This window comes from Rhizobium sp. OAE497 (genome assembly GCF_040546565.1).
Classification (GTDB): domain Bacteria; phylum Pseudomonadota; class Alphaproteobacteria; order Rhizobiales; family Rhizobiaceae; genus Rhizobium.
In genome coordinates this window covers 2,730,629-2,955,416 of record NZ_JBEPOA010000001.1, presented here as the reverse complement: position 1 = coordinate 2,955,416, position 224,788 = coordinate 2,730,629, and the positions used below count along the sequence as shown (strand labels likewise).

Sequence of the window (224,788 nt, the reverse complement as noted above, 5' to 3'; positions counted from 1 at the left end):
TGACACACGGTTTCCAACAGCGCTGCAAATCGTCGTGACGGTCGCGGTCAATGAGGCCGCGGGCGTTCGCACGACCAGTCCGCAATTGGCAACCAGCCTCGATACAAATCCCAGTTTTGTCCGGAAAATCGTTTCGACCCTGTCGAAATCGGGAATACTGATTTCCTCAGACGGCGTCAGTGGCGGTATCCGCCTGGCGCGTCCGGCGCCCGATATCAAGCTTCTGGAAATCCATGGCAGCGTTCTGCCGGAACAGAAGGCGTGGTCGGCACGCGAAAACATCCCCACCATCTGCTCGGTCACGCGCAATATCAGCGCAGTATCCGACCAGCTCAGCGCCCGGGCTGACAAGGCTGTCGCCGGTGTGCTCGAAGGCGTTACGGTCCAGGATTGCATCGACAGGATCAATCAGCTCGACCGCGCCGCGCTCACAGCCGCCTCGCATTCCTGAAAAGCACTTATAAAAAAGAAGCCCGGAGGGAAATCCGGGCTTCTTCACTGTGATCGGAGGTCAACCAGATCACATGACGTGCGTCTCTAACCGCACGTCAATTCATTAGAAGTCGCGCTGCAGGCGGAAGAAGCCTTCAACGTAATCCTGGGAGTCCTTACCGTTAACGGTGTAGTTGCCGTAATCTTCCTTGACGTAGGTAGCGGCGAACTTAGCGTTCAGGTTTTCGACGACCTTGTAGTCAAGGGTCACGCCAGCGCGCCACATGTTGCCGTCGTCCCATTCGCCGTTAGCGTCTGCAACGATGTTGTCAACGTACTGAGCGCCAGGGGTGATCGTGAACTTGTCGGTCGCCTTGAGAGCGTACTGAGCAACGATCGACCATTCACCCTTGTTGTAGTAGGCGTTCGAGTAGCTGCCGATGTCGGCAGAAACGTCGTCCTTGCCTGCGCCGCTCGACCACAGAGCTGCAACATCGAGCGTGCCCGGGCCGATGTCAGCGTCGATACGTGCAGTGATCGCGCCTTCCTGAGCCTTGGTGTCGTAACCGCCGTAAACTGCCCAAGCAACCGTACCGAACTTGCCGCCAACGCTAGCGTCGACGCCGAGGTCATTGCCGTTGTCGCCGGTGCTCGGACGGCCAACGCCGAGTTCTTCCAGAGCTACGCCAGCGTAGAAGTCGCCTGCGTCGTACTGGTAACGGATAGCGTTGGTGTTGGTGATGTTCGCCATTGCATCGGTTTCACCCGAGAAGTCGTTATCCCACCAGCTCGTGAACTTACCAACGCGGAGGCCGGCGATGTCGATGTAAGCCTGGTCGATAACGGTCTCGTTGGCGTCGCCGCCGAGCATCGTCGAAGCGCCGCCGAATGCAGACGGTGCGAAGTCGGTGTTGCCACCGCGGAAGTTGGATTCCAGAACGATGCGGCTCGTCAGCGTGCCGTACTCGGTCTCGCTCTTGGCGTCGAAAGCGACGTGAGCGCGGGTACGGGACTGCCAGTCTTCACCGTTGTTGTTGTCGTATGCATCGCCGAAGCCGAAGCCGACGTCGAAGCGGAGGTAGCCACCGATCTTGAGGCAGGTTTCGGTGCCCGGGATGTAGAAGTAACCAGTGCCGTAGGCGTCGCAAACGCGAACGTATTCAACAGCTTCCGGCTCAGCTGCAACAATGGCGTCGGCCGCGTATGCGCCGGACACCGAGCTCAGCGCAGCCGCCGAACCAATGAGAATAGAACGAATGTTCATAGCAGTTCCTTTTTCAATCGGGCGCAGGAAATCGCGCCGAGAAATCAGCGTCAAAAACCCATCCCAGTTTTGTCGAATCCCCTCGGGGGAAAGCGGCAACCCGCGAGTATTTGGATCGCATATCGCTCAAACCGTATCAAGCTAAGATACGGTTGAGTCACGCTGTTGCTGACCCCTGTTGCCAAAACGACACAAAATTGCCTTGTGAAAGCGCAGATATGGGAGGAACTGAGGGCGGAAACAAGGCGTTGATGATTGAAAAACAACGAAAATCCGCGATCGCGGCGGATTTTTGTGCTGCCAAAAAGACGCTTTCAGCAAAGATTTGGACATAACCTATATAAAAGCTGGCTATTTCGTTGCGTGCCCACGCTTTCGGCGTTATTTGGCAGTAAGCGAAAGCATATGGCGCGGATTGTGCAGGGCTATCGAAGATGTTGACGAAAAAGGGAAAGTACGGGCTCAAGGCGCTTGTCGATCTGGCGAAGCTGGCACCCGGCGAGACGGCCTTCATCAATGATGTTGCGGCGCGCAACAATATCCCGAAGAAGTTCCTCGATACGATCCTGCTCGAATTGCGCAATGTCGGCATCCTGCGCTCGAAGAAGGGGCCGGGCGGCGGCTACTCGCTGTCGAAGCCGGCTTCCGAGATCAGGATCGGTCATGTAATCCGCACGCTCGACGGCCCGCTGGCGCCGATTCGCTGCGCCAGCCGCACGGCTTATGAAGCCTGCGACGACTGTTCGGATCCCGAAACCTGTCATGTGCGCAGGTCGATGACCGAAGTGCGCGATGCGATTGCCGATATTCTCGACAACATGACGCTGGAACAGTTCGTCGCCAAGGGCGGCAATCTTGCTGACGGCGGCGAGGACGAGGTGCTGCCGGTTTCGGCTGCCAGCTGATCAGATTTCCCAGCTATGGCTGTAATGGGCTGCCGCCTTGGCATGCAGGCGTTCGAGCTTGCCGCCGAGCGCCCGGATGCGGGCATTGCGCCAGTGGCGGTCGAGATTGAGGCCGATGCCTCCGGTATCCCCCTTGGCGATTTCGAAGATGGCGGTTGCGGTGCGTAGCGCGAGCTCACTCGCGTGCGCTTGGGCGGCTGTGGCGGAGAATTCGGCGTCGGCGATTGCCGGGCCTGAATTGATCTGGGCGATATCGAGCCGGTGACCGGCGCGCTCCAGAAGGGCGGCTGCCGCCTCGATGCCGACGATCAGGGTCCCTGCCGCGGCCGGGACGGCGCTGGTCTCCTGCAATTCCGACAAAACAGCGCGGGCGATGCCGAGATCGACTCCGGCATTGAGCAGGGCGGTCATCGCTGCTGCCGGTGCACCCTGCCGGACCGCGGCATCGGCTCGGGCCTGGACATTTTCGGCAACGAGCAGCGCGGTTCCGTTGGTGCGCTGTCCGAAACCATCCCAGCTGTCGACGGATTGCAGTCCCTCGCTTCGGCGGTTGACGTAGAGGAGCTGGTTGTCCGCCGCGCCTGATATGACCAGCCAGTCGGCGAAGAGCACGCCCGGCGCCTGCGCGCTGCGGCCGTCGATTCGATGGCCGAGCGGTAAGTTGGTGATGGAATCAGCGGGAAATGATGCCGTAGCGAAGCGGTCGCCTGATAGCGCGCGGGAGAATAACAGCCGCTGCAGATCCTCGCCGCCGTGCAGCCGCAATCCTTCGAGCGCCGCGAAGTGGATCGCCAGGCATTCGCCGATCGAGGCGTCGCCCTCGGCGATGATCGCGACGATCTCGGCAAGCAGCGCGTTGCTGACATCCAGCCCCTCATATTCCGGGGGCACGGTGATTCCGGTCAGACCCGAGAGCGAGAGGGCATCGAGTTCCGGGAAGGGGAGAATGCGGTTGATATCGCGCTCGCTCGATTGGCGGCGGAAGCCGGCGGCGAGCCTGCGGGCGGCGGCCACGGCTGCCTCCTCGCTCTCGATCCGGTCGGCCGGCGGTCTCAGCCGGTCGTGCAGTTGCGATATCGTTCCCATCGGTCATTCTCTTCCTGATGCCCGTATGAGTGATCGATCCTACCTCGATTGATAAGGCCGGTTTTTCTACAAAATCGGTATGGTTTGAATTTTTCTACCGGCTTGTCAGCTGCGGCACTTTGCCTAACTATCTCGTAAAGCTCACAATTCGAACGTCACCGCTTCCAGCATCGCCCGGGATCGATTATGGCTCACTCTTTCGCAGACGACGACCGTGAGGTTCAGACCATGTCACCGCCAGCCCGGCAGCGCCTCCAATTCGATCCAGGCGACATGCCGATCTATGCAATCGGGGATATCCACGGCCGCCATGACCTTCTGGAGATGGCGGAGCATACGATCGTCAGGGATGCGGCGCGCCTTCCGGGCCGCAAGCTGATCATCACGCTCGGCGACTATATCGACCGCGGCCCGTCTTCGGCGCAGGTGATCTCGCATCTGATGATGCCGCCGCCGGAGAATTTCGATCGCATTTGCCTGACCGGCAATCATGAAATCATGATGCTCGATTATATCGACGGCAAGATTTCCTACACCGAATGGATGCGTATGGGCGCCGATGCGCTGCTGCGGTCCTATGGGCTCGATCCCGATCATCTGCCGCTGATCTTCCCGACGACCTCGAAGCTCGACACCTTCATCCGCCAGTCGCTGCCGAAGTCGCATATCGATTTCATGCGCGACATGCCGATTTACGCGGATACGCCGGATATCCTCTTCGTCCATGCCGGGATCGATCCCGGCGTGCCGCTCAGCATGCAGAGCGACGAGGACCTGGTCTTCATCCGCGACCGCTTCTTCTATGCCGACCGGTCGCTGCCGAAGCTCGTCGTACATGGTCATACGCCGGTGCCCGAGCCCGATATCCAGCCGATGCGGCTCAATCTCGACACCCGGGCCTTCAAGAGCGGCAGCCTGACCGTCGCCAGGTTCTGGCGCGGTCAGGTCCACATCTTCTCCACCTGATCAGGCGTTGGTTTCCGCCGGCTCCGGTTTGCGCGGCATTTCCTCGGTATAGTAGCTCACATATTTCTGGCGGTAGCGTTCGGTGCCGCCGAAATTGCTGAACTTGCTGAGCTCAGACATATCCGTCTTGTTGAGGATGACGCCGAGCACCTTCTGCTTGATCTGCGGTTCGGCGTTCAGGATGTCGCGCACCACCGTCGTCGGCGTCTGGCCCCATTCGGTGACGAACAGGAAGCCGTCCACCTGCGGGGCGAAGGCCTTGGCGTCGATGACCGGGCCGAGCGGCGCCAGGTCGACGACGACGTAGTCGAACATCTTGCGGGCGTTTTCCATCAGGTTGAACATGCCCTGCGATGCCAGCAGTTCGCTCGTATGCATCAGGTTGTCGTTGGAAACGACCGGCAGGATGGCAAGCTTGGTGCGGTTGTCGACCTTGACGGCGCTGGCCCACGGGATTTCGCCGAGAACGGCTTCGACGAGGCCCTTTTCCGGCGGCTGCTTCAGCATGCGGGTCAGGCCGGGGTTGCGAAGGTCGGCGTCAATCAGCAGCGTGCGCTTGCCGCTGGAGGCGAGCAGAGCGGCGAAGTTCGCCGCCGTCGTCGACTTGCCTTCGCCCGGGAGCGCGGAGACCACGCCGATGACGCGGTCCGACTTGCCCTGGAACATGACGTCGCTGGCGAGCTTGGCGTTGCGCAGCGTTTCGGCAAAGACCGAGCGCGGCGCTTCGAGAACGATGCGCATGATGCGCTCGAAGCTGGCGCCATCATCGGCCGGCATTTCCACCGGCTTGGGCAGCGGCTCCTTGCGCGGCTTGAAGACCTTTCGCTCCTTCGGCGGCTTGCCGACCAGCGGCAGGTAGCCGAGGAATTTCAGGCCGAGGATGGTGCGCACGTCGCCTTCGACACGGAAGAAGCGTTCGCGGAATTCCTGGAATGCCGTCAGCGCGCCGCCAGCCATCAGGCCGAGCACGATGGCGAGGCCGAGCGTCATGGTCTTCTTCGGGCTGGAGGGCGATGCCGGAACGCCGGCCTCGGAGATGACACGGGCCTTGGCGATCGGGAAGGACTGCTGCTGCGAGGCCTGCTCGTAGCGGGCAAGGTAGGATTCGTAGAGCGTCTTCAGCGCCGTTGCGCGCTGTTCCAGATCGTTGAGCTTGACGATCGACTCGTTGGATTCGGAGTTCTTGCCGGTCAGGTGCTCGATATTCTGGCGCAGCGATGCTTCACGCGAGCGGGCCACTTCGAATTCGTTGCGGTAGCTCGAGGTCAGCTGCTGCAGTTCTTGGAAGATCTGGCGGGTCAGGTCTTCCTTTTCGCCGCGCAGCTGCACGGCCTGCGGATGGTCGGCGCCGAAATTGGTGGTGATCTCGGCTTCGCGGCGGCTGACCGAGATATAGCGCGTGCGCAGATCCTGGATGACCGAATTGTCGGTCTGGCCCGACGAGATGGCCGCATTGTTGACGGCGCCTTCAGGCCCCTGATCGACGATCGACTTGAACTGGTTGTAGCGGGCCGAGGCGCTGGCGGTATCTGCCTGGGCGACGATCAGCTGCTTGTTGAGGTCGGCGAGCTGCTGCTCGGACATCAGTTCGCCGTTGGCCGAGGTCAGGCCGTTCTGGCTCTTGAACTTAGCGACGTCGAGTGCGGCTTCCTGCGAGCGGTTGCGCAGGTCGGCGAGGCGCTCCTGCAGCCAGACGGAGGCGCGCTCGGTGGCGTCGAAATTGGCGTTCAGCGTGTCGTTCAGATAGGCGTCGGCATAGGCCTTGGTGATGCGCGCGGCGAGCAGCTTGTCGGTCGAGCGGAAGGAGACCGCGATAACCGAGCTGCGGGTAACGCGCGAAACGTTGAGTGCCTGCTGCAGCAAGGCGGCAGCCTTCTGGCGGCGGCCTTCCTTGGCGTCGTCGTCGGAGACCGGCGGGCCGCCTGGCGTCAATGCACTGACGACGACCTTGAGGCCGGATTTGACGAGATCGACGGGACCCTGGCCGGGATCGAGGATCGTCTGGTTTTCCGAGAGGTTCTGGGCGTCGACGACGCGCAGCGCCAGTTCGGTCGATTTCAGGATTTCGACGGCGCTGGCGATCTGCATGTCCACCTGCTGGGAGCTGGCGGCGGGCGCCTGATCCTCGGCATATTTGGTCATGCTGTCATCCAGCAGGATCTGCGTCATCGAGGTATATTGCGGGGTCGCAAACAGCAGGTAGACGGCGGCGACTGCCACAAGCGCGGCAACGCAGAGCGCAATCGAACCGGCCCGGCGGATCACAATGGCGATCAGGCGATCGATGTCGATAAAGCTATCGGAATCGTCAGGGGCCTTCGGAACTGTGCTGTGCAGGGTCAGGTTTCGTTGATTCATGGGCTCTTATCCTTTGCGCGAGCGCGAAGCGCCGCCTGTGACTGTGATTTCCGTATTCTGAGCGGCAGCGCCGCGAAGGGCCGCCGTCATGCGGTTGAAACGGACTGCGATGGGCATTCTGAGATGGGCAACGGCCAGCGGATCGCGCCAGGCCGCCCGGATCGCCCCGGAGAGGGAGCGGCGCTTGATGCTTTCGACCAGTTCGAGAAAGGCATGCGCCTGGCGGAGGCTGCGGGCGCGGAATTTCTGAGCGGCTGTTGCCGCGGCATCGAGGCTGTGACGGGCAAGAAACCGGCGGTCGCCTTCCATCATCGCTTCGATATGGTCGAGACGAAGCACGCGGGAGATCGATCCCTCGCGGATGTGATAGTTGTAGCCCGGCTCGGGTTCGAAGACGCAGGTGGCGCCGAGCGCCATCGCCGAGGCGAGGAAGAGATAATCTTCGCCGATGCGCAGGTTTTCGTCGAAGCGCAGGCCGTGCCGTTCGATGAAGGCACGCTCGAAGACCGGCTTCAGGTAGCCGAAATTGTGCTCGTTGCGGAACAGCGCGTTGGAGCGGATGAAATTCGCAAGCGTCAGCTCCGGCGTCGTGGCGAGAGCGGCGGGCGAGAACATGGTTTCGGGCGCCGTGCCGTCGGCGCGGATCACCCGCATGTTGTCGACGGCGATCTGGGCACCCGCTGCTTCGGCGCGCGCGATCATGCGCTTAAGGCGATCCGGCTCGATCGTGTCGTCGGCGTCGAGGGTCGCCAGCCAGCGGCCGCGCGCGGCATCGATCGCCGCATTGCGGGCTGCCGAGGGGCCGCCGTTCTTTTCGAGCGCAATGAGGCGGACATTGCCGCCATAGGCAGCTGCGACCGCATGCGTCGCATCGCTTGAGCAGTCATCGGCGACGATGATTTCCACCGTCACGCCCGTCTGCGCCAAAGCGCTGCCGATCGCCTTGTCCAGCGTTTCGGCAGCATTGTAGGCTGCAATGATAAAGCTGATGTCGGGCAGCTTTTCGCTCATGCAGCCCCCTCGACAGCGCCGTATTGGCGGATTTCGCGAACGCCGAGCAACCCGCTGACGACGCCGATATGCATGGTGCCGCGCAGCGCATAGCGATAGCGCGGAACCGGAACGAGAACGCAGACAGCCGCGACACCGAGGCAGTAACCGGCCTTGGCGGTGGCGAGGCCGATATGCTTCAGGCGGGCAAAACCACTATTCTTTTCCTGCAGCAGGCGGCCATGCGTCTGGCCGAAGCGGAAGCGGCGCTTGGCAAGCCAGGAGAGGCCGGCGCGGTTTTCCGAAACCGGTTCATAGACATGGGCTTCCGGCGCGAAGGCGATCTTGCCGCCGTCGTGATGCATGTAGCTGAAGAATTCCGTGTCCTCGCCGCCGGTCTTGCCGAGCGCAAGGTTGAAGCGGCGGCCGGCGACGCGCGGCGAATTCAGCTTAAGCAGGACGTTGCAGGTATAGCCGGTGCGGATTTCGCCATCGACCCAGACGGGCAGGGTCGAGTGGAAATCGCCCTCGCGCATCCAGGCGGGCGCCGTCTGCGAATAGACGCTGCGGACAGGGCCGAGCACGGCATCGGCGCCGCTCATTTCAGCGGTATGCAGCAGCTCGACCAGCCAGTTCTCGGATGCGTCCTCATCGTCGTCGATGAAGGCGAGGTAGTCGCCAGTCGCATTTTCGAGGCAGGCGTTGCGGGCGATCGAAATGTTCGATGCCGGGCAATGCACATAGGCGATCTCATGGGGAATGGTCGAGCGCAGGGCCTCGACGCGGCCTTCGGCGCTGCGGGTCTGGTCGTTATCGGCAACGATGATGCGCAGCCTGGCATTCTCGGGGACAGCGAGGACGGCAAGCGAAAGCAGGGCTTCGTCTAGCGACGCGCGCCGATATGTGCAAACACCAATGTCGATCTGCATGATCTGGTCCTTCATCAGGAGACCTTCCGGTTGCGGAAGCTCAGGAGCTCCATCCAGAAACCGGCCGACCAGGCGAAATGCATCACCATGGCCGAGAAGGCCGCGAGCGGCCCGTAAGGATTGCGCTGGCCAACGGCCATCCAGAAGCCGTAGCCGACGCAGGCGATTGCCCACAGGCTGAAGGGGATCACGGCGATCCAGTTCAGCACGGCAAGAAACGCACCGATGAAGACCGGCACGACAGCAAGCGGCAGCATCTGACGAAGCTTCGGCAAATTGCCATGCTTCAGGATGTTCTTGGCGCGTCCCCGGCCGTAGCCGAGATATTGCCGGAAGAGCGTTTTCACGCTCGAACGCGGATAGTAGATCATCCGCGTCTTGTCGGTCATCCAGATGCCGAACCCCGCCTTTTTCAGACGGTAGTCCAATTCCGCGTCCTCATTATGGCTGAATGTCTCGTCGTAGCCGCCGACCGTGTCGAAGGCGTTGACGCGCATCAGCGCGTGGTGGCCGTGATCGGTCCAATGGCCCTCGGCGCCCTCGCGATGCTTGGAGCCGCCATTGCCGAGCTTGGAGTTCTGGGCGAAGGCCGTCGCCTTCTGGAAAATGCCGAAGCCGACCGTTTCCATGGCGACGACGACGGAATCGGCTTCCGTCAGCTCGGCCTCCTCGACGAGGCGCTGGCAGTAATCGTCCGGATAGTCGCCATGCGCGTCGATGCGGATGAAATATTCGTAGTCGCGACCGAAGGTGTTGACGGCGAGATTGATCGCCGCGCTCTGCAGCCGGCGTGGATTGTCGAGAAGGATGACGCGCGAATCGTTCTCGCTGATACGGGCGACGATCTCGCGGGTGCCGTCGGTGCTGCCGCCGTCGGCAACGACGATGCGGGCATTGAGCTCTTCGAGCGCCGGATCGAGCTTTTCGATCAGCGGCTCGATATGCTTTGCTTCGTTCAGGCAGGGAATGATGATGAGGCTGGAGACGCTGGAACAAACATCAGTCTTCATTGCAGTCAACCCTTCTTGAGCTGCGGGAGCAGTGACAACGGAACCGGCGGCGCGCCCCTCGGCAGCGGCCGGTCCAAGATTGGAGAGCGTTTCGACCAGCGCGCGGCAATCGGCGCGTTCGGTCATCCAGGTGCGGCGGTCGGTGGACGAAACCGCCGAGGAGAGCGAGCCGTAATGTTCGGCCGTCAGCCCCTCGAACATCGCCTGCAGCGCGACTGCGGATGGTTCGCCGAGCGTCAGGCCAAGACCGCGCGATGCGACGAAGCGATTGGTCTCTGTGCCCTCGACGGTGATCGGCACGCTGCCATAGAGGCAGCCTTCATAGAGCCGGTTCGGCAGCAGCCAGGAGGAGTTCTGGCCCTCCTCGAAGAAGTCGATCGCCCAGGAGAAATGCACCTCGCCATAGATATCGGCGAGATCCTCCGGGTTTTTGTAGGGGCCGCGAAAGCTGAGATAGGGCTCGTTCGCGACGAAGGCGTCGAAATCCTCGAATTCGGAATAGGCCGGGCGTCCGCGCAGGATGACCTCGACGCGGCCTTCCATGCGGCGGGTGAAATCGGCAAGCAGTTTCAGCGACTTGCGGCAGCGGAGCGCGCCGAACCAGCCGATCTTCCAGGGCTCGCCCTGTTGCGGCGGCAGGCGCAGCGAGGTGGCCTGGGGCATTCCCGCCAGCGAGAGCACCTTGTTTTCCAGAAGCGCGATCGGCGCCTTCAGGGCCGATTTCGGGGCAAAGTAGTTTTCGATGAAGGCCGGCGAGCTCGTCAGGATCAGGCGGGCGTTGCGGCCGAAATGGGCCTCGGCCCGGCGCAGCGCCTTGCCCGGTGCCTTGTCGCTCAGGAGCAGGCGGTGGATGTCGAGGCATTCATAGACGACGGGCACGCCGCCGAAGATGCTGCTCGCGCGGTCGGCGACGGCCAGCGCTTCCAGATTGCGGCCGATGATGACATCGGGTCGCTCGACGCCCTTCAACAGTCCGCGCAGACGGATTGCCGTTTTGGCAACCGCGCCTATACGCTGGGCGAACCTTCCGTCCGCCGTGCGGCCGAGCTCGACCGGCTTTACTCCGCTCACCTCCGCAAGTGCATTGTCGCCGCGGCGGAAGCCGGCGAGGGTCACGGCAGCGCCGCCCTCGGTCAGCATCAGCACGCGGCGGCGCACGGCCGGATCGGCCAGATCATGCACCAGATAAAGGACTTTCAGCATCAATGCTCCTGTGCGTAGACCGGCTCTGCCGGAGTCCGTTTCGGGGGTGTGCTAGGCAAGTCTCAGAGACCGGATGCACGCTCAGTTGAGCGTGCAGGCAATCGATTCCGGGAACTGGCATTTGTCGCCGGGCGCCGTATAGGCGATCCGGTCGATCTGCATCGTCGTCGGCTGGGTGTAGGCGAACTTGCCCATCCATCCGGCCAGCGTGTCCGTGCCCCAGAGGCTGAAGAAGATCTTCTGCGGGCTCTGCGGGATCTTGCTGGGATCCGTGACGTCCTGAACCAGCTTGCCATTCAGGTAGTAGCGCAGGCGGTTCTGTTCCCAGACGAAGGCATAGTCGTTGAAGCCCTGATCGGCGGGCTTGCCGACTGGCACCAGCTTCTCGTTGCCGCCCTTGGCCTTGATATACTGGTTCACCTGCACGGTGCCGCTATCCTTGCCGAGCACCTCGAAATCGATCTCGTCATGCTGCTGCTTGTCGGCCGGGCCGATATAGGTGAAGAAGGCCGAGTTCAGGCCGGGGCCGGTCGCGGTCTTGATACGGGCCTCGTAGGTGCCGTAGCTGAAGCGCTTCTTGGTCTGGATCTCGCCGCAGAGATAGTTGCGGTCCTTCGACTTGCCTTCGGCAAAGCCCAGTTCCAGCTTTCCGTCTTCGGTCTTCACCTGGTTTTTCGACCAGGTGCAGTTCTGGTGTGCGCCGTTGTTCCAGCCGTCGGAAATGTACCAGACGCTGCGGTCGATCTTGTCGAAGTCATCGACGAAGGATGTGCCTGTTGCCTGCTGGGCAGATGCGGGGAGGGCGCCGGCGAGGGCGGCACCCGCAGTCAAAGTCAGCCAAAGCAGTCGCGCATGGGCGATTGTGGTCGTCATGTCTCACCTTTGCTGTGGAACGAAATCGGCCGGGATATCCCGGCAGGATGGGGAGTGCGGACCCTTCTTCGTCCGGCCGCCGGTCAGGACGGCGTAGAGCTTCGGCGCATTGCTGCGCACCAGACCGTTCGAGAGCGCCAGCAGCGGGAAAAGCACCAGGAGGCAGCCGCAGAAGAAGAGCGGGTAGAAATCGACGCCCGTCTTGCCCCAGACCATGAAGAGCAGGATGAGCAGGGGGTAGTGGGCGCAGAAGATCCAGAAGCTCAGGCTCCCGGTCTTCGACAGGCGCTGGCCGACCGAGGTCTTGATCAGCAGTGCCGACAGCATCCAGAAGCCGGCGGCGCCGCCGATCGCCAGCGCATTGCGCGACAGTTCCACCCAGTCGGGCATCGACGGGCCGGTTGCATAGATCGCGGTCGCCAGCAGCGCCGAGAATGCGAAGAGCAGGAAGACGCCGAGCGGGGCGAAGCGGTCCAGCGCCTTGATGTCCAGCTTGTAGAGGCTGGCATAGATGCCGAAGGTGAAGCTGAACAGGATCGAGCGCTTGATAACGATGTAGAGCGACAACTGCGGCACGAGCGCCAGCAGCAGCAGCGTCGAGAGCGTCAGAAGCGGGGCGCGGCGCACCAGCCACGCGAGGATCGGCGAAATCAGGATGCAGACGAAGAGATCGCGCAGGAAGTAGAGCGGGATATTCGCCGGGAAGGCTTCGGCGGCAAACAGCTGGGACAGCAGTTCGCGGAAGCTCGATTGATAGGGGCTGATGACATAGCCGTCGCCGATGCCGACCGCGAGGATCGCCAGGACCGCGATGAAAAACAGCGTGTTCCAGATCAGGAACGGCAGAAAGACGGTCTGCGCCTTGGTGCGCACCGTTTTCGTATAGTTGAAGCCTTCCATCCCGCCGCGAAACAGCAGGTAGCCGGAAATGGCGCTGAGGCACGGAACCCCGACACGGAAGAGCGCTTCGCTCAGGAACACCCGCAGCCAGTCGAAGAAACCGTAGTTTCCATTGAACGGCGTATTCGCAGGGTCGAATGGTATGTGGACGAACACAATGCCCGAAATGAGCACGATGCGCATCAGGTTGATCCGCGAGGATACGTTAGCGTCAACGTTCACGTTATCTGTCACCCCTGTTGGAGCTGCACCTCCCCTGCAGCCGTTTCAAAGAGCAGACTCTGGCCCGCAGACGAAAAGCTAGAGCGTTTTGCCGGAAGAAAATATGGCACTGCAGCAAAAAGTGATCGCGAGTCTCGTTTTGTAACGGAGCGGAATCGCAGCTACCATGGCGTGTCGGGTGCCGTAACGGCAGTTGCAAATATGCTGCAGGGCCTTTGCGCCAGTGTATTTCCGAAAGTGATCATAAAACGTTTCCGCCTGTTGAGAAGCGTGACCCGCCGTGGAAAAGTTTTTCCGCTTTAGTGAAGGATGTCCTGTGTTTTGTTACAACGCGCAGGCCCGGATTGCGGCTGAAATGTGTTCGGATCACCCCCATTTGGGTCTAATCGGCACAGCCGCCGCTGGTATCGCTGATCTCAGCCTTTGACAAATTTCGGCCGGAATGCCCTTCATCATGCTGCGGCGCAGCAACTTGCCCCCGGATGATCCGGCGCTAGATGCGCACTCACCGCTCTGGCCTGTCAGGAGAAAGAATGGCGACCTTTACGATCATCATCCCGTTTTACCAGCGCGAGGACGGTATCCTGCGGCGGGCGCTGGCTTCGGTCTTTGCGCAGACCTACAGGGATTTCGATGTTCTCGTGGTCGACGACCAGTCGCCCTATCCGGCCGAGGACGAATTGAAGCCGCTTGGCGCCGAGGAGCGGTCGAGAATCACCGTCATCCGCCAGGCGAATGCCGGGCCGGGCGGCGCCCGCAATACCGGCCTCGACAATGTCCCGGCTGCCAGCCGCTATGCCGCCTTCCTCGATTCGGACGATATCTGGACGCCTGACCATCTGCAGAACGCCTATTCGGCGATGCAGAGCTTTGATGGCGATTGCTATTGGGCGTCGATCCATGGCGGCGAGGAATTCGACTATCATTTCGGCATCGCCGATCTCGAAAAGAGCGAGGGCGCGCACCGGCTCTCGGATGCGCCGCTGATCATCGAGCTGCCGGATATCGCCGGCGTCATGCTGAAGAACTGGGCGTTCCTGCACATGTCCTGCATGGTGATCGGCCGGCCGCTGATCGAGACGGTGCGCTTCGACGCGGCGCTGCGGCTGGCGGCCGAGGACGTGCTGTTCTTCTGCGATTGCATGCTGGCGGCGCGCCAGGTGCTGCTCTGCGGCGAGGCGGGCGCGTTGCGCGGCGAGGGGATCAACATCTTCCACGGCGTCGATAACGAATCGCCGCAGTTCCTGAAGCAGCAGTTCATCACCTGGATGGCGCTCGACCGGCTGGAAACGCGCTTCGCGGCGCGGCCGAACGAAATCTCGACGATCAAGGATTACAAGACGCGGGCGCGCAAGATGGCGCTCTGGAGCCAGGCGAAGCGGATGCGCAAGGCGCGCCTGCCGGATTTCCGCCTGCTGTTCCACTGGGCATGCCGCGATCCGGCGCTGTTTGCGAGCGCCTTCAAGCTCGCGGGTGGCAAGTTCTCGAAATAGCCGTCAGTCGGCCGGCGAGGGGAGCAGGTAGCGCAAGCCGCCGGCACCCCGCGTCGCGATTTCGACGCCGCCGGGACTGCGGAAGCGCTCGGTCTTGTCCATGAAGATGCCGCCGGCGATCGCCGGGACGGCACCCGGATTGGCGAGTGCATAGCTTAGCGCCGCTGCCGGGCCGGACTGCTTCTTCACGTCGAGGAAATGGCGCAGCTCGTATTTGCCGCGCACATGGCTTTCGTGGCGGCGCACGGCCGCCGCATCTTCCGCCGTCAGCTCGCAGGAGGCGAGGATCGCGCGATCGGCCTCATAGAGCTTGCGGATGTCGTCGGTGCGGTGGCTGCCGCTCAGCGAGTTGCCGCGCACGACCGCGCCATAGCCGCAGGAATGGATCACCTTGTAGCGGGCGCCGTTTGCGAGCGCGCGGACATAGAGCTCGTAATCCTCGCCGAGACGCATCTCCTCGCGGTAGCGCAGCTTGTGCGCATCGAGGAAGCTGCGGCGCATGACCGGCTTCAGGAAGCCGATCTCGCCGCGGCGCACGCCGCGCTTGGAGATGTTGCCGTCGACGAAGGCGACGAGATCGAGGAAGAGGGGACGGTCGGGAAAACGATCGAGCTGCTCCGGCGCGCGCATCACCGTTTCCGAATCGACGAAGGCGATGTTGTCGGCGACGAAATCCCAGTCGTCTTCGGCCAGCATGCGCCCGAAGCGGCCGGCGAAGAAGAAATCGTCCGCATCGAGGATGGCGATCAGCGGCGCTGTGGAGATCTCGATCGCGTGATTGCGGGCTGCCGATGGGCCGCGGTTCTTCTCGAAGGAGACGACGTTCAGCCGTCCGCTCGCATCATCCGCGGCGCGCGCCGCATCGGCCGTGCCGTCGCTGGAGCCGTCGTCGATGACGACGACTTCGGCCACTTCCTTCTCGCGCAAAGCCGAATTGACGGCCAGTCCGATCGTATCAGCCGCGTTCTTGGCGGCGATGATCACGCATACGCTTGCAACCACGTCGTGCCCTCCGTTGTTGCCGCAACAGTTAGGACGCCAGCGCCGCGGGGGCAATGCGAGAGGTCTTCAAAAGATGTTACGCCGCCCGGGAAGGCTCGGGCGAGGGCCGCTTACTGATTGAACGGCTCGGAATTGTTGAAGGGGCTGACCGGGATCTTGTCCTTGTCGTCACGCGCCGGCGCCAGGGCGGATGACATGCCCTTCGCGGCATTGCGCGCACGCGCTTCCTTCCACACGAGGAAAAGTACGCCACCGAAGTAGCCTATCTGCAGGAGAACCGCGCAGATCGCCGTTTGTATGAGAGTCGTCGTCAGGGAACCGTTCAACACATAGGTTGCCACGGCAAAAACGGCGAGCGCGCCGATCATGCTAACGAAAACGCGAGGTGCATACATGACGTTTGCCTCCCTTTAGGAGGTTGGTTCAATGAACAGTCACTGAACTCGGGCTTCCTCCTAAGGACCCTTTACTCGATATATTTTAGCAGGCCCTGAGTTTCAACAGAACGAAAGCATTAGTACCTTCAATCTTTCGTAGGCCGTTGCAGGTTTTCTACAGTGCTCCGCTTAAGATTTCCTCCCAGCTTTGCCTAAAATCGCCGAACGGCCGGTAACCATGCGATTTGCGGCCGTACGTCAGAAAAGGGCAAAACCTTACCCAAGGTTGTCTGCAATGGGGCATTGCACGCCTCGGCTCGCGCCACATTTGCATTGTCAGGACAACGCCTGAGAGCTCTATGCGTTCAACTTTTATTACAAAGATTTCATCTAAAACGATTTGAGTGTGCAGTGCAAAATGGATGGTGCGACGCAATATATGCGGCTACGCGCAAATAACATTTCGGTACTCGCGATAGTGGCCGCGGGCTTTTTGCAAATGCTTTTCGAATTTCCCGAAAGGATTTGTTCTTCAGTCTTTTTGCAGCGCAAAGCAAACTCCGACGGCATTAGTGCAGTGCAGCCGACTTAGACGGAAACATTGCATGCTTTGCATATTAATTTGAGCTAATCCTAAAGAAAGAAAAAGGTGAACACGGTTTCCAAAAGCCCCCTGTTACACACCCGTCTTCAAATTGTGGCTTAAAAAAACAAAATCCGCCCATACACTCCGAACCTGTCAGCGCTACCTCAGCGACCTGGGCATACCGACCAAACGGCAAACATAAGTGGAGTTAACTCTATGAAGTCTGCGACGAGATCGGACAGTACGCCATTCTTTGGCGTGGTTCATGCAAACGTGTTTCCGCCGACAGGCGGGATCATGAAGCGCGCATTCGATATTGCTGCTGCATCACTCGGCCTCGTTTTCCTGAGCCCGATTTTCCTGATGGTGATGCTGCTCGTCAAACTCTCCGATAAGGGGCCGGCCTTCTATGGTCATCGCCGTATCGGACATAACGGACAGGAATTCCGTTGCCTGAAGTTCCGCACCATGGTCACCGACGGTGACAGGGTGCTGCAGGAGCACCTGCGTAACAATCCGAAGGCAATGGACGAGTGGCGTGCGACCCGCAAGCTGCAGGACGATCCGCGGGTGACCGTGATCGGCAGCGTGCTTCGCAAGCTCAGCCTTGATGAGCTTCCGCAGCTCATCAATATCATTCGTGGCGAAATGAGCGTCGTCGGGCCGCGTCCCGTCGTACGTGACGAACTGGAGCTCTATGAGTCTTCGGCCGTCTTCTATCTTCAGGCACGTCCCGGCCTCACCGGCCTGTGGCAGATCAGCGGACGCAACGACGTCTCCTATGCCACGCGTGTCGCCTTCGACACCCACTATGTCGAAAACTGGTCTCTGACGCGTGACGTCATGATCATCGCCCGGACGATCCCTGCCGTCTGCATGCAGCGCGGTAGCTACTAACGCCGCTTCCACAGCTCGATACGTTCGCACGGTGCCGCCGATTGGCTTGCCGTGCAAATTCACGAGGAAGACTGAATGAAAGATTTCCTTTTTCGCCGCTTCACGGCACGCCGGTCCATTACCTCCAGTCTCGCCATCGTGGCGGGCTTTGGTGTTCTGATCGGCTCAGCCGGACTTGCCGGCGCTGCCGACTATCAGCTCGGCACGATGGACAAGCTGCGCATCCGCGTTGCCGAATGGCAGACGGCGGAGGGCGCGATCCGCGACTGGTCCGTGGTCAGCGGCGATTACTCGATCGGCCCGTCGGGCAGCCTCTCGCTGCCGTTCATTGGCGACCTCCCAGCCTCTGGAAAGACGACGGACGCGATCGCGCAGGAAATCGGTACCGCGCTGCAAAAGCAGTTCGGTCTCAAGGACCGGCCCTCGGCATCTGTTGAACTTGCCGAGTTCCGTCCCGTGTTTTTGACAGGCGATGTCGAAAAGCCCGGCGAATATCCGTTCGCGCCCAATCTCACGGTGGTCAAAGCCGTGAGCCTTGCGGGCGGACTTCGCCGCGCCGACGCCGGCCAGCGCTTTGCGCGCGACTTCATCAATGCCAAGGGTGACGCTGTCGTCTACACCTCGGAGAAGAACCGGCTGATTGCGCGCCGCGCCCGTCTGCAGGCCGAAACGCAAAACAGCGATGCCATCGACATGCCGGCGGAACTCAAGGATCTGCCGGATGGCAAAGCCTTGATGGCCAGCGAAGCGGCGTTGAAGGATACGCGCAAGAAGCGGCTGACGCTGCAGCTTCAGGCGCTCGACGACCTGAAATCGCTGCTGCAGGCCGAAATCGAATCTCTGGCGAAGAAGACCGAAACGCAGACGCGTCAGCTCGAACTCGCCAAGGAAGACCGCGACAAGATCGAGAATCTTGCCGAAAAGGGTCTGGCGCTCAGCGCCCGCAAACTGACGGCGGAACAACGCGCTGCCGATATCGAGGCAACGCTTCTCGATATCGATACCAATTCACTGAAGGCCAAGCAGGATATCAGCAAGGCCAACCAGGACGAGATCACCCTGCGCAACGACTGGGACGCCAAGCTTGCCCAGGAGTTGCAGGACACCGAATCCGATCTCGACACGCTCAACCTGAAACTCTCGACCAGCGATGCGCTGATGTCGGAAGCGCTGGCGCAATCGAGCGATGCAGCGCGCTTCGACCCCGAGAATGCCGCGAATATCAACTATTCGATCGTCCGCGAAGTCGACGGGCAGTCGAAGGAAATTCCGGTGCAGGAGAACATGGCCCTCGAGCCGGGCGACCTGATCAAGGTCACGGCCGGGGTCGCGATGCGATAGAAGCGGAGACCGCATGCGGATCGCCAAATCGGCAATTATTACTCCAGGCGTGAACGCGGCCTATGCCATTCCGGCGGTCGCGCTCTCGATGTTCTGCTTTGCCTATTCGATCCGTTTCGGGCAGGCGGCGATCCTGCTGTACTATGCACTCTGGCTGCCGCTGATCGCCGTCGACTACAAGAAGGTGCTCGGCAGTCACAGCAAGTTCGTCTGGCTCTATGCCTTCGCCGCCTTCGCCTTTCTCTCCGTGTTCTGGTCGCAGGTGCCCAGCGTTTCGATGCGCGCCAGCATCCAGTATTTTACGCAGGTGCTCTGCGCGCTGATCGCGGTGCGCACCGTCGATGTCCGCACGCTGACGCTCGGCGCGGTGGCGGGTGCGGCCGTCGTGCTGCTCTATTCGATCCTGTTCGGCTATTACGAATATGATCCGCTCGACGGGACTTACAGTTTCGTCGGGGCCTTTGCCTCGAAGAACCAGCTCGGCTTCTATGCCTCGATCGGCATCATCTTCGCCTTCGCCGCCGTCTTCATCTATGGCGAGCGGCGGCTCTGGATGATGGTGTCGGGCGCTGTCGGGCTGATGGCCGCCTACTGCCTTCTCGCCTCGCAATCGGCAACATCGGTGCTGACGACGGCCGTGATCGTGGCGCTGCTGATCGGATTGCGCGGCGTGCTGTTCCTGTCTCCAAACCAGCGCAAACTGCTCGTCATCGGCGGCGGTGTCGCGGCGATCATCCTGATCGTGGCGAGCGTCTATCTCGGCGTCGTCGATCTGGTGCTGGGGCTGTTCGGCAAGGATTCGACGCTGACGGGCCGCACCTATCTCTGGCAGCAGGGCATCGAGGCCTGGAAACAGAACCCGGCCGTCGGCATCGGCTATCAGGCCTACTGGGTGCAGGGCTTCTCGGAGCCGGAGCGTCTTTGGGAAGAGTTCTTCATCGGCTCGCGCAGCGGCTTCCACTTCCACAATACCTATATCGAAACGGCCGTGGAGCTCGGGCTAACAGGTGTCCTCATCCTCGCCGGCACGATCCTGGCGATGATCTGGGGCCATCTGCGCCGCGTCATCGAGGACGTGCGCAACGACGAGTCCTATTTGCTGCTCGGCATTGCCGTGCTGCTGACGATCCGCTCCTTCGTCGAGATCGACGTGCTGACGCCATATAATGTCGGTACCTTCCTGCTTTACTACACGGCGGGCAAGCTCGCCGGGGCGCGGAAGCGCTCGGCGATGGCCGAGCTGCGGCGCTACGAATCCATACCTGCTGCACATTCCTGATCATTTCATTGCCCCGCCGCAGTCTCGCGGCATCATGAGGAAACTGCATGAAGACCCTCTACGGGATCCAGTATTTGCGTGCCTTTGCGGCGCTTGCGGTCGTGGTGTTCCACGCGGCCGAGCGCACCGGTGGCCATTTCGCCATCGGCGCGGCAGGCGTCGACGTGTTCTTCGTCATTTCGGGTTTCATCATGTGGGTGATCAGCGACCGGCGCCCGGTAACGCCGCAGCGCTTCCTGCTCGACCGCCTGAAGCGCATTGCGCCGTCCTACTGGCTGGTGACGGGGATCATGGTCGCGGGCGCGATCGCCGGGCTCTTCCCGAACCTGCAGCTCAGCGCCGGCCATCTGCTCGGCTCGCTGTTCTTCATTCCCGTGCGTTCACCGAGCACCGGCGAAATCTGGCCGGTGCTGGTGCAGGGCTGGACGCTGAATTTCGAGATGTTCTTCTATGTGCTCTTTGCCGGCGCGCTGTTCCTGCCGCGCGCCTGGCGCCTGCTGTTCCTGACGGTGGTGTTCGGGCTGTTCTTCGCCGCCGGTCTCATCTGGGATCCGCAGTCGGCGGCACTCGCCACCTATACGCGGCCGATCATCCTCGAATTCCTCGGTGGCGTCTTCATCGCCGAGCTCTGGCTGCGGCGCAAGGTGGCGGGGACGAGCCTCGGTCTTGCCTGCGTCGGCGCCGCTCTTTGCGGCTTTGCGGCGATCTACCTGATGGGCGCGGAGTTCGACGAGTTCATCTGCGGGCCGCTCGCCATGGCGCTGGTCTTCGGCATGGTGTCGCTGGAAACCGGCGGCAGCATCGGCCGGGTGCCGGTTCTCACCTATCTCGGCGATGCCTCCTACTCGATCTATCTCTGGCACACGCTGACGATCTCGGTTGCCGTCAAGGCGGCGGAAATCCTCGGCCTTGACGGTGGACTGACGCTGCTCGGCGCCATCGTCGGCGGCACGGTCACCGGGGTTGCGGCTTACGAGCTGATCGAAAAGCCACTGCGGAAGATCTTTTCGGGCGAAGGCCTGAAGCGCCGCGATCTGCAGCGGCGCCCCTCCTGATCCTCTGACTTACTGGGCAGCCTCCTCGGCTTGCTGCGGCGGCGTTGCGCGCGCCGCCGCCTTGTTGCGGTAGCGGGCGCGCAGCAGCACGTAGAAGACCGGCGTCAGGAACAGGCCGAAGATCGTAACACCCAGCATGCCCGAGAAGACGGCCGTGCCGAGCGACTGGCGCATTTCGGCGCCGGGGCCGGTCGCGATCATCAGCGGCACGACGCCGAAGATGAAGGCGAAGGCGGTCATCAGGATCGGCCGCAGGCGCAGATGGCTGGCCTCGATCGCCGCTTCGATCGCCGTCTTGCCTTCCTCTTCCGCCTGTCTGGCGAATTCGACGATCAGGATGGCGTTCTTGGCCGCCAGGCCGATCAGCACGATCAGGCCGATCTGCGTCAGGATGTTGTTGTCCATCCCGCGCAGATGCACGCCCGTCAGCGCGGCGAGGATGGCGAGCGGGACGATCAGGATGATCGCCAGCGGCAGGACCCAGCTTTCATATTGCGCCGAAAGCGCCAGGAAGACGAAGATCACCGAGAGCGCGAAGATATAGATCGCCGTGTTGCCGGTGTTCCTTTCCTGGTAGGCGAGCTCGGTCCATTCGAAGGTGGTACCGGCCGGCAGGATGCTCTTTGCCACACCCTCCATGGTGTTGAGCGCGCTGCCGGTGGAGACGCCGGGGGCGGCGTTGCCCTGAAGCGGCACGGAGACATACATATTATAATGCTGGACGAGCGAGGGACCGGATGTGTCCTTGATCTCGACCAGCGTGCCGAGCGGCACGAGAGCCCCGGTCGCCGAGCGAACCTTCAGCGCCAGAATATTGTCACGCTCGACGCGGTATTGCTGGTCGGCCTGGGCGCGGACCTGATAGACGCGGCCGAAGGCGTTGAAGTCGTTGACGTAGGACGTGCCGAGATTGATCGACAGCGTATCGAAGATATTGGGGATCGGTACGTTCAAGGCGCGCGCCTTGTCGCGGTCGATCTCCAGGAAATATTGCGGACTGGAGGCCGAGAAGGTGGTGAAGACGCCCGCGAGCCCCGGCGTCTGGTTGGCCTTGCCCATGATCTGGTAGGCCGCACCGAGAACCCGGCGCATGTCCGAGCCCTCGCGGTCCACCAGCTGCATCTTGAAGCCGCCGGCATTGCCGATGCCTGAAATCGGCGGCGGCGGTATGGCGATGATGAAGGCCTCCTGGATGCTCTGCAGGCTGCCATAGAGCTGGCCGATGATCTGGCCGGCATTCTGGTGGTGCTCCAGGCGGTTTTCGAACGTATCGAAGGCGGCGAAGACGACGCCGGCATTCGAGGCATTGGTGAAGGTGGCGCCGCTGAACCCGGAGAAGGCGACGGCATTCTTGACACCAGGCGTGTTGCGGATGATCTCGGAGGCCCGCTGCACGACCGCATCGGTACGGGCCAGCGAGGCGCCGTCAGGGAGCTGCACGACGACGATCGCATAGCCCTGGTCCATGACCGGCACGAAGCCGCGCGGCACGATGTTGCCCATATAATAAGTGAGGCCGAGCAATCCGGCGAAGACGAGGAGGGCGACGCCGATCGCCGCCCAGGTGCGCACCAGATGGCTGACCACCCAGGAATAGCCGGCGCTCATCTTGTCGAAGCCGCGGTTGAAGCCGTTGGCGAGCGCATTGCCGGCGCGCGAGATCGGGTTCCTCGGCTTGTGATGGGCGTCGTGCGGCTTCAGCACGATGGCCGCAAGCGCCGGCGACAGGGTCAGCGAGTTCAGGGCGGAGATCGCCGTTGCCACCGAGATGGTGACGGCAAACTGCCGGTAGAACTGGCCTGAAATGCCGGGAATGAATGCCGTCGGCACGAAGACGGCGATCAGCACCAGCGAGATGGCGAGAACGGCGGTGCCGACCTCGTCCATCGTCACATGCGCCGCCTCGCGCGGGCTCATGCCTTTCGCGAGGTTTCGCTCGACATTCTCGACGACGACGATCGCGTCGTCGACGACGATGCCGATCGCCAGCACCAGGCCGAACAGCGTCAGCATGTTGAGCGAGAAGCCGAAAGCAAGTAGGAAGGCGAAGGTGCCGATCAGCGAGACCGGAATGGCGACGATCGGGATGATCGCGGTTCGCCAGGACTGCAGGAAGACCAGCACGACGAGGGCGACGAGGATCGCCGCTTCGGCAATCGTCTTATAGACCTCGTTGATCGATTCCGAGATGAACTCGGTCGGATTGTAGACGATGTCGTAGGAGAGGCCGTCCGGGAAGTCCTGCTCGGCGGTCTGCATTGCCTGCTTGATCGAGGCTGCCGCCGCCAGCGCATTGGTGCCGGGGCGGGAGAAGATGCCGAGCGCGACGGCCGGCTTGCCGTTCAGGTAGCTGTTGGTGACATAGTCCTTGGCGCCGAGCTCGATGCGGGCGATGTCCTGCAGCTGCACGAGGCGGCCGCTTTCCGTCGCCTTGACGATGACGTAGCGGAACTGGCGGGCATCGGAGAAACGCCCCTCGGTCGTGACTGTATATTGGAAGGCATTGGTGCCCGAGGTCGGCGGCCCGCCGATCGAGCCGCCGGAGACCTGGACGTTCTGATCGCGCAGCGCCTGGACGACGTCACTCGAGGTCATGCCGTAGGCCGAGAGCTTTTCCGGATCCAGCCAGATGCGCAGCGAATACTCGCGTTCGCCGAAGATGATGACGTCGCCGACGCCATCGAGGCGCACCAGCGTGTCGCGGATGCGGCTGCGGGCGTAGTTGGAGACGTAGAGCTGATCGTAGCGCGAGTTCGGCGACAGGAGATGCACGACCATCATCAGGTCGGGTGAGCTCTTCGCCGTGGTGATGCCGATGCGGCGGACTTCCTCGGGAAGGCGCGGTTCGGCGATCGCCACGCGGTTCTGGACGAGGACCTGCGCCTTGTCGAGATCGGTGCCAAGCTTGAAGGTGATGGTCAGCGCCATCGAGCCGTCGGCCGTCGAATAGGAAGACATGTATAGCATGTCCTCGACGCCGTTGATTTCTTGCTCGATCGGCGTCGCCACGGTATTGGCGATGGTCTCGGAATCGGCGCCCGGATAGGCGGTGCGCACGACGATCGTCGGCGGGGCGATTTCGGGATATTGCGCGACGGGGAGCTGGAAATAGGCGAGCCCCCCGACGATCAGCAGCACAATGGAGAGCACCGACGCGAAGATCGGCCGGTCGACGAAGAAATGGGCGAACCTCATTGCGCCATCTCCATGCCTGCTGCTTCCGGCGGGATGTCGTCGCGGCTCTGCGGCAGCTCGGTCATCTGCGGCGTGATCTTCGAGCCGGGGCGGGCGCGCATCAGGCCGTTGACGACGATCGTCTCGGTGCCGTCCATGCCCTCGCGGATCGCTCGATAGCCATAGAGCCGCGGCCCGGGTCTCACCGGCTTGGTCGAAACGGTGCCATCGGCGCCAACAACATAGACGACGCGCTGGTTCTGGTCGGAGCCGATCGCCTCGTCGGGAACGAGGATCGCTTTATAGGTATTGGAGGCCTCGATCTGCACGCGGCCGAACAGGCCCGGCTGCAGGATCAGGTTCGGATTTTCGAAGCGGGCGCGGATGCGCATGGTGCCGGAAGCGTTGTCGACGCGGTTTTCGGCGAAGTTCAGCTTGCCGGCGAAAGGCTTCTGGCTGGAATCGCTGATGCGGACCTGAACCGGAACACCGCCACCGCCTTCCTGCAGGTCGCTGCCGCGGGAGCGGGCGGTCTCTGCGAAGTTCAGCAGGCGCCGTTCGTCGACGTCGAAATAGAAATCGATCGGATCGAGCGAGACGATGGTCGTCAGTATCGACTGGTCGGCCTGCACGAGGTTGCCGGCCGAGATCAGGCGGCGGTCGATACGGCCGCCGATCGGCGCGGTGATCTTGGTATATTCGAGGTCGAGTGCGGCGCGGTCGGCAGTCGCCTGGGCGCCGCGGACGTTTGCCTGGGCGGAAACCCAGTCGCGGCGGCGGTCATCAAGTGTCGAGACCGACTGGCTGCCGCTATTGGCGAGGGATTCCGCGCGCTTGAACTGCGTTTCGGCATAGGAAAGCGTCGATTTCGCCACTTCGAGAGCGGCATTCGCTTCGTTGACGGCGGTCAGGAACGGGCGTTGATCGATGACGAAGAGCAGGTCGCCCTGCTTGACGATCGCGCCGTCGCTGAAATGCACTTCCTGCAGATAGCCGCCGACGCGCGAGCGGATCGCAACCTCATCCACGGCCTCGAAACGGCCGATGAACTCGTCATTGTCGACGACGTCGCGCACAACGGGCTTGGCGACCGTGACTGGTGGGGGAGGCGGGGCTGCGGCTTCCTGGGCCCCAGCGGTCAGCGGCAAGAGCGCCGTGACGAAGCCGAATGCAATGGCGGCACGAAGAGAGTAAGGCATAGCGATCCCCCGTATGGGCGGCCGTTATGCCGCCAATCTCATGCTGAAATGATGCGTCTCATATCCACTGCTTCAAACGCGGCGGGCGCGTCTGCACTTCCATTCAATGCGCCAAGTGCGCCAGGCCAATAATCGAGCCGCCCGGTTCGTCCCGGGCTAACCATCTGAAACGGCACTATAAGCGGCACTTGCCGGAAATTGCAAACGACAATGGGTTGCATCTCGACCGTTCTTTCGTGCCCGGTTGCAGAGCTCTCAGCGGGGGCGGATGCGGCACGAAAATCAATCTTCGCTTAACGCTCCGCTGCGGCATTTTAGCCGCACCTGCAGAATCTGAGCCGGCTGATCTTGTGCGCTGCACATGCTCAATATATCTACAGACATTATAAGCACACTTATTAATAGCTGGCACAGTTTATGAACTCCAACCCGACCCTCGGCTTCCTTCTTCACGACGTTGCCCGGCTGCTGCGCAAGCGGTTCGAGCAGCGGGCGAAATGCCTTGGCCTGACGCGCTCGCAGTGGCAAACGCTGGCCTATCTGTCGAATAACGAGGGCATTCATCAGGGTGGACTCGCCGAGATTCTCGAAATCGAGCCCATCACGCTGGTGCGCATTCTCGACAAGCTCGCAGACCGCGGCCTTATCGAGCGCCGTCAACATCCGACGGACCGGCGCATCTGGCTTCTTTACATGCGTGAAGCTGCCCATCCCATCCTCGCCGAAATGCGCGAGCTGGGCGATCTGACCCGGGCCGAGGCACTGCAAGGCGTGACGCCGGAACAGCGCGAAGCCCTTTTCAACATCCTGTCCGAAATGAAGACGAACCTAGTACAGGCGTGCCGGACACCGGTCGCCGATAAAGAGCAAAGCCATGGCTGATAAATCCTCCCTCCGCGTTGTCGCTGATGCCAACGCAAAGCCTGCCGAAGATATCGAAACTGCAAAGACGCAAGAAACGGTAGCAGAAGCGCCTTCATCCAATTCAGCGCCCGCTACCGCTGTCGCTGCGCCTGGCGGCACCACGGTCCGCCGCCGGCGCAGCCTCACGCGCCCCGTTCTGTTCGCACTGCTGCCGCTCGCCCTCGTTGTCGGCGGCTATTACTACGTGAACGGTGGCCAGGTCATGTCGACCGACAACGCCTATATCCAGGCCGACATGGTGGGCATCACCACCGACGTCTCGGGTATCGTCGACAAGATCAATGTTCATGAGAACGAGACGGTGAAGGCCGGGCAGGTTCTGTTCAACCTGCAGTCCGATACCTTCAGGATCGCTCTCGACGGCGCCAAGGCGCAGCTCGGCGTGCAGCGCAACCAGATCGCCAATCTGAAGGCGAGCTACCAGCAGTCGCTGGCCGAGATCACCCAGGCCGAGGCCGATCTGCCCTATTACCAGGACCAGTTCGACCGCCAGCAGAACCTCGTCAACAACGGCAGCGCCACGCAGTCGGCCTATGACGAAGCCAAGCACAATCTCGAGGTCGCGCAGCAGAAGGTTTCGGTGGCGAAGGCCGAAGCGGCCACGACGCTCGCCCAGCTCGGCGGCAATGCCGACCAGCCGGTCGAGGAAAACCCGCTCTACCTGCAGGCCAAGTCGAATGTCGACAACGCCCAGCGCGAGCTTGACCACAGCGTCGTCAAGGCGCCGTTCGACGGCGTCGTCACCAATGTCAACGCACTGCAGGTCGGCTCCTACCTGCAGGCTTCGCAGCAGGCCTTCTCGCTGGTTTCGACCAACAATCTCTGGATTGCCGCGAGCCCGAAGGAAACCGAGCTGACCTATGTGAAGCCCGGCCAGGAAGCCACCGTCTATGTCGACACCTATCCGGGCGTTGCCTGGAAGGGCAAGGTCGAGAGCATCAGCCCGGCTTCGGGTTCCAGCTTCTCGCTGCTGCCGGCGCAGAACACCACGGGCAACTGGGTGAAGGTCGTCCAGCGCATTCCGATGCGCGTCAGCATCGAGGATCAGCAGGGCAAGCCGCCGCTTCGCGTCGGCATGAGCACGGTCGTCGATGTCGATACCGGCCACGCCCGCGGCCTGCCTGATTTCGTCAACAACCTGCTTGGCCGGAAGACCAGCCACCAGTAACGGACAACTTCCATGAGCAACGCTCCCGCAAGCCCGGCGACACCTGTCGCCAACCGCGGCGCGATCACGGCCTGCGTCATCCTGGCCGTCATCATGCAGGCTCTGGATACGACGATCGCCAACGTTGCGCTGCCCTATATCCAGGGCAGCGTCTCGGCCTCCGCCGACCAGATCAACTGGGTTCTCACCTCCTATATCGTCGCCGCCGCGATCATGACGCCGCCGTCGGGGTTTCTTGCCGCCAAGTTCGGCCGCAAGAACGTGCTGCTGACGGCGATCGTCGGCTTCGTCGCTGCATCGGTCCTCTGCGGCCTGGCGCAATCGCTGAACCAGATCGTCGCCTTCCGCCTGCTGCAGGGCCTGTTCGGCGCCTCGCTGGTGCCGCTGTCGCAGGGCATCCTGCTCGACATCTACACGGCTGAGGAACGCGGCTCGGCGATGGCGCTGTTCGGCGTCTCGGTCATGGTCGGCCCGGTTCTTGGCCCCGTCATCGGCGGCTGGCTGACCGACAATATCAGCTGGCGCTGGGTCTTCTATATCAACGTGCCGATCGGGGCGCTGGCCTTTGCCGGGATCGTCATCTTCGTGACCGAGACCAAGAGGGATGCGCTGGCGAAGCTCGACTGGTTCGGCTTCGGGATGATGAGCCTGTTCATCGCCGCGCTGCAGCTCTTCCTCGACCGCGGCGAGCAGCTCGACTGGTTCTCGTCGGGCGAGATCGTGATCGAGGCGATCGTCTGTGCCGCGGCCTTCTATCTGCTGGTCGTGCATACGCTGACCTCGGAGAAATCCTTCGTCAATCCGAGGCTTTTCCTCGACCAGAACTTCACCGTCAGCATGATCTTCATCTTCGTGATCGGCATCACCTATCTTGCCTCGCTGGCGCTGATGACGCCGTACCTGCAGACGTTGATGGGCTATCCCGTCATCACCGCCGGTATCGTCATGGGTCCGCGCGGTCTCGGCACGATGCTCTGCATGTTCATCGTCGGGCGGCTGATCGGCAAGGTGGATTCACGTTGGCTGCTGGCGCTCGGTCTCGGCCTGACGGCCTGGGCGATGTACGACATGACCGGCTGGACGCCCGATGTCTCGCAATGGACGATCGTCTCCGTCGGCTTCATCCAGGGCGCCGGTCTCGGCTTCCTGTTCGTGCCGCTGACGACGATGGCCTTCTCGACGCTCCCGGCGCAGATGCGCGGCGATGGCACGGGTCTCTATAACCTGTCGCGTAACATCGGCTCGTCGGTCGGTATCTCCGTGGTCTCGGCGCTGATCGTCGAGAATACGCAGAGCAATCACGAGTCGATCGCCGCCTATGTCACGCCTTTCAACCATGCCTTCAATGCGACGGCGGCGCAGGGGCTGAGCCCGCTGACGGCGGCCGGACGTGCGGCGCTCAACGATGTCATCACGCTGCAGTCGACGATCATCGCCTATATGGACGACTTCAAGCTCTTGATGCTGATGTCGCTCGCCGTCATGCCGCTGGTCTTCCTGCTGCGCAAGCCGAAGGCCGCCCAGCCGCCGATGGATCATGCGGCGGTGATGGAATAATTATCTGAACGGCTTGCTGAGATAACGCGATCCCTGAATGCCGAAGCGCCATGGTGCTTCGGCATTTTTCGTAATTCCGATCCGCTTGCCGGAGACGATGGGGACAGGGGCGGAGGGAAAGAGTGCGTAGGGCTCGCGGTCGAGCGGCCGGTCGTTGATGGCGATGCCGATATCGAGCGCCTGGCAGAGTTTGCCCGGGCCGCTGCAGAGCGCCGTCAGCTGGTCGGTGCCGCGGCGCTCAGCCATCTCAGCGATGCCGGTTTCCGGTTCGAGCGCCCGGATCAGCACCGCCGAACCCGGCGTGCAGACGAAGTTCAGGCACCAGTACATGCCGTAGATGCGGTAGATATAGACATTTGCGGGCGGGCCATACATGGCGCCATTGCGCTTGGTCGGGCCGCGGAAACTGTGCGAGGCCTCGTCGTCGGGAAAATAGGCTTCCGTCTCGGTGATCCTGCCGCCCGCGCCATTGACCAGAAGCAGGCAGCCGAGCAGCTCTCGCGCCACCGCTATCGCATCGCGCTCGAAGAAGCCGCGCAGCGCATCGCCTGTGAGCGCAGCCGTGCCGATCGATCCCTCTTTATTCAACTGACGCCCTCGTTGCCCGTATCGCGCCGGTGCTCTGCAAAGATCTTCACCAGCCAGTCGATGAAGACGCGCACGCGCGGCGAAAGCTGACGGTTGCGAGGGTAGAGAAGTGAGACCGGCGTTTCCGTCAAGGGATAATCCTTGAGGATCTGCACGAGTTCGCCGGTCGCGAGGTAGCGCTCGATATGATAGCGCGGGACCTGGATCATGCCGAGGCCGCAGCGGGCGGCGGCATGCAGGCTTTCGGCGGCGTTGACCGAGATGGTCGCCGGAATGGTGATCTCACGCACCCTGCCGTCGACAGTGAATTCCAGCGGCATCAGCGTTCCCGTCGCCGAGGAGCGGAAGCCGACCATGCGGTGGCCGTCCAGCCTGTCTGGATGTTCGGGCATGCCGTGGCGCTCCAGATATGCGGGCGAGGCCAGCGTGATCTCCTCGAGCATGGCGACGCGCCTCGCCACCATGTCGCTATCCTGCGGAATGCCGACGCGCAGCACGCAGTCGATGCCTTCGCGCACCAGATCCACCAGCCGGTCGCCCTCGCTCATGTAGAATTCGATATCGGGATAGGTCTCCAGGAACGACGGCAGGCTCGGCAGCACGAAATGCCGGGCAAGCGTGCCGTGAACATCGACGCGCAGCATGCCCTTCGGCTTGGCGCCGGCAAAGGCGCCTTCGGCATCCTCGATATCGGCCAGAATCGACAGGCAGCGCTGGTAATAGGCCTCGCCATCCAGCGTCGGGCTGACATGGCGCGTCGTGCGCTGCAGGAGCTGCACGCCGAGCCGCGCCTCCAGCTGTTTCACCGCATCCGTCACCGTCGAGCGCGGCAGGCCGGTATCCTCGGCGGCGGCGGTGAAGCTTCGCCGCTCCACGACGCGGGAATAGACCCGCATGGCATCGAACCTGTCCATTTGTTCGTTTTATCCGGATAGTGATGCCGAACAATGCCTGATTATCCGAAAGAAAGATAGGCGCATCTTCTCCTCATCGAAACGGCGCTGCGGCGCGGATCCATGAAGGAGACTGAAGATGGCTAATCAGGACAACAAGGTCGCTCTCGTTACGGGCGCATCGCGGGGCATCGGCGCGGCAATTGCCGAACGCCTCGCCAGGGACGGCTTCACCGTCGTCATCAACTATTCCGGCAATGCGGCGCTTGCCGAAGAACTGGCCGGCAAGATCGAGGCTGCGGGCGGCAAGGCGCTGACGGCGAAGGCCGATGTCAGCGATGCCGAGGCCGTGCGCCGGATGTTCGATGCGGCGGAGGCTGCCTTCGGCGGTGTCGACGTCCTCGTCAACAATGCCGGCATCATGATGCTTTCGACGCTTGCCGAGGCCAGCGACGAAAATTTCGACCGGCAGATCGCCGTCAACCTGAAGGGCACGTTCAACACGCTGCGGGAAGCCGCCAAGCGCCTGCGCGACGGCGGCCGGATCGTCAATTTCTCGACCAGCGTCGTTGGCCTGAAGCTCGAAAGCTATGCCGTCTATGCCGGCACCAAGGCTGCGGTCGAAACCATGACCGGCATCATGGCCAAGGAAATGCGCGGCCGCGGCATCACCGTCAATGCCGTCGCCCCCGGACCGACCGCCACCGACCTCTTCCTGAACGGCAAGTCCGAAGAGCTCGTCGCCCGCATGGCGAAGGCGAACCCGCTGGAGCGTCTCGGCACGCCCGAGGATATCGCCGCTGCCGTGTCGTTCCTCGCCGGCCCCGATGGCGGCTGGATCAACGGCCAGGTGCTGCGCGCCAATGGCGGCCTGATCTGATCGATCCCGGAGGCGGCCGTGCCCGCCTCCCACTCTCGCGATTATCCCCCAACCGATTGAACAAGGAGCAGGACAATGAGCAAGCAAGTTATCGTCGTCACCGGTGCATCCAGCGGCTTCGGTGCCATGAGCGCACGGGCTCTCGCCAAGGCGGGGCACACCGTCTATGCCGGTATCCGCGCCACCACCAGCCGCAACGCCAAGGCGGTTGCGGATGTGGCTGCCTTTGCGAAGGAAAACAATGCCGATCTGCGCAGTGTCGAACTCGATGTGACCGATGACGCCTCGATCGCACAGGCCGTCGAGACCATCGTTGCCGAGAACGGGCGGCTCGACGTCATCGTCCACAATGCCGGCCACATGTCCTTCGGCCCGGCCGAGGCGTTCACGCCCGAGCAATATGCCGAGCTTTTCGACATCAACGTTCTCTCGACCCAGCGGCTGAACCGCGCCGCCCTGCCGCAGCTGCGCAAACAGGGCAGGGGTCTGATTGTCTGGGTGTCGTCATCGAGCACCCGTGGCGGCACGCCGCCGTTCCTGGCACCTTATTTCGCTGCCAAGGCCGCGATGGATTCGCTTGCCGTCTCCTATGCCAGCGAGCTGACCCGCTGGGGCATCGAGACTTCGATCATCGTGCCCGGCGCATTCACCAAGGGCACCAATCACTTCGCCCATTCCGGCTCACCGGCCGATGCGGCCCGCGCCGCCGAATATCTGGAAGGTCCCTACAAAGGCATATCCGACAAGGCGCTGCAGGGGCTGGCGGCACTTGAACCCGCCGATGCCGATCCGCAAGAGGTTGCCCGCGCCATTGTCGATGTCGTCGGAAAGCCGTTCGGCAAGCGCCCGTTCCGCGTCCATATCGATCCGTCGCAGGATGGGGCGGAGATCGTCAACGGCGTTGCCGATCGCGTCAGGGCCGAACTCTTCTACCGCGTCGGGCTGGAGGATCTGCTGAAACCCGCCGTCATCGGCTGATCCGGGCTTGATTGTTGCATTTTTGCGAACACTGCTATGCGAATCAAACGCCTTACAAAGTTCGCATTAGGGCTTATATCTATTGGGCAAGGGGCGACGGAAAGTCTCCGTTCCGAAGCCCACCTCCAAGGCCTGCCGGGTCATTTCCCCTGGTGACGCGGCTGGCCCCGTAATTCAAAGTCGATGAAAAACGGCCCGTCGAAGGTTTCCCTCCCTTCCGGGCCGTTTTCATTTTCAGGGATCGTTCAGCCGCGCATCGGCCAGCAGCTTCACCATCCAGTCGACGAAGACACGCACCTTGTTGCTCAAGTGACGGTTCGGCGGATAAACGATGTAAAGCGGGATCGGCTCGCGCGACCATTGCGGCAAAACCTCGATCAGCTCACCTTTCTTGATCGCGTCACGGGCCATGAAACGCAGCGTCTGCCCGATTCCCAATCCCGTCGTCAGCGCGCTTATGAAGGTTCTGCCGTCGTTGACGGCCAGCATATAGCGCGGCGTGATCTCCAGATGTTCGTCGTCGCGGTCGAATTCGAAGGGCAGGGCGCGGCCCGTCTGGGCGCGAAAATAGTTGATCGTGTAATGGTCGTTTTCGAGGTCCTGCGGGCGCTCCGGCTCGCCGAATTTCTGGATGTAGAGCGGGGCTGCGCAGGTGACGATTTCGAGCTCGGATACACGCCTGGCGATCAATGACTGATCGGCCGGGGTGCCGGCGCGCAGTGCGCAGTCGACATTCTCGGCGAGGTAGTCGACGGTGCGGTCGCCGACGCCGAGATCGATGCGGATATCGGGATATTTCTGGTAGAAGTCGCAGAGCGCCGGGACAACGATGGAATCGGCAAAAGCGCCTGCCATTTCAACACGTAAGCGGCCGGTCGGCAGGCTTTGCGAATTCGAAAGGCTGCCGTCCAGTTCCTCCAGTTCCGAGACGATCTGCGAGGCGCGTTCGTAATAGAGCGCGCCATCGGTCGTGACCATGACGCGTCTCGTCGTACGGTTGAGCAGCTTGGTGCGCAGATGGGCCTCGAGGCCCTGGATCAAATTGGTCACGGTCGCCTTAGGCATCGACAGGGTGTCGGCAGCCCGTGTAAAGTTACCCGTCTCCACTACGCGGATGAAGGCGCGCATTGCCGAGAGCTGGTCCATGATGGGATCTCCACAGTTTGCACTGCGATATTATTCGAAATACGGAACAGTGTAATCAGAATGGCGGTTCTTATTCCGTGGCCTGAATAACAATATGTTTTTTACAAGTTTGGCAAGCCGTGGCGTTTCGTCATGTGTTATGCAGCTAACAGGAATACAAGTCCGATGACGGTGCAGGTGAAAGACATGGTGTTCGAGAAGGTGGCCATCGGCCCCATCTCTACGCGCGTCTATCAGGGCGCCGAATACGGCAAGGGTTCGCCCATCGTGCTGTATTTCCATGGCGGCGCTTTCCAGAGCTCGGGCGTTCTCGACAATCCGGTTGCCGAAAGCATTGCCAATGCCGGTGCGATCGTCGTCGTTGCCGATTACAACGCGCCGCTCGGCGGTGTTTTCCCGAAACCGCTCGAAGTCGGCTATTCGCTGTTCTCCTACATGGCAAACAAGCGGGCGTCCGGTCTTGGTGACCGCAATTCGCTGCTGCTGGTGGCCGGCGAGGAAGCGGGCGGCAATATCGCCGCCGGTGTCGCGCTCAAGGCCCGTGACCATTATGCCAATGCGCTGAACGGCCAGATCCTGATTTCTCCGCTGCTCGATCCCTTCATGGGAACGTCGTCGATCCGCAAGGCCGATGGCATCGGCATGCGCCAGCGCTGGACCGAGGGCTGGAGCCATTATCTCAGCGGCGGCGGCTGTCACCCCTATGCGGCGCCGTGCCTCTGCTCGCGGATTTCGGGTGTCGCGCCTGCGCTGATCATGACAGCAGAAGACGACCCGCTTCGCGACGAGACCCTCGGCTACGCCGCGCGTCTCAAGAAGGCGGAAGTTTCGGTTCGCCAGCACGTTTTCCCCGCCGGGAAGGGCTGGCCGTCACTCTACGGCGGGAAAACGGATGGAGTGTCCGACTGGCAGGCGACCATCAGCCGCGAGTTCGGAAGCTTCATCCGCGAGTTAAGCCTCCAACCCCAATTGCATTGAAGTCTTGTTGTGAATGAGCGGCCGTTGAGGCCGCAAGGAGAGATACCGATGACGTCCAGAAAGAAGCGCTGGGCCCTCGTGGGCGCCGGCCTAGGCCTTGCTGCGTCTGTTTCAGCCGCTGCCATCTTTTTCGAACTGCCGATGAGCACGGTCGCGACCGCCGCTTCGGAACCCGCACAGGCTCCCGCTGTGCCGGTCACCGTCGCCCTGGTCCAGAACCGTGACGTGACCGCCTGGGAAAATTTCTCGGGCCGTCTCGAAGCCGTCGACCGCGTTCAGGTCCGTCCCCGCGTTGCGGGTGCGATCCAGTCCGTGCATTTCCGTGAAGGCGCGCTGGTCAAGACCGGCGACCTGCTGTTCACCATCGATCCGGCACCGTACCAGGCAGCCGTGGCGCAGGCACAGGGCCAGGTGGCCTCTGCCGACGCCAAGGTCAGCCTGGCGCAGACCGAGCTCGATCGCGGCCGCAAGCTTTCCGACAACCGTACGATCTCGCAGAGCGATCTCGATCAGCGTCAGAGCACGCTGGCCGAAGCGCAGGCGGGTCTGCGTTCGGCACAGGCAGCCCTGCAGTCCGCCCAGCTCGATCTCGACTATACGCAGGTGCGGGCTCCGGTTTCCGGCCGCATCGGCAAGATCGAAGTCACCGCCGGCAACCTCGTCGCCGCCGGTTCGGCATCGCCCGAGCTGACTACGCTGGTCTCCGTCGATCCGATCTACGCAAGCTTCAACGCCAGCGAAGAGATGGTCACCAAGGCTCTCTCGGAGCTTCCGGCAACCGATGGCGCCCTGCCTGCCGTCGAGCAGATCCCGGTCGAAGTCGGCACGCTTGCCGATGAGGGCACGCCGATCAAGGGCAAGCTGCAGCTGGTCGACAACGTCGTCGATGCTGCGAGCGGCACGATCGCCGTTCGCGCCGTCTTCGACAATCCGGGCGGCAAGCTGATCCCCGGCCAGTTCGTGCGGGTGCGCATGGGCCAGCCGAAGGCCGAGAACAAGATCGTCATCAGTGACCGCGCCGTCGGCACAGACCAGGACAAGAAGTTCGTCTTCGTCGTCGATGGCGAGAACAAGGTCGGCTACCGCCAGGTCAAGCTCGGCTCGATCTATGACGGCCAGCGCGTCGTCGAAGACGGCCTGAAAGCCGGCGAAAAGATCGTCGTCAACGGCCTGCAGCGCATCCGTCCGGGCGCCGTTGTCGCGCCGCAGATGGAAGAGAAGGTCGCGACCAACTGATCGCGGCGTAAGACCCCTCCCCAACCCCTCCCCACAAGGGGGAGGGGCCAGCCTGCCGAACCGCCGAAGCCACGATTGGGCAAGACGGTGCAGCGAATCTTCTCCCCCCTCGTGGGGGAGATGGCCGGCAGGCCAGAGAGGGTCTTTCTACACATTCATACCACCCACCGGCGGCCTCCCAGGCTGCCGGAGCGGGACGTTGCATCCATGTTCACCCCGGAGAGGGCTTTGATATGAACATCTCCAGATTCTTTATCGACCGGCCGGTCTTTGCCGGCGTGCTGTCGGTTCTGATCGTCGTCGCAGGTTTGATCGGCCTGCGTTCGCTGCCGATTTCGGAATATCCCGAGGTCGTGCCGCCGTCGATCGTCGTGCGCGCCACCTATCCCGGCGCCAACCCGTCGGTCATCGCCGAAACGGTGGCGACACCGCTTGAAGAACAGATCAACGGTGTCGAAGGCATGCTTTACATGGCAAGCCAGGCGACATCGGACGGCGTTCTCAACGTCACCGTGACGTTCAAGCTCGGCACCGATCCCGACAAGGCCCAGCAGCTGGTTCAGAACCGCGTTTCGCAGGCCGAGCCGCGCCTGCCGGCCGAAGTTCGCGCGCTTGGTCTGACGACCGTCAAGAGCTCGCCGAACTTCATCATGGTCGTCAATATCGTCTCGACCGGCGGTGATCACGACATCACCTACCTGCGCAACTACGCGACCCTGAACATCAAGGATCGCCTTGCCCGTATCGAGGGCGTCGGCCAGGTGCAGGTATTCGGCGCCGGCGACTATTCGATGCGCGTCTGGATCGATCCGCAGAAAGCTGCCGAGCATAATCTCGCCGCCAGCGACATCAGCAATGCGATCAGCTCGCAGAACGTCCAGGCCGCTGCCGGTATCATCGGTGCGTCGCCCAGCCCGCAGGGCGTCGATCTGCAGCTGAACGTCAATGCCCAGGGCCGTCTGCGCACGCCTGAGGAATTCGGCAACATCATCGTCAAGACGGGCGCCAACGGCGAGATCACCCGTCTTCGCGACGTTGCCCGCATCGAGCTCGGCGCGGCCGACTATACGCTGCGTTCGCTGCTCGACGGCGAGCCTGCCGTTGCCGTCGCGGTGCTTCAGGCTCCTGGTTCCAACGCCATCCAGATCGCCGACAACGTCAATGCGACGATGCAGGAACTGCAGAAGGCGATGCCGACAGGCGTCAAGTACGAGATCGTCTACGATACGACGAAGTTCGTTCGCGCCTCGATCGACAAGGTCATCGACACGCTGCTCGAGGCCATCGCGCTCGTCGTGCTCGTCGTCATCATCTTCCTGCAGACGTGGCGTGCCTCGATCATTCCGCTGATCGCCGTCCCCGTGTCGATCATCGGTACGTTCGCCGTGATGTATGCCTTCGGCTTCTCGATCAACGCGCTCAGTCTCTTCGGGCTGGTGCTGGCGATCGGTATCGTCGTCGACGACGCGATCGTCGTCGTCGAAAACGTCGAGCGAAACATCGAGGCGGGTCTCAGCCCGCGGGCCGCCACCTACAAGGCGATGAAGGAAGTGTCCGGTCCGATCATCGCGATCGCCCTGGTACTGGTCGCGGTCTTCGTGCCGCTCGCCTTCATCTCGGGTCTGTCCGGTCAGTTCTACCGCCAGTTCGCGCTGACGATCGCCATCTCGACCGTCATCTCGGCCTTCAACTCGCTGACGCTGTCTCCGGCACTCGCCGCACTTCTCCTGAAGGGCCACGGTGCGAAGAAGGATTGGCTGACGCGGTTCATGGATACCATCTTCGGCTGGTTCTTCCGCGGCTTCAACCGTGCCTTCGGCTCGGGCTCGAATGCCTATGGCAAGGGCGTCGGCGGTCTCCTGTCGCGCAAGAGCATCGTGATGGTCATCTATCTGGCGCTCGTCGGGGCAACCTACAGCCTGTTCACCGCAGTGCCCGGCGGTTTCGTGCCGTCGCAGGACAAGCAGTATCTGATCGGCTTTGCACAGCTGCCGGATGCCGCCAGCCTCGACCGCACCGAAGACGTCATCAAGCGGATGACCGATATTGCGCTGAAGCAGCCGGGTGTCGCCAATGCGATCGCCTTCCCGGGCCTGTCGATCAACGGCTTCACCAACTCGTCGAACGCCGGCATCGTCTTCGTGACGCTGAAGGATTTCGAGGAGCGCAAGACGCCTGATCTGTCCGGCGGAGCGATTGCCATGGCGCTGAACCAGAAGTTCGGTTCCATCCAGGATGCCTTCATCGCCATGTTCCCGCCGCCGCCGGTCAACGGTCTCGGCACCACGGGCGGCTTCAAGCTGCAAATCGAGGACCGCGCCGGTCTCGGCAACCAGGCACTCGACGAGGCGACCAAGGCCGTGCTCGCCAAGGCCTACCAGACGCCGGAACTCGCAGGCATCTTCTCGAGCTTCCAGATCAACGTGCCGCAGCTCTATGCCGATCTCGACCGGGCCAAAGCCGAGCAGCTCGGGGTTTCCGTCACCGACGTCTTCCAGACGCTGCAGATCTATCTCGGCTCGCTTTATGTCAACGACTTCAACGCCTTCGGCCGTACCTACAGCGTCCGTGTGCAGGCCGATGCCAAGTTCCGTGCCCAGCCGGAAGATATCGGTCAGTTGAAGGTCCGCTCGGCATCGGGCCAGATGATCCCGCTTTCGGCCCTGCTGAAAGTCGATGCCACGACCGGTCCGGAACGCACGAACCGCTATAACGGCTTCCTTGCTGCCGATATCAACGGCGGTCCGGCACCGGGCTTCTCGTCCGGCCAGGCCCAGGCTGCGATCGAGAAGATCCTGAAGGAGACGCTGCCATCGGGCATCGACTTCGAATGGACGGATCTGACCTACCAGCAGATCCTCGCCGGCAACTCGAGCATCATCGTGTTCCCGCTTGCCCTGCTGCTGGTGTTCCTGGTGCTGGCTGCGCAGTATGAAAGCCTGACGCTGCCGCTGGCGATCATCATGATCGTGCCGATGGGTGTGCTTGCTGCCTTGACGGGTGTCTGGCTCACCGGTGGAGACAACAACATCTTCACGCAGATCGGCCTTGTCGTCCTTGTCGGTCTCTCGGCGAAGAACGCGATCCTGATCGTGGAATTCGCCCGCGAGCTGGAGTTCGAGGGACGCACGCCGGTTCAGGCTGCGATCGAGGCAAGCCGCCTGCGTCTTCGCCCGATCCTGATGACCTCCATGGCCTTCATCATGGGTGTCGTACCGCTCGTGACATCGACGGGTGCGGGTGCCGAAATGCGCGCCGCCATGGGTGTCGCGGTGTTCTCCGGCATGATCGGCGTCACCTTCTTCGGCATCTTCATGACGCCGGTCTTCTACGTGCTGCTGCGCAGGCTGGCGGGCAACCGTCCGCTCATCCAGCACAACGACAATCATCCGGCGGATGAAGAAGACCATATGAAGGTAGCAGCCGAGTAAGCGGCAGCCAATGAAAGAGACAGAGCAAGGCGGGACATTTGGTCCCGCCTTTTTCATTTGCATCACCCCGTCAGGGGGGTATGTCTTTGATGAACGTACGTCGGTGGAGAGAGGCCGATGCTGCGAGAAGCGGAGGATTGCAATGCATATTGCCATTATCGGTGCGGCCGGCATGGTCGGCCGCAAGCTGACGGCGCGTCTCGTCAGGGACAAGGGGCTGGATGGCCACGAAATCGCGGCTCTGTCGCTGGTCGATGTCATCGAGCCGGAGCGGCCGTCAGGGTTTGCCGGTGAGGTCAAAGCCTGGGCCGCCGACATTTCGGTTTCGGGCGAGGCGGCGAGGATCGTCGCGGGGCGTCCCGATGTGATCTTCCACCTGGCGGCGATCGTCTCAGGCGAGGCGGAGCTCGATTTCGAGAAGGGCTACCGCATCAATCTCGACGGCACCCGCGAACTCTTCGAAGCGATCCGGCTTGCCAATGCCGAGGATGGCTACAAGCCGCGCGTCGTCTTCACCTCGTCGCTGGCGGTCTTCGGCTCGCCCTTCCCGAAGGTCATCCCCGACGACTTCCACCAGACGCCGCTGACGAGCTATGGCGCGCAGAAGGCGATGAGCGAGTTGCTCCTGTCGGATTACAGCCGCCGCGGCTTCCTTGACGGCATCGGCATCCGCCTGCCAACGATCTGCATTCGTCCGGGCAAGCCCAACAAGGCGGCCTCCGGCTTCTTTTCCGGTATCCTGCGTGAGCCGCTCAGCGGGCAGGAGGCGGTACTGCCGGTGCCCGATACGGTGCGCCATTGGCATGCTTCGCCACGCTCGGCCGTTGGCTTCCTGCTGCAGGCGGCGCGGATCGATCTTGCACAGCTCGGGGCCGCGCGCAGCCTCACCATGCCCGGCGTCAGCGCCACGGTCGGAGAGCAGATCGAGGCTCTCAGGCGCGTTGCCGGCGACAAGGCGGTGAAGCTCATCCGCCGCGAGCCGGACGAGCTGATCATGCGTATCGTCTCCGGCTGGCCGGAGGCATTCGAGGCGAAGCGTTCGCGCGCTCTCGGCTTCAGTGCCGACAGCTCCTTCGACGAGATCATCCGCATTCATATCGACGACGAGCTCGGAGGACGCATTCCATGACCACGACGCGCAAGATCGCCTTTATCGGCACCGGCCTGATGGGCGCCCCTATGGCGCGGCGGCTGCTCGGCGCGGGCTTTGAGCTTGCGGCCTGGAACCGCGATGGCAGCAAGGCCGCACCGCTTGCCGCGGACGGCGCGCGTGTGGTCGGCAGCGCCCGAGAGGCGGCTGAAGGCGCGGATGTCGTCTTCACCATGCTCACAGACGGTAATGCCGTCGAGGACGTGCTCTTCCGGCAGGGCGTTGCCGATGTACTGGCGCGGGGCGCGACGGTCATCGACTGCAGCTCGATTGCGCCGAAGGCGGCGCGCGATCATGCGGCACGGCTCGCCGAGCGCGGCATCCGCCATCTCGACGCGCCGGTTTCCGGCGGCGTCGTCGGGGCGGCGGCCGGAACGCTGGCGATCATGGCGGGTGGGGATGGCGCCGTCGTTGCCGAGCTTGCCGACGTCTTCGCGCCGCTCGGCCGCGTGACGCATGTTGGACCTGACGGCACGGGCCAGCTGGCGAAGCTCGGCAATCAGCAGATCGTCGCCGTCACCATCGGTGCCGTTGCCGAGGCGATGATGCTGGTGGAAGCCGGTGGCGGTTCGCGCGAAGCCTTCCGCAACGCCATCCGCGGCGGTTTTGCCGAGAGCCGCATTCTCGATCTGCATGGCCAGCGCATGGTGGAGCGGAACTACGGCAATGGCGGACCGTCGAAGCTGCAGCTGAAGGATCTCAACAATATCCTGGCCGTCGCCGAGAGCCTGTCGCTGACCCTGCCTCTGACGGAGGCGGTGCGGGCGGAATTTGCGGAATTCGTCGGCAATGGCGGCGGCGATGTCGACCACAGCGGGCTCCTGAAGCATTTCGAGGAGAAGCATGCGGCGGGCGCCGGGAAGGCCTGAACGCCCGTTTTGAGGCATTTCGTGCCGCCGCGAAAATATCGCGGCGGCACAACCCATGAGCGCTTTTGTGACAGGCGTAAGGAACAGTTCACCTAGTAACTAGTTCGATAATACGTAAAAGGCTTCGTTAATCGGGCTTTGAGAAGGTAGTATGAACGGCGAATGCCGCTGTTAGGTTGAACTGCATTGCCCCATAACAAACCGACCCGGTCGGAACGCGAATTTCAGGATCTGTTGAGGCGCCTCGAGCTCGCGCTTGATGCGTCGCAGATCGGCGTGTGGGAGCATGATGTCCGCAAGAGCGAAATTCTCTGGGACGCGCAGATGCATCGCATCTACCAGACGGGGCAGGACACCCGGGCGGTGCCGACCTCCATCTGGGAAGACTCCATTCACCCTGACGACAAGGAGCGCGCCTTCGTCGAGTTCGACGACGCGATCGCGCGCCGCGGCGCCTATAATTCCGAATTCCGTATCATCTGGCCGAACGGCGAAATCCGCCACCTGCGTTCGCGCGCGCATTTCTTCCTGAGCGAAGAGGGCGCGCCGTCCTTCATCGGTGCCGAATGGGATGTCACCGCCGACGTCGAGCTCAATGCCGAGCTGCAGCGCCAGCGCATGGTCGCCGAGGCGCGCGCCCGGGCGCTCGAAGAGAGCAACGCTCGGATCGAATATGCGGCGGAGCACGATTACCTGACGGGACTCCCGAACCGCCGTCTTGCCGACAAGCGGCTTGGCGAACTGCATGGCGACAAGTCGGTCTCGTCGCTCGCCGTCCTGCATCTCGATCTCGACCAGTTCAAGCAGATCAACGACAGCCACGGCCATTCCGCCGGCGACACGGTGCTGCGCACCTCTGCACTGCGCATCACCGCGGGTATTCCGGCAAACGGCATGGTCGCCCGCGTCGGCGGCGACGAGTTCGTCATCATCCTCTGGAATTTTGCCGGCAGGGAGGAACTGGAGCGGATCGCTGCCGATCTGCAGCGCCGCCTCAGCAAGAAGATCCGCTTCGGCCAGGAGCTTCTGCAATCCGGCACCTCGATCGGCATTGCCTGGAACAACGGTCGCAGCTCGCGCAACCTGCTGACGGAATCCGATCTGGCGCTCTTCCATGCAAAGCGGCTCGGCCGCAATCGCATCGAGTTCTTCAGCCGCCAGCTGCAGGAGGATCTGCAGAGCAAGCGGCGGCTCGCCGAAGAGCTGAAGCTCGGGCTGGAACGCGGCGAGATCATTCCCTATTACCAGATCCAGCTCGACGCCAAGACGCGCGAGATCGCCGGGCTCGAAGCCCTGGCGCGCTGGGCGCATCCGGAGAAGGGCGTGCTGTCGCCCGCCGTCTTCCTGAAGGTCGCCGACGAGGCGGGCCTGGCGGCGCAGATCGATGCTGCGATCCTCGGCAAGGTGCTGGAAGACCGCCTCGACTGGCAGAACCAGGGTGCGACGGTGCCGCGTGTTGCGGTCAACATATCCGGTCCGCGGCTCTTCGATCCGGCGCTACTTGCCAATCTCGAAGCGCTGAACATCCCGCAGGGTGCGCTGTCGTTCGAACTGGTGGAAACGATCTTCCTCGACGATTCCGACGACCGGCTGCTCGCCAACATCGACCGGATCAAGACGATGGGCATCGATATCGAGATCGACGACTTCGGCTCCGGCCATGCCTCGCTGATCGGCCTTGCGCGGCTGCGCCCGAAGCGGCTGAAGATCGACCGGCAGCTGGTCAACAATATCGTCGAATCCGAAGAGCAGCACCGCGTCGTCAGCTCGATCATCGAGATCGCGAAGGCGCTCAATGTCGAAGTCATCGCCGAAGGCGTCGAGACGGAGGGGCATGCCGAGGTGCTGACGGCGATCGGCTGCGATACGCTGCAGGGCTATGCGCTCGGCTATCCGGCGCCGGCCGCGGATATCGCGCGGCTGATCTCGCCGCGCGCCCGCAATCATGCCACGCCTGGCGCCAGCGGCCGCTAGGCCGGGATTTCCATGTCGGCGCGGGCTTCGAGATACCACTCGACGAAAGCCTTCACGCCCTTGTCCAGCGTCGTCTCCGGCTTGTAGCCGGTCAGTGCCACGAGCAGGTCCGGGGCCGCGAAGGTGCGCGGAACGTCGCCCTTCTGCATCGGCAGCATGGTGCGCTTGGCGGACTGGCCAAGAGCGTGCTCGACGGTCTGGACGAAGTCCATCAGGCTGACAGGCTGGCCGCCGCCGATATTGACGACGCGGAAAGGCGCCTGGTGCGACAGGGTCTCGACCCCAGTGTCGCCGACGCGGTTGTCTTCGGCCGGGATGACCGCCGAAAGGCGCACGATCGATTCCACGAGATCGTCGATATAAGTGAAATCACGGCTCATCTTGCCTTCGCCGTAGATCTCGATCGGCTGATCTTCGAGCATGTTCTTGACGAACTTGAAGAGCGCCATGTCCGGGCGGCCCCAGGGGCCGTAGACGGTGAAGAAGCGGAAGGCGGTGACCGGCAGCTTGTAGAGGTGCGAATAGCTGTGCGCCATCAGTTCCATCGACTTCTTCGTCGCGGCATAGATGGTCAGCGGCTCGTCGGCGCGATCGGTTTCGCGGAACGGGACGTCGGGATTGGCGCCGTAGATCGAGGAGGTCGAGGCGAGCATCAGGTGCTTGATCTTATGCTTGCCGGCGAGTTCCAGGATGTTCCAGGAGCCATCGACATTCGAGCTCAGGTAGGAGCGCGGGTTTTCGAGGCTGTAGCGGACACCGGCCTGGGCAGCGAGATGCACCAGCACGTCAGGCTTGGCGGCGTCCATCGCCGCCTCCAGCGCTTCCCGGTCTTCGAGCATGGCGATCGCCGGCGTGAAGGATGGGAACTGGGCAAGCGCGGCATGGCGCATATGCTTGAGCTTGACGTTGTAATAGGGCGTCAGGCCATCGAAACCGGTGACCTGATGTCCATCCTGCAGCAGGCGCCGGGCCAGATGAAAGCCGATGAAGCCTGCCGTGCCGGTGATGAAATAATGCATGCCTATTTCTTCTCGCTCTTCTTGCCGACGGCAAAGTAGCTGAAGCCGTATTTGCTGACTTCGGCGGCCGGATAGATGTTGCGCAGGTCGACGATGGTGGGCGTCTTGACTGTGGTCTTCAGGCGCTTGAAGTCGAGGGCGCGGAATTCGTCCCATTCGGTGACGATGACAATCGCGTCGGCATCCTCGGCGATCTCATAGGGGTCCTTGCCATAGACGACCGGGCCGAGCATGCCCTTGGAGGCTTCCATGCCCTCGGGGTCATAGGCGTGAACGGCTGCGCCGCCATCGAGAAGCGCCTGGATAATGGTGATCGAGGGGGCGTCGCGCATGTCGTCGGTGTTCGGCTTGAAGGTCAGGCCGAGGACAGCGATCTTCTTGCCGCGCACGCTGCCGTCGCAGGCGGCGATGACCTTGCGGCCCATGGCGCGCTTGCGATTGTCGTTGATCGCGACCGTCGTTTCGATCAGCCGCATCGGGCTGTCGAAGTCCTGCGCGGTCTTGACGAGGGCGAGCGTATCCTTCGGGAAGCAGGAGCCGCCGTAGCCGGGGCCGGCATGCAGGAACTTGTCGCCGATGCGCTTGTCCATGCCGATGCCCTTGGCAACCTTCTGCACGTCGGCGCCGATCTGCTCGCAGAGGTCGGCGATCTCGTTGATGAAGGTGATCTTCATCGCCAGGAAGGCGTTGGCGGCGTACTTGATCAGCTCGGAGGTGCGGCGCTCGCAGAAATAGAGCGGTGCCTCGTTGAGATAGAGCGGACGGTAGACTTCGCGCATGACTTCGGTGGCGCGGGCGTCCTCGGTGCCGATGACGATGCGGTCGGGGCGCTTGAAGTCGGTGATCGCAGCACCTTCGCGCAGGAACTCGGGGTTCGAGACGACGGCGATATCCTTGCCCGGGAATTCTTCGCGGAAGATGCGCTCGATCTCGTCGCCGGTGCCGACGGGAACGGTGGACTTGGTGACGACGACGGTGAAGCCGGTGACGGCAGCGGCGATCTCGCGGGCTGCGGCATAGACATAGCTCAGGTCCGCATGACCATCGCCGCGGCGCGACGGCGTGCCGACGGCGATGAAGACGACATCTGCGGCGGCAACCGGGGCTGCCAGATCCTTGGAGAAGTCGAGGCGGCCCGCCGCCCGGTTATGCTCAATGATCGCATCGAGGCCCGGCTCGAAGATCGGCACTTCGCCGCGCTCCAGGGCATCGATCTTGGCTTCGGACTTGTCCACGCAGGTGATGTGGTGGCCGAAATCCGCAAGGCAGGCGCCGGACACGAGGCCGACGTAACCAGAACCGATCATAACAATACGCATGGGGGTAACTTTCATCCTGAAAACGGTCGCGTCCCGCCAGTGGCAGAACGCGACCGTGTTACAGAGTGAAGGTCATAAGTTCAAGACAAGCGCTGCTGTCAGTTGCGTCCGAACTCGTCGACGATGCGGATGATGTCGTCTTCGCCGAGATAGGAGCCGGTCTGGACCTCGATGAGTTCGAGGACGATCTTGCCCGGATTGGCAAGGCGGTGGACCTCGCCGAGCGGGATATAGACGGACTCGTTTTCGCGCAGCATCTGGACGTTCTCGCCGATCGTCACTTCGGCGGTGCCCTTGACGACGATCCAGTGCTCGGAGCGGTGATGGTGCTTCTGCAGCGAGAGCTTCTTGCCCGGGGTGACGAAGATGCGCTTCACCTGGAAGCGGTCGCCGTTGAGGATCGAGGTATAGCCGCCCCAGGGGCGGTAGGAGGTCGGGTGGGTCTCGGTCAGCTTCGCGGTCTTCGGCAGGGCTGCCAGCGTCTTGACGATATCGCCCACACTCTGGCTGTCCTGCAGGCGGCCGACATAGACGGCGTCTTCGCTGGCGATGACGGCGATGTCGTCCATGCCCTGAACGGCGAGGTGGACGCCATGGCTCATGACCAGCGAGTTATGGCTGTTCATCAGCGTGGTGTTCTGCGTCGCGACATTGCCGTGCTCGTCGCGCTTGCCGGATTTCCAGACGCTGTCCCAGCTGCCGAGATCAGACCACTTGAAGGGCGAGGGGACGACGGCGGCGTTGGCGGTCATTTCCATGATCGCATAGTCGATCGAGATGTTCGGCGCCTTGGCGAAGGCCTTGGCGTCGAGGCGGATGAAGTCGAGGTCGCGGGCGGATTTGGAAACCGCGTCGTCGGCTGCACGCAGCGCTTCCGGCGCATAGTCGCGCATCTCGGAAAGCAGTGCCGACACCTGGAACATGAACATGCCGGAGTTCCAGTAGAAGCCGCCGGCGGCCAGCATTTCCTCGGCCTTGGCAAGCGGCGGCTTTTCGATGAAGCGCTTGACGCTGAGCGCACCGGTCGCGAGCTTCTCGCCGCCTTCGATATAGCCGTAGCCGGTCGCAGCTTCGGTCGGCTCGATGCCGAAGGTGACGAGCTTGCCCTTGGCGGCCGTCGCTTCGGCGGTGCGTACGCTGTCGAAATAGCTCTTGTCGGCGACGATCTCGTAATCGGAACCCAGCACGTGCATCAGCGTGTCCTTGCCGAAGAGATCGGCAATCAGCACGGCGGCGGCGGCAACGGCGGGTGCGGTATTGCGGGCGGACGGCTCGAGCAGGATCGCCTTCAATTCATGACCGAGCTCGCGCGCCTGTTCGGCCACCAGGAAGCGGAATTCCTCGTTGGTGAGAACGACCGGCGCCTCGTACATCGCGGGGTCGGAGACGCGGGCGAGCGTTTCCTGGAACAGCGTGCGGTCGCCGATGAACTGGATGAACTGCTTCGGCGCCGATGCGCGCGACAGCGGCCACAGGCGCGTGCCCTTGCCGCCGGCCATGATCACGGGAACGATCTTCTGCGTCATAAGGTGTTTCCTTGCGGTCGTAGGTCTTGGTTCAATTCGCGTTGGCCCACTGCCGGATGCGGTTCAAGCCGGCATCCAGAAGCGAGGCTGCCGCCGCTTCGTCTTTTGCTTCTACATAACAGCGCATTTCCGGTGCGTTACCGGAGGGCCGAAAGTGGATGATGCGTTCATCCTTAAGCGTTACGCGCAGGCCATCGATATCGCTGGTCCTGCCCGGTTCGCCGATCGGCTTCAGGAATTCGGCGAGGTTGTCAGGCGATTGGCGCAGGTAGGCCATCAGTTTTGTGCTGGTTTCGACCGGGAAATTCTCCAGCCGGTCGGCCGCAGCGACGGGCAATGCGAAGGAGGCGGCGACCGCCGAAAGCGGCTTGCGCGCGGAGGCTGCCAGCGACAGCACCGCCAGCATCGGCAGGAAGCAGTCGCGGGTCGGCAGCGGGGCGAGGGCGGCGCCATTCAGCTGGAATTCGGATGCGGTCAGCGTTCCGCCATTGGCCTCGAAGCCGATGACGCGGTCCTTGCCGGCGGCAACGGCTTCCTGCATGCCCGAAATGACGAAGGGCGAACCGACCTTGGTGCGGGTGACCGTGAAGCTTCCGGCGCTTTCGATGCCGGAATTCGAGGTGACGGGGGTGACGACGACGGCGGCATTGAGGACCTTCGCCGAGATCAGCCCGAGGAGGTCGCCACGCAGCGGTGTGCCTGTTTCGTCGGCCACCAGCGGCCGGTCGGCGTCGCCGTCGGCCGAGACGATGGCATCGAGCTTATGGGCCGCGGCCCAGCCCTTGAGGAGATCGATGGTTTCGGCCGAGACGGCCTCGGTATCGACGGGGATAAAGGTCTCGGAGCGGCCGAGCGGGATGGCATCGGCGCCGTAATGGGCGAGCAGCTCGATCAGCATGTCGCGGGCGACAGTGCTATGCTGGTAGACGCCGATCCTGAGACCCGCGAGCGCCTTGGCGGGCAGGATCGCGGCGTTGCGGGCAAAGAAGCCTTCGGCGCAGACGGCGGCGCGGTCGAGCGCGCTCGCGGTTGCCTGTGGCATCACATAGGAGGCGTCGAGCTTTACGGCTCTCTCGGAGATCGCCACTTCGTCGGCCTTGTCGATTTCGCCGTCGGCCCGGTAGAACTTGATGCCGTTGCGGTCGGCGGGGATATGCGAGCCGGTGATCATCAGGCTCGCGGCCTTTTGCTGAAGGCCGTAGAGCGCCAGTGCGGGCGTCGGAACGGTGCCGCAATCGGCGACGCGGAAGCCGAGGGCGGTCAGCGCAGCCGCGCAGTTTTGCGCAATCTCCGGGCTGGAATCGCGAAAATCCCGGCCGAGCAGGATCAGGTCACCCGTCTTGGCGCGTCCGCTTTCCAGCAGGTAATGACCGAAGGCCGCCGCATAGAGCGCCGAGGCCCGTCCCTTGAGATCGGCGGAGAGGCCGCGCAGTCCACTTGTTCCAAATTTCATTCTGAATAAGCCCCAGCCAGCGCTTGAATCCGTCGGCGATTATCAACACACTACCGGGACTTCGTAAATTTTGATCCGTTGGGATCGCTAAATTACATCCGAATTCCCTTTTCGAGCCACATAGAGCTCGTTCGGCGAGAACGGGACAGCAGATGACCGAACAGACGATTGCCCTTGAAGACAGCTGGAAGACGGCGCTCGCTTCCGAGTTCTCCAGCCCCTACATGCAGCAGCTGAAAGCCTTCCTGCAGGCGCAGAAGCAGGCGGGGAAGCACATCTTTCCGAAGGGCTCGGAATATTTCCGGGCGCTCGACCTGACGCCGCTGGCGGATGTGAAGGTGGTGATCCTCGGGCAGGATCCCTATCACGGTCTCGGCCAGGCACACGGGCTCTGCTTCAGCGTGCGCCCCGGCGTGCGTATCCCGCCGTCGCTCGTCAATATCTACAAGGAAATGGAAAGCGACCTCGGCATCGAGCGCGCCCGCCATGGCTTCCTCGAACATTGGGCCAAGCAGGGCGTGCTGCTCCTGAACAGCGTGCTGACGGTCGAGGAATCACAGGCCGCCTCGCATCAGGGCAAGGGCTGGGAACAGTTCACCGATGCGGTGATCCGCAGGGTCAACGAGGAATGCCAGAATGTCGTCTTCATCCTCTGGGGCTCCTATGCGCAGCGCAAGGCAGCCTTCGTCGACACGTCCCGGAATTTGGTGCTGAAGGCGCCGCATCCGTCGCCGCTTTCGGCCCATAACGGCTTTTTCGGCAGCAAGCCGTTCTCGAAGACCAATGCCTATCTGCAGTCCCATGGGCGGACGCCGATCGATTGGGCACTGCCGCCAAACCCGCAGGATGGCTAGATTTTCTGAACGCGTGTCTTTTGTCGTTCAATAATTGGAGACAATGCGTGTCGATCTGCGGGGCTATTCCTGCGGCGGATGAAGGATCATCTATCACCCATCGAAAGCCCGCCGATGCGGGCAAGAAAGGGGTTTTCCATGTTGAACCAGATCAAGGGCCTGCACCACGTCACGTCGATGGCTGAGGATGCCCGCACCAACAATACGTTCTTCACCGATGCGCTCGGCCTGCGCCGTGTCAAGAAGACCGTCAACTTCGACGCGCCCGATGTCTATCATCTCTACTATGGTGACGAGACCGGCTCGCCGGGCACGATCATGACCTACTTCCCGTTCCCGAAGATGCCGAAGGGCCGTCCGGGCACCGGTGAAGTCGGCACCACCGTATTCTCCATCCCGGAAGGCTCGATCGGCTTCTGGAGCGATCGCCTGACGAAGCTGAATGCCGATGGCCTGAAGACCGAAGAGAGCTTCGGTGAGAAGCGCCTGAACTTCGCCGGTCCTGATGGCGACGGCTTTGCGCTTGTCGAGGTCAAGGACGATGCCCGCCAGCCCTGGACGCATGGCGGCATTTCCGAGGACCACGCGATCCGCGGTTTCCACTCGGTCGCCATGCGCTTGCGTGACGATGGTGCGACGTCCGAGCTCCTGAAGTTCATGGGCTATGACGTCCAAGACGAGAAGGACGGCGTCAAGCGGCTGATCATGCCCGGTGGTAACGGTGCGCATCTGATCGACCTCGAGACGATGCCGAGCATCAACCGCGCGCTTCCGGGTGCCGGCTCGGTCCACCATGTCGCCTTCGCCGTCGAGAACCGCGAAAAGCAGCTCGAAGTGCGCAAGGCGCTGATGGATACCGGATACCAGGTGACGCCTGTTATCGACCGCGATTACTTCTGGGCGATCTATTTCCGTACGCCGGGCGGCGTGCTGTTCGAGATCGCCACCAACGAACCCGGCTTCGACCGTGACGAGGATACCGCTCATCTCGGCGAGGCGCTGAAGCTGCCGCAGCAGCACGCGCATCTGCGTGACCTGATCGAGCAGCATCTGCCGCCGCTCGAAGCCTAACGGGAGAACAGCAATGGCTGATACTTCATATGTGCACCGGCTGCATGCCGGTGCACCCGGAAAGCCTATTCTCTTCGTGCTGCACGGCACGGGGGGCGACGAGAACCAGTTCTTCGAATTCGGGCGGCGCCTGCTGCCCGAGGCGACGATCGTTTCGCCGCGCGGCGATATTTCCGAATACGGTGCCGCCCGCTTCTTCAAGCGCACCGGCGAGGGCGTCTATGATATGGACGACCTTGCCCGGGCGACGGAGAAGATGGCTGCTTACGTCAAGGATCTGACCGTCGACCACGGCGCGTCGCAGATCCTCGGCCTCGGCTTCTCGAATGGCGCCAACATTCTTGCCAATGTGCTGATCGAGAAGGGGCTGTTCGATGCCTCGGTGCTGATGCATCCGCTGATCCCGTTCCAGCCGAAGCCCAATCCGGAGCTTTCCGGGCGCCGGGTGCTGATCACCGCCGGCCAGCGCGACCCGATCTGCCCGGTGCCGCTGACCGAGGCGCTTGCGGCCTATTTCGAAACCGAAAAGGCCAAGGTGACGACGGAGTGGCATGCGGGCGGCCACGATATCCGGCCGAACGAGATCGACGCCATCAGGACGTTCTTCGAGCCGTATTTTTAGGCTCTAGCGAAAATAGGGCGGCCGCTTTTGCGAAGGCGGCTGCTCCGGCATTTCGAGCCAGCGGGCGGCCGAGAAATAGGCCCGCGTGCGGACCTGCGGGCCGGGTGCGGCCTTCATGGCGATGATGAAGTTGAAGCTGTTGTCGCTCGTCGTTTCGCGAGCGAAGCTGATGCTGGCGCCGAAGCTTTCCTCCTTCGCATCCTTCAACTCGCGGATCGCGGCCAGCATGGCGGAGAAATCCTGCCAGTGCGGCTGGGCAAGCAGCGTCTCGAAAATCCGCATCGCTGCCGGATCGAGCTTGCCTGCCGTATCCGTTTCCGGGCCGACCAGCTTTGCTCGCATATTGGCGATCGCGCCGGTGCGGTCGCCACGGATGATCACGAAAACGGAACTCAGTGGCTTTTCAGCATCCTGCTTGTAGATCTGCTGGAAGGTGCATTCGAAGGTGTCGCCGCTCATGGCGGCAGCGCGCCAGGGCGTCGTCTCGATGCCTGCCTTGCGCAAGGCCTCGCAGATCGCCGGTCCCGTCGTCCACCATGTCCGGAAGAATGCGGCCGCGAGCTCGTCGAGCGGCGCTTCCATCAGCCGTGGATCGTGCTCGATGCTTGCCAGCACCGGCTTTACCGGCGGGCGCGGTCTTGGCGGCGGTGGAGAGGTGCGGGGCAGCGCCGCCACCGGTTTGGGCTTCTCGAAACTGTAGCCCAGCCGTTCCGCGAGGCCGCGCAGGTGGCGCATGTCGTTCGAGAGCAGAACGGTGCCGCCGATCAGAGAGAGCGAGAGGGCAAGCATCAGCCACAGCACCAGGCCGCGTCTGCGGCGTGCCGGCGGGGTCTTCATTCCCTGGCCTGTCGTGTCGGTTGCCAACGTCGTTTCCAAACCTGATGCGGCGCATCTTAGGCGTGCAGAGCGCGTTTCGTAACGGTAAAGATAAAACGAAAAGCCAAAGGAAATAACGAAAATTCTACTGAGGCCGCGCAGGGCCTATTCAAAAAAGCGATAAAGCATTCTGCAATCACGAAAACGCGCTTATTTCAGAGGCCCGCCGCTTCCGATTTGTTAAGTAATTTTCTTGAGATTGTTACAGCGTTGTTTCATGATAATTGCGGCACGAAGTTCTTCGCGCCGTGCCTTATGGCGATCGATGCTTGATCGCTTCAGTCATGAACATGTTTCTTCGTACGGGGCGGGGATGCTGGGAAAGCTAGACTTTAGCTTTTCTTCATGTTGCGCTTTGCGGGTTTGCAGCAGAGTTGGTTAGGGAAGTTGCATGAATTCGGAGTTTGCGGTTCGCCCCATGCGGCCGGGCGAGTTGGAGCTTGTGCTTGAATGGGCCCGTCAGGAAGGCTGGAATCCGGGCCTCGACGATTCCCTCGCGTTTCATGATGCAGATCCTTCCGGCTTTTTCGTCGGCGCTGTCGGGGAAGTCCCCGTCGGCTCGATCTCGGTCGTCAAGTATGGCGGTGAATTCGCCTTTCTCGGCCTCTACATCGTCCATCCCGATTTCCGCGGCAAAGGTTATGGCAAGGCGATCTGGAATGCCGGCATGGCATCTGCCGAGGGCCGGGCGATCGGTCTCGACGGCGTCGAGGCGCAGCAGCCGAGTTACCGCAAGGCAGGCTTCGAGCCGGCCTACAAGACGATCCGCTTCGGCGGCGTCGCCACCTCCGTTCCGTCCTCGTCGCTCACCGCCCAGGCCGTGACCGACAAGACCGATGGCATCGTGCGCTACGACGCCTCGATCTTCCCGGCGGCGCGGCCGGAATTCGTCAGCGCCTGGTGCACCAGCCGCAAGGGCCGCAGGAGCGCCGTGGTGCGCAAAAGCGGCAAGATCCGCGGCTACGGCACGATCCGCCGTTGCTACGAGGGCTACAAGATCGGCCCGCTGTTTGCCGCCGATGCCGATACGGCTGCCGCGCTGATGGCGCAGCTGATCACCGAGGCCGATGGCGCGCAGGTTTTCATCGACGTGCCCGAAGACAACAAGGACGGCCTGGCGCTGGCCGAAAGCATCGGCCTGGTGCCCGTGCTGGAGACGATGCGCATGTATCGCGGCAAGGCGCCGTCGATCCCGCTTAGGAATGTCTATGGCGTGACGACGCTGGAACTCGGCTAGTCGACCGGCGAGGCGGGCACTGTCGGTGCAGCGTCTTTAGGCCGGCCCTTCTCGGCGATCGCGATGCCGCCGAGTGTCAGGGCAAGTGCGACCATGTGGAAGGTCTGCAGCTCTTCGGCGAGCAAGAGCACCGAGAGCAGGGTGCCGAAGACTGGCACCAGATTGATGAACAGCCCGGCGCGATTGGCGCCGATGGTCTCGACGCCCTTGATGTAGAGAATCTGCGCCAGCAGCGAGGCGAAGATCGCCGTGTAGAAGGCGATGACCCAGCCGTTCGCATCGGGCACCTGGGCGTTGCCCTTCGAGCTTTCCCAGATCAGTAGCGGTACAGAGGTCAGCGCGGCGGCAAATGCCGGGATCGCCATCAGCGTGCGCCAGTCGACCGGCGGCTTCCAGCGCAGGAAGATCGTGTAGACGGAATAGGCGACGACGGCGATCAGCATCAGTGCGTCGCCGCGGTTGAGGCTGAGCTGCAGCAGGGTCGCAAAATCGCCGTGGGCGGCGGTCAGCGCCACACCGATGAGTGTCATGCCGAAGCCTGCGAACTGGGCAGCCGAGACGCTGGTGCGGAAGAAGACGAAGTTCAGCAGGAAGATCAGCATCGGAATGCCGGCCTGCTCGATCGCGACGTTGATCGCCGTCGTGTATTGGACGGCGGAATAGAGCATGGCGTTGAAGGTCGTGTAGCCGATGATCCCGTAGAAGAAGAGCAGTGGCAGGTTCTTGCGCACCAGCGGCCAGTCACGCTTCAGGTAGGGCAGGGAGACCGCGGCGATCAGCAGCGTTGCCAGCGTCCAGCGCAGCAGCGTCAGCATCATCGGGCTCACATGCCCCAGCGCCAGCTTGCCGGCCACCGCATTGCCGCCCCAGCACAGCGTGGCGATGACGAGGCAAATATAGGCCGTGATCTGCACGATGATTCTTTCCGTATGCGGCAAAGGCTGGGGAGGAAGGCGTGGACCGGAACGGCAATAGCCCGCTGCGGGCTGTTTTGTCACGCAAAAAGCCCATTTCACCGCGATAACAGGGTCGCTTTCCAAAAAACAAACCTTTATAGATGCGCGGGTTTGAGCAGGGCGCGGATAATCCGCCGGTAACAGGAAGAGTTGGATGACGAACGTAGTCGTGGTCGGTTCCCAGTGGGGTGACGAAGGCAAGGGCAAGATTGTCGATTGGCTTTCGGAACGTGCGGATGTCATCGTCCGCTATCAGGGCGGCCATAATGCAGGTCATACGCTCGTCATCGACGGCGTCAGCTACAAGCTGGCTCTGCTGCCCTCAGGTCTCGTCCGCGGCAAGCTCAGCGTCATCGGCAACGGCGTCGTCGTCGATCCGCATCACTTCGTCGCCGAAGTCGAGAAGCTGCGCGCCCAGGGCGTCAACGTGAACCCGGACGTGCTGCGCATCGCCGACAACGCACCGCTGATCCTGTCGCTGCACCGCGACCTCGACGGTTTCCGTGAAGATGCGGCTTCCAACAGCGGCACCAAGATTGGCACCACCCGCCGCGGCATCGGCCCGGCCTACGAAGACAAGGTCGGCCGCCGTGCCATCCGCGCCATCGACCTTGCCGACAAGGAAGCGCTGCCTGCCAAGATCGACCGCCTGCTGACGCATCACAACGCGCTGCGCCGCGGCCTCGGCCTGCCGGAGATTTCGGTGGAATCGCTGGAGAAGGAACTGCACGACGTTGCCGATCAGGTCCTGCCCTATGTCGACCAGGTCTGGCGCATCCTCGACGACCAGCGCAAGGCTGGCGCCCGCATCCTGTTCGAAGGTGCGCAGGGCGCGCTGCTCGACAATGACCACGGCACCTATCCCTATGTGACCTCGTCCAACACCGTTGCCGGTCAGGCTGCCGCAGGTTCCGGCCTCGGCCCGACGGCGATCGGTTACGTCCTCGGCATCACCAAGGCCTACACGACCCGCGTCGGCGAGGGCCCGTTCCCCTGCGAGCTGCATGACGAGATCGGCAAGCACCTGTCGACCGTCGGCCGCGAAGTCGGCGTCAATACCGGCCGTCCGCGCCGCTGCGGCTGGTTCGATTCGGTTCTGGTGCGCCAGACGGTGAAGACCTCCGGCATCACCGGCATCGCGCTCACCAAGCTCGACGTTCTCGACGGTCTCGACGAACTGAAGATCTGCGTCGCCTACAAGCTTGACGGGAAGGAGATCGATTATCTTCCGGCAAGCCAGGCTGCTCAGGCTCGCGTCGAGCCGGTCTACATCACGCTTGAAGGCTGGAAGGAATCCACCGTCGGCGCCCGCAGCTGGGCCGATCTTCCGGCGCAGGCGATCAAATATGTGCGCCAGGTCGAAGAACTGATCGGCGCGCCGGTGGCCCTGTTGTCCACAAGCCCTGAGCGAGATGACACGATACTTGTGACCGATCCCTTTGAGGATTAATGTCGCGGGTCATACCGATTTGGCCCGTGCTTTAAGCCGGGCCTTTTGAGAAAGTACGAATGGCGGATTTTATTGCAGTCATCCGGCGGGCCGTTGACGGTCTGACCGAGAATACCCCCGAGATGCGGGTGAAGGTTTACGAGCGTGCCCGCGGCGCAGTGCAGCGGCAGCTCGAAAACATGAAACCGCGTCCGCCGGAAGCGATGTTGCAACGGCAGCTTGAAAAGCTGGATGCCGCCATTCGCGAAGTCGAGGCCGAACATGCCGAGGCGCTGCCCGATGAGGCAGCCGCCGCGGCCGTTGCCGAAGAGGCCGCACCCGAGCCGCATTACGAAGAGCCCGCCGCTCCGGCTGAAGAGCCGGTTGCCGCCGCCGAGGAGCATGCCGTCGAGGCGGCTGCCGAGCCGGTCGAGGAAGTCGCTCACGAAGAGCATCCGGTTTACGACGAGCCGGTTGCCGCCGAACCCGCTTACGAAGAGCCGCAGGCCGTCTATCACGACGAGCCGGTGCATGCTGTCGAGCCCGAGGTTCATGCCGAGCCGGAAGTTCACGCGGAGCATGACGTTCACGCGGAGCCTGAAGTTCACGTTGAGCCGGAGGTTCACGCCGAGCCTGAAGTCCATGCTGAGCCGGCACCGTGGCAGCAGCCTGTCGAGGATGCGCCCACCGAAGCCTGGCAGGCGCCGCATCACGAAGAGCCCGCAGAGCCTGAATATCACCCTGCCGAACCGGCGGTGTATGAAGAGCCTGTCGTTGAGCCGGAGCCGGTGGAAGCCGTCGAGCCGGTGCGGGCAAGCGAATACAATCCGGCCAACCGGCTGGTAGAGCCCTTCGCCTCTTTCGAAAAGCCGCAGGAATTCGTCGAACAGACGCAGGAAGAGCCGCTGCAGAGCGAAGCCGCCGCGCGCTTCGATCCCGTATGGAACGAGCCAGCCGCGGAAACGCCGGCAGAGCCGCCAAAGGATGCCGATAACGTCTGGGCCGACCAGGAACTGCATAATTTCTCTGGCCTCGCCCCTGCCGCTTCGGCGGACGCCGGTGCGCGCGCCTTCGAGGAAGCGCTGTCCGGCCTGCAGACCGCGCCTGAAACAGCGAAGATGCCCGCTGCCAACGAGGGCTTCTCGTGGGAGGCCGCGGCTTTCGACGACCTGCCGCCGATCGATGCGCCGAAGAAGGCCGACAACGCTCAGGCGCGCGCAGACGATTCCGATCTGTTTTCCGAAGTGCACGGCAACAAGCCGCAGCAGCCCGCGCCGGATGTTCCCGGCAGCGAGTGGAAGGAAGCCGAAGCGCTGCATGGCTACGGCCGCCGCGGTTCCGTTGCCAATGACGATGACGATACGGCTCCGGTTGCCGATATCGACCAGATCGTCGCTGCCAAGCTGCAGAACAAGAATTTCCGCATGGAGCCGAAGCGCCGCCGCTTCGGCCTCGGCCGCATCATCGGCATCGTCCTGGTGCTCGCCGTTCTCGGCGGTGCCGGCTATGCCGCATGGATGAACCGCGACCAGCTGAATGCCATGGTCAACGGCCTGATCAGCTCGGCACCGAAGACTGCCGAGACGACCGCGCCTGCCGCCAGCACGACGCCGTCGGCAACGACGCCTCCTGCATCGGGCACTGCGGCACCGGCCGCCAATGGCAGCTCGGCGGCACCTGCCGCCGACGCCAACAAGCAGGTTGCTGCGCTCGATGACGGCGCCTCCGTCACCAACAAGTTCAACCAGCGCCTGTTGGCCGACGGCACCGAAACCGATGCCGGCCCGGCGACCGCCGCCGCAACGCCGACTGCCGAAGGCAAGTCCGTCGCGCAGCAGAGCATTGCCTCTTCCGCACCGGCTCAGGCGCCGGCGCAACCGGCCGCCCAGACGGATCCGGCCGCCGCACAGCCGCCGGCTGCAGGCGATGCCGCAGCCGCGCAGCCGCAGGTGACCGCGCCGGTCGGCGCTTCGGAAAAGATGTTCCTCTATGAGGAGCGGATCGGCCAGAGCTCGCCGACTGCGATCCAGGGCTCTGTCGTCTGGAGCGTCCAGCACGAGAAGGATGCAAGCGGCAAGGATGCCGCCACCGTTCAGGGCAACGTCACCGTTCCCGAGCGCAATCTCTCGGCTCTCGTCACCTTCAAGCGCAATTCCGACCCGTCGCTGCCGGCTAGCCATCTGGTCGAGATTGTTTTCTCGGTGCCGCCGAATTTCGAAGGCGGCAAGATCGACAGCGTCCAGCGCATCTCGATGAAGCGCACGGAGCAGGATCGCGGCGACGCGCTGATCGCGGTGCCCGCCAAGATCACCGACGACTTCCACATGATCGCGCTCAACGACTATCCGGATGCCCGCAAGTCGAACCTCGACCTGCTCGCCACCCGCGACTGGATCGATATCCCGATCACCTACCGCAACGGCCGCCGCGCCCTGATCACCATGCAGAAGGGCTCGACCGGCGCCCAGGCCTTCACCACCGCGATCCGCGACTGGGGCACGCTCGGCGACGTCAGCACCAGCCAGTAAGGCCAGGCGCATCGCAGAAACAAAAAGGCGGGTCATCGACCCGCCTTTTCGTTTGTCTTGACGCTTGCGCCTTAGGCGGTGGCTTCGACCACGCGGACGGCCTTGGCCATTTCCAGCGCTTCCTTGCGGACCGCGTCCTGGACCTTTTCAAAGGCGCGGACTTCGATCTGGCGGACGCGCTCGCGGCTGATGTCGAACTCGGACGACAGGTCTTCCAGCGTCACCGGATCGTCGGAGAGGCGGCGTGCCTCGAAGATGCGGCGTTCGCGGTCGTTCAGCACGCTCATTGCCTTGGACAGCATGCGGCGGCGGGTGTCGAGTTCGTCCTGCTCGATGAGCACTTCTTCCTGGCTGTCGTGATCGTCGACCAGCCAATCCTGCCACTGGCCGCTATCGCCCTCGGACGCCTTGATCGAGGCGTTGAGCGACGCGTCGCCAGACAGGCGGCGGTTCATCGATACGACCTCCTCCTCGGAGACGTTGAGCTTGGTCGCGATCTCGGAGACGTGTTCCGGCTTCAGGTCGCCATCGTCGATCGCCTGGAGGCGGCCCTTCAGGCGGCGCAGGTTGAAGAACAGACGCTTCTGGTTGGCGGTCGTACCCATTTTCACGAGCGACCACGAACGCAGGATATATTCCTGGATCGAGGCCTTGATCCACCACATGGCGTAGGTTGCCAGGCGAAAGCCGCGTTCCGGGTCGAACTTCTTCACGGCCTGCATGAGGCCGACGTTACCTTCGGAGACGACTTCGCCGATCGGCAGGCCATAGCCGCGATAGCCCATTGCGATCTTCGCAACGAGGCGCAGATGGCTGGTGACGAGCTTGTGCGCAGCATCGCGGTCGCCATGTTCGGCATAGCGCTTGGCGAGCATGTATTCCTGCTGGGGTTCCAGCATCGGGAACTTGCGGATTTCGTCGAGATAACGGTTCAGACCGGCTTCGCCGGCCGTAATGGATGGCAGGTTGTTACGGGCCATGATTGCACCCTCCTATATAGATTCCGGTTCCCGATGGAACGCGTCCCCGCGTCGATAAAGGCAAACCGGGACGTGCGCCTCAAACTAGAGCCCGCACTAAGTCCATATACAGATAAGTATGGCCGAACAGGGGTTCAAGGCCAGAGGGGTCTTCACGAAGGCGTTATAGAGACGCCCCGCGAAGAGCCACGACAAGCTCCATCATATCATCAGGCAGCGGCGCTTCGAAGCGCATGATCTCGCCGGTCCGGGGATGCTCGAACTGCAGCATATAGGCGTGGAGAGCCTGACGCTTGAAGCCGTTGACGACCTTGCGGGCATCATCGGGCAAGAGGTTCGCCTTGGTCTTGAAGCCACCGCCATAGACGGCATCGCCGAGCAGCGGGTGGCCGATATGAGCCATGTGGACGCGGATCTGATGCGTGCGTCCGGTTTCGAGATGGCACTCGACGAGCGAGGCGAGCGACAGCGCGTTCGACGTCTCGTGAAAGCGCTCCAGCACCTCGTAATGGGTGATCGCCTCGTCGGCCTCCTGATTGCCGGCGCGCTTCACTTCACGGCGCGTGCGGTCGGCGGTGCCGCGGCCGAGCGGCGCGTCGATCGTGCCCTTCAGCGTCGGTGGCCGGCCCCAGACGATCGCCTGGTAAGCGCGTTCCAGTGGCATGGTGCGGCCGTGATCGGCGAATTGCAGCGACAGGTGGCGATGGGCGACGTCGTTCTTTGCCACGATCATCACGCCCGTCGTATCCTTGTCCAGCCGGTGGACGATGCCGGGGCGCTTGACGCCGCCGATGCCGGAAAGGCTCTCGCCGCAATGGTGGATCAGCGCATTGACCAGCGTGCCTGTCCAGTTGCCGGCGGCCGGATGGACGACGAGACCGGACGGCTTGGAGATGACGATGACGTCGTCGTCCTCGAAGAGGATGTCGAGCGGGATGTCCTCGCCCTTGGGTTCCGGGTCCTCAGGCTCGGGCAACAGGATCTCGTAGGTCTCGCCGGGCTTCACCTTCTTCTGCGGATCGGCAGCCGGAGCGCCGTTGACCGTTAGCATGCCGTCCTTGATCAGCACCTTGACGCGGCTGCGCGAAAATTCGGCGCCGAGCTGGGCCGTCAGCCAGGCATCGAGGCGGCCTTCGGCGCTCTCGTCTGCCGTCAGGACTTTCCTAATGCCGGATGCTTGTTTAAAGGGGTCGCTCAAGACGCTTCTTCTCCGAGGAATTCATAGGACGCCGTAATGACGAAAATCGAGATAGACGACCAGGAAGAAAAGCCCCTTGATCCGGCAATGGAAAATGTCCGGCGCAAGATGGTTCGCCTGCAGATCGTCTCGGGCGCCATCATGTTTGTGAGCCTTATGGCGGTCTTCGGCGCCGTTGTCTACAAGGTGACGCGGACGGAACCTGCGGGTAGCGCACCCGTTGCCTCGAACGGCGTGCCGTCGGGTTCGCCGGTCAGCGGCACGGTCACACTGCCTTCAGGCTTTGCCGTTCAGTCGACCTCGCTTTCGGGCAGCCAGATCCTGTTCTACGGCCAGGGCGCCGATGGCAAGCACCGGGCGATCGTCGTCGATACCAAGACGGGCCACACCGTCGCCGACATCGCCGTCGCCGGCAATTGAGCCATGGCGGCCGCTCCCGTCACGATCGTTGATGCCGCGGATCCGCGGATCGCGGAGTTCCGCGAGATCCGCGAGCGTGACCTGACGGGGCGGCAGGGACGGTTCATCGCCGAGGGCACCGTCGTGTTGCGCATGCTGGCGCAGGCGCATCGCCGCGGCACCTTCGCCGCCGAAAAGATCCTGCTGCTCGCCAACCGGGCGGCAGGCGTTGCCGACATCCTTGCCGAATTCCCGGACGATGTGCCAGTCTATATTGCCGAAGCCGAAACGCTCGATGGCATCGTCGGCTTTCACCTGCATCGCGGCGTGCTGGCGCTCGGCCGGAAGCTTTCGCCCGAGACGAGCCTCCTCGACAGGCTGCCGGAACAGGCGCTGGTGATTGCCGGATGCGGCATTTCCAATCACGACAATGCCGGATCGATGTTCCGCAATGCGGCGGCCTTCAAGGCCGATGCGATCTTTCTCGACGAAACCTCCTGCGATCCGCTCTACCGCAAGGCGCTGCGCGTCTCGGTCGGTTCGGTGCTGAGCGTTCCCTATGAGCGCAGCGGTTCGGCGCTGGGCCTGTTGAGCGGGCTCGCGGAACGCGGCTTCGATATCTGGACGCTGTCGCCGCGCGGTACCGTCGATATCCGCGACATCCCGGCGTCGCCGCGCATGGCGCTGGTGGCGGGAACCGAGGGGGAGGGGCTGCCGGCGGAGATTCTCGCGCGCTTCCGCAGCGCCCGGATTCCACAGTCCGAGGGGCTGGACAGCCTGAACGTCGCGACGGCAACCGGGATCACACTGTTTTCCATGGCATCAGCCGCCAAGCGGATCTGACGCTTACTTGTCTTCGGTGAGGATCGCGGCGGCACGGCCGGCGAGATTGAGGCGCTCCTGAGCGCCGGTCTCGGCGGTTTCAGGCAGCAGCTTGCGGATCGGCGAGGTCTCGCCTTCCTTCAATGCCGTCAGTGCCACCACCTTGGCAGCGATCGAGGCGATCTCTTCGCGCAGCGCGCTATCCTTGCCGGTGACGGTCTTGGCCTTGAGGATTCGGTCGGAGACATCGGCGCTGCGAGCGCGGACATCGTCTGCCAGACTTGCTGCAAGGGCGGCCGGATCGATGCTCTCTTCCGGCTCGGCCGGTGGTGCGTCGGGCAGGGCGTTCAGCAGCGAGCCGGAAACGCCGGCGTCGCGCATGGCGCGGCTTGCCTTGCGCAGTTCGGAATTGGCGCCCTTCAGCTGTTCCTTCAGCTTGGCGATTTCCTGCTGGCGGCGGGTGAGCAGCGTTTCCTTGTCGGAAGCGGATGCCGTTTCGCGGGCAGCCTTGTCTTCCAGGCGGATCACCATGTGTTCCTGCTGGGTCAGCTTCTGCTCGGCATCCTTGGCGCGCTTCTGCAGGAGGTTGACGTCCTGGCGCAGCGTATCGCGCTCGTCGCGCAGCGCATTGGCGCGGAACTTGACGCTTTCGATCTCGGTTTCGCGAGCCGCCATGTCGATCTTCAGGTTGTCGGACTGTTCGGCAAGCTTGTTCAGGCGGCTGCGCAGCGCTTCCAGTTCGCCTTCCTTCTGTGAGCTCGACTGCTCGGCAATGTGAAGGCTGGTCTTCAGCTGGCTGATATAGTTCTCGTCCTTGCGCAGGTGAGAGCGCAGTTCGGCGGCCTCGACGTTGAGATCGCTGATCTGGCCCTGCAAGGTGCTGATCTCGGCGGCCAGCCGGCCGGCATCGAGCGCCAGCGAATCGTGGCGCAGCTGCAGCGACAGCGACTTCTCGCGCTCGCGGGCAAGATCCTGCGTGGTGCGGGCATTGTCGGCGGCGTAGAGGGCGCGGACCATATCCTTCTGGGCGCGCACTTCCTGCGGGCTCAGCGGCATCGTCGCCTTCATCCGGTTTTCCGTATACCAGACGATGCGGCGGTGGATGGCGGGGGAAACCAGGAAGACCAGGAAGGCCGCTGTCAGAAAACCCAGCCCGAATAGAAGAGCGTATTCGATCACGGCGCGGTCAATGCTTCCAGAAAGTGTTTTGCTTCGCGCCAATGATTACGCACGCGATGCGCGCGCGGCAAGTGGCGGATGGGTGACGGCGGGCAAGAATCCCGCCGTCCACTCCATTATCAGAAGGGGTTCCAGGTCGGGCCGGGGGTGATCTTCAGGTAGCCGACATTGACGCCGAGGCGGGCGCCGACGCCGGTACGGATCGGCACGACGAGGACATTGTTGTTCTTCAGAAGCGTCATGCCGAAGCCGGCGATGACGAAGGCCTGCCCGCTAACGCCGCCGAAACGGGCATAGATGCTGTCGATCGAGGGAAGGTCGTAGACCAGCATCATGACGCGGGTGCCCTGGCCGCCGTAGTCGATGCCGAGAGACGGGCCCTGCCAGTAGAGCGGATGCTCGCCGGCATTCTTGGTGTTGAGCTGGCCCTCGCCATAGGTCAGGCCAGCGATGAAGGCGCCAGAGCCTTCCTGGCCGAGAATGTAGCCGTTCGGCAGGCCGTATTTCTGGAAGGCGGCTTCGACAACCTTGGCGAGGCCGCCGCTGGTGGAGCCAAAGAAGGAGTGTCCGGCGTCGACGATCTCCTGCACAGTGTACTGGCTGCTGTTGGCCTGCTGGGCGGCCGCCTGCTGCGAGGAGAGCATGAATGCAGAAATGGTCAGCGCGACAATAAGCCGGCAGAAGCCCATAAATCTTCCTGGGGATTGAAGGTGCATGGTGTCATCCGTTCATCATGGTCGGTTCAATGAGCCGTTTCCGGCAATTGACGCATTTTGCTCCGATCGTCTTAACAATCGGTTTACCAAATATGGTGTCATTATGGCGCCGAGTACGGGCGCAAACTTCGTGCAATTTTGATCAGGCAAGATATGGCGGAATGAAGTATTCGCCATCAGGAGACGATGATGTCCAAGAACCCAAATCTTACTTTGACCGGCCCGGACCTGGCTGCTCTTCTTTGCAGCCGCGTGTGCCATGACGTCATCTCGCCCGTCGGCGCCATCAACAACGGCCTGGAACTGCTCGATGAGGGCGGTGCCGATGCCGATGCCATGGATCTAATCCGCACCAGCGCGCTGAACGCCTCCGTCCGCCTCAAGTTCGCCCGCCTTGCCTTCGGTGCCTCCGGCTCCGTCGGCGCGTCGATCGACACGGGCGAAGCCGAGCGCGCCGCCAAGGATTTCGCGGCCGCCGAGAAGAAGACCGAGGTCACCTGGACCGGGCCGCGCGCCATCGTCGCCAAGAACCGCGTGAAGCTGCTGCTGAACCTGTTCCTCGTTGCCTATTCCTCGATCCCGCGCGGCGGCTCGATCGAGATCACGCTGGAAAATCCGGAATTCGACGCCAAGTTCAAGCTCGTCGCCAAGGGCAAGCTGATGCGCATGCCGCCGAAATTCGTCGAGATCGCTTCCGGCCATGTCGAAGAGGCTGTCGATGCCCACTCGATCCAGCCCTATTACACCGTCCTGCTCGCCGAGGAATGCGGCATGCAGCTCGGCCATTCGGCAACCGGCGAAGAGATTATTTTTACAGCCGAAATCGCTGCGGCCTAACGTTACGGTTGCATGAGAGCAGTTTGTCTCTTTCTCGGTAAGACTTCCTTAGCCTAATCGACCTATCCTTTCAGGCTGAGGAAGCGCCACCGGGACAGAAGTGGGGCGAAGGAGCAGTCATGCAGCGTTTCATGATCACCGACAGTTCGGACGTCGTTCGCAAGGTCGGAAAGCGTATCCTGTCCGAACTCGATTTCCTGGTCAGCGAGGCGTCAAACGCTTCCGAAGCGCTGTCGGCCTGCCAGACGGAACTGCCCGATTACCTCATCGTCGATTCCGGCATCGAGGGTGCCCTCGAGCTGATCACCACCATCCGCGGCATGGATGGCGGCAAGGAAGTGAAGATCTATTACTGCGTCATCGAAGCCGATCTGAAGAAGCTGATGGCCGGCAAGCGGGCAGGGGCGACCGACTTCCTGCTGAAGCCCTTCGACCGCAAGATCCTGACCGCCGTCTTCGGCAACCGGGCAATCGCCGCCTAATTCTCTCTTCCATTTCAAGTTCTTACGATGCTCGGGCCTGTCCCGAGCATTTTTGCGTTTGCGTGTGTCCATGCCGTGGCAGATTCCTGCTACCTTACGACCCGCACAAACAAAAAAATCCCGCCGGAAGGGCGGGATTTCTGAATTGGTAAAGGGGGTTCGGTATCAGGCGCTTTCGGCGTATTCGCTGCCATCGGGCTCGCGCAGCACATAGCCGCGGCCCCAGACGGTTTCGATGTAGTTGGCGCCGCCGGCAGCATTCGCAAGCTTCTTGCGCAGCTTGCAGATGAAGACGTCGATGATCTTCAGTTCCGGTTCGTCCATGCCGCCATAGAGGTGGTTCAGGAACATTTCCTTGGTGAGCGTGGTGCCCTTGCGGAGCGAAAGCAGCTCCAGCATCTGGTATTCCTTGCCCGTCAGGTGAACGCGCTGGCCACCGACTTCGACGGTCTTGGCGTCGAGGTTGACGATGAGCTCGCCCGTCATGATGACCGACTGAGCGTGGCCCTTCGAACGGCGGACGATGGCGTGGATGCGGGCGACGAGCTCGTCCTTGTGGAACGGCTTGGTCATGTAGTCGTCGGCGCCGAAGCCGAGACCCGCGGACCTTGTCTTCGATGCCGGCCATACCCGAGAGGATGAGGATCGGTGTCTTGACCTTGGACAGGCGGAGAGTGCGAAGCACTTCATATCCGGACATGTCGGGAAGGTTCAAATCGAGAAGGATGATGTCGTAATCGTACAGTTTGCCGAGGTCGACGCCTTCTTCACCGAGATCGGTGGTGTAAACGTTAAAGCTCTCGGACTTGAGCATCAGTTCGATGCTCTGCGCTGTCGCGCTGTCGTCTTCAATCAGTAGTACCCGCATTATTATCCCCTTTACCGCCGCCGAAAGGTGGTCTGGCCCCCTACGCGATACCGAAATATGTCACTGCGTGATTTGGAAGCTGCCACGAAATGGTTAACAAATTCTATTCCACTCTGGCAAGGGGTAACGAATTTATTAAATATTTTGTCCATTCCGCTGTTTTCCAACGAGAATCCGCAAGGCCAAATCCTTAACTTTTACATTAAGAACGGCCGCTAAGCGATTCATTCGACTCAGCAATGAAAAGGTTTCGGAAATCGCGTAGTGATGTTTACCGAGCCTTAAATCATCGGGCCTATCATTAACGATGCCCGTAAACGAAAGGTTACCAGCGGTAGGTTTTTGTTAATACCGACGGAAATTTTTTGGGCAGACCGTCTCAAAGCGGTGCGCAAGGGGCAATTTAGTAGAGCCGGGGTCTCGCATCACTGGAGTAATGCGTATGAAGTCGCGTGAGAGCCTAGTTCGCCTGAAGGAGTTTCAGGTGAACGAAAAACGACGTCAGCTGCAGCAGTTGCAGATGATGATGTCGGAATTCGAACGGATGACGAAGGATCTGGAAAGCCAGATCGTCGTCGAAGAGAAGAAGTCCGGCATTTCCGATCCGAATCACTTCGCCTACCCGACCTTCGCCAAGGCCGCTCGTCAGCGCGCCGACAATCTTCAGGTTTCGATCAAGGAACTGAAGATGCAGGAAGAAGCTCTGGAACAGGCGCTCGAGGAGATGCAGGCAGAATATGCCCGCGCAGCCGCCCTCGAGGAGCGTGACGGCGCAATTCGCGCACGGGCGTAATCAAGCTGGCGATGGATGCCGTCACCGGCATCCTGGGGAATCGCCGAAGAAAAAGCCACGTATGATGGGCCTCAGTCCGTCATACGTGGCTTTTGGTGTTTTCTAGTCCCTCAGTTCACGACATCGCGCCATTCCTCATGACGCTGGGACTGTGCCTTGAAGAAAGGGCAGAGCGCGAAGATCTTCCAGCCGCCCTTGCGGGCTTCCTCGACGGCGTGCAGGGCGAGTGCCTGGCCGACGCCCTTGCCGCAGGGCATCGGGAACGCCGGTGTGGTCGATGATGACGAGCTTCGGCGAGGTGCGGGAATAGCTCATTTCGGCCTCGTGCCCTTCGACTTCAGCGACATAACGGCCGCCCGAGGCATTTTCTTCGTTGCGGATATTCATTCTATTGTCCTCCGAAAGAGTTGCGCTGCCCGAACGTGGCATGGCGGGCAGGGGCTCACAAGCCGGGGCAGGTGGCGACGCAGTGTTCATCGGATTGACGGGGGAGAGGGATTGATGGCGAAACTGGCCTGGATCAAACCGGTGCTTCTGGTTGCGGCACCGTTCTTTCTGGCGCTTGGGCTGGTGCTGCCGCTGATCCGCTTCGAGACGCTTTACTTTTTCGACGAGACGCCGTCGCTGATCGGGATCATCGCTTCGCTGTGGAGCGGCGGCGATTCATTGCTTGCGGCGATCGTCGTTCTCGTGTCGATCATTCTGCCGGTCTGCAAGATTGTCAGTCTCGCCGTTGAGGCGACAGCGGCCGGCGGCGGAACCGGCAGCTGGTTTTATCGTCACGCCGTACCTCACCTGTCCAAGTGGTCAATGATGGACGTTTTATTGGTGGCGGTCGTGATTGCGGCGGCAAAGACGACGGGGCTTGCGGATGCTTTCACCCAGCCAGGCCTCTGGTGCTACGCCGCGTCGACAATAATTTCGGGCCTTCTTCATTCTCTCAGCGAGAATGCGTCCGGCCCGAAGTAATGTCGTTGCCTTGCGGCGATTAGTGGCGGTACTGCTGGATACGCGTCGTGCGCAGGCCGGCAAGGCCGTGGCTGCTGATCGACGACTGCCAGGACAGGAATTCTTCAACGGTGAGCGTGTAACGCTCGCACGCTTCTTCCAAGCTCAACAGGCCACCGCGAACTGCCGCGACAACCTCAGCCTTGCGACGGATCACCCAGCGCCGGGTATTCGGCGGGGGAAGGTCCGCAATCGTAAGCGGGCTGCCATCGGGGCCGATGACATATTTTACTCGGGGTCGTATCATTTCGGTCATTGGGACTCTCTACACAACTCAAGACCACAGATGGCACTCTAGCCCGTCACATTTAAAAATTGCCTAAACTGATCGTAAGACTTTGATAACAACTTTAAGTGCCGGAGCTACCCACCCCGGGACGAACTTCCGTTACGTCAATTTGAGCCGGCTGCATGGCTCCCATGCGTAATAAATAATATCTATATTTCGCGGGAAGATTTATAAGCGCTGCAACATTAAGAATGAGCGCAAGACATCGTCTCCGTTCTTCTCGCAGTATCAGTCAAAGAATAGTGTTTGCAGCTCCCGTCCCGCCGACGCGGGGCTTCGCGGCTTTCTTTTGCTGTTTCCGGCGCCGTGGATGGCCTGCCGGTGCGAGAGCTGGGCAGGCGCGCGCGGTTGAGGACATAAGAGATGACGAGACGTGAGCGCGCAGTGCGTAACTGCGCAGACGATAACGCTTTTTCGCTTTCTACCACCGCCCGCCAAGGCGATCTCAAGATCGAGTTCAAGCGCAGCCTTGAGCGCATGACCAAGGAAGCGGGCTTCGATTTCTTCCTTATTGCATCCTTCCCACGCGGCGACGCCACCTCCTTTGTCGAAAACCGCATTGCCAGCAACTGGCCGCAGACGCTCGTCAACCTCTATGAAGAGGCCGACATGTTTTACTGCAGCGAGCTGGTTAACGCGCTGAAGCACACGATCATCCCGGTCTATTGCAATGCGGGAACTTTTGGCGGCGCGGCTGCAAATATTGAAAACCGCCGGTTGAACGCGGTCTTCCAGATGCATGGCCTGCAGGCAACTTTCGGCTTTTCGCTGCATGACGCTGATCTAAAACAGTACATCTTTGCATTCTCCGGAACGCGCGCTGCGCTCGAATATGAAGAGCAGATGGCGCTTTTCTTCGCGGCGATGCAGGCGCTCGACCGGTTCAGCATCGCCAATCGCGGTGAAGAAGGGCCGGCGGAAACGCTGACGCGGCGCGAAATCGAATGTCTGCGCTGGTCGGCGGCTGGAAAAAGCAGCGACGAGATTGCCATCATTCTCGATCTCTCGTCGCATACCGTCGTCGGTTATCTGAAGAGCGCGATGCGCAAGCTCGATTCGGTCAATCGCATGCAGGCCGTCGCCCGTGCGCTCCGCTACCGCCTGCTCTGATCTTCAGAGCAGGATCGCACTGATCTCCGTTTCTCCGGCGCCGAACTTATATTGCGCCGTTCCCGTATGCAGGATCGACAGCCAGTCGCCGGCGGCAAGCTGGGCGAGGCCGAAGGCCGTCTGTCTTGATGCGACGGTGGTCGCCGCGCCGGCGATCGCCGCAAGCGCGGTGCTGCCATTGGCTTCCAGCCGCGCGCCATACGCCGAGCTCGTCACGGTGCTCACCGACAGAATCAGCAGGTAGAGACCCGAGGCCGGAACCGTCAGGCGGTTGCCGCTGCCGGAGGGGACGGCCGCGCCAAGCGAGAAACCGCCCTGCTGCACATGCAGCGCGTTGAAGCCGGTGCGGGTGTTGTTGCCGGGCGTCGTGGTCGCCGCCGCCAGTGCACCGCGAGCGACCGGGCGGGCCGGGGTCTTGACGATGCCACCTGCGGCGATCGCCAGCGCCGTTTCCCAGGCAGACCCGTCACCGCTGACCTTGATTGCGAATTCATCATTTCCGGCAAGCCCCATCTCGGCGCGGCCCGACCAGTTGGACTGGAAGAGCAACGAGGCCGTTTCGGCGGCGGAGGCCTTGTTGACCTTAACCTGATGGCCGTGGCCCTCATGATTGAAGAGGCTGGCGGGGGAGGCGACGGCCAGCCGGTTCTGTGCGTCGGCGCTGGCGTTCAGGCCGAGAAGCGGCAGGCTTGCCGGTGGCGGCGGCACCAGATCGCTCCAGACGCCGGCGGCGAAGATGCGGAGCCTCGATACGGCGGCGAAATAGGCCCGCCAGCCATCGCGCGGCAGAATGTAGATCCAGGCGCCGTCCTGCCGGAAGGCGAGACGGCCGTCCTTACCGGACCAGGTGCCGGTTGCACCAGCAGAGACGAGATAGCAGGCGCCTTCGGCCGGGTCTTCCGGCGCGGCGGACGCTTCGGCTGATATCGTCAACTGGGTCACGGCGTCGATCAGCTGCAGCGCTTCGTTATGGGTGACGTGCTTCTGGGCCTGCGACGGCAGGATATAGGGAAGGGCGAGATTGACTGTCATGTCGGACATGTATGCGGCCTCCATAGCGGTGCCGCTGATCTTATATCCGCTCATATGTGCGGGGAGGGCAAGGCTCGCTCGCCGCTGATCTCCAAGCCATTTCGGCCTTGCTTATGCGCGCTGCAGCGCCCGCTTGCGGCTGCCCCAGGAGATGAAATCCGGATTGACGAAATCCGGATCGCCGGGCTTGCCGTAGCCGAGAGGCTCGCCGTCCAGCGTCAGCGTCGTGCCACCCGCGGCCCTGAGCACCGCGTCACCTGCGGCCGTGTCCCACTCCATCGTGCGGGTAAAGCGCGGGTAGACATCGGCCTTGCCCTCGGCGAGCAGGCAGAATTTCAGCGACGAACCGATATTGGTGCATTCGGAAATGGCGTGCTTCTTCAGGAAGCTGTCGGTAGCCGGGCTGTTGTGGCAGCGGCTGGCGAGCGCCAGGCGATGCTCCGGCTCGTCGCGCACGGCGATCTTCTCGCGGCGGTCAACGGTGAAGTCGTCGCCGACATGCAGCTTTTCCGCGCTGCCCGATTCGCCGACGAAAGCGACCCCGAGGGCAGGGGCGTAGACGATGCCCGCCAGCGGTACGCCGTTTTCGATATAGGCGATATTGACCGTGAATTCCTTGCGCTTGTCGACGAACTCGCGCGTGCCATCGAGCGGATCGACAAGGAAGAACGGGCGGCCGGCGATGTCAGGAACATGCCCGGCAGCAACCGATTCCTCGGCGATGACAGGAATGTCGGGAAAGTCGCGGCTCAGATGCGCCAGGATGATGATCTCGGCCTCATGATCGGCGAGCGTCACCGGCGTGGCATCGGCCTTGGTCGAGACTGTGCATCCGGCGCGGAATATCTCGATGATCTTCCGTCCTGCTTCCAGGGCTGCATTTTCGAATGTCGATAGCATCGGCTCTTGCGGTTTGGGGCCGGGAAGCGAACCCGGCGAAGCGGCAACTATAGCCGCAAATATAGGGATGAGGCCAGAGTTTTGCATTTTTCCTGCTCGTCGCAGTCAAGGGCGGTGGCCTGGAATAGTTTTCACCGGCTCGCGTTTTAGCTGGTCAGAATTTGCTTCGAATTCCAGTCTTGTGGAATAGCATTCGCAAATCGGAAATGATGGCTGCCACCGAATTGCCGCAATGGTTAATCCACAGGCGCGGTTTGGCTAAATTTTTGTCATATAATGCCTTTTTCGTGTGGATTTTGATTTGTATCGCGCCATTTAAGCGCAGTTGAGCAAGAATCTGACTCAGTAAAGCCTTTTTGTCTTCACATTTTCCCTGAAAGCGCTATGCATGCGGCTACGAGGTTCCGATTTAAAAGCGGAGCCCTAACCAAAAAGAGATGCAGCCATGTTGGTTCGCATCCAGGGGAAATGACATATGGAGTACTTTATCCAGCAGCTCTTCAATGGGCTGACTCTTGGATCCATCTATGGTCTCGTCGCTATTGGCTATACGATGGTTTACGGCATTGTCGGCATGATCAATTTCGCCCATGGCGATGTCTTCATGCTCGGTGGTTTCGCTGCTCTTATCGTCTTTCTCGTTCTCACATCCATCTTTGCAGGTCTTCCGGTAGCAGTTCTTCTGCTGGCGATGCTTGTTGTTGCGATGCTGATGACGAGTTTGTGGAATTGGACGATCGAGCGAGTTGCATACCGTCCGCTGCGCGGTTCGTTCCGCCTGGCGCCGCTGATCACCGCGATCGGCATGTCGATCACGCTTTCCAACTTCATCCAGGTGACGCAGGGCCCGCGCAACAAGCCGATCCCGCCGCTGGTAAGTTCGGTCTATAATATCGGCGGTATCTCGGTCTCGCTGAAGCAGATCATCATCATCGTCATCACCGTCGTTCTCCTGGCTGCCTTCTGGTATCTCGTGAACCGTACGGCGCTCGGCCGCGCCCAGCGCGCCACCGAGCAGGACCGCAAGATGGCGGCGCTTCTCGGCGTCAATGTCGACCAGACGATCTCCATCACCTTCATCATGGGCGCCGCGCTCGCTGCCGTCGCCGGTACGATGTACCTGATGTATTATGGCGTTGCGTCCTTCACGGATGGCTTCACCCCTGGCGTCAAGGCGTTCACGGCTGCCGTTCTCGGCGGTATCGGCTCGCTGCCGGGTGCAGTCTTCGGTGGTCTGCTGATTGGCCTCATCGAGTCGCTCTGGTCCGCATATTTCACCATCGCCTACAAGGACGTCGCGACCTTCGCGATCCTGGCTTTCGTCCTGATCTTCAAGCCGACCGGTATTCTCGGACGGCCGGAAGTCGAGAAGGTATAAACGTCATGGCAAACATCGAAACTTCCGCAGGCAAGCCCGAGGCCGGGCTTGTCCAGAAGGGTATCCGTGAAGCTTTCTTCACCGGTCTCGTCTCGCTCGGCCTGTTCGTTCTCTATGTCGGTCTCGGCACGCAGCAGAACATCAATAACGAACTGATCATCGTCCAGCGCTGGGGCCTGCTTGCGATCTTCGTCGCAATCGCCGCCATCGGCCGCTTCATCATGGTCGTCTTCGTGCAGCCGAACATCAACCGCCGCAAGCTTGCCAAGGCAAAGCACGGCGAGCTCGATATCTCGACGGACAAGGGCTTCTTCCACACGCATTTCCTGAAGATCGCTCTGGTGGCGCTGCTGCTCTACCCGATGGTGATCTATGCGCTGGTCGGCGCACAGGGCTCGCTGAAGTGGGTCGACAACTTCGGTATCCAGATCCTCATCTACGTGATGCTGGCCTGGGGTCTGAACATCGTCGTCGGTCTCGCCGGTCTTCTCGACCTCGGCTATGTCGCCTTCTACGCGGTCGGCGCCTATTCCTACGCGCTGCTCTCCAGCTATTTCGGCCTGTCCTTCTGGGTGCTGCTGCCGCTTTCGGGCATCTTCGCCGCTCTCTGGGGCATCATCCTCGGCTTCCCGGTCCTGCGTCTGCGCGGCGACTACCTCGCCATCGTGACGCTCGCCTTCGGTGAAATCATCCGTCTCGTCCTCATCAACTGGACCGACGTGACCAAGGGTACCTTTGGTATCTCCGGTATTCCGAAGGCAACGCTGTTCGGCATTCCGTTCGATGCGTCCGCCGGCGGCTTTGCCAAGCTGCTCGGCCTGCCGATGTCGTCCGCCTATTACAAGATCTTCCTGTTCTATCTGATCCTGGCGCTCTGCCTGATCACGGCCTACGTCACCATCCGGCTTCGCCGCATGCCGATCGGCCGCGCCTGGGAAGCTCTGCGCGAAGACGAAATCGCCTGCCGCTCGCTCGGTATCAACACAGTCACGACCAAGCTCACCGCTTTTGCGACGGGCGCGATGTTCGGCGGTTTCGCCGGCTCGTTCTTCGCCGCTCGCCAGGGCTTCGTCTCGCCTGAATCCTTCGTCTTCCTGGAATCGGCCGTCATCCTCGCCATCGTCGTTCTCGGCGGCATGGGTTCGCTGACCGGTATCGCCATTGCGGCCGTCGTCATGGTCGGCGGCACGGAAGTGCTGCGCGAAATGGACTTCCTCAAGGTCGTCTTCGGCCCCGACTTCACGCCTGAGCTGTACCGCATGCTGCTCTTCGGCCTGGCCATGGTCGTGGTCATGCTGTTCAAGCCGCGCGGTTTCGTCGGCTCGCGTGAACCGACCGCCTTCCTCAAGGAGCGCAAGGCGGTATCCGGAAGCTTCACCAAGGAGGGCCACGGCTGATGAGCCCTGTAGAAACGATGTCCAACGATACCTTGCTCAAGGTCGAGCACCTGTCGATGAAGTTCGGCGGCCTGATGGCCATCAACGATCTCTCCTTCGAAGCCAAGCGCGGCGATATCACTGCGCTGATCGGCCCGAACGGCGCAGGCAAGACCACCGTGTTCAACTGCATCACCGGCTTCTACAAGCCGACGATGGGCATGATCACAATGAACCAGAAGGGCGGAAAGCAGTATCTGCTCGAGCGCCTGCCTGACTTCCGCATCACCAAGGAAGCCAAGGTCGCCCGTACCTTCCAGAACATTCGCCTGTTCTCGGGTCTGACGGTCCTGGAAAACCTGCTCGTCGCCCAGCACAACAAGCTGATGAAGGCCTCGGGTTACACGATCCTCGGCCTGCTCGGCATCGGCGGCTACAAGAAGGAAGCGGCAGCCTCCATCGATCTCGCCCGCTACTGGCTGGAAAAGGCCGATCTGATCGATCGCGCCGACGACCCGGCCGGCGATCTGCCCTACGGCGCCCAGCGCCGCCTGGAAATCGCCCGCGCGATGTGCACCGGTCCGGAACTGCTCTGCCTCGACGAGCCGGCCGCCGGCCTCAACCCGCGCGAATCGCTGGCACTCAACGAGCTGCTGCGCAGCATCCGCGCGGATACCGGAACGTCGATCCTGCTCATCGAGCACGACATGTCGGTGGTCATGGAGATTTCCGACCACGTCGTCGTTCTCGAATATGGCCAGAAGATCTCCGACGGCACGCCCGAACACGTGAAGAACGACCCGAAGGTCATCGCGGCCTATCTCGGTGTCGAAGACGAAGAAGTTGAAGAGGTCATCGCGACCGTAGAAGGGGGCGCACACTGATGGCCGGGGAACAGCTTCTCAAGGTTCAGGGCGTCGAGACCTATTACGGCAATATCCGCGCACTCGCCGGCATCGATGTCGAAGTCAACAAGGGTGAGATCGTCAGCCTGATCGGCGCCAATGGCGCCGGCAAGTCGACGCTGATGATGACGATCTGCGGCAGCCCGCAGGCGCGCACCGGCTCGATCACCTTCGACGGCCGCGACATCACCAAGATGCCGACGCACGAAATCGCGCGTCTGCGTATTGCCCAGTCTCCGGAAGGACGCCGTATTTTCCCGCGCATGACCGTGCTGGAAAATCTGCAGATGGGCGCCGGCCTCGATAACCTCAAATACTTCCACGAGGATCTGGAAAAGATCTTCGTGATGTTCCCGCGGCTCAAGGAACGCCAGACGCAGCGCGGCGGCACGCTTTCGGGCGGCGAACAGCAGATGCTGTCGATCGGCCGCGCGCTGATGGCGCGTCCGAAGCTGCTGCTTCTCGACGAGCCGTCGCTCGGCCTCGCGCCGCTGATCGTCAAGGGCATCTTCGAGGCGATCAAGAAGCTCAACGAAACCGAAGGCCTGACCGTCTTCCTCGTCGAGCAGAACGCATTTGCTGCCCTCAAGCTTTCGCATCGCGCCTACGTGATGGTGAACGGCAAGGTGACGATGAGCGGTTCCGGCAAGGAACTTCTCGCCAATCCCGAAGTCCGTGCCGCCTATCTCGAAGGCGGACGGCATTGATCCGGGCAGAAGGGAGACTTTGATATGCAGGGACTTTTCTTCGAACCGGACATGGGCGTCAGAACCGTCATCCGCGCGCTGGTCATGCTCATCGGTTTCTGGACCGCATGGCGCGCCGGCAAGGCCGCAGCCGAGGGCTGGAGCGATTACCCGCTGGTGGTCGCCTATACCTTCCTGCTCGCCTGGGTGATGCAGTTCCTGCATCACGCGCTGTTCAACGGCCCGATGCTGAGCGGCTTCTACTACATCATCGATTTCGTGCTGCTGCTCGTCTTCTCGACGGCCGGCTTCCGCTTCCGCCGCACCAATCAGATGGTCAACAACTATTACTGGCTGTACGAAAAAACTTCCGCGTTTTCGTGGAAGAACAAACATTGACAGCCCGTTGAAACTAGGCATGAATTGCCTCAGCGGCGGTGCCCGGAAGCAAACGGAAATCCGCCACTGATAAAAAATCGAAGGGCATGGCCCAGGCCGGCAAAGCGTAAAGCAGCCGGTTCATGCCCCCAGAGAGGAACAGCTTTCCCCGGCGCAGTTATTGGTGGGTAGTGCGCTTGGGTTTGGACCGGAACCCGCCCAAAAATTGGGAGTAAAAACATGAAGAAGTATCTTCTGTCGGCAGTGGCTCTGACGGCGATGGTTGCTTTCAGCAACGCCGCTCGCGCTGACCTGCTGGTTGGTGTTGGTGGTCCGCTGACCGGCCCGAACGCTGCGTTCGGTGCACAGCTTCAGAAGGGTGCCGAACAGGCAGCTGCTGACATCAACGCTGCTGGCGGCATCAACGGCGAGCAGATCAAGGTCGAGCTCGGCGACGACGTCTCCGACCCGAAGCAGGGCATCTCGGTCGCCAACAAGTTCGTTGCTGACGGCGTCAAGTTTGTCGTCGGTCACTTCAACTCGGGCGTCTCCATCCCGGCTTCTGAAGTCTACGCTGAAAACGGCATCCTCGAAATCACCCCGGCTGCGACCAACCCGCAGTTCACCGAGCGTGGTCTCTGGAACACGTTCCGTACTTGCGGCCGTGACGACCAGCAGGGCGCGATTGCCGGCAAGTATCTTGCCGACCACTTCAAGGACGCCAAGATCGCTGTCGTTCACGACAAGACGCCTTACGGCCAGGGTCTCGCTGACGAAACCAAGAAGGCTATGAATGCCGCTGGTATCACCGAAGCCGTCTACGAAGGCATCAACGTCGGCGACAAGGACTTCTCGGCCCTCATCGCCAAGATGAAGGAAGCCGGCGTTTCGATCATCTATTGGGGTGGTCTGCACACCGAAGCGGGTCTCATCATCCGCCAGGCAAAGGACCAGGGCCTGAAGGCAACGCTCGTATCGGGTGACGGTATCGTTTCGAACGAACTGGCTTCGATCGCTGGCGACGCTGTCGAAGGCACGCTGAACACCTTCGGCCCGGATCCGACGCTGAACCCGGCCAACAAGGACCTCGTCGAGAAGTTCAAGGCTGCCGGCTTCAACCCGGAAGCTTACACCCTCTATTCCTACGCTGCGATGCAGTCGATCGCAGGCGCTGCAAAGGCCGCTGGTTCTAACGATCCGGAAGCCGTTGCCAAGGCCATGAAGGAAAAGGGTCCGTTCCCGACCGTTCTCGGCGACATGTCCTTCGATGAAAAGGGCGACCCGAAGCTCCCGGGCTACATCATGTACGAATGGAAGAAGGGCCCGGACGGCAAGTACAGCTACTTCCCGCAGGCCGCGAAGTAAGCATCGCTTGCACGGTTCCGACCGTTTAGAGGAAGCCCGGTTTCGACCGGGCTTCTTTGTTTTTGGCGACGGTTCTGCGCCGGAGTGACGTTTTCAATCCTGATGCGATGGGCTAGCTTTCACGCCCTGCCAGAATTCAGAAACGGAAATTTCGATGTCCCGACCGCGCATTCTCGTCACCCGCCGCTGGCCTGCCGCCGCCGAAGCCGCTCTTGCCGAGCGTTTCGACGTGACCCTCAACGAAGCCGACGTGCCGATGACCGCCGATCAGCTGCGCCAGGCGCTCGCCGATTACGACGCGGTGCTGCCGACCGTCTCTGACAAGCTGCCGGCATCCGTCTTCGAGGGCAGTCCGCGCGCAAAAATTCTCGGCAATTTCGGCGTCGGCTACAATCACATCGACGTCGCCGCCGCCAAGGCGAAGGGCATTGCCGTGACGAATACGCCGGGCGTGCTGACGGACTGCACCGCCGATATCGCCATGTTGCTGCTGCTTGCCGTCGCGCGGCGCGGCGGAGAGGGCGAGCGCCAGATCCGTGCCGACGAATGGAAGGGCTGGTGCCCGACGCATATGATCGGCACCAAGGTCTCGGGCAAGACCGTCGGCATCATCGGCTTCGGCCGCATCGGCAAGGCCTTCGCCCAGCGCTGCCATTTCGGCTTCGGCATGGATGTCGTCTTCTACAATCGCTCGAAGGTCGATGAAGCCGAAGCCGCCCGCTACGGCGCCCGTCAGCTTGCGACCGTCGAGGACGTGCTCGGCGCCGCCGATTTCGTCTCGCTGCATTGCCCGGGTGGGGCCGAAAACCGGCACCTGATGAATGCGGCGCGCTTTGCGGCGATGAGGAAGGGCGCGTTCCTGATCAACACGGCGCGCGGCGATGTCGTCGACGAGGCGGCGCTGATTGCGGCGCTGCAGACCGGCGTGATCCGTGGCGCCGGGCTCGATGTCTACGAGGCGGAGCCGCAGGTGCCGGAGAAACTGAAGGCGATGGAAAACGTCGTGCTCCTGCCGCATCTCGGCAGCGCGACGGAGGAAACGCGGACGGCGATGGGGATGAAGGTGGTGGATAATGTCACCGCGTTCTTCGAGGGCCGGGAGCCTGCGGATCGGGTGGTTTGAGGGTTGGTTGGCTGAGGGTTGAGCAAGTCTGCTTTCGGGCTCCGAGCAAGTTCGCCCCCCTCTGCCCTGCCGGGCATCTCCCCACAGGTGGGGAGATTGGCTGGGGGAGGGCCGCTCGCGCTACGTTGATGCTACGTGCTGGCGCCGAGCTTGATTTGGCAACGCGCCGTCTCCACACACTCCCTCATTCCTGTGCTCGTCACAGGAATCCAGCCACCGCGCGTCCGCGCGGTGAATGACTCATACCGATATGAGGAGGTCTCTCGCGCCCATGGACATGGGCGCACTGGATTCCTGTGACAAGCACAGGAATGAGGGAAATTGGGGGTATCACAACGACAAACGCGAACCTTGCGCTTGGCTCCCACGCTAAAGCGGGAACTCGAACAACAGCTCGTTGTCTTGCTCGCCAACATGCTGCCAGCCGGCCCTGCGATAGAAACCGCTCGGCGCGCGTATTGGGATCAGTTGTAAGCCAAGCCTTCTCGAAACCGGCCGTTCTCAAAACGGAGCAAACACTGCTAAGCAACGCTCTCCCAACGCCGCGGCCACAGTATGCCTGGTCCACAAACAGAGCCCAGATGTTTCCGTTACGCGTATCGGCGGCGGCAAATCCATGGATGCCGCCGTCCTCTTCCCAAACGAAGATCCCGGGATTGCGGACAAACCATCGATAGTCGTCGGGCGTCACCTTGTTGGGGTCCGCGAGTACATTTTCGCGGACCGTTAGGCGGATCTCCATTAATCTTGTGATGTCACCGTCGTCAGCGTTGCGGATCATTTGTTATCATCTCCGCCCAAAGGTTGCGCCTAACCCTACCCCTCGTGCAACACATGCGCTGCCTTCACCGCGGCCGACGCCCGGTTTTCCACCCCGAGCTTCACATAGATCTGCTCCAGATGCTTGTTCACCGTCCGCGCCGAGAGCCCCAGGATCTCGCCGATATCGCGGTTGGCTTTCCCCTTGGCGATCCACAGCAGCACTTCCGACTCCCGCTGGGTCAGCGAAAAATGTTGGCGCAGCACCGCGTCGTCGCTGCGCTGGCTGATGGCGGTGAGGCGGAAGAGGTACTCGTCAGGGCCGATGGTGCCGAGGAAGGCGAGCTGGAGGGCGGGTTGGCCGGCGTGGGCGATCGAGAAGGCGGCGTCGCGGCCAGTCGCCATGCGGTCCCTCATCCAGGCGGCGATATGGGCCGTGACGGTTGCGAGCGCATCGTCGCTGCCCATGGCGGCGTTGACGAGGCGGGTTGCCTGGGGCGTCGACCAGTGGACCTTGCCGTCGCCCTTCACCGCCAGAAGATGACGGCCGGCTGCGTCGAGGGCGACGCGGGCGCTTTGGGTCGAGCGGGCGTTGCGCAGGTGGACGCGGATGCGGGCGCGCAGTTCGTCGATATTGATCGGCTTCGTCAGATAGTCGACGCCGCCGGATTCCAGCGCGTGGACCACATGCTCGGTTTCCGTCAGCCCGGTCATGAAGATCACCGGCACCTGGCTGACGGCGGCGTTTTCCTTCAGCTTGCGGCAGGTCTCGAAGCCATCCATCGAGGGCATGACGGCATCGAGCAGGATGAGATCCGGCGTGATGCGCTCGACGATGTTGAGTGCGGCCGAGCCGGAGGTGGCGATCAGCACGGAGAATCCGGATTGCTCCAGCGCATCGGTGAGAAAGCCCAGCGCCTCGGGCGAGTCGTCGACCAGCAGCACGATATCGCGGGGGTGGGCCTGATCAGCCAATGGTTTCCACCTTTTCGTTGAACCGGTGCAGGAAGGTCATGCAGCCGTCGAGATCGAACGCCGCCACATAGGTGCGAAGCTCCTCGGTAAATGGCTGATTTGCCTCGTCCTTGGCAAGGTCGTTGAGCTTGGCTTCGATACCCCGGATGTAGCCGATTTCGCAGAGCCGCATCAGTTCCGCGACATGGGCGATGCCAGGGCTGACAAGCGGCGGTTTCGGCGGTGGGGCGGGCGCTGCCGCCGTGTCGGCATAGGTCCATTTCAGGCCGAGATGCAGGGCCAGCTTGTCGCGCAGCTGCCTGATATCGACGGGCTTGCCGATCGCGTCATTATGGCTGTCGTCGCTTTCGGCTGTCGCTGCGGCATCGCCGATATTGGCGGACAGCATGACGATAGGCGAGGTCTGGCCGTTTTCGCGCAGGCGCGAGGCGAGCTGCCAGCCGCTCATGCCGGGCATGGAGATATCGACGAGGAAGAGATCGGGCTGGATGCCCTCGATCAGCGTCAGGCAGTCGGTGCCGCTGGCGGCCGTCAGCACGACGAAATCGAGCGGCGCCAGGATTTCCCGCATCATCTCGCGGTGGTCCTCGTTGTCGTCGACGACGACGATGGTGCGGCGCGGGCCGTCGTAGCTGACGATCTTCTTCTCCTGTGGCGGCGCAGTCATCTCGCGCATGACGGCCGAGAGCATCAGGCGGACGCGGAAGGTCGAGCCCTGATCCTTTTCGCTGGTCACCAGGATTTCGCCGCCGAGCGTATTGGTCAGAAGCCGGGTGATGGTCAGGCCGAGGCCGAGGCCCGGCATCGGGCGGATGCTGTCGGCCTCGCCGCGCTGGAAGGGTTCGTAGATGCGGCTCAAATCCTTCTCGGCGATGCCGCGGCCGGTATCTGAAACGGTGAAGGTCGCGACCTGGCTGCGATAGCCGACATCGAAGGTGACGCTGCCCTCGTCGGTGAACTTGATGGCGTTGGAGAGCAGGTTGACGAGGATCTGGCGCAGGCGCTTCTCGTCGGTGCGCACGAATTGCGGCAGCGACGGCGTGCGGTCGTGAATGAAGGCGAGGCCCTTGGCCTGCGCCTGCGGGCGGAACATGTCGACGATCTGGTCGAGGAAATCCTGGATGTTGATCTCGTTGGAATAGACCTGCAGGCGCCCGGCCTCGATCTTGGAGATATCCAGCAGCCCGTCGATCAGGCCGGAGAGATGCTCGGCCGAGCGGCGGATCACCTTGATCGAGGATTGGCGCGGCGGCGGGATCGTCTCGTCGCGCTCGAGGATCTGCGCATAGCCGAGCACGGCATTCAGCGGCGTGCGCAGCTCGTGGCTGAGACCGACGACATAGCGGCTCTTGGCGCGGTTGGCGGCTTCGGCGGTTTCCTTGGCGTTCTGCAGCGCGGCGTCGGTCTTCTTGTGGGCGGCGATTTCCTTCAGGAGCAGCGTGTTCTGGCGTGAGGATTCCTCCTCGGCGACGACGCGGCTGTCATGGGCGAGCACATAGAACCAGCAGACGACACCGGCGATGACGGCGAAGACGAAGAAGACGATCAGGATGGTGCGGTTGACGACTTCGGCCGTCTCCGGCGATGCGGAGGCCACCTGGTGGGCGATCATCGCCAGGATCGCGCCGACCGCGGTCAGCGCCAGCACGACGGCGATGCCGTAGCGGCCGAGGCGGGTCGTCAGTTTCTGCACCACGGTTTCCGGCAGCACGGCCTTGGCGACGGTGCCGACCTGGGCGTTCAGCCGTGCCTTCGGCTTGCACATGTCGTGGCAGCGGCTGTCGAGCGAACAGCAGAGCGAGCAGATCGGCGCCGCATAGGCCGGGCACCAGGCCATGTCCTCGGGCTCGAACGGATGTTCGCAGACCGAGCAGGTGATGCTTGTCAGGTTCTTCCAGCTGTGGCGCGGCTTGCGGGCGAGGTAGAACTTGCCCTTCGTCGCCCAGGCGATCAGCGGCGAGGCGGTCAGCGCGATGACAAGGGTGATATAGGGCGCGAGCGAGGCGGCGATCGGGCCGAAGGCGCCGAAATGGGCGATCAGCGAAATGCCGGCCGAGAGCGTCATGGCGCCGAGGCCGACCGGGTTGATGTCATAGAGATGGGCGCGCTTGAACTCGATACCGGGAGGGGCGAGGCCAAGCGGCTTGTTGATGAAGAGATCGGCGGAGATGGTGCAGAGCCAGGCCATGGCGATGATCGAGAAGATACCGAGCGTTTCTTCCAGCAGCCGGTAGATGCCGAGCTCCATCAGGAGCAGCGCGATCGCCACGTTGAAGATCAGCCAGATGACGCGGCCGGGATGGCTGTGGGTCAGGCGCGAGAAGAAGTTCGACCAAGCGAGCGAGCCCGCATAGGCGTTCATGACGTTGATCTTCAGCTGCGAAACGACGACGAAGGCGGCCATCAAGAGCAGGGCGGCATTGTGCCAAGGGATCATGTAGCCGAAAGCGGTGAGATACATCTGCGCCGGATCGGCGGCGCGGTCGACGGGCACGCCCGCGGTGAAGGTCAGCACGACGAGGAAGGAACCGGCCAGCAGCTTCGGCGCGCCGATGATCACCCAGCCGGGACCGGCGAGGAAGACGGCGAGGCGGTGGCGCCACTTGCGCTGCCCATCCGGCGGCAGGAAGCGCAGGAAGTCGGCCTGTTCGCCGATCTGCGACATCAGCGCCAGGATGACGGCGGAGGCGGCGCCGAATTCCACGAGGTTGAAATCGGCGACCGTGCCTGGCGGTCCCGAGGCATGGCGGATGCCGGCGAAGGCGCGCCAGACATCGAATTTCTCCCAGTCGAGAAAGGCGATGAAGATGAAGGGCAGGACGTTCAGGATGATCCAGAACGGTTGGGTGACGAGCTGGAAGCGGCTGATCAGCTTGACGCCGTGCGTCACGAGCGGGATCACCATAACGGCGCTGATGATGTAGCCGATCCACAAGGGTATGCCGAGCGTCAGCTCCAGCGCGCCGGACATGATCGAGGCCTCGATCGCAAACAGCATGAAGGTGAAGCTGGCATAGATCAGCGAGGTGATGGTCGAGCCGATATAGCCGAAGCTGGCGCCGCGCGTGAGAAGATCGATATCGACACCGTGGCGGATCGCATAGCGGCTGATCGGCAGGCCGATCATGAGCATGGCAATCGAGGCGACGATGATGGCGAAGAAGGCGTTGGTCGTGCCGTAGGAGAGCGTGATCGCCCCGCCGATCGCCTCCAGCGCCAGGAAGGAGATGGCGCCGATCGCGGTCTGCGAGATGCGCTGCGAGGAGAACTGTCTTGCGCTCTTTGCGGTGAAACGCAGCGCATAGTCCTCGAGCGTTTGGTTCGCGACCCAGCGGTTATACTCGCGCCTGACCGGAATGATGCGTTGCCGCGCTGCCATGCTGCTCTGCCGGTCCCTTCGTTCCCTTGTCACACTTCCGTAACACGGATGGCCGGAGCGCTTAAGAGTGCAGCGCAGCATTCGCGTGCAGATTTAGCCCCGGTGCCTACGTCATATTACGTATGTGTTTTCGCAGTGCAGCACCGGATAGTCCCCTAAGCAACAGTTAATTTTTGCCTTCCGGCCTGTTGTCGAACAAGAAGAGGGGATCACAAGATGAATCTGCGATCATACGTTTCAGGTGCCGTTCTCGGCGCCGTCATGTCGGCCACGGCCGCATTCCACGGAGCAGTTGCAGCCGACGACACGATCAAGGTCGGCGTTCTGCACTCGCTCTCCGGCACCATGGCCATCTCCGAGACGACGCTCAAGGACGCCATGCTGATGCTCATCGACGAGCAGAACAAGAAGGGTGGCCTTCTCGGCAAGAAGCTCGAAGCCGTCGTCGTCGACCCGGCTTCCGACTGGCCGCTGTTTGCCGAAAAGGCCCGCGAGCTGATCGAAAAGGACAAGGTCGCGGCCGTCTTCGGTTGCTGGACGTCCTCGTCGCGCAAGTCGGTTCTGCCGGTTTTCGAAGAGCTGAACTCGATCCTGTTCTACCCGGTCCAGTACGAGGGTGAAGAATCCTCGCGCAACATCTTCTACACGGGTGCTGCTCCGAACCAGCAGGCGATCCCGGCGGTCGACTACCTGATGGAGAAGGAAGGCGTGAAGCGCTTCGTTCTCGAAGGCACCGACTACGTCTATCCGCGCACCACCAACAAGATCCTGGAAGCCTATCTGATCTCGAAGGGCATTCCGAAGGAAGACATCATCGTCAACTACACGCCGTTCGGCTTCTCCGACTGGCAGACGGAAGTCTCCAAGATCAAGGAATTCGGCGCCGCCGGCAAGAAGACCGCCGTCGTCTCGACGATCAATGGTGACGCCAACGTTCCGTTCTACAAGGAACTCGGCAACCAGGGCGTCAAGGCAACCGATATCCCCGTCGTCGCCTTCTCTGTCGGCGAAGAAGAGCTTGCCGGTCTCGACACCAAGCCGCTCGTCGGCCACCTCGCTGCCTGGAACTACTTCGAGTCCGTCGAAAGCCCGGCGAACAAGAAGTTCATCAAGGAATGGCACGCCTTCACGAAGAACGACAAGCGCGTGACCAACGACCCGATGGAAGCTGCCTATATCGGCTTCAACGCCTGGGTTAAGGCCGTTCAGGCCGCTGGCACGACCGACACCGACAAGGTTCTCGACACCATCATCGGCGTCTCCGTTCCGAACCTCTCCGGCGGCACGGCAACCGTGATGCCGAACCACCACATCACCAAGCCTGTCCTGATCGGCGAAATCCAGGCCGACGGCCAGTTTGAAATCGTGCAGCAGACGCCTGCCGTCGTCGGTGACGAATGGTCCGACTACCTGCCTGACTCCAAGGACCTGATCTCCGATTGGCGCAAGCCGATGAACTGCGGCAACTTCAACGTTGCGACCGGCAAGTGCGGCGGCAAGGGGTCTTGAGTTAGCCGATCCGATACCTGCCTGATGACTTCCGTCCGGATCCCATCTCCGGGCGGAAGCTCCGTCCCAAACGGTTGCTGCCCAAAAGGCCAACGATAGTCCAGGCGAGAAAGCCGATGTATCGCGCCCTCAAGCTTATCCTTATTACCCTCTGCCTCGCGGCTCCGATGCTCGCTTCGCCGCTGAAGGCCCAGGAAGACATCCACGCCCTCGTCAACGCGCTCGGCGAAGGCGATTTCGATCAGCGCGCCGAAGCCATCAAGGCGCTCGTCGCCTCCAAGGATCCGCATGTCGGCCAGATCCTGCAGCAGCTCAGCGACGGCCAGCTCTATGTGAATTCCGAAGAGGGCGGCCCGGTGCTGCTCCAGGGCGGCACCGAGGACGAGCCGACCTTTTCCGATCCGATCAGCGGCGAAGCCGTCGATGGCATCGACGCCGATTACATGTCCAAGGTGAAGATCAACAATTCGCTGCGCGGCGCGATCGCCAGCGCCATGAGCACGCTGACGCTGCTGAGCCCGGATCGTTCCGCGCGGCTTGCAGCGGCCCAAGGCCTGCTGCGGGATGCAGATCCCTCCAATCTCGAGCTTCTGAACTCCGCGCTTGCGGGCGAGAAGGATGCCGATGTCAAGAACACGATGGAAGCCGCGCGCGCCGTGATGATGCTGAAAAGCGATGTCAGCGCCGAGGACAAGAAGGCCGCCATCGACACGATTGCCGCCCGCGGCGACCGCAACGCGCTGACGATCCTGACGACGGCGATGGAAACCGCACCCGATGATCTGAAGCCCGCCATCCAATCGGATATCGATGGCATCAAGCGCAACCTGGCGGTCTGGGATGTGGTGCAGAACGTCTGGTACGGGCTGTCGCTCGGCTCCGTGTTGCTGCTCGCCGCCATCGGCCTTGCGATCACCTTCGGCGTCATGGGCGTCATCAACATGGCGCATGGCGAAATGGTGATGATTGGCGCTTACACGACCTATGTCGTGCAGGAATATATCACCGCCAACTTTCCCGAAATGGCCAATTACTCGCTGGCCTTCGCCGTGCCCGCCGCCTTCGTCTTCACCGGCTTCGTCGGACTGATCATCGAGCGCCTCGTCATCCGCTATCTCTACGGCCGGCCGCTGGAAACGCTGCTGGCCACCTGGGGCGTGTCGCTGATCCTGCAGCAGGCGGTGCGCACGATCTTCGGCCCGACCAACCGCGAGGTGCGCAATCCGAGCTGGATGTCGGGCGCTTTCGAGCTCGGCGGCCTGTCGATTACCTGGAACCGCCTCTGGATCATCGTCTTCTCGATGGCGGTGTTCTTGACGCTGCTGATGCTCCTGAAGCGCTCCGCCTTCGGCCTGCAGATGCGCGCCGTCACCCAGAACCGCCGCATGGCCTCCTCGATGGGCATCCGCACCGGCTGGGTCGATGCCTTCACTTTCGCGCTCGGCTCCGGCATTGCCGGTATGGCGGGCGTGGCGCTCAGCCAGATCGACAACGTCTCGCCGAACCTCGGCCAGAGCTACATTATCGACAGCTTCATGGTCGTGGTCTTCGGCGGCGTCGGCAATCTCTGGGGCACGCTGGTCGGCGCTCTGTCGCTCGGCGTCGTCAACAAGTTCCTGGAACCCTTCGCCGGCGCCGTCCTCGGCAAGATCCTGGTGCTCGTCCTCATCATCCTCTTCATCCAGAAGCGTCCCCGCGGGCTCTTCGCACTCAAAGGAAGGGCGGTGGAAGCATGATTACGGCCTTCCTTCTCCGGTCTCTCGATCGCAAGATCTCCATTGCCATCGCCATCCTGCTCATGGTCGCCGTCCTCGTTCCGGTTCTCAACCTGATGACCGGCCCCGAGAACCCGCTGCATATCCCGACCTACATCATGGCGCTGTTCGGCAAGTATCTGACCTATGCGCTCTTGGCGCTGGCGCTCGATCTCGTCTGGGGCTTCTGCGGCATTCTCTCGCTCGGCCACGGCGCCTTCTTCGCGCTCGGCGGCTATGCGATGGGCATGTATCTGATGCGCCAGATCGGTTCGCGCGGCGTCTATGGCGACCCTGTTCTCCCCGATTTCATGGTGTTCCTGAACTGGAAGGAGCTGCCCTGGTTCTGGTTCGGCTTCGACCAGTTCTGGTTTGCGGCGCTGATGGTTCTCCTCGTGCCCGGCCTGCTTGCCTTCGTCTTCGGCTGGTTCGCCTTCCGCTCTCGCGTCAACGGCGTCTATCTCTCGATCATCACCCAGGCGATGACCTACGCGCTGCTGCTTGCCTTCTTCCGCAACGACATGGGTTTCGGCGGCAATAACGGCATGACCGACTTCAAGGAAATCCTCGGCTTCAACGTTCAGGCGGACGGTACGCGCGCCAGCCTCTTTGCCGCCACCGCGATCTTCCTGGCGCTATCGCTGATGATCTCCTCGGCGATCGTGCGCTCCAAGTTCGGCAAGGTGCTGGTCGGCGTGCGCGATGCGGAAAGCCGCACGCGCTTCCTCGGCTACCGCGTCGAGCATTTCAAGCTCTTCACCTTCGTCTTCTCGGCGATGATGGCGGGCATTGCGGGTGCGCTCTACGTGCCGCAGGTCGGCATCATCAATCCGGGCGAATTCGCGCCCGCCAACTCGATCGAAGTGGTCATCTGGACGGCTGTCGGCGGCCGCGCGACGCTGATCGGGCCGATCCTTGGCGCCATCCTCGTCAACGGCGGCAAGACGATATTCACCGGCCTCTTCCCCGAGTTCTGGCTCTTTGCGCTCGGCGGTCTCTTCGTGCTCGTCACGCTGTTCCTGCCGAAGGGCATCGTCGGCACCATCGCCCAGTATTTCGGCCGCAAGAAGCCGCGGACGGAAGCGACGCCTCCCTCGCTCGAGGATGGCGTCGATGCGAAAATCCAGCCAGCGGAGTGAGCGCCGATGATCCCCGACGTCAAACCCAACAGCGTGCTCTATCTCGACGGCGTGTCGGTGTCCTTCGATGGCTTCAAGGCGCTGAATTCGCTGTCGATCGTCATCGAACCCGGTGAGCTTCGCGCCATCATCGGCCCGAACGGCGCCGGCAAGACGACGATGATGGACATCATCACCGGCAAGACGCGGCCGGACGAGGGCGCCGTTTTCTTCAATGGCCAGACCGATTTGACGAAGCTCGACGAGGCCGACATCGCCCAGCTCGGCATCGGCCGCAAGTTCCAGAAGCCGACGGTCTTCGAAAGCCACACGGTCTGGGACAATCTGGAACTGGCGCTGAACCGCCGCCGCGGCGTGTTCTCGACGCTGTTCTACCGTCTCTCTGGGGACGACAAGGCGCGCATCGAGGAAATCCTCGAGACCGTGCGCCTGACGCACCGCCGCGACGAGCTCGCCGCCAATCTCTCGCATGGGCAGAAGCAGTGGCTGGAGATCGGCATGCTGCTCGCCCAGGAGCCGAAGCTGCTGCTCGTCGACGAACCCGTTGCCGGGATGACCGATGCCGAGACGGCGGAGACGGCGATCCTGCTCAAGGAAATCGCCAAGACCCGCTCGGTCGTCGTCGTCGAACACGACATGGGCTTCATCCGCGACCTCGGCGTCAAGGTGACGTGCCTGGCCGAAGGATCGGTGCTGGCCGAGGGGTCGATCGATTTTGTGAGTTCCGATCCGAAGGTGATCGAGAATTATCTGGGGCGGTGAGGGATGAGCGAATTGTCTTCGACGGCCAAAACCCCTCCCCAACCCCTCCCCACAAGGGGGAGGGGCTTAACCAAGGCGGCCTCTCCTTGCCAAGCTCTCCCGATCTTCAATGGGGTGATATGTTCTGAGGCGGCTGCGCCGTGTCAGTCCCTCCCCCTTGTGGGGAGGGGTTGGGGAGGGGTCTATGCATCCGCACTTCGCCAGGAGACGGCATTATGCTGACAGTCGAAAACGCAAACCTCCACTACGGCGCCGCACAGGCGCTGCGCGGCATCTCGATCAAGGCCGAGATGGGCAAGATCACCTGCGTGCTTGGCCGCAACGGCGTCGGCAAGAGCTCGCTGCTGCGCGCCGTCACCGGCCAGCATCCGCTGTCTGCCGGCAGCGTCACCTTCAACGAGACGAGGCTCAACGGCCTGCCGCCCTCTGCGCGGGCCAAGCAGGGCATCGGCTACGTGCCGCAGGGGCGGGAGATCTTTCCGCTGCTGACGGTGAAGGAAAATCTGGAGACCGGCTTTGCTCCGCTTGGCCGCCGCGACCGCAACATCCCCGATGACATCTTCAGTCTCTTCCCGGTGCTGAAGTCGATGTTGTCACGTCGCGGCGGCGATCTTTCCGGCGGACAGCAGCAGCAGCTGGCGATCGGCCGGGCGATGGTGACGCGGCCGAAGATCCTGGTGCTCGACGAGCCGACCGAAGGCATCCAGCCGTCGATCATCAAGGATATCGGCCGGGCGATCCGCTATCTGCGCGATTCCACCGGCATGGCGATCCTGCTGGTCGAGCAATATCTCGATTTCTGCCGTGAGCTTGCCGACTACGTCTACATCATGGACCGCGGCGAGATTGTCCATGAAGGGCTCGCCGAGACGCTGGATACGCCGGAGGCCCGCCGCCATCTGACCGTCTGAGCGGCAAATGCCGCTTTTGCGGGCAATCCTGTCATCAGCGACTAGCCGTCCGTCCGGCCGTTGCGGGCGGGATGGGCGGCATGAGAATTGCTTGCTTTCATTTGTTTGGACTTATTGAATGGCGGCGGCCGGTAACCGGCGGCTGTTTGCAGGGGATGGAATGACGAGCGCAGCGGCGACGACCAGACCGCAGAGAGCCGAGGGACGGGGACATCTGGCGGCGAGCATGCTGGATGGCCGCACGCGGCTGCGCGAGTTCTATCAGGAGGGGGCGGCAAAGATCCGCCTGCCTCAGACCTTCGACGCCTCGATGGAGGCCGTCATCATCAATACCGCGGGCGGACTGACGGGCGGCGACCGGATGAACTGGAGCGTCGCGGCCGGGCCCGGCACCCGCATCGACGTCACCACGCAGGCCTGCGAGAAGATCTACAAGGCATCGGCGGGCACTGCCGAAGTCACCACGCGCATCGAGGCCGGTGCGGGCGCTCGCGTCGACTGGCTGCCGCAGGAAACCATCCTCTTCGACCGCGCCTCGCTCTTCCGCCGCCTCGACGTCGATCTCGACGAGAGCGCCGAGTTCCTGGCCGTCGAGGCGATCCTGCTCGGCCGCAAGGCGATGGGCGAGGCGATGGTGACAGGCCTCTTCCGCGACCGCTGGCGCATCCGCCGTTCCGGACGGTTGATCCATGCGGAGGAACTGAAGCTCGAGGGCGAGGTATCGGCGCTGACGGCGAAGCAGCCGGTGCTCAGCGGGCAGGTGGCGTTTGCGACGCTGCTCTATGCCGGGCCGCTCGCCGAGAGCTATCTTGCCAGGGTGCGGCCGCTGCTTGAGGGCCATATGGCGGGCGCCAGCGCCTGGAGCGGCAAGCTCGTTGTCCGCGCCGCGGCACCCGATGGCTTCGCGCTCAGAAAAATCCTGATCCCGGTCATATCGGCCTTGCGCAACGGCGCCCCGGTGCCGAAAGTCTGGAACCTGTAATTCAGCTGGAATGGAAGAACGATGAACCTCACTCCGAGAGAAAAAGACAAGCTGTTGATTTCCATGGCGGCGATGGTGGCGCAGCGGCGGCTCGATCGCGGCGTCAAGCTCAACTATCCGGAAGCGATCGCGCTGATCAGCGATTTCGTCGTCGAAGGCGCGCGCGACGGCCGCCCGGTCGCCGAGCTGATGGAGGCCGGTGCCCACGTCATCGGCCGTCATCAGGTGATGGAGGGCATCGCCGAGATGATCCACGACGTGCAGGTCGAGGCGACATTTCCTGACGGTACCAAGCTCGTCACCGTCCACGAACCGATCCGCTGAGCTGCGTGAGGAGGAAGACATGATCCCAGGCGAAATCATTGCCGCGAGCGGCGATATCGAACTCAACTCCGGCGCTCCGACCATCACGATCGATGTGTCGAATACCGGCGACCGGCCGGTGCAGGTCGGCAGCCACTATCATTTCGCGGAGACCAATGGCGGCTTGGCCTTCGAGCGCGAGAAGGCGCAGGGCATGCGCCTCGACATCCCGGCGGGCACTGCCGTGCGTTTCGAGCCGGGCCAGACCCGCTCGGTGACGCTGATCCCGCTCTCGGGCAAGCGCGAAGTCTACGGCTTCCGCCAGCTCGTCATGGGCAAGCTTTAAAACACAAGAAAATAACGGAAGACGGGAGGAAATGATGCGTTTGGTGATTGGCCTGCTGGCGCTCGCGGGCGGTGTGATGATGGCTTCGGGGGCGTTCGCGCAGGAGGAGACCGACTGCAAGAACCCTGAGACGCAGGCGGAGATGACGAGCTGCGAGCAGGATCGATACGGCGAGGCCGACAAGGCGCTGAACGCCCAGTGGAAGGAAACGCGCGCTGCCGCGGCTGCGACCGACGAGGATTTGGACGAGAGCGATCGCGGCGCCGAGAAGGCGCTGCTGACGGCACAGCGGGCCTGGATCTCCTATCGCGATGCGCAATGCGAGGCCGAGGGCTTCCAGGCCCGCGGCGGGTCGATGGAGCCGATGCTGGTGGCCGGCTGCCTCGCCAATATGAGCGATAACCGCACGAAGGAGCTCAAGGCTCTGGCGGATGCAATGGGCGGCAATTGAGGTGGCACAGAAGGTGATGATCGTCGGCAACGGAGATGTGGGTGAGGAGGGGCGCGCGGCGATCGCCACCGCCGACTTTGTCATCCGTTTCAACGAATGCCGCTCCTACGCTTCGAGCCCCGGCCGCACCGATGTCGTCGCCGTCTGCAATACCGGCCGCCCGGGCAAGGCGATGACCGGCGATACCGGCTGGCGGACGCTGCCCGGTGTCGTCGAAGCCTCGGAAATCTGGTGCGTGCGCGATCCCGAAAAGTTCGCCGAAATGCGCGGCCCGCTTGCCGTCTCGCATCCCGAGCTCGACGATTTCTGCGATGATTACACGAGTCAGTTCAAAGCCTTCTGCAGGGAAGCTGGCAAACGGCATGTGGTCGTTGAGAAAATGATTCATGAGGCGGTCGACGAGGCGCTCTCGGTCTATGACCCGGCACCCTACGTCGTGCCGAGCACCGGCCTCATCGCCATCGCCGAAACCTTCCGCCGCTTCCCCGCTGCCGAGACCGGTCTTGCCGGCTTCGGCCACGCCGGATGGGACGGCCACCCCTTCGCAGCCGAACGCCAGCTCGTCGACCGCTACATCGCCGAAGGGCGGCTGATCCGCTACGCCGCCGATGTTGCAAATACAACGGCATCGCCTTACTTTTTAGACAAAAGGTAAGGAGAATAGCCATGGTGGATTCCGCGAAAGTCACGTCGAAAAATCAGATTACCATCCCCGCCAGCGTTCGCCGGTCGCTTGGTGTGCAAGCCGGCGACAAGCTGGACTTCATCGCCAAGGGCGGCGGGGTCTTCGAGTTGCGGGCGCGCCGGGAAAGTTTCGCGGACCTGCGTGGCATTCTGCAACTGCCCCAGAAGGTCAGCGCTGACGAGCTCGACCGCTGGGTGGCGGATGCGCGGGATGCCGGTTACCGGGAAGGTGACGAATGATCGGCGTTGATACCAACATCCTGTTGCGCTGGATTGCCGGAGACAGCCTCGCCGAAGACGCGGCCTCGCATCAGCTTGAGCTGGTGCAGCAGCTCGCCAACGGAAGCGAAGAGCTGTTCGTCAATCAGATCGTCATCGTCGAGCTTGTCTGGGTGCTGCGGCAGAGGGCGCGGCTGGCGAAGGCAGCTGTTGTCGAGCTCGTCACGCGCCTCCTGCATGCCACCAATATCGTCGTGCACGAGCGCGAAACGCTGCTCGCTGCTGTCGATAGTTATAGTCGCTTTCCCGGTGGTTTCTCCGATCATCTCCTCGGTGAAATCAACAAGCGAAACGGCTGCAGGACAACGCTGACCTTCGACAAGGCGGCGGCGAAATCTCCCCATTTTTCCGAACTGAAGAGGTAGACCGACGATGCCCCACAAGATCTCCCGCGCCGCCTATGCCAGCATGTTCGGACCGACCGTTGGCGACAAGGTGCGGCTTGCCGATACCGAGCTCTTCATCGAGATCGAGAAGGACTTCACCACCTATGGCGAAGAGGTGAAGTTCGGCGGCGGCAAGGTGATCCGGGATGGGATGGGGCAGAGCCAGGTGACGCGTGCCAATGGCGCAGTCGATACCGTTATCACCAATGCCGTGATCGTCGATCATACCGGCATCGTGAAGGCCGATATCGGGCTCAAGGGCGGGCGGATCGTGGCGATCGGCAAGGCGGGCAATCCGGATACGCAGCCGGGCGTCAATATCATCGTCGGCCCGGGCACGGAGGCGATTGCGGGCGAGGGCAAGATCGTCACGGCCGGTGGCATGGACAGCCATATCCATTTCATCTGCCCGCAGCAGATCGAGGAAGCGCTGATGTCGGGTCTCACCTGCATGCTGGGCGGCGGCACCGGCCCGGCGCATGGCACTCTGGCGACGACCTGCACGCCGGGACCCTGGCATATCGCCCGGATGATCGAGGCCGCCGATGCCTTCCCGATGAACCTTGCCTTCGCCGGCAAGGGCAATGCCTCGCTGCCCGGCGCGCTGGAGGAAATGGTGCTTGCCGGCGCCACCTCGCTGAAGCTGCATGAGGACTGGGGCACGACGCCCGGCGCCATCGACTGCTGCCTGACGGTTGCCGATCAGTATGATGTGCAGGTGATGATCCACACCGATACGCTGAACGAGAGCGGCTTCGTCGAGGATACGATCGGCGCCATCCGGGGCCGCACCATCCATGCCTTCCATACCGAGGGTGCGGGCGGCGGACATGCGCCTGATATCATCAAGATTTGCGGCCAGCCGAATGTCATCCCGTCGTCCACCAACCCGACGCGGCCCTACACGGTCAACACGATCGCCGAGCATCTCGACATGCTGATGGTCTGCCACCATCTGTCGCCGTCGATCCCAGAGGATATCGCCTTTGCCGAAAGCCGCATCCGCAAGGAGACGATCGCTGCCGAAGACATTCTCCACGATATCGGCGCCTTCTCGATCATCTCGTCGGACAGCCAGGCCATGGGCCGCGTCGGCGAGGTGGCGATCCGCACCTGGCAGACGGCCGACAAGATGAAGCGCCAGCGCGGCCGCCTGAAGGAAGAGACGGGCGAGAACGACAATTTCCGCGTTCGCCGCTACATCGCCAAATACACGATCAACCCGGCGATCGCCCACGGCCTCAGCCATGAGATCGGCTCGGTCGAAGTCGGCAAGCGCGCCGACCTCGTGCTCTGGAACCCGGCCTTCTTCGGCGTGAAGCCTGACATGGTGTTGCTCGGCGGCTCGATTGCTGCGGCGCCGATGGGCGATCCGAACGCCTCGATCCCGACACCGCAGCCGGTGCATTACCGTCCGATGTTTGCCTCCTACGGCAAGAGCCTGACGAACTCGTCGGTCACCTTCGTCTCGCAGGCGGCACTCGATGGCGGCCTCAAGGGCAGGCTCGGCGTCGCCAAGGATCTGCTCGCGGTGAAGAACACGCGGGGCGGAATCTCCAAGGCCTCGATGGTCCATAACAATCTGATGCCGCATATCGAGGTCGATCCCGAGACCTATGAAGTGCGGGCCGATGGCGAGCTTCTGACCTGCGAGCCGGCGACCGTTCTCCCGATGGCACAGCGCTACTTCCTGTTCTGAGCCTCGCCGTCTCGGGGAAGCAATTCGTTAACGCCGATTCTCTGCCCGGTTGTATTTAGCCGGGCAGATTTTTTTGGGTGGATTTGCGGCGGTGCCGACCCATCAAAATTTACTGATATAAATGTCGCATCAAACGCTTAATCAGTTTTTTATCAGTTCCGATTCAAGTTGAGCATTGCTGCAGCCTGCACGCGAAAATGCAAGTTTGTTAAATCGGGCAAATTCGATCAAATCTTAACGATCGGCTTAAGACCCCGGCAGCAAATGCATTCTAATCAAATGCCATGGGGTGCCGGGCTGGAGGTCGATTCGGATGAAAAATTGGATGTCGCTCCAGACGGAGATGGGCAATTTTCAGCATCGCGCCACCATCATCAGCTTTGCGCTGAAGATGAGCTTTTCGGCCGTCATCCTCTCGGCGCTGATCATGCTGATCGTGCTGCCGCCGCTCTCCTATCTCGACCTGTTGCCGCTGTCGCTCGCCCATTCGCTGAGCCTCGGCATCGTCTTTGCCTGGATCGTCGGCGGGGCGGCCTGCGGGCTGCTGTCGCTGATCGCCGGCTTCGCCCTGCACCAGCTGACGGTCTCGCGGGCCGAGTTCGAAAAGCTCAGCCGCACCGACATGCTATCCGGCCTTCTCAACCGGCGCGCCTTCACGGCGGCGCTGGCGGATGCCGATGGCGATGCCTCGCTCGTCATCTTCGACGTCGACCGTTTCAAGGCGATCAACGACCGCTTCGGCCATGCCTGCGGCGATGCGGTGATCATCGCCATTTCGGCGATCCTGACGGCGGCCTTCAATGACGGCTCCGTCGTCGCCCGTCTCGGCGGCGAGGAGTTCGGCGTCATCGTCACCGGCTCGCCGCTGTCGGCCCGGCTGGAACAGGTGGAGCAGGTGAAGATGCAGATCGCCCAGCAGCCGATCATCGCCGATGGCTGCAGCATCGCCATCACCATTTCGGCCGGTATTGCCGATCTGGAGACGGGGCGCAGCAAGGAGGCGGTCTATGCCTCGGCGGACAAGGCGCTCTATCTGGCAAAGGCGCTCGGCCGCAACCGCGTCATCCATGAGAGCGAGGGGCTACATCATGCCTGGCACAGCCGCCTCGTCGAAAGCGGGCTCGGCGTGCAGGGCGATGCCGCCGATCACGACGAGCCGCAGCGCGCATACGGCATTTAGCCACTGCGCGGATCCGCATTGGCGCTTGCGCCTCCTTCCGCTATTTTGCATGGTCGAAGTCCCATTGAAACGGACATGCCCATGCAACGCGTTACATCCTATCTCCCCGCCGGTACGCCGTCCTCCCACCCGATCGAGCAGGTGAAGCTGCCGCACGATCTGCGCCATCTCAGGCGCAAGCTGCTGCATCTGGAAAGCGGCGGCATGGTGATGCTCGACCTCAAGGACCCGGTGCTGTTTGCCAATGGCGATCTGCTGGTGCGCGATGACGGCGAGCTGATCGAGATCCTGGCGGCCGACGAGAAGCTGTTCGAAGTGCGCGGCAAGGACCGGGTGCATCTGACCGAGCTTGCCTGGCATCTCGGCAACCGGCATCTGGCGGCGCAGATCGAGGAAGACCGCATCCTGATCCTGCGCGACCATGTGATCCGCACCATGCTGCAGGGCCTCGGCGCCCTCGTGCTCGATGTCAACGAACCCTTCCAGCCGGCGCGCGGCGCCTATCATGGCCATGGACATGATCATCACGCTCATGACAACCACGATCACGGCCATCACCATGGTCACGACCATGACCACAAGCATGAGCATGGCCACGATCATGATCATGACCATCATGATCACGACCACAAGCATGGTGACGGGCACCATCACTCTCACGACTGAGCGGCGATGACGGAAGCGGATGATCTCCAGGCGCTGCTGCGCCTGATGGCGTGGCTGTCGCCGGCCTTCCCGGTCGGTTCCTTTGCCTATTCGGGCGGTCTGGAGCGCGCGGTCCACGATGGCCTCGTGACCGATGCTGCGGGGCTGGAAACGTGGATCTCGACGCTGCTGACGCATGGCAGCATCTGGAACGATGCCGTGATCTTCTCCGCCGCCTGGCGCGGGCAGGGCGATGCTGCGGAGATCGGTGATCTCGCTGCACTTGCCGAGGCGCTCGCCGGTTCGCGCGAGCGGCATCAGGAGACGATGCTGCTCGGCGATGCCTTTTTGACGGCAGCAAAAGCCTGGGCCGATCCGGTGTTCGACCGGCTGCCACAGCAGGCGGCCTACCCGGTTGCCGTCGGCGCGGTCGCGGGCGCCCATCAGGTTCCGCTCGACAAGGCGCTGGCCGCCTTCCTGCATGCCTATGTCTCGCAGGCCGTGTCTGCCGGCATCCGCCTCGGCGTTGCCGGTCAGAAGGATGGGGTCGGCACGCTGGCGAAGCTCGAGCCGCTGATTGCCGGGGTTGCCCGAAAGGCGTTCGCGGCGACAACTGACGATCTCGGCTCGGCGGCCGTCCAGGCCGATATCTCGACGCTGCGGCACGAGACCCAGAGCACCAGACTTTTCCGCTCGTAAGGCCGGCATCTGCGTCATTTGCCGGTGGCAGGTGTGATAGCCGGGCGCTATCATCGGGCGAATTGGAGTGACATATATGAAATCGAGAAACGGACCTCTCCGCGTCGGGATCGGCGGGCCTGTCGGCTCCGGCAAGACGGCGCTGACGGAGAAGCTCTGCAAGGCGATGCGCGACGATTATTCCGTCGCCGTCGTCACCAACGACATCTACACGACCGAGGATGCCGAGGCGCTGATGCGCATGCAGGCGCTGCCCTCCGAGCGCATCGTCGGCGTCGAGACCGGCGGCTGCCCGCATACCGCCATCCGCGAGGATGCGACAATCAATCTGCAGGCGATCGCCGGGCTGAACCAGCGCATCCCCGATCTTGACGTCGTCTTCATCGAATCCGGCGGCGACAATCTGGCCGCAACCTTCTCGCCCGATCTCGCGGATATCACCATCTACGTGATCTCGGTCTGCCAGGGCGAGGAAATCCCACGCAAGGGCGGGCCGGGGATCACCAAGTCGGACCTTCTCGTCATCAACAAGAAGGACCTGGCACCCTATGTCGGTGCCGATCTCGACGTGATGGACCGCGATGCGACGCGCATGCGCGCCACGCGCCCCTTCGTCTTCTCTGACATGAAGCGCGGCGACGGCATCGGCCCGATCGTCAGCTTCCTGAAGGAACATGGCGGGCTATAAGCCCGCCTCCTGCCGTCCAAATTGACGCGGCTTGCGGCCGGACGTTGCATTGCGTCCGTGCTGCGGCTAGTTTGGCCGCGATGGGGATGGAGTGCCCCCGAAACCGCCGTGATGGCTGATGACTCCTACCGCGATTTAATCGACGGTGGGAGTGTGTCTACTGCCCGCCGAAACAATGAGGCGTGCATGTCACTCTACACCTGCTTGATCATCATGGCCGGAGGTGCTCTGGGCACCCTGGCACGCTACCTGATCTCCGTCCTGGCGGCGCCGATCAGCGGCAACCTGCCGTGGGGCACGATCATCATCAACATCACCGGATCCTTCATCATTGGCCTGTTCGGCACGCTGACGCTGGCGCATGGCCGCTTTCCGGTTTCGGAAAACATGCGGCTCTTCGTGATGATCGGCCTCTGCGGCGGCTACACCACCTTCTCGTCCTTCAGCCTGCAGACGCTCGATCTGATGCGCTCGGGCGCGGTGACGCGGGCGGGGGTGAATATCGCCGCTTCGGTGGTGCTGTGTGTGGCCGCCGTTTCGGCGGGGCATCTGATTGCGTCCTATTTCAATGGCGGGGAGAAGCAGGTGGCGCAGTTACGGGTGGAGGAGGAGGTGTAGGGGGCCGTTGGAGGGCCGGTCCGGCGCTGGTATGCCGTCAAACAGAACGGCTTAGCAAAACAAAAACGGCCGGGAAAACCCCGGCCGTTCTGCTTGGAACTCAGCGAGACGCCTACTCTGCCGCAAACGGCGGCAGCCGCAGCACGTTCTTGCCGTTGCTGTTGGCGTTCTTCTGCTTGGCTTCCGGGTTCTCGATCGCGGTGACGCGGTCCTTGAGCGAGCCGACGGCGTCGGTCAGCTGTTCGCGGGACATGGCGAGCTGCTCTTCGTCCTTCTTGCCGACCAGGCGGCCGAACATCCAGCCGAGCAGGCGGGAGAGGTCGTCCATGATCAGGAAGAACGAGGGCACGACGACGAGCGACAGGACCGTCGAGACGATGATGCCGCCGATGACGGCGATTGCCATCGGTGCGCGGAACGAGCCGCCTTCGCCGACGCCGAGTGCGGAGGGCAGCATGCCCGCCGACATGGCGATCGAGGTCATGATGATCGGGCGGGCGCGCTTGCGGCCGGCTTCCACCATGGCTTCGACACGTTCCATGCCATGCCGCTTCATCTCGATCGCGAAATCGACGAGCAGGATGGCGTTCTTGGTGACGATACCCATCAGCATCAGGATGCCGATCAGTACCGGCATGGACAGCGCGTTCTGGGTGATGATCAGCGCCACCGCCACGCCGCCGATCGCAAGCGGCAGCGAGAACAGGATGGTGAAGGGCTGGATGACGTCCTTGAAGAGCAGGATCAGCACGACCAGAACCAGCATCAGGCCCATCAGCATGGCATTGCCGAAACTCTGGACCATTTCGCCCTGAACCTTGGCGTCACCGCTTTCGGCCAGATGCACGCTCTTCGGCAATTCGGTCGCAGCGACGATGCGCTTGAATTCGGCGCTCGCCGTATCGAGCGCCGTGCCGAAGGGCACGTCGGAGCCGATGGCCACGACGCGGTTGCGGTTGTTGCGCTTGATCGAGCTCGGGCCTTCCGAGTAGTCGACATCGGCGACGCTGTAGAGCGGAACGCTGGCGCCGCTCGCCGTCTTGATCTTGATGGCGCGGATTGAGGCGAGATCGCGGCGGACATCGAGCGATGCCTGGACGCGGATCGGGATCTGCCGGTCGTCGAGCGAGATTTTGGCGAGGTTGGCGTCGATATCGCCGATGGTGGCGACGCGGACCGTCTCGGAGATCTGCTGCGGCGTGATGCCGAGGCGGGAGGCTTCGGCCATGCGCGGACGGATCTGCAGTTCCGGACGGGGCAGGGCGCCTTCCGAAGACACGTTCGCCAGGATCGGCGAGGCGCGCAGCTTCGATTCCAGCAGGCTGACGGCCTCGTTCAGATCATCCTCGTTGGAAGAGAGGAAGTTGAAGGAGAGGTCGCGCTCGGCGCGGTCGTTGACCTTGGAGATGCGCACGTCGGGGATATCGCGCACGGCGGCGAAGATATCCTTCTCGACATCCCACTGCGGACGCGTACGGCCGTGATCTTCCATCTTCGGCACGAGGTTGCCGATAACAGGCAGTCCGCCGAGGCCCTTGTTGACGAGGGTCTTCAGCAGCGAATGATCGATATTTCCGAGGATGACGCGAACGGTTGCGCGGCGCAGCTCCAGATCGCCCTTGGGCGAAGCGCCGCCGAGAACGAAGACGCTTTCGACGCCGTCGATCCCGCGTACGGCATCGTAGACCTTGGTGGAGGCGGCGGCAGTGTCTTCGAGCGTGGCGTTCGGCGGCAGTTCCACAGACAGGACGACGCGCGAGGAATCGTCCGGCGGCATGAAGCTGCCGGGCACGCGGCTCAGCAGCATCATCGAGCCGATCAGGAAGGCAATGGCGCAGAGCAGCGTGGTGTAGCGCCAGTACCATTTGCGCGTCGTGCCCGTCACGAGACGGGTATAGCCGCGCATGATCCAGCCGTCGTTGTCCTGATGGTCTTCCATGCCGTCTTCGGCGCGCATCAGGTAGGCGGCCATCAGCGGGGTGATGAGACGCGCCACGACGAGCGAGAAGAAGACCGAGAAGGCGACCGTCAGGCCGAACTGGATGAAGTACTGGCCGGCAATGCCCGGCATGAAGGAAACAGGCACGAAGACGGCGATGATGGTGAAGCTGGTGGCGATGACGGCGAGGCCGATTTCGTCAGCGGCTTCAAGCGATGCCCTGTAGGGCGTCTTGCCCATCTTGATATGGCGGGCGATGTTCTCGATCTCGACGATCGCGTCGTCGACGAGAATACCGGTCGCCAGCGTCAGCGCCAGGAAGCTCACGAGGTTTAGCGAGAACCCCATGATATCCATGATCCAGAAGGTCGGAATGGCCGACAGGGGGAGTGCCACGGCGGCGATCAGCGTCGCGCGCCAGTTGCGCAGGAACAGGAAGACGACGATGACGGCGAGGATCGAGCCTTCGATCAGCGTATGAAGGGCCGCCTCGTAGTTGCCGTAGGTGAAGTAGACGCTGTCGTCCACCATCTCGATCTTGACGTTCGGATTGGCCTTGCGGATCTCCGTCAGGCTTTCCGCCACGGTTTCGGCGACCGAGACTTCGCTGGCGCCCTTGGCGCGGAAGACCGCGAAGGTGACCGTCTGCGTGCCGTTGAAGCGCGAGAAGGACTTCTGCTCCTCGTAGGTGTCGTCGATGCGGCCGAGCTCCGAGAGCTTCACGAAGCGGCCGTTCGGCAGGCTGATGGTGGTGGAATTGAGCTGCGAGACGTCGCGCGTGTCGCCGAGCGTGCGGATCGTCTGCTCGTTGCCCGCCACCTGGCCGCGGCCGGAGCCGAGGTTGACGTTGGTGCCGCGCAGCTGCTGGTTCACGTCGGTCGCGGTGATTCCGTAGGCGTCGAGCTTGCCGGGATCGAGCGAGACGCGGACTTCGCGGTCGGCGCCGCCGTAACGGTCGATACGGCCGATGCCGGGCTGGCCCTGCAGGGCGCGCTTGACCGTGTCGTCGACGAACCAGGAAAGCTCCTCGAGCGTCATGTTGGGAGAGGAGACGGCGAAGGTCTGGATCGCCTGTCCTTCGACATCGACCTTGCTGACGATCGGTTCCTCGATGCCGGCGGGCAGGTCGCTGCGGATCTTGTCGATCGCGTCCTTGGTGTCCTGAACGGCTTCGGCGGTGGGCTTCTCGATGCGGAAGACGACGACGGTCTGCGACTGGCCGTCGGTCACCGTCGACTGGATTTCATCGATGCCGCTGATCGAGGCGACAGCGTCCTCGACCTCCTTGGTCACCTGCATTTCGAGTTCGGCCGGCGAGGCACCGCTTTGCGTCACGGTGATCGAAACGACGGGAACGTCGATATTCGGGAAGCGGGTGATCGGCAGCTTGTAGAACGCCTGGATGCCCACGAAGAGCAGCAGCGCGAAAGCGAGCAGCGGCGCAATCGGATTTCGGATGGACCATGCAGAGAAATTCATGGATTAGCCCCGGTCAGTTCGATTGTGCCGATACGGCTTCGGTAACAGCTGTGATCTTGTCGCCGTCGCGAACGAAGGCGCCGGCCTTGGCGACGACGGTGTCGCCTTCCTTGAGGCCGTCGGCGATTTCGACGAAGCCGCCGTCCTGGATGCCTGTGGTGACCTTCACCTGCTTGACGATGCCATCCTCGACCTTTCTTGCGGTCGAACCATCGCGGCCGGTGGTAACGGCAGACAGCGGCAGGGCGATGTCGCTCTTCTCGGCGACGATGATCTCGGCGCTGGCATACATGCCGGAGCGCGCAGCACTCTCGTCATCGATCGAGATATGGACGAGGCCAAGGCGGGTTGCCTGATCAACGGTCGGGGAGACGATCCTCACCTTGCCTTCGATCTTCGTGCGGCTGCCCGACAGCGTGACGATGGCGCGCTGGCCGACCGCGATCTTCTGGATATCGGTTTCGGAGAGCTCGGCGACCAGTTCGATCGCGCTATCCTTGATGACGGTGAACATCGGATCACCGTTGCCGGCGGCAATGGCGCCGATGCGGGCGTTCTTGGCGGAGATGACGCCGGAAACCGGAGTCTTCACATCCGTGCGCGCCAGTTTCAGATCGGCATCGGCGATCTGGCTGTCGGCGACCTTCAGATCGGCGATGGCAACTTCGATCGCCTGCTCGGCAGAGCTCACGCGGGCGTTGGCGGTGGCGGCGGCGGCATCGGCCTGCTCGACCTGCGCGGTGGAAACGGTGCCCTTCTTGCCCATTTCGGACGAACGGGTCTGCTGCAGGCGGGCCTGCTCGGCGGTTGCCTTGGCTTCCAGAAGCTGGGCGCGCAGCTGGGCGAGGCTTGCCTCACCCTTGGCCTTGGTCGCCATCATCTGCGCCTTCTGCAACAGGAGGGCGTCTTCGTTCAGGGTCGCCAGCGTGCTGTTGGCTTCAACCTTGTCGCCGATATCGACGTTCAGCGCGCGGATCGAAAGACCTTCCACCTGCGGCTGAATATAAACTTCTTCGACCGGGCGGATGGTGCCGGTGCCGATCACGCGGTCAACGAGGGCGCGCTTGGTAGCGGTCGTGACGACGATGACGGGCAAGTTCTGCTGTGCCTTCGGCGGCTGGTTTTCCTGCGCAAACGCAACGGGCGCGGCAAGAATGCCGGCGATCAGGAGGGTGGAGGCGCGTAGTATTTCAAGCGTGCGTGCCATGCGTCATCATCCAGTTATGTCAAATGGTCGGCCAAAAACGCGCAGCTATGCTGCAGCTTGCGAACAGGCCATTCCCGTCTCTGTGCTCTCAGAGGTATTCCCGCATTATTTGCCGTCTCTCTTACAGAGAAGTCCCCCGAACGGCAAATCCGGTGATGTACGTGGTAGCGATTTGCGCAACGTACAAGACCGGCAGAAAATAATTCCCCATGGGCGCACATTAATTACCGTTTACGTATAGATCAATCACCGGCTGGTTATGTTTGCATTCCGATGATTGATCGCAGCGTATAAGCCAAAGACGATTGAAGCAGGGCTGATCCGACATCGCCTCTCGAAAAAATCGCCGTTGATGCTTAAAAAGCAGAAAACGCGCGGATTTCTCCGCGCGTCCCCGTGATTTCAGAGCGGCCGCTTACTTGGCTGCAGCGTCGGTGATGTCGTGCGTCCAGGCGCCCGACGGCTCCTTGCTGATGATCTTCTGGTCGAGAAGAGCCTTGGCCGTACGGTCGTAAAGCGTGGTGTCGAGCTTGCCGCTGCCGTCGCCGATCAGCTTGGCCACTTCGCCCATCATGCGCTTCTGGTGGTTTTCGTCCTGGCCGCCGGCATCGACGACGATTCCGGCTGCCTCATCCGGGTTTTCGGTGGCGTATTTCCAGCCCTTCATCGAAGCCTTGACGAACTTGACCATCTTTTCCTTGAAGGCCGGATCCTTCAGCTTGTCTTCCATGGCATAGAGGCCGTCTTCCAGGAGGTCGTTGCCCATGGCCGTGTAGTTGAAGACGGTGAGATCTTCCGGCTTCAGGCCCGCATCGATCGCCTGCCAGTATTCGTTATAGGTCATGACGGAGATGCAGTCGGCCTGCTTCTGCAGCAGCGGCTGGACGTCGAAGCTCTGCTTCAGGACGGTCACGCCGTCGGCGCCGCCATCGGTCTTCAGGCCGAGCTTGTTCATCCAGGCGAAGAACGGATATTCGTTGCCGAAGAACCAGACGCCGAGCGTATGTCCCTTGAAGTCGGCTTCGGTCTTCACCGGGCCATCCTTGCGGCAGATCATTTCCATGCCCGACTTCTGGTAGGGCTGGGCGATGTTGACGAGCGGAACGCCCTTTTCGCGGGCAACCAGCGCGCCGCCCATCCAGTCGACGATCACATCGGCGCCACCACCGGCAATGACCTGCTCGGGAGCGATGTCCGGGCCGCCCGGCTTGATGTCGACGTCGAGGCCTTCTTCTTCGTAGTAACCCTTGTCCTTGGCGACGTAATAGCCGGCGAACTGGCTCTGCGTCACCCACTTCAGCTGCAGCGTCACCTTGTCGGCCGCCATCGCATGAGCGGCGGCAAGCGACATGGCGCTCGCCATCATTGCAACCATCAACTTCTTCATTTTCTTTTTTCCCTCTGAAGTTATGCCCCAGACCCATTTGCGGGAATAAAGCGACGCCTAACCACCACGGATAGACGGATGCCAGAAAGTCACCGCCCTTTCGGCAAGGGCGACGACCCCGTAGAAAACCGAGCCAGCCACCGCCGCGACGGCGATTTCGGCCCAGACCATGTCGACATTCATGCGGCCGATCTCGGTGGAGATGCGGAAGCCCATGCCGACGATAGGGGTTCCGAAGAATTCCGCAACGATGGCACCGATCAGTGCCAGCGTCGAGTTGATCTTCAGTGCGTTGAAAATGAACGGCATTGCGGCCGGAAGCCGGAGCTTCAGGAGCGTCTGCCAATAGTCGGATGCGTAGGTGCGCATCAGGTCCCGCTCCATGGCGCCGGAGGCGGAAAGGCCGGCCACCGTGTTCACCAGCATCGGGAAGAAGGTCATGATGATGACGACGGCGGCTTTCGACGGCCAGTCGAAGCCGAACCACATGACCATGATCGGCGCCACGCCGATGATCGGCAGCGCCGAGACCATATTGCCGATCGGTAGCAGGCCGCGGCGCAGGAATGCGACGCGATCGGCGAGGATCGCGACGATGAAGCCGGAGGCGCAGCCGACGACATAGCCGAACAGCACCGCCTTGAAGATCGTCTGGCGCACGTCCTCGCCAAGAACAGGCAGGGAGTTGACGATGCGCACGCCGATCGAGCTCGGCGGCGGCAGGATGACGAAGGGGATGCCGCCGGCGCGGGTGGCCGCTTCCCAGAGGATCAGGATCCAGGCGCCGAAGATCGCCGGGATCAGCAGCCGCAGGAAGGATTTGCCGGTGTTCGAGACCGGCCGCACTTCCGACAGCAGGCTGACGGAGCGCCAGGCGAGCAGCCAGCAGGCGGCGATCAGCAGGAAGAAGGAGCGGGTCGCCAGTCCCTCGTTGCCTGCGATCCCCGACAAAAGCAGCCAGGCGGCGTCGAAGGAGGCAAGCAGCAGCACCGTTGCCGAATAGAGCAGCGGCAGCGCCGTCAGCGACAGGATCGCGGCGGCGGCGACCAGCAGGATGACGAGCGTCGTCGTCTGGCTGCTGAAGGGGGCGGGGGCGGCTTCCGTCAGCAGCGGCAGCGAGAAGAGCGCCACCACGCAGAGGATCAGCGCCAGCGCGCTTTGCCAGGAGAAGGTCAGATATTTCATGCCGGCCTCCCGCCCATGGCGCGATCGACGATCCTGGCGGCCAGCCCGACGATGGCGACGAGGAGTGCCGCCAGCACCGAACCGGCGACGAGCGCGGCCCAGATATCGATCGTCTGGCTGTAATAGGAACCGGCGAGCAGCTTCGAGCCGATCCCGGCGACCGCACCGGTCGGCAGTTCGCCGACGATGGCGCCGACGAGGCTCGCGGCAATCGCCACCTTCATCGAGGTGAAGAGGAAGGGCACTGAGGCGGGAACGCGCAGCTTCCAGAAGGTTTGCGCAGCGCTGGCATTATAAGTGCGCATCAGGTCGAGATACATGACCTCGGGCGACCGCAGCCCCTTCACCATGCCGACGGCGACAGGGAAGAAGGAGAGGTAAGTGGAGATCAGCGCCTTGGGGATCAGCCCGGTGATGTTGATCGAGCCGAGGACGACGATGACCATCGGTGCGATCGCCAGGATCGGCACCGTCTGCGAGGCGATGATCCACGGCATCAGACTGCGGTCCAGCGCCTTGATATGGACGATGCCGACGGCGATCAGGATGCCGAGAATGGTGCCGAGCGCAAAGCCGAGCACGGTGGAGGAAAGCGTGACGCCTGCATGATAGACGAGGCTGCGGTTGCTTGAGAGCTTCCTCAGGAAGGTGTTCTCGAAGACATTCTGCGCCACCTGATGCGGGGCGGGCAGGATCGGCTTCGGCTGGGAGAGTGTCGCGGAGATGAACTCGGAGGTCGTCGGCGTGATGTTGTTGCGCGTGTCCATGTCGCGCTGGAACGGCGCGTTCATGAACACGGCGGCGATGTACCAGATGACGACGAGGGCGGCGAGAATGGTGAGGACGGGGCCGATCTTGTCCTTGAGGGTATCGGGTTTCATGCGGCCTCCCGGTGGGTTGGGAGGGTGGGGTTACCCCCCTCTGTCCTGCCGGACATCTCCCCCACAAGGGGGGAGATCGATTCGTGGCGAGCGCGTGCACCCAGCCAATCTCCCCACCTGTGGGGGAGATGCCCGGCAGGGCAGAGGGGGGCAGCCGCGGACTGAAACATCAGCTCACTCATAACTATGCCCCGCTCTCAAGCCATCGCGCACCCGATGGGCGATCTCCAGGAACTCCGGCGTCTCGCGGATATCGAGCGGGCGTTCCTTCGGCAGGGTCGAGTCGATGATATCGGTGACGCGGCCGGGGCGGGGGGACATGACGACGATCTTGGTGGAGAGGTAGACGGCCTCGGGGATCGAGTGGGTGACGAAGCAGATGGTCTTGTTGGTACGCGACCAGAGCTTCAGCAGCGCGGCGTTCAGGTGGTCGCGGACGATTTCGTCAAGGGCGCCGAAGGGTTCGTCCATCAGGAGCAGATCGGCGTCGAAGGCGAGCGCGCGGGCGATCGAGGCGCGCTGCTGCATGCCGCCCGAAAGCTGCCAGGGGAATTTCTTGTCGAAGCCGGCGAGCTCGACGAGTTCGAGCGCCTCGGAGATGCGCTTCTTCTGCTCGGCCTTGGAATAGCCCATGATTTCAAGGGGAAGGGCGATGTTCTTCTCGATCGTGCGCCAGGGATAGAGGGCGGCGGCCTGGAAGACATAGCCATAGGCGCGCGCCTTGCGGGCCTCTTCCGGCGTCATGCCGTTGACACTGATCTCGCCCGAGGTGGTCTTCTCCAGATCGGCGATGACGCGCAGGAACGTCGTCTTGCCGCAGCCGGAGGGGCCGATGAAGGAGACGAAATCGCCCTTGTTGACATCGAGATTGACATTGCTCAGCGCATGCACCGGCCCGTCATTCGTCTGGAAGGTGAGACAGAGATCCTTGGCGGATACGACGGAGGCTGCTTGCATCGATAGGTTACCAGTCCTGTTTTCCCCGCAGCGGCGCGGTTTGCATGTTATGATGCTGCCCGGTTGCAAAGACCGCGGCAAAGTCCATGGAGGATGAGAATGGACGCGAAGTCAAAGCCCACCTGCCACATTGTTCGTCCCAGCCACGCCTATGACGGCAAGCAGGGGCTCAGCTATTTCGAGGGCATTGCCGCGGAGACGGTGGGGGCGAAGGGCATCTGCATGCATCTTCTGACCATTCCGCCCGGCGTACGCGCCAAGGCGCATCTGCACGAGGCGCATGAAACGGCGATCTACATGCTCTCCGGCGAGGCCCATACCTGGTATGGCGACGAGCTGGAGCATCATGTCGTCGTCCATGCCGGCGAGCTCTTCTACATCCCGGCCGGCGTTCCGCATCTGCCCGCCAATCTCAGCAGCACGCCCTGCACGGCGATCATCGCGCGGACAGATCCCAACGAGCAGGAGAGCGTCGTGCTGCTGCCGGAACTCGACAGCCGCGTGCCGGATTGAGCCTACTTGCATAGCGGCAGCGGCCCCCACTTGATGGCGGCATCGGAGGCGAGGCCGATCGTGTAGCCCTTGGGGCCGGAGGTGATCTTTGCCGTATCCTCGCTCTCGCCTTCCTCGCCCTCGGCCTGACAGGAGACCGCGGCGGTGAAGTTCTTGCCCTCGGTCTTCACGAGCTTTTTGATCTCGCAATAGGAGGCGGCCGTGGTGATCGCCTCGGAGGTCAGCAGGAAGAAGTTATCCGAGCCGGTGCTCTCGCCCGACTTGGCATAGGCGCAGCCATCCTTGTTGCCGTAGCTGCCCTTGATCGGCAGCGTATCGGCCCATATTGCAGCAGGAAGCACCGCGGAGGAGAGCGCGGCCAGGGAGACAATCGTCAAAATCACATGGCCGCGCATCGATGTCACACCCCGCTTGCCGGGATGCCGGTGCGTTCGACCTTGCGCGGAGCGGTCAGCTCCTTCCAGGTCGAGAGCGCCTTGTTGACCGCCTGGAAGGGTTCGCGCTTCACGAACTGGCCGTGGCCTTCCTGCGTCTTGATGGTCGACTCCTCGATGGCGACGACGCCTCGGGTCAACGTGTAGCGCGGCAGGCCGGTGACTTCCTTGCCCTCGAAGACGTTGTAATCGATCGCCGACTGCTGGCTCTTGGCCGAGATGGTCTTGGAGCGCTTCGGGTCCCAGACGACGATATCGGCATCGGCGCCGACGAGGATCGCGCCCTTCTTCGGACAGACGTTGAGGATCTTGGCGATGTTGGTGGAGGTGACCGCCACGAACTCGTTCATGGTGATGCGGCCGGTTACGACGCCATAGGTCCAGAGCATCGGCATGCGGTCTTCGAGGCCGCCGGTGCCGTTCGGGATCTTGCGGAAGTCGCCGAGACCGGTGCGCTTCTGGTCGGTGGTGAAGGCGCAGTGGTCGGTTGCCACCACCTGAAGCGAGCCGGCGGACAGCCCGGCCCAGAGTGAGTCCTGATGCTGCTTGTTGCGGAAGGGCGGGGACATGACGCGGCGGGCGGAGTGATCCCAGTCGCGGTTGAAATATTCGCTCTCGTCGAGCGTCAGGTGCTGGATCAGCGGCTCGCCATAGACGCGCATGCCGTTCTGGCGGGCGCGGCGGATCGCTTCATGGGCCTGTTCGCAGGAGGTGTGGACGACATAGAGCGGCACGCCCGCCATGTCGGCGATGATGATGGCGCGATTGGTCGCTTCGCCCTCGACGGAGGCGGGCCGCGAATAGGCGTGTCCCTCGGGGCCGTTATTGCCCTCATCCATCAGCTTCTGCTGCATGGCGGCGACGACGTCGCCGTTTTCGGCATGGACGAGGGGCAGCGCGCCGAGCTCGGCGCAGCGCTGGAACGAGGCGAACATTTCGTCGTCGTTCACCATCAGCGCGCCCTTGTAGGCCATGAAATGCTTGAAGGTGTTGATGCCCTTTTCCTGCACGATGGTCTTCATGTCGTTGAAGACCTGCTCGCCCCACCAGGTGACGGACATGTGGAAGGAATAATCGCAATTGGCGCGGGTCGACTTGTTGTCCCAGCGCTTCAGCGCATCGAGCAGCGACTGGCCGGGATCGGGCAAGCAGAAATCGACGACCATCGTCGTGCCGCCCGCAAGAGCGGCGCGCGTGCCGCTTTCGAAGTCATCGGAGGAGTAGGTGCCCATGAAGGGCATTTCGAGATGCACATGTGGATCGATACCACCGGGCATAACGTAGCAACCGGAGGCGTCCAGCACCTCGTTGCCAGACAAGTTCGGCCCGATCTCGACGATCTTGCCACCCTCGATCTTCACGTCCGCCTTATAGGTCAGGTCGGCCGTGACGATGGTTCCACCCTTGATGACTGTGCTCATGATCGTTCCCTATTTTCTTTGTGAGACGAGGGACACCGTTCACGGTGCCGTCGCGCCGTGCCGAGCAGTTTAATCGCTTTCAGATGTCTCCCCGGACGAGAATCCCGGCAATGCTTGTTCAGGCCTCGACGAGACCGAGCCTGCGTTCGACGCGGTCAAGCCGTTCATCGATGCGATCCACGCGTCGCGAGATGCTGGCATATTGCTGTTCGAGGAAACCGATCCGTTCCTTGGTCTCGAGATGGTATTGGGTGTGGAGCGCAAGAGTTTCCTGCATCCGCTTGAGCGTCTCGTAAATAAGTTCGTTCGTGACCTTGTCGGACATTGCTCAATCCCTTCGATATGAAAATATAAGGGAGCATTCGTCATCCGGCAATCTCCGCCGTCTCCACCACCGCGTGGAACAGCACGTCCGCGCCCGCGGTTGCCCATTCCTTGGAAATCTCTTCGGCCTCGTTGTGGCTGAGGCCGCCGACGCAGGGGCACATGACCATGGTAGAGGGCGCCACCTTGGCGGCCCAGCAGGCGTCGTGGCCGGCGCCGGAAATGATGTTCATGTGGGAGTAGCCGAGCTTTTCGGCGGCGTCGCGGACGCGGCCGACGAGGACCGGGTCGAAGGTGACGGGATCGAAATGGCCGACCGCCTCGACGGAGCAGCCGACGCCGAGCGCTTCGCAGATCTTGGCCGCTTCGGCCTCGATCTTGGCGCGCATGCGGTCGAGCTTTTCCTGGGAGGGCGTGCGGATGTCGACGGTGAAGACGACCTTGCCGGGCAGGACGTTGCGGGAGTTCGGCGAGAAGAACACCTGGCCAACACCGCCGACGGCGCCGGGCTGTTCGCTCATGGCGACGCCCTGGACCATTTCCAGGATGCGCGACATGGCGAGACCGGCATTGACGCGCATGTTCATCGGCGTCGAGCCGGTATGGGCTTCGCGGCCGGTAAGGGTGAATTCCAGCCACCACAGGCCCTGACAGTGCGTCACGACGCCGATCTGCTTATTCTCGGCTTCGAGGATCGGGCCCTGCTCGATGTGATATTCGAAATAGGCGTGCATCTTGCGGGCGCCAACTTCCTCGTCGCCGAGCCAGCCGATGCGCTTCAGCTCGTCGCCGTAGGTCTTGCCCTCGGGGTCCTTGCGGCCATAGGCATAGTCCATGCTGTGAACGCCGGCGAAGACGCCGGACGCCAGCATGGCGGGCGCAAAGCGCGCGCCTTCCTCATTGGCCCAGTTGGTGACGACGATCGGGTGCTTGGTCTTGATGCCGAGGTCGTTCATCGTGCGCACGACCTCGAGGGCAGCGAGCACGCCGAGCACGCCGTCATACTTGCCGCCGGTCGGCTGGGTGTCGAGATGCGAGCCGACATAGACCGGCAGGGCATCGGGATCGGTGCCGGGGCGGGTCGCGAACATCGTGCCCATCTTGTCGACGCCCATGGTCATGCCCGCGGCATCGCACCATGCCTTGAAGAGGCTGCGGCCCTCGCCATCGGCGTCGGTCAGCGTCTGGCGGTTGTTGCCGCCCGCAATGCCGGGGCCGATCTTCGCCATGTCCATGAGACTGTCCCACAGACGGTCCCCGTTGACGCGCATGTTTTCGCCTGGTGCTGCCACCATATCTGAAAGTCCTCGCCTGTTTTCATCAGTCATGCCATCAGCATGTCCGGTCTGTTCCCTTGGTCAATTCCCGGCGCGATTATTTGTTTTCTTTGCGCTGGAAAATCCGCCGTTGCCTTTATTTTGCATCTGACGGATAATTTGACCGATTGGTAAACATTACAGCTTCCGTCGCTGGGCTCAAGACGTAAAACAGCAAAAATGCAGACAAAATTGCGGGCGGGGAACTGCTTCCGAAAACTTGATTGAAGCAGTTGAATTTGTGAGGGAAACGACAGCCATATGGCCATTCCGAGAGCAGCCAGGACGCAGCGCCGGACGCGCATCCAGGAAGAGAAGGAAGAGCAGATTCTCGAAGCGGCGCTCGACGTGTTTTCGGTCAGCGGCTTCCGTGGTTCCACGATCGACCAGATCGCTGCGGCTGCCGGGATGTCGAAGCCCAATCTCCTCTATTATTTCCGTACCAAGGAAGCGATGCACCGGGCGCTGATCGACCGGGTGCTCTATACTTGGCTGGAGCCGTTGCGCGCCTTCAATGCCGAGGGCAATCCAGAATCGGAAATCCGCAGCTATATTCGCCGCAAGCTCGAGATGGCGCGCGATTTTCCGCGCGAGAGCAGGCTCTTCGCCAATGAGGTGCTGCAGGGCGCGCCGCATATCGAGGACGAGCTGAAGGGGCCGCTGAAGAGCCTTGTCGACGAGAAGGCCGAGGTGATCCGCACCTGGGCCAAAGCCGGCAAGATCGCCAAATGCGATCCCTACCACCTGATCTTCTCGATCTGGTCGACGACGCAGCATTATGCCGACTTCGACGTGCAGGTCAGGGCCGTTCTCGGCCAGGAGAATTCCGGCACGGGACGTTTCGAGGATGCCGCACGCTTTCTCGAACAGCTCTTCATCGGCGGACTGATGGTGCAGCCCGCCTGAGGCGTCAGGCTTTCTTCAACGGCATCATCTTGTCGAGGGCGGCTGCGACGCTTTCGATCGTATAGGGCTTCTGCAGGATATTGGCGCCGTTGAAGTTTCGAGTCACGGCCTCGCCGTAACCCGTTGCAAAGACGAGTGGCGTGCCCGCTTTCACCAGCTTTTCCGCGACCGGGAAACTGGTTTCTTCCCCAAGATTGACGTCGAGAACCGCCAGGTCGAAATGCCTGGTGGCGACGATATCGAGCGCCTGGGCAACGCTTGGCGCCAGCGCCACGTCCTTTGCCCCGAGCTGCAGGAAGATGTCCTCGCCGTCCATGGCGATGATCAGGTTGTCCTCGACGAGCAGGATGCTGCAGCCCTGCAGCGGCTTTTCGGAGATTGCCGTTGCCGCGCGGGCGACCGGCTCCTCGCGGGTCTCCGGCAGGATCGAAACCGGCCCCTGGGCGAAGGTCACGTATTTCGCCGGAATGGTGAAATCGGCTTCCAGGCCCGACGGCGCGTAGCGGACTTCCGCCTTACCGCCGAGATCGTAGGGGATCGAGTGGCGGATGATGGTCGTGCCGAAGCCCTGGCGTTTCGGCGCCTTGACGGCGGGGCCGTCGGCCTCGCGCCACTCGATCAGCAGATTGCCCTTGGCATCCTTCTTCCAGGAGACGGCAACCGTGCCGCTATCGCAGAGGCTGCCATATTTGGCGCTGTTGGTGACCAGTTCGTGGAAGACGAGGGCGGCGGTCGAGAAGGCCTGCGGCCCGAGCAGAACCTCGTCGCCGCGCATGATGACGCGGGCGGCATTCTTGCCGAGATAGGCGGCGGCTTCCGCCTGCAGCAGCGAGCGCAGCGAGGCCGGTGCCCAGTGATCCCTGGTGATCTGGTCATGAGCGCGCGACAGCGCCTGGACGCGGCCTTCCAGCTGGCCGACGAACTCGCCGATATCGCCGTCACCGGTGCGCGACTGGCGGATCAGGCCGCTGATCAGGCTGAGGATGTTGCGGACGCGGTGGTTGAGCTCGGCGATCAGGATTTCCTGGCGCTCGTTTGCCTGCTGGCGCACGGCGCTCGCCTCGTCGGCCAAACGCAGGATCACCTCGATCAGCGTCACGCGGATCGTATCGGCCACGCGTTTTTCGGCCGCCGTGAACGGCTGCGAGCGGCCGCGAACGAGCTCCGACCAGCTCTCGAAGCTCTTGCGCGGTGTCAGCCGTGGGCCGTTCGGGCCATATTCGACCGGCTTGTGCGGATCGCCGGCCCAGCGGACGGTGCGGACAATCTCCTGGCGGAACAGGATGACGTAATCGCGCGGCGAGCGCGAGATCGGGATCGCCATCAGCCCGGCGACGGTGCCGTCGATGCCGGAATCCGGGAAGAATTCCTCGAGATGATCGGTGGTGAAGACACGGCCGGAGGAGGTGCGGTTCAGAACCCTGACCAGCCCTGCAAACTGCTCCTGCGAGGGCGCAAGGCCCGTCAGCGCCGAGCGGCCGTTGATCCACACACCGATGCCATCGGCAGGGATGGCGTCGGAGAGCGCATCGATCAGCCAGGTCGGATCGTCGAGCAGGCTGGCATTGTCGGCAACCGAAGTCAGCAACCGGTCGGCGATGCGCCGGGCCTTGGTCTCGAATTCCAGCGCCAGGCGCCGCTCGCGGCTTTCGAGACGCGAGGCGAACATCTGGCCGAACAGCTCCGATGTCGAGCGGCGCTCGAAGGAGGGCAGGCGGGCGGAATAATGGTGGCAGGCAAAGAGGCCCCAGAGCTTGCCGTCGACGATGATCGAGATCGACAGCGAGGCGCCGACGCCCATGTTCTTGAGATACTCGATATGGATCGGCGACACCGAGCGCAGGATCGACATCGAAAGATCGAGCGCGCGGCCGTGCTCGTCGACTTCAGGCTGGATGCCGACAGGCGTCGAGTTCACATCGGCGATGATGCGGAAGAGATTGCGGACATAAAGCGCACGGGCCTGAACCGGAATATCCGAGGCCGGGTAATGCAGGCCAAGGAAGGAGCCGATGCCGGGCCGCGCGGCTTCCGCCACGACTTCGCCGGAACCCTTCTCGTCAAAGCGATAGACCATGACGCGGTCGAAGCCGGTGAGCGCCCGGGCCTGGCGGGCGCCTTCGCGGAAGAAGGCCTCCATCGTCTCGGCCTGGTCGAGACGGGCCATCATGCTGCGGATCGACAATGTCGTGCCGCCCTGGCTGCCGTCCTGCGAGGGCTCGGCCTCGATCACCACCTGGCCGTCGCTGATATGCAGCGCCACGTCGAAGAGCGGGCCGCTTTCGGAAAACTGGATGCCGAACAGGCGCTCGACGATATCCGGTCCGCGAATGACGGCGAGGCGGTTGCGCAGCGTGTGCAGCGTCTGCGACATGATCACCTCGGACAGCGGGTGACCCAGCACATCCCTGTGGCTGACGCCGAGGAGCTGCTCGAGATTTTCGGAGGCGCGGGAAATCAGCCAGTCGGGCGAGGAGACGAGCAGGAAACCGAACGGCTGGATGGCGCCGAGGCGGTGGATCGGTTCTCTGTCGCAATTGGTGAGGTCGACGCGGTCGAAGGTTTCGCTCACGAGGCGGCCATCTCCAGTTCCATCGCGGCTGCCTTGTGGAACAGGGCGAAGATGGCGCGGGCGGCTTCGACGGCCGTTGCCTCATCGGCGCCTGACGCATCCAGCATATCCATGAAGGCCTTCATGCCGCCCTTCGGGCCGAAGGGGCTGAGATAGGCGGCGGGCAGGCCATCGCCGACGGCTTTGGCCAGCATGGCGCCGCCGAGCTTGGAGCCTTCGAGCACATAGACGGCGCCGAGAAGGCTCGCGTCATCCGGCATATCGGGTGCCGCGAGCGAGGGGGGCAGCGGTGCGTTCATGGCGGCGAGATCGTCCACCAGCAGATCGCGGCGGCGGCGCTCATGCCAGTCAGGGATCAGCCGCTCGATGCCGGAGTTCTCAAGGGCGATTTCGACGGCGGGAACGGCGCGCACATGGGCCGACAGGAAAGCCCGGTAGTCGGCTTCGCGCCCAAGATCGAACCGGCCAAAGAGAGCATCGACGTCAGCGTGGCAATCGCTGGTGCCCGCGCGCAGCGCGTTTCGAAGTGACATGATGACTGCTGTTCCGTTCGATCATAATCCGGCATGCCGCATTATTGCAGCCCGGCTTTCAAGCGATATACGGCAGGCTTTCATGATTTCCAGTGAATAGGATAAAAAATTCAGGGACTTCGGTGGCTTGGTAAATTTCGCGGTTTCACTCCATGAGCCGCGGCAGGCGCTCGACGAGCGTGTCGATCGCCAGGCGCACCTTTGGCAGCATCACCGGCGAGCGCGGCCAGACGGCATGGGACTGGAAGACGACCGGGCGGACATCGGTGAGGACGCGGACGAGGCGGCCGGCTGCCACATGCTCGCGCACCATCCAGCAGGGCAGCCAGACGAGGCCGGCGCCTTCGACGGCGAGATCGCAGATGGTGGCGAGATCATCCATGCGGAGCCGCGACTGCGGCTGCACCCGCCGCCAGGGATCGTCATCGGTCGGGAAGACCCAGGTGCGGTGGCTGTCCTGCTTGCCGTAGATGATGCCGGTGTGGCGGGCGAGGTCATCCAGCGTTTCCGGCGTGCCGTGTTTTTCGAGATAGGAAGGGGAGGCGCAGACCGTCAGCCGCTGGTGGGCGATCAGCCGCGCCATCATGTTTTCGTCGTCTTTCAGCGGTCCGTTGCGGATCGCCAGATCGTAGCCGTCGTCGAGCAGATCGACGATGCGGTCGTTGAAGGAGAGGTCGAGCTCCAGCTCCGGATGTTCGTCGAGCAGCGAGACGAGGATCGGGGCGATGCATTGGCGTCCGAAGATCACCGGCATGGAGACGCGCAGCTTGCCGCGCACCGTGCGTTTGCCGGCCTCGAGCAGGGCCTCACCGATCCGGATTTCCTCCAGCGCCTTCAGGCAGCGTTCGTAGAAGAACTGGCCCTCGTCGGTCAGGCTTTGTGCCCGGGTGGTGCGGTGAAAGAGGCGCACGCCGAGGCGCTCCTCCAGCCGGGCGATGGTCTTGCCGACTGCCGAGCGCGTCAGGTTGAGCCCGCTTGCCGCGGCCGAGAAGCCGCCGGCTTCCACGACTTCGACGAAGACGGAGATACCGCCGAGCTTCTCCATGATTGTATCCTTTATGGAACCGATCTTGGGAATTTATATCGCAACTGCGGCACTGAATTCAACGATAGCATGACCTCCATTCGCTTGACAGCAAAGGAGTAGATGCGATGACCAAGGCAAGACAGTGGACGGTCGATGGGATCGGCCCGAAGAACCTGAAGATATCGGAGGCGCGGACGGAGGACCCTGGGCACAATCAGGTTCTGGTGCGCACTGAGGCTGTATCGCTGAACTATCGCGACAAGCTGGTGCTGGAAACCGGCATGGGCCTGCCGCTGCAGTTTCCCTTCGTTCCGGCCTCCGACATGGCCGGTATCGTCGAGGCGGTCGGCCCCGGTGTGACGCGCTTCAAGCCGGGCGACCGGGTGATCTCGACCTTCTCTCCCGGCTGGATCGACGGCAAGAACCTTGGCGATGCGCGCAATCCGCCCTACCGCACGCTCGGCGGCATCTATCCCGGCGTGCTCTCGGATTATCTCACCTTCTCCGAGGACTGGTTCGCCAAGGCGCCAGATACGCTCGACGCTGCCGAAGCCAGCACCTTGCCCTGCGCCGGTCTGACGGCCTGGTTCGCGCTGGTCGAGCGCGGCAAGCTGAAGGCCGGGCAGAAGGTGCTGATCCAGGGCACGGGCGGTGTGGCGCTGTTCGGCGTGCAGATCGCAAAGGCGCATGGCGCCGAGGTGTTCGTCACCTCGGGCAGCACGGACAAGCTGGAGCGCGCCCGCGCCATCGGCGCCGATCACGGCCTCGGCCGGGAAAACTGGGTGGAGACGCTCTATGGCCTGACCGGCGACTACGGCGCCGACCAGATTCTCGAAATCGCCGGCGGGGCGAATTTCGGCGAGGCGCTGAAGGCCGTGGCGGTCGGCGGGCATATCCATGTCATCGGCGTGCTCGAAGGCTTCGAGATCTCCGGGCCGGTTGCGCCGCTGCTTTTGAAGTCGCCGACCGTACAAGGCATCAGCGTCGGCCACCGCCGGGCGCTGGAGGATCTGGTGCGGGCGGTCGATATGTCGGGCATCAAGCCGGTGATCGACAAGGCCTATGCCTTCGAGGACCTGCCGGAAGCGCTGGCGCATCTCGACCGCGGCCCCTTCGGCAAGATCGTCATCACCTTCTGAAAAACAGGCTCCCGCGGATCAGCGGGAGCCTTTCATCAACTCGCAGGCTTGCTACTCCTGCAGGCAAGCGACCATGATGTTACAATCACACATAAATGTTCTATCAATAAATCGCGTCTATCCAGAACGTGTATCAATTGATTTTTATCACGGCATGATTGCCCGATCAGCTTACGCCACTGCCGCCATGAACGGTGGAACAGTGTGCTTGGGGGTCACTAATGACATCAATTTCTTCCAGTCCTAATTCCGCTCTTCTCATTCTTCAGGCCCAGTCGTCGGCCGCAACAGACAAGACCACGGCTGCCGCTCCGGACCTGGTGGCGACAGCCAATGGCCAGCCTTCGAAGCAGACGGTCGGCGTCAGCACCCAGCCGACGCAGGCAGAATCGAAGATTTCCGACGCCCTGTTCAGCGTCAACAATCGCTCCATCACGCAGATGAAGCTCGATCTGATCGAGCGCACTGGCGAGGAACTCGGCGTCAAGAAGGACGACTACGCCTCGACCGACGATTTCGTCGCGGCGATGAAGAAGGTCGTCACCAACATCAAGGCGCATAAGGGCTGGGAACAGGTTGTCGCCAAGATCGAAAAGGATCTCGGCCTCGACAAGCTAGGCGTCTCCCTGGAAGACGTGATCAACAGCGCGCGCGATCCCGAACAGGACGACAAGGTCACCGAAGCGCTGAAGAAGCAGGCCGGCATGGTCGACGAGAAGGAAGAAGATGCCGACAAGGCCGTGCTCTTGAAGCAGGACGAAGACGGCACCTACGCGCCCACCGACGCTGCCCCGCAGAACTGACGCTGTCGGCTCAACATCTGCATAGCATTAGGCCCGTGGGTAGTCCCGCGGGCCTTTCTCATTCGTCCTTGCCGTCCCGCATGCAGATGCGGGAGCGGCCCGCCATCATGCCGCCGCGGCTTCGCTCTCGAAGCTGAAGCCTTCGTCGGCCCAGCCGGTCATCCCGCCGATCATCACCTTCACCTGCTTGCCGAGGCGGGCGAGGCGAAGGGCTGCCTTGTCGGTGCCGTTGCAATGCGGCCCGGCGCAATAGACGACGAAGAGCGTGTCTTCGGGCCATTCGGCCATGCGATGGGCGGTCATCTTGCCGTGCGGCAGGTTGATGGCGCCGGGGATGTGGGAGGCCGCGAACATCGCGGGCGAGCGGACGTCGAGCAGCACGAAATCGGCCTTGCCCGCGGCAAGCGATGCGTTGACGTCCCAGCAATCGGTCTCGAAGGCGAGCTTGCGGGCGTAATAGGCGGCGGTGGCTTCCGGGGCGGCGGCCGGGGTTTCGCTGACGAAGCTTGGCATGGACGGCGGTTCCTTTCGTTCGGGTTGCGGCCCGTTATCGCCGATGCTATGGCTTGGCGAAATTGGCCAGAATGACGATGAGCGTAAAGATCATGCCAAATCCTGCCGGACCGGAAGTGGCGGTGCTTGCCTATGATGGTCTCTGCACCTTCGAATTCGGCATCGCCTACGAAGTCTTCGGCCTGTCGCGCCCCGAGATGGGCGCGGGATGGTACCGCTATTCGGTCTGCGGCATCGAGCCCGGGCCGCTGCGCGCTGCAGGCGGGCTGACGGTTGCGGCCGATCACGGGCTCGAGGTGCTGGAGAAGGCTGACCTGATCGTCGTGCCCGGCTGGCGGTCGATCGATGCGCCGGTGCCCGACGATCTCACCGCTGCCCTTCGCGCCGCCCATCGCCGCGGCGCCCGCATCATGTCGCTCTGTTCCGGCGTTGCGGTGCTGGCGGCATCAGGTCTGCTTGCCGGGCGCCGGGCGACGACGCATTGGCGCTATGTCGCGGCAATCGCGGCGCGCTACCCCGACATCGCCTTCGACGCCGGCGTTCTCTACATGGACGAGGGCAGCATCCTCACGGCGGCGGGCAGTGCCGCTGGTATCGATCTCTGTCTGCATGTGGTGCGCGGCGATTTCGGCGCTGACGCCGCCAACAGCGTGGCGCGGCGCCTCGTCCTACCGCCGCATCGCGAGGGCGGGCAGGCACAGTTCATCCACGCACCAGTGCCCCAGGCGCGCGAAGGCATCCGCTTGGGGCCGCTGATCGAATGGATGCGCGAGCGCCTCGACGAGGACCAGCCGGTCGGCTTCCTTGCCGTCAAGGCGGGGATGAGCCAGCGCACCTTCCAGAGGCGTTTCGAGAAGACGACCGGCCTCAGCGTCGGCGAATGGCTGCTGAAGGAGCGGCTGCGCCATGCGCGGGAACTGCTGGAAAAGCAGGGCGCGGCGTCGCTGGATGACATCGCTGCGGCGAGCGGATTCGGCACGGTCGCGACGATGCGGCACCATTTCCGCAAACGGCTGGGGACGAGCCCGGGGGCGTATCGGAAGACGTTTGCGGGAGTGGCTTAGAACCGAGTGCGGGATGCGCGGGGCTCTTCATGCGAATGCCAAGTGCTTCCGTCATGTGCCTCTCCTAATGATAGTCCGATCCGTCCCGCGTAGAGCGTTGCTTAACGCGAGACGGCTTGGAAGTGCGAAATAAGTTCGCCACGTCACTCCCGCTCCCTAAAAGTAGTGGTCGCGGTGGATGCCGTCATAGTGGCCAGATTGCAGGCAACAGTTCTTGAAACCGCCTCCGCGAACCACAGGGGCAGGGGTCGTTGCGGCCGAGCTTCTCGATCAGTTCGATATCGCCGTGGATGAACTGACGCCCAGTTTTGACGCAGGTTTCGGAGGGGTAGGATTTACGTCGCTTGGACGTGACCTCAAAAGCTGAGGCCGGTGAGGTGTTTGCGAGCCATGGCTGCCTCCTCTTGGTGGGACGCTGCGGTAGTGCAGCGGCACATCCTTAGCACCGATATGCCGGTAGGCAAAGCCGCGGCGCAAATTCCGCCGCGGCTTTGCGAATCTCTTACTCCGCGGCCTGTCTCGCCATCGGGTTGTTCGGATGGGTCGTCCAGTTGGCGTAGGTGCTTTCGACGACCTTGCCGGTGCGTTCGTCCAGCGCGCCTGCCGGCAGGCCTTCCATGGTGATGCAGTTCTCGACCGGGCAGACGTTGACGCAGAGATTGCAGCCGACGCACTCGTCTTCCATGACTTCGAAGTGGCGGACGCCGTCGACGAAGTTGGTGATCGCCTGGTGCGAGGTGTCCTCGCAGGCGATGTGACAGCGGCCGCACTTGATGCAGGCGTCCTGGTCGATCTTGGCCTTGGCGATGTAGTTCAGGTTCAGGTACTGCCAGTCGGAGACATTCGGGACGGCGCGGCCGGTGATGTCGTCGAGGGTGCGGTGGCCCTTTTCGTCCATCCAGGCCGCGAGGCCGGAGATCATCTCGTCGACGATCTTGAAGCCGTAGGTCATCGCCGCGGTGCAGACCTGCACGTTGCCGGCGCCGAGCACCAGAAACTCGGCCGCATCGCGCCATGTCGTGACGCCGCCGATGCCGGAGATCGGCAGGCCAGACGTCTCAGGGTCGCGGGCGATCTCGGCCACCATGTTCAGCGCGATCGGCTTGACGGCCGGGCCGCAATAGCCGCCGTGGCTGCCGCGCCCGTCGATCGACGGTTCCGGTGAGAAGGTGTCGAGGTTGACCGAGGTGATCGAGTTGATCGTGTTGATCAGCGACACGGCGTCCGTGCCGCCTTGCTTGGCGGCGCGGGCAGGGCGGCGGATGTCGGTGATATTCGGCGTCAGCTTGGTGATGACGGGCATGCGCGTGTACTGCTTGCACCAGCGCACGACCATCTCGATATATTCGGGCACCTGGCCGACCGCAGCACCCATGCCGCGCTCGGACATGCCGTGCGGACAGCCGAAGTTCAGTTCGATGCCGTCGGCGCCGGTTTCCTCGACCAGCGGCAGGATCGCCTTCCAGCTCTCCTCCTCGCAGGGCACCATGATCGAGGCGATCAGCGCGCGGTCCGGCCAGTTCATCTTCACCTGCTTCATTTCCCGCAGGTTGGTCTGCAGGTCGCGGTCGGTGATCAGCTCGATGTTGTTCAAACCGAGCAGGCGGCGGTCGGCGCCCCAGATCGCGCCGTAGCGCGGGCCGTTGACGTTGACGACGGGCGGGCCTTCCTCGCCGAGCGTCTTCCAGACCACGCCGCCCCAGCCCGCCTTGAAGGCGCGCTCGACGTTGTAGGCCTTGTCGGTCGGCGGCGCGGAGGCGAGCCAGAACGGGTTCGGGGATTTGATGCCGACGAAATTATTGCGGAGATCAGCCATTGTTCATGCTCCCCTTCAGGCGACGGCAACGGCCGGCTGCAAACCTGCAGCAAGCACGCGGTTGATGGATTCGGCGGCGTCGCGGCCTTGCGCGACGGCCGAAACGGTGAGGTCGTCACCGCCGAGCACGCAGTCTCCGCCCGCCCAGACGCCCTCGATCGAGGTGCGGCCTTCGGCATCGATGGCGATGCGGCCGGCTTCGGTGCGCAGTGCGCCGAGGCCTGAGGCCTCGAAGGTCTGGCCGATCGCCTTGAAGATCTGATCGGCGGCGATCACGCCGGTCTCGCCCGTCGTGACAAGCCGTCCTTCGGCGAGCGCGGTATATTCGACCTCGATGCCGGCGACCGCACCATTCTTGGCGACGATCGATTTCGGCGCCAGCCAGTGGCGGATGATGACGCCCTTGGAAGCCGCGAGATCCTGTTCGAACTCGGAGGCGTTCATATGTTCCTTGCCGCGGCGGTAGCAGATCGTCACCTCCTCGGCGCCGAGCAGCTTGGCCTGCACGGCAGCGTCGATCGCGGTCATGCCGCCGCCGAGAACGACGACGCGGCGGCCGATCGCGACCGTGCCCTTGTCGTCGGACTGGCGCAGCTTGGCGATGAAATCAACGGCGTCCTCGACGCCTGGCAGGCTTTCGCCATCGACCTTCAGGGCGTTGACACCAGCAAGACCGATGCCGAGGAAGACGGCGTCATATTGCGCCTGCAGGTCCGACAGCGAGAAATCGCGGCCGAGCAGCTGGCCGTTCTTCACCTCGATGCCGCCGATCGACAGGACGTAATCGACTTCCTTCTGGGCGAAGTCATCGACCGACTTGTAGGTGGCGATGCCGTATTCGTTGAGGCCGCCGGATTTCGGCTTGGCGTCGTAGATGACGACGTCATGGCCCTTGACCGCCAGGCGGTGGGCGGCGGCGAGCCCGGCAGGACCGGCGCCGATGACGGCGATCTTCTTACCTGAGGAAGCGGCGCGGCTATAGAACTGCTTGCCTGCGTTCATCGCGGCATCGGTCGCGTAGCGCTGCAGGCGGCCGATCTCCACCGGCTTTTCCTCTGCCGTGTTGCGCACGCAAGCCTGTTCGCAGAGCTCTTCGGTGGGACAGACGCGGGCGCACATGCCGCCCAGAATATTCTGGTCGAAGATCGTCTTGGCCGAGCCGATCGGATTGCCGGTCGAGATCTGGCGGATGAACAGCGGAATGTCGATGGAGGTGGGACAGGCCGTCATGCACGGCGCGTCGTAACAGAAATAACAGCGGTCGGAAGCGACCAGCGCCTCATGTTTGTCGAGGCGCGGATGCAGATCGGAAAAGTTGTCGTCATACTCGGCGGGCGAAAGCCGGCCAGCATGAATCCCAGTTTCCAGTCGTTCCATTGAAGTTCCCTCATTATTGGTAAACGGCTAGTGAGGGAAAGCGTAACTCAGGTCTAAAAATTTATCAAACGGTAAAATTTTGAGTGCTTATGGAGGTTATGCCGCTGATTTTACATCCTTATTCTCATCGGGATTTTGGCTGCGGCATCAGGGGTTTCGCGGGGGTTTCACCGCCGCGACAAAAAAGATTCACAAAAGTCCACTTTTTTTCCGGACGGGTGGAACCAAAGGTTAACGCGCCCGTTATTGGGGTATCCTGATGATGATCGCATCGACCCAACATGCGCGCCCCCAACCCATCATCCGGATCTACTCACGGTCCCCTCCCGGTGAGTGAAAACAGCCAGTGCGCCGCCCTCGCACTGGCTGTTTTATTTTGTCCATACCAGTGCCGTATTGGGGACTAGAGCGCCCGGTCAGGCGCGCTTCAGGATTTCGAATTCGGTCTCGGGGATCAGCAGCGCATATTCGATGCGGCCGGGTGTCAGCTTGAGCACTGCCTTGCCGTTCATCGATGAGGGCACGACGCGCTCGAGCACGGTCTTGCCGAAGCTGTTTTCGCTGAATTCGTGAACTTCCGTCCTGTTCGGCAGGGCCTCCGCCCAGGTCACTTCGATCGCCTTCCTGCCGTTTAGCTCGGCTTCGCGGCAGTTGAGCGTGATCGAGGCCGCACCGCCGGCAATGGCGCCGAAGGAGGCGGAGTTGACGATCAGCTCGTGCAGCGCCAGCCCGAGATGGACTGCCGCGTTGGGTGTCATATGGGCGTTGATGCCGAAGATCGGCATGGTGCCGGCGGTCTCCGGCCAGTAGGGGGCGAACTGCTTTTCGGCGAGCTCGAAGAGATAGGCGCCGCGCCAGCTGGAATCGGTGATCAGGTCCTGCGAATTGGAGAGCGACTGCAGGCGGCCGCGGAATTTCACCAGGAAACCATCGAGCGACAGCGTGTTGCGCGCCGTCTGCGTGGCGATACCCTGGATGATGGCGAGCAGGTTTTTCGAGCGGTGCGAGAGCTCGCGCAGCAGCGACTTCAGCACCTTTTCGCGGTGACGGGTCTCGGTGACCTCGGAGAGGACCGAGAGAATGCCGTAAGTGCCGCCTTCGGCGACGCGCTGGACCTTGAGCTCGTAGCTGCGCATCTCGCCGTCGACATTGACCTCGACTTCGGCCGTCGTCGGCGCGCCGCCTTCGAGAACCTTAAGCTTCAGGGCGTGGAGATATTCGCCGTAAGCCAGGCCGAAGAGGTCGGCATCCGTTGCGCCGGGTCTGAAGAGATGCTGGAAATGAGCTGGCAGGTTCTCGGCGTAAGCGATTGCGAGCTGGGAGTCCTGAAAGAGAATCGAAATTCCGGCACTGCGAAGCGCCCGTTCCATCATCACGGCTTTGCCATCCATATGGGAGGCATTGCCGATTAATGGTTTCATCGTAGTCACCAAGCCGCCTTTCCTTATCCGTCTGGTGCAGCTGGAAAGAGGTTGCCAATTCAGCCGGTCCGTCCGCCGGTCAGTTTATGACCAAGCGTTGCAGAAACAGTTAAAGCTCCCGAAGCGCGCCAGTCAGGCTGGAACGCTTCGGCTTTTGCTTTGTTCCGTTATCCGGAAAACCCTTTTCAGGCGGCAACCTTGGTCGATTCATTGAAGAACAGCGCCTGGCTGATCAATGCCTTGACCATGTCGGGATTGAAGGGCTTCGTAACAAGGAACGTCGGTTCCGGACGTTCGCCGGTCAGCAGACGTTCGGGGAAGGCGGTGATGAAGATCACCGGTACGCTTGAGGTCTTCAGAATGTCGTTGACCGCATCGATGCCCGAGCTGCCATCGGCAAGCTGGATGTCGGCAAGAACCATGCTCGGCTTGGTCTTGTTGTAGAGCGCGACGGCTTCCGTGTGGGTGCGGGCGATGCCGGTGACCTTGTGGCCAAGGCTTTCGACCATCTGCTCGATATCCATGGCGATCAGCGGTTCATCTTCGATGATCATGATGTCGGTCGCGACCTGGCGGGAGATTTCCTGCGAAGCGGTGTCGAGCAGGCTCATGACTTCCTTTTCCTCGACGTCGAGGATCAGGGCGATCTCGCCGACGCGGAAGTTCTCGACCGATGCGAGGATGAAGGCCTGGCGTGCCGCCGGCGAAACCTTGGCGAGGTTCACTGTCGCGCGCTGTTCCCATGCATAAGGCGAGGCCGGCTCGGGAATCTGGACTGCGGTGGAACCAAAAAGTTCGGTGAACAGTTTGTAGAGTGCGACGCGGTCGTTAGCGGTATCCGGGAAAATGGATATGTCGGCGATGATCGCTTCAAGCACTGCGGCAACATATGCATCGCCAGATGTCTGAGTGCCGGTGAGAGCGCGGGAATAGCGACGCAGATAAGGAAGGTGCGGCGCAATTCGAGTTGAAAGTGTCATTAATAACTCCCGTCTATAGGCCGGTAACTGGCTCTAATGGGTCAGAAACGTGAGACTATTAAAAAAGTTCCGGACAGTGCGGAACTTTTTTCAGGCGCCCGCATTATCCTGCCGACGAATAAGGGCATGCCGGTTTGAAGAATGTCATCTGCAGCGTTGCGGCATCAACTGTCCCCGGGACGGTCGGTGCTTTCCGTGTCTGCACCAAGACCTCGGGCGGCCCCTCACAACAGAGAGACAACAGACGAGAAGTGACGAGTTAATGACAACACAGCAGAACGAAGAGAGAGATCAACAACGGCTGGATGTGCGGGCGGGCGACATACTCGATCCCAACAACCAGATCGGCGTCAAATTGCGGTCGCTTTACGCTGCCGTCCAGGACGAAGCGATCCCGGACCGTTTTCTCGATCTGCTCGAAAAGCTCGACCAGGCCGAGATGATGGCTTCGGCCAAGATGGCGGAATAAGGTGAGCCTATGGAACAAGCGCAACCAAGCTTCAAGCGCGAACTCCTGGCAGCTCTGCCGAGCCTTCGCGCATTCGCAATCTCGCTGATCGGCCGCCACGACCGCGCGGACGATCTCGTGCAAGACACCATCATGAAGGCATGGGCCAAGCAGGACCATTTCGAGATGGGCACCAACATGAAGGCCTGGCTCTTCACCATCCTGCGCAACGAGCTTTACAGCCAGATGCGCAAGAGCGGCCGCGAGATCCAGGACAGCGATGGCCTGTTCACGGAATCCATGGCGATGCACCCGTCGCAATACGGCGCGCTCGACCTGCAGGATTTCAAGAAAGCGCTCGAGCAGCTGCCGCCGGACCAGCGTGAAGCGATCATTCTGGTCGGTGCTTCGGGCTTCTCCTATGAAGAGGCCGCCGAAATCTGCGAATGCGCCGTCGGCACGATCAAGAGCCGCGTCAACCGCGCCCGCCAGCGCCTGCAGGAACTGCTGCAGATCTCCGGCGAGGCCGACTTTGGACCCGACGCGACGTCTGCCCCGCTGACATCGAAGGCCTTCGCCTTCTAACCAAGGAATACTTGGGAGGAAAAAGCCGGCTGCCCCTCGTGGGCGCCGGCTTTTTTGTTGTCGGTGGGGGTGGGGTGGCAATGGATGGATTTGCGGGTGTGGCCCCCTCATCCGGCTGCCGCCACCTTCTCCCCGCGGGGGAGAAGGGGAGTGCCGCGACGTCTCCGATCCCCTTCTCCCCCGCGGGGAGAAGGTGACCCGCTAGGGCGGGATGAGGGGGGCTCCGGGCCTGACGGTCAGCTATATTAGTCCCGCTTGGAGCCAACCAGGGTGGAGGCAACCAGTGCAGCCAGTACGCCCGCGGTCAACAGCGGCTGCGAGCGAAGAAGGCCGATGCCGGCCGCTGCTGCGGATTCAAGCGCCAGGCGGCGCTCTTCAACGCGGCGCTTCTCCTGCGCATTGAGGATCGCCATGACCACGAGGGCGATGACGGCAATGAGCACGGCGCAGGCGGCGAGGAAGAGGGCGGCGCCGACCGGGCCGTAGATGCCCGCAAGCCAGATCGCACCCGCGGTCACCGCCAGCGCATAGGCTGTCAGCAGGAAAAGCGCGGCGATCGCAATGAAAATACCGTTGCGCTTGGTCCGCGCAACGGTACGGTGAACGCTGTTTCCCACCAGCATGCTGAGGATCGGGAAGAGCATCGAGCCTCCTAGCGGCGGGCGAGGAGGGCGAGCACGAGGCCGAAGGCGGCGGCCGCGCCGATCGTGGCGACCGGATGCTTGCGCACGGTGTCGCGGACTTCGCTGGCTCCGCGCAGATAACCATCCTGCAGGTCACGCAGCAGATCTTCGCTGCGGCCGACCAGCTCGTCGTAACCGGCGGAGGCCTGATAGCGGATCTTGTCGGACTGGCGGCGGGAATTCTTGGCGGCGATCTTGGTCAGCGCCTCGATCTCGTCGCGCAGATGCTCGATCTGGTCTTCGATCGTGCTCTCGATGCTGTGGAGCGTGCCGTTGCCCTTGCGGGAGCCGCGAACGGACTGGAGGATGGATGAAGCCATGATTTTTCTCCATGCTTTTGGGCGAACGGAAGCGCCGCCTGTTTAAACGCAGGTCAAGACCATTGCTGTTGGGAGAGTGCCCCGGCCATGACCCAAATCATCGACACGGAGAACGCGAATGGCGCGGAAAGGTTCCCTGCAGTGCCTCAGAGAGCGCTATGCGCCAGCACGAACGGCGTGCCATCAGCCGGCACCCGGTTGATGCGTAGCGCGCAGCCGAAGACGGAGTGCATGTTGTCGTCCGTCAGCACGTCTCGGACGTTGCCGGCCGCTGCCAGCCGCCCGGATTTCATCAGCACGATCTGATCGGCAAAGAGGGCCGTCAGGTTGAGGTCGTGCATGACGGCGATGACGCCGCCGCCGGCTTCGCAGAACTGGCGCGCAAGCCGCATGATCGTCAGCTGGTGGCTGATGTCGAGGCTGGAGACCGGCTCGTCGAGCAGCAGCCAGCAGGGCTTGCCGTGCGCGACCGGCTCGGCGATCTGGCAGAGGACGCGGGCGAGCTGAACGCGCTGCTCCTCGCCGCCCGAGAGTTCCTGATAGTAGCGGCCCTCGAAACCGTGCAGATCGACGGCGCCAAGGGCGCGGGCTGCCGTCTCCTCGGCCTTCTCAGGGTGCAGATTGACGCCCGTCGTCAGGCCCATGCGGACGATTTCTCGGACGGTGAAGGGGAAGGAGATGGCGCTTGCCTGCGGGAGGACGCCGCGGATGGCGGCGAGCTTCCAGGGCGCCATGTCGCGCACTTCGGCGCCGTTGATCTTCACCGAGCCCCTGGCGGCAAGCTCGCCGGAGACGGCTTTCATCGTCGTCGTCTTGCCGGAGCCGTTGGGACCGGCGATCGCCGTCAGCTCGCCGGCACGGGCCGCGAAGCTGACGCCGTGGACGACGGTCTTGCCCGACAGATCGACGGAAACATTGGAAAGCTCGATCATGGATGCGTTCTCAGAGGGCAAGCCGCGAGCGCTGGCGCAGCAGGATCCACAGGAAGAAGGGACCGCCGACAGCCGCGGTGATGATGCCGATCGGCAGTTCGGCCGGGGCGACGATGGTGCGCGCCAAGACGTCGGCAAAGATCAGCAGCGAACCGCCGAGCAGGGCGGAAGCGGGCAGCAGGTAGCGATGGTCGGGGCCGATCACCATCCGCAGCACATGCGGCACGACGATGCCGACGAAGCCGATGCCGCCGCTGACGGCGACCGAGGCGCCGGTGGCGGCCGCGACGGTGACGATGGCGATATTCTTCAAGCGCTGAACCGGTACGCCCATGTGGAAGGCGGCGGCCTCGCCGAGCGTGATGGCGTTCAGGCCGCGGGCCATGAAGGGGAGGACGACGAAGGAGAGGAGGATGATCGGCGCTGCTGCCGCGATTTTCATCCAGGTGGCACCGGAGAGCGAGCCCATGCCCCAGAAGGTGACGTCGCGTAGCTGCTGGTCGTTCGCCATATAGGTCAGAAGGCTCGTCAGGGCGCCGGTGAGAGCGCCGAGCGCGATGCCGGCGAGCAGCATGGTGCCGATCGAGGTCTGGCCGTTGCTGGTGGCGACCCTATAGAGCAGCAGCGTGGTGGCGAGACCGCCGCCGAAGGCCGCAAGCGGTAGGGCATAGATGCCGAGCAGATTGAAGAGCGGCATAGCGATGCCGCCGCCGAGCACGATCATGACGACGGCGCCGAAACCGGCGCCGGAGGAGACGCCGACGAGGCCGGGATCGGCGAGCGGATTGCGGAACAGGCCCTGCATCACCGCGCCGGAGACGGCGAGCGAGCCGCCGACCAGGAAGCCGAGAATGGCGCGTGGCATGCGGATATCGAAGATGATGATCCGGTCGCGCATGGTCAGCGCATCGGCCTGGCCGCCGAGATTGGCGATGACATCGAACATCGAAGCGTCCGATGCGCCCGTCGTTACCGAAAAGAGCAGCGAGAAGACCGAGCCGATGACGAGCAGGGCGATGACCAGGACCGCGAGGCGGGCGCGATCGCCCGCTTGTTGCCGCTCGCGCAGCGCCGTGATCGAGAAGAGAGAGCGTTTCTCACCCGCCATCGCATCCTGCATTGCCATGTCAGCCGCCGTAGATCGCCGCGTTCAGTTCGCGCACCGCGCTTGCCGTACGCGGGCCGAAGCCGAGAAGGTGCAGACCGTCCATGCGGATGACCGCCTTGTTCTGGGCGGCGGGCGTCAGCGCGATCGCCGGCTGCTTGAAGAGATCATCATTGGCTGCAGCATGGCCGCCTTCGCGGTCCATCATCAGGATGACGTCCGGCTTGGCCTCGATGATCGCTTCGTCGGTCAGCGGCTTGTAGCCCGGGAAAGTGCCGACGGCGTTGACGGCGCCTGCGAGGCTGATGATCCCGTCGGCGGCCGTGCCGGTGCCCGAGGCCATGATCTTGCCGCCCTGGGCGCTGAGGATGAAGAGCACGCGCTTGCGCTCGCCTTCCGGGCGCTTCTCGGCATCGGCAATCGCCGCGTCGAGATCGGCGCCGACCTTGGCTTCCAGGGCCTTGGCCTTGTCCTCGACGCCGAGCAGGGTGCCGACGCGATCAATCTTCTTCAGGATGCCTTCGCGGTCATAGGTGTTCGGCACGGTCTCGAAGGGAACGCTGGCGTTCTTCAGAACGGTCAGCGCTTCCGGCGGGCCTGCACCCTCGACGGCGATGATCGCCGACGGGTTGACGGCGAGAATGCCTTCCGGCGAGAGCGCCCGCATGTAGCCGACATCGGGCAGCTTCATCGCCGCTTCGGGATACATGCTGGTCGAGTCGCGGGCGATGATGCGGCCTTCCTCGCCAAGCGCATAGATGATCTCGGTGACGTCGCCGCCGACGGAGACGACGCGCGAGGTGTCGAGCTTCTTCGGCTCGGCGGCATGGGCCGAACGGACGAAGGAATAGCCGGGCGTGGCGACCGGCGAGGGGATGAGCGGCAGGGCCATGACGGCCGCCGTCAGCGCCAGTTCCCAGAGGCGGATGCGGCGCAGGCTGGAGGGCATCTTCATCACCATGCTCCTTATGCGGCGACGCTTGCGGCGCGCGGCAGGTTCTCGATGATCTCGCGCCAGTCGCTGCGCTCGTCGGTGCCTTCCTTCCGCTTGCCGAAGAACTGGATGATCATCTCGCCCTTGGCATCGTAGGCTTCGAGCGAGGTGACATGGCCGTCCTTGGTCGGCTTGCGCACGGCCCAGGCCTCGGCGATGTGGTCCTGGCGCAGATGCAGGTGGAAGGTCGGGTCCATGATGTTGATCCAGGGACCCATCGGCTGGACGTTGAAGATCGGGCCGGAATGGATCTGGACGATGCCGTTATTGGCGACGAAGCACATGATCGGCAGGCCGGATTTGACCGAGGCGTGCAGCAGGTCCACCGTCGCCGAGGGATCGAGCTTCCAGGCGTAGTCGTCGCCGACAGTGCGCACGGCCGCCTGGCGGCCGATCTTCAGCTTGCGCAGCATGCCGAAGAATTCGTGGGTGTCGGTGAGCTTGCTCCAGTTGTCGCGCAGTTCGTCGCGGCTGACATCGCCGGTTTCATCGGCGCCGAAGCTTGCTTCCTGCTCGACGAATTCCTGCGACTGGTCTTCGAGCTTCAGCTCGGCGACGATCGCATGATAGGCCTCGACATTGGACGACGGGCGCAGGTGGACCTTATGGACCGCATTGCCGGTCTTGTCGAAATACTGAAGGCTGAGGCGCTCGGTATCGCCATCCTTCTTGGTGACCGCGAAGGCATGCGCCCAGCGGCTCGGGAAGACGCGCAGGTCGATATTCTCGCCGAGAACGATGGCGTTGTGCTGGCCGGTGGTGATGTTCTCGTAGACGCCGATCTTCTCGTGCACGGCGCTTTCGTTGCGCGACAGAGCCATGACTTCGCCGAGGCTTGCGACGCGCTCCAGAAGCTTGTTGGCGCTGGCATCGATGCGGGTGGCGGAAATGCCGACTTCGGCGGCAACGAGGGCAGCCTCGGAGATCTTCAGCTGAGCAGCGATATCGCGCTCGCGCATCTTCGGATTTTCGGCGCGGAACGCACGAATTTCGGCCGGTGCCGGTCTGGTGTTCTCGGTCATGTTCTACCCTTACTTATTGAGAATGAGCTTGCCCTGACGGGTAATTTTCATGCGATAGACCACGCCCTCATGCCGGATCATGATCTCGTTCGCGCCGCGGAAGATGTCTCCGCTTTCGATCGTGCGCACTTCCGCCGCGTCCTTGACGAACGGCGCATGCTTAAAGGTGTCAGGCTTTTCAACCATCATTTCGGTTGGCAATTTCCGCTTGTGCCGCGGCTTGTTTTCCCGCGGCTCCGATACATTTATCTTGACTTTCATAGTCAGCATTTTTTAAAGACGCAATAGAAGAGTTATCAACTCAAGTTTTCGAAATCGCATGGAGAAGTGATGATGGCGGCACGCAGTTTTGCAGCGCTCGTGGCAGGCGGATTGATCGCGGCGGGAAGCGTTTTTCCGGCTTACGCGCAGGACGCCGCTGCCGCTGCTCCGGCTGCTCCCGCCAATGCTCTCGAGGTCGAGCTGAATGCGCTGGCGCCCTCGCAGAAGGGCTGCATGATGACTTTCGTGGCGCTGAACAAGCTGGCGGCCCCGGTCAACAAGATCTCCTTCGAGCTCGCCTTCTTCAACGACAAGAACGCCGTCGACAAGATTACCGTTCTCGACTTCCGCGATCTGCCGCAGGGCAAGAAGCGCGTGCGCCAGTTCGATATGCCGAACGTCAAGTGCGAGGCGGTCACCCGCATCCTGATCAACGACACGCCGGTCTGTGATGGACCTGCTGCCGGCGAATGCATGAAGGGTCTGGTGACCCGGTCGCAGATTTCGGTTCCCTTCGAAGGGTAATGAATGCGCCGGGGATGAACCCCGGCGAGGCTTCAGTTTCCAACTGGCCGGGGCAGGCACATGGTAGTTTCAGCGAAATCCCAGTCACGGCAGGTGTTCTTTGCCGATCAGGAAGAGGGCGGGTCGAACGACAATTTGCCCGGCCTGCATCCCGGCCACGAAATGCCGGAGCTGCGCAACGCGCCGCGCCAGCCCGCCGCCGAAGCCGTGGTCCATTATGCCCGCTTCGCCCAGATCGGCTCCTTTCCCGAGCATGCCAAGGGACCGAAGGCCGATGCCGCCGATGCGCCGGCAATGGATACGTCTGCGATCGAGAAGCAGGATGCGGCGGACAAGCCTGTCAAGCGCAATGTCGTTGCAGCCTGCCTGACGTCATTTGCATTTCATGCGATCGTCTTCACTGCGCTAGCCATTGGTTTCGTTGTGACGCCGCATCAGCCGGAGGAAGAGGCTGGCGAGGCCGTCAGCGTCATCATTCTCGGCGATTCCGAAGCCGACCAGGCCTCGGCCGGCGATCCCGACCTGCAGGTCGAGCCGCAGCCCGAGGAAGTGGTGGCGGAAAGCGTGCAGCCGGAGACGGTTCAGCCAACGGAAGTGCAGCCGACCGAGGTGCAGCCCACGGAAACGGTGGAGGCCCAGCCGGTACAGCCGACGCAGGAGGTAACCCGCATTTCGCCGGAGACGGTGACCGCGGCCGAGCCCGAAGTGCTGACCTCCAACGTTCCGGCCGAAACGTCCGTCGTCCAGCCGATGGCGACCGAGGTGCCGGAAGAGGTGAAGCCCGTGGAGCAGACGGAGGTGGCGCAAGCTGTGCCGGAGGCTATCCAGCCCGAGGAAGCGCCGACCCCGACGCCGAAGCCCAAGGCGGTGCCGCCGGTGGAGAAGCCGAAGGCCGAGAAGAAGGAGCCGCCGAAGAAGGTGGTGAAAAAGGTTGCCGGTTCGCAGGGCGAGAACAAGCAGGACTCGCGCCGCGGTGCCAATGACGGACAGGAAACGGCCAATTCCGACCAGAATTCGCGTTCGGCCGGTAGCTCCGGCGGGGCAGGCAGCGCTGCCGTCGCCAATTATCCGGGCAAGGTGCAGTCGCGCATCCGCCGCGCCGTGAAGGTGCCCTCGGAATACAAGCGCATGAGCGCCTCGATGAATGTCCGCGTGCGGCTTACGATCGGCGGCGATGGCTCGCTGACCGGCCTTTCGGTTGCCCGCAGCTCCGGTATTCCGGAGCTCGATCAGGCGGTTGTCTCTGGCGTTCAGCGGGCGTCTCCGTTCCCGCCGCTGCCGTCCGAATGGGGCAAGCCGAGCTGGACCTTTACCCAGGAAGTCCAGGTCACCGGCCGCTGAAATAAATATGATCAAAAGAGTCAACTTTATACTTTACTCTAAAAATCAAGTTTAATAAGGTCCCGCTTGCACACTGGAATCGTGTGACGATCAACGAGCGAACGGGTGGTAAATGGCTCGGAAGGCGAAGAAGGGATCCAACCGGGAAATCCGCGTCAGCGCGGATGCGGCAGCCGAAGCGCAGCCGTCGGGACGGTCCAAATTGGATGGCCGCAGTTTTCTCTATGTCGGTGGCCGGGATTGCCAGGTGGCACATCTTCGCGAGATCGCCAGCAGCTTCGGCGCCGAGCTCATCCATCATGATGGCGGCTTGCGCGAAGCGGTTTCCCGCATCGATACCGTTCTTCCCTCCGTCGACTGCGTGTTCTGCCCGATCGACTGTATCAGCCATGATGCCTGCGTGCGCGTGAAGACCGGCTGCAAGAAATTCGGCAAGGCCTTCATTCCGCTGCGCAGCGGCAGCAAGTCCAGCCTCGAGCGGGCCTTGAACACGATGAACGAACGAGACAATTCCCGATGAAAGACCAGCGCCCAGAGGGCTTCATGATGATCGGCCTGCACAAGCTCGCCGCACAGAATGGCGACGGCCTTGTGCCCGAACTCTACGATCTCCTGATGAAGAATGCCGAGCGCGAGGCGCAGGCGGATAACGTCACCGAATTTCCCTATTGGGAGACGAGGATGCCGGGTGTCGAGCCGGAAAAGCCGCTCGGCCGCGAGGCCGCAAACGGCAACAACATCGTTGCCTTCGCCGCGCCGGTGCGCAAAAGCCGGAAGCGCTGAGGAGCCCGCATGTATATCGCGATGAACCGCTTCAAGGTTTCCAACGGTTCGGAAGCCGAATTCGAGGACGTCTGGCGCAACCGCGATTCCAGCCTGTCGCAGGTGCCCGGCTTCGTCGAATTCCGGCTGCTGCGCGGCAAGGCGAATGCGGAAGAGGGCTATACGCTGTTTTCCTCGCATACGCTGTGGGCGAGCGAGGAGGATTTCCTCAACTGGACGAAGTCCGAGAGTTTTCGCGCTGCCCATCGCAATGCGGGCGACCGTAAGGCGATGTACAAGGGGCCGCCGGTTTTCGAGGGTTTCAACGTGGTCGAGGGCATCTGATTGAGTGAGGATCCGCAACGCGTCGAAGTCATTCCGATCCTGCCGTCTCTCGATATGGCGGAGACGCTTGCCTTCTACCGCGATGAGCTGGGCTTTGCCGCGACCTACGAGACGGCGGATTATCTGATCGTCCGGCGCCAGGAGATGGAGCTGCATTTCCGGATGACGGACGACCGCTCGCTCTGCGAACGCAGCTCCGTCTATATCCGCGGCGGGCGGATCGGCGCGCTGCATCAGGAATATTCCGGCAAGGGCGTACCGCGCCTTAGCGCCCTCGAACTGCGCCCCTGGAATATGGAAGAGTTCTTCATCCACGATCCGCACGGCAACCTCCTGCGCTTCGCGCGCATTCCCGGCCGCTGAGTTCTGCCGACGACTGGGGTCCCTCTGCGACACCCGGGGCCCTTCTGCGACCCCTGGCCGCAATGAGTGGCGTCGAGGACGCGCTATGGTTTGGCCCATCGCCCGTGCTATCGTCATGATATGACGAAGCCTGTTCTATCCCTTCAACTTTTCTCGCTGCGCGAACTCGGATCGCTCGACGCCCAGCTTTCCGCGGCCGCGAAGGCCGGTTTCCAGTCCGTCGAGCCGCTCGGCCATCAGTTGCAGGATGCTGCGGCGCTGAGCGAAGCGCTTGTGCGCCACGGCCTCACCTCTCCAACCGCCCATATCGGCCTCGAATTTCTGCAGAGCGAGCCGGGCCGCGTCGCGGACGCCTGCCGCGCCTGCGGCATCAGGGAAGTCTTCGTGCCGCAATCGGCCACGTTCCTGCCGGCGGAGACGACGGGCGGCTGGCAGCGCCTCGGTGCCGAACTCGGCCGTCTCGCCGAGCGCTATGCGGCAGACGGTATTTCGATCGGTTATCACAACAAGATGGCGGGCTTTGCGCTGCTGCCGACGGCGCGCTATGGCTTCGAGGTGATGTTCGAGGCGGCGCGCGGCACGCCGCTCGTCTGGCAGGCCGATATCGCCTGGATTTCGCGGGCCGGCGTCAACCCGGCCGACTGGCTGCACCGCTACGCCAAGGTCCTGGTCTCCGCCCATGTGAAGGACCGCGCGCCTGAAGGCGCCAATGCCGACGAGGACGGCTGGGCCGATGTCGGCGCCGGCACGCTGATGTGGCCATCGCTCTGGCGGCTGGCGCTGGCAAACGGGGCGCGGACGCTGGTGGTCGAGCACGACAGCCCAAAGCGGCCGTTTGAATTTGCGCAGACGAGTTTTGCCTATCTCAGCCGGTTTATGGCGCATTCGTGAGGGGGGTGGGGTGCGCCTCCCACGCGCTTCTTGTGGAGGCGCAGTTGGAGGCGCCGACATATGCCCAGAGCTCCCTCATCCTTGTGACGAGCACAGGGATGAGGGAGGAGAGGTGGGGCGGTCTTCGTTCAAGCTGCTAAGGTGGGTAGGTTTGGGGCTCTCTACCTTCAGAGCCAACAGCCCCCTCATCCGGCTGCCGCCACCTTCTCCCCGAGGGGAGAAGGGATGTGTGGCGGCCGCTCGGCTGGACCGTCTTGCTCTGGAGGTGAGATGGGAGGGGTAGCGCGTTCCGTGGCGTTGACCGTGCTGGCGAAGGCGCGGAAGCCCAGCCCCAATCGCGACCGTCCCCTCTCCCCAACGGGGAGAGGGCTAGGGTGAGGGGGCTCCGGGCTCGAGACTATCCGCCGAAGCCCTCAAAGTCTCAACACCATCCCCACACGCCGCCCGGCATCCGTACCGTTGGCGATCTCACCCTCCAGGATCGCCCGCAAACCCGCGGGGATCTCAGCGGGTTCGTCAAACCCCATCGACCGGTAGAACCGATAATTGAACACGACAAACCGGTCCGTCGTCAGCATCGCCGCCGGCAGCCCGCGTACCCGCGCAATGTCGATCGCCGCCAGCATCAGCGACCGGCCGATGCCCTTGCCGTGGAGGTGCCTGATCACGTCGACCTCGGCGATATAGAGCATGCCGTCGATCTCTTCGGCGGCGAGGAAACCAACCGCCACATCATCGCCGTCCGCGGCAACGAGCAGCAAGCCATCCGCCAGATAAGCGCCGAGCTGCTCCAGCGAAAGCGGATGCGGCTCGCCCGGGAAGGGGACGCCGGCGTCGATGAGCGCGCCTGCGGCATCCATCTCGATGGCGCGGAGTGTCTCGAGCTCGCCCTCGCGGGCCGGGCGGATCGTCGTGGCGGTCATCGGGCCGGGCGGCGCAGGAAGCCGCCGATGGCGATCGCCAGCCAGCCGAGCATCATCGCCCAGCCGCCTGTTGGTGCCGCATAGGGGAAAAGGCCGTGCCCGGCAAAACGCAGCGAGACGAGGTCGCCGGAAAAGAGCGCGGTGCCCAGAATCATCAGCAAACCGGCCAGCCAGGCGGTTTTCAGCTTCTCGCCTGCGAGCGCCAAGCCGAGTAGAGCGGGCGCGTGCGCCAGGCACATGGCGGAGGCCGAGGCGGCGAGGCTGGCATCGCCGCCGCCATGGGCGGCGACGGCGGCCAAGCCGACACCGGCGACGCCGAAGAGGCCGGCGAACAGGAAGAAGAGGCGCGCGATGCGGTGATTGTCGAGCATGCGCTCTATTCCTTGTTCTGCATGTGGAAGGCGAGCCGTTCGATCGGCGGCCAGATGATCTCGCGGAGTTTCGGATTGGCGATCGTCTCGTCCATCGCCTGGCGGAAGCAGAGCAGCCACTCGTCGCGCTCGACCGGGCCGATCTCCGCAACAAAGTGCCGGCTGCGCAGGCGCGGATGGCCGCGCTTGTCGGTATAGAGCGGCGGGCCGCCGAGATAGCCGGTCAGATATTCGTAGAATTTCTCTTCGCTGCCCGTGAGGCTCGGCGGGTGAACGGCCCGCACATGCCTTGCCTCCGGCAGCGTATCCATCAGCTCGTAGAAGCGGTGCGACAGCGCCTTTACCGTGTCGTCGCCGCCGATCGCCTGATAGAGCGTGATTACCTCTTCAGCCACTGAACCATCCCTTGATACCCCGCATCTGTCATGCAACGGACGGGCGGCGAGCGCAACCTGACGGCTCCAAGGCGCGGCAATTCGTCCGGATGCCCGCAGCTGCAGGCACTTCTCCCGATTTCGATTGACAAAACCGTCCAGCCGGTATTTTTAATGATCATGGCACTCGCACATCACCGCAAGAAACAACCCGAACTCGTCCGCCGGCAGCTGCTGGATGTCGCCGCGCGTCTGGCGACGGAGAATGGCATGGCGTCGGTGACGCTCGATGCGGTCTCAGGTGCGTCCGGCGTCAGCAAGGGCGGGCTGCTGCATCACTTCCCGACGAAGAATGCGCTGCTCGATGCGCTGTTCGAAAGCCTGCTCGAGCGTTTCGATGCCGATATCGAAGAGCGGATGCGCGTCGATCCGGTCTCGCATGGCCGCTTCACGCGCGCCTATCTGCTGGCTGTCGCCGATATCCAGGACGACCGTGAGGACTCGCGCCATTGGGCGCAGGTGACGATCGCCATGCTCGCCGAGCCGCGGCTTCGCCAGCGCTGGCGCGAATGGGTGCACGCGAGGGCCGATGAATATGTCGGCACCGATTCTTCCGTCGACGCGCAGATTGTCCGCTTTGCGGCGGATGGGCTCTGGCTTTCCGATACGACGGAGAGCCACGATCTCGGCCCCGCCGAGCGCCGGGCGCTGATTGCGCGCCTCAGCGAACTGACCAAACGATAATTCCAGGATTGAAGACCATGAACCCGGCTGCCGTCTATGCGCTGCTTTTCCTCGCGATCGTGCTCGAAGTCATCGGCACGACGGCGCTGCAGATGTCGCAGCAGTTCACGAGGCTGCTGCCGACTGCCGTGGTCGTCATCTGCTATGCGGCGGCCTTCTATGTGCTGTCGCTGACGCTGAAATCGATCCCCGTCGGCATCGCCTATGCGATTTGGAGCGCTTTGGGAATCGTGCTGATTTCGGCCGTCGGGCTGATCTGTTTCAAGCAGCGCCTCGACCTTCCGGCGATGATCGGCCTTGGCCTCATTATCACCGGCGTGCTTGTCGTCAATCTGTTCTCGAAATCCGTTTCGCACTGATTTCATTAGGGTTTGTGCGTATTCCTGCGCCGCATCGCCGCGCGGAATTTTCCCCTTTGTCAAATTGCGGCCAAAGGTCTATGTCTTCTTGTGACTTGGAGGAGGCACGGCGCAGTTTTGAGCATTTTCCCAAAGCGCTTTGAATTCTTCTCGGCCTGCCAGTTTTGACAACCCCGAAAGCCTAGAGGAGCACCAGCATGGCCATTCGTACCGTCGTCTGGGGAGAGAATATTCACGAGAATACCAACGAGATCGTCAGGGGGATCTACCCGGAGGGCATGCACACGACGATTGCCAAGGCGCTGAACAGCGACCCCGGCATTAATGCGACGACTGCTACGCTGCAGGAGGCCGAGCATGGCCTGCCGCAGTCGCGTCTCGACGAGACCGACGTGCTGCTCTGGTGGGGCCACAAGGATCATGGCGCCGTTTCCGACGAGATCGTCGAGCGGGTTGCCAAGCGCGTCTGGGAGGGCATGGGCCTGATCGTGCTGCATTCCGGCCATTTCTCGAAGATTTTCAAGCGGCTGATGGGCACGCCCTGCGCGCTGAAGTGGCGTGAGGCGGGCGAGCGCGAGCGGCTGTGGGTCATCAATCCGCGCCATCCGATCGCTGCCGGTCTCGACGAGAACTTCGTGCTAGAGAATGAAGAGATGTATGGCGAGCAGTTCTCGGTCCCCGAACCGCTGGAAACGGTGTTCATCTCCTGGTTCCAGGGTGGCGAGGTGTTCCGCTCGGGCATGACCTGGCGCCGCGGCGCCGGCAACATCTTCTATTTCCGGCCGGGCCACGAGACCTACCCGACCTATCACGACGCCAACGTCAAGAAGGTGCTGATCAACGGCGTAAAATGGGCCCATAACCCGGCCGGCGCGTTGACTGCGATCCACGATGCTCCAAATGTGCCGGTTGAGAAGGCACTGGAGCCGATCGAAGAACGCGGCCCAAGATTGCACCAGGCCGGCGAAGCCGGTTACCGCTGAGGAGCATCCATGCGACTACTCGTTCTCGGAACGGGCGTGATGGCGAAGAACCAGCTCGACCACTTCACCCGCATTGACGGCGTGGAAGTGGTCGGCGCTGTCGATACCGACACCGTCCGCCTTGCGGCCTTCGCCGACAAGTTCAACATCGAAAAGCGTTTCCTGACCCTCGACGAGGCGATCGCCTGGGGCGAATTCGACGCGGCGACCAATGTGACGCCTGACAGGATCCACCACCCGACGACCATGGCGCTGATTGCGGCGGGCAAGCATGTCTTCTGCGAAAAGCCGCTGGCGGAGAATTATCCGAAGGCGCTGGAGATGACGGAGGCTGCGGAAGCGGCAGGCGTCATCAACATGGTGAACCTCACCTACCGCAATGTCGCGCCGCTGCAGCGCGCCCGCGAAATGGTGCTGTCGGGCGAGCTCGGCACGATCAAGCATGTGGAAGCCTCCTATCTGCAGAGCTGGCTGGTGTCGCGCGCCTGGGGCGACTGGCGCACGGAATCGACCTGGCTCTGGCGCCTGTCGACCGGTCACGGCTCGAACGGCGTGCTCGGCGATGTCGGCATCCACATTCTCGACTTCGCGGCCTATGGTGCGGCGACCGATATCGACCACGTCTTTGCCCGCCTCAAGACCTTCAACAAGGCGCCGGGCGGCCAGATCGGCGAATATATGCTGGATGCCAATGACAGCTTCACCATGTCGGTCGATTTCGCCAATGGCGCGCTCGGCGTCGTCCATGCCAGCCGCTGGGCGACCGGGCATCTGAACGAGCTGAAACTGCGCATCTATGGCGAGCGCGGCAGCCTGGAGGTGAACCACAATCCCAACGGCTCGTCGCTGCGCGGCTGCCTCGGCGATGATGTCGAGACGGCGACCTGGAGCGATATCGAGGTTCCCGCCGTGCCGACCAACTACCAGCGCTTCGCCGAAGCGGTGATGACAGGCGTTCAGCCCGATCCGAACTTCCGCCATGCCGCCAATCTGCAGAAGGTGATTGACCTCTCCGTCGTTACCGAGCGCGACCGGCGCGAGTTGAAGGTGTGATTTTCGGGGGCCGCAGCTTTGCTGCTGCGGCCCCCGCATCCCCCCGGCTGAATCCGTTTCTCCCGCCACCCGGTTCCGCGCTATTGTGGCGCATGGGCAAGCCGGTTGTCTCCTTCGGTCCATTCCGCATCGATCTCGCGACGGGTGATCTGGCGCGGGAGGGCAAGCCCATGGCGATCGGCCAGAAAGGCGCTCTCCTGCTGGCCGCCCTGGCTGCGGCGGAGGGCAAGGCCGTCTCCAAGGCCGCGCTGATGGAATGCGGCTGGCCGGGTCTCGCCGTCGAAGAGGGCAATCTGACGGTTCAGATCGCGGCGCTGCGCAAGGCGCTCGGCCAGCGCAGGGATGGCACGGAATGGATCGTGACGATCCCGCGGCTCGGCTACCGGCTGGCGCTGGAAAGTGCCGCTGCCGCCGATGATCCGCATCCGCCCGCCGTTGCCGTCCTGCCCTTCGTCAATCTCGGCGCCGGCGCTGAGCAGGACTATTTCGCCGATGGCGTGGCGGCCGAGATCATCACGGCGCTGGCGCGGTTCCGCTCCTTCTCGGTGGTGTCGCGCAGTTCTTCCTTTGCCTATAAGGGCCGGACCGTCGATATCCGCCAGGCGGCGTCTGAGCTTGGCGTCCGCTATCTGCTCGAAGGCAGCGTCAGGCGCGACGGCGAGCGTATCCGCCTCGATGTCCAGCTCATCGATGGCGTCACGGCGGGGCATCTCTGGGCTGAGCGTTTCGAGGATGTCATCGGCCATATCTTCGATTTTCAGGATCTGATCACCGAGCGCGTCGCCTCCACCGTCGAGCCGTCGATCGAGATTGCCGAGATGCAGCGCTCGCGCCGCGAACGGCCGCAAAGCGTCGCCGTCTACGATCTGTATCTCCGAGCGCTTGCCGCCCTTCATGACGAGTCGATGGAGGGCAATGCGGCCGCCCATACGCTGCTGCAACGGGCGCTGACGATCGAGCCCGACAATGCGATGCTTCTTTCCCACGCTGCGTGGGTGCTGGAACACCGGCACGCGATGGGCTGGCCGCCCTTTACCACAGATGATGCGGCCGAGAGCGTCGAGCTGGCGCGCCGCGCTTTGCAGTATTGCGCCGGCGATCCGCGGGTGATGACCCATTGCGGCATGGCGCTGCTGCAGGCGGGACGGGATTACGAGGGCGGCGTCGCCGTGCTGGAGGCGGCTTTCGCGGCCAATCCCAATGACTTGATGGTCGCTGCCGCCTCGGGCATCGCCCTGCTTCATTGCGGCGATGTCGGCATTGGCGTCGAGCGCCTGCAGCGTGCCGTGGCCCTCGGCCCGCGCGATGCCGATGCCCGCTTCTCGCTGACTGGTCTTGCCATGGCGGCGCTGTTTCAGCGGGATTTCGAGGCAGCGATCTCCTGGGCGACGCGGTCCCTGGCGCTGAATGCGCATTTCGATGCCACTTACTGGATGCTGATCGCCGCCCATGCCCATCGAGGCGAGCTCGGCGAGGCGCAGCGCCATCTCGAAAGCCTGCGCCGGATCGCGCCCGGCGTCTCGCTCGCCAGTATCCGGGCGGGGCAGCCTGCGAAGGATCCGAGCCGGTTCGCCATCGTGCTGGAAGGCCTGGCGCTTGCCGGGCTGCGGGCGGAATAGCCGGGCTTCTTGTATCTTTTAGGAAGTTTTCACGCGCGGCTTAAGGACCCGCGGGCCGCGCTGCCGCAGGATGACCTCACCATCAGGGGAGGTTTCCATGCTCTCGGCACTCAGCATCGTCTCGCTCGACCAGGGCAAGCTCTATGGCGATCGGATCCCGGCAGATGATCTGCCGGTAATGCCCGCGCCGCCACGTCTTTCGCTTCTTCGCCGTATGGCTTCGCATCTGCACCTTCGCAAACGAAAAGACCCCGCCGAAGCGGGGTCTGGAGCGTTGCCTGCAACCGGGATCGTTACTGGATGACCTGCACGACGCGGTGCGTCTGCGGTTCCACGATCACACGCTGGTTGTTGACCACCGTGTAGGCATATTTCGGATTTTCCGGCACAGGCATGACCTGCACTTCGGCCGGAAGCGGCTTGCCGACGACGATCGGCTGCTGGACGACCACGGCCTGCGGCGGGGCGGGCTGGGCCTCGACATAGGTGACGACCTCTCGCGGCGGCGGATCGATCACGGCACCGGCAACGGCGCCGGCGACACCACCCACGGCAGCGCCCACGGGGCCGCCGACAATTGCACCCGTCACGGCACCACCGGCAGCGCCGGTCACAGCACCATCAGCCAGCGCATTCGTGGCCAGGGACGACAGCGCCAGCGCGCTGGACACAAGTAGGATCTTGTACATTTTCGTTTCTCCTTAGCTCGGTTTGCGGGGAGAAAACGATGCACGCTATCAGTTGTTCCCGGGCGGGAATCACGCTTTCCGCGTAGTGGTCACATGGCGTGAGCAACGGCCGAATTGCCTCAATGCACCCTGTCGGTTTCCACCGCCGCGGCCGGGAAGGCCGGTTCGAAGGGGAAGCGGCGGGTTTCGCCGTGGGGGGTGGTCTGCAGCGAGGCGGTCTTGCGGGCGCGCAGTTCTTCCTGAATGACGAGATCCATGCCGAGCTTGAAATTGCGGGTGCTGAAGCGGGCGGCGTGTTCGCGGATGGCGGCGGGGTCGAAGGCTGCGGATTCTGCCTCGAAGGCGTGCACGGCCTCGATGATCGCCTCAGGTGTCTGCTCGTGGAAGAGCACGCCGCTGAGGCCGGGGACGACGGTTTCCAGCGCGCCGCCGCTGCCGAAGGCGATGACCGGGCGGCCGCTCGCCATGGTCTCGACAGGGATCAGGCCAAAATCCTCTTCGCCCGGGAAGATCAGTGCTTTGCAGCGGGCGAGCTTCTCCTTGAGTACCGGGAAGGGGGCGCGGCCGAGGAAGGTGATGGTCGGACCGGCAATTGCCTTGAGTGCTGCCAGTTCCTTGCCTTCGCCGATGACGACGAGATTGCGCCCCATCTTGGTGAAGGCGCGCACGGCGAGGTCGACGCGCTTGTAGGAGACGAGCTGGCCGGCACAGAGATAGAAGTCTCCGGTTTCAGTCGCGGGCGCGTAGTCGTCGACGGCTACCGGCGGATAGATGACGGTTGCCGAGCGGCCGTAATATTTGCCGATGCGGGCCCTGACGTGGTGCGAGTTGGCGACGAAACGGTCGACGCGCATGCTGGTGCTGACATCCCAGGAGCGCAGCAGCGGCGCCATCCAGGGCAGCAGCATGCGCGAGGCGAGGCCGGCATTGGCGCGGTAGGAATGGTAGTGATCCCAGATATAGCGCATCGGCGAGTGGCAGTAGCAGACATGCGTCGAATGCGGCGGGGCGATGATGCCCTTGGCCGGGCCGGATTCGCTCGAGATGATCAGGTCGTAGCCGCTGAGATCAAGGCTTTCGAGGGCGAAGGGCATCAGCGGCAGCAGCGACTGGTAATGCTTCACCGCGCCCGGGATCTTCTGCAGGAAGGAAGAGGTCACCTTGTGGCGCTTGATCTTCTCGGAGACGCGGCTTTCGTCATAGACCAGCGTGAAGATGTCCGCTTCCGGATACATGTCGCAGAGCGCCTCGACGACCTTTTCGCCGCCGCGCATGGACACGAGCCAGTAATGAACGATTGCAACGCGCATGGATGTCCCCTCGATTGAAGCGGTGCCATCATCGGCGAAGGCAGGCGTGCGCCCTAGCGCTTCCATCGGTGGTCGGCGGATCAAATAGGGGTAGGGGGCTAGCCGAAAGTGTTATGCATTCTCAGGACGTTAGAGCCTGGCGGCAGCTGAATGCACGGCACGCAAAAAGAACCGGAGCGTTTATGGCGCTCCGGCTCAAATTCCTGCGATATGAAACATTATTGAGCGAACTCGCGGATTTTGTAGGCGACTTCCGTGCGGTTCGTCGCATGCAGCTTCTTCATGATGTTGCGAATGTGAACCTTCACGGTGCTTTCGCAGAGGTTCATTTCATAAGCGATGATCTTGTTGGACTTGCCGCGGCGCAGGGCGTCGGCGACGGACATTTCGCGCGGCGTGAAGGAATGATCGCCGCATTTGGCTGCCGTGGTGCTGGAGGTGATCATCTCCTTGGCGGCGAGCAGGCTACTGGCCGGAATGAAGACGCCGCCCGCACGGGCAAGTGCAATGGCTTCGGCGGCAACGCCGATACCGATATTGGCCGGAATGTATCCCTTTGCTCCGCATTCCAGCGCCTTCAGCACCTGCTGGATCTCGTCGCCCTCTGCGCCGACGACAACCGGTACCGATGGAAATTTCTGAGTGAGCTTGGCAATCTTATCGCTCACATCCGGGTCCGAGACGTGCTTGCCGCCGATCATGTAAAGGATCAGCGCCGGCTCGAACCGCATGCGCTTGCGCTGCCAGTCTTCGATCGAGGTCGCGGTGATGACCTTGAGATCCTCGTCATATTCGGAAAGGCTGCGCGACAGGCATTCGCTCTGCAGCGAACGGGGGTCCAGAAGAAGCACGTATTCCGGCAGGTCTTCCTGGGCGTCCGCCCGGGAGGATGAGGAAAAGTGCCTCAGAGAATCCGATGTGCGAAGAGAGATGAGGTGAGCTGCTGTGTCAGTTCGAATCTGATCACTTGTTGTTGTAAGACCTTCCATTTCACGCCCCTACATTGGTTGAACTCAATACTAAACGTGCAAGAGAAGTAAGCCCGAGAATTATTACTTAGCACTATGTGCTGAGAGTTTATGAATTCCTTGGCTCCGGAATTTATCTCTTGAGTGTAAATATGGATGAAGCCAAAAGCGGTGGCATTAACATAGGTTAAGGCTCTATTAAAATATCGAAAGTAGAAGTAATTAGCCCAGAAATGGTTGTCCTACTTAATTCGGACTATTGAATTACCGCGGAATAATCTGCGGTTGTGTCGCCAAGTAACTGTCGTCAAACTCGACAAGCTCTTCAAGTTTCCTGCGATTCAGGAATTCAACGATGCCGTTTCTAAAAGAAACAAGGCCGTTGACCCGCAAGTCCTTCAGGACGCGGTTGATATGGACGGTCGACAGGCCGACGGCGTCACCGATATCGGATTGTGTCAGTGGGCACTGGAAACCATCCATGCCGGGGCGCTTCCGGTCAGGCCCGATACGGGCGGCAAGTTCAAGGAGAAGGTGGCCGGTGCGGGCAAGCGCATCGCGGCGGCCGACATTGGCCAGGCGCTCGGACATCCGGGCGTGACAGCGCATCATCTCGGCCATCACGATGTCCTGGCCGGTGGTGCTGTCGAGATAGCGGGCCAGCGTCATGCCGCTGAGTTCGTAGAATTGAGTAGGCGAAATCGCTTCGATCATCTCACGGGCGATTGCCACCGATGGCGTCCAGATGATGTCGCCGGGGAGAATGAATTCGAGAATGACGCGCGTACCGTTGGGCAGCGATTTGCACGATACGGCCCAGCCGCTCACAAGAATAAGCAGCGCCGCTTTTCTGGCTTCCGGGTCAAAGACGATATCGCCGTCGTCATAGGCGCGGTAACTCCCGCCCGATAGCGAAACTCTTTGCCCTTGTATTCTGACCAGCCCAAGATTTTCGTGGTCCGACCCTTCGTATATCGCCACGCCCCGCCTCCAGCAAACTTCGTGGTTCTCTTTCCCCTTAATTACCTTTTAACCATTAAATATGAGAAGATCGTAACATGAATATTTATCGTTGTCTCGCCGATGCCATTGTTGGTGGGGATAGATTTGCGGGAATGGTTATTTTCAATAGTGGTGCAGAATAATTCTCGTATTTATACACTCTGTGCCAATTTATTACGTTTTTTGGCCTTTGGACTCGCGTTAAAGTATTCATCGCCGCGCAAAATCGACCGCACGTTCAAAAGCGCAGATTTGGCTGAAGTCACTTGTTCGTGATGACGGGCCGGATCGATGCCTTCGCGCTCCGCGCTGGCCACCATCGCGGCGATCTCTGAAGGGGTGCTTCCGGCGGCGGCGAAGAAGCCTGCGCGGTCCATCGCCTTGAAGAAACCTTCCACCTTTCCATCCCAGGAAATGCCGACGGCCGGGATCTGCATCGCATGTGCGGCAATGCAGGCATGCAGGCGGTGGGCGACGATGACGCTGTTTTCAGCAAGGATCGAAAGCAGCTGCTGCGGGTCCTGCGGGCGGCCGGCAAGCGCCAGCTCTCCTGCTGTGCCGATGCCGGCAGTTTCTGCCGCGGCAAAGACTGCTTCCGCCAGCCGCTGGTCTTCGTTTGCGCCGTTGGAGAAGAGCGTGACGCGGTAGCCGGTGCCGGTCAGCTCGGCAATCAGCGCCAGGTAGTCGGCAACCGAGGTCAGCGGAATGGCAGCGCCGGCGCGCGAGGCGTGGCGGGCGAGAATCTTCGGTTCGGTGACGCAGAGGCCGACATTGCCCTGGATGGGGGAGGCGGCAGGTGCGAGAGAGCCTGCCAGCAAGCCGGGATCGGGCTCGATTTCGGGAATGGGGCCGGTTGGGAAATGCTGCAGCCAGTTGCGGTATGCAAAGCCGTCACGCACCGACAGATGCTTCAGATTGGTGCCGAGCAGGCGGCCGAACAGCCGTTTTGCCGGTTCCGACCAGTGCGGTCCGACGCCGACGGCATAGATCGCGAGCGGCTTTTTCGCTCTGGCGGCGCAATCGAGCAGGGTGCCGACCTTCAGAGGGAAGTTCAGGTCGTCGTCCTGGAAGAGGTTGCCGCCGCCGAGGATGACGGCATCGGCGGCAGCGATCTTCTCATCCCAGAGACGGCTGCTCGTCTTCAGCTGCTTGGCCAGCGCCCGGGAAACGACGGCGCGGCGCAGCGGTGCGGGCAGGTGCCGGAGGATATTGAGGATGAGCGCGCGGTTGCGGCTGGTGCCGACGGCGGTGCGCCCGGCGAGATCCAGCGTCTCCACCTCGCCGCCTTCGGCCCGCAGGGTCTCCTCGATACAATCGGCCAGCAGGCCGTCGCCGAGATTCTCGCTGTATTTGACGTTGAAGACCAGGATTTTCATGAGCGGGCCTGTGCAGCATCCTGATGCGCGCCAGCAAAGCGGAATGCCGGATTGTTATGGGCCGGGCGGCTGACGGAGCGCGGCAGCGACAGGGCGGCAACGCCACCGGCCAGGATGTAGAAGGTCAGGCCGAGATCGTAGACGGTGCCTGATATGGTTGCCGTCACCAGCACGGCGTAGAAGCCGAGCTTGGCGGCGCGCACGGCGGCGATGTCTTCGTTGCGTTCCGGATCGTATTTCGGCAGCCGGGCGGTGAAGACGGCGATCGCGAAGATGACGAAGATCATCGTGCCCACGACCCCGAGATTGGAGAGCAGCACCAGCACGAAGCTCGAGGCGCGGGCGCTGCCGAGGCCGGCGCCGAAGCCATAGGTATTGACGAAGCTTTCATAGGCGACGGCATTCCACATGAAGCGCTCGCGGCCGGATTGGCTGTCGGCCTTGGAGAGCACCATTTCGTCGAGGAAGTCGTGAAGGCCGGCAGCCATATCGGGCAGGGCGACGACGACGATGATCGCCACCAGCGGCAGGGCGGCGGCGCCGACGGTGATTGCCAGCGCATGGCGGCCGCGGATCGCCCGCAGCAGCAGGAAGGGCATCACCGCGGCAACGCCGACGAGGGCGGTCGCCGAGGTCGAGAGCAACAGGGCCGCCAGCAGCGACAGCGCCAATATGCCGGTGACGCGCGTGCGGATGCCGTCGAGCCACAGGCTGGAGATCGCGGCGAAGAACACCAGCGTATAGTCGGCGAAGGCGGACGCCTCCGGGAACGTACCGGAGATGCGCTTCAGGCCGCCCTTTTCGGCACCCGTCAGCAGCGCGTAATTGGCGGTGCGCACGAAGCCCATCAGCCATTCGGTGCGCGAATAATAGGTGAGGATGTCGGCGAGGGCGAAGGCGAGGTTGATGGTGGTGGTGGCGATCAGCGCCGTGACCAGCGAGGTGGCGATGCCCTCGCGGCGGAACCAGGCGAAGGTGCAGCCGAAGCAGAGCAGGCCGCCGATCGCATAGACCGTCTGCGTGATGTTGTTGGAGGAGAAGCGCAGCGGCGTGAGCGCAATGAAGCTGCGGGCGCCGACCTGCCGCTCGACCACCATGGTCTCGGCCATGCCGGCAAACAGGCGCGGGAAGAAGAGCGCGGTCACCAGGCCGAAGATGGTCAGCGTCAGCAGGAAGAAGCCGATCCGTGGTGGTACGAAAGCGGCAAACACCCGGCCTTCGCCGCAGCTCATGATGACGCGGATGCAGAAGAAGACCAGAAACAGGTTGGGAACCAGCACCGATGCGCCGCCGAGGCCCGACAGGTTGAAGGCGGCGGCCGAGCCGAAGACGGTGGAGGCGAACATGAACAGGAACGACCAGACCGGCGGCATATAGAGTGCCGCCGCGCCAAGTACCAACGTCAGCAGTCCCATGATCTGAAAGTGCATGGAAGTCGTTGTCCCGCCCGATTTAGCAAAAGACTAGCATGCTCGGAACCGGCGCGTATTTACGCCCCGGACTACTTCTTTCGGGCAGGGCTTCGGCCGAACGTGGTTCTTCACCCGGTTTTGCGCTCTGCCTATCGTTCGCGGCATGTCAAAGCTATCGAAGACTTCTCGCAGTGATGAATTGACGGGCGGCCGGCGGCCTTTGCTGCTGGCGCTCTGTGCGGCGGCTCTCGCGATGGCCGCACCGGCGCCTGTCTTTGCCGAGGATGCGGCTGTAACCGGCGATACCGGTGACGGGCTCGATCTCGACAAGATGAAGATGACCTTCGCCGACGAGTTCGACGATCTCAGCGTTTCGGCCTGGGGGCCGGGAACGCGCTGGATCGCCCATACGCCGTGGTCGGGCGATTTCGGCGGCGCGCGCTTTGCCAATCCCAAGGACGGCTTTCCGTTCACCGTCGACGACGGCGTGCTGCGTATCGAGTCCTCGAAGGACGGCAAGGGTGAGTGGCGCTCCGGCCTGCTTGCCTCCGTCGATCCGAAGGGCAATGGCTTTGCGCAGCAGTACGGATACTTCGAAACCCGGGCGCAGCTGCCGACCGGACCGGGTCTCTGGCCGGCCTTCTGGCTGATCGGCAAGGACCGCTCGAAATCGACCGCCGAGATCGACGTGATGGAATATTACGGCGACAAGCCCGACGGCTATTCCTCGACCGTCCACGTCTGGTACCGCAACGGCGACCACTATTCGAAATTCTCGCGCATCAACGCCTTCCTGAAGAACAAGCCGGGCGATTTTCATACCTATGGGGTGAAGATCGACGAGAAATACATCCGCATGTATTTCGACCGGCAGATGGTCTGGAAGACCGAGACGCGGCCGGAACACCAGCAGCCGATGTATGTGCTGCTTAACCTTGGCCTGGTCGATAATGTGACCAAGGCCAGCGCACCCGATCCATCGCATATGTATGTCGATTACGTGCATGTCTACGCGCTGCCGCAGCAGCCGTAATTTCCAGGTTTCACAAGCAATTGCGGGAGCGGCAGAGATGCCGCTCCCGGCGCATTTGCGGCCCTCCCGGGCAGGCTAATTCTTTCGGCTAGGTAGGGCACTACCGGATAGCCCCATGCGTCGGCTTTTCTACACCCTCTAGCGATTTGGAGGGCCGGTTTGGCGAAGGGGTCATCCCAATGATCATCTGGCGAAATCCCGCTGAAATGGGAAGGTCGCCACACGAATGCCGCGCAGCAGAAACCCGCCAGCAGACGACAAGGGGGAAGTGCAATGACGGGCCTAGCATATCCAGGGACGATCGAGAGAAGCGATACGGTCAGCTACGACCGCGACAAGGGATTGCCGGAGATCTTTCGCGCGCATGTGCAGAAGAATCCGTCGGCCACGGCATTGGTTTTTGGCAGCGTCTCGCTGACCTATCGCGAGCTCGACGAGCTCTCCGACAAGGTGGCCGTGACGCTGGAAGAGCGGGGCGTCTCGAGGGGTGACGTCGTCGGTCTTCTTCTGCCGCGCAGCCTGGAAACGATTGTCTGCATGCTGGCCGCCCTCAAGGCGGGCGCCGCCTACCTGCCGCTCGATCCGGCCTATCCGGCCGAACATCTCGATTATGTCATCCGCGAATGCGCTCCGAAGGTGATCTTCGCCGAAGCGGCGTCGATCCAGAAGCTGGCACTGATCCCGGGCCTTCCGAGCAAGGTTTTCGATGCACGGGCGGTTATCGCCGAAGCTTCCGCATCTCCGACGGTTCGCCCGGCCGCGCGGCCGGCCGGCGACGACGTCGCCTATGTGATGTTCACCTCTGGCTCGACCGGCCGCCCGAAGGGCGTCGTCGTGGCGCATCGCGGCATTGCCAATCTGGTGCTGGAACAGGATTTCAATCCGCTCACCAGCAAGGATGTCGTGCTGCATGCGATGACGATCTCCTTCGATGCCTCGACACTGGAAATCTGGAGCGCGCTGCTGAACGGCTGCAAGCTGGTCGGCATGCCGGATTTGAACTTCTCGATCAGCCGCCTTTGCGACCTGATTGAAGAACACGGCGTCACCTTCCATGCCTCGACGCCCGGCCTGTTCAATCTGCTTGCCGATTTCGGCCGCGACCGGGTTCCGTCGCTGCGCCATGTGCTGTTCGGCGGCGATGTCGCCTCGGTCGCCCATTCGCTGCGCTTCCTGCAGTCGCATCCGAACTGCCGCCTCACCAACGCCTACGGCCCGACCGAAGCGACGGTGCTGGTGACAGGCTATAATATCCCGGCCGATTTCAAGGGCACCGAAATGCCGATCGGCAAGGCGATCGGCAACACGCAGATCCTCATCCTCGACGATCATCTGCATGAAGTGCCTGTCGGCGAAGAGGGCCAGATCGCTCTCGCCGGCGAGGGGCTCGGCCTCGGCTATTTCAACCGGCCGGAGCTGACGCGCGAGCGCTTCGTCATGGTCGAGACCCGCGATGGTCCGGTCCGCTGCTACCTGACCGGCGATCTCGGCACGATGGATGCCGACGGCACCGTTCATTTCCACGGCCGCCGCGACCGCCAGGTGAAGATCAACGGCAAGCGCATCGAACTCGACGAGATCGAGACGGCGCTGCGCAACGATACGCGGCTTTCGGAAGCGGCCGTCGTCTGCCAGGTGATGGGACCGGAACTGAAGCAGATGGTCGCCTTCCTCTGCCCGCGCGAGGATCTGCGCGGCAGGGACCAGGAGTTGACGCGCGATGTCATGGCGACGCTGCGCGGCCGCCTGCCGGCCTTCATGATCCCGAACTCGGCAATCGTCATCGACCAGATGCCGATGACGCGGGCCGGCAAGATCGATCGCTCGAAGCTTCTGGCCCCTGTTGTCGAGGCTGCGCCGAGCGCGATCGAGATTGCCGCTGACACCGGCAGCGAGGCGATGCTGACGCGGCTGTGGCGCGATGCGCTGGGCAACAAGCCCGTCGATCTCGACACCAACTTCTTCGATCTCGGCGGCACCTCGCTGCAGCTGATGCAGATCCACGCCCGCATGGAGGCCGAGCTCGGCCGCCAGGTTCCGGTCGTCCAGCTCTTCAAGCACTCGACGATCCGCGAACTGTCGCGCTTCCTCGAGGGCAAACACGACAATTCGGGCCGGGACGCTGCGGCAGCCCTGCGCGCCGAACAGCAGCGCAACAATATGGCTCGGTTCCGGAGGAACACGAAATGACAGGGGATCGTGGGGGCGACGCCGGAGAAGCCTTGCCTGATGCAGGGCAGATCGCAATCGTCGGCATGTCGGGACGGTTTCCCGGAGCGAAGGACGTCGATGCGCTCTGGGACCTCGTCGCATCCGGCGAAAACAGCTTCTACAAGTACAAGCTGGATGAGCTCGAAGACTCCTTTACCGATGAGGAGAGGGCTCTTCCGAATTTCGTCCCGGCACGCCCGGCGCTTGCCGATGTCGATATGTTCGATGCTGATTTCTTCGGGATGTTCCCGAAGGAAGCCGCGGTCACCGATCCGCAGCACCGCATCTTCCTGGAAATCTGCTGGGAAGCGCTGGAAGACGCCGCCTACGATCCTGCCAAGTATGAAGGCCTGATCGGCGTCTTCGCCGGCGCCTCGATGCCGACCTACCTGATCAATAACGTGCTCCGCGACCGCCAGACGGCCGAGGAGATGACCTCGAACTACCAGATCGGCTTCTACCAGCAGATCGTCGGATCGCTGACCGATGCGCTCGCCACCCGCGTTGCCTACAAGCTCGATCTCCAGGGTCCGGCCCTCTCGCTGCAGTCGGCCTGCTCGACCTCGCTGCTTGCCGTCTCCCAGGCCTGCCAGAACCTGCTCACCTATAGCTGCGACATGGCGCTTGCCGGCGGCGTCTCCGTGACCCTGCCGCAGAAGCGCGGCTACATGTACCAGGAAGGCGGCATGGTCTCGCCGGATGGCGTCTGCCGTCCGTTCGATGCCGATGCCGCCGGAACGGTGTTTGCCAGCGGCGCCGGTGTCGTGGCGCTGAAGCGTCTCGAAGATGCGCTGCGCGACGGCGACCGCGTCTATGCCGTGATCCGCGGCTATGCCGTCAACAATGACGGATCGGAAAAGGTCGGCTTCACGGCACCCAGCATTGCCGGCCAGGCCAATGTCATCTCGGCAGCCATCGCCAATGCCGGTGTCGAGCCTGAAACCATCGGCTATATCGAGTGCCACGGCACGGCCACGCCGCTCGGCGATCCGATCGAGTTCGGCGGCCTCAGCGAGGCCTTTTCCAGCATTTCCGGCCGCCGCCCGCAATGTGGCGCTGAGCTCCGTCAAGGGCACGGTCGGCCATATGGATGCGGCTGCCGGTGTCTGCGGCCTGATCAAGACGGCGCTGGCGCTGAAGAATGCCAAGCTCCCGGGCATGCCGAACTACCGTTCGCCGAACCCGCGCATCGACCTAGCCAACAGCCCCTTCTACATCCTCAACGAAATGGCCGACTGGCCGGCCTCCGATACGCCGCGCCGCGCCGGTGTCAGCGCCTTCGGCGTCGGCGGCACCAATATTCACGTCGTGCTCCAGGAAGCGCCTGCCGTTGCCGAAGCGGCGGCGGCCCAGGGGCCGTTCATCGTGCCGCTCTCGGCTCGCACGCCTGAGGCGCTTGCCGCGATGCGCGGCAATCTGCGTGCCCATCTCGAAAGCAAGCCGGATGTGACGCTTGCCGATGCCGCCCACACGCTGCAGACCGGCCGCCGCACCTTCGCCCACAGAAGCGCCTTCGCCGCCATGAACCGCGACGACGCGATCGAGCGGCTGAAGTCCGAGCGCTACACGTCGATCACCGCCGAGGACACAGCGCCGCCGATCGCCTTCATGTTCCCGGGGCAGGGCGCGCAATATGTCGGCATGGGCGCCGCCCTCTACAGCCGCGAGCCGGAATTCACCCGCTGGATCGACCGCGGCGCCGAACTGCTGAAGATGACGCTGAATGCGGATCTGCGCGAATATATCTGCCATTCCGGCGCCGTGACGCAGACGATGATGGACGAGCAGCGCGAGACGCAGATCGCCCAGCCCTGCCTCTATCTCGTCGAGCATGCGCTGGCCCGTCTCTGGATGAGCCGTGGCGTGCGTCCCTTCGCGATGATCGGCCACAGCGTCGGCGAATTCGTTGCCGCCACGCTCGCCAATGTCATCTCCTTCGAAGACGGTCTTCGCCTCGTCGCCACCCGTGGCCGCCTGATGCAGAACCAGCCGCATGGGGCGATGGTATCGGTGCGTTCCGATATCGAGACGGTCTCGGCGCATCTGCGCGAGGGCGTCGAGATCGCCGCCGTCAACGCGCCGAAGCTCTGCGTCATCTCCGGCACCTTCGCTGCCGTCGATGCCGCCTGCGCCTCGCTCGACAGCGCCGGTATCGCCTATAGCCGCCTGCATACGTCGCACGCCTTCCACTCGGCGATGATGGATGCGGCAGCCGATGCGCTGCGCGACGAGACCGCCCGCGTCACCTACGGCACGGCGACCCTGCCTTACATCTCCTGCGTCACGGGCGACTGGCAGACCGGCGAGCGGGGCACGTCGCCGGATTACTGGGCACGCCATTGCCGCGAAACCGTGCGCTTCGCCGCCGGTCTCGAAACGCTCTGCCGCGGCGTCAAGCCGGTGCTGATGGAGATCGGCCCCGGCCGGGCGCTCTCGACCTTCGCCTCGCAGACGCTCGCCAAGGAAAATGTCGCGACGATCATCCAGTCGCTGCCCGAGCATGACCGCGCCGATGCGGCGCCGGAGACGCTCGGCGATGCCGTCGGCAAGCTCTGGATGGCCGGCTGCAACATCGACTGGTCGGCCTGGTCGCGCGGCGGCAGCAAGGTTCATCTGCCGACCTATCCCTTCCAGCGCAAGCGCCACTGGATCGACGCGCCGCCTTCGGCACGCCGCGCCGCGGCAGGCGCTGCTTCACAACCCGTTTCCGTACCCGTGGCAACCCCCGCCACCAGCATTCAAGAGCAACCTACCGGTGAGAGTAAACCAATGACCGTTGCATCCGTTGTCGATCGTGTTCCTGTCATCGAAGCTTCCCTGCTTCGGATTCTGAGCGACATTTCGGGCGAGTCGCTCAGTGCCAGCGATAGTTCCGCAACCTTCCTCGAACTCGGCTTCGATTCCCTTCTGATCGGCCAATTCGCCCAGAAGGTGGAGCGCGAATACAAGGTCAAGATCTCCTTCCGCGAGCTCTTGAGCAACATCCCCTCGATCGCCGATCTCGCCCGCCATCTCGACCGCGAGATGCCGGCCGACAAGGCTCCGGCTGCTGCCGCGCCTGTTGCAGCTCAAGCCGCTGCTGCCGCTCCGGTCCAGGTGGTGTCGCAGCCGGTCATGCCGGTTGCCGCACCGCGCATCAATCCGCTGCCGGCGGCTTCCGGTACGGGCCTCGAAGCTCTGATGCAGTCGCAGCTGCAGGTCATGCAGTCGCTGTTTGCTCAGCAGATGGCGCTGATGCAGGGTGGCGTCGCCGAAGCCGCGCTGATGCCGGCGCAGGTCGTCGTGCCTGCCGCTCCTGCACCGCAGCCGGTCACTGAAGCCGCGCCCGAAGCGACTGCCGCTGTTGCAGCACCCACTGCGCCGGAAGGCGAGGGTGGTGGCGATGCTCCGCAGGCCTCGCGCCGCATGAAGCTCTACAAGCCGGGCACCAAGAGCACGGTTTCCGAGCTGTCGCCGGAAAAACGCCAGTTCATCTCGGATCTTATTGCCGCCTATGAAACCAAGACGCGCCGGTCGAAGTCCTCGACCGCCCGCTATCGCCGCCGCCTTGCCGATCCGCGCACGGCCTCCGGCTTCCGCCCGGAATGGAAGGAAATGATCTTCCCGCTGGTCTGCGACCGCTCGAAGGGCTCGCGCCTCTGGGATATCGACGGCAACGAGTATATCGACCTGGTCAACGGCTTCGGCCAGACGGCTTTCGGCCATGCGCCTGATTTCGTCGTCCGCGCCGTCAAGGATCAGGCCGATGACGGCTTTGCCATCGGCCCGCAGACGCCGCTTGCCGGCGAAGTCGCCGACGCGATCGCGACGCTGACCGGCCACGAGCGTGTCACCTTCTGCAATACCGGCTCGGAAGCGGTCATGGCGGCGATGCGCCTGGCGCGCGCCGTTACCGGCCGCGACAAGATCGTGGTGTTCTCCAACGACTATCACGGCCAGTTCGACGAAGTGCTGGTCAAGGGCCGCAACCGCGCCGACAATCCCTCGGCTATCCCGATCGCTTCGGGTATCCCGGCTGCCTCTGTCTCGAACATGGTGGTGCTGCGCTACGGTGCCCCTGAAAGCCTCGACTATATCCGCGGCCATGCCGACGATATCGCCGCCGTCATCATCGAGCCGGTGCAAAGCCGCCATCCGGAACTGCGCCCGGTCGAGTTCGTCCGTTCGCTGCGCCAGATCGCCACCGATGCCGAATTCGCGCTGGTCTTCGACGAAGTCGTCACCGGCTTCCGCGTCGATCCGGGCGGCATGCAGGCGATCTGGGGCATCAAGGGCGACATGGCCACCTACGGCAAGGTCATCGGCGGCGGCATGCCGATCGGTGTCCTGACCGGCAATGCCCGCTTCATGGACGCCCTCGACGGCGGCCACTGGAATTATGGCGATGACTCTGTGCCGATGACGGCACCGACCTTCTTCGCCGGCACCTTCGTCCGCCATCCTCTGGTTCTTGCCGCCATGCGCGCGGTCATCGACCATATCAAGGGCGATGGTGCCATTCTTTATGATTGGGTCGCGGAACGCACCCAGGCGCTGATTGCAGAAATGAATGCCGATCTCGCCAAGCGCGGCATCAGCATGACGATCCACGGCTACAAGAGCTGGTTCATCACCGATTTCGGCGGTGAAGACCCGCTCGGCGCGCTCGTCTATCCGCATATGCGCCTGAACGGCATCCACATTCAGGAAGGTTATCCCTGCTTCCTGACGACGGCGCATGTCGAGGAAGATTTCAACGCCATCGCGGCTGCCTTCCGCAAGGCGCTCGATGCCCTGCAAGGCGTCGGTATCCTCGCTCCGGCGGAACGCAAGACCAATGGTGTCTCCAACCCTTTCAAGTCTGAGGACAAGCCGCGGCTGCACTCGGCGCCGCTGACCGAGGCACAGAAGGAAGTCTGGCTCGCCGCCCAGGCCGGTGACGAAGCATCCTGCGCCTTCAACGAATCCTTCCTGCTGCGGCTGGAAGGTGATTTCGACCATGCTGTCTTCCAGCAGGCCGTCGACCGTGTCGCGGCACGCCACGATGCGCTGTCCATCAAGTTCTCGCGCACCGGCGAAAACGTCGAGTTCATCCCGGACTTCCGCCTCGAAGTGCCGCTGATCGACATGTCCGGCGACAGCGATCCGGAAGCCCGCCTGCAGGAAATCCTCGACGGCGAGGCGCGCACGCCCTTCGATCTCGTCGAGGGCTATCTCGCCCGCGCCGCGATCATCAAGCTCGCTGCCGACCAGCATGTCTTCGTCTTCACCGGTCACCACATCATCTGTGACGGCTGGTCGCTGAACATCTTCGTCAACGAACTCTCGACCGTCTATTCGGCGATCAAGGAAGGCAAGGAGGCGGAGCTGCCGCCGGCCATGTCCTTCGCGACCTATGCGACGCAATATGCACCGAACTCGGAGACCGATCCGGCGACCGAAGCCTTCTGGCTCGATCAGTTCAAGACCATTCCCGAACTGCCCGAGCTGCCGCTCGACCGCCAGCGCCAGGAGCCGCGCACCTTTGCGGGCGGCACCTGCACCGGCTTCATTTCGAGCAAGCACTACAAGTCGCTGAAGAAGGCCGGTGCGAAGTCGGGAGCAACGCTGTTCTCGACGCTGCTCGCCGCCCTGCAGGTGATGGTCGCACGGCTCTCCGGCCAGCAGGACATCGTCATCGCCATCCCGTCTGCCGGCCAGACGCTCGCCGGTGACGAGGTGCTCTTCGGCCACTGCGTCAACCTACTGCCGCTGCGCCAGACCGTCGATGCGCATGAGAGCTTCCTGACGCATCTGAAGGCGACACAGCAGCTGGTGTTCAAGGCCTTCGAAAACCAGGCCTATACCTACGGCACGCTGGTCAGGAAGCTGGGCGTCAAGCGCGACGCCCGCCGCCTGCCGCTGACGGAAATCCAGTTCAACCTGGAGCGTGTTGCCGGTGACGAAAGCTTCGGCGATCTGAAGGCGCAGATGGCGCCGAATGCCAAGGCCTTCTCCAACTTCGACCTGTTCTTCAACATGATCGAAGGCCGCGACAGCGTCCGTATCGACGTCGACTACAATGCCGATGTCTTCGACCGCGAAACGGTCGAGCGCTGGATCAGCCACTTCGACACGATGGTCAGCGCCCTTGCCGACGATCTGACAATGGCGATCGAACAGGTGCCGATGCTTTCGGCCGAAGAACGCTCGTGGCTGATCGGCGATCTCAACGATACGGCTTCCAGCTACGACCAGGAAGAACTCGCCGTCTCGCTTTTCGCCAAGCGTGCTGCTGAGCATCCTGATGCAACCGCCGTCCAGTACGGCGCCGAGACGATCAGCTACGGAGATCTTGAGGCCCGCTCGAACGCCCTGGCGCTCGAGATCCAGATGGCGGTGCCGCAGCCCGGCCAGCGCATCGCGCTGCTCTGCGACCGCTCGATCGCCATGGTCGTCGCCCTGCTGGCGATCATGAAATCCGGCCATGCCTATGTGCCCATGGATCCCGGCCATCCGGTCGAGCGCCTCAGCCAGACCATCGATGCCGCCCGTATCGGCGCGATGATTGCCGATAGCGACGAGATGGCAGCCCTTGCCGCCGGCGTTCCGGTCATTCGCCTCGACAAGACTCGGGATGCTGCTTCGCTGACGGAGGCGGTCCTAAAAAACTTGCCTGAGGCCAGTGCGGCCGCCTACGTCATCTTCACATCGGGTTCGACCGGCGTGCCAAAAGGTGTCGAGGTTCCGCACCGGGCCCTGACCAACTTCCTCCTGTCGATGCAGCGCGAGCCGAAGTTCACGGCTGATGACAGCATCGTTGCGGTCACCACGATCTCCTTCGATATCGCCGCACTCGAGCTCTACCTGCCGCTGATCTCCGGCGGCAAGGTGATCATCGCCGACCACCAGACGGTGCAGGATGGCTTCGCGCTGGTCGATCTCGTCAACAAGAGCGGGACAACCGTCCTGCAGGCAACGCCGACCCTCTGGCAGATGCTGGTCGAGGCCGGGCTGAAGAACCAGCCTTCGCTGAAGATGCTCTGCGGCGGCGAGCCGATGCCGAAGGACCTGGCCCGGACGCTGCTGACGATCGGCGGCGAGCTCTGGAACATGTACGGCCCGACCGAAACCACCATCTGGTCCTCGGTCGAACAGGTCACCGATGCCGGCAAGCCGATCACCATCGGCCACCCGATCGCCAATACCCAGCTCTATATCCTCGATGAGACCAACCAGATCGCCCCGATCGGCGTGACCGGCGAACTCTGCATCGGTGGCGACGGCCTGGCGAACGGCTACTTCGACCGGCTCGATCTCACCGAGAAGGCCTTCGTCCCCGTCGCCTTCGATCAGGGCAAGCCGCACCGCCTCTACAGGACGGGCGATGTCGGCAAGCGGCTGGTGGATGGTTCGCTGCAGCTGCTCGGCCGCCGCGACCAGCAGATCAAGCTCAGAGGCTTCCGCATCGAACTCGGCGACATCGAATCCGTCGTCGCCCAGGTGCCGGGGATCGCGCAATGCGCCGTGGTTCTTGCCGAGAACGAGAAGGGCGACAAGTCGCTGGTCGCTTATGTCGTCCCGGCCGCCGGGGCAGGCGAGCCGTCGTCCGCCGAACTCGCCGCCCATGCCAAGGCCAAGCTGCCGGGCTACATGGTTCCCGCCTTCTGGGTACCTGAAACCCAGCTGCCGCAGACCGCAAACGGCAAGCTCGACCGCAAGACGCTGAAGCTGCGCGGCCTGCCGAAGCGCGAAACGCAGATCATCACCGTCAAGCCGCGGACCGACATGGAGGCCAAGCTGCTCGCCATCTGGCAGGAAGTGCTGAACCTCCCCGACGTCGGCGTCGAGGACAATCTCTACGCACTCGGCACCGACTCGCTCGCCATCTTCCGCATCGCTGCCCGCATGCTGGACGCCGGCCTGCCGCTCGAAGCCAAGCACCTGCTGCGCCATCCGTCGATCGCCGAACTTGCGGCCTTCGCCGAGGAGCAGAACACGATGAGCCAGACAGCGGCTCAGTATCACGTTCCGTCGCTGAAGGACTTCCGTAACGGCGCTCGCCGCAACGGGCTGGGGAGAGCATCATGAGCGTATTCGAAAAGACACCGTCACAGCCAGAAGACGACCAGGAGATCATCGGCGAGTTTCCCTGCACGCAGACACAGTTGCGCTGCTGGATCCTGAACCAGCTCAATCCCGGCAATCCCGGCCTGAACGTGGCGGTTCGCTGGGAGATCCGCGGAAACTTCAAGGCGGCAACGCTGGAAGCGGCCTTCCGCAAGATCATCCAGCGCCATGAGGTGCTGCGCACCAGGATCATCGAGAAGGACGGCCGTCCCTATCAGCAGGTGGTCAAGAGCGTCGACTTCAAGATGCCGGTCATCGACCTGCGCAACATGACGCCGGAGACCCGCAAGAGCCGCGTGCCATCGATCGGCGAGGAAACGGCGCGGGTGCCCTTCGATCTTGGCAAGGCCGGTCTGTTCCGCGTCACGCTGCTGATGATGGAAAACGATGTCGGCGTGCTCTTGATCACGGCGCATCAGAGCTGTTTCGATGGCTGGTCGATCCGTGTGCTCGGCCGCGAGCTCGGCGAGATCGCTGCCGCCATCGATGCCGGGCGGTCGCCCGACGTACCGGAACTGGCGCTTCAATATGGCGACTACGCGCTCTGGCAGGCCGAGTATCTGGAAAGCTACGGTTTCGAGACTGAGAGCACCTTCTGGCGCGAGAAGCTGACCGATGTGCCCTATTTCGAAGTGCAGCCGGACCGCCCGCGCGGTCCGGTCAAGACCACCAATGCCGACCTGATCTCGATCCTGCAGCCGATGGATTTCGGCGACAGGATCGATGCCGCCGCCCGTAAGGCGCGCGTCTCGCTCTACAGCTATGGTGCGGCCGTCATCAGCGCCATGCTGCACCGGCTGACCGGCGACAAGTGCGTGCTGTTCGGCTCGAATGTCGCGGGACGCGAGGATACCGATCTCGAAAACCTGATCGGCGTCTTCATCAACACGCTGGTGCTGAAATACGACATCGGCGGCGATCCGACCTTTACCGAGCATGTGCATGCGGCAAACGAGATGCTGGAAGGCGTTCTCGCCCATCAGCGCATGCCGTTCAACGAGCTGGTCGGGATGATCAATCCGCCGCGCGATCCGTCGCGCAATCCGCTGATCTCGGTCAATTTCAACCTGTCGAAGGCCTTCCTCGAAGACCGCCGTTATGGCGAGTTCGAACTGATCAGCGCGCCGTCGCAGTCGCCTGGCGTGATCTACGACCTGAGCTTCATGATGGTCGGCCGCCCGAGCGGCTGGCGCATGTCGATCGAGTACAATACCGACCTGTTCGACCGTGCGACGATCGAGACCTTCCTGCGCTACTGGAAGGAGACCTACGACGCCGTGCTTGCCGATCCGGAGGTTCACCTCTCGGCATTGACGGTGCCGCTGCGCGCCGGCTCGCCGGCGGAGGCCCGCCGTCTCGATCCTGGCAGTGTCGAGGGCGTGCTGCGTTCGCATCCGGCTGTCGGCGAAGCCGCGGTCATATCGGCGGGTGGCGAGACCGGCTCGGTTGCCTTCGTCGTGCCGTCGCCGACCTGCGACGAGGCGCTCGACCAGCTGCCTGCGCTGTTGATGCGCCATCTCGAAGCGCAGGTTCCGGCGGCGAAATTGCCGAAGGAAATCAGCGTCCTGATGCGGCTTCCGAAGACGGCTGACGGTTCGGTCGATCGCTCCGCGCTCCGCCTGCCGGCGAAGGCGCCTGCGGCACCTGTCGCTGCGGCAAAGCCTAAGAACACAGCTTCGTTGAAAGCCGATCCCGAGAAGATGGCGGCGGTTGCGGCGATCTGGAAGCAGGTGCTGAACGTGCCCTCCGTCGAGCCCGGCAGCGATTTCTTCGCGCTCGGTGGCCACTCGCTGCTGGCGCTGCGCATGCTCTCGGCGGTTCGTGAGAAATTCGAGGAGAAGCCCAATCTCGAGCTGCTCTTCCGCGAACCGACGCTGGAGCGCTTCACGGGCGCGGTGTTCGGCGTCTCCCAGGCGGCGCCCGCCAAGGCGGAACCGGTGGAAGCACCGGTCGTGATCTCCGGCAATCCCTGGGAACTGATGACATGCAAGCAGGGGAGCGGGGCCTCCGCGGTCTATACGCTGAACCACCCGTTCCTTTACTACAAGCTCGCTGGGGCGCTTCCCGAGAACACGCCCGTTTATAACGTCAACATGTTCAACGCGCGTCTCGACGATGCGCTTGCCGGGAAGTCCTTCGAGGAGATCGCCGCCCTGGCGATCGAGGCGATGGAAATCCCGCCGCAGGTGACCTCGGTTGCGATCGTCGGCCTCTGCGTCAATGGCATCCTCGCCTTCGAGATCGCCCGACAGCTGCGCGAGGCGGGCAAGGAGGTGCAGTTCACCGCGATGATCGACGCCTGGGCGCCGGGTTATTTCCGGGCGCAGCCGAAGCTGACGCAGAAGCGCTGGAACATGGAGCGGCGCGTCAAGCGGTCGATCTACTTCACGCAGAAGGTGCTCGGCGGCCGCATGCGGCTGATCGACTACTTGAAGGAGTTCAACCTGACGCTTGGCCTCCTGCGCTTCTTCGGCGTCCGCAAGGGCGAGTATTCGCCCGAGGAAGTCGCCAACGAAGCCGTAACCGGCCTGCTGGTCCGCGCCTCGCGGCAATACAAGCCGGCGCAGACGCAGGATCCGTCGATCGTCTTCCTGCGCAGCGAGGCGCATCACCCACGCGCCGCCAAGCTGCGCTTCGGCTGGGGGGATGCGGTCGCCAAGGATACGGCGGTCGTCAGCCTCAGCGGCTGGCATGAAGACTCGCTCGGCAGCGACGGCATCCGCGAGCTCGCCTCGGCGATCTCGAAGAAACTGGAATCCCAGAGCGCACAATGAACCGCAACCCGGTGATACGGAGCGACGACATGGAACAAGACAGACCGCTGAGGATCGGCGTTCTGGCCGGAACCAAGGATGCGCTGGAAAACTGGCAGCTGGCCATCCTCGACCGGATCAAGGCCGACAAGCGCTTCGTGCTGGAAACGGTCATCGTCCATGACCGTCCGGAGGGCGAGGCGCGGGCCTCCAGGCTGTTCCGGCTGCAATGGCAGATCGAGAACCGCCTGCTTGCCCGCCAGCCGAAATATCTGCCCGGTACCTTTCAGCCGCAGGACCAGCGCTTCGACGTGATGCACGCGATGGCCGACGAGGCAGCGCGGGGCAATTATGTATCGAGACTGGCGTCGGAGCTCGGCCTCGACCTGATCGTGCGGATGACGCCCGCCAGCCTGCCGGCATCGGTGGCGAACCTTCTGCCGCTCGGTGTCTGGTCGTTCAATTTCCTGGACGAGTGCTCGGCCGATGGCAGCTGGTTCGGCTACCGCGATCTGCTGACCAAGGCGCCGGCGACCGAGCTGGTGCTTTCGGCCGATCGAGGCGCTGCCGGCAAGGTGACGATCGCCGCCTGCAGCTTCAACATCAAGATTTCAGCCGCCCGCAACACCGCCTTCATCAAGGAGCGGGCGGTGACGCTGCTGCTGCGCGAGCTGCGCAAGGCGGCGGCGGGCGAGCTTTCGACAGTGCCCGGCCGCCTGCGCAATCCGGCGCCGCCGCCGAGGCTCTCCACCGTCATGCGCTATGGCGCGGCACTCGGCCTGCATCTCTTCGAGCGTGCCGCAGCGGCCGCCGGGCGGCGCATGCATCTGCGCGCTGCCGTCTGGACGCTCTATACCGGTCACGGCAAGATCGACGACTTCGATCCGTCGCAATCGATCGAGGTGCCGCCGACCAAGGACGACATCAAGGCCGATCCCTTCCTCTTCGAGCACGAGGGCAATTGCTACCTGTTCTACGAGTCCTATTCGACCGGAGGGCACAAGGCACATATCTCCGTCGGCCGCTTCGAGGACGACCGGCTGGTGCCTGTTGGTATCGCGCTGAATTGCGAGCATCATCTCTCCTATCCCTATGTCTTCCGGGATGGCGACGACATCTTCATGATGCCGGAGACGCATGCGACCAAGCGTGTCGAAATCTGGCGCTGCGTCGAGTTTCCGCTGAAATGGGAGCTTTACTCGACGGCGCTGGAAGGACGATCCGCCGCCGACAACATGCTCGTCCGGCATGGCGGCAAGTGGTGGCTGTTCAGCAATCTCTCCGACTATCACGCCTATGAGGATCACTGCAGCGAGCTTTATATCTACGAGGTCGACGGCCCCGATCTGAAGGGGCTGAAGCCGCACCGGCACAATCCCGTCGTGCTCGGCAGTGTCGCGGCGCGCAATGGCGGACGGATGTTCGAGCGCGACGGTCATCTCTACCGGCCCTCGCAGCGCAATACCAACGGCATCTACGGCTATGGTCTCAACATCATGGAGATCGACGAGCTGAGCCCGGAGGCCTATCGCGAGCGCTGCGTGCGCGTCATCACGCCCGATTTCAAGACCGGGCTGCATGGCTGCCATCATTTCGATGAGGCTGGTGGGCGCTACATACTGGATGCGCGGCTGACGGCGTAGGGCCAATCGCCCTTCAGTTCCATACCGGCCTGCAAATGGCGCTTTTCCACGCTTCCGGTGCTCACGTACCTTTAGTACGCTGCGCTCCGGGTCGTGGAAAAACCACGATTTTCGGCACGGCCTGAACCGAATGCCGATTGGCCCCAGAGCTCGTCGAGGCTGCGCCAGCGCAGCTCCGGCGAGCCGCCGTTAGCGAGAACCGCAAGCGCAGCAGCAAAGCCTGCCGCCGGCGCCAGGTTGAAGAGCTTCCAGTTTTCCGGACCTGAGGGATCTGAGGCCAGCCGCTTGAGGAGAGGAGCGGGTTCCGTTCCGATCGAGACGTCGAAGGATTGCAGCGGCAGGGAGAGCCCTTCACCATGCGCCTTGACGAAAGCCTCCTTGCGCGTCCAGCAGCGGAAGAAGCCTTCGAGATATTCGGCTTGCGGGAGGACCGAGAGGTCGCGGCGTTCGGCATCAGAGAAGAAATAGCCGGCGACATCTTCCTTCAGCGGCGCCACCTGTTCGATATCCGCCCCGATCGTATAGCGGTCCGAAACCGCCAGCAGCGCCAGCCCGGCGCTGTGACTGAGGTTGAACTGAAGGTCCGTGGCATGGACATCGTCGAACGACGGCTTGCCGTAGCCGTTATAGGTGAAGCGGACATGGCCCGGGGCGACGTCAAGATAGCTTGCGAGGATTTCCCGCAGACGGCCGCGGCCGGCAATGTAGCGGTTGCGGTCGGCATCGAAGACGAAGCTGGCGGCTCGCGTCCGCTCGTCTTCGCCGAGATGCGGTTCAAGGCTTCGCAGCTGATGCAGCGGCGGCTCGATATCGAACAGCCAGAGGTCGATGATACCGTCGCTGCCGCCCGCGTCAGGTCGCATAGGCGAGCTGTCCGCCGGCCGGGCGCTGCTGCACCATGCGCTTGGCAAGATGCGCCATCAGCATCAGCGGATAGTTTTCGCCGAGGCTGATGCGGCAGGTGCGCCGCAGGATATCCAGCGACTGGGTGCAGGTGTCGCCGCCGTAATCGACGGCCTTGTCGGCCCAGTTATAAGGGTTCATGGCCGGGTGGGCGGTGCGCTTCTGCAGGATCGGCTGCCAGTTGGTGAAGACGTGGCGGCTGGAGTCGTAGAGGCGGTAGACGCCGCGCTTGTGCTCGGCGGCAAAGCGCTTGGCATCGTCCTCGGTGTCGAAGATTACATGCAGGCCGGCGGCGGCGCCGATGTCATTATGCGGGCCGACGCGCATCACGTCGCTATGCGAGAGGATCTCGGCCATCACGTCGTAGCGGCGGCGCATCTTGGCGATCATCGGGTCGAGCTTGCTCAGCTGGACGTTCAGCATCGCGCCCTGGATCTGGTTGGCCTTGAAGTTGACGCCGAGGATCGGCGGTTCCTTGATGAATTCGAGGTGGCCGCGGAAGAGCGCGCCGATATCGTGGAACATGCGGGCGCGGGCAAAGAGCGTGTGGTCGCCGGTCGCCAGCGCCCCGCCTTCGCCGATGTTGATGTTCTTGAACTGGTTGAAACTATAGGCCGAGGCATGGCCGAAGGAGCCGGTGCGCTTGCCCTTGTAGGTGAGGCCAACGGCCTGGCAGGCATCCTCGATGACGATGAGGCTATGCTCCTTGGCGATGCGCATGATGGCATCCATGTCGCAGACCATGTTCGACATGTGGACCGGGATGATCGCCTTGGTGCGCGGGGTGATCTTGCGCAGGATATCGGCCGGATCCATCGTCAGCGTGTGGTCGATATCGACGAGCACGGGAACGGCGCCGGCGGCGAGCGGTGCGGCTGCCGTGGCGATCCAGGTATAGGCGGGAACCAGAACTTCGTCGCCCGGGCCGATGCCGGCGGCGGCGACGGCCGAGATCAGCGCTGCCGTGCCGTTGCACATGGTCAGCGCATGGGCGACGCCGAATTTCTCGCAGAAATCCGTTTCGAAGCGCTTCAGAGGCCCTCCAGTGTCATCGCTGTAGCGGGCAAGCTTTCCGGACAGCATTACCGGCGCAAGCGCCAGCCATTCACGAACTCCGACACGGGCCATTGGTCAAGTCTCCTGCGCTCCCAATCCGCGGCGCTCCTGCCGCGCGACGTCGAACCTTAAAACGGAGCGTCGGGCCGTTCAGCATATCCTTCCGGCTTAGGTGAGGGCGGTGTGGGGTGGCGGACTATCCGAAGTCGGTAGGCGATCTAATCGGCTGGACCTCATTGGACGATTTAGCCGCGTCTGCAGTCTTGCTATCAAGGAAGGCAAGATATTGAAGGGGAAAAGGCTTTGAGCATTCTCGACCTCAGATCCATGCCTGTCCACACGCTGCTGCAGGCGGATGTCGCAATCATCGGCGCCGGCCCTGCGGGACTGACCATCGCGCGCGAATTGTCGCGCAAGGCCGATGTCCTCGTGCTCGACAGCGGCGGCCTTTCCTACGAGCCGGGACCGCAGGTTCTGAACGCGGTCGAGAATACCGGCGAGCCTTCCGGCGAGCGGCGGGCACCTGAGGGACGCGGCTACAATGGCAGCCTTTCCTGGCTGAACGACATCCCGGCCTTCGAGCTGCGCAACCGCATGCTCGGCGGCAGCACACATACGTGGGTCGGCAAATGCGCGGCTTTCGACGAGATGGATTTCGCGCTCAGGCCCTGGCTCAGGCTCTCCGGCTGGCCGTTCGAGCGCAGCGAGCTGCTGCCGCATCTCGACCGTGCCGCCGAGCTCCTCAATCTCGGCCCGAACGTCTATGACGCCGGGCTGCATGCGCTGCTGAGGACCGTGCCCGAGAAGCTCAATTTCGACGACCGGACGCTGCGCTATTTCTTCTGGCAGTTCAGCCATGAGCGGCAGAAGCGCGGCGAGCCGATGCGCTTTGCCAATGTGGCGCGCAGCCTGGCGCTATCAGGGACGAAATTCCTCACCAATGCCAATGTGACGGAGATCCGCGCCGAGCAGCGCGGACATCATTCGCTCTCGGTTGCCAGCCCCGAGGGCAATATGGCGACGGTCAGGACGAAGATGGTGGTGCTCTGCTGCGGCGGCGTCGAGAATGCCCGGCTGCTGCTCGCCTCCAACTCGATGTCCTCAGCCGGTCTCGGCAATGCGCGCGGTACGGTCGGGCGCTATCTCGCCGATCATCCGCGCACGACGCTGATGCGATTCCGCAAGAGCAGCGATATCGATGCCGTCGCCCGGCACTTCAATTTCTACGGTCTGAAGCATGACGGAGCGCCGCATTTCTATCTGCGCGGCTTGTCGCTCAGCCCGATGATCCAGGCGCGCGAGGGGCTTACCAATTGCGCCGCCTATCCTGTGCAGATCCATGCGGCCGACGATCCCTGGGCGGCGCTGAAGCGTCTGGCGAAGGGCGGGGGCAAGAGAGCGATCAGCGATCTCATGACGGTGCTCGGTTCACCGGGCATGCTGACCTCCGGTGCCTATCAGCGCCTCGTCAAGCTGCGTGGCCTGCCGCATCGCTCGGCGGAGCTGCGCTTCGACGTGATGGCCGAGCAGCAATTGGATCCGGAGAGCCGGGTGACGCTGTCGGAGAAGCTCGACCGCTTCGGCAAGCCGATCGCCCGCGTCAACTGGAAGATCGGCGAGACGGAGATCGAAAGCATCGCAAGGCTGGCACAGACGATGTCGGCCGAGTTCCGCCGCCTCGGTCTGCCGGAGCCGGAGCTCGCAGACTGGATCGCCGCCGGCGACCCGTCGGCTGCTGCCTTCATGGACATGGCGCACCCCTCCTGCACGACGCGCATGGGCAGCGATGCCGCGACCAGTGTCGTCGATGGCAATTCGATGGTTCATGGGGTCGAGGGGGTCTATGTGGCCGGAAGCTCGGTGTTTCCGACGGCCGGGCATGCGAACCCGACGCTGATGCTGGTGGCGCTGTCGATGCGGCTTGCCGACCACCTGCAGGAGCGTCTCGCCGAAGAGCGGCGTCCGCTGCCGGGCTCGCAGCCCTCGCGGCAGGTGAGCTAAAAAAGCACCCGCCATCTTGCGATGGCGGGCTCAGTTCTCACCACTTACTCAGTCAAATCTTGCGGAAGTAGAAGCCGGCGCTTTCGGTTCTGCCGAGTTCCGGATGGGTGTCGATCCGTGTCGAGAGCGAGGGGATCGCCCAGCGGTCGACGAGCTCGTATCCGAGGCCGGTGACGTGCTGCAGGAACTCGGCTTCGTTGCGGATCTGGTAGGGTACCCTGGCGCGGCCGATCTGTTCCAGCGTCACGACGGTCGGTCCCTTGCGCAGGGCGACCTTGTTCAGAAGGATATGCTTCGGCGCTTCCGGCATCTCGCCGATCAGCTTGCCGAGCGGCACGTCGAGATACTGCATCAGGCCCGAGCCGAGGAAGAGCGGCGTCGGTCCGGCATCGGCCATCCTGTCGACGAAGGAGAGCCGGGTCAGCTGGTCCTTGTCGGCGAGCTTCTGGCCGGCGCGGACGATGGCCGGCAGGTCGTAGACCACCCAGCGGAAATCCTCGCCGAGCGGCAGATGCGAGCGAAAGGCGCGATATTTGGTGCCCATGTGGCCGCCGGCATCGACGAGACTGCCGGTCTCGCGCACGAGGTCGCGCATCCAGAAGAGGACGGGATAATCCCAGGCGGCGAGGCGGCACATCTGCTCGAAGGCTACGGGCGCGATCTCATCGTGATCGTAGCCCGCAAGGGCGCCGTTTTTGGCTGCGGCAAGCGCTTCCTGATAGCTTGAATAGGCGCCGGTGAAGCGGCGCGGGATGGGAAGAAAATAGCGCAGGCGCCCGCTCAGGGCCTGCAGTGGTACCACGAATTTCTCAGCACGCCGTCTTGCGTCACGCAAAGTCGATGTGCGGCCTTTCAGCGTTACAGTCGTCATCGGCTTTCCCCCGGTGTTGATGAATAGGCATTAGCTTTTCGGATGGTCTTTCACCTCCCAGATCGGAACGACGCCGCCATGGATACGATGCATCACCCCCAGTGCTGCAAAGTATGTGACGGCGCCTGAGAGCACCTGAAAAGCGATCATCTCGATGCGGGTCATCGCCGTGGCTTCGCCGATATAGCCGAAGGCATAGACGATGGCCGACATCGCAAGGATCGCGACGAATACGTAGCCGCAATCGCTGAACACGCGCTTCCAGTCGAGGCCGCCGTAACGGCCCTGCAGATGCGTGGAAATCTTCAGGCTGATGAGAGCCGCGACGCACTGGCCGAAGGCGGCGGCCTCGACGCCGAAGGGCGCTGCGGCGACGATCAGGCCGATGGCGACGACGCCGTTCAGCAGCATCAGCCGCGGCATGCGGGCAATGTTTCCGGTGATCGACAGCAGCGGCTCGGTGACATAGCCCGGGATCAGCAGAACCTGCTTGATCGCGAGGATCGAGACGAGTGCTGCCGTCGGCGCCCAGGCATCGCCGAGCGCGATATCGACGAGGGCGGGCGAGACCAGCGCCAGGCCGATATAGACGGGGGCCGAGACGATCATCAGCGCCGTCATGAAATGCGTGGCTGTCCGACCGAGCTCCTCGAAGCGCAGCGCGTCGTTCTGCTGGTTGCGGATCTTGCGGAAGGCGGTCCAGGCGAGCATGCGCGCCGGTTCGCCGAGCAGCTCCGATATGGCGCCGACGATGCGTTCGGCGGCGCGGTAGTAACCGGCTTCCGCAAGGCCGAGGAAGCTGCCGAGCGCCAGCGTGCCCGAATAGGAGCGCAGATAGAAGATGATGCGGTTCGACAGGATGTGGCGCGAGAACTCGAGAATTTCCAACAGGAAGGCGCGGGTCAGATGGACGCGCGGATACCAGCGCACGACGATCTGCGATCCGATCAGGCAGGCGGTCTGCATCACCAGGCGGCCGACGATCAGCGAGGCGACATGGAAGCCGACATGCAGGCCGGCGATGGTGACGGCGAGGCCGAGACATTCGGCGATGATGCGGATGATCGACTGCTGCTTCAGCTGGCCGCGATTGACGAGCAGCCCGTCATAGACGACCGAGAGCGAGGAGGGCAGGAACCAGCAGCTATAGAGCGCGATCAGCACACCGAGCCAGGGATCGCCCCAATAATGCAGGATGATCGACAGCGCGAAGCCGACGCCGGTGCAGAGCAGGCCGGAGATGACGGCAATCGTGCCGATCTGGTCGAGCTCGTCGCCGGTGCAATGCGACTTCATCACATATTCGCCCCAGCCGCCCTCGGCGCAGAGCACGAGCAGAATGGCGATGGCGGAACTATAGGCATAGAAGCCGAATTGCGCCGACTCCAGAACGCGGGCGGCGATCAGGAAGGCGAGCAGCTGTGCGACCTGCGAGACGATCTTTGCCGTCAGCGTCCACAGACCGGCACCGACAAAGGCGGGCATCTTGATCCGCTTTGATTTTCCGGGCTTTTCCGGCCGGTTGTTGCTGTCTTCCTCCCCAATCATCTCAGCAAACCTCGGCAGAAATTGAACCAGGAGGCGGCTGCGGTGTTATTAGGGAAAGCTTGGATGACATGCCACGGCGGCTGCCAACGCGGAAACAATCGTTGGACAAGGCCGGCGCGGTATGCGATTTCCGGCAGGACGGAGAGCTTGTACTGAGTCGGCTGCCGAGACGGTAGGGAGACAATGTCATGGTCACAGAGTCAAAGGCGGCACGAAATTCTGCATATGCGCAGAACGCAGCCAGCTTCGGTGATCTGTCCGAAAAGGCCGCTTCCGCGCACCAGGCGCCGGATACCCGGCCGTCGTTCCTGAAATACAAACTCCGTTGGGGCTTGGCGCTTCTCTGCCTCGCCTTCTGGGTCGTTCTCGCCGCCATTTTCATTTGGTGAGCCGCTCTTTCTCGTTCTGAGCGAAAAACACGACACCCACCGTCTTCCAGAGAATGCCGATATCCGTGGTGAAGGAACAGGTGCGATAATAGTCGAGATCGTACTGGACGCGTTCCTCGTATGACGTGTCCTGACGGCGGTTGACCTGCCACATGCCGGTAAGCCCCGGCGTCATCGACAGGTAGACATGCGCATTGGCGCCGTAGCGCTCGATTTCTTCGGCGATGATCGGGCGCGGGCCGACAAGGCTCATCTCGCCGCGCAGCACGTTGATCAGCTGCGGCAGCTCGTCGGCGCTGGTCATTCGCAGCAGCTTGCCGAGCCAGTGGACACGCGGGTCGTTCATCAGCTTCTGGGTTTCCTGCCACTCGGCGCGGCGCACCGGATCGGTCGCCAGGATTTCGGCCAGCCGCTCGGCGGCATCGGTGCGCATGGAGCGGAATTTCAGGCAGCGGAATGGGCGGCCATAGCGGCCGACGCGGGTATGGCTGAAGGAAATCGGGCGGCCGTCGACGATGAGCAATGCGATGACGATCAGGATCAGGGCCGGCGCGAGAAACAGCAAGCCGCCACCGGCAAGCAGAATGTCGAGTGTGCGCTTCAGCCGGTAGCCGGCAGCAACGACGCGGGTCTCCGGCGTGGCCTGATCGCCGCGGGCAAAGCCGTCGAAAGCAGATAACATGTCAAACCCCATTTACCCTTGAACCCATCGTGAGGTTGCCAGCGCATCCAGCCATTTACAATTCATCCAGAGGGTAGTCGGCTAGTCAGATAGAGGTAAGCCGGAGCGTCCAATCGTTGCCCTGCCGGGCCGAATTACCCAGCAAGTGCAGCTTGTTGACCGGGGTGGGCGCGTTCGAGGATTTCGTCGTAGAGCTCGAAAAGCGCTTCCGCCCAGGAGAGCGAGGTATGCGCCATGCTGCTGCGCTGGCGCAGGCAATTCTCGCTCATTGCGCGAACCATGGCGTCGTCGCCGGCAAGCCTGGTCATGGCGGCGGCCAGCGCCGCTATATTGCCGTTCTCGAAGGGCAGGCCGCAGCCGAGCTCGGCGATCTCGCGGGCAAGCAGGGCCGCCTGCGGGATGATCACCGGAATGCCGCTCGCGACCGCCTCGACGGCTGCGAGGCCGAAAGGCTCCGGTACGCGCGAGGAGATGACGATGCAGCGCGCGGCGGTGACGAGTGCGGCGATCTCGTCCTTGTTCTTCCAGCCATGCAGGACGACTTCGGGATAATCGCGCTCGAGGACGGCGCGCCCGGCGCCGTCGCCGATGACGTGCAGCGGAACATTGGCAAGCCGCGCCGCCTTGGCGGCATCCTCGAAACCCTTTTCGGGTTCCAGTCTTCCGATGAAGAAGAACGGCTTGTTGGCCGCCGGGCTCGGCGGCGCCTGCAGGAAGGGCTCCACCGGATTGCGGATGGTGCGGATATATTCGGCATTGATGCCGGCGCGGGTGAAATATTCATGCATGTGCTGGTGCACGATGACGATATTGGCGGGCGTATAGCGCGTCGGGAAGAAGTGCTCGCGGATCAGATGGCGCGTCGAGCGCCAGACCTTTTCGTGATAGCCGCGCTTGTCGCATTGCGTCGTCAGGCAGCGCGCCGACATCGGCGTCAGATTGCAGACCCGGTGGCTCTGATAATTGGCATAGCCGCCATTCGGGCAAGAGAGGAAATAGTCGTGCGCATGCAGGACGACGCGGGACCGGACGCGCCACAGCGCCCGGAAGATCGACGGCGACAGGATCTTCGACCAGCCATGGACATGATAGATCGTGCCGGGCGAATCCGTGCGGGCGATGACCGTGCGCAGGCTGTCATAGGCTGCCTGATTGTAGAGGCCGCCGATCGTTGCGGTCAGCTTGCCCTGGTTGACCAGCGGCTGGCCGCCGACGCCGACCATCTCGGCGGTGCCGATGCCGGCGCCAATGGTGTCGCCGGCGAAATAGGTCACCGGAATGCCGCGTTCGCGGATCAGTTCGGCGGAGAGAACGGCGAGGTTGGATGCGCCGCCAACCCGCTCTGAACGATCGTTGATGATGACGACGCGATCGGGCTGGTGGTGTCGCATCCGGTCAATCCATACTCTCGATACGCCGCGGGGTAAGTCTGCCGCGCACCAGGTCGAAGAGCGCGATCATGTTGCCCTTCAGGCGGCCGCGGCGGTCGACCCAGGGTTCCGGACGCAGGCACTTGGCGACGTTGGCGGCGAGATTGCGGCCGATCTGGACGGCGCCGTAGCGGGTGCCCATCGTCTGCTTGCGCATCAGATAGATCGGATTGGCGATCTGCGAGTAGCCGAGCTTCATACCGGCGGTGCGGGCGACCTTGACGCCGAGATGCACGCCTTCGAGGCAATCGGCCGAGACGACGCCGCCATATTCGGCGATGCGGCGGCTGAAATCGACATCCTCAAGCCAGCCATAAGCCGGCAGGTTCTCGTCGAAGCGAATCTGGCCAGCGCTGACGGCCGACATGCGGATCGCCATGTTGCAGCCATAGGCATTGTAGATCGGGCTGATGGTCATCGGCAGGTTGGACGCCTGGCGGGCGCGATCGCTGACGAGCTTAAGGCCGTCATGCACCGAGATGCCGGGGCCGATGATGCCGTCTGCCAGGACCTTGCCGGTGCACATGGCGACATCGGGGTTGGTCTGGAAGATCGATTCCAGCCGCTCGACATAATTCGGCACCATGATGAAATCGTCGTCGAGGAAGAGGATGACGTCGGCATCGTCGGCATTGGCGACGATCTCGTTGCGCTGGCGGCAGAGGCCACGCTCGGAAATGATGATCCGGACAGGGCAGGCAAGCGAGGCGAGCGACACCTGATCGATATCGCTGGTCGAGGTGACGCAGACGATGACTTCATCGGGCTGGCGCGTCTGCTTGGAGATCTGCGGCAGGATCGCCGAGAGGATGTCGCGGCGGCCGGAGCTGGCGATGCCGATCGTCATCTTCAGCGGCGAGGTCGTGGCGCGGCTGATGATCGCCGGCACCGACGAGACGGTGCGGCTCGGCGCCGATGGCGGTGCCGGCTTCAGCAAGCGGTGGCGGCCGGTGACCGGCTTGGTCTTCTCCGGTCCGAGCTGTGTCGTCACGATGCCGAGCAGGTTGATGCGGCTGGTGGCGAATTCGGCCAGCGCATTCTGGATGCGCTCGGCGGTCATCGGATTGCCGTTGCCGAGCACCAGCAGGACACCGTCCATGAAGCTGCAGATCTGGCGCGTATCGGCCGAACCCTCGAAGGGCGACATGTCGACGATGACGATCTTGAACTTGCGGCGCAGCGCCTCGATTTCCTGGCGCAGCGCCATCAGGTGGCCGAAACGCTGGTGCGGACCGGCGGTGCGCAGGATATCGGGGACGATGACGGTCGACAGCGCGCCTTCGCCATCCGTTACCGGTTCGGCCTCGGCATTGGGGCGATTGCCCTTGCGCGGCGCGGCGTAGTCGGGGCCAAGCACCTTAAGGCCGAAAGACTGGCCGCTATCGGCGGCGATCGCGCTCAGCCGGGCGCTGATGAAATCGGCATCGACGAGAACGACGTTGCTGCCTTCATGCTTGTAGACCTGGGCAAGGTTGACGGCGAGCGTCGTCTTGCCGGTGTTCGGGGCGATCGAGGTGATGCCGATGACCGTCGAGTTGTTGGAGCGGAAGGCGGCGTCGATCGATCCGCGGATGCTGCGCAACGCCTCGGTGAAGCGCGAGTAGGGTGCGTCGAGGACGCGGCGATAGGCGACGTCGATCGCAACAGGCGAGACCGCAGCGGCAAGATCGCCCTCGCGGGAGATCAGCGGGATGGTGCCAAGCGAATTGATGCCGAGCTCGTTGCGCAGGCGGCCGACGACATTGAGGCGCCGGCGGTAGCCATCGCTGAACAGCGCCATGCCGAGGCCGCCGGCGAGGCCGAGCATGCCGGTCAGCGGAATGATCAGGCTCGGCTTCGGCCAGTTCTTCGAAAGCGGTGCGGTTGCGGCCGTGACGATACGGGCGTTGCCGATCGGGAAGGACTGGCGCTGGATGGCGCCGGTCACCTGCTGCAGGATGGTTTCATAGATCCGGCGGTAGGTGGTCGCCTGGCTTTCCATTTCGGTCAGTTCGACGCGGGCGAGGTTCTTGTCGGTCCCGGCGGCGGTCAGCGTATCCAGCTGGTTCTTCAACAGCTGCTCGCGGCCCTTGGCAACTTCGAGATTGGTCGCATAGAGCGACTGGATGCGCGAATATTCGTCGTCGATCGCCTTCTTCAGACCGGCGACCTCGTCCTGCGCGGCGACGACGGCGGGATTGCCGGCGTCGTAGCGGCTCATCAGGTTGTTGAGCTTCGACACCGAGATGCTCAGGTCTTCCTGGAGCTTCTGGATGCGCGGATTGTTGACCGCTTCCTGCACCGTCGTATCCGGCGCCTCGCCGCTCTTCAGGCGGGAGATGGCGTCGTATTTGGCGGCCTCGGCCGCCGTCTGGGTGCGGGCGGCGAGTTCCTGGGTGCTGATTTCGGACAGCTGCTGCTGGTCGAGCGAGGAAGTGGCGTTGATCTCCATGATGCCGTTCTTGGCGCGGAATTCCTCGGCCTGCATGGCGGTCTCGCGGGCCTTGCGGCCGACCTCGATCAGGCGGCTTTCCAGCCACTTGGCGCCGCTCTGCGCGGCGGCGGCACGCTCGGCAAGGCCGGAGCGGATATAGGCATCGGCGATCGCATTGGCGACGCGGGCGGCCTTTTCAGGGTCGGTCGAGCTGTAGCCGATTTCGAGAATGTAGGACTGGCCGACGCGCGTGACGGTGACGCGCGACAGGAAGGACGCCATGGTCCGGCGCATCAGCGCTTCCTCGGGCGTCTCGGTGGCCGATTCCGGCGCTGCCTCGGGCTTGCGGAAGCCGTGGATGATCTCCTTGATCCCCTGCGTGATCGCGCCGCGCCAGGAGGTGCCGCCGATGATTTCAGGGTCGTGGTCGAGTTTCAGCTTGGCGATGACGTCGCGGGCGATCGATTCCGACTTGACGATTTCCACCTGGCTGGCGATTTCGGCGGCTTCGATGATGATCGTGCCGCTGAAGGCGTCCTGCGAGGCGATGCGGCCCTGTTCCGGGTCCATGACGAGGCGGGTCGTTGCCGAGAACATCGGCTCGGTGCTGAAGATATAGAGCCCGCCGGCGACAACGCCGATCGCGGTGCAGATCGCCAGGCGGGAGGCATGGCGTTTCAGGAACCGCCAGATATCGCGGAAGGAAATATATTCGCGCTGCGCCTCATCGAAACCATGATGGTTGCCGGGAACGATTTTGCCGATCTCTTGAATGACCATGTCTATCCTCGCTGAGCTCCCTAAGGCGTTTGTTTTTGTTCAGGCTCGAGGGCGGAAACGACCGTCCCCTGGAGGCTGGATGACACGTTGTAGCGAACGTCCAGAACGTCGCCGGGCTGGAGTTCTTCGGTTTCGGCGACTTCGCTCGTCGTCGGAATGTCGGCCGCGCTGCGCGTCAGCCAGAATTCCAGCGGCTGCAGGTCGACGGCTTTCAGGCTCTGGTAGCGGGAGACGGATGCACCGGCGATCTGCAGCAGCTGCAGCGTCGTGGTGCGTTTCAGCTTGGTATCTTCGATATCGGCTTCGGTCGCCTGCAGCTCCTGGCCGGCTTCCGTTGTGCGCTGGCTCTTCAGGGTTTCGGCATCGCGCTTGGTTTCGCTGAGCTTCTGCTTGGCCTGCATTGAGGCGACGACGAGGTCGAGCTTGCTGCCCTGCATTTCGGCGACCGTGCGCTCCAGCGAGGTCTTGCGCGAGGTCGTCAGGATCTTGGTGTCGACGAGCTTGGAAATGTCGGTCAGTTCGTCCTGGGCGATGGTGACCTGGCGGTCCTGCGTCGCCATCTTCTCGTCGAGCACGCTGATTTCGCTGGTCAGCAGCGTTTCGAGCTCGCTTGCCGATTGCAGCGCCCGGTTCAACGCATCGGCGCGGGCGGTAAACAGCGCCGTCTCGCTCTGGATGATCTGGCCGATGATCGGATCCTGACTGGCTGCGGCGATCTCCGGCGGGAATTCGATTGCGTCCTTGCCGGAAAACTCGGCCATCAGGCGGGCGCGCTTGGCCATCTGCTGCTTCAGCTGCAGTTCCAGGCGGCCGAGATCGCCGGCATAGCGGATCTGCTCGGCATCGGAATATTCGCCCTGCGGGCTGCTGCGGCGTTCCTTGCCGCCGGCGAGCGCCATTGCCTGCTTGACGGTGAGGCCCGGGCGGAACTCGAATTCGCCGGCGCGCTCCACTGAGCCGCTGACATAGATCATCGGATATTTGACCACTTCGACCGAGGCGGTCGGCGCGGTGGCAAGGCCGGTGATGCGCTTCAGGTTGGTGCCGATCAGCTGCGAGATCTCGTCGACGGTCTTGTCCTCGACGTTCAGCTGGCCGATCATCGGGATGAAGATGTTGCCGGCCGGCGTGACGGTGAACTCGCCGTTCAGCGCCGTCCATTCCTTGTAGTCGCCGGTGGCCGCGACCCATTCGACGACGCTGACCTTGAGGTGGGTTTCCGGGCGGACCTGGTAAGCAGCGCCGGCGAGCGCTGCCGCCGGCATTGCTGCGGAACACAGTAGCAGGGTGGCGCCCACAACCCTCGCGGACAAGGTTCCGCGCCCCTTTGCGCCTATCGTCATGTTACGGCCTCACGGTTCGCATGGCCTGGCGGACGGCCGCCGGGCATAGTGTCAGGGATGATCAGACGAAACGGTGGCGAGTAAAATCCCCTGGAGGCGGTAGGTGCAGTTAGTCCTTTTGGCCGCATGCGGTAGCTCGCGCGCACATGAGGGCGTGCGTGATGAGACCAGTGATGATCATTTCGGCTTATCGGGATGGGGAGGGGCTGGTTCGGCCTTGGAGGCGGCGCGGGCAGGGGCCGCGCCAGCCACTCTCCTTGCGTGGCAACGAAACCGGGCTCGCTCCGTGTTCCGAAGCGAGCCCTTCCGCAAGGAGCCAGGTCGCGGGATGTAGTCCGCGAGTATTAGCTGCCGCATTTGGAATTGGTTCTACTCGCTACTGTCCCCGATCCCATCAGCAGGATGCCATATCAGCGAGCGAAATCAATTAATCCCTTTGGGCTAAGGCAAAACCGCCACAGCGGCCGATGAATCGGCGCTGCGAGCGGTGGTTCGGAGGGTTCAGCTGCCCTTGGTGGCGGCGACCGTATCGGCCTTGGCTTCGGAGGAGGGTTTGGCCCCTGCGGGTGCATAGCCACCGCCGATGGCGACGTTGAGCGAGACATAGTCCTTGGCCATCTGCTGGACAGCAGCGGCAAGGCTTGCCTGGGCGGTCGAGACGTTGCGCTGCGAGTCGAGAACGTCGAGCAGCGAGGAGGCGCCGTCCTTGTAGCTGGCGGTCGAGAGCTCAAGCGATTCCTGGGTCGTCTTGACCTGGGCGCGCAGGGCTTCCACCGTCTGGGCATCGCGGCGAACGGCCGACAGCGCGTTCTCGACCTGCTCGACGGCGCTCAGAACAGCCGACTTCCAGGCGAGATAGGCAGCCTTGGCATCCGACTTGGTGATATCGACATTGGCGCGCAGACGGCCGCCGTCGAAGATCGGCAGGTTCAGCGTCGGACCGAAGGACCACGTGGTCAGGCCGCCATTGCCGCCAACCGGGCGGACGTAGGAGGGCGAGATCGAACCCGACAGCGAGATCGACGGATAGAGCTGTGCCTCGGCAACGCCGATATTGGCGGTGGCGGCGGCGAGATCGCGTTCGGCCTTGCGGATGTCGGGACGGTTGCGGATCAGGTCAGCCGGAATGCCGGCCTGCAGGCCGCCACGGAAGACCGGCTGGCGCGAGCCCTTCTGCAGTTCAGCCATCAGCGACGATGCCGGCAGGCCGAGCAGGGTGGCGATGTGGTGAGCAGAAACGCGGAAGCTGGTTTCGAGGCCGGGGATTTCGGCCTGGGTCGCCTGGACCAGACCTTCGGCCTGGACGACGTCGAGGCGCGAGGCGGCACCGGCTTCGAGCTGGAACTTGGTGAGATCGAAGGTCTCGCGGCGAGACTTCAGATCACCCTTGGAGAGTTCGATGCGCTCCTGGTAGTAGCGGGCGTCGATGTAGCTGTTGACCAGATCCTGGAGGAAGGTGAGCTTGGCGACATCGGCGGTGGCGTAGGCCGAATCCAGCGATGCGAGCGCGCTTTCCTTCGAGCGGCGGTATTCGCCGAAGAGGTCGAGCAGCCAGGAGACATTGGCTTCGCCGGCGGTGGTGTTGGTGGCGCCATGCTGGTTGCGCAGGTTGCCCATCTGGCCGCTGACGGTCTGGGATGCACCGACGACGAGGCTCGGCAGGGCGCCTGCACCGGCAACGGTGACCTGAGCTTCGGCGGAGTTGATACGCTCGAGGGCCTGCAGCACGTCGAGGTTCTGGCCGATACCCTGGGAGACCAGCGAATTCAGCTGCTGATCGCGGTAGGCCGTCCACCACTGGGCGGTCGCAACATCACCATTGCTCTTGACCCCGCCTTCGCCAAACTTCGCAGGAAGCGGCATTTCCGGCGGTACATGATCCGGGCCGCTTACGCAGCCGGCAAGTGCAACTGACATGGCGAGGCATGCTGCAACTCGCGCGATTATCGTCTGACGTATCAACGGCCCTCTCCGTGGTTATATCGACGATGCCTAATTATGGTTAACAGAGGATTGACGGCGTGCCGAGGCCCTCCGGCGGCACTAGAGCGCATTCTCCTCATGTTGGGCCAGCGGCGGCTGCGGGCGCAGCGTCTGCAGCGGCGTTTCGGCATTGGCGCCGGCCGGTGCGAAGCGGGTGGCGAGCATATCGGCGAGGTTGGCGGAGGCGGCATTGGCATCGCATTCCGTCGGTGCCGTGCAGGGAGCGCGAAGGCGGGAGGTCTTCTGCGTGCTCTTCGGCTCCTCCAGCCGGGCAATGCGGATCGACGGCTTTTCGGCCGGTTCCGACGCCGGTTCGAAGATCGGATAGATGACGATCCCCGTTACAAGACTGACAGCCACACACGCGGCGATATAGACAAGAACAAACCTCATGTTCCTATAACGGCAGCGGGGGTTTGCCATAGCAACCTGCCAATTAGGATTAGAAATGGCGCGCAAGCTTCAGCAAAACGGCGGCCACGGCCCCGCATGCGGGGTAATTCCGACGGAATTCACCGTCTTCGGGAGAAAGGGCGAAACTTTCGGCGCTGCCGCGAGTTTCGAGCTTGAGCGGCCGTGCGTGACGGCCGGAAAGACAGGAGGCGCATATGGCAGACAGATCACGGCCGGGGGCTCAGGCGAGCGAGGAAGACCTGCAGGCGCATATGGCCGAGATGGAAGCCGAGGCGATGGCCGACGATTTCATTCGCGACAATCCCGACGAGGAGGCGCTGGAAGCCGACCTGCAGAACCTGCAATACGAGCTCGAAGTTCTGCGTGCCCGGCTGGCCGTCATCAAGGAGCAGGCGGGCACCGTGGTGCGTGCCAATCTGGAATGGGCCGATCGCAGCGCTCATGACCAGCTCGGCGATTATCCGTGGCTGAAGCTTGCCGGGGCGATGGCCGGAACCTTTGTGTTCGGCCGCATGCTGCGTAACGCACCGGTTGCAGCGATCCTGGCGGCCGTTGTGCCGCTGGTTCTCTCGAAAGCGGAGAAATAGGCCCTCAGGCCTTGAACTCACGCAGGCATTTGACGACTTCGCGCAGGCCGCGGGTCAGATGCTTGTCGCGGCGCATGACGATGCCGAGCTGGCGCACGAGGCGCGGCTTGACCGGGGATGTCGCGAGATAGCCGGCGCGGTCGCGGCGCAGCGCCAGCGACGGCAGGATCGACCAGCCGAGCCCGGCTGCCACCAGTTCCTTGATCGCCTCGACGCTGCCGAATTCCATCACCGGTTCCGCCTTCAGTCCCGCAGCGGCAAACCAGCCATCCGTCGTCTCGCGGGTGTTGCCGCCGTCATAAAGCATCATCACCTTCTGCTGCAGGAAAGCCGCATCCGGGCCGCTTTCGGGCATGTCACTGCCGCGCGGCGCGACCGCGAGCAGCTCGTCTTCGTAGAAGGGCTCGACTTCCAGCGATCGGCCGGAGGCGGGGAGGGTGACGACGGCGAGATCGAGCGCGTTGGCCTCGATGTCGCGTAGGATCTCGTCGGTATTGCCGATCTTCACAGTGATCTCCAGGCCGGACATCCGCTTCTTGGCGGCGGCGATGGCGCGTGGCAACAGGTGGATCGAGGCGGTGCCGCCGCTGCCGATCCTGACGCGCCCGGCCGCCCCTTCCTTATAAGGCGCCATCGCCTCCAGCGTCGCGGCGCATTCGCCGATGATGCGGCGGGCATGGGGGAGGAGCTCGGCACCGGCGGGCGAGGGCTGGGCGCGGCGTCCGGCGCGTTCGATCAGGCGCACGCCGAGCCGCTGTTCCAGAAGCTTGATCTGCAGGCTGACGGCCGGCTGGGTGATGCCGGCGCGGTCGGCGGCGGCAGTGAAGCTGCCGAGTTCGACGACGCTGACGAATGCGGCGAGCTGTTCCAGGTTCAGCATCAGAAGAATTCCTTATGGATTGCATCAGAAGCATAAGCTTCTTTTCGTTTCCTCGCCAGCGCATGTTGCCTCCACAGACAACAGGAGAGCGGCATGGCCACAGAGATCGAAGACATCGCCGGGAGTTGGGAGCAGAAGAAGCCAAGGCTGCGGCTTGCGGCGCTGATCATCGCCTGCCGTGGGTGGATGGAGCGCAGGCGGACGCGCAATTCACTGTCCGAACTCACGGCCGACGAACTACGCGATATCGGCATGACCAGAGAGGCGGCGCGGGCGGAGGTCGCCAAGTCCTGGTTCTGGCGCTGAGCTCTTGCCTCCCGCGAAAACATTCATCCATATGGTTGACTATCGATTCGAATTTTGTATATTCAACCATACGGGTGAATAAATGGACGACGACGCACTGTCACGTATTCTGAAGGCCGCGGGCGATACCACGCGGCGGCAGATCCTTACGCTCCTTGTTCAGGAGGGAGCGCTGAGAGTGACTTCGCTTGCCGCTCATTTCGACATGTCCCTGAATGCCGTCTCCAAGCATATCAAGGTCTTGGAGGAGGCGGGACTTGTAACCCGCCGGACTCTGGGCCGCGAGCATCTGATTGCCGCGGAGCTTGAACCGCTGAGGCTGACTGAGAGCTGGTTCGGGCAACTGAAGTCCATCTGGGACCTGCGCCTTGCGGCGCTGGAGACAATTCTCGTTTCAAGGGATGACGGACATGAGTGAACTGGAACTGACCATCAACCGCAGGATCGCAGCACCGCGCCAGACGGTCTTCAATGCCTGGCTTTCGCCGGAAACGCTGGCGCGCTTCATGCGCACGCCGAGCGGCGCGACCGATGTCTCGAAAGTGTCGACCGATGCCGTCAAGGGCGGCCGCTTTTCGATCGTGATGAAGACGGCCGAGCGCGAGATCCCGCATGGCGGCACCTATCTGGAGATCGATCCGCATGCGCGGCTCGCCTTCACCTGGGAGTCGCCTTACTCGCTCGACGACAGCGTCGTCACCATCGATCTCGCCGAGGTCGATGCGAACACGACGGATATCACGCTGAAGCAGGTGAAGTTCCGCAGCGAGGAAGCCCGCGACGGCCACCGCGGCGGCTGGAATGCCATCCTCGACAATCTCCAGGGCATCATCGCCTGATGCTCACGGCCGCCGCGCCGATAACGCGCGGCGGCCGTGCTTTCTTTACTGTCCACCCTGCGGGCTGAAGGTCTTGCGCATCGTCTCGGTGTACTGGGCGTCCGATGTCGTCCAGCGCAGAGCGGCGACCATCTTTGTGTCGGGACCGGCGGGATAGCGCAGTTGGCCGGTATCGTCGGTCGCGGCGGCGAAGATCGCTTCGGCCACTTCCTTCTCGGTGCAATAGGGCGTCGGGTAATTCGCCATCTTCCCGAAATAGGCCTGCGCATAGGCGGCATAGTCTTCAGGGATAAGACCGTTCATGCGGTCGCCGCTATTGGCGGTGAAGCTTGTGGTCGGGGCATAGCCGGGCTCGACGAGCCGCGCCTTGATGCCGAAGGGTTCGAGCTCGTAGGCGAGCGATTCCGTGAAGCCTTCGACCGCCCATTTGCTGGCACAGTAGACGGCGACCATCGGCATGGCGCCGATGCCGGCGCTGGAGGTGACGTTGATAATGACGCCGCCGCCCTGTCTGCGCATCACCGGGATGATCGCCTGGCAGGCGGCGAAGACGCCGAAGCTGTTGGTCTCGAAGATTTCGCGCGTCATGCTGTCAGGCGTCGCCTCAAAGGCCGAGGCGAGGCCGATCCCGGCATTGTTGACGAAGACGTCGATCGCGCCGAAGGCTTCGATGCCGGAGGCGATTGCCGCGCTGATGCTTGCGGCGTCGGTGATATCCAGCGGCACGAGCTTCAGCCGCCCCGTCGTATCCTTGAATGTGGCGCTCTCCGGCCGCCGCATCGTGGCCAGCACGTTCCATCCCTTGTCGAGGAAGAATTCCGCGGCGGCTTTTCCGTATCCGGTCGAAGATCCGGTGATCATGATTGTCCTGGGCATGCGTAGCTCCTTTCGCTGGTGGGGAGCATAGACAAGTCGCTCGGACGATCTATAATCAGAAATCCATGACACGTTATTGATCGTCCAATATGGATCCCTTCAGCGACCTCATCGGCCTGCTTCGTCCGCATGCCGCCGTCTCCAAGCCGATCACCGGGCGTGGCGCCTGGGGCGCGCGCTACAATGCCTATGACGCACCGGGATTTGCCATCGTGCTGGAAGGCGGCTGCTTTCTGCAGTTCGAGGATGGCGAGCCGGTCAGGCTTTCGGCGGGCGATTTCATTCTCATTCCATCGACGCCGGCCTTTGCGCTGTTCAGCGATCCCAGGGCCGAGCGCATTCTGCGCGAGCCGACGGATCAGCCGGTGCGGCATGGCGAGGTTGAGGGCGAACCGGATTTTCGCATGCTCGGCGGCGGCTTCCGGATCGAGCCGGTCAATGCGGCGCTGCTGCTCGCGCTTCTGCCGGGGATCATCCACATCCGCGCCAATGAGGGCGAGGCGGACCGGCTGAAGCGGATCGTCGCCCTGATCATCGAAGAGAGCGTCGAGGACCGGCCGGGGCGGGAGCCGGTTGTCGAGCGGCTGCTGGAGGTGATGCTGGTGGAGGCGCTGCGCTGGGGCGGGATGAACGGCGAGACGATGCCGTCAGGCATGCTGCGGTCGATGCGCGATCCGTCGCTTGCCCGCGCCTTGCGGGCGATGCATGCGGATGTGCGGGAGCGCTGGACGGTCGAGGGGCTGGCGAAGCTTGCGGGCATGTCGCGTTCAGCCTTTGCCGCCCGCTTCGCCGAAGCGCTGGGTGCGACGCCGATCGACTACCTGGCGCAGTGGCGCATGGCGCTTGCCCGCGATGCGCTGAGCCGCGGCGATATCAGCCTCGACCGGCTGGCCGGTGATATCGGCTATGATTCGGCGAGCGCCTTCAGCACCGCCTTCCGCCGGCACAATGGCTGTTCGCCGCGCGAGTTCGGGCGCTCCGCGGGGCGCTGAGATCAGTCGGCGTGCCGTGTGCGGCGGCTGACGAGATCGTCACCGGCCTGCGGCGGCAGACGCCAGAAGGTGATGACGCTGGAGGCAGAGACCAGGCCGACGACGGCAAAGGCGATGTGGAAATCCGACAGCAGCAGTCCGCCGCCATGCATGCTGCTGGTGATATCGAGCGAGGCACCGGCAACGGCGACGCCCATGGCCATCGAGACGCGCTGGGCGACCGCATTGATCGCCGTTGCCTGGCCGGTATCGGCCTCGTCGACATCGCCGAAGGACATAGCGCTGATGCCGGAGAAGGCCATCGAGCGGAGAATGCCGCCGACGAGCAGGCAGGCCATGATCACCCAGATCGGCGTTCCCGGATGGAACAGGGCGTTGATGCCGAGCAGCACGGCGGAGATGAAGGTGGTGACGATCAGGATTCGGCGGAAGCCGAATAGCGCGAAGGTGCGCGCCGCGCCGAATTTCGAGCTCAGCGATCCCACGGCGGTGATGAAGGTCACCATGCCCGACTGGAACGGCGTCAGGCCGAAGCCGAGCTGCAGCATCAGCGGCATCAGGAAGGGAAGGGCACCGAGCCCCATGCGGAAATTCGAGGCGCCGACGATCGAGGCGCGGAAGATCGGATAGCGGAACATGCGCGGATCGAGCAGCGGATGCTCGGTGCGCTTGGCATGCCAGAGATAGGCGATCCCCATCAGCATGCCGATGGCGATCGTCGTATAGCCGTAATACATCGGCAGCGCCGGCAGGCTGACGACCGAGATGCCGAAGACGAAGGCGCTGAAGCCGATGCCGGAGAGGAAGAAGCCGGTGAAATCGAGCGGCTTCGGCTCACGCGGCTCGACCGGCGGCAATAGCCGGGTGACGAGGATGATGCCGGCAATGCCGATCGGCACGTTGATCCAGAAGATCCAGTGCCAGCTGAGATAGGTTGTGAAGAAGCCGCCGACAGGCGGGCCGAGGATCGGGCCGACCAGTGCGGGAATGGTCAGCCAGGCCAGCGCATCGACCAGCTGATGTTTCGGCGTGCCGCGCACCAGAAGCAGGCGGCTGACCGGCGTCATCATCGAGCCGCCGGCGCCCTGCACCAGCCGCCAGAAGACGAAGGCGCCGATCGAACCGGAAAACGCGCAACCGATCGAGCCGATCATGAAAACGCCGATGGCGATGCGAAAGATATTCAGCGCCCCGAAACGATCCGACATCCAGCCGCTGATCGGAATGAAGACGGCAAGCGCCACGAGATAGCTGGTGACGGCCAGCTTCAGCGCGATCGGCGATGTGCCGATATCGGCGGCGATCGCTGGCAGGCTGGTGGCGATGATCGTCGAATCCATCCGCTCCATGAAGAGCGCGATGGCAAGAATGATCGGCGTGAGACGAGGCAAGGGCATTGACCGGTAAATGATGCGCGGCCGTTATAGGACGCATTGCGGCCGCGCACCAGTTCAACTTCTCGCGGGTTATCTGCCCTTCAGCCCGAACAGGGCCTCGGCATTGCGGAAGCAGATCTTTTCCATGTCTTCCTTCGGAAGATCGAGCGAATTCAGGATCTTCAGCGTGTCGCGGATGTAGCCCGGACCCTTTTCCGGATCGAAGGGCGAATCCGAGGCGAAGAGGATGCGGTCGCTACCGTAGAACTCCAGGCCGCAGATCGTTGCTGCCTTGGAGCCGAAGACGGCGGTATCGGCGTAGAAGTCCTTGAAATAGTCGAGCGGGCGCTTCTTCAGGCGCTTCAGCACCAGCGTCAGGTCCTCGTCCGTGGTGCGCTTGCCGAGCTGGTCCCAGCCCGGGCCGACGCGTCCTTCGAAATAGGGAACCATCTCGCCCATGTGGTGGGCGAGAACCTTCAGGTCCGGCAGGCGGTCCATGAAGCCTGAGAAGACCAAGCGGGCCATGGCGGCGCTGGTTTCATAGGGCCAGCCGAAGGTCCACCAGATCTCGTATTTCGACTTGTCCTCGGTGGCGTAGTCGGTCATCGAGGCGTTGCGGGAGGGATGCAGCAGCACCGGCTTGTTGTGCTTGGCGGCGACCTCGAAGATCGGGAAGAAGCGTTCCTCGTCGAGAGGCGCGCCGTTGACGTTGGTGTGGATCTGCAGCCCGTTGGCGCCGAGTTCGGTAAAGGCGCGCTCGGCTTCGCGAACAGCGGCCTCAGGGGCGTTCATCGGCAGGGCGGCGACGAAGCCGGCGAAGCGTTCGGGATACTTCTCGACGAGCTCGGCCTGGCCGTCATTGGCGATCCGGGCAAATTCGGTCGCGAGTTCCCGGGCCGCCCATGGCTTCGAGCGGCGGCATGCCGAGCGAGATGATCTGCCGGTAATCGGGAAACTCGTCCATGACGCGGAAGCGGGTTTCGAGATCGTAGATGCAGGGCACGCCCTGCATGCGGCGGCCGATATCCTTGCCGGCGCCGTCAAGCTTCTGGATACGATCCCAGAGCGCCTTCGGGAAGAAATGGTTGAACGCATCGATATAATACATCGGACTCCTCCTAAGTCGTATGTGTATGGCCGCCTCAGCCGCGCTTCAGCCGGCGGACGAGATAGGCGAAGGTCGCCTTGAACATCTCGTCGCGGAACATGTGCTTGCGCTTGGCCTTGATATCCTCGGGCTTACCGAGCGCCTTGGCGCCGCCGGCAGCCTCGACCCACAGCTGCATCATGCAGGCATTCTCCAGCGACAGCGCCAGATAGATCGCCTGTTCGATGGTGGGGGCGGCGGTGACGATGCCGTGGTTCTGCAACAGCATGGCGCCATGTTCGCCGAGACAGGCGGCGACCGCCTTGCCGCGCTCGGCGGTGGTGATCAGCTCCGTGGTTTCGGAAAAGACCGGCAGGCCCTCGGCGAAGATCGAGCCCGGATGGCCGACCGGCTGCAGCGGCTTGCCGAGCGCCGAGAAGGCAGTGGCATAGGGCGCGTGGGTATGGACGACGGCGTTCAGATCCGGCCGGGCGCGCAGCACCTCGGAATGGATATAGACCTCGTTGTGGCGGCCGAACTCGCCGTCCACCTTCTCGCCGTCGAGATCGACGGTGATGATGTTGTCGAGGGTGATCTCCTCAAGGCCGAATTTCGACGGCTTCATGTAGAAGCGGTCGGGTTGCTCGGGGACGCGGATCGAGACGTGACCGCGCGTCCAGTCGCCCTGGCCGGCAGCTTCCAGAATGCGGCCAGCCTCGATCATCCGCTGCTTCAGGTCTTCATGCATCGTCTTGTTCTCCGAGGAATTGTCACACCGGATGCCGGTGCCGGACCAGGCCGGTTCGAATGCGGCGCCGCTGCCGTCGCAGGCGCTACACACGATGTTTGTCGCCGCGCTTGCGGCCCTGCGATATGTCGAGGAAGAGCTCGGACGGTGTGACCTTGCGGTCGATCAGGCCCTGTTGGTGGGCATAGCCGATCACCGTTTCCAGCGTTTTGGCGTTCTGCCCGTCGAGGCCGTAGGCCCAGGGATCGTCGCCCATGATCTCCTGCTGCTCTTCCCAGGCCTCGCGATACCAGGCGAGCGGCACGATGCGCGGGTTTTCCATGCGCTTCATGGCGATCTGCTTCGCTTCTTCGAAGGCGATGTAGAGATTGATCGGCACCCAGGGGTGACGCTCGACGATCTCAGGGCGGATGCCCATCACATGCATGATCGGGAAGATGCCGGTTCGTTCGTAATAGGCGATCTCTTCGGCCTTGTAGTCCGGGAACAGGCGGCCGACGCGCGGGTCGCGCTTCTTGATGGGGGCGATCAGGTCGGGATGCAGCAGTGCGTCGATCTCGCCGTCGACAAGCATCTGCTCGATCGACTTGTCCTCGCCGATCTTGTGCAGCTTCAGGCCGGAGGGAAGCTTGTAATCGACGTCCTCGTCGAGCTCCGAATACCAGGTGTTCCCCGACAAGAAGCTCGGCGGCGGGCAGGCCTAGGGCTGAGCCGGATCAGTTCCTGAACAGGCTCAGCAGGTTCTGTGGGGCGTTGTTGGCGATCGACAGCGACTGGATCGCCAGTTGCTGCTGTGTCTGCTGCGCCGTCAGTTTCGAGGATTCGTCTTCCATATCGGCATCGACCAGCCGGCCGACGCCGCTGTCGACGGAGTCCGAGAGGTCGTGGGCAAAATCCATCGACATCTCGACGCCCTTGCTGAGCGAGCCAATGGTCGAGGCCACCGCCGTCATCTGCTTGGTCATGCCTTCCACCGTCGCCAGCATGTCGTCGAGCTCGTCATCCGTCGTTGAATTGTCGATGGCGATATCGACGGCCGTTGCCGGGGCGGTGGCGCCCTTCAGCATGACGTAGTTCTTGGCCGAGCCGACCTCGACTGCAAAGGCTTCGGTGGAGAGGATGCCGTATTCGCCGGAGCCGCCGTTATCGACGAAATACTGGACGTCAGTAGAAGTCCGGGGTGCTGGCGTATTGATCGGATAAGACACCGTTCCGACCCTGACGGTGCCGTCGCTGTTGCGGATGAAATAGGCCGGAATGCTTTTGTCGGCGGAGTCGGCGCCGGTGTTCCACGAGAGCCAGTTCTGGCCGTTGAACGAGGCGGAATCGGACGTCGACTGCAGCTGCTGCTTCAGCTGCGTCAGGTCTTCGTTGATCTTCGTCTTGTCGACACCGTCTTCATAGGCGGCAACCAGCTTTGCCTTCACTTCCGACATCAGGTCGATCGACGAAGCAATAGCCGTATAGGTCGTATCGAGAACCGCGCCGCTGAGGCCGAGGGCGTCCTGAACCGCCGACAGAGCCTTGCTGTCGGAGCGCATCGTCGTCGCAATCGCCCAATAGGCGGCGTTGTCAGAGGCCTTTTCGATGCGAAGGCCGGTGGAGACGTGCTGCTGCGTTCCTGAAAGCGAGGCGTTCACAGAGCGCAGGGATTGGAGCGCAGCAATAGCCGCGTTGTTCGTGATGATCGACGACATCCGAAACCCGTAGAAATGAATTGTGGGGGAGGGAGATGCGTCATGCACCGGAGTGCGGTTCTTATCAGTTTGTTATGCTTAACAGTTGGTTACCGCTGCAATTTCAGATTTCACACCTGGCGCTGCGGCGCCGGATTCGTCGAGACGAAGTCCTCGGCTTCGGCACGCAGCCATTCGCAGAAGATCACCGATTTGCGGTTTCGCCTGGCGCGGCGGAGCGCCACATATTCGTGGCCGCTGTCGATGAAGCCGAAGGGGGCGGCGAGCCTGTCGTCGCGGATATCGCCGGTGACATAGGGCCAGGGCGCAACACAGACGCCGAGGCCGGCGCCGGCTGCTTCCAGCATGAAATAGAAATGCTCGTATTCGACGCGTGGACCGCCCTCGATGGCAATGCCGGAGCGGGTGAGCCAGTCGCCCCAGGCGCGGAGCCTGGTCTTGGTGTGCAGGGCGGGCAGGCCGCTGACCGTGGAGGCGAGCGATGGGGCGACGACGGGGCCGGTCTGCTCCGGAAAGAGCGGGATGACATCGGCGCCGTCGGGCCAGGGCGCGGTGCCGACGCGGATCGCCACGTCAAAGCCGTCGCGGGAGAAATCGACGGGGCGGGACGAGGCGGTCAGCCGCACGTCGATGTCAGGATGTTCGGCCTGAAAGCGATAGAGCCGCGGGATCAGCCAGCGCATGGTGAAGGTGCCGGGGCAGGAGACGTCGAGCGCGCCGTCGGCGGTATCGGCGACCGAGCGCACCGACATGTCGATCTGGTCGAAGGCGGCGACGAGGCCGGGCAGTAGCGTCTGGCCCGCTTCCGTCAGGCGCAGCCGGTTCTTCGGTCCCTCGAAGAGCGAGACGCCGAGGACCTCTTCGAGATGCTGGATCTGGCGGCTGATGGCGCTGTGGGTGACGTTCAGCTCGTCGGCGGCAAGCGTCATGCGCCCGTGGCGGCCGGCGGCTTCGAAGGCGCGAAGGGCGTTCAGGGAAGGAAGGCGTCTTGCCATGTCACACTTCCGCTATGTGCGTTTTGGGAACAAACTCTGTTCGAGCTTATCGGTTTTCAGGCTGGAGATTATGGTGTTTTCTCCGATCGCAACATTAGGGCAAAGCCGCAAAGCGCACAACAGCTCTGAAATGCCACGGCATTCGGGGAGGGCGAAGCTTTGCCCACCAAGGGATTTGAAAGCATGAGCAACAGACATACGGATGGAAGTGCCGGCGACGCCAATTACGGCGTGATCGGCACCAATTACACGCAGTACCGCCAGCCCGATCCGCATATTGCCGCCTTCATCTGGAGCGCGCTCGGCGATGCCAAGACGGTGCTGAATGTCGGCGCCGGGGCCGGTTCCTACGAGCCGACGGACCGGGTGGTGACGGCGGTCGAGCCGTCGGCCTCGATGCGGGCGCAGCGCCCGGCCCATCTTCCGGTCGCGATCGACGCGGTGGCGGAAAAGCTGCCCTTCGACGACAAGAGCTTCGACGGCAGCATGACGACCTTCTCCGTCCACCAGTGGTCGGATCTGAAGGCGGGTCTTGCGGAGATGCGCCGTGTCACGCGCGGGCCGGTCGCGGTGCTGAGCTGCGATCCGGATGAGCTGCATCGTTCGTGGCTGCAGGTCTATGCGCCGGAGATGATTGCCGTCGAAGCCAGCCGTTACCCGTCGCTGGCGTCGATCTCAGAAGCGCTCGGCGGCACAGTCGAGATCCGGCCGGTGCCGATCCCGCTGCATTGCACCGATGGTTTCAGCGAAGGCTATTACGGCCGCCCGGAGCGGCTGCTCGATCCCGGCGCGCGCCGTGCGAATTCCGCCTGGAGCTTCGTTGATCCCTCCATCGGCGAGCGTTTCGTCGAAGAGCTCGGCCGTGATCTGAAGGATGGCAGCTGGGACAAGCGGTACGGCGCGTTGCGCACGCAGCCCTTCTTCGAGGGGTCGCTGCGGCTGATCGTTTCCATGCCTTAAAGGCCGAAGACTTAGGCGAGTTCCTTCGTCGCGTCGTCGAAGGAGCTCGCATCGCCGAGCGCTGACGACATCAGCATGGCGCCTTCGAGGGTGGCGAGCACCTTCAGCGCTTCCTCGCGCGTCATGCCCGACGCCATCAACCTTTCGATGCCGACTTCGAAGAAGCGCTTCGCCTCCGCCGCAACCTCATCGGGCAGATCGCGCGAGGCAGCGCCCAGCGCGCCGCAGAGGCACATGCGGCCATCTTCGGCAAAGGAACGCTGGAAGACGCGGCGCCAAGCGGCGACCGTGTTCAGGCCCGACGACTTTTCCGCCTCGACAGCATCGCCGAACCGGTCCGTGTAGCGATGGGCGACAGCGGCGGCCAGTGCCTCCTTGGTGGGGAAATGGTAGTGGACGCTGGCGCTCTTGATGCCGACTTCAGCGGCAATCTCGCGGAAACTGAATCCGTTATAGCCACCCTGTCTGATCATGCGCTCTGCGGCGTCCATGATTGCCTGCACTTTTTCCGACATTGTCACCTTCTCTCTATCTATTGATAGATAGGTCTTGAAATCTGTTAAAGCAAGCGCTAAGTGGTGTTGCCTATCTACTGATAGATAGATAAGGAGATAATCATGCGCTTTGAAGGTAAAGTAGTCGCGATCACTGGCGGCGGTTCGGGAATTGGCAAGGAAGTGGCGGCCCGCTTCGTCGCCGAGGGGGCTTCGGTCGCCATCAACGGCCGCGATCTCGCCAAGCTGCAGGCTGCCGCCAAGGAAATCGATCCTTCCGGCAAGAAGGTCATCGTTTCCGCCGGTGACATAGCCAATCCGGCAACGGGCGCAGCCCTGGTCGACGCCGCCGTCAAGGCATTCGGCACGCTCGACATCCTCGTCAACAATGCCGGCGTCTTCAACCCGAAGCCGTTCCTCGACCTCACCGAAGGCGATTACGACTGGTATCTGGACACGATCCTGAAGGGCAAGTTCTTCACCGCGCAGGCTGCTGCCAAGGTGATGAAGGACAAGGGCGGCGTCATCGTCCAGACCGGCTCGATGTGGGCGATCCAGGCGATCGGCGCCACGCCGTCGGCTGCCTATTCGGCTGCCAATGCCGGCGTTCACGCCATGGTCCGCAACCTGGCGATCGAGCTTGCACCTTATAACATCCGCATCAACGCGGTTGCTCCGGCTGTCGTCGAAACCCCCGTCTACAACACCTTCCTGTCTGCCGAGCAGGTCAAGGAAGTGCTGCCGACCTTCGACGCCTTCCATCCGCTCGGCCGCAACGGCCAGCCGAAGGATGTCGCCGAGGCGATCCTCTTCCTCGCTTCCGAGCAGGCTTCGTGGATCACCGGCACGGTTCTCCCGGTTGATGGCGGCGTCACCGCCGGCCGCCAGTAAGGATGATGCAGATGATGGATTGGAACGGATATCGCGACGAACTGCTCGGCCGCGTCGGTGAACTCGGCAAGCTGACGCCGGATACGCTGCGTGGCGTTGTCTCGCTCGATCGTGCCGGCGAAAAGGCAAACCACCTCGGCCCGAAGATGCGCGAACTGATCGCGCTCGCCGTTGCCGTCACCACCCGCTGCGACGGCTGCATTGCCGTTCACGGCAAGGCGGCGATCGAGCACGGGGCGACCGAGGAAGAGATCGCCGAGGCGCTCGGCGTCGCGATTGCGCTCAATGCCGGTGCCGCTCTGACCTATTCCGCCCGGGTTCTCGACGCCGTCGCAGCCCTTCCGAACAAGTGACATCGAGGGGCCGGCCGTAATGCCGGCCCCTTTTCAACCTTCAGGAATGACAATGCAGACATCTGTTGCGATCATCGGCGGCGGCCTTGCCGGACTTCATGCCGCAAGGCTGCTTCACGCAGCCAATATCGATTTCCTGCTGTTCGAAGCCCGCGACCGGCTGGGCGCGGGCGGATCTTCTCCGTCGACGAGACGGGCAGCGTTTCGGCCGACGGCTTCGATCTCGGCCCTTCCTGGTTCTGGCCGCAGATGCAGCCGGCGATCGGTGCGCTTGTCGCCGAGCTCGAGCTGCCGGCCTTCGCGCAGGCGAGCGACGGCGACGTCGTGTTCGAGCGCATGTCGCGCGAGCCGGTGCAGCGTTACCAGGGCTACCGGCAGGAGCCGCAATCGATGCGGCTGACCGGCGGCACCAATGCGCTGGTGCGGGCGCTGACGGCGGGACTGCCGGAGAATTGCATCTTCCTGAGCCGCAAGGTCACCGCCGCCGCGCTTGGCGCCGATGGCGTGACGCTGACCGTTTCGAATTCTACCGGCGGGCAGGAGAGTGTTCAGGCCGTGCATGTGATCTTTGCCCTGCCGCCACGTCTGCTCGAAGCCACCGTTTCCTTCTCGCCGCCGGTTTCGACAGTCATGGCCTCGCGCTGGCGCCAGACGGCGACCTGGATGGCGCCGCATGCGAAATTCTTCGCGCTTTACGACCGCCCGTTCTGGCGACAGGAAGGTCTGTCGGGAACGGCGCAGAGTATGGTCGGACCGCTGGTCGAGATCCATGATGCGACGACCGCGACGGGCTCCGCCGCTCTCTTCGGCTTCCTCGGCGTCGGCGCGGATGAGCGCCAGTCTATCGGCGAAGACCTGCTCACGCATGCCTGCGTCCAGCAGCTCGGCCGCCTCTTCGGCGAGAAGGCGCTGCAGCCGCGGGCAACGCTGTTCAAGGATTGGGCTGCCGATCCGGCGACCGCCACGAAGGCCGACCGCACTGGCGGCGCCCATCCGTCGCCCGACCGCAGGCCCTGGGTGGATGGCGCATGGCAGCCCTTCATCTCGCTTGCCGGAAGCGAAACCAGCCAGACCGATCCCGGCTATCTCTCGGGCGCGGTCGACGCGGCCGAACGGACCGTTTCTGCAATCATCGGATCGCGGCGCGCGGCTGCGAACAGGAGGTAGACATGCTGACAGGAAAGACTGCACTGATCACCGGCGGCTCCAGCGGCATCGGCCTTGCGGCGGCGCGCCGCCTGATCGCCGATGGCGCCCGTGTCGCCATATCGGGCACCGACGAGGCCAAGCTCGAAGAGGCGCGGCGTGAACTCGGCGGCGAGACCATGGCGATCCGCGCCGACGTGCGCTCGCTTACCGACCTGAAGGCGATGGCGAAGCGGGCGGCCGACGCATTCGGCACGATCGACATTCTCTTCGCCAATGCCGGTGTCGCCTATGGCACGCCGATTGCGACGACCGAAGAGGAGGCCTTCGACCGGCTGATGGACATCAACGTCAAGGGCGTGTTCTTCACCGTGCAGAGCGTGCTGCCCGTCATGGCCGACGGCGGTTCGATTATCCTCAACACGTCGTGGCTGAACAAGGTGGGCACGCCGGGGCGCGCCGCGCTCTCGGCCTCGAAGGCGGCTGTCCGCTCCTTTGCCCGCACGCTCTCGGCCGAACTCACCGAGCGCAAGATCCGCGTCAACTGCGTCAGCCCCGGGCCGACCGATACGCCGATCCATCACAGCGCTGGGCAGACAGCCGACGACTACAAGGCCTATACCGAGCGGGTCGGCGCCCGCGTGCCGGCCGGGCGTATGGGGCGCCCGGAGGAGATCGCAGCCGCGGTGGCGTTTCTCGCCAGCGACCAATCGAGCTTCATGCTCGGAACCGAAATACTTCTCGATGGCGGATTGGCGGAGCTTTGACCATGCGTATCAATGACGACCTGACGAAACCTGTAACCGTACATTCGGCGGCACTCGACTGGATCCCAAGCCCGGCGCCGGGCGTCGACCGCAAGATGCTGTTCCGCATCGGCGAGGAGAAGGCGCGCGCCACCTCGATCGTCCGCTATGCCGCGGGCAGTGCCTTTCCGCCGCATACCCATACCGGCGGCGAGGAATTCGTGGTGCTCGACGGCATCTTCCAGGACGAGCATGGCGACTATCCGGCCGGATCCTACATCCGCAACCCGCCGGGCACCTCGCATATGCCGGCCTCGGCAGGCGGCTGCTCGATCTTCGTGCGGCTCTGGCAATTCCGCGCCGAAGACCGCGACCAGACGGTGCGCCGCCCGGGCGAGGGCCGCAAGGATACGCCGCGCCCCGGCGCCGAGAGCGCTCTCATTCTCTTCGACGACGGCCGTGAGCAGGTGCGCCTCGAAGAGTGGCGGGCAGGGGCGGCTGTGACCGTCGACAATGCCGAAGGGCTGGAATTCCTGGTGCTGAAGGGGTCGCTGACTGTCGATGGCGAGCGGCTGGAACGCCTCGCCTGGGGCCGCCTTCCGGCAGGTACTTCGCTTGCCGCAGAAGCCGGCGCCGATGGCGCGCAGGTCTGGATGAAGCGCGGGCCGCTCATGCACGCGGATGTCTGCGCGTTTTGATTGCAATCCGATGGTCCCGGGTGCTGCCCGAGACCTGGCGGGCGATAGAAGTCTGTTTTATCGTCGCTGCCTTTCCGGAAATGAAATCGAACGAAAACAACGAATTACGGGATAGAATTTCAAGCGGCGGCAAGTTTCTTGGGTCTTGCCGTTGCCAAATATTAAATTGACATTATATTGGCGTTATCGACCATTGCTTGTGACGTCGTCCGAGAGCGCTTTCGCCTCTTCAGATTTCCCTCCAAATAATCGATCTCATTCCGCAGGGTTTCGCGGGAAAAACACACGGTTGCTTTGAAAGGAAATCGTTATGAATACAGGTACAGTCAAGTGGTTCAACGCCACCAAGGGTTTCGGCTTCATTCAGCCTGACAACGGCGGCGCCGATGTCTTCGTCCATATTTCTGCAGTTGAACGCGCAGGCATGCGCTCGCTCGCAGACGGACAGAAGATCAGCTACGAAATCGTGCAGGACCGCCGCTCGGGCAAGAGCTCGGCAGATAACCTGCAGGCTGCATAATTTGTCAGCGCCTCGCGCGACCACGGATGTACTGGCGCGCTGAGACGATGACGGAGGAAGGTCGGGAGCAGTCCCGGCCTTTTGTTTTTTCGCTTCATTCGGAGAATGGCATGGCAACCCGCCGCTATCAGCCGGGCGATAACATTGTCCTGAAGCCGGGGATATTCGCCGGTGGGCAGGCCTTTGGCGCCGGGCGCATCGTCTCCGTCCTGCCTGCCGCGCAGGGCCTCGTTCATTACCGTGTCAGGTTCCAGAACGAGAATTACGAGCGGAGCATCCGCCAGGACGATATCGACGTTCTGGCCTCGCCATCGTCGCTTCCCCCTGTGGAAACACAGGCCAGTGCGGAAGCCGCGACATCAAGCTGGATCAACGCGAATGCGATCCGGATCAGGAAATAACGGCCTTAAGGCCGATTAAGGAGACGTCTTGCAGGTACTCGTCCGCGATAACAACGTCGATCAGGCTCTTCGTGTGCTCAAGAAGAAGATGCAGCGCGAAGGCATCTTCCGCGAAATGAAGGCGCGCAGCGCCTATGAAAAGCCGTCGGAAAAGCGCGCCCGCGAGAAGGGCGAAGCCGTTCGCCGGGTCCGCAAGCTCGCCCGCAAGCAGGCGCAGCGCGAAGGCCTGCTGCCCGGCCCGAAGAAGAAAGTCGTGGCTCGCAGCCGCTGACATCAGTCAGCGTTCCGGCACTGGCGTTCCGCCGAAAGGGAGGAAGCATGAGCAAGACGAAAGACAATCTCTTCAAGCCCGAGAAGCTCTCGGCGCAGGCCAAGGCCGAACAGACAAACTCGATGGCCAAGGAAATCATGGCCAGCGAGCTCCTCGACCGGCAGAAGAAAACGGAACGGCTGCGGGCGCTGCGGCTGGCGCAGCCCGCTCCCGAAGAGCCGGCCAAGAAGACGCGCGGCGCCAAGAAGGCCTAGGTCTCAGCGTCCCAAATGGCGCTTACGCGCAATGATCAGGCGGCCGTCTCCGGCTGCCTGATGCGCGCCTCTATGGCGCGGACCGAATGGCCGCGCAGCTTCTCCAATGTCGTCATCGGGAAGGTGATCTCTGAAAGCGCCCGGATGAAGCTCGTCTCCTCGGGCTTCGAGAAGCGCACGAAGAGGCTGCCTTCCTGCGCGCGCACGCGGGCGCAGGTCAGGAAGATCTCGAACTTTCCAAGGCAGAGATAGAAGTGATCGGTCAGCAGCTCGATATTGCGCGCCTGCAGCACAGCTGCGGTCTCGCTGATGCTGACGATGCGCACCTGATGGGCGGCAAAGGACTTCACGCCTTTGACCGGGCAGAGCGCCCGGGCGACGAGATTGACCCTGGTAAAGACCGGCTCGGGATTATCCCCGGCGAAGGCCAGCCGCGACAGGTAATTGCGGTGAGTGCTGGAGCTCAACATGAAATGGCTGCTGAAAAGAAATTAACGAATTCTTAACCATGTAGCTCCCGTCCCCGAAAAAGGCAACGCGCAATGCGTGTGGCGCCTCGCAAAGATGTTGATGGCATTTGGTGTGACTGGCGCGCCTCGCAATCACGAAGTGAGTCGGGCAGAGATTCGCGCGGCCGGGGGACCGTCAGGGCATAGCCGGCGATGCCGGATCAATGCCTTCGGCCCTCATTCTGTTTCGATATGGCAAGCTTCCGGGCGGTTCATTGTGGACCGCAACCATCTGTTAACGCTGATGGGTCGCGGAAAATCGTTTTTGGCTGCGGCGCGCCATCCGCCCGTCCTAAAATCATCGCGTGCCCAACGGCCGACCGGACGCGTTTTCCTTAAGATGGTGCTTTATGTCTAATATTTCCGATGATTTGCCGCCGTTTGGCGAGGCTCCCGCCGATAGCGGAGCGGAGAAGAACGATCCCGTTACGGAGCGGTTGCGTCAACATGAGGCAAACCTGCTGTTCTCGGCGGTGCCGCCCGAGGTTCTCGCGGCTGTCGGTCCCGATCTCAGGAAGAAGGTCGACGATATCCCGGTTGAGATCGAGGTGGTGATCGGTCGCGCGCGCGTTTCCGTTGCCGAGCTGATGCGGGTCGATCCCGGCCACAGCTTCCGGCTCGACAGCCGCTTCGGCGGTCCGGTCGAACTGCTCGTCAACGGCCGGCTGATCGGCCACGGAGAGATCGTCGCCGATGCCGACGATAATGTCATCGGCGTGCGGATGATCCGCATCGCCGGCTGACTTTCATTTCGCATGGGGGCGAAGGAATGGGCCATGAGGCCTGCAATGCATGCCGGACGGGATAGCGGGGGCATCCGGCAAGAAGGAGGCTGCAAGGAGACATCATGACGATGAGAGCCTGCATTATGACTGAAAGCCATCTGAAGACGGTGCTGGAAATGCTGCGCGACAAGCCGGAGCTGTTTTCGGCGAAATCGCTGATCGAGGCGGCATTGGCGGAGGTGGAGACCGTAAGGCAGAACCAGGCTGCGGTGTTTCGCCGGGCCGGAAGCCGGAGGATGCGAATGGGGTGAGGCCGAAGACCGCCTGGCGGCGCGGGGCGCGCGATCGCGCTCCGCCATCTGTAAACCAGGCGTAAACCTTAGCCGAAGCGCAGCTCTGCCGATCTGCACCACCCCGGACCTTGGGCCGATGTGCGGCGTCCCGGCCGGCGCTAACCTCCGCTCGACTCGAACAAAGGTTCGACGCGATTCAGGAGGATCATCATGCGCATTCGAATTCTGGCATCCGTTGCCGCTCTTTCCCTGGCCGTGGCGGCGAGCTCTGCCGGCATGATCGGCTTCGACACCGTCGCCTTCGCCAAGGGCGGCGGCAATGGAGGTGGTAATGGTGGCGGCCATGGCGGCGGCAACGGTAACGGCGGCGGCAATGGCAATGGTGGAGGCAATAGCGGCAGCCACGGAAACAGCGGCTCGCACGGCGCGTCGTCGCAGAGCGGCTCGAAAGGCAAGTCGCAGGCGGCCAAGAGCAAGGGCGTGACCGACGACATCGACGCGACCGAGGATACGGACGTTGCCGGAGCCAAGCCGGCCATGGCCTCCCAGCTTGCCGGGCTGAACTCGCTGAAGCGCAGCTACAAGGCCTATCTGCACACGTCGGACCCGAAGATGAAGGCGATCGCCGCCTATGCCACGGCCTATGCGCAATATGAACTCGACAACGGCACATTCCCGGCCGCCGACGACCCCGAACTCGGCGACGCCGCCCTCGAAGCAGCGCTCGCCTCGGCAACCAAGACCGGCACGGTCACCCCTGCCGCGCTCGACAAGGCCAAGACGATCCTCGGCGTCGGAGAGGCCGACGGCAAGATCGACCAGATCCGGGGAACGCTGGAGAAGACCGAGGTGGTGACACCGACGGACCCGGCGGCGCCAGCCGATCCGGTGACGGATCCGGTGGTGGTGACGGATCCGGCAACGCCGGCAGAGCCGGTGGTAGAGCCGGTCGTGACGGCGCAGTAAGGTTCTTCAGGCGAGGGCGGCCTTCAGCTTCCGAGCAGAAGCGCCGCCAGCGCCACCTGCGAATTGACCCCGAGCTTGGAATAGATGCTGCGCAGGTGGGTGCGGACCGTTTCGTAATGCATCTGGCAGGCTGTCGCGACTTCGCGCGGGGTGTTACCGGAGGCGACGCTGAGCGCCACCTTTATCTCGGTGACCGTCAGCTTCGACGTTTCCATCAGGGCGCTGCGCCTGTCCTTCAGCGGCGCGGCGACCATCGGCTCGGCAATGATCGCGACGGTCGGTCCCTCCATGAACTCGGTGAAGGCGCTGGACTGAATCCGCACCATGGTCAGCCGGTAACTGCTGTCTGCGCCATCCGCCTGGACGATCGCCGTATAGGGCTCGCACCGCCCGTCGTTCCGAGACGCCAGGCGCTCGAAGGCGGCTGCTGATTTCTGGCAGCGGATATCGAGCCGCCCGCCGGTCGTCATGTGAAGCGGAAAACCGGCGGCAAGGATTTGAGCCGCCGTGTTGTTCGACCAGCGTAATCTCTTCTTGTCCGAGACATAGAACAGCCCGGCGCCGATACTGTCGAACAGGGTCTGCAGCGATTGATTGTCGGGGGCGAAAAGATCGCGCTTGCGGATGAAATCGAAGGCTCGTCGGAGATGGGGTGCGAGCACGGTGTAGCGCTCGGCCGCTTCCCTGTTGCGCTCGGGATCGGCCGATGACGTCGCAGTCGAGAGGATGAAGGTGCGGGCCTTCTCGCGAATGATCGAGACGCCGATGCTGGTTTCGCAACCGGCCTGCCGCTTGAGCCAGTCGTTGTAGAATTCGGTCCTCACCAGATTGTTGCGCGTGAAGATTTCGTCGCCGCACAGGCCGCGGCCGACCGGGACAAGCCCCATGCGCGGAATCCAGGGATTTACCGATGCGAAGTGGCTGCTGAACGTCTCGACCTCGCCCGCCGAGAAACCCGACATATAGGGCACATGGGCAACCGGGGAGGCGAGGTCGTGATAATGCAGCGCGGCCTTGCCATCCGGCGAGGTCTTGGCCACCGCATCGAGAAAATCCTGCCAGCCGCATTCGCCGAACAGGCTTGCATAAATCATGTCGATCAACTGAACGGACACGTCGGCGGACTGCTGCATTTCCCATCCCGGATTTGATCAAGAAAAGAACACGCCTCGGTTGTCGCAGATCGCAAGGCCGTTGAACAGTCCTCCTAAAGGCGATGCTGATATGTCCGCCCGGGCAGCCGGCGCGACAGCCGCAGGAGGCGGTTTCTCTATACTCCAGGTGGAGCATGCCGGGCGGGGGAAGGGGTTGTAAATCCTGAGACGGGCGGGGTTGACGGCCGGACATCGGATCCGGCTGCGGTTCCCGCCGACCATCGGGAAAGGGGACAACATGAAACTCAGATATCTGCTGACGGTTCTTCTGGCCGTCGGGCTGGCCAGCTGCCAGACAATCCTGAAGCAGGAGCCCGCAAAGGGCACGCTGGCGACCGGCAAGAAGGTGCTTGTCGACGACGGCACCTGCCCGGCCGGACAGGTGAAGCAGGTGACCGGCTCGACGCCCGGAAATCCGCGCATCAAGGAATGCGTGCCGATGCCGCAGGGCTGAGCGCGGCGAACTAAACGCGGGGAGGTCCGGCGGGCCGGATTTCCCCGCTGCGTCGAAGGGTCAGGCCTTGCCCAGATGCTTCGGCCAGAATGCCTGATGAACGGCGGCCGCTTCTTCCTCGATATGCGGGCCGATCACCGCGACAACACGCGCGCCGGTTTCCAGGATCGCCCGGCTTGGTACATTGAGGCCGATCCCGGCAATCTCGCCGAGCCGCGTTTCCGAGCAGGCGAAGACCATCCGGCCGATACCCGACCAGTAGATCGCGCCCGAACACATGGCGCAGGGTTCAGTGCTTGTATATAGCGTGCAATCGGCGAGCACCTCGGCGTCATAGTGCTGCGCTGCCAGCTTGATCAGGTTCAGCTCGGCATGATTGGTCATGTCGCGGCCGGTGAAGACGCTGTTCTCGGCCCTGAGGATGACCTTGCCATCCTTGACCAGCAACGAGCCGAACGGCTCGTCCCCATTTGCCATCGCGGATTTCGACAGCGCGATCGCCTCGCGCAAAAACGGCTCATGATCTTCCATCAGGCAGTCCCCCAAAGGCTGAAGCCGGCCGATCTTAGCGCGGATCGATGAATTCTCGAAACGCCGGTGTCTGTCTCACGCAACCTAAGCGCAACAGGCAGGCGCAAGCTAATCTCCGTACCAACTATGCCCCAAGTGGCGGATCTCCCGAAAACGGGTGCCGAGTCGATAGAGGCTGGCATCCGATCGTGCGGGCGGCGCCTTCGTAGAGTGCGTCAGGTTCAATTCGATAAAGCAGGGCTGGTTGAATGAAGATGGAATTTATGTCGTCCTATGAATACAGCCAGGACGAGAATGTGTGGCGCCGCCCGGGCAATAGCCGGCCTTTTTCCTATTCCGATGGCGATGAAATAGAGACGCGTCTTTATAATACCATCCGCAATGCGCGCGACCGTTCGATCTTCTCGGCGGAAATCCAGAATGCGGTGAGCGACTGGGCCTCGCTCTATCATCTGAGCTCCGAGCGCGCCAATCTGCTGCGCCCGATCATGAAACACATTCAGGGGCCGGTTCTGGAAATCGGAGCCGGTTGCGGCGCCGTCACACGATTCCTGGGCGAATCCGGCCTTGAGGTGGTCGCGCTCGAAGGCAGCCACCGCCGGGCCTCGATTGCCGCCGAGCGCTGCCGCGGTCTCGACAATGTCAGCGTCGTCGTCGATCCCTTCCAGGATTTTGCTTCCGACCGCAAATTCAAGACCGTGACGCTGATCGGCGTCCTGGAATATGCCCGCGTCTTCTTCTCGAAGGAGCAGGGGCGCGATCCCGTCGATCTCATGCTCGAACATGCGGCCCGCTATCTCGAGCCCGATGGCGTGCTGATCGTCGCCATCGAAAACCAGCTCGGCCTGAAATATTTCGCTGGTTTCCCGGAAGATCATCTCGGCGAGCCGATGCTCGGCATCGAAGATCGCTACATGTCGCGCGGCGTCGTCACCTTCGGCAAGGCGGAGCTCGGCAAGCGCATCGGCCGCGCTGGGTTCAAGCATCAGGAATGGTGGTATCCCTATCCGGATTACAAGCTGCCGGTTTCTGTTCTCAGGGACGATGCTTTCGTTGCCGATATGCCGGCGGATTTCTCCGGCCTCATCAGCGCGGCAGGCAAGGCCGACGCGCAGACGCCGGCGGTCAAGACATTCACGACGGATTTTGCCTGGAGCGCGGTGGTTCGCAACGGCCTGGCCGGCGAACTGGCGAACTCGTTCCTGGTCGTCTCCTCTGCCAGCGAAATCGCCGGGGATGGCGTCTTCGGCTATCACTACGGCCTGCCGCGGGCGCCGCAATACCGCACGGTCGTCGAGTTCGGCAAGGACGGCGAGGGCTATTATGGCGATCGCAAGAGGCTGCTGGCCGAGGGCGGGGCGCCTGCCGATGCCAGGTTCGCGGTCCAGCTGAAGCGCGAGCCGCTGATTGCCGGACGGCGGTGGAAGGACGAGCTGCAATATATCGTCGGGCGCAACAACTGGCCGCTGTCAGACCTCGAAAGCTGGACGCAGGTCTGGTGGGATGCCGTGAAGGAAGAGGCGGGCCTGGCGCGCAATGCGCGGCTGAATGCGAGCGCGCCGGTCTCCGGGGCCCTGCTGGATGCCACGCCCCGCAACATGATGTTCGATGGCGAGGCGATCCGCTTCGTCAATCTCGGATGGGTTGCGGGCGAGACGATCGAGCTCGGCTATCTGCTGTTCCGCGGCCTCTATGATGCCCTGTCGGCGCTGACTTTCTGCGAGAAGCCGCAGCCTGCGCTGAAGATGGATATCCGCCAGTTCCTGGCGATCGCCACGCGCGCCGCCGGAATGCCGCTGTCGGACGATAGCTGCGTCAGGTACCTCGCGCTCGAAGAAGCCTTCCAGGCGGAAACAACAGGACGGCGCGTCAAGCTGGATGCCGCCGCACTCCTCGGCAAGGTCATCCCGCCGCGGCAGAACGCCTACGATCTCCTCCGAAACGGCGGCAGCATCATTGAGGCGAAGGACCGGGAAATCGCAAGGTTGCTGGCGCTCGTCGACGCGCAGCGGGCAGTACCCCTCGGCGGCGTACAGATTGCGCAGCCCGGCAAATCGGCCAAGGTCGCCTATTCGATCGCGGTCGACAATCATCCGAAATTCGTGTTCCAGGCCTATTACTGCGCCAAGTCGCTCGTCGAGTTTGCCGGTGCCAAGCCTGCCGATATCCATGTGCAGTTCACGCCGAGCGTTTCGGATGACTTGGTGCTGATCTTCTCGGAAAAGGGATACCGCACGCATCGCCTCGAAGCCTTCGGCGACAAGAAATACTGCAACAAGATCTCGCAGCTCGATCCGTTCGGCCAGGAGGAGTTCGACTATCTCGTGCTGCTCGATGCGGACACGATGGCGCTCGGCGATCTCTCGGAGCTCGCGACCGGAACGGCGCTGAAGGCGAAGGTCGTCGATACGCCCAATCCGCCGATCCCGGTTCTGCTCGAAGTGGCCCGTGCCGCGCAGCTGCAGTCGGTCGGTCCGAAATTGCCGGCCGATAACGGCACGGACGAAACTTTCCGGGGCAATTGCAACGGCGGCGTCTATGTCATTCCGAAGCCGCTTCTTGCTACCGTGCGCACCGAGTGGCGCAAATGGGCGCTGTGGCTGCTTGCCAACCCGGAACCGCTGCAGCGCGCCGGCCGGTCGGAGAATGTCGATCAGGTGGCGATGTGGCTGACGATCACCGCCGGCAACCTTGCCTACGAGCCCCTGAGCTCGAACTACAATTACTACGGCCACGTTCCCGGCCACCACGGCTATGCCGAGCCCGGCAAGCCGATCAGGATCCTGCACTATCACGAGCACTGCGTGAACGATCAGGGGCTGCTCTCGCCGCGCTGCGACATGAACCCGATGGTGCATGACGCCTTCACCAAGGCGAACACGCTGATCCGCGCCGAGTTCCGCAACGACCTGTTCTGGAACCTTCGCTACAAGGTCAATCCGCAGCGCGGCTCCGGCGTCGGCTCGCGCGGCGAAAATCTGATCTACAAGCGCAAGCTCCTGATCGACAACGGCGTCGAACAGCTCGGCAGCGTTCTCGATATCGGCTCGGGCGATCTCGAGGTGGTCAAGGCGCTCGATATCAAGACCTATCTCGGTCTCGACCGCTCGCAGGAAGCGATCGACATCGCCAAGGCTTCAAAGCCGGAATGGGGCTTCCAGGTCTTCGACCTTAAGCGCCATGCCGACACCATCCCGCTGCACGACGTGGTGATTTGCATGGAAGTGCTGATCCACCAGGGTGACCCGGAGGTCTACCGCGCACTCGTCGAATTCGCCGCATCGCGCACCGCCAAGCGCCTGATCATCTCCGGCTACGAAGTCCGCCACGGCCACGTCGACAGCAACTACCTCGTCTTCTTCCACGAGCGCCTCTCGGAGACGCTGCGGAAGACCGGACGGTTCAGAACGATCGAGCTCGTCGGGAACCACACGGATGTGGCGGTGTTCAGGTGTGATGTTTGAGGTTTGGTGAGGGATGAGATGGAAGCGGCGCCGGGAGTAGGGCGCCGTTTTTGTATTGGGTTGGCGCGCGACGAGTCTTCGGCTTCAGCGACGGAAAACAGCAGAACAGGTCATCCTAAATTCAGTCCTCGTCGCTCAGTCTTCGATCTTTGAGGGGATCGGGTATCGCCGCTGCAAGCTCCTGCAGTTGTGAAAAGGAGCGCTGGCTAGCTTACACTAAAATTATTAGTTGCGGGCAAACTCGCGTTCACCTTGCAGAGCCAGGCTATTACGATAAGCTCCGTGATAGCTGGGGGGCATCATGGCAAAGCAACAGAATCCTGCAGTCGCTGTGAAGGCAGCGGAAAATGCGAACGATCCGGCAGAGGAAGCTCCCGCGTCGTCTGTTGATAAAGCGAAGCAGAGAGAGATCAAAGGCGGCGTCCCATATACGCCGTCTCCTGGGGTGTTTAAACGCGCCCTAGAAGGGATAATTGCCGCGGAACGTCCTGACAAATTTAGTCCAGACTTCATGGATACGATCCTCCACCTCACCGGCGGTGGTGCCAGAGCAGTACCGCCGATGTTGAAGAAGATGCAGTTTCTCAGTCCCGACGGCTCACCCACGACTTTGTATTCGAAATTTAAGACTGATGGGGGGCGGAGCCAAGCCGCTTACGAAGGACTGCGAAACGCATTTGGCGAATTGTTCAAGCGGAAGGAATTCGTACACCGCGCTGATGAGAATGCTGTCAAAGATGTCCTTGTCGAAATTACAGGACTAAAGAAAGCTGATGGCATCATCCGACTGATGTATGCGTCCTTCGAAGCCATTCGCGCATTCATTACGTCCGACATCACAAAAGATATAGATGCTGCCCGCGAGACTGACATCGGCAATGGTTCTGAGAAGATTTCTCTGGATCGGTCAATTGATGGAGTAAAGCTCGGGTTGTCGTATCAGATAAACATTGTTCTTCCGGAAACTGAGAACATTGCGGTTTTCAATGCGATATTCAAAAGTCTACGGGATAATCTCCTAAGATGAGCCAGGAAGATCACATAGAGCTGTTCATCCTTAAAAATGCGGTGATAACTCGCGATCTTCGGACCGCTTTTAGTAACAACAGGATCGGCAACACGAGGGGCGCACTTGAAGCTCAGGCCGATTCGTTGGTGGCCGATTACTTGAAGCAGGTGGATTTCGAAACACTTGTCGCGGCTGAGCGGATGAGCGAATTTTACAAGCTGTTTTACGCGCTCGAAAACGACATTAGAGAGTTGATCGAAGCGACGATGCTTGAGAGCAACGGAAGCGATTGGTGGAAAACGTGCGTTCCCCAAGTGGTCAGAGACAACGTTCAGAAGAACTACGATCGTGAGGCGGCTGAAGGACTGCCTCCTCGTTCTGACCGCTTGATTGACTACACGACGTTCGGAGAACTAGGCGAAATCGTGAAGGACAACTGGGAGGTCTTTTCAGGGATGTTCTCGAATGCTACGCGAAACAGGGTTCTTCGCGTTATCAACCGGTTGAACCTCGTCCGAGGGCCAATTGCCCATTGCAATTTTCTACCCGAAGAAGAGGCAATCCGGCTAAAGCTGGCTATCCGCGATTGGTACAAGCTAATGGAATAGATTTCCGCATTTATGCGGCGACACAGAACTGCAAAAAATGGCGCACCCGACAGGATTCGAACCTGTGACCTTTGGAATCGGAATCCAACACTCTATCCAGCTGAGCTACGGGTGCATGCCGTGGCGGTTTGAATCGCCTGTCCGATGTGGTGGTTCTTAGCCTAGCTTTCGGCGCTCTTCAATCGCCAAATGGCGAAATCGGCGGAATGGCTGGTGGTGTCACCGGAATTCGGATGAAAAGCCCGCCGTTGTCTGGGGCGGCGGGCTTTCCGTTGTCGTGATGCCTCAGACCTGCATGGCGCCGGGGCCGGGGATGGCTTTCGGCGGCACCTTGCCGAGGATGATCATGCCGAGCACTTCGTCCTTGGTGACGTCCTCGGTGCGGGCGTGGCCCACCACCTGGCCGTTCTTCATGACGGAGACGCGGTCGGCGAGGTCGAAGACGTCGTGGATGTCGTGGCTGATCAGGAAGATGCCGATGCCTTCCTTTTTCAGCTGCTTGATCAGCTCGCCGACCTGCGCCGTTTCCTGCGGGCCGAGGGCGGCCGTCGGCTCGTCCATGATCAGGATGCGGGCGTTGAACAGGATGGCGCGGGCGATCGCCACCGACTGGCGCTGACCGCCCGAAAGCGCTTTCACCGGCTCCTTGAAGCGGCGGAAGTTGGGGTTGAGGCGCCCCATCACCTCGCGGGCCGAGGCTTCCATGGCGACGTCATCCAGCGTGCCCCACTTGGTGCGGATTTCGCGGCCGAGATAGAGGTTTGCGGCGGCGTCGACATTATCGGCGACGGCGAGCGTCTGGTAGATCGTCTCGATGCCGTATTTCTTGGCATCGCGCGGATTACGGATGTCGACAGGTTCTCCGTTGATCAGAATCTCGCCGCTGTCGCGCTTGTAGGCGCCGGAGAGGATCTTGATCAGCGTCGACTTGCCGGCGCCGTTATGGCCGAGAAGGGCGACGACTTCACCGGGATAGAGGTCGACGGAGGCATTGTCGACCGCGTGAATACCGCCGAAGGAGATCGAGATATTCTTGAGTTCCACAAGGGGAGTGCGTTGTTCAGTCATGGATCGTACTCCTCTTACTTGGCACGCGAGCGATAGACCGTGTCGAGCCAGACGGCAACGACGAGGACGGCTCCGACCACAACGTTCTGGATGGGGGTATCCACATTGGCGAGGCCCATGCCCGACTGCAGCGACTGCATGACGAGCGCGCCGAGCATGGCGCCGGCGATCGTGCCGGTACCGCCTGCGAGCGACGTGCCGCCGATGACGGCTGCGGCGATCGTGTAGAGCTCGTAGGTCGTGCCCTGCGAGTTGGCGGCCGCGTTGAGGCGGGCGGTCGAGATCGCCGCGGCGACGGCTGCGAGGAAGCCCATCAGCGCGAAGATCTTGACGGTGACCCAGCGGGTCTTGATGCCGGCAAGCTCGGCCGCTTCGGGGTTGCCACCGATCGCGAAGACATAGCGGCCGAAGCGCAGGCGGGTGGCGATGAAGGTCATGACGATGCCGACGAGAACGGCGATCAGCACCGGTACGGCGATGCCGTAGGAGATGAACAGACCGGTCTCGGGCCAGGCGATGGCGTTGGCTTCGGCATATTTCTTGGCGATGGCGACCGGCCAGTAATAGATGGTCGAGACCCAGATGGCGCCGAGTACGAGGGCGCAGCCGAGCACGGCCAGGAAATATTCGGCCCAGAGCGGACGGCGCGGGAAGTTGAAGCGCTTGCGCTGGTGGCGCGAGCCGATGATGCCGAGAACGATCAGCACGCAGGCGACAAGCCCGATGATCCAGCTCCAGGTGGCGCCGACGGCGCCTTCGGCACCGCCGCCCATGATGCGGAAGGTGGTGTCGAGCGGCGCGACCGTCTGGCCCGAGGTGACGTACCAGGCAAGGCCGCGCCAGGCGAGGAAGCCGCCGAGCGTGACGATGAAGGAGGGCACGCCCATGAAGGCGATGATGACGCCCTGGAAGAGGCCGATCAGCGTGCCGGCGATGAGGCCGGCGGCAAGGGTGATCACCCAGGTCCAGGAATTGTCGAAGCCGAGATATTGCGGCAGGAATTTCGCCTGGACGACGCCCATGATCATGGCGACGAGGCCGAGCATCGAGCCGATCGACAGGTCGATGTTGCGGGTGACGATGACGAGCACCATGCCCGTCGCGAGAACCGCGATCTCGGTCGTCTGGACCGAGAGGTTCCAGAGGTTGCGGGGGGTGAGGAACAGCCCGCCGGTATAGAGGTGGAAGCCGATCCAGATGACCAGCAGCGCCGCGACCATGCCGAGCAGACGCGTGTCGATCTCGGTGGCGCGCAGGAAGCGCGTGAAAGCGTTAGCGTCAGCCGTGCGCGGGTTGCTGGATGACGATTGGGTGAGGTCTGCCATGGGTTTGCCGTTTCCCCCATTGTTTGGGCGCAGGCCGGATGCCCGAAAAATCCGGTTCGCTGCCCTGTTCTTCAAATCGATCATCGCGAGGCTTCCGAAATAGGCGTTCAAGGCACGGCGCTATTTTGGCAGGGAATGAAAAGCGTTCGCGGTGCTGGCGAGGCGGAGAGCCGTGTTCTTTTGCTCATCCGCATCCGGCGCCGCAGCGTGGCCGCTGCGGCGCCGGCATGTCGGTTGCCCGTCGAGGATTAGTCGCAGGCCTTGACGCTGCCGGCCTTGACGCCCTGGCAAGCTTCAGCCTTGGAGATCCAGCCGGCGTCGATGACGACGTTCAGGTTTTCCTTGGTGATGGCGAGCGGCTTCAGGAAGATCGACTGCATCTTCACCTTCTTCGGACCGCCGTCGAAGGTGGTGACACCGTCGACCTTGTCCATGGTGGTGCCGCCTGCGAGCTGCAGGGCGATTTCAGCAGCGCGCTTGCCGAGTTCACGCGAGTCCTTCCAGACGGAAACCGTCTGGGTGCCGAGCGCGATGCGGTTCAGAGCGGCCTTGTCGGCGTCCTGACCGGAAACCGGAACGGAGCCAGCCATGCCCTGTGCGTCGAGAGCAGCCACTGCGCCGCCAGCCGTACCGTCGTTGGAAGCAACGACTGCGTCGACCTTGTTGTTGTTGGCGGTCAGGAACTGTTCCATGTTGCGCTGCGCGTTCTGCGGCAGCCAGCCGTCGGTATAGGCTTCGCCGACATTCTTGATCTTGCCGGCGTCGATTGCAGCCTTCAGAACTTCCATCTGGCCCGAGAAGAGGAAGTCAGCATTCGGGTCGGAAGACGAGCCCTTGATGAAGACGTAGTTGCCTTCCGGCTTGACCTTGAAGACGCCCTCAGCCTGGAGGCGGCCGACTTCCTTGTTGTCGAAGGTGATGTAGAAGGCAGCCGGATTTTCGATCAGGCGGTCGTAACCGACGACCGGAATGCCTTCAGCAGCAGCCTTTTCGATGGCCGGGCCGATTGCGTCGGAGTCCTGAGCCAGAACGATGAGGGCGTTTGCGCCCTGCGAGATCAGCGATTCGACGTCGGTCAGCTGCTTGGCGGCCGAAGACTGCGCGTCAGCGGAGATATACTTCGCGCCAGCGGCTTCGAGTGCCTTCTTGATTGCAGCTTCGTCGGTCTTCCAACGCTCTTCCTGGAAGTTCGACCAGGACACGCCAACGACGAGGTCGGCGGCCATTGCAGCCGTCTGCATGGAAACGAGGATGGCGGCGCCCGCCATCAGCTTCATAATAGATTTCATAACTATCCTCCCAAGTGATGAGCGGCCAGCCCCAGCCAGTGGTTTCCTCCGGCCGCCGCGGATCGCTGTCCAGAAAACTAATTATTTTCTCGACAGTCGAGAAATTTAGTGTCAGAGATTTTTTCAACTGTCAACAGGCCACTACCGGCAGAATCGTCCGACACTCAGAAGTTGTTGGAGATGGCTTGTGAAACGAGGGCGGAAGCGGGGGAAGGGCGGCATTCATGCTGACCAAATCGAGCACAGAGTCTGTGCGGCAAAGGAATAGCGGGCTTGTTCTCGCGGCCCTTCGCCGCCACGGCGCGCTCGCGCATACCGAGATTTCCGATTACACGCAGCTCTCCTCCGCCACCGTCTCGGCGATCACCGCCGATCTCGAAAAATCCGAGATCATCGAGCGCTCCGAACAGCAGGCGGCGAGCGGGCGCGGGCGTCCGCGCGTGCTGTTCCGGCCGCGGCGCGACTGCGGCTATCTGATCGTCGTCATCATCTCCTCGGACGCCGTGCAATATTCGCTGGTCGATTATGCCGGCAAGCTGATCGACCGGTTCAGCGAGGGGCGCTCGCACGATCCGGCCGGGGCGCCCGCCTTTGCCGCCGCGGTCAAGGAGGGGCTGGAGCGCATCCTGCAGCGCTCGCGCATTTCGCAGGAGCGGGTGCTGCTGATCTCGATCAGCAGCAAGGGGCTCGTCAATGCCGCCGAACCCGTGCTGCTCTGGTCGCCGATCTTCGGCACGGACCGGATCGATTTCGAATCGCTGCTGCGGCCGGAATGGCAGGCGCGCGTCATTCTCGACAACGAAACGCTGCTGGTCGCCGCCGCACTCGGCGCCCATGAGGAGAATGTGAAGGGCGCCGATTTCCGCTCGCTGGCAGCGCTGTCGCTCGGCCACAGCATCGGGCTCGGCATCGTCCGGCGCGGGGCGAATGGCGGCCACGAGACCTCGGCGCCGAATTTCGGCCATATGCTGCACACGCCGAATGGCGGGCTTTGTCGATGCGGGACCAAGGGATGCATCGAGGCCTATGCGGGCTTCTATGCGATCCTCAGAACCGCTTTCGAAGTGCCGCTCGATACCATCCCTGCCAAATTCGTCCCCGTCAGCGAACTCGACAAGATCGCGGCCCGCGCCCGTCAGGGTCACCGCATGTCTGCCTTCGCCTTCCGCCAGGCGGGGCTGGCGCTCGGCAACGGGTTGTCGCGTATGCTGAGCATGACCGAACGCATGCCGGTGGCGATCACCGGTCCCGGCACGCGCTATTACGATCTGCTGCGGCAGGGGATCGAGGAGGGGCTCGGCCAATCGCATCTGGTGCGCCTGGAAGGCATGCCGGAACTGCGCGTCGTCGCCGACGAGCAGAACCTCGTCTTCGAGGGACACCTGAACCGGGCGCTGGCGCTGCTCGACGAGGATATTCTCGGTGGCGGCAGCCAGGTGGGGCTGGAGCGTTCGGCCTAAGCGCTGCCGCTGCCCGCAAGCCGGAGGAGCTGATCGCGTTCCCTGTCGACACCTTCCGTGAGACGCGCTGCGGCAACGAGCGGCAGCCATGCGAGTATCTCATCGGCGGAGTGGCCGCTCTGACCGGCATAGATTTCGAGATAGATGTGGGCCGCCTCCGGCATCGCATGCAGCATCAGAAGATAGCTGCGGCAGGCGTCGGCGAGCGGATCTCCGCAGCAGGCATCGAGCCAGTCGAGGATGATCGCGTGGTCTCCGGCGCCATGGATGTTCCAGGGATGGAAATCGCCATGACAGACGCGGTCCTGTTCTGAACGAGCCGCAAGCTGCCACAGCAGTGTTTCCCGCAGCGCGCTTCCAATCTCCGGTGCCTTCCGGATGTTCGCGGTCAGCCTGTCTTTCAGCGATGCTAGCCCGGTCCCCGGTACGGCGTGCAGGCGAAGTTGCAGCTGCACCATTTCCGCCAGGACCGGCTGAAGGCCCTCCGTCTTGATCCGGTTGCCAAAGGATGCGCCCGGTGCGCGGTCCATCACGATACCCCAGCGCCCGTCATGTCTACCGGCAGCGTAGACATGGGGCGCGGGCAGGCCGAGGCGTTCGACCACGGCGAGATTTGCGGCCTCGCGAAAGGCCGGCGTTTTTACGCCCGGCGATTTGTAGAGCTTCAGGGCATGATCACCATAGGCATGGACATCGGCTTCCTTGCCTGATCCCAATAAGGCGCCAATCTCGTTCATGTCCGGCTCCGGATCGTTCCTCTCCATTCAAGCATAGGCGCAAATGCGTCTTGCTGCTGCCGCGAATTGAATCGGGCGCCAGGGCGTAAAATCATCAATTGCTTATATTTTGTGCTGGCCCTGGCGATTGAAACTTTCGCGCTTCGTGCCATCCTTGCTTAAATGCCCAGTTTTTCGGCGCTTTTCGGCGTTGCAGACGATTTTACAAATCTTCCCTGCGAACTGTGCATGGTTCTTGCATTGCTATTTGCGTTGTATTCAAATGAACAAAAAAGGGGAGCCACACCTTTGGCATTTGATGAAATGATCACCGGGGGCGAGAGTCCGCGTCAGCCATATGAGAAATATTTCGAGTGGTACAATGCCCAGGACAGGGCGCATCTGATCGGAAAATCCCGCGACGCGGAAAACATCTTCCGGAAAACCGGCATCACCTTTGCGGTTTACGGACATGCGGACTCCTCCGAAAAGCTCATCCCCTTCGACATCATCCCGCGCATCATCTCCGGCCGTGAGTGGCGCAAGCTCGCGCAGGGCATCGAGCAGCGCGTCATCGCGCTGAATGCCTTTCTCGACGATATCTACCACAAGCAGGAGATCATCCGCGCCGGTCGCATTCCGCGCGAGCTGATCGAGAACAACGTCGCCTTCCTCTCGGAGATGATCGGCTTCCGGCCGCCGGGCGGTGTCTATACCCATATCGTCGGCACCGACATCGTGCGCACCGGCGAAGACCAGTTCTACGTGCTCGAGGACAATGCCCGCACCCCTTCCGGCGTCTCCTACATGCTGGAGAACCGGGAGACGATGATGCAGATGTTCCCGGAGCTGTTCCACGAGAACAAGGTGCAGCGCGTCGAGGACTATCCCTATCTGCTGCGCCAGTCGCTGGCTTCGCTTGCGCCTCCCGGCTGCAAGGGCAAGCCGCGCGTCGCCGTCCTGACGCCCGGCATCTACAACTCCGCCTATTACGAGCATTCGTTCCTGGCCGATACGATGGGCGTCGAGCTCGTCGAAGGCTCGGATCTGCGCGTCATCGACGGCAAGGTGAAGATGCGCACCACCCGCGGCTATGAGGCGATCGACGTTCTCTACCGCCGCGTCGACGACGATTTCCTCGATCCGCTGACCTTCCGCCCGGATTCGGCGCTCGGCATACCGGGGATCATGGACGTCTACCGCTCGGGCAATATCACCATCGCCAATGCGCCGGGCACGGGCATCTGCGACGACAAGGCGATCTATTCCTACATGCCCGAGATCGTCGAGTTCTATACCGGCCGCAAGTCGATCCTCGAGAACGTGCCGACCTGGCGCTGTTCGGAACCGTCGAGCCTGAAATACGTGCTCGAGCATATCGAGGAGCTCGTCATCAAGGAGGTTCACGGCTCCGGCGGCTACGGCATGCTGGTGGGACCGACCGCATCCAAGAAGGAGCGGGCGGATTTCGCCGAGAAGCTGAGGGCGCGGCCGAACAATTACATCGCTCAGCCAACGCTGTCGCTTTCGACCGTGCCGATCCTCGTCAACAAGGGGATTGCGCCGCGCCATGTCGACCTGCGCCCCTATGTGCTGGTTTCCGACAAGGTACAGATCATTCCGGGCGGGCTGACCCGCGTGGCGCTGAAGCAGGGCTCGCTGGTGGTCAATTCCAGCCAGGGCGGCGGCACCAAAGACACCTGGGTATTGGAGGACTGATGCTCGGAAGAACTGCGAACGGACTCTACTGGATGTTCCGTTATATCGAGCGCGCCGAAAACATCGCGCGTCTCGTCGATGCCGGCCTGCGCATGTCGCTGACACGCAGCGGGACGGGGGACGACAACTGGGACGGCGTGCTGCAGAGCGCCGGCGTGCGCGAGGCCTATGACGAGGGTCACGCAAAGCTGACGAGCGCCGATGCGATCGACTATCTGCTGCGCGATCTCTCCAACCCGTCGAGCGTCATGTCCTGCATCGACAATGGCCGCAACAATGCCCGCATGGTGCGAACGGCGCTGACGCGCGAGACCTGGGAAGCGACCAACGAGTGCTGGATCGAGCTGAAGGCGCTGCTTTCGAAGCGGCTGAAGGCGGCGGAGCTGCCCGAGGTCATCGACGTCATCAAGCGGCGGGCGGGGCTGATCCGTGGCGCCTTCCACGGCTCGATGCTGCGCAACGAGCTCTACAACTTCGCCCGCATCGGCACCTTCATCGAGCGGGCCGACAATACGGCGCGTATTCTCGACGTGAAATATTACGTGCTGCTGCCATCGGTCTCGCAGGTGGGATCGTCGGTCGACAACGTGCAATGGGAATCGATCCTGCGCTCGGTATCGGCGCACCGTTCCTACAGCTGGGCCTATGACGACGAGTACCGGGCAGCGAATATCGCCGACTTCCTGATCCTCAACGGCCAGATGCCGCGCTCGCTTGCCTATTGCTACGAGAAGATCGTCAGCAATCTCGGCTATATCTCGCGCAGCTATGGCGGCGAGCGGCTTTCGGCGCATGACACGGCGGATGCGATCAGGGCATCGCTGCATGCGCGGGCGATCAAGGACGTGATCGATCAGGGGCTGCACGAATTCCTCGAAGAGTTCGTCAACCGCAACAACACGCTCAGCGTGGAGATCACCAACGGCTACCGGTTCTACGTATAAGCGGCGGATGAAAAGATGAGATTGAAGATCAGCCACATCACCGAATACCGCTATGACGAGCCGGCGCAGTTTTCGCTGCAGCGCCTGCGCCTGACGCCGCCGAGCGGCTTCGGCCAGGTGGTCGCCAACTGGTCGCTGCATGTCGAGGGTGCCACGCCCGAGGTCGAGTATGACGACCAGTTCGGTAATCACGTCAACCTCGTCTCGCTGGAAGGCGAGCAGCAGGTGACGCGCATCGTCGCCGAAGGCGAGGTCGAGACCGAGGACCGCAATGGCGTCACCGGCCCGCATACCGGCTTCTGCCCGCTCTGGCTCTTCCTGCGCGACACGCCGCGCACCAAGCCCGGCAAGCTGATCAAGGAGCTCATCAAGACCGTCAGCGGCGACAACGATCTCGCCCGCATGCACGCGCTGATGGCGGCGATCCACGAGACCGTCGATTACAAGCCGGGTACCAGCGATACGGAAACCACCGCCGAGCAGGCGATGGAGAAGAAGAGTGGGGTCTGCCAGGACCACGCCCATATCTTCGTCTCTGCTGCCCGCGCCCTGCAGATCCCGGCGCGCTATGTCTCCGGCTACCTGATGATGGAAGAGAAGGTCGACCAGGCGGCAACCCATGCCTGGGGCGAGGCGCATATACCCGGCCTCGGCTGGGTCGGCTTCGACCCCGCCAACAAGATCTGCCCCGATGCCCGCTACGTCCGCACCGCCTCCGGTCTCTGCTACCGCGACGCCGCACCGGTCTCGGGAATGCGCATCGGCACGCCGGGCGAGAAGCTTTCGGTGGTGGTGAAGGTGGAAGATCAGGGGCAGGCACAGAGCCAAAGCCAGAGCTGATGTCACACGGATAGCGATCAAAATATATTAATCGCAATATAGTCTAATGTAATATCGCGCACCTGTGCTACAATCAACCTAGGAATGCAGTGGGCAACTGACCATGGGGAGAGTATCCATGTCAGCAATGCAGGCCTTTGCCGATCAATATTCTGAAAATCCGCAGAAGATCTGTGCGGGTGCTTTGCGCGCCTGTGCCATGCCTGTCCGGGTCTTTGACCGAAGTTGTCGGCCCGATAACATCGCGGATAGCGGCGGGACTGACCGGCCGCGCTAATCACAGTGCCAACATGCGATAATTCAACGGCTTGATCTTGCCGTTCCTGAAATGCGTGTCCGGTTTTTCAGCCGGTTGCCACGCCTGTTTCATCTGGGGGATCGCACCATGTTTGAGCGGAAAATCGTACAGATCATTGCATTCATGCTGGTTGCCGGCGCTGCCGGATATGCGCAGGCGCAGAGCTTCGTGCGGCTGCTGCCGGAGGCGACCACACTCAGCACCGAGGAAAACAACGAGCTGAAGGCGATCAAATCGCTGCCGACGACCGAATGGGCAAGGCTCGCTGAGGTTGATCCGGAACAGTTGAAAAAGGGCGGCGACGTTACCTTCGATCTCGGCGAGGGCCGGTCGCTTTCGCTGAGCGGCAACGACAAGGTCGCGGCCACGGCGCGCGATTTCGTCTGGTCGGGCGAGGAAAAGGCGGCGAACCGCAGCAATGCGGAAAGTCCTGCCAATGCCGTCGTCACCGTCGATGGCAACGAGGTCTCGGCGACGATCCGGACCAATGAGGAGCTCTACAGCATCGAGCCGATCGGTGGCGGCGCGCATGTGATGATCAAGGTCGCCACCGATCGATTGCCGCCCGATCACACGGAGCGGCGGCTGCAGCGGCGCGGCGAGAAGCGCGAGATGCCGGGCCGCGAATTGCGCAAGGCCGACAGGGCGGTGGCGACGATCCGCGTGTTGGTTTTCTTCACGCCGAAGGCGAAGGCGCAGATCAGCAATATCGCGCTGTTTGCCAAGCAGGCGGTCAACGAGACGAACACCGCTTTTGCCAAGTCCTCGGTGAATGCCCGGGTCGAATTGGCCGATGCGCAGGTCGTGCAATATACCGAGACCGGCTCGCAGAAGCGGGACACGGCCCGCCTGACGGCGCGGCGGGACGGCTATATGGACGGCATCCATGCGATACGGGACCGGACCAAGGCCGATCTCGTACTCCTGATCACCACCGACAGAGGCGAATGCGGCTGGTCGCAGCAGGTCTATGCCAATGCGGCCTCGGCCTTTGCATCGAACTATTTCGACTGTTCGATCAAGAACCTGTCGTTTGCCCATGAGATCGGCCACCTGCTTGGCGCCTGCCACAATGTCGAGGACAGCAGCGGCTGTCCGTTTGCCTATGGTCATGGCTACCGGAACGAGCCGCAGCGCAAGCAGAGCGTCATGGCCTATCCATGCCGGCGCGTCACCTGCGTGCGGCAGCCGCAATGGTCGCGTCCGCCGGACTGGGGCAATGCGCGCCGCGCCGATGTGGTCCGGCTGCTGAATGCGACGGCCGGCCGGGCCGCGGCATTCCGCTAGAGACGGAAGGATGGGCAATGGCGTTTGAAATGTCGCCACAGCAACCGGCGGGCAGCCCGCTGACATCAGGCGTGCTTGTGTTCCTGCTGACGGATGTCGAGGGATCGACCTATCGCTGGGAGGAATTCCCTGATGCGATGGGGGAGGCGCTCGAACGGCACGACGCGATCCTGCGCGAGGCAATCCTTTCGCATGGCGGCCACGTGTTCAAGACGGTCGGCGATTCCTTCCATGCCGTCTTCTCCGCCCCGGCCGCCGCCGTCTCTGCCGCCCTCCAGGCGCAGCGGGCGCTGAATGCGCAGGATTTCGGGGCGATCGAAGGCATGAATGTGCGCATGGCCGTGCATGCCGGACCGGTCGAGGTGCGCGGCGAGGATTGCTTCGGTCCCGGCATCAATCGCGCCTCTCGGCTGCTGCTCGTCGCCTATGGCGGGCAGGTGCTGGTGTCGGGCACCGTTGCCGACCTGTTGCAGGGGAGATTGCCTGAGGGGTCCAACCTCTTCGATCTCGGCCGCCACCGCTTCCGGGATCTGCAGGAGCCGGAGCAGGTCTTCCAGCTGGTTGCCGAAGGTATCAACGAGGCCTTTCCGCCGCTGCGCTCGCTCGGCGCCCGGGCTGATCGCCTGCCGCGGCCGCTGACATCGTTAATCGGGCGTGAGGCGGAGGCCGCCGAGCTGATCGGCCGGCTGGAGCGGGCGCGGCTGCTGACCCTGATCGGGTCCGGCGGGGCGGGCAAGACGCGGCTTGCGATCGATCTCGGCGCGCGGCTGGTGGAAGCCTATCCCGATGGCGTCTGGTTCGTGGAGCTTGGACGGCTGGAGGATCCGCAGCTGGTGGCCGAGCAGATCTGCGGGACGATCGGCGTCGCCGTCCAGCATAACCGGACGGCCGTTGCGAGCGCCGTCGGCTTCATGCGCGAAAAGCAGGCGCTGCTGATCATCGACAATTGCGAGCATCTCGTCGATGCCTCGGCGGATGCTGTCGATGCCATTCTCTCCGGCTGTCCTTCAATGTCGGTCCTCGCGACATCGCGGGAGCCGTTGGGTGTCTCGGGCGAAAACCTGTTTCGCGTTCCAAGCCTCGCCGTGCCGCCACCGGAAGGAAGCACGGTCGACGAGGCGATGGCGTTTCCCTCGGTGCGGCTGTTCGTCGAACGCGCGGCGGCGGCTGCCGGAGACTTCGTGCTGACAGAGGCCAATCTGGAGGCGGTGATCAGCATTTGTCATCAGGTGGATGGCATTCCGCTGGCGATCGAGCTTGCGGTACCCAGGCTTCGGATCATGCGCCCGGAAGCGCTGGCGGCAGGCCTGCGTGACCGGTTCCGGTCGCTGGCGCAGGGAACGCGCGGAGCCCCGCCGCGCCACCGCACGCTGCAGACCTTGTTCGAGTGGAGCTACAATCTGCTCAGCGAACAGGAGCAGACCCTGCTGCGGCGTTTGTCTGTTTTCGTCGGCGGCTGGACGGTGGAATCGGCGGCGGCGGTCGTCTCCGGCGATCCGATCGACGACGACGATGTGCTGCAGCTCATCACCTCGCTTGCCGACAAGTCCCTCGTCGCTGCCGATTTCTCGACGGAGAACACCCGCTATTCGCTGCTGGAAACCACGCGCCAATATGCCTTCGCAAAGCTCTTCGAACTCGGCGAGCGGGGCCGCAGGCGGCGTCTTGCCGAGTACATGACGCAATTCTACGCGCAGGCGAGCCGCGTCTGGCCGTCCATGCCGACCGAGCCATGGATGACGTCCTATCAGTCGGAGATCGACAATCTGCGCGCCTCGCTGGAATGGGCTTTCGGGCCGGAAGGGGACGCCGATATCGGCCGGGAACTGACCAGCGTCAGCCTGCGGATATGGGACGAGCTTTCGCTGCTGCCGGAGCGGGAGCGATGGTTCTCGCTCTCCGTCGGCTCGCTTCCCGACGACACCGCGGAGGATGTCGCGGCGCGGCTCTGGCTGGGGCGGACGTCGGTCAGTTCGCATGGCGACAAGTCGACATTCGATGCTGCGATCAAGGCGGCCGCGCATTTCCGCAATCTCGGTGATCAGTTGGGCTCGGGCGAGGCGCTGGCGCGGGCAGGGGCGGCGCTGCTGACGCCCAGCCAGCGTGAGGAAGCGCTGCGCTATCTCCAGGAAGCGTTGGAGCTGCTCGCGACCCTGCCGCCGACAAAGCCTCTTGCTGCCTGTCTGCGCTCTCGCGCTGTAGCGGCCTATTTCGAAGGTCATTTTGCGGAGGCTCGCACCCTGATCGACCGCTCGTCCGTGGTGGCTCGGCTGCTGGGCGACACGCAGGGCATCGTCAATGCGATGATCGCGCTTGCCGAGCTTGAATTCGCCGAGGGCCATGTCGCGGCCGCGATCAGCACTGCGCGCCAGATGATCGACCACGAGGATTGCAACAGGCGCCAGCTGGCGCTCGGCTTCGGCAATCTGACGGCCTATCTGCTGGCTTCCGACCGGCTGACGGAGGCGCGGCTCACGGCATTCAACGGGCTGCTGAAGGCCCGCTCGCTCGGCTGGCCGGCGGCGATCACGCGTATGGTCGAGCATCTGGCGCTGATCGTCGGCATCGAGGGCGATCTCGACCGCGCCGCGGTGCTGCTCGGCTACAGCGAGCATTTCTATGTGCTGGATACGGCAAGCCGGGAGATCACCGAGAGGGTCGGCTACGAGCGGCTTTGCGCCATCCTGGAAACCATGGCTCCGATCCGGCTGACGGAGCTCAAGGCGGAGGGGGCGGCACTGCCGGAAGCCGAGGTGGTGGAGTTTGCGTTGAAATCCTAGGACCGGCCGGCATGCAGCCCGGCCTGACCTGACTGTCGCGTACGATCACGGAGGGAGGGCTTGTGATGATCAGCAGACGGGAATTCCTTGCCGCAGCGACCTGCGCGGTATCGATCGGCGGCAACGTCTTTGCTGCCGACATGCTGGCAGAGGCGCCTGCGAGTGCCGGTCCGAAAGTCTACGGCGCCGATTTCACCGGGCCGCTGCCGTCCAGCCTTTACCTGCGCGGCCGCTTGCCGCCGTCAGGCTCCGAGGAGGCGACGGCACGGCGGATCATCAACGCCGCGCCGCGTTCGACGCCGCTGGCAGTCATGCGCTACTTCGCCGGTCTTCGCGACGTCAACCGGGACGGCGAGGCCTATAATGCGGGATGGGCGAGCCGCTGGAACCCCGTTATCGTCGAGTTCTACCGGGCCACCGATGACGACCATAGCGGCGACCGGACGCCGTGGTGCGCGGCCTTTCTGAACTGGTGCCTGGAGCGCTGCGGCTATGACGGCGGCACGCGCAGCACGGTCTCCGGCAGTTTCCGCAAGGCGGGCGGGCTGACGCGCAGCCCTTCGGTCGGCGACGTCGTCGTCTTCAAGCGGGGCAACACAGGCTGCCGCGGCCATGTTGCCCTCTATCTCGGCAGGAGCGGTAGCAATTACCGGGTCATCGGCGGCAATCAGACCGATATTCACGGCCATTCCTCGATCAATATCCGTGATGTGCCTTTCCCCGGTTCCGGGCTGGCGCTCCATTCCTTTCACCGGATCTCGGCCTTCCGTCCGGCGGTGTCGCCGCGGCCGATCTGCTGATCACAGCACCCACGAAAGCAAAAAGGCGACCCAAGGGCCGCCTTTCGCATTCGAGTTTCGCACTTCTCAGTGGCTGTCCTTGCCCACTGCGCTACCGCGACATCCCTTCAGGAAGTCGAGGTCGGCGCCGGTATCGGCGCCCTGGACGTGCTGCTGGTGCAGCCAGGCGTAGCCGGAGGTCGGCAGGTCGTGGTGCGGCTTCCACTCGGCGAGGCGCTTTGCCAACTCTTCCTCGGAAATGTCGAGGTGCAGGCGGCGGTTCGGGACGTCGAGCTCGATGAAGTCGCCGTTCTTGACCACGGCCAGCGGACCGCCGACAGCGGCTTCCGGCGAGGTGTGGAGGACGACGGTGCCATAGGCGGTGCCGGACATGCGGGCGTCCGAGATACGCACCATGTCGGTGATGCCCTTCTTGAGCACCTTCGGCGGCAGACCCATGTTGCCGACTTCGGCCATACCAGGATAGCCCTTCGGACCACAGTTCTTCATGACCATGACGCAGGTCTCGTCGATGTCGAGATTGTCGTCGTTGATCTTCGCCTTGTAGTCGTCGATGTCTTCGAAGACGACGGCGCGGCCGCGGTGGACCATCAGATGCGGGGAGGCTGCCGACGGCTTCAGGACGGCGCCCTTCGGGGCGAGGTTGCCGCGAACGACGACGATGCCGCCGGATTGCGTCAGGGCCTTTTCAGCCGGGAGGATGACGTCTTCGTTCCAGTTGACGACGTCCTTGACCTCTTCCCAGACGCTCTCGCCTGATACGGTCAGCGCATCCTTGTGCAGGAGGCCGGCTTCGCCGAGGCGCTTCAGCACGACGGGCAGGCCGCCGGCATAGAAGAACTCTTCCATCAGGTACTTGCCCGACGGCATCAGGTTGACGATCGTCGGAACGTCGCGGCCGCAACGGTCCCAGTCGTCGAGCGTCAGGTCGATGCCGACGCGGCCTGCCATGGCGAGAAGATGGATGACGGCATTGGTCGAACCGCCGATCGCCGCGTTGGTGCGGATGGCGTTTTCGAAGGCCTGCTTGGTCATGATGTCGGAGGGCTTCAGGTCGTCCTTGACCATCTGCACGATGCGGCGGCCGGTCAGCTGCGCCATGACCTTGCGGCGGCTATCGACGCCCGGGATCGCGGCATTGCCGGACAGCGCCATGCCGAGCGCTTCGGCCATGGAGGCCATGGTCGAGGCGGTGCCCATGGTGTTGCAGGTGCCGGACGAACGGCTCATCGAGGCCTCGGCCTCGAGGAATTCGGCCTGCGTCATCTCGCCGGCCTTCACCATTTCGGAGAATTTCCAGAGATGCGTGCCGGAGCCGACGCGCTCGCCGCGGAAATAGCCGTTCAGCATCGGGCCGCCGGTGACGACGATCGAGGGCAGGTCGACGGAAGCCGCGCCCATGATCAGCGACGGCGTGGTCTTGTCACAGCCGACGAGCAGCACGCAGCCGTCCATCGGCTGGCCGCGGATCGCTTCTTCAACGGCGAGTGCCGCGAGGTTGCGGTACATCATCGCCGTCGGGCGGAAGGTGTTTTCCGAGGCCGAGAAGACGGGCACTTCCATCGGGAAGCCGCCGGCTTCCCAGACACCGGCCTTCACCTTTTCGGCGAGTTCGCGCAGATGGCCGTTGCACGGCGTCATGTCGGACCAGGTGTTGAGGATGCCGATGACAGGGCGTCCGTCGAACAGGTCGTGGGGATGTCCCTGGTTCTTCATCCAGCCGCGGTGATAGATCACGTCACGGCTGGTGCCGCCGTACCATTCCTGCGACCGCAGCTTGCGGGGCCATTCCGCTTTCTTGAACATTGTCTCTTGCCTTTTGAGGAATGCCGAGCCGCCCTCGCGACGGCCCGGATCACCAGTTGGTCGTCAAGCCAGCGTGTAGCTGGTCTTGACCGTTGTGTAGAATTCGGCGGCGTACTTGCCCTGCTCGCGCGGGCCGTAGGACGAGCCCTTGCGGCCGCCGAAGGGAACGTGGAAGTCGACGCCTGCGGTCGGCAGGTTGACCATCACCATGCCGGCTTCGGCATTGCGCTTGAAATGCGTCGCATGCTTGAGGCTGGTGGTGGCGATGCCGGAGGACAGGCCGAAGGGCGTGTCGTTGGCTGTCGCCAGCGCTTCTTCGTAATCCTTGACGCGGATGACCGAGACGACCGGGCCGAAGATCTCTTCGCGCGAAATGCGCATCTGGTTGGTGGCTTCGGTGAAGAGCGTCGGCTGCAGGTAGAAGCCGGGGGTGTCGCGGGTCAAGAGCTCGCCGCCGAAGGCGAGCTTGGCGCCTTCCTTCTTGCCGATCTCGATATAGTCGGTGTCGGTCTTCAGCTGGCGTTCGTCGACGACCGGGCCGATATGAGTTCCGGCCTTCATCGCGTTGTCGACGACGACGGTCTTCAGCTTTTCGGTCAGTGCCGCGACGAACTTGTCGTGGATGCCTTCGGTGACGATCAGGCGCGACGATGCCGTGCAGCGCTGGCCGGTGGAGAAGAAGCCGGAGTTGGCGGCAGCTTCGACGGCAACGGTGAGGTCGGCGTCATCGAGGACGACCATCGGGTTCTTGCCGCCCATTTCCAGCTGGAACTTGCGGTTATGCTCGATGGAAGAGGTGGCGACGCGCTTGCCGGTGCCGGTGGAGCCGGTGAAGGTGATGCCGGCGATATCCGGGCTGTCGAGCATGGCCTGGCCGACGACCGAGCCCTTGCCCATGACGAGGTTCAGAACGCCCTTCGGCAGACCTGCGCGGTGCAGGATATCGACGATCGCCC

Annotated in this window: 207 protein-coding genes, 1 tRNA gene, 5 pseudogenes and 1 riboswitch (2 of these 214 cut by a window edge); of the genes and pseudogenes, 114 read left to right on the top strand and 99 right to left on the bottom strand. The window is 62.8% G+C overall.

Going from position 1 to position 224,788, the window contains the following annotated elements:
* Nucleotides 1-451, top strand: the 3' portion of a protein-coding gene (locus ABIE40_RS15030) for an RrF2 family transcriptional regulator (protein ID WP_165402763.1). It extends 5 nt beyond the left edge of the window; only the last 451 of its 456 coding nucleotides appear in the window; its start codon lies beyond the left edge, outside the window; the stop codon is at nucleotides 449-451.
* Nucleotides 452-556: 105 nt separating this feature from the next.
* Here ABIE40_RS15030 and ABIE40_RS15025 read toward each other — a convergent pair whose 3' ends face one another.
* A complete protein-coding gene (locus ABIE40_RS15025) occupies nucleotides 557-1,696 on the bottom strand; it encodes a porin (RefSeq protein WP_199627724.1) in 1,140 nt (379 codons plus the stop codon).
* Nucleotides 1,697-2,130: 434 nt separating this feature from the next.
* Here ABIE40_RS15025 and ABIE40_RS15020 point away from each other — a divergent pair, with 434 nt between their 5' ends.
* The gene (locus ABIE40_RS15020) at nucleotides 2,131-2,601 is read left to right on the top strand and encodes an RrF2 family transcriptional regulator (RefSeq protein WP_112720013.1); all 471 of its coding nucleotides are present in this window, start codon (nucleotides 2,131-2,133) and stop codon (nucleotides 2,599-2,601) included.
* Here ABIE40_RS15020 and ABIE40_RS15015 read toward each other — a convergent pair whose 3' ends face one another.
* Nucleotides 2,602-3,687 carry an acyl-CoA dehydrogenase family protein gene (locus ABIE40_RS15015; protein ID WP_199627723.1) on the bottom strand — a complete coding sequence of 362 codons (1,086 nt, stop codon included), beginning with the start codon at nucleotides 3,685-3,687 and terminating at the stop codon, nucleotides 2,602-2,604.
* Between the two features lie 228 nt (nucleotides 3,688-3,915).
* Between ABIE40_RS15015 and ABIE40_RS15010 the strand changes: the two genes are divergently transcribed.
* Entirely contained in the window at nucleotides 3,916-4,653 is a 738-nt protein-coding gene (locus ABIE40_RS15010) for a metallophosphoesterase (protein ID WP_449099682.1), read from the top strand.
* On the opposite strand, the gene ABIE40_RS15005 is transcribed toward ABIE40_RS15010, so the two are convergent.
* The 7 genes and pseudogenes from ABIE40_RS15005 to ABIE40_RS14975 all read right to left on the bottom strand — a co-directional run bounded on the left by ABIE40_RS15005 (nucleotide 4,654) and on the right by ABIE40_RS14975 (nucleotide 13,099).
* On the bottom strand, nucleotides 4,654-7,011 hold the full coding sequence (locus ABIE40_RS15005; RefSeq protein ID WP_199627722.1) for a polysaccharide biosynthesis tyrosine autokinase: 2,358 nt from the start codon (nucleotides 7,009-7,011) through the stop codon (nucleotides 4,654-4,656).
* Nucleotides 7,012-7,017: 6 nt separating this feature from the next.
* Nucleotides 7,018-8,022 carry a glycosyltransferase family 2 protein gene (locus ABIE40_RS15000; RefSeq protein WP_199627721.1) on the bottom strand — a complete coding sequence of 335 codons (1,005 nt, stop codon included), beginning with the start codon at nucleotides 8,020-8,022 and terminating at the stop codon, nucleotides 7,018-7,020.
* Entirely contained in the window at nucleotides 8,019-8,945 is a 927-nt protein-coding gene (locus ABIE40_RS14995; RefSeq protein ID WP_199627720.1) for a glycosyltransferase family 2 protein, read from the bottom strand. Before ABIE40_RS14995 ends, ABIE40_RS15000 begins: the two co-directional genes overlap by 4 nt.
* Nucleotides 8,945-9,940, bottom strand: a complete 996-nt coding sequence (locus ABIE40_RS14990) for a glycosyltransferase family 2 protein (protein WP_199627787.1) — start codon at nucleotides 9,938-9,940, stop codon at nucleotides 8,945-8,947. Before ABIE40_RS14990 ends, ABIE40_RS14995 begins: the two co-directional genes overlap by 1 nt.
* A 60-nt stretch (nucleotides 9,941-10,000) precedes the next feature.
* Nucleotides 10,001-11,143, bottom strand: a pseudogene (locus ABIE40_RS14985) (glycosyltransferase family protein); the annotation flags it as partial.
* 81 nt (nucleotides 11,144-11,224) lie between these two features.
* Entirely contained in the window at nucleotides 11,225-12,016 is a 792-nt protein-coding gene (exoK, locus tag ABIE40_RS14980) for an endo-1,3-1,4-beta-glycanase ExoK (RefSeq protein ID WP_112720020.1), read from the bottom strand.
* A 3-nt stretch (nucleotides 12,017-12,019) separates the two neighbouring features.
* Entirely contained in the window at nucleotides 12,020-13,099 is a 1,080-nt protein-coding gene (locus ABIE40_RS14975; protein ID WP_210341094.1) for an acyltransferase family protein, read from the bottom strand.
* Nucleotides 13,100-13,671: 572 nt separating this feature from the next.
* Between ABIE40_RS14975 and ABIE40_RS14970 the strand changes: the two genes are divergently transcribed.
* A complete protein-coding gene (locus tag ABIE40_RS14970; protein ID WP_199627718.1) occupies nucleotides 13,672-14,631 on the top strand; it encodes a glycosyltransferase family 2 protein in 960 nt (319 codons plus the stop codon).
* Between the two features lie 3 nt (nucleotides 14,632-14,634).
* Here ABIE40_RS14970 and ABIE40_RS14965 read toward each other — a convergent pair whose 3' ends face one another.
* Nucleotides 14,635-15,633 carry a glycosyltransferase family 2 protein gene (locus tag ABIE40_RS14965; RefSeq protein WP_199627717.1) on the bottom strand — a complete coding sequence of 333 codons (999 nt, stop codon included), beginning with the start codon at nucleotides 15,631-15,633 and terminating at the stop codon, nucleotides 14,635-14,637.
* Between the two features lie 110 nt (nucleotides 15,634-15,743).
* Entirely contained in the window at nucleotides 15,744-16,028 is a 285-nt protein-coding gene (locus ABIE40_RS14960; protein WP_112720024.1) for an exopolysaccharide production repressor protein, read from the bottom strand.
* Nucleotides 16,029-16,812: 784 nt separating this feature from the next.
* Between ABIE40_RS14960 and ABIE40_RS14955 the strand changes: the two genes are divergently transcribed.
* From ABIE40_RS14955 to ABIE40_RS14940, 4 genes are all read left to right on the top strand, one after another.
* Nucleotides 16,813-17,493: a sugar transferase gene (locus tag ABIE40_RS14955; protein ID WP_199627716.1), complete on the top strand. Its 681-nt coding sequence runs from the start codon at nucleotides 16,813-16,815 to the stop codon at nucleotides 17,491-17,493.
* Nucleotides 17,494-17,568: 75 nt separating this feature from the next.
* Nucleotides 17,569-18,834: a polysaccharide biosynthesis/export family protein gene (locus ABIE40_RS14950; RefSeq protein WP_199627715.1), complete on the top strand. Its 1,266-nt coding sequence runs from the start codon at nucleotides 17,569-17,571 to the stop codon at nucleotides 18,832-18,834.
* Nucleotides 18,835-18,847: 13 nt separating this feature from the next.
* Nucleotides 18,848-20,113, top strand: a complete 1,266-nt coding sequence (locus ABIE40_RS14945) for an O-antigen ligase family protein (protein ID WP_199627714.1) — start codon at nucleotides 18,848-18,850, stop codon at nucleotides 20,111-20,113.
* Nucleotides 20,114-20,160: 47 nt separating this feature from the next.
* Nucleotides 20,161-21,168: an acyltransferase family protein gene (locus ABIE40_RS14940; protein WP_199627713.1), complete on the top strand. Its 1,008-nt coding sequence runs from the start codon at nucleotides 20,161-20,163 to the stop codon at nucleotides 21,166-21,168.
* A gap of 9 nt (nucleotides 21,169-21,177) precedes the next feature.
* On the opposite strand, the gene ABIE40_RS14935 is transcribed toward ABIE40_RS14940, so the two are convergent.
* Together ABIE40_RS14935 and ABIE40_RS14930 are read right to left on the bottom strand one after the other, a co-directional pair.
* Nucleotides 21,178-24,363, bottom strand: a complete 3,186-nt coding sequence (locus ABIE40_RS14935) for an efflux RND transporter permease subunit (protein WP_199627712.1) — start codon at nucleotides 24,361-24,363, stop codon at nucleotides 21,178-21,180.
* Nucleotides 24,360-25,541 carry an efflux RND transporter periplasmic adaptor subunit gene (locus ABIE40_RS14930; RefSeq protein ID WP_112720029.1) on the bottom strand — a complete coding sequence of 394 codons (1,182 nt, stop codon included), beginning with the start codon at nucleotides 25,539-25,541 and terminating at the stop codon, nucleotides 24,360-24,362. The genes ABIE40_RS14935 and ABIE40_RS14930 overlap by 4 nt, the downstream gene beginning before the upstream one ends.
* Before the next feature lie 417 nt (nucleotides 25,542-25,958).
* Between ABIE40_RS14930 and ABIE40_RS14925 the strand changes: the two genes are divergently transcribed.
* Genes ABIE40_RS14925 through ABIE40_RS14915 form a run of 3 tightly spaced genes read left to right on the top strand, consistent with a single transcriptional unit; the run spans nucleotide 25,959 to nucleotide 29,190 of the window.
* A complete protein-coding gene (locus ABIE40_RS14925) occupies nucleotides 25,959-26,423 on the top strand; it encodes a MarR family winged helix-turn-helix transcriptional regulator (RefSeq protein WP_112720030.1) in 465 nt (154 codons plus the stop codon).
* Nucleotides 26,416-27,633: an HlyD family secretion protein gene (locus ABIE40_RS14920; protein WP_130284034.1), complete on the top strand. Its 1,218-nt coding sequence runs from the start codon at nucleotides 26,416-26,418 to the stop codon at nucleotides 27,631-27,633. Before ABIE40_RS14925 ends, ABIE40_RS14920 begins: the two co-directional genes overlap by 8 nt.
* A gap of 12 nt (nucleotides 27,634-27,645) precedes the next feature.
* Nucleotides 27,646-29,190, top strand: a complete 1,545-nt coding sequence (locus tag ABIE40_RS14915) for a DHA2 family efflux MFS transporter permease subunit (protein WP_130284032.1) — start codon at nucleotides 27,646-27,648, stop codon at nucleotides 29,188-29,190.
* Here ABIE40_RS14915 and ABIE40_RS14910 read toward each other — a convergent pair whose 3' ends face one another.
* Both ABIE40_RS14910 and ABIE40_RS14905 read right to left on the bottom strand, forming a co-directional pair.
* Nucleotides 29,191-29,778 carry a DNA-3-methyladenine glycosylase gene (locus tag ABIE40_RS14910; RefSeq protein ID WP_130284030.1) on the bottom strand — a complete coding sequence of 196 codons (588 nt, stop codon included), beginning with the start codon at nucleotides 29,776-29,778 and terminating at the stop codon, nucleotides 29,191-29,193.
* Nucleotides 29,775-30,692, bottom strand: coding sequence for a LysR family transcriptional regulator (locus ABIE40_RS14905; protein WP_130284028.1), 918 nt, complete (start codon nucleotides 30,690-30,692; stop codon nucleotides 29,775-29,777). The genes ABIE40_RS14910 and ABIE40_RS14905 overlap by 4 nt, the downstream gene beginning before the upstream one ends.
* 118 nt (nucleotides 30,693-30,810) lie before the next feature.
* On the opposite strand from ABIE40_RS14905, the gene ABIE40_RS14900 reads away from it, so the two are divergent.
* Both ABIE40_RS14900 and ABIE40_RS14895 read left to right on the top strand, forming a co-directional pair.
* Nucleotides 30,811-31,551, top strand: a complete 741-nt coding sequence (locus ABIE40_RS14900; protein ID WP_199627711.1) for an SDR family oxidoreductase — start codon at nucleotides 30,811-30,813, stop codon at nucleotides 31,549-31,551.
* Between the two features lie 75 nt (nucleotides 31,552-31,626).
* A complete protein-coding gene (locus ABIE40_RS14895; protein ID WP_199627710.1) occupies nucleotides 31,627-32,529 on the top strand; it encodes an SDR family oxidoreductase in 903 nt (300 codons plus the stop codon).
* Between the two features lie 234 nt (nucleotides 32,530-32,763).
* On the opposite strand, the gene ABIE40_RS14890 is transcribed toward ABIE40_RS14895, so the two are convergent.
* Nucleotides 32,764-33,675: a LysR family transcriptional regulator gene (locus ABIE40_RS14890; protein WP_199627709.1), complete on the bottom strand. Its 912-nt coding sequence runs from the start codon at nucleotides 33,673-33,675 to the stop codon at nucleotides 32,764-32,766.
* Between the two features lie 165 nt (nucleotides 33,676-33,840).
* On the opposite strand from ABIE40_RS14890, the gene ABIE40_RS14885 reads away from it, so the two are divergent.
* The 6 genes from ABIE40_RS14885 (at nucleotide 33,841) to ABIE40_RS14860 (ending at nucleotide 43,313) form a co-directional block, all read left to right on the top strand.
* Nucleotides 33,841-34,653, top strand: a complete 813-nt coding sequence (locus ABIE40_RS14885) for an alpha/beta hydrolase fold domain-containing protein (protein WP_112720038.1) — start codon at nucleotides 33,841-33,843, stop codon at nucleotides 34,651-34,653.
* A gap of 48 nt (nucleotides 34,654-34,701) precedes the next feature.
* Nucleotides 34,702-35,889 (top strand): efflux RND transporter periplasmic adaptor subunit, encoded by a 1,188-nt coding sequence (locus ABIE40_RS14880; protein ID WP_199627708.1) that lies wholly within the window; start codon nucleotides 34,702-34,704, stop codon nucleotides 35,887-35,889.
* A 233-nt stretch (nucleotides 35,890-36,122) separates the two neighbouring features.
* Nucleotides 36,123-39,320 (top strand): efflux RND transporter permease subunit, encoded by a 3,198-nt coding sequence (locus ABIE40_RS14875; protein WP_199627707.1) that lies wholly within the window; start codon nucleotides 36,123-36,125, stop codon nucleotides 39,318-39,320.
* Between the two features lie 142 nt (nucleotides 39,321-39,462).
* Nucleotides 39,463-40,449, top strand: coding sequence for a D-erythronate dehydrogenase (denD, locus tag ABIE40_RS14870; RefSeq protein WP_199627706.1), 987 nt, complete (start codon nucleotides 39,463-39,465; stop codon nucleotides 40,447-40,449).
* Nucleotides 40,446-41,339: an NAD(P)-dependent oxidoreductase gene (locus ABIE40_RS14865; protein WP_199627705.1), complete on the top strand. Its 894-nt coding sequence runs from the start codon at nucleotides 40,446-40,448 to the stop codon at nucleotides 41,337-41,339. Before denD ends, ABIE40_RS14865 begins: the two co-directional genes overlap by 4 nt.
* A 186-nt stretch (nucleotides 41,340-41,525) precedes the next feature.
* A complete protein-coding gene (locus tag ABIE40_RS14860) occupies nucleotides 41,526-43,313 on the top strand; it encodes a putative bifunctional diguanylate cyclase/phosphodiesterase (protein WP_199627704.1) in 1,788 nt (595 codons plus the stop codon).
* On the opposite strand, the gene ABIE40_RS14855 is transcribed toward ABIE40_RS14860, so the two are convergent.
* The 4 genes from ABIE40_RS14855 to ABIE40_RS14840 form a co-directional block, all read right to left on the bottom strand.
* The gene (locus ABIE40_RS14855; protein WP_199627703.1) at nucleotides 43,310-44,332 is read right to left on the bottom strand and encodes an NAD-dependent epimerase; all 1,023 of its coding nucleotides are present in this window, start codon (nucleotides 44,330-44,332) and stop codon (nucleotides 43,310-43,312) included. The genes ABIE40_RS14860 and ABIE40_RS14855 overlap by 4 nt on opposite strands.
* Before the next feature lie 2 nt (nucleotides 44,333-44,334).
* Entirely contained in the window at nucleotides 44,335-45,651 is a 1,317-nt protein-coding gene (locus ABIE40_RS14850; protein ID WP_130284014.1) for a UDP-glucose dehydrogenase family protein, read from the bottom strand.
* A gap of 98 nt (nucleotides 45,652-45,749) precedes the next feature.
* Nucleotides 45,750-47,177, bottom strand: coding sequence for a mannose-1-phosphate guanylyltransferase/mannose-6-phosphate isomerase (locus ABIE40_RS14845; protein WP_199627702.1), 1,428 nt, complete (start codon nucleotides 47,175-47,177; stop codon nucleotides 45,750-45,752).
* A gap of 31 nt (nucleotides 47,178-47,208) precedes the next feature.
* Nucleotides 47,209-48,630 (bottom strand): phosphomannomutase, encoded by a 1,422-nt coding sequence (locus ABIE40_RS14840; RefSeq protein ID WP_199627701.1) that lies wholly within the window; start codon nucleotides 48,628-48,630, stop codon nucleotides 47,209-47,211.
* A gap of 152 nt (nucleotides 48,631-48,782) precedes the next feature.
* On the opposite strand from ABIE40_RS14840, the gene ung reads away from it, so the two are divergent.
* From ung to ABIE40_RS14825, 3 genes are all read left to right on the top strand, one after another.
* Nucleotides 48,783-49,484: a uracil-DNA glycosylase gene (gene ung / locus ABIE40_RS14835; RefSeq protein WP_199627700.1), complete on the top strand. Its 702-nt coding sequence runs from the start codon at nucleotides 48,783-48,785 to the stop codon at nucleotides 49,482-49,484.
* Between the two features lie 138 nt (nucleotides 49,485-49,622).
* Nucleotides 49,623-50,555: a VOC family protein gene (locus ABIE40_RS14830; RefSeq protein ID WP_199627699.1), complete on the top strand. Its 933-nt coding sequence runs from the start codon at nucleotides 49,623-49,625 to the stop codon at nucleotides 50,553-50,555.
* Nucleotides 50,556-50,568: 13 nt separating this feature from the next.
* Complete coding sequence (locus ABIE40_RS14825; RefSeq protein ID WP_199627692.1) at nucleotides 50,569-51,177, top strand: alpha/beta hydrolase; 609 nt, start codon at nucleotides 50,569-50,571, stop codon at nucleotides 51,175-51,177.
* A gap of 3 nt (nucleotides 51,178-51,180) precedes the next feature.
* Here ABIE40_RS14825 and ABIE40_RS14820 read toward each other — a convergent pair whose 3' ends face one another.
* Nucleotides 51,181-52,041 (bottom strand): DUF6030 family protein, encoded by an 861-nt coding sequence (locus ABIE40_RS14820; protein WP_199627690.1) that lies wholly within the window; start codon nucleotides 52,039-52,041, stop codon nucleotides 51,181-51,183.
* A 403-nt stretch (nucleotides 52,042-52,444) separates the two neighbouring features.
* Between ABIE40_RS14820 and ABIE40_RS14815 the strand changes: the two genes are divergently transcribed.
* The gene (locus tag ABIE40_RS14815; RefSeq protein ID WP_199627688.1) at nucleotides 52,445-53,290 is read left to right on the top strand and encodes a GNAT family N-acetyltransferase; all 846 of its coding nucleotides are present in this window, start codon (nucleotides 52,445-52,447) and stop codon (nucleotides 53,288-53,290) included.
* On the opposite strand, the gene ABIE40_RS14810 is transcribed toward ABIE40_RS14815, so the two are convergent.
* The gene (locus tag ABIE40_RS14810) at nucleotides 53,287-54,204 is read right to left on the bottom strand and encodes a DMT family transporter (RefSeq protein ID WP_199627686.1); all 918 of its coding nucleotides are present in this window, start codon (nucleotides 54,202-54,204) and stop codon (nucleotides 53,287-53,289) included. The two genes, ABIE40_RS14815 and ABIE40_RS14810, sit on opposite strands and share 4 nt — an antisense overlap.
* Before the next feature lie 196 nt (nucleotides 54,205-54,400).
* Between ABIE40_RS14810 and ABIE40_RS14805 the strand changes: the two genes are divergently transcribed.
* Together ABIE40_RS14805 and ABIE40_RS14800 are read left to right on the top strand one after the other, a co-directional pair.
* Entirely contained in the window at nucleotides 54,401-55,696 is a 1,296-nt protein-coding gene (locus tag ABIE40_RS14805) for an adenylosuccinate synthase (RefSeq protein WP_112711449.1), read from the top strand.
* Between the two features lie 59 nt (nucleotides 55,697-55,755).
* The gene (locus ABIE40_RS14800) at nucleotides 55,756-58,203 is read left to right on the top strand and encodes a hypothetical protein (RefSeq protein ID WP_199627684.1); all 2,448 of its coding nucleotides are present in this window, start codon (nucleotides 55,756-55,758) and stop codon (nucleotides 58,201-58,203) included.
* Nucleotides 58,204-58,274: 71 nt separating this feature from the next.
* On the opposite strand, the gene rpoH is transcribed toward ABIE40_RS14800, so the two are convergent.
* Both rpoH and ABIE40_RS14790 read right to left on the bottom strand, forming a co-directional pair.
* A complete protein-coding gene (gene rpoH / locus ABIE40_RS14795) occupies nucleotides 58,275-59,183 on the bottom strand; it encodes an RNA polymerase sigma factor RpoH (protein WP_112711446.1) in 909 nt (302 codons plus the stop codon).
* 163 nt (nucleotides 59,184-59,346) lie between these two features.
* Nucleotides 59,347-60,381: an RluA family pseudouridine synthase gene (locus tag ABIE40_RS14790; RefSeq protein WP_199627682.1), complete on the bottom strand. Its 1,035-nt coding sequence runs from the start codon at nucleotides 60,379-60,381 to the stop codon at nucleotides 59,347-59,349.
* Nucleotides 60,382-60,417: 36 nt separating this feature from the next.
* Between ABIE40_RS14790 and ABIE40_RS14785 the strand changes: the two genes are divergently transcribed.
* Both ABIE40_RS14785 and ABIE40_RS14780 read left to right on the top strand, forming a co-directional pair.
* Nucleotides 60,418-60,801, top strand: a complete 384-nt coding sequence (locus ABIE40_RS14785) for a hypothetical protein (protein ID WP_112711444.1) — start codon at nucleotides 60,418-60,420, stop codon at nucleotides 60,799-60,801.
* 3 nt (nucleotides 60,802-60,804) lie between these two features.
* The gene (locus ABIE40_RS14780; protein WP_199627680.1) at nucleotides 60,805-61,623 is read left to right on the top strand and encodes a TrmH family RNA methyltransferase; all 819 of its coding nucleotides are present in this window, start codon (nucleotides 60,805-60,807) and stop codon (nucleotides 61,621-61,623) included.
* Between the two features lie 3 nt (nucleotides 61,624-61,626).
* Here the strand turns inward: ABIE40_RS14780 and ABIE40_RS14775 are convergent, their stop codons facing one another.
* Nucleotides 61,627-62,781: a coiled-coil domain-containing protein gene (locus tag ABIE40_RS14775; RefSeq protein ID WP_199627678.1), complete on the bottom strand. Its 1,155-nt coding sequence runs from the start codon at nucleotides 62,779-62,781 to the stop codon at nucleotides 61,627-61,629.
* Between the two features lie 119 nt (nucleotides 62,782-62,900).
* A complete protein-coding gene (locus ABIE40_RS14770; RefSeq protein ID WP_112711441.1) occupies nucleotides 62,901-63,497 on the bottom strand; it encodes a DUF1134 domain-containing protein in 597 nt (198 codons plus the stop codon).
* Nucleotides 63,498-63,686: 189 nt separating this feature from the next.
* On the opposite strand from ABIE40_RS14770, the gene chpT reads away from it, so the two are divergent.
* The gene (gene chpT / locus ABIE40_RS14765) at nucleotides 63,687-64,334 is read left to right on the top strand and encodes a histidine phosphotransferase ChpT (protein ID WP_112711440.1); all 648 of its coding nucleotides are present in this window, start codon (nucleotides 63,687-63,689) and stop codon (nucleotides 64,332-64,334) included.
* 119 nt (nucleotides 64,335-64,453) lie between these two features.
* On the top strand, nucleotides 64,454-64,816 hold the full coding sequence (locus ABIE40_RS14760) for a response regulator (RefSeq protein ID WP_112711439.1): 363 nt from the start codon (nucleotides 64,454-64,456) through the stop codon (nucleotides 64,814-64,816).
* A gap of 165 nt (nucleotides 64,817-64,981) precedes the next feature.
* Here the strand turns inward: ABIE40_RS14760 and ctrA are convergent.
* A pseudogene (gene ctrA / locus ABIE40_RS14755) lies at nucleotides 64,982-65,684 on the bottom strand (response regulator transcription factor CtrA).
* A gap of 442 nt (nucleotides 65,685-66,126) precedes the next feature.
* On the opposite strand from ctrA, the gene ABIE40_RS14750 reads away from it, so the two are divergent.
* Nucleotides 66,127-66,477: a flagellar export protein FliJ gene (locus tag ABIE40_RS14750; protein WP_112390402.1), complete on the top strand. Its 351-nt coding sequence runs from the start codon at nucleotides 66,127-66,129 to the stop codon at nucleotides 66,475-66,477.
* Nucleotides 66,478-66,587: 110 nt separating this feature from the next.
* On the opposite strand, the pseudogene ABIE40_RS14745 reads toward ABIE40_RS14750, so the two are convergent.
* A pseudogene (locus ABIE40_RS14745) lies at nucleotides 66,588-66,864 on the bottom strand (GNAT family N-acetyltransferase).
* Nucleotides 66,865-66,978: 114 nt separating this feature from the next.
* On the opposite strand from ABIE40_RS14745, the gene ABIE40_RS14740 reads away from it, so the two are divergent.
* Nucleotides 66,979-67,446 carry a paraquat-inducible protein A gene (locus ABIE40_RS14740; protein WP_199627676.1) on the top strand — a complete coding sequence of 156 codons (468 nt, stop codon included), beginning with the start codon at nucleotides 66,979-66,981 and terminating at the stop codon, nucleotides 67,444-67,446.
* Between the two features lie 19 nt (nucleotides 67,447-67,465).
* Here ABIE40_RS14740 and sciP read toward each other — a convergent pair whose 3' ends face one another.
* Nucleotides 67,466-67,741, bottom strand: a complete 276-nt coding sequence (sciP, locus tag ABIE40_RS14735; RefSeq protein WP_034476390.1) for a CtrA inhibitor SciP — start codon at nucleotides 67,739-67,741, stop codon at nucleotides 67,466-67,468.
* Nucleotides 67,742-68,137: 396 nt separating this feature from the next.
* Between sciP and ABIE40_RS14730 the strand changes: the two genes are divergently transcribed.
* On the top strand, nucleotides 68,138-68,884 hold the full coding sequence (locus ABIE40_RS14730) for a LuxR C-terminal-related transcriptional regulator (RefSeq protein WP_130283983.1): 747 nt from the start codon (nucleotides 68,138-68,140) through the stop codon (nucleotides 68,882-68,884).
* A 3-nt stretch (nucleotides 68,885-68,887) separates the two neighbouring features.
* Here the strand turns inward: ABIE40_RS14730 and ABIE40_RS14725 are convergent, their stop codons facing one another.
* Together ABIE40_RS14725 and cysQ are read right to left on the bottom strand one after the other, a co-directional pair.
* Complete coding sequence (locus ABIE40_RS14725; protein WP_199627674.1) at nucleotides 68,888-69,925, bottom strand: DUF2793 domain-containing protein; 1,038 nt, start codon at nucleotides 69,923-69,925, stop codon at nucleotides 68,888-68,890.
* A gap of 102 nt (nucleotides 69,926-70,027) precedes the next feature.
* A complete protein-coding gene (gene cysQ, locus ABIE40_RS14720) occupies nucleotides 70,028-70,816 on the bottom strand; it encodes a 3'(2'),5'-bisphosphate nucleotidase CysQ (protein ID WP_199627672.1) in 789 nt (262 codons plus the stop codon).
* A 475-nt stretch (nucleotides 70,817-71,291) separates the two neighbouring features.
* On the opposite strand from cysQ, the gene ABIE40_RS14715 reads away from it, so the two are divergent.
* From ABIE40_RS14715 to ABIE40_RS14685, 7 genes are all read left to right on the top strand, one after another.
* Nucleotides 71,292-72,194 carry a branched-chain amino acid ABC transporter permease gene (locus tag ABIE40_RS14715; protein ID WP_075856523.1) on the top strand — a complete coding sequence of 301 codons (903 nt, stop codon included), beginning with the start codon at nucleotides 71,292-71,294 and terminating at the stop codon, nucleotides 72,192-72,194.
* A gap of 5 nt (nucleotides 72,195-72,199) precedes the next feature.
* Nucleotides 72,200-73,591 (top strand): high-affinity branched-chain amino acid ABC transporter permease LivM, encoded by a 1,392-nt coding sequence (gene livM / locus ABIE40_RS14710; protein ID WP_112711430.1) that lies wholly within the window; start codon nucleotides 72,200-72,202, stop codon nucleotides 73,589-73,591.
* The gene (locus tag ABIE40_RS14705) at nucleotides 73,591-74,454 is read left to right on the top strand and encodes an ABC transporter ATP-binding protein (RefSeq protein WP_199627670.1); all 864 of its coding nucleotides are present in this window, start codon (nucleotides 73,591-73,593) and stop codon (nucleotides 74,452-74,454) included. Before livM ends, ABIE40_RS14705 begins: the two co-directional genes overlap by 1 nt.
* Complete coding sequence (locus tag ABIE40_RS14700; protein ID WP_075856526.1) at nucleotides 74,454-75,182, top strand: ABC transporter ATP-binding protein; 729 nt, start codon at nucleotides 74,454-74,456, stop codon at nucleotides 75,180-75,182. The genes ABIE40_RS14705 and ABIE40_RS14700 overlap by 1 nt, the downstream gene beginning before the upstream one ends.
* Nucleotides 75,183-75,206: 24 nt before the next feature.
* A complete protein-coding gene (locus ABIE40_RS14695) occupies nucleotides 75,207-75,560 on the top strand; it encodes a DUF6867 family protein (RefSeq protein WP_199627668.1) in 354 nt (117 codons plus the stop codon).
* Nucleotides 75,561-75,779: 219 nt separating this feature from the next.
* Nucleotides 75,780-76,904, top strand: a complete 1,125-nt coding sequence (locus tag ABIE40_RS14690; protein WP_112711427.1) for a branched-chain amino acid ABC transporter substrate-binding protein — start codon at nucleotides 75,780-75,782, stop codon at nucleotides 76,902-76,904.
* A gap of 154 nt (nucleotides 76,905-77,058) precedes the next feature.
* Entirely contained in the window at nucleotides 77,059-78,027 is a 969-nt protein-coding gene (locus ABIE40_RS14685) for a 2-hydroxyacid dehydrogenase (RefSeq protein ID WP_199627666.1), read from the top strand.
* 199 nt (nucleotides 78,028-78,226) lie between these two features.
* Here ABIE40_RS14685 and ABIE40_RS14680 read toward each other — a convergent pair whose 3' ends face one another.
* The 3 genes from ABIE40_RS14680 to ABIE40_RS14670 form a co-directional block, all read right to left on the bottom strand.
* On the bottom strand, nucleotides 78,227-78,769 hold the full coding sequence (locus tag ABIE40_RS14680; protein ID WP_354541080.1) for a GNAT family N-acetyltransferase: 543 nt from the start codon (nucleotides 78,767-78,769) through the stop codon (nucleotides 78,227-78,229).
* A gap of 74 nt (nucleotides 78,770-78,843) precedes the next feature.
* Entirely contained in the window at nucleotides 78,844-79,761 is a 918-nt protein-coding gene (locus ABIE40_RS14675; RefSeq protein ID WP_199627664.1) for a response regulator, read from the bottom strand.
* Nucleotides 79,754-83,140 carry a hybrid sensor histidine kinase/response regulator gene (locus ABIE40_RS14670; RefSeq protein ID WP_199627662.1) on the bottom strand — a complete coding sequence of 1,129 codons (3,387 nt, stop codon included), beginning with the start codon at nucleotides 83,138-83,140 and terminating at the stop codon, nucleotides 79,754-79,756. Before ABIE40_RS14670 ends, ABIE40_RS14675 begins: the two co-directional genes overlap by 8 nt.
* Before the next feature lie 216 nt (nucleotides 83,141-83,356).
* On the opposite strand from ABIE40_RS14670, the gene urtA reads away from it, so the two are divergent.
* From urtA to crcB, 18 genes are all read left to right on the top strand, one after another.
* The gene (urtA, locus tag ABIE40_RS14665) at nucleotides 83,357-84,649 is read left to right on the top strand and encodes an urea ABC transporter substrate-binding protein (protein ID WP_112711422.1); all 1,293 of its coding nucleotides are present in this window, start codon (nucleotides 83,357-83,359) and stop codon (nucleotides 84,647-84,649) included.
* Nucleotides 84,650-84,765: 116 nt separating this feature from the next.
* Nucleotides 84,766-86,385, top strand: coding sequence for an urea ABC transporter permease subunit UrtB (urtB, locus tag ABIE40_RS14660; protein ID WP_199627660.1), 1,620 nt, complete (start codon nucleotides 84,766-84,768; stop codon nucleotides 86,383-86,385).
* Nucleotides 86,382-87,542 (top strand): urea ABC transporter permease subunit UrtC, encoded by a 1,161-nt coding sequence (urtC, locus tag ABIE40_RS14655; RefSeq protein ID WP_199627658.1) that lies wholly within the window; start codon nucleotides 86,382-86,384, stop codon nucleotides 87,540-87,542. Before urtB ends, urtC begins: the two co-directional genes overlap by 4 nt.
* A gap of 6 nt (nucleotides 87,543-87,548) precedes the next feature.
* The gene (urtD, locus tag ABIE40_RS14650; RefSeq protein WP_130283965.1) at nucleotides 87,549-88,304 is read left to right on the top strand and encodes an urea ABC transporter ATP-binding protein UrtD; all 756 of its coding nucleotides are present in this window, start codon (nucleotides 87,549-87,551) and stop codon (nucleotides 88,302-88,304) included.
* A gap of 215 nt (nucleotides 88,305-88,519) precedes the next feature.
* On the top strand, nucleotides 88,520-89,215 hold the full coding sequence (gene urtE / locus ABIE40_RS14645; RefSeq protein ID WP_199627656.1) for an urea ABC transporter ATP-binding subunit UrtE: 696 nt from the start codon (nucleotides 88,520-88,522) through the stop codon (nucleotides 89,213-89,215).
* Nucleotides 89,216-89,375: 160 nt separating this feature from the next.
* Nucleotides 89,376-90,197: an urease accessory protein UreD gene (locus ABIE40_RS14640; RefSeq protein ID WP_199627654.1), complete on the top strand. Its 822-nt coding sequence runs from the start codon at nucleotides 89,376-89,378 to the stop codon at nucleotides 90,195-90,197.
* A gap of 21 nt (nucleotides 90,198-90,218) precedes the next feature.
* Nucleotides 90,219-90,521 carry an urease subunit gamma gene (locus ABIE40_RS14635; protein ID WP_112711417.1) on the top strand — a complete coding sequence of 101 codons (303 nt, stop codon included), beginning with the start codon at nucleotides 90,219-90,221 and terminating at the stop codon, nucleotides 90,519-90,521.
* 19 nt (nucleotides 90,522-90,540) lie between these two features.
* A complete protein-coding gene (locus ABIE40_RS14630; RefSeq protein WP_199627652.1) occupies nucleotides 90,541-90,846 on the top strand; it encodes an urease subunit beta in 306 nt (101 codons plus the stop codon).
* A 34-nt stretch (nucleotides 90,847-90,880) separates the two neighbouring features.
* Nucleotides 90,881-91,297 (top strand): lysozyme inhibitor LprI family protein, encoded by a 417-nt coding sequence (locus tag ABIE40_RS14625; protein ID WP_112711469.1) that lies wholly within the window; start codon nucleotides 90,881-90,883, stop codon nucleotides 91,295-91,297.
* 16 nt (nucleotides 91,298-91,313) lie between these two features.
* The gene (locus ABIE40_RS14620) at nucleotides 91,314-91,952 is read left to right on the top strand and encodes a Urease operon accessory protein (protein ID WP_199627786.1); all 639 of its coding nucleotides are present in this window, start codon (nucleotides 91,314-91,316) and stop codon (nucleotides 91,950-91,952) included.
* Nucleotides 91,953-91,963: 11 nt separating this feature from the next.
* Nucleotides 91,964-92,221 (top strand): AbrB/MazE/SpoVT family DNA-binding domain-containing protein, encoded by a 258-nt coding sequence (locus ABIE40_RS14615; RefSeq protein WP_199627645.1) that lies wholly within the window; start codon nucleotides 91,964-91,966, stop codon nucleotides 92,219-92,221.
* Entirely contained in the window at nucleotides 92,218-92,625 is a 408-nt protein-coding gene (locus ABIE40_RS14610) for a type II toxin-antitoxin system VapC family toxin (RefSeq protein ID WP_199627643.1), read from the top strand. Before ABIE40_RS14615 ends, ABIE40_RS14610 begins: the two co-directional genes overlap by 4 nt.
* Nucleotides 92,626-92,632: 7 nt before the next feature.
* Nucleotides 92,633-94,345, top strand: a complete 1,713-nt coding sequence (gene ureC / locus ABIE40_RS14605) for an urease subunit alpha (RefSeq protein ID WP_199627641.1) — start codon at nucleotides 92,633-92,635, stop codon at nucleotides 94,343-94,345.
* Between the two features lie 313 nt (nucleotides 94,346-94,658).
* Nucleotides 94,659-95,525, top strand: coding sequence for a GGDEF domain-containing protein (locus ABIE40_RS14600; RefSeq protein ID WP_112711414.1), 867 nt, complete (start codon nucleotides 94,659-94,661; stop codon nucleotides 95,523-95,525).
* Nucleotides 95,526-95,606: 81 nt separating this feature from the next.
* Nucleotides 95,607-96,191 (top strand): urease accessory protein UreE, encoded by a 585-nt coding sequence (locus tag ABIE40_RS14595; protein WP_199627639.1) that lies wholly within the window; start codon nucleotides 95,607-95,609, stop codon nucleotides 96,189-96,191.
* 6 nt (nucleotides 96,192-96,197) lie between these two features.
* On the top strand, nucleotides 96,198-96,869 hold the full coding sequence (locus ABIE40_RS14590; protein WP_199627637.1) for an urease accessory protein UreF: 672 nt from the start codon (nucleotides 96,198-96,200) through the stop codon (nucleotides 96,867-96,869).
* 76 nt (nucleotides 96,870-96,945) lie between these two features.
* A complete protein-coding gene (ureG, locus tag ABIE40_RS14585) occupies nucleotides 96,946-97,557 on the top strand; it encodes an urease accessory protein UreG (RefSeq protein WP_112711412.1) in 612 nt (203 codons plus the stop codon).
* 73 nt (nucleotides 97,558-97,630) lie between these two features.
* Nucleotides 97,631-97,692, top strand: a riboswitch (Fluoride riboswitch).
* A 51-nt stretch (nucleotides 97,693-97,743) separates the two neighbouring features.
* On the top strand, nucleotides 97,744-98,175 hold the full coding sequence (crcB, locus tag ABIE40_RS14580) for a fluoride efflux transporter CrcB (RefSeq protein ID WP_112711411.1): 432 nt from the start codon (nucleotides 97,744-97,746) through the stop codon (nucleotides 98,173-98,175).
* A gap of 112 nt (nucleotides 98,176-98,287) precedes the next feature.
* On the opposite strand, the gene ABIE40_RS14575 is transcribed toward crcB, so the two are convergent.
* The 6 genes from ABIE40_RS14575 to ABIE40_RS14550 all read right to left on the bottom strand — a co-directional run bounded on the left by ABIE40_RS14575 (nucleotide 98,288) and on the right by ABIE40_RS14550 (nucleotide 107,210).
* The gene (locus tag ABIE40_RS14575) at nucleotides 98,288-101,593 is read right to left on the bottom strand and encodes an efflux RND transporter permease subunit (RefSeq protein WP_199627635.1); all 3,306 of its coding nucleotides are present in this window, start codon (nucleotides 101,591-101,593) and stop codon (nucleotides 98,288-98,290) included.
* 13 nt (nucleotides 101,594-101,606) lie between these two features.
* The gene (locus ABIE40_RS14570; protein ID WP_199627633.1) at nucleotides 101,607-102,800 is read right to left on the bottom strand and encodes an efflux RND transporter periplasmic adaptor subunit; all 1,194 of its coding nucleotides are present in this window, start codon (nucleotides 102,798-102,800) and stop codon (nucleotides 101,607-101,609) included.
* Between the two features lie 415 nt (nucleotides 102,801-103,215).
* Nucleotides 103,216-104,187 (bottom strand): ABC transporter substrate-binding protein, encoded by a 972-nt coding sequence (locus tag ABIE40_RS14565; RefSeq protein WP_112711408.1) that lies wholly within the window; start codon nucleotides 104,185-104,187, stop codon nucleotides 103,216-103,218.
* A 57-nt stretch (nucleotides 104,188-104,244) separates the two neighbouring features.
* Nucleotides 104,245-105,372, bottom strand: a complete 1,128-nt coding sequence (locus ABIE40_RS14560; RefSeq protein ID WP_199627631.1) for an ABC transporter permease — start codon at nucleotides 105,370-105,372, stop codon at nucleotides 104,245-104,247.
* The gene (locus ABIE40_RS14555; RefSeq protein WP_199627629.1) at nucleotides 105,369-106,253 is read right to left on the bottom strand and encodes an ABC transporter permease; all 885 of its coding nucleotides are present in this window, start codon (nucleotides 106,251-106,253) and stop codon (nucleotides 105,369-105,371) included. The genes ABIE40_RS14560 and ABIE40_RS14555 overlap by 4 nt, the downstream gene beginning before the upstream one ends.
* Nucleotides 106,254-106,427: 174 nt before the next feature.
* Entirely contained in the window at nucleotides 106,428-107,210 is a 783-nt protein-coding gene (locus ABIE40_RS14550; RefSeq protein WP_130283941.1) for an ABC transporter ATP-binding protein, read from the bottom strand.
* 99 nt (nucleotides 107,211-107,309) lie between these two features.
* Here ABIE40_RS14550 and ABIE40_RS14545 point away from each other — a divergent pair, with 99 nt between their 5' ends.
* Nucleotides 107,310-107,723 (top strand): cupin domain-containing protein, encoded by a 414-nt coding sequence (locus ABIE40_RS14545; protein ID WP_112711404.1) that lies wholly within the window; start codon nucleotides 107,310-107,312, stop codon nucleotides 107,721-107,723.
* Nucleotides 107,724-107,725: 2 nt separating this feature from the next.
* On the opposite strand, the gene ABIE40_RS14540 is transcribed toward ABIE40_RS14545, so the two are convergent.
* From ABIE40_RS14540 to ABIE40_RS14525, 4 genes are all read right to left on the bottom strand, one after another.
* Complete coding sequence (locus ABIE40_RS14540) at nucleotides 107,726-108,106, bottom strand: hypothetical protein (protein ID WP_354541079.1); 381 nt, start codon at nucleotides 108,104-108,106, stop codon at nucleotides 107,726-107,728.
* Nucleotides 108,107-108,123: 17 nt separating this feature from the next.
* Nucleotides 108,124-109,578 carry a dihydropyrimidinase gene (hydA, locus tag ABIE40_RS14535; RefSeq protein ID WP_199627627.1) on the bottom strand — a complete coding sequence of 485 codons (1,455 nt, stop codon included), beginning with the start codon at nucleotides 109,576-109,578 and terminating at the stop codon, nucleotides 108,124-108,126.
* A 118-nt stretch (nucleotides 109,579-109,696) separates the two neighbouring features.
* Nucleotides 109,697-109,903, bottom strand: a complete 207-nt coding sequence (locus ABIE40_RS14530) for a hypothetical protein (protein ID WP_112711402.1) — start codon at nucleotides 109,901-109,903, stop codon at nucleotides 109,697-109,699.
* A gap of 40 nt (nucleotides 109,904-109,943) precedes the next feature.
* Nucleotides 109,944-111,197: a Zn-dependent hydrolase gene (locus ABIE40_RS14525; RefSeq protein WP_199627623.1), complete on the bottom strand. Its 1,254-nt coding sequence runs from the start codon at nucleotides 111,195-111,197 to the stop codon at nucleotides 109,944-109,946.
* A gap of 282 nt (nucleotides 111,198-111,479) precedes the next feature.
* On the opposite strand from ABIE40_RS14525, the gene ABIE40_RS14520 reads away from it, so the two are divergent.
* A complete protein-coding gene (locus ABIE40_RS14520) occupies nucleotides 111,480-112,124 on the top strand; it encodes a TetR family transcriptional regulator C-terminal domain-containing protein (RefSeq protein WP_199627622.1) in 645 nt (214 codons plus the stop codon).
* 4 nt (nucleotides 112,125-112,128) lie between these two features.
* Here the strand turns inward: ABIE40_RS14520 and ABIE40_RS14515 are convergent, their stop codons facing one another.
* The 3 genes from ABIE40_RS14515 to ABIE40_RS14505 form a co-directional block, all read right to left on the bottom strand.
* Nucleotides 112,129-114,696 carry an HWE histidine kinase domain-containing protein gene (locus ABIE40_RS14515; protein WP_199627620.1) on the bottom strand — a complete coding sequence of 856 codons (2,568 nt, stop codon included), beginning with the start codon at nucleotides 114,694-114,696 and terminating at the stop codon, nucleotides 112,129-112,131.
* Nucleotides 114,693-115,229 (bottom strand): biliverdin-producing heme oxygenase, encoded by a 537-nt coding sequence (locus tag ABIE40_RS14510; protein WP_199627612.1) that lies wholly within the window; start codon nucleotides 115,227-115,229, stop codon nucleotides 114,693-114,695. Before ABIE40_RS14510 ends, ABIE40_RS14515 begins: the two co-directional genes overlap by 4 nt.
* A gap of 145 nt (nucleotides 115,230-115,374) precedes the next feature.
* Nucleotides 115,375-116,274 carry a LysR family transcriptional regulator gene (locus ABIE40_RS14505; RefSeq protein ID WP_199627610.1) on the bottom strand — a complete coding sequence of 300 codons (900 nt, stop codon included), beginning with the start codon at nucleotides 116,272-116,274 and terminating at the stop codon, nucleotides 115,375-115,377.
* 107 nt (nucleotides 116,275-116,381) lie between these two features.
* On the opposite strand from ABIE40_RS14505, the gene ABIE40_RS14500 reads away from it, so the two are divergent.
* Both ABIE40_RS14500 and ABIE40_RS14495 read left to right on the top strand, forming a co-directional pair.
* Entirely contained in the window at nucleotides 116,382-117,395 is a 1,014-nt protein-coding gene (locus ABIE40_RS14500) for a zinc-dependent alcohol dehydrogenase family protein (RefSeq protein ID WP_199627608.1), read from the top strand.
* A 221-nt stretch (nucleotides 117,396-117,616) separates the two neighbouring features.
* On the top strand, nucleotides 117,617-118,198 hold the full coding sequence (locus ABIE40_RS14495; protein ID WP_112711394.1) for a hypothetical protein: 582 nt from the start codon (nucleotides 117,617-117,619) through the stop codon (nucleotides 118,196-118,198).
* A 105-nt stretch (nucleotides 118,199-118,303) separates the two neighbouring features.
* On the opposite strand, the gene ABIE40_RS14490 is transcribed toward ABIE40_RS14495, so the two are convergent.
* The gene (locus tag ABIE40_RS14490; protein WP_199627605.1) at nucleotides 118,304-118,711 is read right to left on the bottom strand and encodes a rhodanese-like domain-containing protein; all 408 of its coding nucleotides are present in this window, start codon (nucleotides 118,709-118,711) and stop codon (nucleotides 118,304-118,306) included.
* Nucleotides 118,712-118,782: 71 nt separating this feature from the next.
* On the opposite strand from ABIE40_RS14490, the gene ftrA reads away from it, so the two are divergent.
* Complete coding sequence (gene ftrA, locus ABIE40_RS14485; protein WP_199627603.1) at nucleotides 118,783-119,775, top strand: transcriptional regulator FtrA; 993 nt, start codon at nucleotides 118,783-118,785, stop codon at nucleotides 119,773-119,775.
* 184 nt (nucleotides 119,776-119,959) lie between these two features.
* On the opposite strand, the gene ABIE40_RS14480 is transcribed toward ftrA, so the two are convergent.
* From ABIE40_RS14480 to ABIE40_RS14460, 5 genes are all read right to left on the bottom strand, one after another.
* A complete protein-coding gene (locus ABIE40_RS14480; protein ID WP_245441737.1) occupies nucleotides 119,960-120,046 on the bottom strand; it encodes an SEC-C metal-binding domain-containing protein in 87 nt (28 codons plus the stop codon).
* A 231-nt stretch (nucleotides 120,047-120,277) separates the two neighbouring features.
* On the bottom strand, nucleotides 120,278-121,591 hold the full coding sequence (gene preA, locus ABIE40_RS14475; RefSeq protein WP_112711389.1) for an NAD-dependent dihydropyrimidine dehydrogenase subunit PreA: 1,314 nt from the start codon (nucleotides 121,589-121,591) through the stop codon (nucleotides 120,278-120,280).
* 15 nt (nucleotides 121,592-121,606) lie between these two features.
* A complete protein-coding gene (locus tag ABIE40_RS14470) occupies nucleotides 121,607-122,968 on the bottom strand; it encodes an NAD(P)-dependent oxidoreductase (RefSeq protein WP_199627600.1) in 1,362 nt (453 codons plus the stop codon).
* 416 nt (nucleotides 122,969-123,384) lie between these two features.
* Nucleotides 123,385-124,389 (bottom strand): sensor histidine kinase, encoded by a 1,005-nt coding sequence (locus ABIE40_RS14465; RefSeq protein WP_165402761.1) that lies wholly within the window; start codon nucleotides 124,387-124,389, stop codon nucleotides 123,385-123,387.
* Nucleotides 124,390-124,574: 185 nt separating this feature from the next.
* Nucleotides 124,575-125,369: a response regulator gene (locus ABIE40_RS14460; protein ID WP_130283921.1), complete on the bottom strand. Its 795-nt coding sequence runs from the start codon at nucleotides 125,367-125,369 to the stop codon at nucleotides 124,575-124,577.
* A 262-nt stretch (nucleotides 125,370-125,631) separates the two neighbouring features.
* On the opposite strand from ABIE40_RS14460, the gene ABIE40_RS14455 reads away from it, so the two are divergent.
* Both ABIE40_RS14455 and ABIE40_RS14450 read left to right on the top strand, forming a co-directional pair.
* Nucleotides 125,632-125,838 (top strand): NepR family anti-sigma factor, encoded by a 207-nt coding sequence (locus tag ABIE40_RS14455; RefSeq protein WP_112711386.1) that lies wholly within the window; start codon nucleotides 125,632-125,634, stop codon nucleotides 125,836-125,838.
* Between the two features lie 9 nt (nucleotides 125,839-125,847).
* The gene (locus ABIE40_RS14450; RefSeq protein ID WP_112711385.1) at nucleotides 125,848-126,402 is read left to right on the top strand and encodes an RNA polymerase sigma factor; all 555 of its coding nucleotides are present in this window, start codon (nucleotides 125,848-125,850) and stop codon (nucleotides 126,400-126,402) included.
* Between the two features lie 245 nt (nucleotides 126,403-126,647).
* Here ABIE40_RS14450 and ABIE40_RS14445 read toward each other — a convergent pair whose 3' ends face one another.
* The 7 genes from ABIE40_RS14445 to hemP all read right to left on the bottom strand — a co-directional run bounded on the left by ABIE40_RS14445 (nucleotide 126,648) and on the right by hemP (nucleotide 131,647).
* Entirely contained in the window at nucleotides 126,648-127,046 is a 399-nt protein-coding gene (locus tag ABIE40_RS14445; RefSeq protein ID WP_199627598.1) for a hypothetical protein, read from the bottom strand.
* 8 nt (nucleotides 127,047-127,054) lie between these two features.
* Entirely contained in the window at nucleotides 127,055-127,405 is a 351-nt protein-coding gene (locus tag ABIE40_RS14440; RefSeq protein WP_112711383.1) for an ElaB/YgaM/YqjD family protein, read from the bottom strand.
* 146 nt (nucleotides 127,406-127,551) lie between these two features.
* Entirely contained in the window at nucleotides 127,552-128,358 is an 807-nt protein-coding gene (locus ABIE40_RS14435) for a heme ABC transporter ATP-binding protein (protein WP_502944790.1), read from the bottom strand.
* On the bottom strand, nucleotides 128,348-129,463 hold the full coding sequence (locus ABIE40_RS14430) for a FecCD family ABC transporter permease (protein ID WP_199627593.1): 1,116 nt from the start codon (nucleotides 129,461-129,463) through the stop codon (nucleotides 128,348-128,350). Before ABIE40_RS14430 ends, ABIE40_RS14435 begins: the two co-directional genes overlap by 11 nt.
* Before the next feature lies 1 nt (nucleotide 129,464).
* Complete coding sequence (locus ABIE40_RS14425; protein ID WP_112711380.1) at nucleotides 129,465-130,397, bottom strand: heme/hemin ABC transporter substrate-binding protein; 933 nt, start codon at nucleotides 130,395-130,397, stop codon at nucleotides 129,465-129,467.
* Nucleotides 130,398-130,408: 11 nt separating this feature from the next.
* Nucleotides 130,409-131,458, bottom strand: a complete 1,050-nt coding sequence (locus tag ABIE40_RS14420) for a hemin-degrading factor (RefSeq protein WP_199627591.1) — start codon at nucleotides 131,456-131,458, stop codon at nucleotides 130,409-130,411.
* Between the two features lie 9 nt (nucleotides 131,459-131,467).
* Nucleotides 131,468-131,647, bottom strand: coding sequence for a hemin uptake protein HemP (gene hemP / locus ABIE40_RS14415; RefSeq protein ID WP_112711378.1), 180 nt, complete (start codon nucleotides 131,645-131,647; stop codon nucleotides 131,468-131,470).
* Nucleotides 131,648-131,788: 141 nt separating this feature from the next.
* On the opposite strand from hemP, the gene ABIE40_RS14410 reads away from it, so the two are divergent.
* The 7 genes from ABIE40_RS14410 (at nucleotide 131,789) to ABIE40_RS14380 (ending at nucleotide 135,946) form a co-directional block, all read left to right on the top strand.
* Nucleotides 131,789-132,244, top strand: coding sequence for a hypothetical protein (locus tag ABIE40_RS14410; RefSeq protein ID WP_413710059.1), 456 nt, complete (start codon nucleotides 131,789-131,791; stop codon nucleotides 132,242-132,244).
* A 60-nt stretch (nucleotides 132,245-132,304) separates the two neighbouring features.
* Nucleotides 132,305-133,585: an energy transducer TonB family protein gene (locus ABIE40_RS14405; protein WP_199627589.1), complete on the top strand. Its 1,281-nt coding sequence runs from the start codon at nucleotides 132,305-132,307 to the stop codon at nucleotides 133,583-133,585.
* Between the two features lie 112 nt (nucleotides 133,586-133,697).
* Nucleotides 133,698-134,105, top strand: a complete 408-nt coding sequence (locus ABIE40_RS14400; protein ID WP_112711375.1) for a DUF2325 domain-containing protein — start codon at nucleotides 133,698-133,700, stop codon at nucleotides 134,103-134,105.
* Nucleotides 134,102-134,368, top strand: coding sequence for a hypothetical protein (locus ABIE40_RS14395; RefSeq protein WP_112711374.1), 267 nt, complete (start codon nucleotides 134,102-134,104; stop codon nucleotides 134,366-134,368). The genes ABIE40_RS14400 and ABIE40_RS14395 overlap by 4 nt, the downstream gene beginning before the upstream one ends.
* Nucleotides 134,369-134,377: 9 nt before the next feature.
* Nucleotides 134,378-134,692, top strand: a complete 315-nt coding sequence (hmuQ, locus tag ABIE40_RS14390; RefSeq protein ID WP_199627587.1) for a heme-degrading protein HmuQ — start codon at nucleotides 134,378-134,380, stop codon at nucleotides 134,690-134,692.
* Complete coding sequence (locus tag ABIE40_RS14385) at nucleotides 134,693-135,055, top strand: bleomycin resistance protein (RefSeq protein WP_199627585.1); 363 nt, start codon at nucleotides 134,693-134,695, stop codon at nucleotides 135,053-135,055.
* Between the two features lie 120 nt (nucleotides 135,056-135,175).
* Nucleotides 135,176-135,946, top strand: a complete 771-nt coding sequence (locus ABIE40_RS14380; protein WP_199627582.1) for a sugar phosphate isomerase/epimerase family protein — start codon at nucleotides 135,176-135,178, stop codon at nucleotides 135,944-135,946.
* A 413-nt stretch (nucleotides 135,947-136,359) separates the two neighbouring features.
* On the opposite strand, the gene ABIE40_RS14375 is transcribed toward ABIE40_RS14380, so the two are convergent.
* From ABIE40_RS14375 to ABIE40_RS14365, 3 genes are read right to left on the bottom strand one after another with little or no spacing between them, the layout of a single operon-like run.
* On the bottom strand, nucleotides 136,360-136,869 hold the full coding sequence (locus ABIE40_RS14375; protein WP_199627575.1) for a GNAT family N-acetyltransferase: 510 nt from the start codon (nucleotides 136,867-136,869) through the stop codon (nucleotides 136,360-136,362).
* The gene (locus tag ABIE40_RS14370; protein WP_199627573.1) at nucleotides 136,866-137,240 is read right to left on the bottom strand and encodes a DUF423 domain-containing protein; all 375 of its coding nucleotides are present in this window, start codon (nucleotides 137,238-137,240) and stop codon (nucleotides 136,866-136,868) included. Before ABIE40_RS14370 ends, ABIE40_RS14375 begins: the two co-directional genes overlap by 4 nt.
* 5 nt (nucleotides 137,241-137,245) lie before the next feature.
* The gene (locus ABIE40_RS14365) at nucleotides 137,246-137,635 is read right to left on the bottom strand and encodes a group II truncated hemoglobin (protein ID WP_199627571.1); all 390 of its coding nucleotides are present in this window, start codon (nucleotides 137,633-137,635) and stop codon (nucleotides 137,246-137,248) included.
* 159 nt (nucleotides 137,636-137,794) lie between these two features.
* Between ABIE40_RS14365 and ABIE40_RS14360 the strand changes: the two genes are divergently transcribed.
* The 6 genes from ABIE40_RS14360 (at nucleotide 137,795) to ABIE40_RS14335 (ending at nucleotide 142,676) form a co-directional block, all read left to right on the top strand.
* A complete protein-coding gene (locus ABIE40_RS14360; RefSeq protein WP_199627783.1) occupies nucleotides 137,795-138,358 on the top strand; it encodes a TetR/AcrR family transcriptional regulator in 564 nt (187 codons plus the stop codon).
* Nucleotides 138,359-138,375: 17 nt separating this feature from the next.
* Nucleotides 138,376-138,717 (top strand): SMR family transporter, encoded by a 342-nt coding sequence (locus ABIE40_RS14355; RefSeq protein WP_199627569.1) that lies wholly within the window; start codon nucleotides 138,376-138,378, stop codon nucleotides 138,715-138,717.
* A gap of 197 nt (nucleotides 138,718-138,914) precedes the next feature.
* Entirely contained in the window at nucleotides 138,915-139,700 is a 786-nt protein-coding gene (locus ABIE40_RS14350; RefSeq protein WP_130283894.1) for a ThuA domain-containing protein, read from the top strand.
* A gap of 9 nt (nucleotides 139,701-139,709) precedes the next feature.
* Nucleotides 139,710-140,753, top strand: a complete 1,044-nt coding sequence (locus ABIE40_RS14345; protein ID WP_199627567.1) for a Gfo/Idh/MocA family protein — start codon at nucleotides 139,710-139,712, stop codon at nucleotides 140,751-140,753.
* 92 nt (nucleotides 140,754-140,845) lie between these two features.
* Nucleotides 140,846-142,372 (top strand): winged helix-turn-helix domain-containing protein, encoded by a 1,527-nt coding sequence (locus ABIE40_RS14340; RefSeq protein WP_199627565.1) that lies wholly within the window; start codon nucleotides 140,846-140,848, stop codon nucleotides 142,370-142,372.
* 97 nt (nucleotides 142,373-142,469) lie between these two features.
* Nucleotides 142,470-142,676: a hypothetical protein gene (locus tag ABIE40_RS14335; protein WP_199627553.1), complete on the top strand. Its 207-nt coding sequence runs from the start codon at nucleotides 142,470-142,472 to the stop codon at nucleotides 142,674-142,676.
* Here the strand turns inward: ABIE40_RS14335 and ABIE40_RS14330 are convergent.
* The 6 genes from ABIE40_RS14330 to ABIE40_RS14305 all read right to left on the bottom strand — a co-directional run bounded on the left by ABIE40_RS14330 (nucleotide 142,666) and on the right by ABIE40_RS14305 (nucleotide 149,147).
* Nucleotides 142,666-143,061: a DUF1236 domain-containing protein gene (locus ABIE40_RS14330; RefSeq protein ID WP_112711361.1), complete on the bottom strand. Its 396-nt coding sequence runs from the start codon at nucleotides 143,059-143,061 to the stop codon at nucleotides 142,666-142,668. The genes ABIE40_RS14335 and ABIE40_RS14330 overlap by 11 nt on opposite strands.
* A gap of 119 nt (nucleotides 143,062-143,180) precedes the next feature.
* Nucleotides 143,181-144,371 (bottom strand): glycosyltransferase, encoded by a 1,191-nt coding sequence (locus ABIE40_RS14325; RefSeq protein WP_199627551.1) that lies wholly within the window; start codon nucleotides 144,369-144,371, stop codon nucleotides 143,181-143,183.
* A 218-nt stretch (nucleotides 144,372-144,589) separates the two neighbouring features.
* Nucleotides 144,590-145,222 (bottom strand): response regulator transcription factor, encoded by a 633-nt coding sequence (locus ABIE40_RS14320; protein ID WP_246777447.1) that lies wholly within the window; start codon nucleotides 145,220-145,222, stop codon nucleotides 144,590-144,592.
* A 381-nt stretch (nucleotides 145,223-145,603) separates the two neighbouring features.
* A complete protein-coding gene (locus ABIE40_RS14315) occupies nucleotides 145,604-146,320 on the bottom strand; it encodes a Crp/Fnr family transcriptional regulator (protein WP_246777448.1) in 717 nt (238 codons plus the stop codon).
* Nucleotides 146,321-146,493: 173 nt separating this feature from the next.
* Nucleotides 146,494-147,717, bottom strand: a complete 1,224-nt coding sequence (locus tag ABIE40_RS14310) for a polysaccharide pyruvyl transferase family protein (RefSeq protein ID WP_199627549.1) — start codon at nucleotides 147,715-147,717, stop codon at nucleotides 146,494-146,496.
* Nucleotides 147,714-149,147 carry a hypothetical protein gene (locus ABIE40_RS14305; RefSeq protein ID WP_199627547.1) on the bottom strand — a complete coding sequence of 478 codons (1,434 nt, stop codon included), beginning with the start codon at nucleotides 149,145-149,147 and terminating at the stop codon, nucleotides 147,714-147,716. The genes ABIE40_RS14310 and ABIE40_RS14305 overlap by 4 nt, the downstream gene beginning before the upstream one ends.
* A 181-nt stretch (nucleotides 149,148-149,328) precedes the next feature.
* On the opposite strand from ABIE40_RS14305, the gene ABIE40_RS14300 reads away from it, so the two are divergent.
* The 6 genes and pseudogenes from ABIE40_RS14300 to ABIE40_RS14275 all read left to right on the top strand — a co-directional run bounded on the left by ABIE40_RS14300 (nucleotide 149,329) and on the right by ABIE40_RS14275 (nucleotide 164,857).
* A complete protein-coding gene (locus tag ABIE40_RS14300; protein ID WP_246777449.1) occupies nucleotides 149,329-150,162 on the top strand; it encodes a glycoside hydrolase family 16 protein in 834 nt (277 codons plus the stop codon).
* A gap of 273 nt (nucleotides 150,163-150,435) precedes the next feature.
* Nucleotides 150,436-152,352 (top strand): non-ribosomal peptide synthetase, encoded by a 1,917-nt coding sequence (locus ABIE40_RS14295; protein ID WP_199627545.1) that lies wholly within the window; start codon nucleotides 150,436-150,438, stop codon nucleotides 152,350-152,352.
* Nucleotides 152,349-153,341: pseudogene (locus ABIE40_RS14290) on the top strand (beta-ketoacyl synthase N-terminal-like domain-containing protein); the annotation flags it as partial. The gene ABIE40_RS14295 and the pseudogene ABIE40_RS14290, both read left to right, overlap by 4 nt.
* Nucleotides 153,342-153,423: 82 nt before the next feature.
* Nucleotides 153,424-160,422 carry a non-ribosomal peptide synthetase gene (locus ABIE40_RS14285; protein WP_354541035.1) on the top strand — a complete coding sequence of 2,333 codons (6,999 nt, stop codon included), beginning with the start codon at nucleotides 153,424-153,426 and terminating at the stop codon, nucleotides 160,420-160,422.
* Nucleotides 160,419-163,235, top strand: coding sequence for a condensation domain-containing protein (locus ABIE40_RS14280; protein ID WP_199627541.1), 2,817 nt, complete (start codon nucleotides 160,419-160,421; stop codon nucleotides 163,233-163,235). Before ABIE40_RS14285 ends, ABIE40_RS14280 begins: the two co-directional genes overlap by 4 nt.
* A 29-nt stretch (nucleotides 163,236-163,264) precedes the next feature.
* A complete protein-coding gene (locus tag ABIE40_RS14275) occupies nucleotides 163,265-164,857 on the top strand; it encodes a glucosamine inositolphosphorylceramide transferase family protein (RefSeq protein WP_199627539.1) in 1,593 nt (530 codons plus the stop codon).
* Nucleotides 164,858-164,928: 71 nt separating this feature from the next.
* Here the strand turns inward: ABIE40_RS14275 and ABIE40_RS14270 are convergent, their stop codons facing one another.
* Nucleotides 164,929-165,720, bottom strand: a complete 792-nt coding sequence (locus ABIE40_RS14270; RefSeq protein WP_199627537.1) for a 4'-phosphopantetheinyl transferase family protein — start codon at nucleotides 165,718-165,720, stop codon at nucleotides 164,929-164,931.
* Nucleotides 165,710-166,888, bottom strand: coding sequence for a DegT/DnrJ/EryC1/StrS family aminotransferase (locus tag ABIE40_RS14265; RefSeq protein ID WP_199627529.1), 1,179 nt, complete (start codon nucleotides 166,886-166,888; stop codon nucleotides 165,710-165,712). Before ABIE40_RS14265 ends, ABIE40_RS14270 begins: the two co-directional genes overlap by 11 nt.
* 231 nt (nucleotides 166,889-167,119) lie before the next feature.
* Between ABIE40_RS14265 and ABIE40_RS14260 the strand changes: the two genes are divergently transcribed.
* Nucleotides 167,120-168,817: an FAD-dependent oxidoreductase gene (locus ABIE40_RS14260; protein WP_199627521.1), complete on the top strand. Its 1,698-nt coding sequence runs from the start codon at nucleotides 167,120-167,122 to the stop codon at nucleotides 168,815-168,817.
* 52 nt (nucleotides 168,818-168,869) lie between these two features.
* On the opposite strand, the gene ABIE40_RS14255 is transcribed toward ABIE40_RS14260, so the two are convergent.
* Together ABIE40_RS14255 and ABIE40_RS14250 are read right to left on the bottom strand one after the other, a co-directional pair.
* Nucleotides 168,870-169,688, bottom strand: coding sequence for a methyltransferase, TIGR04325 family (locus ABIE40_RS14255; RefSeq protein WP_199627519.1), 819 nt, complete (start codon nucleotides 169,686-169,688; stop codon nucleotides 168,870-168,872).
* A gap of 30 nt (nucleotides 169,689-169,718) precedes the next feature.
* The gene (locus tag ABIE40_RS14250) at nucleotides 169,719-171,236 is read right to left on the bottom strand and encodes an oligosaccharide flippase family protein (RefSeq protein WP_112711350.1); all 1,518 of its coding nucleotides are present in this window, start codon (nucleotides 171,234-171,236) and stop codon (nucleotides 169,719-169,721) included.
* 188 nt (nucleotides 171,237-171,424) lie between these two features.
* Between ABIE40_RS14250 and ABIE40_RS14245 the strand changes: the two genes are divergently transcribed.
* Nucleotides 171,425-171,625, top strand: coding sequence for a hypothetical protein (locus ABIE40_RS14245; protein ID WP_199627517.1), 201 nt, complete (start codon nucleotides 171,425-171,427; stop codon nucleotides 171,623-171,625).
* On the opposite strand, the gene ABIE40_RS14240 is transcribed toward ABIE40_RS14245, so the two are convergent.
* From ABIE40_RS14240 to ABIE40_RS14215, 6 genes are all read right to left on the bottom strand, one after another.
* Nucleotides 171,615-172,307 carry a sugar transferase gene (locus tag ABIE40_RS14240; RefSeq protein WP_112711348.1) on the bottom strand — a complete coding sequence of 231 codons (693 nt, stop codon included), beginning with the start codon at nucleotides 172,305-172,307 and terminating at the stop codon, nucleotides 171,615-171,617. The genes ABIE40_RS14245 and ABIE40_RS14240 overlap by 11 nt on opposite strands.
* Nucleotides 172,308-172,441: 134 nt before the next feature.
* The gene (locus ABIE40_RS14235) at nucleotides 172,442-173,698 is read right to left on the bottom strand and encodes a glycosyltransferase family 4 protein (protein WP_199627515.1); all 1,257 of its coding nucleotides are present in this window, start codon (nucleotides 173,696-173,698) and stop codon (nucleotides 172,442-172,444) included.
* A gap of 4 nt (nucleotides 173,699-173,702) precedes the next feature.
* Entirely contained in the window at nucleotides 173,703-176,930 is a 3,228-nt protein-coding gene (locus tag ABIE40_RS14230; protein ID WP_354541034.1) for a glycosyltransferase, read from the bottom strand.
* A gap of 20 nt (nucleotides 176,931-176,950) precedes the next feature.
* On the bottom strand, nucleotides 176,951-178,243 hold the full coding sequence (locus ABIE40_RS14225) for a polysaccharide biosynthesis/export family protein (RefSeq protein WP_354541033.1): 1,293 nt from the start codon (nucleotides 178,241-178,243) through the stop codon (nucleotides 176,951-176,953).
* 531 nt (nucleotides 178,244-178,774) lie between these two features.
* Complete coding sequence (locus ABIE40_RS14220) at nucleotides 178,775-180,190, bottom strand: efflux transporter outer membrane subunit (RefSeq protein ID WP_199627513.1); 1,416 nt, start codon at nucleotides 180,188-180,190, stop codon at nucleotides 178,775-178,777.
* A 126-nt stretch (nucleotides 180,191-180,316) separates the two neighbouring features.
* Nucleotides 180,317-180,649: a hypothetical protein gene (locus tag ABIE40_RS14215; protein ID WP_112719055.1), complete on the bottom strand. Its 333-nt coding sequence runs from the start codon at nucleotides 180,647-180,649 to the stop codon at nucleotides 180,317-180,319.
* Between the two features lie 215 nt (nucleotides 180,650-180,864).
* Here ABIE40_RS14215 and ABIE40_RS14210 point away from each other — a divergent pair, with 215 nt between their 5' ends.
* On the top strand, nucleotides 180,865-181,257 hold the full coding sequence (locus tag ABIE40_RS14210) for a hypothetical protein (RefSeq protein ID WP_130277671.1): 393 nt from the start codon (nucleotides 180,865-180,867) through the stop codon (nucleotides 181,255-181,257).
* A gap of 4 nt (nucleotides 181,258-181,261) precedes the next feature.
* On the opposite strand, the gene ABIE40_RS14205 is transcribed toward ABIE40_RS14210, so the two are convergent.
* Nucleotides 181,262-182,137 (bottom strand): LysR family transcriptional regulator, encoded by an 876-nt coding sequence (locus ABIE40_RS14205; RefSeq protein ID WP_199627511.1) that lies wholly within the window; start codon nucleotides 182,135-182,137, stop codon nucleotides 181,262-181,264.
* A 93-nt stretch (nucleotides 182,138-182,230) separates the two neighbouring features.
* Between ABIE40_RS14205 and ABIE40_RS14200 the strand changes: the two genes are divergently transcribed.
* From ABIE40_RS14200 to ABIE40_RS14190, 3 genes are all read left to right on the top strand, one after another.
* Nucleotides 182,231-182,443 carry a DUF1127 domain-containing protein gene (locus ABIE40_RS14200; protein WP_199627509.1) on the top strand — a complete coding sequence of 71 codons (213 nt, stop codon included), beginning with the start codon at nucleotides 182,231-182,233 and terminating at the stop codon, nucleotides 182,441-182,443.
* Nucleotides 182,444-182,525: 82 nt separating this feature from the next.
* Entirely contained in the window at nucleotides 182,526-182,861 is a 336-nt protein-coding gene (locus ABIE40_RS14195; protein WP_112719059.1) for an ArsR/SmtB family transcription factor, read from the top strand.
* The gene (locus ABIE40_RS14190; protein WP_199627507.1) at nucleotides 182,854-183,282 is read left to right on the top strand and encodes an SRPBCC family protein; all 429 of its coding nucleotides are present in this window, start codon (nucleotides 182,854-182,856) and stop codon (nucleotides 183,280-183,282) included. The genes ABIE40_RS14195 and ABIE40_RS14190 overlap by 8 nt, the downstream gene beginning before the upstream one ends.
* 45 nt (nucleotides 183,283-183,327) lie before the next feature.
* On the opposite strand, the gene ABIE40_RS14185 is transcribed toward ABIE40_RS14190, so the two are convergent.
* Entirely contained in the window at nucleotides 183,328-184,158 is an 831-nt protein-coding gene (locus ABIE40_RS14185) for an SDR family oxidoreductase (RefSeq protein WP_199627505.1), read from the bottom strand.
* A gap of 89 nt (nucleotides 184,159-184,247) precedes the next feature.
* On the opposite strand from ABIE40_RS14185, the gene ABIE40_RS14180 reads away from it, so the two are divergent.
* Nucleotides 184,248-185,150 (top strand): AraC family transcriptional regulator, encoded by a 903-nt coding sequence (locus ABIE40_RS14180; protein ID WP_199627503.1) that lies wholly within the window; start codon nucleotides 184,248-184,250, stop codon nucleotides 185,148-185,150.
* A gap of 2 nt (nucleotides 185,151-185,152) precedes the next feature.
* Here the strand turns inward: ABIE40_RS14180 and ABIE40_RS14175 are convergent, their stop codons facing one another.
* From ABIE40_RS14175 to ABIE40_RS14145, 7 genes are all read right to left on the bottom strand, one after another.
* The gene (locus ABIE40_RS14175; RefSeq protein ID WP_199627782.1) at nucleotides 185,153-186,523 is read right to left on the bottom strand and encodes an MFS transporter; all 1,371 of its coding nucleotides are present in this window, start codon (nucleotides 186,521-186,523) and stop codon (nucleotides 185,153-185,155) included.
* A gap of 93 nt (nucleotides 186,524-186,616) precedes the next feature.
* On the bottom strand, nucleotides 186,617-187,393 hold the full coding sequence (locus tag ABIE40_RS14170) for an amidohydrolase family protein (RefSeq protein WP_354541078.1): 777 nt from the start codon (nucleotides 187,391-187,393) through the stop codon (nucleotides 186,617-186,619).
* Nucleotides 187,383-187,634 (bottom strand): hypothetical protein, encoded by a 252-nt coding sequence (locus tag ABIE40_RS14165; protein ID WP_354541032.1) that lies wholly within the window; start codon nucleotides 187,632-187,634, stop codon nucleotides 187,383-187,385. The genes ABIE40_RS14170 and ABIE40_RS14165 overlap by 11 nt, the downstream gene beginning before the upstream one ends.
* A 34-nt stretch (nucleotides 187,635-187,668) precedes the next feature.
* Nucleotides 187,669-188,454: a class II aldolase/adducin family protein gene (locus tag ABIE40_RS14160; protein WP_112719063.1), complete on the bottom strand. Its 786-nt coding sequence runs from the start codon at nucleotides 188,452-188,454 to the stop codon at nucleotides 187,669-187,671.
* Nucleotides 188,447-189,040 (bottom strand): hypothetical protein, encoded by a 594-nt coding sequence (locus ABIE40_RS14155; RefSeq protein ID WP_199627499.1) that lies wholly within the window; start codon nucleotides 189,038-189,040, stop codon nucleotides 188,447-188,449. The genes ABIE40_RS14160 and ABIE40_RS14155 overlap by 8 nt, the downstream gene beginning before the upstream one ends.
* Nucleotides 189,041-189,077: 37 nt before the next feature.
* Nucleotides 189,078-190,058, bottom strand: coding sequence for a flagellin N-terminal helical domain-containing protein (locus ABIE40_RS14150; protein ID WP_199627497.1), 981 nt, complete (start codon nucleotides 190,056-190,058; stop codon nucleotides 189,078-189,080).
* Between the two features lie 110 nt (nucleotides 190,059-190,168).
* Entirely contained in the window at nucleotides 190,169-191,053 is an 885-nt protein-coding gene (locus ABIE40_RS14145; protein WP_199627495.1) for a LysR substrate-binding domain-containing protein, read from the bottom strand.
* Nucleotides 191,054-191,236: 183 nt separating this feature from the next.
* Here ABIE40_RS14145 and ABIE40_RS14140 point away from each other — a divergent pair, with 183 nt between their 5' ends.
* Nucleotides 191,237-192,013: a class I SAM-dependent methyltransferase gene (locus ABIE40_RS14140; RefSeq protein ID WP_112719067.1), complete on the top strand. Its 777-nt coding sequence runs from the start codon at nucleotides 191,237-191,239 to the stop codon at nucleotides 192,011-192,013.
* Between the two features lie 11 nt (nucleotides 192,014-192,024).
* Here the strand turns inward: ABIE40_RS14140 and ABIE40_RS14135 are convergent, their stop codons facing one another.
* Complete coding sequence (locus ABIE40_RS14135; RefSeq protein WP_112719068.1) at nucleotides 192,025-192,528, bottom strand: TetR/AcrR family transcriptional regulator; 504 nt, start codon at nucleotides 192,526-192,528, stop codon at nucleotides 192,025-192,027.
* 102 nt (nucleotides 192,529-192,630) lie between these two features.
* Here ABIE40_RS14135 and ABIE40_RS14130 point away from each other — a divergent pair, with 102 nt between their 5' ends.
* The 9 genes and pseudogenes from ABIE40_RS14130 (at nucleotide 192,631) to ABIE40_RS14090 (ending at nucleotide 197,787) form a co-directional block, all read left to right on the top strand.
* Nucleotides 192,631-193,398 carry an SDR family NAD(P)-dependent oxidoreductase gene (locus ABIE40_RS14130; protein WP_112719069.1) on the top strand — a complete coding sequence of 256 codons (768 nt, stop codon included), beginning with the start codon at nucleotides 192,631-192,633 and terminating at the stop codon, nucleotides 193,396-193,398.
* Between the two features lie 11 nt (nucleotides 193,399-193,409).
* On the top strand, nucleotides 193,410-193,751 hold the full coding sequence (locus tag ABIE40_RS14125; RefSeq protein WP_130277686.1) for a carboxymuconolactone decarboxylase family protein: 342 nt from the start codon (nucleotides 193,410-193,412) through the stop codon (nucleotides 193,749-193,751).
* A 52-nt stretch (nucleotides 193,752-193,803) separates the two neighbouring features.
* Nucleotides 193,804-194,918, top strand: a pseudogene (locus ABIE40_RS14120) (flavin monoamine oxidase family protein).
* Nucleotides 194,919-194,920: 2 nt separating this feature from the next.
* On the top strand, nucleotides 194,921-195,664 hold the full coding sequence (locus ABIE40_RS14115) for a glucose 1-dehydrogenase (protein WP_199627484.1): 744 nt from the start codon (nucleotides 194,921-194,923) through the stop codon (nucleotides 195,662-195,664).
* A gap of 2 nt (nucleotides 195,665-195,666) precedes the next feature.
* A complete protein-coding gene (locus ABIE40_RS14110; RefSeq protein WP_199627482.1) occupies nucleotides 195,667-196,341 on the top strand; it encodes a cupin domain-containing protein in 675 nt (224 codons plus the stop codon).
* Between the two features lie 310 nt (nucleotides 196,342-196,651).
* On the top strand, nucleotides 196,652-196,861 hold the full coding sequence (locus ABIE40_RS14105; RefSeq protein ID WP_112719073.1) for a cold-shock protein: 210 nt from the start codon (nucleotides 196,652-196,654) through the stop codon (nucleotides 196,859-196,861).
* Nucleotides 196,862-196,971: 110 nt separating this feature from the next.
* Nucleotides 196,972-197,262 carry a cold-shock protein gene (locus tag ABIE40_RS14100; RefSeq protein ID WP_112719074.1) on the top strand — a complete coding sequence of 97 codons (291 nt, stop codon included), beginning with the start codon at nucleotides 196,972-196,974 and terminating at the stop codon, nucleotides 197,260-197,262.
* A gap of 28 nt (nucleotides 197,263-197,290) precedes the next feature.
* Entirely contained in the window at nucleotides 197,291-197,533 is a 243-nt protein-coding gene (rpsU, locus tag ABIE40_RS14095) for a 30S ribosomal protein S21 (RefSeq protein ID WP_112719075.1), read from the top strand.
* Nucleotides 197,534-197,580: 47 nt separating this feature from the next.
* Nucleotides 197,581-197,787 carry a hypothetical protein gene (locus tag ABIE40_RS14090; RefSeq protein WP_112719076.1) on the top strand — a complete coding sequence of 69 codons (207 nt, stop codon included), beginning with the start codon at nucleotides 197,581-197,583 and terminating at the stop codon, nucleotides 197,785-197,787.
* 35 nt (nucleotides 197,788-197,822) lie between these two features.
* Here ABIE40_RS14090 and ABIE40_RS14085 read toward each other — a convergent pair whose 3' ends face one another.
* On the bottom strand, nucleotides 197,823-198,257 hold the full coding sequence (locus ABIE40_RS14085) for a hypothetical protein (RefSeq protein WP_112719077.1): 435 nt from the start codon (nucleotides 198,255-198,257) through the stop codon (nucleotides 197,823-197,825).
* 389 nt (nucleotides 198,258-198,646) lie between these two features.
* Between ABIE40_RS14085 and ABIE40_RS14080 the strand changes: the two genes are divergently transcribed.
* The 3 genes from ABIE40_RS14080 to ABIE40_RS14070 all read left to right on the top strand — a co-directional run bounded on the left by ABIE40_RS14080 (nucleotide 198,647) and on the right by ABIE40_RS14070 (nucleotide 200,280).
* Complete coding sequence (locus tag ABIE40_RS14080) at nucleotides 198,647-199,039, top strand: FliM/FliN family flagellar motor switch protein (RefSeq protein ID WP_199627480.1); 393 nt, start codon at nucleotides 198,647-198,649, stop codon at nucleotides 199,037-199,039.
* A gap of 104 nt (nucleotides 199,040-199,143) precedes the next feature.
* Complete coding sequence (locus ABIE40_RS14075; protein WP_112719079.1) at nucleotides 199,144-199,332, top strand: hypothetical protein; 189 nt, start codon at nucleotides 199,144-199,146, stop codon at nucleotides 199,330-199,332.
* A gap of 192 nt (nucleotides 199,333-199,524) precedes the next feature.
* On the top strand, nucleotides 199,525-200,280 hold the full coding sequence (locus tag ABIE40_RS14070; protein WP_354541031.1) for a hypothetical protein: 756 nt from the start codon (nucleotides 199,525-199,527) through the stop codon (nucleotides 200,278-200,280).
* A gap of 23 nt (nucleotides 200,281-200,303) precedes the next feature.
* Here ABIE40_RS14070 and ABIE40_RS14065 read toward each other — a convergent pair whose 3' ends face one another.
* On the bottom strand, nucleotides 200,304-201,413 hold the full coding sequence (locus ABIE40_RS14065; protein WP_199627473.1) for a helix-turn-helix transcriptional regulator: 1,110 nt from the start codon (nucleotides 201,411-201,413) through the stop codon (nucleotides 200,304-200,306).
* Between the two features lie 259 nt (nucleotides 201,414-201,672).
* Between ABIE40_RS14065 and ABIE40_RS14060 the strand changes: the two genes are divergently transcribed.
* Nucleotides 201,673-201,888, top strand: coding sequence for a DUF6719 family protein (locus ABIE40_RS14060; protein ID WP_112719081.1), 216 nt, complete (start codon nucleotides 201,673-201,675; stop codon nucleotides 201,886-201,888).
* A 60-nt stretch (nucleotides 201,889-201,948) separates the two neighbouring features.
* Here the strand turns inward: ABIE40_RS14060 and ABIE40_RS14055 are convergent, their stop codons facing one another.
* Nucleotides 201,949-202,419 carry a nucleoside deaminase gene (locus ABIE40_RS14055; RefSeq protein ID WP_199627471.1) on the bottom strand — a complete coding sequence of 157 codons (471 nt, stop codon included), beginning with the start codon at nucleotides 202,417-202,419 and terminating at the stop codon, nucleotides 201,949-201,951.
* Nucleotides 202,420-202,667: 248 nt separating this feature from the next.
* Here ABIE40_RS14055 and ABIE40_RS14050 point away from each other — a divergent pair, with 248 nt between their 5' ends.
* The 3 genes from ABIE40_RS14050 (at nucleotide 202,668) to ABIE40_RS14040 (ending at nucleotide 207,500) form a co-directional block, all read left to right on the top strand.
* Nucleotides 202,668-205,883: a methyltransferase gene (locus ABIE40_RS14050; RefSeq protein WP_199627463.1), complete on the top strand. Its 3,216-nt coding sequence runs from the start codon at nucleotides 202,668-202,670 to the stop codon at nucleotides 205,881-205,883.
* A gap of 301 nt (nucleotides 205,884-206,184) precedes the next feature.
* Nucleotides 206,185-206,910, top strand: a complete 726-nt coding sequence (locus tag ABIE40_RS14045; RefSeq protein WP_199627461.1) for a DUF5343 domain-containing protein — start codon at nucleotides 206,185-206,187, stop codon at nucleotides 206,908-206,910.
* Nucleotides 206,907-207,500, top strand: coding sequence for a Swt1 family HEPN domain-containing protein (locus tag ABIE40_RS14040; RefSeq protein ID WP_199627459.1), 594 nt, complete (start codon nucleotides 206,907-206,909; stop codon nucleotides 207,498-207,500). The genes ABIE40_RS14045 and ABIE40_RS14040 overlap by 4 nt, the downstream gene beginning before the upstream one ends.
* A gap of 38 nt (nucleotides 207,501-207,538) precedes the next feature.
* On the opposite strand, the gene ABIE40_RS14035 is transcribed toward ABIE40_RS14040, so the two are convergent.
* The 4 genes from ABIE40_RS14035 to xylF form a co-directional block, all read right to left on the bottom strand.
* Nucleotides 207,539-207,615 (bottom strand) — tRNA-Arg (locus tag ABIE40_RS14035).
* A 170-nt stretch (nucleotides 207,616-207,785) separates the two neighbouring features.
* The gene (locus tag ABIE40_RS14030; protein WP_112719503.1) at nucleotides 207,786-208,568 is read right to left on the bottom strand and encodes an ATP-binding cassette domain-containing protein; all 783 of its coding nucleotides are present in this window, start codon (nucleotides 208,566-208,568) and stop codon (nucleotides 207,786-207,788) included.
* Between the two features lie 14 nt (nucleotides 208,569-208,582).
* Nucleotides 208,583-209,893: a sugar ABC transporter permease gene (locus ABIE40_RS14025; RefSeq protein WP_112719502.1), complete on the bottom strand. Its 1,311-nt coding sequence runs from the start codon at nucleotides 209,891-209,893 to the stop codon at nucleotides 208,583-208,585.
* 248 nt (nucleotides 209,894-210,141) lie between these two features.
* Nucleotides 210,142-211,182, bottom strand: coding sequence for a D-xylose ABC transporter substrate-binding protein (xylF, locus tag ABIE40_RS14020; RefSeq protein WP_112719501.1), 1,041 nt, complete (start codon nucleotides 211,180-211,182; stop codon nucleotides 210,142-210,144).
* A 224-nt stretch (nucleotides 211,183-211,406) separates the two neighbouring features.
* Here xylF and ABIE40_RS14015 point away from each other — a divergent pair, with 224 nt between their 5' ends.
* Entirely contained in the window at nucleotides 211,407-212,642 is a 1,236-nt protein-coding gene (locus tag ABIE40_RS14015) for an ROK family transcriptional regulator (protein ID WP_112719500.1), read from the top strand.
* Here ABIE40_RS14015 and ABIE40_RS14010 read toward each other — a convergent pair.
* Nucleotides 212,639-213,379, bottom strand: coding sequence for a phosphotransferase family protein (locus ABIE40_RS14010; protein WP_199627457.1), 741 nt, complete (start codon nucleotides 213,377-213,379; stop codon nucleotides 212,639-212,641). The genes ABIE40_RS14015 and ABIE40_RS14010 overlap by 4 nt on opposite strands.
* 288 nt (nucleotides 213,380-213,667) lie before the next feature.
* On the opposite strand from ABIE40_RS14010, the gene ABIE40_RS14005 reads away from it, so the two are divergent.
* The 6 genes from ABIE40_RS14005 (at nucleotide 213,668) to ABIE40_RS13980 (ending at nucleotide 222,026) form a co-directional block, all read left to right on the top strand.
* Nucleotides 213,668-215,077, top strand: a complete 1,410-nt coding sequence (locus tag ABIE40_RS14005) for a circularly permuted type 2 ATP-grasp protein (protein ID WP_199627449.1) — start codon at nucleotides 213,668-213,670, stop codon at nucleotides 215,075-215,077.
* Entirely contained in the window at nucleotides 215,077-216,021 is a 945-nt protein-coding gene (locus ABIE40_RS14000; protein WP_112719498.1) for an alpha-E domain-containing protein, read from the top strand. Before ABIE40_RS14005 ends, ABIE40_RS14000 begins: the two co-directional genes overlap by 1 nt.
* Before the next feature lie 15 nt (nucleotides 216,022-216,036).
* Nucleotides 216,037-216,861 (top strand): transglutaminase family protein, encoded by an 825-nt coding sequence (locus ABIE40_RS13995; protein ID WP_130277702.1) that lies wholly within the window; start codon nucleotides 216,037-216,039, stop codon nucleotides 216,859-216,861.
* A 385-nt stretch (nucleotides 216,862-217,246) separates the two neighbouring features.
* The gene (locus ABIE40_RS13990; RefSeq protein WP_199627447.1) at nucleotides 217,247-218,446 is read left to right on the top strand and encodes a reprolysin-like metallopeptidase; all 1,200 of its coding nucleotides are present in this window, start codon (nucleotides 217,247-217,249) and stop codon (nucleotides 218,444-218,446) included.
* A gap of 17 nt (nucleotides 218,447-218,463) precedes the next feature.
* Nucleotides 218,464-221,226, top strand: coding sequence for an adenylate/guanylate cyclase domain-containing protein (locus ABIE40_RS13985; protein WP_199627445.1), 2,763 nt, complete (start codon nucleotides 218,464-218,466; stop codon nucleotides 221,224-221,226).
* Nucleotides 221,227-221,291: 65 nt separating this feature from the next.
* Nucleotides 221,292-222,026 carry a TIGR02594 family protein gene (locus ABIE40_RS13980; RefSeq protein WP_199627443.1) on the top strand — a complete coding sequence of 245 codons (735 nt, stop codon included), beginning with the start codon at nucleotides 221,292-221,294 and terminating at the stop codon, nucleotides 222,024-222,026.
* A 66-nt stretch (nucleotides 222,027-222,092) separates the two neighbouring features.
* Here ABIE40_RS13980 and araD read toward each other — a convergent pair whose 3' ends face one another.
* Nucleotides 222,093-223,832, bottom strand: coding sequence for an L-arabinonate dehydratase (araD, locus tag ABIE40_RS13975; protein ID WP_199627441.1), 1,740 nt, complete (start codon nucleotides 223,830-223,832; stop codon nucleotides 222,093-222,095).
* A gap of 63 nt (nucleotides 223,833-223,895) precedes the next feature.
* Nucleotides 223,896-224,788: the 3' portion of an aldehyde dehydrogenase family protein gene (locus ABIE40_RS13970; protein WP_199627439.1), read on the bottom strand. It continues 541 nt past the right edge of the window; the window shows 893 of its 1,434 coding nt (coding positions 542-1,434); its start codon lies off the right edge, out of view; the stop codon is at nucleotides 223,896-223,898.

Excerpts from the sequence above, each read along its gene's own strand:
- ABIE40_RS15025 (WP_199627724.1), bottom strand. The coding sequence starts at position 1,696 with ATGAACATTCGTTCTATTCTCATTGGTTCGGCGGCTGCGCTGAGCTCG.
- ABIE40_RS15020 (WP_112720013.1), top strand. The coding sequence starts at position 2,131 with ATGTTGACGAAAAAGGGAAAGTACGGGCTCAAGGCGCTTGTCGATCTG.
- ABIE40_RS15015 (WP_199627723.1), bottom strand. The coding sequence starts at position 3,687 with ATGGGAACGATATCGCAACTGCACGACCGGCTGAGACCGCCGGCCGAC.
- ABIE40_RS15010 (WP_449099682.1), top strand. The coding sequence starts at position 3,916 with ATGTCACCGCCAGCCCGGCAGCGCCTCCAATTCGATCCAGGCGACATG.
- ABIE40_RS15005 (WP_199627722.1), bottom strand. The coding sequence starts at position 7,011 with ATGAATCAACGAAACCTGACCCTGCACAGCACAGTTCCGAAGGCCCCT.
- ABIE40_RS15000 (WP_199627721.1), bottom strand. The coding sequence starts at position 8,022 with ATGAGCGAAAAGCTGCCCGACATCAGCTTTATCATTGCAGCCTACAAT.
- ABIE40_RS14995 (WP_199627720.1), bottom strand. The coding sequence starts at position 8,945 with ATGAAGGACCAGATCATGCAGATCGACATTGGTGTTTGCACATATCGG.
- ABIE40_RS14990 (WP_199627787.1), bottom strand. The coding sequence starts at position 9,940 with ATGAAGACTGATGTTTGTTCCAGCGTCTCCAGCCTCATCATCATTCCC.
- exoK (WP_112720020.1), bottom strand. The coding sequence starts at position 12,016 with ATGACGACCACAATCGCCCATGCGCGACTGCTTTGGCTGACTTTGACT.
- ABIE40_RS14975 (WP_210341094.1), bottom strand. The coding sequence starts at position 13,099 with ATGCGCATCGTGCTCATTTCGGGCATTGTGTTCGTCCACATACCATTC.
- ABIE40_RS14970 (WP_199627718.1), top strand. The coding sequence starts at position 13,672 with ATGGCGACCTTTACGATCATCATCCCGTTTTACCAGCGCGAGGACGGT.
- ABIE40_RS14960 (WP_112720024.1), bottom strand. The coding sequence starts at position 16,028 with ATGTATGCACCTCGCGTTTTCGTTAGCATGATCGGCGCGCTCGCCGTT.
- ABIE40_RS14955 (WP_199627716.1), top strand. The coding sequence starts at position 16,813 with ATGAAGTCTGCGACGAGATCGGACAGTACGCCATTCTTTGGCGTGGTT.
- ABIE40_RS14950 (WP_199627715.1), top strand. The coding sequence starts at position 17,569 with ATGAAAGATTTCCTTTTTCGCCGCTTCACGGCACGCCGGTCCATTACC.
- ABIE40_RS14945 (WP_199627714.1), top strand. The coding sequence starts at position 18,848 with ATGCGGATCGCCAAATCGGCAATTATTACTCCAGGCGTGAACGCGGCC.
- ABIE40_RS14940 (WP_199627713.1), top strand. The coding sequence starts at position 20,161 with ATGAAGACCCTCTACGGGATCCAGTATTTGCGTGCCTTTGCGGCGCTT.
- ABIE40_RS14935 (WP_199627712.1), bottom strand. The coding sequence starts at position 24,363 with ATGAGGTTCGCCCATTTCTTCGTCGACCGGCCGATCTTCGCGTCGGTG.
- ABIE40_RS14930 (WP_112720029.1), bottom strand. The coding sequence starts at position 25,541 with ATGCCTTACTCTCTTCGTGCCGCCATTGCATTCGGCTTCGTCACGGCG.
- ABIE40_RS14925 (WP_112720030.1), top strand. The coding sequence starts at position 25,959 with ATGAACTCCAACCCGACCCTCGGCTTCCTTCTTCACGACGTTGCCCGG.
- ABIE40_RS14920 (WP_130284034.1), top strand. The coding sequence starts at position 26,416 with ATGGCTGATAAATCCTCCCTCCGCGTTGTCGCTGATGCCAACGCAAAG.
- ABIE40_RS14915 (WP_130284032.1), top strand. The coding sequence starts at position 27,646 with ATGAGCAACGCTCCCGCAAGCCCGGCGACACCTGTCGCCAACCGCGGC.
- ABIE40_RS14905 (WP_130284028.1), bottom strand. The coding sequence starts at position 30,692 with ATGGACAGGTTCGATGCCATGCGGGTCTATTCCCGCGTCGTGGAGCGG.
- ABIE40_RS14900 (WP_199627711.1), top strand. The coding sequence starts at position 30,811 with ATGGCTAATCAGGACAACAAGGTCGCTCTCGTTACGGGCGCATCGCGG.
- ABIE40_RS14895 (WP_199627710.1), top strand. The coding sequence starts at position 31,627 with ATGAGCAAGCAAGTTATCGTCGTCACCGGTGCATCCAGCGGCTTCGGT.
- ABIE40_RS14890 (WP_199627709.1), bottom strand. The coding sequence starts at position 33,675 with ATGGACCAGCTCTCGGCAATGCGCGCCTTCATCCGCGTAGTGGAGACG.
- ABIE40_RS14885 (WP_112720038.1), top strand. The coding sequence starts at position 33,841 with ATGACGGTGCAGGTGAAAGACATGGTGTTCGAGAAGGTGGCCATCGGC.
- ABIE40_RS14880 (WP_199627708.1), top strand. The coding sequence starts at position 34,702 with ATGACGTCCAGAAAGAAGCGCTGGGCCCTCGTGGGCGCCGGCCTAGGC.
- ABIE40_RS14875 (WP_199627707.1), top strand. The coding sequence starts at position 36,123 with ATGAACATCTCCAGATTCTTTATCGACCGGCCGGTCTTTGCCGGCGTG.
- denD (WP_199627706.1), top strand. The coding sequence starts at position 39,463 with ATGCATATTGCCATTATCGGTGCGGCCGGCATGGTCGGCCGCAAGCTG.
- ABIE40_RS14865 (WP_199627705.1), top strand. The coding sequence starts at position 40,446 with ATGACCACGACGCGCAAGATCGCCTTTATCGGCACCGGCCTGATGGGC.
- ABIE40_RS14855 (WP_199627703.1), bottom strand. The coding sequence starts at position 44,332 with ATGCATTATTTCATCACCGGCACGGCAGGCTTCATCGGCTTTCATCTG.
- ABIE40_RS14850 (WP_130284014.1), bottom strand. The coding sequence starts at position 45,651 with ATGCGTATTGTTATGATCGGTTCTGGTTACGTCGGCCTCGTGTCCGGC.
- ABIE40_RS14845 (WP_199627702.1), bottom strand. The coding sequence starts at position 47,177 with ATGACGCAGAAGATCGTTCCCGTGATCATGGCCGGCGGCAAGGGCACG.
- ABIE40_RS14840 (WP_199627701.1), bottom strand. The coding sequence starts at position 48,630 with ATGAAATTTGGAACAAGTGGACTGCGCGGCCTCTCCGCCGATCTCAAG.
- ung (WP_199627700.1), top strand. The coding sequence starts at position 48,783 with ATGACCGAACAGACGATTGCCCTTGAAGACAGCTGGAAGACGGCGCTC.
- ABIE40_RS14830 (WP_199627699.1), top strand. The coding sequence starts at position 49,623 with ATGTTGAACCAGATCAAGGGCCTGCACCACGTCACGTCGATGGCTGAG.
- ABIE40_RS14825 (WP_199627692.1), top strand. The coding sequence starts at position 50,569 with ATGGCTGATACTTCATATGTGCACCGGCTGCATGCCGGTGCACCCGGA.
- ABIE40_RS14815 (WP_199627688.1), top strand. The coding sequence starts at position 52,445 with ATGAATTCGGAGTTTGCGGTTCGCCCCATGCGGCCGGGCGAGTTGGAG.
- ABIE40_RS14805 (WP_112711449.1), top strand. The coding sequence starts at position 54,401 with ATGACGAACGTAGTCGTGGTCGGTTCCCAGTGGGGTGACGAAGGCAAG.
- ABIE40_RS14800 (WP_199627684.1), top strand. The coding sequence starts at position 55,756 with ATGGCGGATTTTATTGCAGTCATCCGGCGGGCCGTTGACGGTCTGACC.
- rpoH (WP_112711446.1), bottom strand. The coding sequence starts at position 59,183 with ATGGCCCGTAACAACCTGCCATCCATTACGGCCGGCGAAGCCGGTCTG.
- ABIE40_RS14785 (WP_112711444.1), top strand. The coding sequence starts at position 60,418 with ATGACGAAAATCGAGATAGACGACCAGGAAGAAAAGCCCCTTGATCCG.
- ABIE40_RS14780 (WP_199627680.1), top strand. The coding sequence starts at position 60,805 with ATGGCGGCCGCTCCCGTCACGATCGTTGATGCCGCGGATCCGCGGATC.
- ABIE40_RS14770 (WP_112711441.1), bottom strand. The coding sequence starts at position 63,497 with ATGCACCTTCAATCCCCAGGAAGATTTATGGGCTTCTGCCGGCTTATT.
- chpT (WP_112711440.1), top strand. The coding sequence starts at position 63,687 with ATGTCCAAGAACCCAAATCTTACTTTGACCGGCCCGGACCTGGCTGCT.
- ABIE40_RS14760 (WP_112711439.1), top strand. The coding sequence starts at position 64,454 with ATGCAGCGTTTCATGATCACCGACAGTTCGGACGTCGTTCGCAAGGTC.
- ABIE40_RS14750 (WP_112390402.1), top strand. The coding sequence starts at position 66,127 with ATGAAGTCGCGTGAGAGCCTAGTTCGCCTGAAGGAGTTTCAGGTGAAC.
- ABIE40_RS14740 (WP_199627676.1), top strand. The coding sequence starts at position 66,979 with ATGGCGAAACTGGCCTGGATCAAACCGGTGCTTCTGGTTGCGGCACCG.
- sciP (WP_034476390.1), bottom strand. The coding sequence starts at position 67,741 with ATGACCGAAATGATACGACCCCGAGTAAAATATGTCATCGGCCCCGAT.
- ABIE40_RS14730 (WP_130283983.1), top strand. The coding sequence starts at position 68,138 with ATGACGAGACGTGAGCGCGCAGTGCGTAACTGCGCAGACGATAACGCT.
- ABIE40_RS14725 (WP_199627674.1), bottom strand. The coding sequence starts at position 69,925 with ATGTCCGACATGACAGTCAATCTCGCCCTTCCCTATATCCTGCCGTCG.
- cysQ (WP_199627672.1), bottom strand. The coding sequence starts at position 70,816 with ATGCTATCGACATTCGAAAATGCAGCCCTGGAAGCAGGACGGAAGATC.
- ABIE40_RS14715 (WP_075856523.1), top strand. The coding sequence starts at position 71,292 with ATGGAGTACTTTATCCAGCAGCTCTTCAATGGGCTGACTCTTGGATCC.
- livM (WP_112711430.1), top strand. The coding sequence starts at position 72,200 with ATGGCAAACATCGAAACTTCCGCAGGCAAGCCCGAGGCCGGGCTTGTC.
- ABIE40_RS14705 (WP_199627670.1), top strand. The coding sequence starts at position 73,591 with ATGAGCCCTGTAGAAACGATGTCCAACGATACCTTGCTCAAGGTCGAG.
- ABIE40_RS14700 (WP_075856526.1), top strand. The coding sequence starts at position 74,454 with ATGGCCGGGGAACAGCTTCTCAAGGTTCAGGGCGTCGAGACCTATTAC.
- ABIE40_RS14695 (WP_199627668.1), top strand. The coding sequence starts at position 75,207 with ATGCAGGGACTTTTCTTCGAACCGGACATGGGCGTCAGAACCGTCATC.
- ABIE40_RS14690 (WP_112711427.1), top strand. The coding sequence starts at position 75,780 with ATGAAGAAGTATCTTCTGTCGGCAGTGGCTCTGACGGCGATGGTTGCT.
- ABIE40_RS14685 (WP_199627666.1), top strand. The coding sequence starts at position 77,059 with ATGTCCCGACCGCGCATTCTCGTCACCCGCCGCTGGCCTGCCGCCGCC.
- ABIE40_RS14680 (WP_354541080.1), bottom strand. The coding sequence starts at position 78,769 with ATGGAGATCCGCCTAACGGTCCGCGAAAATGTACTCGCGGACCCCAAC.
- ABIE40_RS14670 (WP_199627662.1), bottom strand. The coding sequence starts at position 83,140 with ATGGCAGCGCGGCAACGCATCATTCCGGTCAGGCGCGAGTATAACCGC.
- urtA (WP_112711422.1), top strand. The coding sequence starts at position 83,357 with ATGAATCTGCGATCATACGTTTCAGGTGCCGTTCTCGGCGCCGTCATG.
- urtB (WP_199627660.1), top strand. The coding sequence starts at position 84,766 with ATGTATCGCGCCCTCAAGCTTATCCTTATTACCCTCTGCCTCGCGGCT.
- urtC (WP_199627658.1), top strand. The coding sequence starts at position 86,382 with ATGATTACGGCCTTCCTTCTCCGGTCTCTCGATCGCAAGATCTCCATT.
- urtD (WP_130283965.1), top strand. The coding sequence starts at position 87,549 with ATGATCCCCGACGTCAAACCCAACAGCGTGCTCTATCTCGACGGCGTG.
- urtE (WP_199627656.1), top strand. The coding sequence starts at position 88,520 with ATGCTGACAGTCGAAAACGCAAACCTCCACTACGGCGCCGCACAGGCG.
- ABIE40_RS14640 (WP_199627654.1), top strand. The coding sequence starts at position 89,376 with ATGACGAGCGCAGCGGCGACGACCAGACCGCAGAGAGCCGAGGGACGG.
- ABIE40_RS14635 (WP_112711417.1), top strand. The coding sequence starts at position 90,219 with ATGAACCTCACTCCGAGAGAAAAAGACAAGCTGTTGATTTCCATGGCG.
- ABIE40_RS14630 (WP_199627652.1), top strand. The coding sequence starts at position 90,541 with ATGATCCCAGGCGAAATCATTGCCGCGAGCGGCGATATCGAACTCAAC.
- ABIE40_RS14625 (WP_112711469.1), top strand. The coding sequence starts at position 90,881 with ATGCGTTTGGTGATTGGCCTGCTGGCGCTCGCGGGCGGTGTGATGATG.
- ABIE40_RS14620 (WP_199627786.1), top strand. The coding sequence starts at position 91,314 with ATGATCGTCGGCAACGGAGATGTGGGTGAGGAGGGGCGCGCGGCGATC.
- ABIE40_RS14615 (WP_199627645.1), top strand. The coding sequence starts at position 91,964 with ATGGTGGATTCCGCGAAAGTCACGTCGAAAAATCAGATTACCATCCCC.
- ABIE40_RS14610 (WP_199627643.1), top strand. The coding sequence starts at position 92,218 with ATGATCGGCGTTGATACCAACATCCTGTTGCGCTGGATTGCCGGAGAC.
- ureC (WP_199627641.1), top strand. The coding sequence starts at position 92,633 with ATGCCCCACAAGATCTCCCGCGCCGCCTATGCCAGCATGTTCGGACCG.
- ABIE40_RS14600 (WP_112711414.1), top strand. The coding sequence starts at position 94,659 with ATGAAAAATTGGATGTCGCTCCAGACGGAGATGGGCAATTTTCAGCAT.
- ABIE40_RS14595 (WP_199627639.1), top strand. The coding sequence starts at position 95,607 with ATGCAACGCGTTACATCCTATCTCCCCGCCGGTACGCCGTCCTCCCAC.
- ABIE40_RS14590 (WP_199627637.1), top strand. The coding sequence starts at position 96,198 with ATGACGGAAGCGGATGATCTCCAGGCGCTGCTGCGCCTGATGGCGTGG.
- ureG (WP_112711412.1), top strand. The coding sequence starts at position 96,946 with ATGAAATCGAGAAACGGACCTCTCCGCGTCGGGATCGGCGGGCCTGTC.
- crcB (WP_112711411.1), top strand. The coding sequence starts at position 97,744 with ATGTCACTCTACACCTGCTTGATCATCATGGCCGGAGGTGCTCTGGGC.
- ABIE40_RS14575 (WP_199627635.1), bottom strand. The coding sequence starts at position 101,593 with ATGAATTTCTCTGCATGGTCCATCCGAAATCCGATTGCGCCGCTGCTC.
- ABIE40_RS14570 (WP_199627633.1), bottom strand. The coding sequence starts at position 102,800 with ATGGCACGCACGCTTGAAATACTACGCGCCTCCACCCTCCTGATCGCC.
- ABIE40_RS14565 (WP_112711408.1), bottom strand. The coding sequence starts at position 104,187 with ATGAAGAAGTTGATGGTTGCAATGATGGCGAGCGCCATGTCGCTTGCC.
- ABIE40_RS14560 (WP_199627631.1), bottom strand. The coding sequence starts at position 105,372 with ATGAAATATCTGACCTTCTCCTGGCAAAGCGCGCTGGCGCTGATCCTC.
- ABIE40_RS14555 (WP_199627629.1), bottom strand. The coding sequence starts at position 106,253 with ATGAAACCCGATACCCTCAAGGACAAGATCGGCCCCGTCCTCACCATT.
- ABIE40_RS14550 (WP_130283941.1), bottom strand. The coding sequence starts at position 107,210 with ATGCAAGCAGCCTCCGTCGTATCCGCCAAGGATCTCTGTCTCACCTTC.
- ABIE40_RS14545 (WP_112711404.1), top strand. The coding sequence starts at position 107,310 with ATGGACGCGAAGTCAAAGCCCACCTGCCACATTGTTCGTCCCAGCCAC.
- hydA (WP_199627627.1), bottom strand. The coding sequence starts at position 109,578 with ATGAGCACAGTCATCAAGGGTGGAACCATCGTCACGGCCGACCTGACC.
- ABIE40_RS14530 (WP_112711402.1), bottom strand. The coding sequence starts at position 109,903 with ATGTCCGACAAGGTCACGAACGAACTTATTTACGAGACGCTCAAGCGG.
- ABIE40_RS14525 (WP_199627623.1), bottom strand. The coding sequence starts at position 111,197 with ATGGTGGCAGCACCAGGCGAAAACATGCGCGTCAACGGGGACCGTCTG.
- ABIE40_RS14520 (WP_199627622.1), top strand. The coding sequence starts at position 111,480 with ATGGCCATTCCGAGAGCAGCCAGGACGCAGCGCCGGACGCGCATCCAG.
- ABIE40_RS14510 (WP_199627612.1), bottom strand. The coding sequence starts at position 115,229 with ATGTCACTTCGAAACGCGCTGCGCGCGGGCACCAGCGATTGCCACGCT.
- ABIE40_RS14505 (WP_199627610.1), bottom strand. The coding sequence starts at position 116,274 with ATGGAGAAGCTCGGCGGTATCTCCGTCTTCGTCGAAGTCGTGGAAGCC.
- ABIE40_RS14500 (WP_199627608.1), top strand. The coding sequence starts at position 116,382 with ATGACCAAGGCAAGACAGTGGACGGTCGATGGGATCGGCCCGAAGAAC.
- ABIE40_RS14495 (WP_112711394.1), top strand. The coding sequence starts at position 117,617 with ATGACATCAATTTCTTCCAGTCCTAATTCCGCTCTTCTCATTCTTCAG.
- ABIE40_RS14490 (WP_199627605.1), bottom strand. The coding sequence starts at position 118,711 with ATGCCAAGCTTCGTCAGCGAAACCCCGGCCGCCGCCCCGGAAGCCACC.
- ftrA (WP_199627603.1), top strand. The coding sequence starts at position 118,783 with ATGACGATGAGCGTAAAGATCATGCCAAATCCTGCCGGACCGGAAGTG.
- preA (WP_112711389.1), bottom strand. The coding sequence starts at position 121,591 with ATGGCTGATCTCCGCAATAATTTCGTCGGCATCAAATCCCCGAACCCG.
- ABIE40_RS14470 (WP_199627600.1), bottom strand. The coding sequence starts at position 122,968 with ATGGAACGACTGGAAACTGGGATTCATGCTGGCCGGCTTTCGCCCGCC.
- ABIE40_RS14465 (WP_165402761.1), bottom strand. The coding sequence starts at position 124,389 with ATGAAACCATTAATCGGCAATGCCTCCCATATGGATGGCAAAGCCGTG.
- ABIE40_RS14460 (WP_130283921.1), bottom strand. The coding sequence starts at position 125,369 with ATGACACTTTCAACTCGAATTGCGCCGCACCTTCCTTATCTGCGTCGC.
- ABIE40_RS14455 (WP_112711386.1), top strand. The coding sequence starts at position 125,632 with ATGACAACACAGCAGAACGAAGAGAGAGATCAACAACGGCTGGATGTG.
- ABIE40_RS14450 (WP_112711385.1), top strand. The coding sequence starts at position 125,848 with ATGGAACAAGCGCAACCAAGCTTCAAGCGCGAACTCCTGGCAGCTCTG.
- ABIE40_RS14445 (WP_199627598.1), bottom strand. The coding sequence starts at position 127,046 with ATGCTCTTCCCGATCCTCAGCATGCTGGTGGGAAACAGCGTTCACCGT.
- ABIE40_RS14440 (WP_112711383.1), bottom strand. The coding sequence starts at position 127,405 with ATGGCTTCATCCATCCTCCAGTCCGTTCGCGGCTCCCGCAAGGGCAAC.
- ABIE40_RS14430 (WP_199627593.1), bottom strand. The coding sequence starts at position 129,463 with ATGGCAATGCAGGATGCGATGGCGGGTGAGAAACGCTCTCTCTTCTCG.
- ABIE40_RS14425 (WP_112711380.1), bottom strand. The coding sequence starts at position 130,397 with ATGAAGATGCCCTCCAGCCTGCGCCGCATCCGCCTCTGGGAACTGGCG.
- ABIE40_RS14420 (WP_199627591.1), bottom strand. The coding sequence starts at position 131,458 with ATGACCGAGAACACCAGACCGGCACCGGCCGAAATTCGTGCGTTCCGC.
- hemP (WP_112711378.1), bottom strand. The coding sequence starts at position 131,647 with ATGATGGTTGAAAAGCCTGACACCTTTAAGCATGCGCCGTTCGTCAAG.
- ABIE40_RS14410 (WP_413710059.1), top strand. The coding sequence starts at position 131,789 with ATGATGGCGGCACGCAGTTTTGCAGCGCTCGTGGCAGGCGGATTGATC.
- ABIE40_RS14405 (WP_199627589.1), top strand. The coding sequence starts at position 132,305 with ATGGTAGTTTCAGCGAAATCCCAGTCACGGCAGGTGTTCTTTGCCGAT.
- ABIE40_RS14400 (WP_112711375.1), top strand. The coding sequence starts at position 133,698 with ATGGCTCGGAAGGCGAAGAAGGGATCCAACCGGGAAATCCGCGTCAGC.
- ABIE40_RS14395 (WP_112711374.1), top strand. The coding sequence starts at position 134,102 with ATGAAAGACCAGCGCCCAGAGGGCTTCATGATGATCGGCCTGCACAAG.
- hmuQ (WP_199627587.1), top strand. The coding sequence starts at position 134,378 with ATGTATATCGCGATGAACCGCTTCAAGGTTTCCAACGGTTCGGAAGCC.
- ABIE40_RS14380 (WP_199627582.1), top strand. The coding sequence starts at position 135,176 with ATGACGAAGCCTGTTCTATCCCTTCAACTTTTCTCGCTGCGCGAACTC.
- ABIE40_RS14375 (WP_199627575.1), bottom strand. The coding sequence starts at position 136,869 with ATGACCGCCACGACGATCCGCCCGGCCCGCGAGGGCGAGCTCGAGACA.
- ABIE40_RS14370 (WP_199627573.1), bottom strand. The coding sequence starts at position 137,240 with ATGCTCGACAATCACCGCATCGCGCGCCTCTTCTTCCTGTTCGCCGGC.
- ABIE40_RS14360 (WP_199627783.1), top strand. The coding sequence starts at position 137,795 with ATGGCACTCGCACATCACCGCAAGAAACAACCCGAACTCGTCCGCCGG.
- ABIE40_RS14355 (WP_199627569.1), top strand. The coding sequence starts at position 138,376 with ATGAACCCGGCTGCCGTCTATGCGCTGCTTTTCCTCGCGATCGTGCTC.
- ABIE40_RS14350 (WP_130283894.1), top strand. The coding sequence starts at position 138,915 with ATGGCCATTCGTACCGTCGTCTGGGGAGAGAATATTCACGAGAATACC.
- ABIE40_RS14345 (WP_199627567.1), top strand. The coding sequence starts at position 139,710 with ATGCGACTACTCGTTCTCGGAACGGGCGTGATGGCGAAGAACCAGCTC.
- ABIE40_RS14340 (WP_199627565.1), top strand. The coding sequence starts at position 140,846 with ATGGGCAAGCCGGTTGTCTCCTTCGGTCCATTCCGCATCGATCTCGCG.
- ABIE40_RS14335 (WP_199627553.1), top strand. The coding sequence starts at position 142,470 with ATGCTCTCGGCACTCAGCATCGTCTCGCTCGACCAGGGCAAGCTCTAT.
- ABIE40_RS14330 (WP_112711361.1), bottom strand. The coding sequence starts at position 143,061 with ATGTACAAGATCCTACTTGTGTCCAGCGCGCTGGCGCTGTCGTCCCTG.
- ABIE40_RS14325 (WP_199627551.1), bottom strand. The coding sequence starts at position 144,371 with ATGCGCGTTGCAATCGTTCATTACTGGCTCGTGTCCATGCGCGGCGGC.
- ABIE40_RS14310 (WP_199627549.1), bottom strand. The coding sequence starts at position 147,717 with ATGAAAATCCTGGTCTTCAACGTCAAATACAGCGAGAATCTCGGCGAC.
- ABIE40_RS14305 (WP_199627547.1), bottom strand. The coding sequence starts at position 149,147 with ATGCACTTTCAGATCATGGGACTGCTGACGTTGGTACTTGGCGCGGCG.
- ABIE40_RS14295 (WP_199627545.1), top strand. The coding sequence starts at position 150,436 with ATGACGGGCCTAGCATATCCAGGGACGATCGAGAGAAGCGATACGGTC.
- ABIE40_RS14280 (WP_199627541.1), top strand. The coding sequence starts at position 160,419 with ATGAGCGTATTCGAAAAGACACCGTCACAGCCAGAAGACGACCAGGAG.
- ABIE40_RS14275 (WP_199627539.1), top strand. The coding sequence starts at position 163,265 with ATGGAACAAGACAGACCGCTGAGGATCGGCGTTCTGGCCGGAACCAAG.
- ABIE40_RS14270 (WP_199627537.1), bottom strand. The coding sequence starts at position 165,720 with ATGCGACCTGACGCGGGCGGCAGCGACGGTATCATCGACCTCTGGCTG.
- ABIE40_RS14265 (WP_199627529.1), bottom strand. The coding sequence starts at position 166,888 with ATGGCCCGTGTCGGAGTTCGTGAATGGCTGGCGCTTGCGCCGGTAATG.
- ABIE40_RS14255 (WP_199627519.1), bottom strand. The coding sequence starts at position 169,688 with ATGACGACTGTAACGCTGAAAGGCCGCACATCGACTTTGCGTGACGCA.
- ABIE40_RS14250 (WP_112711350.1), bottom strand. The coding sequence starts at position 171,236 with ATGATTGGGGAGGAAGACAGCAACAACCGGCCGGAAAAGCCCGGAAAA.
- ABIE40_RS14245 (WP_199627517.1), top strand. The coding sequence starts at position 171,425 with ATGGTCACAGAGTCAAAGGCGGCACGAAATTCTGCATATGCGCAGAAC.
- ABIE40_RS14240 (WP_112711348.1), bottom strand. The coding sequence starts at position 172,307 with ATGTTATCTGCTTTCGACGGCTTTGCCCGCGGCGATCAGGCCACGCCG.
- ABIE40_RS14235 (WP_199627515.1), bottom strand. The coding sequence starts at position 173,698 with ATGCGACACCACCAGCCCGATCGCGTCGTCATCATCAACGATCGTTCA.
- ABIE40_RS14230 (WP_354541034.1), bottom strand. The coding sequence starts at position 176,930 with ATGGTCATTCAAGAGATCGGCAAAATCGTTCCCGGCAACCATCATGGT.
- ABIE40_RS14220 (WP_199627513.1), bottom strand. The coding sequence starts at position 180,190 with ATGTCAGTTGCACTTGCCGGCTGCGTAAGCGGCCCGGATCATGTACCG.
- ABIE40_RS14215 (WP_112719055.1), bottom strand. The coding sequence starts at position 180,649 with ATGAGGTTTGTTCTTGTCTATATCGCCGCGTGTGTGGCTGTCAGTCTT.
- ABIE40_RS14210 (WP_130277671.1), top strand. The coding sequence starts at position 180,865 with ATGGCAGACAGATCACGGCCGGGGGCTCAGGCGAGCGAGGAAGACCTG.
- ABIE40_RS14205 (WP_199627511.1), bottom strand. The coding sequence starts at position 182,137 with ATGCTGAACCTGGAACAGCTCGCCGCATTCGTCAGCGTCGTCGAACTC.
- ABIE40_RS14200 (WP_199627509.1), top strand. The coding sequence starts at position 182,231 with ATGGCCACAGAGATCGAAGACATCGCCGGGAGTTGGGAGCAGAAGAAG.
- ABIE40_RS14195 (WP_112719059.1), top strand. The coding sequence starts at position 182,526 with ATGGACGACGACGCACTGTCACGTATTCTGAAGGCCGCGGGCGATACC.
- ABIE40_RS14190 (WP_199627507.1), top strand. The coding sequence starts at position 182,854 with ATGAGTGAACTGGAACTGACCATCAACCGCAGGATCGCAGCACCGCGC.
- ABIE40_RS14185 (WP_199627505.1), bottom strand. The coding sequence starts at position 184,158 with ATGCCCAGGACAATCATGATCACCGGATCTTCGACCGGATACGGAAAA.
- ABIE40_RS14180 (WP_199627503.1), top strand. The coding sequence starts at position 184,248 with ATGGATCCCTTCAGCGACCTCATCGGCCTGCTTCGTCCGCATGCCGCC.
- ABIE40_RS14165 (WP_354541032.1), bottom strand. The coding sequence starts at position 187,634 with ATGTATTATATCGATGCGTTCAACCATTTCTTCCCGAAGGCGCTCTGG.
- ABIE40_RS14150 (WP_199627497.1), bottom strand. The coding sequence starts at position 190,058 with ATGTCGTCGATCATCACGAACAACGCGGCTATTGCTGCGCTCCAATCC.
- ABIE40_RS14145 (WP_199627495.1), bottom strand. The coding sequence starts at position 191,053 with ATGGCAAGACGCCTTCCTTCCCTGAACGCCCTTCGCGCCTTCGAAGCC.
- ABIE40_RS14140 (WP_112719067.1), top strand. The coding sequence starts at position 191,237 with ATGAGCAACAGACATACGGATGGAAGTGCCGGCGACGCCAATTACGGC.
- ABIE40_RS14135 (WP_112719068.1), bottom strand. The coding sequence starts at position 192,528 with ATGTCGGAAAAAGTGCAGGCAATCATGGACGCCGCAGAGCGCATGATC.
- ABIE40_RS14130 (WP_112719069.1), top strand. The coding sequence starts at position 192,631 with ATGCGCTTTGAAGGTAAAGTAGTCGCGATCACTGGCGGCGGTTCGGGA.
- ABIE40_RS14125 (WP_130277686.1), top strand. The coding sequence starts at position 193,410 with ATGATGGATTGGAACGGATATCGCGACGAACTGCTCGGCCGCGTCGGT.
- ABIE40_RS14115 (WP_199627484.1), top strand. The coding sequence starts at position 194,921 with ATGCTGACAGGAAAGACTGCACTGATCACCGGCGGCTCCAGCGGCATC.
- ABIE40_RS14110 (WP_199627482.1), top strand. The coding sequence starts at position 195,667 with ATGCGTATCAATGACGACCTGACGAAACCTGTAACCGTACATTCGGCG.
- ABIE40_RS14105 (WP_112719073.1), top strand. The coding sequence starts at position 196,652 with ATGAATACAGGTACAGTCAAGTGGTTCAACGCCACCAAGGGTTTCGGC.
- ABIE40_RS14100 (WP_112719074.1), top strand. The coding sequence starts at position 196,972 with ATGGCAACCCGCCGCTATCAGCCGGGCGATAACATTGTCCTGAAGCCG.
- ABIE40_RS14090 (WP_112719076.1), top strand. The coding sequence starts at position 197,581 with ATGAGCAAGACGAAAGACAATCTCTTCAAGCCCGAGAAGCTCTCGGCG.
- ABIE40_RS14085 (WP_112719077.1), bottom strand. The coding sequence starts at position 198,257 with ATGTTGAGCTCCAGCACTCACCGCAATTACCTGTCGCGGCTGGCCTTC.
- ABIE40_RS14080 (WP_199627480.1), top strand. The coding sequence starts at position 198,647 with ATGTCTAATATTTCCGATGATTTGCCGCCGTTTGGCGAGGCTCCCGCC.
- ABIE40_RS14075 (WP_112719079.1), top strand. The coding sequence starts at position 199,144 with ATGACGATGAGAGCCTGCATTATGACTGAAAGCCATCTGAAGACGGTG.
- ABIE40_RS14070 (WP_354541031.1), top strand. The coding sequence starts at position 199,525 with ATGCGCATTCGAATTCTGGCATCCGTTGCCGCTCTTTCCCTGGCCGTG.
- ABIE40_RS14065 (WP_199627473.1), bottom strand. The coding sequence starts at position 201,413 with ATGCAGCAGTCCGCCGACGTGTCCGTTCAGTTGATCGACATGATTTAT.
- ABIE40_RS14060 (WP_112719081.1), top strand. The coding sequence starts at position 201,673 with ATGAAACTCAGATATCTGCTGACGGTTCTTCTGGCCGTCGGGCTGGCC.
- ABIE40_RS14055 (WP_199627471.1), bottom strand. The coding sequence starts at position 202,419 with ATGGAAGATCATGAGCCGTTTTTGCGCGAGGCGATCGCGCTGTCGAAA.
- ABIE40_RS14050 (WP_199627463.1), top strand. The coding sequence starts at position 202,668 with ATGAAGATGGAATTTATGTCGTCCTATGAATACAGCCAGGACGAGAAT.
- ABIE40_RS14045 (WP_199627461.1), top strand. The coding sequence starts at position 206,185 with ATGGCAAAGCAACAGAATCCTGCAGTCGCTGTGAAGGCAGCGGAAAAT.
- ABIE40_RS14040 (WP_199627459.1), top strand. The coding sequence starts at position 206,907 with ATGAGCCAGGAAGATCACATAGAGCTGTTCATCCTTAAAAATGCGGTG.
- ABIE40_RS14030 (WP_112719503.1), bottom strand. The coding sequence starts at position 208,568 with ATGACTGAACAACGCACTCCCCTTGTGGAACTCAAGAATATCTCGATC.
- ABIE40_RS14025 (WP_112719502.1), bottom strand. The coding sequence starts at position 209,893 with ATGGCAGACCTCACCCAATCGTCATCCAGCAACCCGCGCACGGCTGAC.
- xylF (WP_112719501.1), bottom strand. The coding sequence starts at position 211,182 with ATGAAATCTATTATGAAGCTGATGGCGGGCGCCGCCATCCTCGTTTCC.
- ABIE40_RS14015 (WP_112719500.1), top strand. The coding sequence starts at position 211,407 with ATGCTGACCAAATCGAGCACAGAGTCTGTGCGGCAAAGGAATAGCGGG.
- ABIE40_RS14010 (WP_199627457.1), bottom strand. The coding sequence starts at position 213,379 with ATGAACGAGATTGGCGCCTTATTGGGATCAGGCAAGGAAGCCGATGTC.
- ABIE40_RS14000 (WP_112719498.1), top strand. The coding sequence starts at position 215,077 with ATGCTCGGAAGAACTGCGAACGGACTCTACTGGATGTTCCGTTATATC.
- ABIE40_RS13995 (WP_130277702.1), top strand. The coding sequence starts at position 216,037 with ATGAGATTGAAGATCAGCCACATCACCGAATACCGCTATGACGAGCCG.
- ABIE40_RS13990 (WP_199627447.1), top strand. The coding sequence starts at position 217,247 with ATGTTTGAGCGGAAAATCGTACAGATCATTGCATTCATGCTGGTTGCC.
- ABIE40_RS13985 (WP_199627445.1), top strand. The coding sequence starts at position 218,464 with ATGGCGTTTGAAATGTCGCCACAGCAACCGGCGGGCAGCCCGCTGACA.
- ABIE40_RS13980 (WP_199627443.1), top strand. The coding sequence starts at position 221,292 with ATGATCAGCAGACGGGAATTCCTTGCCGCAGCGACCTGCGCGGTATCG.
- araD (WP_199627441.1), bottom strand. The coding sequence starts at position 223,832 with ATGTTCAAGAAAGCGGAATGGCCCCGCAAGCTGCGGTCGCAGGAATGG.